Source organism: Sphingopyxis sp. JAI128 (genome assembly GCF_014207235.1).
In the GTDB taxonomy this organism is placed as follows: domain Bacteria; phylum Pseudomonadota; class Alphaproteobacteria; order Sphingomonadales; family Sphingomonadaceae; genus Sphingopyxis.
The window spans coordinates 114,290-344,975 of the sequence record NZ_JACHDA010000005.1; the positions used below are offsets into that span (position 1 = coordinate 114,290).

209 protein-coding genes, 4 tRNA genes, 1 other RNA gene and 1 pseudogene (1 of these 215 only partly in view) are annotated in these 230,686 nt (G+C 64.5%); 114 read left to right on the forward strand and 101 right to left on the reverse strand.

The features are described 5' to 3' along the window. Positions 1-36: 36 nt before the first annotated feature. Complete coding sequence (locus HDC35_RS13395; protein WP_184647607.1) at positions 37-237, reverse strand: transcriptional regulator domain-containing protein; 201 nt, start codon at positions 235-237, stop codon at positions 37-39. 207 nt (positions 238-444) lie between these two features. Between HDC35_RS13395 and HDC35_RS13400 the strand changes: the two genes are divergently transcribed. The 7 genes from HDC35_RS13400 (at position 445) to HDC35_RS13430 (ending at position 6,076) form a co-directional block, all read left to right on the forward strand. Next, positions 445-1,197 (forward strand): LuxR family transcriptional regulator, encoded by a 753-nt coding sequence (locus HDC35_RS13400; protein WP_260397728.1) that lies wholly within the window; start codon positions 445-447, stop codon positions 1,195-1,197. A gap of 78 nt (positions 1,198-1,275) precedes the next feature. Beyond that, positions 1,276-1,893 (forward strand): acyl-homoserine-lactone synthase, encoded by a 618-nt coding sequence (locus HDC35_RS13405; RefSeq protein ID WP_184647609.1) that lies wholly within the window; start codon positions 1,276-1,278, stop codon positions 1,891-1,893. After that, positions 1,883-2,770, forward strand: coding sequence for a phytanoyl-CoA dioxygenase family protein (locus HDC35_RS13410; protein ID WP_184647611.1), 888 nt, complete (start codon positions 1,883-1,885; stop codon positions 2,768-2,770). Before HDC35_RS13405 ends, HDC35_RS13410 begins: the two co-directional genes overlap by 11 nt. Continuing rightward, the gene (locus tag HDC35_RS13415; protein WP_184647613.1) at positions 2,767-3,369 is read left to right on the forward strand and encodes a GntR family transcriptional regulator; all 603 of its coding nucleotides are present in this window, start codon (positions 2,767-2,769) and stop codon (positions 3,367-3,369) included. Before HDC35_RS13410 ends, HDC35_RS13415 begins: the two co-directional genes overlap by 4 nt. A 117-nt stretch (positions 3,370-3,486) precedes the next feature. Beyond that, entirely contained in the window at positions 3,487-3,615 is a 129-nt protein-coding gene (locus tag HDC35_RS13420; protein WP_184647615.1) for a benenodin family lasso peptide, read from the forward strand. A 50-nt stretch (positions 3,616-3,665) separates the two neighbouring features. Beyond that, on the forward strand, positions 3,666-4,325 hold the full coding sequence (locus HDC35_RS13425) for a lasso peptide biosynthesis B2 protein (protein WP_184647617.1): 660 nt from the start codon (positions 3,666-3,668) through the stop codon (positions 4,323-4,325). A 173-nt stretch (positions 4,326-4,498) separates the two neighbouring features. After that, positions 4,499-6,076, forward strand: coding sequence for an asparagine synthase-related protein (locus HDC35_RS13430; protein WP_184647619.1), 1,578 nt, complete (start codon positions 4,499-4,501; stop codon positions 6,074-6,076). On the opposite strand, the gene HDC35_RS13435 is transcribed toward HDC35_RS13430, so the two are convergent. The 8 genes from HDC35_RS13435 to HDC35_RS13470 form a co-directional block, all read right to left on the reverse strand. Further along, positions 6,041-8,131, reverse strand: a complete 2,091-nt coding sequence (locus HDC35_RS13435; protein ID WP_184647621.1) for an Atxe2 family lasso peptide isopeptidase — start codon at positions 8,129-8,131, stop codon at positions 6,041-6,043. The two genes, HDC35_RS13430 and HDC35_RS13435, sit on opposite strands and share 36 nt — an antisense overlap. Continuing rightward, positions 8,125-11,040: a TonB-dependent receptor gene (locus HDC35_RS13440; RefSeq protein ID WP_184647623.1), complete on the reverse strand. Its 2,916-nt coding sequence runs from the start codon at positions 11,038-11,040 to the stop codon at positions 8,125-8,127. Before HDC35_RS13440 ends, HDC35_RS13435 begins: the two co-directional genes overlap by 7 nt. Positions 11,041-11,123: 83 nt before the next feature. Beyond that, positions 11,124-12,149: a FecR domain-containing protein gene (locus HDC35_RS13445; protein WP_184647625.1), complete on the reverse strand. Its 1,026-nt coding sequence runs from the start codon at positions 12,147-12,149 to the stop codon at positions 11,124-11,126. Next, positions 12,146-12,730 carry a sigma-70 family RNA polymerase sigma factor gene (locus tag HDC35_RS13450; RefSeq protein ID WP_311770773.1) on the reverse strand — a complete coding sequence of 195 codons (585 nt, stop codon included), beginning with the start codon at positions 12,728-12,730 and terminating at the stop codon, positions 12,146-12,148. Before HDC35_RS13450 ends, HDC35_RS13445 begins: the two co-directional genes overlap by 4 nt. Positions 12,731-13,347: 617 nt before the next feature. After that, complete coding sequence (locus HDC35_RS13455) at positions 13,348-14,511, reverse strand: hypothetical protein (protein WP_184647627.1); 1,164 nt, start codon at positions 14,509-14,511, stop codon at positions 13,348-13,350. Positions 14,512-14,885: 374 nt separating this feature from the next. Next, on the reverse strand, positions 14,886-15,896 hold the full coding sequence (trpS, locus tag HDC35_RS13460) for a tryptophan--tRNA ligase (protein ID WP_184647629.1): 1,011 nt from the start codon (positions 15,894-15,896) through the stop codon (positions 14,886-14,888). A gap of 196 nt (positions 15,897-16,092) precedes the next feature. Next, positions 16,093-17,319: a DUF1624 domain-containing protein gene (locus HDC35_RS13465; protein WP_184647631.1), complete on the reverse strand. Its 1,227-nt coding sequence runs from the start codon at positions 17,317-17,319 to the stop codon at positions 16,093-16,095. Next, positions 17,309-17,695 carry a nuclear transport factor 2 family protein gene (locus HDC35_RS13470; protein ID WP_184647633.1) on the reverse strand — a complete coding sequence of 129 codons (387 nt, stop codon included), beginning with the start codon at positions 17,693-17,695 and terminating at the stop codon, positions 17,309-17,311. Before HDC35_RS13470 ends, HDC35_RS13465 begins: the two co-directional genes overlap by 11 nt. Positions 17,696-18,129: 434 nt before the next feature. On the opposite strand from HDC35_RS13470, the gene HDC35_RS13475 reads away from it, so the two are divergent. Together HDC35_RS13475 and HDC35_RS13480 are read left to right on the forward strand one after the other, a co-directional pair. Next, positions 18,130-19,470, forward strand: a complete 1,341-nt coding sequence (locus HDC35_RS13475) for a pepsin/retropepsin-like aspartic protease family protein (RefSeq protein WP_184647635.1) — start codon at positions 18,130-18,132, stop codon at positions 19,468-19,470. An 87-nt stretch (positions 19,471-19,557) separates the two neighbouring features. Continuing rightward, positions 19,558-20,178 carry a LysE family translocator gene (locus HDC35_RS13480; protein WP_184647637.1) on the forward strand — a complete coding sequence of 207 codons (621 nt, stop codon included), beginning with the start codon at positions 19,558-19,560 and terminating at the stop codon, positions 20,176-20,178. A gap of 442 nt (positions 20,179-20,620) precedes the next feature. On the opposite strand, the gene HDC35_RS13485 is transcribed toward HDC35_RS13480, so the two are convergent. Then, positions 20,621-21,133, reverse strand: a complete 513-nt coding sequence (locus HDC35_RS13485) for a nuclear transport factor 2 family protein (RefSeq protein ID WP_184647639.1) — start codon at positions 21,131-21,133, stop codon at positions 20,621-20,623. Positions 21,134-21,371: 238 nt separating this feature from the next. Here HDC35_RS13485 and HDC35_RS13490 point away from each other — a divergent pair, with 238 nt between their 5' ends. From HDC35_RS13490 to HDC35_RS13525, 8 genes are all read left to right on the forward strand, one after another. After that, positions 21,372-21,770: a helix-turn-helix transcriptional regulator gene (locus HDC35_RS13490; RefSeq protein WP_184647641.1), complete on the forward strand. Its 399-nt coding sequence runs from the start codon at positions 21,372-21,374 to the stop codon at positions 21,768-21,770. Then, positions 21,767-22,234 carry an SRPBCC domain-containing protein gene (locus tag HDC35_RS13495; protein ID WP_184647643.1) on the forward strand — a complete coding sequence of 156 codons (468 nt, stop codon included), beginning with the start codon at positions 21,767-21,769 and terminating at the stop codon, positions 22,232-22,234. The genes HDC35_RS13490 and HDC35_RS13495 overlap by 4 nt, the downstream gene beginning before the upstream one ends. After that, the gene (locus tag HDC35_RS13500) at positions 22,231-22,788 is read left to right on the forward strand and encodes a DUF1993 domain-containing protein (protein WP_184647645.1); all 558 of its coding nucleotides are present in this window, start codon (positions 22,231-22,233) and stop codon (positions 22,786-22,788) included. The genes HDC35_RS13495 and HDC35_RS13500 overlap by 4 nt, the downstream gene beginning before the upstream one ends. A gap of 181 nt (positions 22,789-22,969) precedes the next feature. Beyond that, complete coding sequence (locus HDC35_RS13505) at positions 22,970-24,304, forward strand: PQQ-binding-like beta-propeller repeat protein (protein WP_184647647.1); 1,335 nt, start codon at positions 22,970-22,972, stop codon at positions 24,302-24,304. A 36-nt stretch (positions 24,305-24,340) separates the two neighbouring features. Continuing rightward, positions 24,341-25,225: a haloalkane dehalogenase gene (locus HDC35_RS13510; RefSeq protein ID WP_184647649.1), complete on the forward strand. Its 885-nt coding sequence runs from the start codon at positions 24,341-24,343 to the stop codon at positions 25,223-25,225. A gap of 27 nt (positions 25,226-25,252) precedes the next feature. Beyond that, positions 25,253-25,771, forward strand: a complete 519-nt coding sequence (locus HDC35_RS13515; protein ID WP_260397729.1) for a GNAT family N-acetyltransferase — start codon at positions 25,253-25,255, stop codon at positions 25,769-25,771. A gap of 64 nt (positions 25,772-25,835) precedes the next feature. Then, on the forward strand, positions 25,836-26,804 hold the full coding sequence (locus tag HDC35_RS13520) for a threonine dehydratase (RefSeq protein ID WP_260397730.1): 969 nt from the start codon (positions 25,836-25,838) through the stop codon (positions 26,802-26,804). A 147-nt stretch (positions 26,805-26,951) separates the two neighbouring features. Beyond that, positions 26,952-27,425, forward strand: coding sequence for a hypothetical protein (locus HDC35_RS13525; protein ID WP_184647651.1), 474 nt, complete (start codon positions 26,952-26,954; stop codon positions 27,423-27,425). Positions 27,426-27,578: 153 nt separating this feature from the next. Here HDC35_RS13525 and HDC35_RS13530 read toward each other — a convergent pair whose 3' ends face one another. The 3 genes from HDC35_RS13530 to HDC35_RS13540 form a co-directional block, all read right to left on the reverse strand. Continuing rightward, the gene (locus HDC35_RS13530) at positions 27,579-28,664 is read right to left on the reverse strand and encodes an alpha/beta fold hydrolase (RefSeq protein WP_184647653.1); all 1,086 of its coding nucleotides are present in this window, start codon (positions 28,662-28,664) and stop codon (positions 27,579-27,581) included. Positions 28,665-28,765: 101 nt separating this feature from the next. Next, a complete protein-coding gene (locus HDC35_RS13535) occupies positions 28,766-29,224 on the reverse strand; it encodes an EF-hand domain-containing protein (protein ID WP_184647655.1) in 459 nt (152 codons plus the stop codon). 19 nt (positions 29,225-29,243) lie between these two features. Beyond that, positions 29,244-29,819 (reverse strand): hypothetical protein, encoded by a 576-nt coding sequence (locus tag HDC35_RS13540; RefSeq protein WP_184647657.1) that lies wholly within the window; start codon positions 29,817-29,819, stop codon positions 29,244-29,246. Between the two features lie 143 nt (positions 29,820-29,962). Here HDC35_RS13540 and HDC35_RS13545 point away from each other — a divergent pair, with 143 nt between their 5' ends. The 3 genes from HDC35_RS13545 (at position 29,963) to HDC35_RS13555 (ending at position 32,990) form a co-directional block, all read left to right on the forward strand. Beyond that, the gene (locus HDC35_RS13545; RefSeq protein ID WP_184647659.1) at positions 29,963-30,706 is read left to right on the forward strand and encodes a response regulator; all 744 of its coding nucleotides are present in this window, start codon (positions 29,963-29,965) and stop codon (positions 30,704-30,706) included. Continuing rightward, on the forward strand, positions 30,703-32,076 hold the full coding sequence (locus HDC35_RS13550) for an ATP-binding protein (protein WP_184647661.1): 1,374 nt from the start codon (positions 30,703-30,705) through the stop codon (positions 32,074-32,076). The genes HDC35_RS13545 and HDC35_RS13550 overlap by 4 nt, the downstream gene beginning before the upstream one ends. 95 nt (positions 32,077-32,171) lie before the next feature. Beyond that, on the forward strand, positions 32,172-32,990 hold the full coding sequence (locus HDC35_RS13555; protein ID WP_184647663.1) for an SDR family oxidoreductase: 819 nt from the start codon (positions 32,172-32,174) through the stop codon (positions 32,988-32,990). A gap of 4 nt (positions 32,991-32,994) precedes the next feature. Here the strand turns inward: HDC35_RS13555 and HDC35_RS13560 are convergent, their stop codons facing one another. From HDC35_RS13560 to HDC35_RS13575, 4 genes are read right to left on the reverse strand one after another with little or no spacing between them, the layout of a single operon-like run. Then, positions 32,995-33,879 (reverse strand): helix-turn-helix domain-containing protein, encoded by an 885-nt coding sequence (locus HDC35_RS13560; protein ID WP_184647665.1) that lies wholly within the window; start codon positions 33,877-33,879, stop codon positions 32,995-32,997. Next, positions 33,840-35,255, reverse strand: a complete 1,416-nt coding sequence (locus HDC35_RS13565) for a DUF1254 domain-containing protein (protein WP_184647667.1) — start codon at positions 35,253-35,255, stop codon at positions 33,840-33,842. The genes HDC35_RS13560 and HDC35_RS13565 overlap by 40 nt, the downstream gene beginning before the upstream one ends. Continuing rightward, on the reverse strand, positions 35,252-36,433 hold the full coding sequence (locus tag HDC35_RS13570) for a serine hydrolase (protein ID WP_184647669.1): 1,182 nt from the start codon (positions 36,431-36,433) through the stop codon (positions 35,252-35,254). The genes HDC35_RS13565 and HDC35_RS13570 overlap by 4 nt, the downstream gene beginning before the upstream one ends. Continuing rightward, positions 36,433-38,913, reverse strand: coding sequence for a TonB-dependent receptor (locus tag HDC35_RS13575; protein WP_184647671.1), 2,481 nt, complete (start codon positions 38,911-38,913; stop codon positions 36,433-36,435). Before HDC35_RS13575 ends, HDC35_RS13570 begins: the two co-directional genes overlap by 1 nt. Before the next feature lie 243 nt (positions 38,914-39,156). Between HDC35_RS13575 and HDC35_RS13580 the strand changes: the two genes are divergently transcribed. Both HDC35_RS13580 and HDC35_RS13585 read left to right on the forward strand, forming a co-directional pair. After that, positions 39,157-40,455 (forward strand): TetR/AcrR family transcriptional regulator, encoded by a 1,299-nt coding sequence (locus tag HDC35_RS13580; protein WP_184647673.1) that lies wholly within the window; start codon positions 39,157-39,159, stop codon positions 40,453-40,455. An 86-nt stretch (positions 40,456-40,541) separates the two neighbouring features. After that, positions 40,542-41,369: an acetoacetate decarboxylase family protein gene (locus tag HDC35_RS13585; protein WP_184647675.1), complete on the forward strand. Its 828-nt coding sequence runs from the start codon at positions 40,542-40,544 to the stop codon at positions 41,367-41,369. 42 nt (positions 41,370-41,411) lie between these two features. On the opposite strand, the gene HDC35_RS13590 is transcribed toward HDC35_RS13585, so the two are convergent. The 5 genes from HDC35_RS13590 to HDC35_RS13610 all read right to left on the reverse strand — a co-directional run bounded on the left by HDC35_RS13590 (position 41,412) and on the right by HDC35_RS13610 (position 45,897). After that, complete coding sequence (locus HDC35_RS13590) at positions 41,412-41,714, reverse strand: SCP2 sterol-binding domain-containing protein (protein WP_184647677.1); 303 nt, start codon at positions 41,712-41,714, stop codon at positions 41,412-41,414. A gap of 224 nt (positions 41,715-41,938) precedes the next feature. After that, positions 41,939-43,747 (reverse strand): autotransporter domain-containing protein, encoded by a 1,809-nt coding sequence (locus tag HDC35_RS13595; RefSeq protein WP_184647679.1) that lies wholly within the window; start codon positions 43,745-43,747, stop codon positions 41,939-41,941. 346 nt (positions 43,748-44,093) lie between these two features. Beyond that, a complete protein-coding gene (locus HDC35_RS13600; protein WP_184647682.1) occupies positions 44,094-44,555 on the reverse strand; it encodes a hypothetical protein in 462 nt (153 codons plus the stop codon). Continuing rightward, positions 44,552-44,890, reverse strand: a complete 339-nt coding sequence (locus HDC35_RS13605; protein ID WP_184647684.1) for a PadR family transcriptional regulator — start codon at positions 44,888-44,890, stop codon at positions 44,552-44,554. The genes HDC35_RS13600 and HDC35_RS13605 overlap by 4 nt, the downstream gene beginning before the upstream one ends. After that, positions 44,887-45,897 carry an alpha/beta hydrolase gene (locus HDC35_RS13610; RefSeq protein ID WP_311770774.1) on the reverse strand — a complete coding sequence of 337 codons (1,011 nt, stop codon included), beginning with the start codon at positions 45,895-45,897 and terminating at the stop codon, positions 44,887-44,889. The genes HDC35_RS13605 and HDC35_RS13610 overlap by 4 nt, the downstream gene beginning before the upstream one ends. A 549-nt stretch (positions 45,898-46,446) precedes the next feature. On the opposite strand from HDC35_RS13610, the gene HDC35_RS13615 reads away from it, so the two are divergent. Then, entirely contained in the window at positions 46,447-46,911 is a 465-nt protein-coding gene (locus HDC35_RS13615) for a hypothetical protein (RefSeq protein WP_184647688.1), read from the forward strand. A gap of 152 nt (positions 46,912-47,063) precedes the next feature. Here HDC35_RS13615 and HDC35_RS13620 read toward each other — a convergent pair whose 3' ends face one another. Next, positions 47,064-47,576 carry a DUF1993 domain-containing protein gene (locus HDC35_RS13620; RefSeq protein WP_184647690.1) on the reverse strand — a complete coding sequence of 171 codons (513 nt, stop codon included), beginning with the start codon at positions 47,574-47,576 and terminating at the stop codon, positions 47,064-47,066. A 518-nt stretch (positions 47,577-48,094) separates the two neighbouring features. Between HDC35_RS13620 and HDC35_RS13625 the strand changes: the two genes are divergently transcribed. Further along, positions 48,095-48,925 carry an N-acyl homoserine lactonase family protein gene (locus HDC35_RS13625; RefSeq protein WP_260397731.1) on the forward strand — a complete coding sequence of 277 codons (831 nt, stop codon included), beginning with the start codon at positions 48,095-48,097 and terminating at the stop codon, positions 48,923-48,925. A 307-nt stretch (positions 48,926-49,232) separates the two neighbouring features. Here HDC35_RS13625 and HDC35_RS13630 read toward each other — a convergent pair whose 3' ends face one another. The 5 genes from HDC35_RS13630 to HDC35_RS13650 form a co-directional block, all read right to left on the reverse strand. After that, positions 49,233-52,187 (reverse strand): TonB-dependent receptor domain-containing protein, encoded by a 2,955-nt coding sequence (locus tag HDC35_RS13630; protein WP_184647692.1) that lies wholly within the window; start codon positions 52,185-52,187, stop codon positions 49,233-49,235. Between the two features lie 42 nt (positions 52,188-52,229). Beyond that, the gene (locus tag HDC35_RS13635; protein ID WP_184647694.1) at positions 52,230-52,712 is read right to left on the reverse strand and encodes a hypothetical protein; all 483 of its coding nucleotides are present in this window, start codon (positions 52,710-52,712) and stop codon (positions 52,230-52,232) included. A 116-nt stretch (positions 52,713-52,828) separates the two neighbouring features. Beyond that, complete coding sequence (locus HDC35_RS13640; protein WP_184647696.1) at positions 52,829-53,077, reverse strand: alpha/beta fold hydrolase; 249 nt, start codon at positions 53,075-53,077, stop codon at positions 52,829-52,831. 190 nt (positions 53,078-53,267) lie between these two features. Then, positions 53,268-54,068, reverse strand: a complete 801-nt coding sequence (locus HDC35_RS13645; RefSeq protein ID WP_184647698.1) for a LytTR family DNA-binding domain-containing protein — start codon at positions 54,066-54,068, stop codon at positions 53,268-53,270. Then, on the reverse strand, positions 54,065-55,156 hold the full coding sequence (locus tag HDC35_RS13650) for a sensor histidine kinase (protein WP_184647700.1): 1,092 nt from the start codon (positions 55,154-55,156) through the stop codon (positions 54,065-54,067). The genes HDC35_RS13645 and HDC35_RS13650 overlap by 4 nt, the downstream gene beginning before the upstream one ends. Positions 55,157-55,377: 221 nt before the next feature. Here HDC35_RS13650 and HDC35_RS13655 point away from each other — a divergent pair, with 221 nt between their 5' ends. Both HDC35_RS13655 and HDC35_RS13660 read left to right on the forward strand, forming a co-directional pair. Continuing rightward, positions 55,378-55,800, forward strand: coding sequence for a hypothetical protein (locus HDC35_RS13655; RefSeq protein WP_184647701.1), 423 nt, complete (start codon positions 55,378-55,380; stop codon positions 55,798-55,800). Positions 55,801-56,018: 218 nt separating this feature from the next. Continuing rightward, complete coding sequence (locus HDC35_RS13660; protein ID WP_184647703.1) at positions 56,019-56,804, forward strand: phytanoyl-CoA dioxygenase family protein; 786 nt, start codon at positions 56,019-56,021, stop codon at positions 56,802-56,804. A gap of 337 nt (positions 56,805-57,141) precedes the next feature. Here HDC35_RS13660 and HDC35_RS19865 read toward each other — a convergent pair whose 3' ends face one another. Genes HDC35_RS19865 through HDC35_RS13675 form a run of 3 tightly spaced genes read right to left on the reverse strand, consistent with a single transcriptional unit; the run spans position 57,142 to position 59,887 of the window. Continuing rightward, positions 57,142-57,906 carry a MerR family transcriptional regulator gene (locus HDC35_RS19865; protein WP_184647705.1) on the reverse strand — a complete coding sequence of 255 codons (765 nt, stop codon included), beginning with the start codon at positions 57,904-57,906 and terminating at the stop codon, positions 57,142-57,144. A gap of 41 nt (positions 57,907-57,947) precedes the next feature. After that, positions 57,948-58,583, reverse strand: coding sequence for a glutamine cyclotransferase (locus HDC35_RS13670; protein ID WP_221438255.1), 636 nt, complete (start codon positions 58,581-58,583; stop codon positions 57,948-57,950). Between the two features lie 53 nt (positions 58,584-58,636). Then, positions 58,637-59,887 carry a helix-turn-helix domain-containing protein gene (locus HDC35_RS13675; RefSeq protein ID WP_221438256.1) on the reverse strand — a complete coding sequence of 417 codons (1,251 nt, stop codon included), beginning with the start codon at positions 59,885-59,887 and terminating at the stop codon, positions 58,637-58,639. Between the two features lie 143 nt (positions 59,888-60,030). Between HDC35_RS13675 and HDC35_RS13680 the strand changes: the two genes are divergently transcribed. Continuing rightward, positions 60,031-60,519, forward strand: a complete 489-nt coding sequence (locus tag HDC35_RS13680; protein ID WP_184647708.1) for an SRPBCC domain-containing protein — start codon at positions 60,031-60,033, stop codon at positions 60,517-60,519. A 101-nt stretch (positions 60,520-60,620) separates the two neighbouring features. Here HDC35_RS13680 and HDC35_RS13685 read toward each other — a convergent pair whose 3' ends face one another. From HDC35_RS13685 to HDC35_RS13695, 3 genes are all read right to left on the reverse strand, one after another. Then, a complete protein-coding gene (locus HDC35_RS13685) occupies positions 60,621-61,361 on the reverse strand; it encodes an RES family NAD+ phosphorylase (protein WP_184647710.1) in 741 nt (246 codons plus the stop codon). Beyond that, complete coding sequence (locus HDC35_RS13690; RefSeq protein WP_184647712.1) at positions 61,333-61,707, reverse strand: MbcA/ParS/Xre antitoxin family protein; 375 nt, start codon at positions 61,705-61,707, stop codon at positions 61,333-61,335. Before HDC35_RS13690 ends, HDC35_RS13685 begins: the two co-directional genes overlap by 29 nt. Positions 61,708-61,939: 232 nt before the next feature. After that, positions 61,940-63,172 (reverse strand): phage integrase central domain-containing protein, encoded by a 1,233-nt coding sequence (locus HDC35_RS13695; protein WP_184647714.1) that lies wholly within the window; start codon positions 63,170-63,172, stop codon positions 61,940-61,942. A 391-nt stretch (positions 63,173-63,563) separates the two neighbouring features. On the opposite strand from HDC35_RS13695, the gene HDC35_RS13700 reads away from it, so the two are divergent. Both HDC35_RS13700 and dinD read left to right on the forward strand, forming a co-directional pair. Beyond that, positions 63,564-63,995, forward strand: a complete 432-nt coding sequence (locus HDC35_RS13700) for a transposase (protein WP_184647716.1) — start codon at positions 63,564-63,566, stop codon at positions 63,993-63,995. Next, the gene (gene dinD, locus HDC35_RS13705) at positions 63,992-65,317 is read left to right on the forward strand and encodes a DNA damage-inducible protein D (protein WP_184647718.1); all 1,326 of its coding nucleotides are present in this window, start codon (positions 63,992-63,994) and stop codon (positions 65,315-65,317) included. The genes HDC35_RS13700 and dinD overlap by 4 nt, the downstream gene beginning before the upstream one ends. Before the next feature lie 335 nt (positions 65,318-65,652). Here the strand turns inward: dinD and HDC35_RS13710 are convergent. After that, positions 65,653-65,739, reverse strand: a tRNA-Leu gene (locus HDC35_RS13710). A 199-nt stretch (positions 65,740-65,938) separates the two neighbouring features. Here HDC35_RS13710 and HDC35_RS13715 point away from each other — a divergent pair. The 7 genes from HDC35_RS13715 (at position 65,939) to HDC35_RS13745 (ending at position 76,304) form a co-directional block, all read left to right on the forward strand. After that, a complete protein-coding gene (locus HDC35_RS13715; RefSeq protein WP_184647720.1) occupies positions 65,939-66,877 on the forward strand; it encodes a complex I NDUFA9 subunit family protein in 939 nt (312 codons plus the stop codon). Beyond that, entirely contained in the window at positions 66,877-67,677 is an 801-nt protein-coding gene (locus tag HDC35_RS13720) for an undecaprenyl-diphosphate phosphatase (protein ID WP_184647722.1), read from the forward strand. The genes HDC35_RS13715 and HDC35_RS13720 overlap by 1 nt, the downstream gene beginning before the upstream one ends. A gap of 158 nt (positions 67,678-67,835) precedes the next feature. Beyond that, on the forward strand, positions 67,836-69,278 hold the full coding sequence (locus HDC35_RS13725; RefSeq protein WP_184647724.1) for an NAD(P)-dependent oxidoreductase: 1,443 nt from the start codon (positions 67,836-67,838) through the stop codon (positions 69,276-69,278). Between the two features lie 20 nt (positions 69,279-69,298). Continuing rightward, a complete protein-coding gene (locus tag HDC35_RS13730; protein ID WP_184647726.1) occupies positions 69,299-70,462 on the forward strand; it encodes a DUF2059 domain-containing protein in 1,164 nt (387 codons plus the stop codon). Positions 70,463-70,481: 19 nt separating this feature from the next. After that, complete coding sequence (gene gltB / locus HDC35_RS13735) at positions 70,482-75,014, forward strand: glutamate synthase large subunit (protein WP_184647728.1); 4,533 nt, start codon at positions 70,482-70,484, stop codon at positions 75,012-75,014. Positions 75,015-75,126: 112 nt separating this feature from the next. Continuing rightward, positions 75,127-75,555 (forward strand): hypothetical protein, encoded by a 429-nt coding sequence (locus HDC35_RS13740; RefSeq protein ID WP_184647730.1) that lies wholly within the window; start codon positions 75,127-75,129, stop codon positions 75,553-75,555. Positions 75,556-75,632: 77 nt separating this feature from the next. Further along, a complete protein-coding gene (locus HDC35_RS13745) occupies positions 75,633-76,304 on the forward strand; it encodes a glutathione S-transferase family protein (protein ID WP_058804199.1) in 672 nt (223 codons plus the stop codon). 102 nt (positions 76,305-76,406) lie between these two features. Here HDC35_RS13745 and HDC35_RS13750 read toward each other — a convergent pair whose 3' ends face one another. Next, positions 76,407-77,009: a YdeI/OmpD-associated family protein gene (locus tag HDC35_RS13750; protein WP_311770775.1), complete on the reverse strand. Its 603-nt coding sequence runs from the start codon at positions 77,007-77,009 to the stop codon at positions 76,407-76,409. Next, positions 76,997-77,722: a bifunctional 2-polyprenyl-6-hydroxyphenol methylase/3-demethylubiquinol 3-O-methyltransferase UbiG gene (gene ubiG / locus HDC35_RS13755; RefSeq protein WP_184647732.1), complete on the reverse strand. Its 726-nt coding sequence runs from the start codon at positions 77,720-77,722 to the stop codon at positions 76,997-76,999. The genes HDC35_RS13750 and ubiG overlap by 13 nt, the downstream gene beginning before the upstream one ends. Before the next feature lie 160 nt (positions 77,723-77,882). On the opposite strand from ubiG, the gene HDC35_RS13760 reads away from it, so the two are divergent. After that, a complete protein-coding gene (locus HDC35_RS13760; RefSeq protein ID WP_184647734.1) occupies positions 77,883-79,130 on the forward strand; it encodes an aspartate kinase in 1,248 nt (415 codons plus the stop codon). Here the strand turns inward: HDC35_RS13760 and HDC35_RS13765 are convergent, their stop codons facing one another. The 6 genes from HDC35_RS13765 to carA all read right to left on the reverse strand — a co-directional run bounded on the left by HDC35_RS13765 (position 79,131) and on the right by carA (position 86,807). Further along, a complete protein-coding gene (locus tag HDC35_RS13765) occupies positions 79,131-79,715 on the reverse strand; it encodes an inner membrane-spanning protein YciB (protein ID WP_184647736.1) in 585 nt (194 codons plus the stop codon). 118 nt (positions 79,716-79,833) lie between these two features. Continuing rightward, positions 79,834-80,280 carry an HlyD family efflux transporter periplasmic adaptor subunit gene (locus HDC35_RS13770; protein WP_221438257.1) on the reverse strand — a complete coding sequence of 149 codons (447 nt, stop codon included), beginning with the start codon at positions 80,278-80,280 and terminating at the stop codon, positions 79,834-79,836. A 370-nt stretch (positions 80,281-80,650) separates the two neighbouring features. Further along, positions 80,651-81,286 (reverse strand): rhomboid family intramembrane serine protease, encoded by a 636-nt coding sequence (locus HDC35_RS13775; RefSeq protein ID WP_184647738.1) that lies wholly within the window; start codon positions 81,284-81,286, stop codon positions 80,651-80,653. Positions 81,287-81,311: 25 nt separating this feature from the next. Then, positions 81,312-81,788 carry a transcription elongation factor GreA gene (gene greA, locus HDC35_RS13780; protein WP_184647740.1) on the reverse strand — a complete coding sequence of 159 codons (477 nt, stop codon included), beginning with the start codon at positions 81,786-81,788 and terminating at the stop codon, positions 81,312-81,314. 96 nt (positions 81,789-81,884) lie between these two features. Further along, positions 81,885-85,205, reverse strand: coding sequence for a carbamoyl-phosphate synthase large subunit (carB, locus tag HDC35_RS13785; protein ID WP_184647742.1), 3,321 nt, complete (start codon positions 85,203-85,205; stop codon positions 81,885-81,887). A 417-nt stretch (positions 85,206-85,622) separates the two neighbouring features. Further along, complete coding sequence (carA, locus tag HDC35_RS13790; RefSeq protein ID WP_184647744.1) at positions 85,623-86,807, reverse strand: glutamine-hydrolyzing carbamoyl-phosphate synthase small subunit; 1,185 nt, start codon at positions 86,805-86,807, stop codon at positions 85,623-85,625. A 132-nt stretch (positions 86,808-86,939) separates the two neighbouring features. Here carA and HDC35_RS13795 point away from each other — a divergent pair, with 132 nt between their 5' ends. From HDC35_RS13795 to HDC35_RS13830, 8 genes are all read left to right on the forward strand, one after another. Further along, on the forward strand, positions 86,940-87,392 hold the full coding sequence (locus tag HDC35_RS13795; protein WP_184647746.1) for a GatB/YqeY domain-containing protein: 453 nt from the start codon (positions 86,940-86,942) through the stop codon (positions 87,390-87,392). Between the two features lie 108 nt (positions 87,393-87,500). After that, entirely contained in the window at positions 87,501-87,890 is a 390-nt protein-coding gene (locus HDC35_RS13800; RefSeq protein WP_184647748.1) for an endonuclease domain-containing protein, read from the forward strand. Next, on the forward strand, positions 87,887-89,785 hold the full coding sequence (gene dnaG, locus HDC35_RS13805) for a DNA primase (RefSeq protein WP_184647750.1): 1,899 nt from the start codon (positions 87,887-87,889) through the stop codon (positions 89,783-89,785). The genes HDC35_RS13800 and dnaG overlap by 4 nt, the downstream gene beginning before the upstream one ends. Positions 89,786-89,823: 38 nt before the next feature. Beyond that, positions 89,824-91,845: an RNA polymerase sigma factor RpoD gene (gene rpoD, locus HDC35_RS13810; RefSeq protein ID WP_184647752.1), complete on the forward strand. Its 2,022-nt coding sequence runs from the start codon at positions 89,824-89,826 to the stop codon at positions 91,843-91,845. Between the two features lie 439 nt (positions 91,846-92,284). Next, entirely contained in the window at positions 92,285-92,581 is a 297-nt protein-coding gene (locus tag HDC35_RS13815) for a PspC domain-containing protein (RefSeq protein WP_184647754.1), read from the forward strand. A gap of 259 nt (positions 92,582-92,840) precedes the next feature. Further along, entirely contained in the window at positions 92,841-93,515 is a 675-nt protein-coding gene (locus HDC35_RS13820) for a DUF6975 family protein (RefSeq protein ID WP_260397733.1), read from the forward strand. 111 nt (positions 93,516-93,626) lie between these two features. Further along, complete coding sequence (locus HDC35_RS13825) at positions 93,627-94,472, forward strand: MoxR family ATPase (RefSeq protein WP_184647756.1); 846 nt, start codon at positions 93,627-93,629, stop codon at positions 94,470-94,472. 325 nt (positions 94,473-94,797) lie between these two features. Further along, on the forward strand, positions 94,798-95,226 hold the full coding sequence (locus HDC35_RS13830; protein ID WP_260397734.1) for a hypothetical protein: 429 nt from the start codon (positions 94,798-94,800) through the stop codon (positions 95,224-95,226). A gap of 136 nt (positions 95,227-95,362) precedes the next feature. Here HDC35_RS13830 and katG read toward each other — a convergent pair whose 3' ends face one another. Continuing rightward, on the reverse strand, positions 95,363-97,564 hold the full coding sequence (gene katG / locus HDC35_RS13835) for a catalase/peroxidase HPI (protein WP_184647758.1): 2,202 nt from the start codon (positions 97,562-97,564) through the stop codon (positions 95,363-95,365). A 362-nt stretch (positions 97,565-97,926) separates the two neighbouring features. On the opposite strand from katG, the gene HDC35_RS13840 reads away from it, so the two are divergent. Next, positions 97,927-98,079, forward strand: coding sequence for a hypothetical protein (locus tag HDC35_RS13840; RefSeq protein WP_184647760.1), 153 nt, complete (start codon positions 97,927-97,929; stop codon positions 98,077-98,079). 68 nt (positions 98,080-98,147) lie between these two features. Here the strand turns inward: HDC35_RS13840 and HDC35_RS13845 are convergent, their stop codons facing one another. Together HDC35_RS13845 and HDC35_RS13850 are read right to left on the reverse strand one after the other, a co-directional pair. Then, positions 98,148-100,592: a TonB-dependent receptor gene (locus HDC35_RS13845; protein ID WP_184648033.1), complete on the reverse strand. Its 2,445-nt coding sequence runs from the start codon at positions 100,590-100,592 to the stop codon at positions 98,148-98,150. A gap of 122 nt (positions 100,593-100,714) precedes the next feature. Continuing rightward, complete coding sequence (locus HDC35_RS13850) at positions 100,715-100,885, reverse strand: DUF2292 domain-containing protein (RefSeq protein WP_184647762.1); 171 nt, start codon at positions 100,883-100,885, stop codon at positions 100,715-100,717. Positions 100,886-101,075: 190 nt separating this feature from the next. On the opposite strand from HDC35_RS13850, the gene HDC35_RS13855 reads away from it, so the two are divergent. The 4 genes from HDC35_RS13855 (at position 101,076) to HDC35_RS13870 (ending at position 105,740) form a co-directional block, all read left to right on the forward strand. Then, positions 101,076-102,080: a nitronate monooxygenase family protein gene (locus HDC35_RS13855; RefSeq protein ID WP_184647764.1), complete on the forward strand. Its 1,005-nt coding sequence runs from the start codon at positions 101,076-101,078 to the stop codon at positions 102,078-102,080. A 159-nt stretch (positions 102,081-102,239) separates the two neighbouring features. Beyond that, positions 102,240-102,863, forward strand: coding sequence for a hypothetical protein (locus tag HDC35_RS13860; protein WP_260397735.1), 624 nt, complete (start codon positions 102,240-102,242; stop codon positions 102,861-102,863). 94 nt (positions 102,864-102,957) lie between these two features. Then, positions 102,958-105,255, forward strand: coding sequence for a phosphoenolpyruvate--protein phosphotransferase (gene ptsP / locus HDC35_RS13865; RefSeq protein ID WP_184647766.1), 2,298 nt, complete (start codon positions 102,958-102,960; stop codon positions 105,253-105,255). 68 nt (positions 105,256-105,323) lie between these two features. Further along, on the forward strand, positions 105,324-105,740 hold the full coding sequence (locus HDC35_RS13870) for a GFA family protein (protein WP_184647768.1): 417 nt from the start codon (positions 105,324-105,326) through the stop codon (positions 105,738-105,740). Here HDC35_RS13870 and HDC35_RS13875 read toward each other — a convergent pair whose 3' ends face one another. From HDC35_RS13875 to HDC35_RS13910, 8 genes are all read right to left on the reverse strand, one after another. Further along, positions 105,741-107,102: a serine hydrolase gene (locus HDC35_RS13875; protein ID WP_260397736.1), complete on the reverse strand. Its 1,362-nt coding sequence runs from the start codon at positions 107,100-107,102 to the stop codon at positions 105,741-105,743. Position 107,103: 1 nt separating this feature from the next. Further along, positions 107,104-107,307, reverse strand: a complete 204-nt coding sequence (locus HDC35_RS19705) for a hypothetical protein (protein ID WP_260397737.1) — start codon at positions 107,305-107,307, stop codon at positions 107,104-107,106. 145 nt (positions 107,308-107,452) lie between these two features. Further along, the gene (locus HDC35_RS13885) at positions 107,453-108,778 is read right to left on the reverse strand and encodes a replication-associated recombination protein A (RefSeq protein WP_184647770.1); all 1,326 of its coding nucleotides are present in this window, start codon (positions 108,776-108,778) and stop codon (positions 107,453-107,455) included. 5 nt (positions 108,779-108,783) lie between these two features. After that, entirely contained in the window at positions 108,784-109,941 is a 1,158-nt protein-coding gene (locus HDC35_RS13890; RefSeq protein ID WP_184647772.1) for a glycosyltransferase family 1 protein, read from the reverse strand. A 41-nt stretch (positions 109,942-109,982) separates the two neighbouring features. Continuing rightward, a complete protein-coding gene (locus HDC35_RS13895) occupies positions 109,983-110,927 on the reverse strand; it encodes a hemolysin family protein (protein ID WP_184647774.1) in 945 nt (314 codons plus the stop codon). Positions 110,928-110,944: 17 nt separating this feature from the next. Further along, on the reverse strand, positions 110,945-111,451 hold the full coding sequence (ybeY, locus tag HDC35_RS13900; protein ID WP_184647776.1) for an rRNA maturation RNase YbeY: 507 nt from the start codon (positions 111,449-111,451) through the stop codon (positions 110,945-110,947). 217 nt (positions 111,452-111,668) lie between these two features. Continuing rightward, positions 111,669-112,544, reverse strand: a complete 876-nt coding sequence (locus HDC35_RS13905; RefSeq protein WP_184647778.1) for a sigma-70 family RNA polymerase sigma factor — start codon at positions 112,542-112,544, stop codon at positions 111,669-111,671. After that, complete coding sequence (locus HDC35_RS13910) at positions 112,544-113,002, reverse strand: carboxymuconolactone decarboxylase family protein (protein WP_184647780.1); 459 nt, start codon at positions 113,000-113,002, stop codon at positions 112,544-112,546. The genes HDC35_RS13905 and HDC35_RS13910 overlap by 1 nt, the downstream gene beginning before the upstream one ends. A gap of 146 nt (positions 113,003-113,148) precedes the next feature. On the opposite strand from HDC35_RS13910, the gene HDC35_RS13915 reads away from it, so the two are divergent. Further along, positions 113,149-113,382, forward strand: a complete 234-nt coding sequence (locus HDC35_RS13915; protein ID WP_260397738.1) for a hypothetical protein — start codon at positions 113,149-113,151, stop codon at positions 113,380-113,382. A 23-nt stretch (positions 113,383-113,405) separates the two neighbouring features. Beyond that, complete coding sequence (locus tag HDC35_RS13920; RefSeq protein ID WP_184647782.1) at positions 113,406-113,864, forward strand: MarR family winged helix-turn-helix transcriptional regulator; 459 nt, start codon at positions 113,406-113,408, stop codon at positions 113,862-113,864. Positions 113,865-113,916: 52 nt separating this feature from the next. Here HDC35_RS13920 and HDC35_RS13925 read toward each other — a convergent pair whose 3' ends face one another. The 11 genes from HDC35_RS13925 to HDC35_RS13975 all read right to left on the reverse strand — a co-directional run bounded on the left by HDC35_RS13925 (position 113,917) and on the right by HDC35_RS13975 (position 124,230). Continuing rightward, entirely contained in the window at positions 113,917-114,912 is a 996-nt protein-coding gene (locus tag HDC35_RS13925; RefSeq protein ID WP_184647784.1) for a DUF6607 family protein, read from the reverse strand. A gap of 20 nt (positions 114,913-114,932) precedes the next feature. Next, positions 114,933-117,146: a TonB-dependent hemoglobin/transferrin/lactoferrin family receptor gene (locus HDC35_RS13930; protein ID WP_409437953.1), complete on the reverse strand. Its 2,214-nt coding sequence runs from the start codon at positions 117,144-117,146 to the stop codon at positions 114,933-114,935. A 429-nt stretch (positions 117,147-117,575) separates the two neighbouring features. Beyond that, positions 117,576-118,583 (reverse strand): PhoH family protein, encoded by a 1,008-nt coding sequence (locus HDC35_RS13935; RefSeq protein WP_184647786.1) that lies wholly within the window; start codon positions 118,581-118,583, stop codon positions 117,576-117,578. Positions 118,584-118,713: 130 nt separating this feature from the next. Beyond that, complete coding sequence (gene miaB / locus HDC35_RS13940; RefSeq protein ID WP_184647788.1) at positions 118,714-120,063, reverse strand: tRNA (N6-isopentenyl adenosine(37)-C2)-methylthiotransferase MiaB; 1,350 nt, start codon at positions 120,061-120,063, stop codon at positions 118,714-118,716. 7 nt (positions 120,064-120,070) lie between these two features. Continuing rightward, complete coding sequence (locus HDC35_RS13945) at positions 120,071-120,859, reverse strand: 1-acyl-sn-glycerol-3-phosphate acyltransferase (protein ID WP_221438258.1); 789 nt, start codon at positions 120,857-120,859, stop codon at positions 120,071-120,073. After that, a complete protein-coding gene (locus HDC35_RS13950; protein WP_058805138.1) occupies positions 120,828-121,253 on the reverse strand; it encodes a Fur family transcriptional regulator in 426 nt (141 codons plus the stop codon). Before HDC35_RS13950 ends, HDC35_RS13945 begins: the two co-directional genes overlap by 32 nt. Before the next feature lie 131 nt (positions 121,254-121,384). After that, a complete protein-coding gene (locus tag HDC35_RS13955; protein WP_184647790.1) occupies positions 121,385-121,816 on the reverse strand; it encodes a MucR family transcriptional regulator in 432 nt (143 codons plus the stop codon). 107 nt (positions 121,817-121,923) lie between these two features. Then, positions 121,924-122,406: a GNAT family N-acetyltransferase gene (locus HDC35_RS13960; protein WP_260397739.1), complete on the reverse strand. Its 483-nt coding sequence runs from the start codon at positions 122,404-122,406 to the stop codon at positions 121,924-121,926. Continuing rightward, a complete protein-coding gene (gene tsaB / locus HDC35_RS13965; RefSeq protein WP_184647792.1) occupies positions 122,403-123,020 on the reverse strand; it encodes a tRNA (adenosine(37)-N6)-threonylcarbamoyltransferase complex dimerization subunit type 1 TsaB in 618 nt (205 codons plus the stop codon). The genes HDC35_RS13960 and tsaB overlap by 4 nt, the downstream gene beginning before the upstream one ends. Before the next feature lie 18 nt (positions 123,021-123,038). Further along, entirely contained in the window at positions 123,039-123,632 is a 594-nt protein-coding gene (locus tag HDC35_RS13970) for a malonic semialdehyde reductase (RefSeq protein ID WP_184647794.1), read from the reverse strand. Between the two features lie 25 nt (positions 123,633-123,657). Then, positions 123,658-124,230, reverse strand: coding sequence for a NifU family protein (locus HDC35_RS13975; protein ID WP_184648043.1), 573 nt, complete (start codon positions 124,228-124,230; stop codon positions 123,658-123,660). A gap of 63 nt (positions 124,231-124,293) precedes the next feature. Between HDC35_RS13975 and HDC35_RS13980 the strand changes: the two genes are divergently transcribed. Then, positions 124,294-125,166: a hypothetical protein gene (locus HDC35_RS13980; protein WP_184647796.1), complete on the forward strand. Its 873-nt coding sequence runs from the start codon at positions 124,294-124,296 to the stop codon at positions 125,164-125,166. Positions 125,167-125,234: 68 nt separating this feature from the next. Next, a tRNA-Thr gene (locus HDC35_RS13985) sits at positions 125,235-125,310 on the forward strand. Between the two features lie 101 nt (positions 125,311-125,411). Here HDC35_RS13985 and HDC35_RS13990 read toward each other — a convergent pair. The 4 genes from HDC35_RS13990 to HDC35_RS14005 form a co-directional block, all read right to left on the reverse strand. Beyond that, positions 125,412-126,911 (reverse strand): SulP family inorganic anion transporter, encoded by a 1,500-nt coding sequence (locus HDC35_RS13990; protein WP_184647798.1) that lies wholly within the window; start codon positions 126,909-126,911, stop codon positions 125,412-125,414. Positions 126,912-126,916: 5 nt separating this feature from the next. After that, on the reverse strand, positions 126,917-127,612 hold the full coding sequence (locus tag HDC35_RS13995; RefSeq protein WP_184647800.1) for a carbonic anhydrase: 696 nt from the start codon (positions 127,610-127,612) through the stop codon (positions 126,917-126,919). A gap of 102 nt (positions 127,613-127,714) precedes the next feature. Continuing rightward, a complete protein-coding gene (locus HDC35_RS14000) occupies positions 127,715-129,052 on the reverse strand; it encodes an ATP-binding protein (protein ID WP_184647802.1) in 1,338 nt (445 codons plus the stop codon). Further along, the gene (locus HDC35_RS14005) at positions 129,052-129,759 is read right to left on the reverse strand and encodes a response regulator transcription factor (RefSeq protein ID WP_184647804.1); all 708 of its coding nucleotides are present in this window, start codon (positions 129,757-129,759) and stop codon (positions 129,052-129,054) included. The genes HDC35_RS14000 and HDC35_RS14005 overlap by 1 nt, the downstream gene beginning before the upstream one ends. A gap of 294 nt (positions 129,760-130,053) precedes the next feature. Here HDC35_RS14005 and HDC35_RS14010 point away from each other — a divergent pair, with 294 nt between their 5' ends. Continuing rightward, on the forward strand, positions 130,054-131,016 hold the full coding sequence (locus HDC35_RS14010; protein WP_184647805.1) for a patatin-like phospholipase family protein: 963 nt from the start codon (positions 130,054-130,056) through the stop codon (positions 131,014-131,016). Positions 131,017-131,033: 17 nt separating this feature from the next. Here HDC35_RS14010 and HDC35_RS14015 read toward each other — a convergent pair whose 3' ends face one another. Next, entirely contained in the window at positions 131,034-131,657 is a 624-nt protein-coding gene (locus tag HDC35_RS14015) for a cation transporter (RefSeq protein ID WP_184647807.1), read from the reverse strand. Between the two features lie 69 nt (positions 131,658-131,726). Between HDC35_RS14015 and HDC35_RS14020 the strand changes: the two genes are divergently transcribed. Then, a complete protein-coding gene (locus HDC35_RS14020; protein ID WP_184647809.1) occupies positions 131,727-132,140 on the forward strand; it encodes a helix-turn-helix domain-containing protein in 414 nt (137 codons plus the stop codon). A gap of 155 nt (positions 132,141-132,295) precedes the next feature. Here HDC35_RS14020 and ssrA read toward each other — a convergent pair. Then, positions 132,296-132,652: a transfer-messenger RNA gene (ssrA, locus tag HDC35_RS14025) on the reverse strand. A gap of 33 nt (positions 132,653-132,685) precedes the next feature. After that, entirely contained in the window at positions 132,686-133,108 is a 423-nt protein-coding gene (gene mscL, locus HDC35_RS14030; RefSeq protein ID WP_058805327.1) for a large conductance mechanosensitive channel protein MscL, read from the reverse strand. A 117-nt stretch (positions 133,109-133,225) separates the two neighbouring features. Between mscL and HDC35_RS14035 the strand changes: the two genes are divergently transcribed. Genes HDC35_RS14035 through HDC35_RS14050 form a run of 4 tightly spaced genes read left to right on the forward strand, consistent with a single transcriptional unit; the run spans position 133,226 to position 135,927 of the window. Beyond that, positions 133,226-133,828 carry a LemA family protein gene (locus HDC35_RS14035; RefSeq protein WP_184647811.1) on the forward strand — a complete coding sequence of 201 codons (603 nt, stop codon included), beginning with the start codon at positions 133,226-133,228 and terminating at the stop codon, positions 133,826-133,828. Positions 133,829-133,844: 16 nt separating this feature from the next. Then, positions 133,845-134,675, forward strand: coding sequence for a TPM domain-containing protein (locus HDC35_RS14040; RefSeq protein ID WP_221438259.1), 831 nt, complete (start codon positions 133,845-133,847; stop codon positions 134,673-134,675). Between the two features lie 12 nt (positions 134,676-134,687). Beyond that, on the forward strand, positions 134,688-135,368 hold the full coding sequence (locus tag HDC35_RS14045) for a TPM domain-containing protein (RefSeq protein WP_184647815.1): 681 nt from the start codon (positions 134,688-134,690) through the stop codon (positions 135,366-135,368). A 13-nt stretch (positions 135,369-135,381) separates the two neighbouring features. Beyond that, positions 135,382-135,927 carry an NUDIX hydrolase gene (locus tag HDC35_RS14050; RefSeq protein ID WP_184647817.1) on the forward strand — a complete coding sequence of 182 codons (546 nt, stop codon included), beginning with the start codon at positions 135,382-135,384 and terminating at the stop codon, positions 135,925-135,927. 378 nt (positions 135,928-136,305) lie between these two features. Here the strand turns inward: HDC35_RS14050 and HDC35_RS14055 are convergent, their stop codons facing one another. Then, entirely contained in the window at positions 136,306-137,703 is a 1,398-nt protein-coding gene (locus HDC35_RS14055) for a methyl-accepting chemotaxis protein (protein WP_184647819.1), read from the reverse strand. Between the two features lie 517 nt (positions 137,704-138,220). On the opposite strand from HDC35_RS14055, the gene HDC35_RS14060 reads away from it, so the two are divergent. From HDC35_RS14060 to HDC35_RS14070, 3 genes are read left to right on the forward strand one after another with little or no spacing between them, the layout of a single operon-like run. Then, positions 138,221-139,399 (forward strand): VWA domain-containing protein, encoded by a 1,179-nt coding sequence (locus HDC35_RS14060; protein ID WP_184647821.1) that lies wholly within the window; start codon positions 138,221-138,223, stop codon positions 139,397-139,399. Between the two features lie 31 nt (positions 139,400-139,430). Then, positions 139,431-140,237, forward strand: coding sequence for a lipid II flippase Amj family protein (locus tag HDC35_RS14065; RefSeq protein ID WP_184647823.1), 807 nt, complete (start codon positions 139,431-139,433; stop codon positions 140,235-140,237). Next, positions 140,230-141,078: a DUF817 domain-containing protein gene (locus HDC35_RS14070; protein ID WP_184647825.1), complete on the forward strand. Its 849-nt coding sequence runs from the start codon at positions 140,230-140,232 to the stop codon at positions 141,076-141,078. Before HDC35_RS14065 ends, HDC35_RS14070 begins: the two co-directional genes overlap by 8 nt. Here the strand turns inward: HDC35_RS14070 and HDC35_RS14075 are convergent. The 3 genes from HDC35_RS14075 to HDC35_RS14085 are packed head-to-tail and all read right to left on the reverse strand — an operon-like array spanning position 141,075 to position 144,084. Then, a complete protein-coding gene (locus HDC35_RS14075; RefSeq protein ID WP_184648045.1) occupies positions 141,075-142,319 on the reverse strand; it encodes a Xaa-Pro peptidase family protein in 1,245 nt (414 codons plus the stop codon). The genes HDC35_RS14070 and HDC35_RS14075 overlap by 4 nt on opposite strands. Positions 142,320-142,333: 14 nt before the next feature. Next, positions 142,334-143,539, reverse strand: a complete 1,206-nt coding sequence (locus tag HDC35_RS14080; protein WP_184647827.1) for an exo-beta-N-acetylmuramidase NamZ domain-containing protein — start codon at positions 143,537-143,539, stop codon at positions 142,334-142,336. Further along, positions 143,536-144,084 carry a DOMON-like domain-containing protein gene (locus tag HDC35_RS14085; RefSeq protein WP_184647829.1) on the reverse strand — a complete coding sequence of 183 codons (549 nt, stop codon included), beginning with the start codon at positions 144,082-144,084 and terminating at the stop codon, positions 143,536-143,538. Before HDC35_RS14085 ends, HDC35_RS14080 begins: the two co-directional genes overlap by 4 nt. A gap of 56 nt (positions 144,085-144,140) precedes the next feature. On the opposite strand from HDC35_RS14085, the gene tyrS reads away from it, so the two are divergent. Together tyrS and HDC35_RS14095 are read left to right on the forward strand one after the other, a co-directional pair. Further along, positions 144,141-145,367, forward strand: a complete 1,227-nt coding sequence (gene tyrS / locus HDC35_RS14090) for a tyrosine--tRNA ligase (protein ID WP_184647831.1) — start codon at positions 144,141-144,143, stop codon at positions 145,365-145,367. Positions 145,368-145,441: 74 nt separating this feature from the next. Further along, positions 145,442-145,783 carry a PilZ domain-containing protein gene (locus tag HDC35_RS14095; RefSeq protein WP_039576180.1) on the forward strand — a complete coding sequence of 114 codons (342 nt, stop codon included), beginning with the start codon at positions 145,442-145,444 and terminating at the stop codon, positions 145,781-145,783. Here HDC35_RS14095 and recG read toward each other — a convergent pair. Further along, positions 145,780-147,846 (reverse strand): ATP-dependent DNA helicase RecG, encoded by a 2,067-nt coding sequence (recG, locus tag HDC35_RS14100; RefSeq protein ID WP_184647833.1) that lies wholly within the window; start codon positions 147,844-147,846, stop codon positions 145,780-145,782. The two genes, HDC35_RS14095 and recG, sit on opposite strands and share 4 nt — an antisense overlap. 159 nt (positions 147,847-148,005) lie before the next feature. Between recG and HDC35_RS14105 the strand changes: the two genes are divergently transcribed. Beyond that, entirely contained in the window at positions 148,006-148,266 is a 261-nt protein-coding gene (locus tag HDC35_RS14105) for a succinate dehydrogenase assembly factor 2 (protein WP_184647835.1), read from the forward strand. Beyond that, positions 148,263-151,757 carry a transcription-repair coupling factor gene (mfd, locus tag HDC35_RS14110; protein WP_184647837.1) on the forward strand — a complete coding sequence of 1,165 codons (3,495 nt, stop codon included), beginning with the start codon at positions 148,263-148,265 and terminating at the stop codon, positions 151,755-151,757. The genes HDC35_RS14105 and mfd overlap by 4 nt, the downstream gene beginning before the upstream one ends. Here mfd and HDC35_RS14115 read toward each other — a convergent pair. Beyond that, positions 151,754-152,953 (reverse strand): GGDEF domain-containing phosphodiesterase, encoded by a 1,200-nt coding sequence (locus HDC35_RS14115; RefSeq protein WP_184647839.1) that lies wholly within the window; start codon positions 152,951-152,953, stop codon positions 151,754-151,756. The genes mfd and HDC35_RS14115 overlap by 4 nt on opposite strands. A gap of 54 nt (positions 152,954-153,007) precedes the next feature. Between HDC35_RS14115 and moaA the strand changes: the two genes are divergently transcribed. From moaA to HDC35_RS14130, 3 genes are all read left to right on the forward strand, one after another. After that, complete coding sequence (moaA, locus tag HDC35_RS14120; RefSeq protein ID WP_184647840.1) at positions 153,008-154,030, forward strand: GTP 3',8-cyclase MoaA; 1,023 nt, start codon at positions 153,008-153,010, stop codon at positions 154,028-154,030. A 43-nt stretch (positions 154,031-154,073) separates the two neighbouring features. Then, on the forward strand, positions 154,074-154,844 hold the full coding sequence (locus HDC35_RS14125; RefSeq protein ID WP_184647843.1) for an NAD kinase: 771 nt from the start codon (positions 154,074-154,076) through the stop codon (positions 154,842-154,844). Positions 154,845-154,952: 108 nt separating this feature from the next. After that, positions 154,953-155,027 (forward strand) — tRNA-Asn (locus HDC35_RS14130). A 241-nt stretch (positions 155,028-155,268) separates the two neighbouring features. Here the strand turns inward: HDC35_RS14130 and HDC35_RS14135 are convergent. Continuing rightward, positions 155,269-156,186: an MBL fold metallo-hydrolase gene (locus HDC35_RS14135; RefSeq protein WP_184647845.1), complete on the reverse strand. Its 918-nt coding sequence runs from the start codon at positions 156,184-156,186 to the stop codon at positions 155,269-155,271. Positions 156,187-156,415: 229 nt separating this feature from the next. Between HDC35_RS14135 and HDC35_RS14140 the strand changes: the two genes are divergently transcribed. Together HDC35_RS14140 and HDC35_RS14145 are read left to right on the forward strand one after the other, a co-directional pair. Next, entirely contained in the window at positions 156,416-157,327 is a 912-nt protein-coding gene (locus tag HDC35_RS14140; RefSeq protein ID WP_184647847.1) for a LysR family transcriptional regulator, read from the forward strand. A gap of 97 nt (positions 157,328-157,424) precedes the next feature. Further along, a complete protein-coding gene (locus tag HDC35_RS14145) occupies positions 157,425-158,669 on the forward strand; it encodes an acyl-CoA dehydrogenase family protein (RefSeq protein WP_184647849.1) in 1,245 nt (414 codons plus the stop codon). Between the two features lie 36 nt (positions 158,670-158,705). Here the strand turns inward: HDC35_RS14145 and HDC35_RS14150 are convergent, their stop codons facing one another. After that, positions 158,706-159,575: an ROK family protein gene (locus HDC35_RS14150; RefSeq protein WP_184647851.1), complete on the reverse strand. Its 870-nt coding sequence runs from the start codon at positions 159,573-159,575 to the stop codon at positions 158,706-158,708. 98 nt (positions 159,576-159,673) lie between these two features. Then, the gene (gene rtcR / locus HDC35_RS14155; protein WP_184647853.1) at positions 159,674-161,263 is read right to left on the reverse strand and encodes an RNA repair transcriptional activator RtcR; all 1,590 of its coding nucleotides are present in this window, start codon (positions 161,261-161,263) and stop codon (positions 159,674-159,676) included. A gap of 265 nt (positions 161,264-161,528) precedes the next feature. Here rtcR and HDC35_RS14160 point away from each other — a divergent pair, with 265 nt between their 5' ends. From HDC35_RS14160 to HDC35_RS14185, 6 genes are all read left to right on the forward strand, one after another. Then, positions 161,529-163,088 carry an RNA-binding protein gene (locus HDC35_RS14160; RefSeq protein ID WP_184647855.1) on the forward strand — a complete coding sequence of 520 codons (1,560 nt, stop codon included), beginning with the start codon at positions 161,529-161,531 and terminating at the stop codon, positions 163,086-163,088. 253 nt (positions 163,089-163,341) lie between these two features. Then, a tRNA-OTHER gene (locus tag HDC35_RS14165) sits at positions 163,342-163,413 on the forward strand. Between the two features lie 78 nt (positions 163,414-163,491). Continuing rightward, positions 163,492-164,718: an RtcB family protein gene (locus tag HDC35_RS14170; protein ID WP_184647857.1), complete on the forward strand. Its 1,227-nt coding sequence runs from the start codon at positions 163,492-163,494 to the stop codon at positions 164,716-164,718. A gap of 151 nt (positions 164,719-164,869) precedes the next feature. Beyond that, entirely contained in the window at positions 164,870-165,889 is a 1,020-nt protein-coding gene (rtcA, locus tag HDC35_RS14175) for an RNA 3'-terminal phosphate cyclase (protein ID WP_184647859.1), read from the forward strand. A gap of 113 nt (positions 165,890-166,002) precedes the next feature. Next, the gene (locus tag HDC35_RS14180) at positions 166,003-167,166 is read left to right on the forward strand and encodes an acyl-CoA dehydrogenase family protein (RefSeq protein WP_184647861.1); all 1,164 of its coding nucleotides are present in this window, start codon (positions 166,003-166,005) and stop codon (positions 167,164-167,166) included. Between the two features lie 7 nt (positions 167,167-167,173). Continuing rightward, on the forward strand, positions 167,174-168,010 hold the full coding sequence (locus tag HDC35_RS14185; RefSeq protein WP_184647864.1) for a MaoC family dehydratase N-terminal domain-containing protein: 837 nt from the start codon (positions 167,174-167,176) through the stop codon (positions 168,008-168,010). A gap of 18 nt (positions 168,011-168,028) precedes the next feature. On the opposite strand, the gene HDC35_RS14190 is transcribed toward HDC35_RS14185, so the two are convergent. Further along, on the reverse strand, positions 168,029-168,508 hold the full coding sequence (locus HDC35_RS14190) for a MarR family winged helix-turn-helix transcriptional regulator (RefSeq protein WP_184647866.1): 480 nt from the start codon (positions 168,506-168,508) through the stop codon (positions 168,029-168,031). 293 nt (positions 168,509-168,801) lie between these two features. On the opposite strand from HDC35_RS14190, the gene ectA reads away from it, so the two are divergent. The 9 genes and pseudogenes from ectA (at position 168,802) to HDC35_RS14230 (ending at position 176,978) form a co-directional block, all read left to right on the forward strand. Then, the gene (ectA, locus tag HDC35_RS14195; protein WP_184647868.1) at positions 168,802-169,305 is read left to right on the forward strand and encodes a diaminobutyrate acetyltransferase; all 504 of its coding nucleotides are present in this window, start codon (positions 168,802-168,804) and stop codon (positions 169,303-169,305) included. Between the two features lies 1 nt (position 169,306). Further along, positions 169,307-170,614 carry a diaminobutyrate--2-oxoglutarate transaminase gene (ectB, locus tag HDC35_RS14200; RefSeq protein ID WP_184647870.1) on the forward strand — a complete coding sequence of 436 codons (1,308 nt, stop codon included), beginning with the start codon at positions 169,307-169,309 and terminating at the stop codon, positions 170,612-170,614. A gap of 16 nt (positions 170,615-170,630) precedes the next feature. Then, positions 170,631-171,032 carry an ectoine synthase gene (locus tag HDC35_RS14205; protein WP_184647872.1) on the forward strand — a complete coding sequence of 134 codons (402 nt, stop codon included), beginning with the start codon at positions 170,631-170,633 and terminating at the stop codon, positions 171,030-171,032. A 30-nt stretch (positions 171,033-171,062) separates the two neighbouring features. Then, positions 171,063-171,983 carry an ectoine hydroxylase gene (gene thpD / locus HDC35_RS14210; protein ID WP_184647874.1) on the forward strand — a complete coding sequence of 307 codons (921 nt, stop codon included), beginning with the start codon at positions 171,063-171,065 and terminating at the stop codon, positions 171,981-171,983. Continuing rightward, positions 171,980-173,419: an aspartate kinase gene (locus HDC35_RS14215; protein WP_184647876.1), complete on the forward strand. Its 1,440-nt coding sequence runs from the start codon at positions 171,980-171,982 to the stop codon at positions 173,417-173,419. The genes thpD and HDC35_RS14215 overlap by 4 nt, the downstream gene beginning before the upstream one ends. Positions 173,420-173,445: 26 nt before the next feature. Further along, positions 173,446-174,723, forward strand: a complete 1,278-nt coding sequence (locus HDC35_RS14220; protein ID WP_184648047.1) for an MFS transporter — start codon at positions 173,446-173,448, stop codon at positions 174,721-174,723. Further along, a complete protein-coding gene (locus tag HDC35_RS14225) occupies positions 174,723-176,042 on the forward strand; it encodes an MFS transporter (protein ID WP_260397740.1) in 1,320 nt (439 codons plus the stop codon). Before HDC35_RS14220 ends, HDC35_RS14225 begins: the two co-directional genes overlap by 1 nt. 51 nt (positions 176,043-176,093) lie before the next feature. After that, positions 176,094-176,273 (forward strand): annotated as a pseudogene (locus HDC35_RS19965) (Arm DNA-binding domain-containing protein); the annotation flags it as partial. Then, on the forward strand, positions 176,247-176,978 hold the full coding sequence (locus tag HDC35_RS14230) for a tyrosine-type recombinase/integrase (protein WP_409437954.1): 732 nt from the start codon (positions 176,247-176,249) through the stop codon (positions 176,976-176,978). The pseudogene HDC35_RS19965 and the gene HDC35_RS14230, both read left to right, overlap by 27 nt. Before the next feature lie 617 nt (positions 176,979-177,595). Here the strand turns inward: HDC35_RS14230 and HDC35_RS14235 are convergent. The 5 genes from HDC35_RS14235 to HDC35_RS14255 form a co-directional block, all read right to left on the reverse strand. After that, the gene (locus HDC35_RS14235) at positions 177,596-179,107 is read right to left on the reverse strand and encodes a malonyl-CoA synthase (protein WP_184648069.1); all 1,512 of its coding nucleotides are present in this window, start codon (positions 179,105-179,107) and stop codon (positions 177,596-177,598) included. A gap of 1 nt (position 179,108) precedes the next feature. Then, positions 179,109-180,098 carry an aldo/keto reductase family protein gene (locus HDC35_RS19710; protein ID WP_184647880.1) on the reverse strand — a complete coding sequence of 330 codons (990 nt, stop codon included), beginning with the start codon at positions 180,096-180,098 and terminating at the stop codon, positions 179,109-179,111. 9 nt (positions 180,099-180,107) lie between these two features. After that, positions 180,108-181,646 carry a class I adenylate-forming enzyme family protein gene (locus HDC35_RS14245; protein ID WP_184647882.1) on the reverse strand — a complete coding sequence of 513 codons (1,539 nt, stop codon included), beginning with the start codon at positions 181,644-181,646 and terminating at the stop codon, positions 180,108-180,110. A 64-nt stretch (positions 181,647-181,710) separates the two neighbouring features. Beyond that, positions 181,711-184,569, reverse strand: coding sequence for a TonB-dependent receptor domain-containing protein (locus HDC35_RS14250; protein WP_184647884.1), 2,859 nt, complete (start codon positions 184,567-184,569; stop codon positions 181,711-181,713). A gap of 126 nt (positions 184,570-184,695) precedes the next feature. Then, positions 184,696-185,895 carry an LLM class flavin-dependent oxidoreductase gene (locus HDC35_RS14255; RefSeq protein WP_184647886.1) on the reverse strand — a complete coding sequence of 400 codons (1,200 nt, stop codon included), beginning with the start codon at positions 185,893-185,895 and terminating at the stop codon, positions 184,696-184,698. Between the two features lie 201 nt (positions 185,896-186,096). Here HDC35_RS14255 and HDC35_RS14260 point away from each other — a divergent pair, with 201 nt between their 5' ends. Further along, complete coding sequence (locus HDC35_RS14260) at positions 186,097-186,837, forward strand: IclR family transcriptional regulator (RefSeq protein WP_184647888.1); 741 nt, start codon at positions 186,097-186,099, stop codon at positions 186,835-186,837. A gap of 80 nt (positions 186,838-186,917) precedes the next feature. Here the strand turns inward: HDC35_RS14260 and HDC35_RS14265 are convergent, their stop codons facing one another. Then, positions 186,918-188,129, reverse strand: coding sequence for a CaiB/BaiF CoA-transferase family protein (locus HDC35_RS14265; RefSeq protein ID WP_184647890.1), 1,212 nt, complete (start codon positions 188,127-188,129; stop codon positions 186,918-186,920). 444 nt (positions 188,130-188,573) lie between these two features. On the opposite strand from HDC35_RS14265, the gene HDC35_RS14270 reads away from it, so the two are divergent. From HDC35_RS14270 to HDC35_RS14300, 7 genes are all read left to right on the forward strand, one after another. Further along, positions 188,574-190,199 (forward strand): AMP-binding protein, encoded by a 1,626-nt coding sequence (locus HDC35_RS14270; RefSeq protein WP_184647892.1) that lies wholly within the window; start codon positions 188,574-188,576, stop codon positions 190,197-190,199. After that, positions 190,196-191,023: an enoyl-CoA hydratase gene (locus HDC35_RS14275; protein ID WP_184647895.1), complete on the forward strand. Its 828-nt coding sequence runs from the start codon at positions 190,196-190,198 to the stop codon at positions 191,021-191,023. The genes HDC35_RS14270 and HDC35_RS14275 overlap by 4 nt, the downstream gene beginning before the upstream one ends. Before the next feature lie 69 nt (positions 191,024-191,092). Further along, entirely contained in the window at positions 191,093-192,604 is a 1,512-nt protein-coding gene (locus HDC35_RS14280; protein WP_184647897.1) for an MFS transporter, read from the forward strand. Then, complete coding sequence (locus HDC35_RS14285; RefSeq protein WP_184647899.1) at positions 192,601-193,857, forward strand: CaiB/BaiF CoA-transferase family protein; 1,257 nt, start codon at positions 192,601-192,603, stop codon at positions 193,855-193,857. Before HDC35_RS14280 ends, HDC35_RS14285 begins: the two co-directional genes overlap by 4 nt. A 56-nt stretch (positions 193,858-193,913) precedes the next feature. Beyond that, positions 193,914-194,819, forward strand: coding sequence for an alpha/beta fold hydrolase (locus HDC35_RS14290; RefSeq protein WP_184647901.1), 906 nt, complete (start codon positions 193,914-193,916; stop codon positions 194,817-194,819). Beyond that, entirely contained in the window at positions 194,819-195,367 is a 549-nt protein-coding gene (locus tag HDC35_RS14295; protein ID WP_221438262.1) for an NADPH-dependent FMN reductase, read from the forward strand. The genes HDC35_RS14290 and HDC35_RS14295 overlap by 1 nt, the downstream gene beginning before the upstream one ends. Further along, a complete protein-coding gene (locus tag HDC35_RS14300; protein WP_184647903.1) occupies positions 195,364-195,645 on the forward strand; it encodes an antibiotic biosynthesis monooxygenase in 282 nt (93 codons plus the stop codon). The genes HDC35_RS14295 and HDC35_RS14300 overlap by 4 nt, the downstream gene beginning before the upstream one ends. Before the next feature lie 57 nt (positions 195,646-195,702). On the opposite strand, the gene HDC35_RS14305 is transcribed toward HDC35_RS14300, so the two are convergent. After that, positions 195,703-196,878, reverse strand: a complete 1,176-nt coding sequence (locus tag HDC35_RS14305) for an acyl-CoA dehydrogenase (RefSeq protein WP_184647905.1) — start codon at positions 196,876-196,878, stop codon at positions 195,703-195,705. Between the two features lie 95 nt (positions 196,879-196,973). On the opposite strand from HDC35_RS14305, the gene HDC35_RS14310 reads away from it, so the two are divergent. From HDC35_RS14310 to HDC35_RS14365, 12 genes are all read left to right on the forward strand, one after another. Beyond that, entirely contained in the window at positions 196,974-197,873 is a 900-nt protein-coding gene (locus HDC35_RS14310) for a LysR substrate-binding domain-containing protein (RefSeq protein ID WP_184647907.1), read from the forward strand. 220 nt (positions 197,874-198,093) lie between these two features. Continuing rightward, positions 198,094-199,077 carry a LysR substrate-binding domain-containing protein gene (locus HDC35_RS14315; RefSeq protein WP_184647909.1) on the forward strand — a complete coding sequence of 328 codons (984 nt, stop codon included), beginning with the start codon at positions 198,094-198,096 and terminating at the stop codon, positions 199,075-199,077. Between the two features lie 96 nt (positions 199,078-199,173). Further along, positions 199,174-200,451, forward strand: a complete 1,278-nt coding sequence (gene gabT, locus HDC35_RS14320) for a 4-aminobutyrate--2-oxoglutarate transaminase (protein WP_184647911.1) — start codon at positions 199,174-199,176, stop codon at positions 200,449-200,451. Further along, the gene (locus HDC35_RS14325) at positions 200,448-201,911 is read left to right on the forward strand and encodes an NAD-dependent succinate-semialdehyde dehydrogenase (RefSeq protein WP_184647913.1); all 1,464 of its coding nucleotides are present in this window, start codon (positions 200,448-200,450) and stop codon (positions 201,909-201,911) included. Before gabT ends, HDC35_RS14325 begins: the two co-directional genes overlap by 4 nt. After that, positions 201,908-202,663, forward strand: coding sequence for an ABC transporter substrate-binding protein (locus tag HDC35_RS14330; protein ID WP_184647915.1), 756 nt, complete (start codon positions 201,908-201,910; stop codon positions 202,661-202,663). The genes HDC35_RS14325 and HDC35_RS14330 overlap by 4 nt, the downstream gene beginning before the upstream one ends. A 7-nt stretch (positions 202,664-202,670) precedes the next feature. Continuing rightward, positions 202,671-203,324: an amino acid ABC transporter permease gene (locus HDC35_RS14335; protein WP_184647917.1), complete on the forward strand. Its 654-nt coding sequence runs from the start codon at positions 202,671-202,673 to the stop codon at positions 203,322-203,324. Next, on the forward strand, positions 203,321-204,046 hold the full coding sequence (locus HDC35_RS14340) for an amino acid ABC transporter ATP-binding protein (protein WP_184647919.1): 726 nt from the start codon (positions 203,321-203,323) through the stop codon (positions 204,044-204,046). Before HDC35_RS14335 ends, HDC35_RS14340 begins: the two co-directional genes overlap by 4 nt. 101 nt (positions 204,047-204,147) lie before the next feature. After that, entirely contained in the window at positions 204,148-204,513 is a 366-nt protein-coding gene (locus tag HDC35_RS14345; protein ID WP_221438263.1) for a cupin domain-containing protein, read from the forward strand. Further along, positions 204,510-205,916: an FAD-dependent oxidoreductase gene (locus HDC35_RS14350; RefSeq protein WP_311770776.1), complete on the forward strand. Its 1,407-nt coding sequence runs from the start codon at positions 204,510-204,512 to the stop codon at positions 205,914-205,916. Before HDC35_RS14345 ends, HDC35_RS14350 begins: the two co-directional genes overlap by 4 nt. Before the next feature lie 195 nt (positions 205,917-206,111). Next, the gene (locus HDC35_RS14355; RefSeq protein WP_184647921.1) at positions 206,112-208,514 is read left to right on the forward strand and encodes a TonB-dependent receptor; all 2,403 of its coding nucleotides are present in this window, start codon (positions 206,112-206,114) and stop codon (positions 208,512-208,514) included. Between the two features lie 26 nt (positions 208,515-208,540). Beyond that, on the forward strand, positions 208,541-210,241 hold the full coding sequence (locus HDC35_RS14360; RefSeq protein ID WP_184647923.1) for an amidohydrolase: 1,701 nt from the start codon (positions 208,541-208,543) through the stop codon (positions 210,239-210,241). After that, positions 210,228-210,692 carry a hypothetical protein gene (locus HDC35_RS14365; protein WP_184647925.1) on the forward strand — a complete coding sequence of 155 codons (465 nt, stop codon included), beginning with the start codon at positions 210,228-210,230 and terminating at the stop codon, positions 210,690-210,692. The genes HDC35_RS14360 and HDC35_RS14365 overlap by 14 nt, the downstream gene beginning before the upstream one ends. A 119-nt stretch (positions 210,693-210,811) precedes the next feature. On the opposite strand, the gene HDC35_RS14370 is transcribed toward HDC35_RS14365, so the two are convergent. Next, positions 210,812-212,308 (reverse strand): CoA-acylating methylmalonate-semialdehyde dehydrogenase, encoded by a 1,497-nt coding sequence (locus HDC35_RS14370; protein ID WP_221438264.1) that lies wholly within the window; start codon positions 212,306-212,308, stop codon positions 210,812-210,814. Positions 212,309-212,397: 89 nt separating this feature from the next. Between HDC35_RS14370 and HDC35_RS14375 the strand changes: the two genes are divergently transcribed. Continuing rightward, complete coding sequence (locus HDC35_RS14375; RefSeq protein ID WP_184647927.1) at positions 212,398-213,282, forward strand: LysR family transcriptional regulator; 885 nt, start codon at positions 212,398-212,400, stop codon at positions 213,280-213,282. A 121-nt stretch (positions 213,283-213,403) separates the two neighbouring features. Here the strand turns inward: HDC35_RS14375 and HDC35_RS14380 are convergent, their stop codons facing one another. Next, positions 213,404-216,127 (reverse strand): protein kinase domain-containing protein, encoded by a 2,724-nt coding sequence (locus HDC35_RS14380; protein WP_184647929.1) that lies wholly within the window; start codon positions 216,125-216,127, stop codon positions 213,404-213,406. Between the two features lie 107 nt (positions 216,128-216,234). On the opposite strand from HDC35_RS14380, the gene HDC35_RS14385 reads away from it, so the two are divergent. The 5 genes from HDC35_RS14385 to HDC35_RS14405 are packed head-to-tail and all read left to right on the forward strand — an operon-like array spanning position 216,235 to position 220,213. Continuing rightward, positions 216,235-216,564, forward strand: a complete 330-nt coding sequence (locus HDC35_RS14385; protein ID WP_184647931.1) for a hypothetical protein — start codon at positions 216,235-216,237, stop codon at positions 216,562-216,564. A 47-nt stretch (positions 216,565-216,611) separates the two neighbouring features. After that, positions 216,612-217,265, forward strand: coding sequence for a hypothetical protein (locus tag HDC35_RS14390; protein WP_184647933.1), 654 nt, complete (start codon positions 216,612-216,614; stop codon positions 217,263-217,265). Next, positions 217,255-218,229, forward strand: a complete 975-nt coding sequence (locus HDC35_RS14395; RefSeq protein ID WP_184647935.1) for a hypothetical protein — start codon at positions 217,255-217,257, stop codon at positions 218,227-218,229. The genes HDC35_RS14390 and HDC35_RS14395 overlap by 11 nt, the downstream gene beginning before the upstream one ends. 26 nt (positions 218,230-218,255) lie before the next feature. Then, positions 218,256-219,098, forward strand: a complete 843-nt coding sequence (locus HDC35_RS14400; RefSeq protein WP_184647937.1) for a hypothetical protein — start codon at positions 218,256-218,258, stop codon at positions 219,096-219,098. Positions 219,099-219,154: 56 nt separating this feature from the next. Then, positions 219,155-220,213: a hypothetical protein gene (locus tag HDC35_RS14405; protein WP_184647938.1), complete on the forward strand. Its 1,059-nt coding sequence runs from the start codon at positions 219,155-219,157 to the stop codon at positions 220,211-220,213. Between the two features lie 431 nt (positions 220,214-220,644). Here the strand turns inward: HDC35_RS14405 and HDC35_RS14410 are convergent, their stop codons facing one another. Beyond that, positions 220,645-221,673 (reverse strand): mannose-1-phosphate guanylyltransferase, encoded by a 1,029-nt coding sequence (locus HDC35_RS14410; protein WP_184647940.1) that lies wholly within the window; start codon positions 221,671-221,673, stop codon positions 220,645-220,647. 297 nt (positions 221,674-221,970) lie between these two features. Here HDC35_RS14410 and HDC35_RS14415 point away from each other — a divergent pair, with 297 nt between their 5' ends. Further along, entirely contained in the window at positions 221,971-222,720 is a 750-nt protein-coding gene (locus HDC35_RS14415) for an HAD-IIB family hydrolase (RefSeq protein ID WP_184647942.1), read from the forward strand. Positions 222,721-222,731: 11 nt separating this feature from the next. Here HDC35_RS14415 and HDC35_RS19715 read toward each other — a convergent pair whose 3' ends face one another. The 9 genes from HDC35_RS19715 to HDC35_RS14455 form a co-directional block, all read right to left on the reverse strand. Beyond that, positions 222,732-222,866 carry a hypothetical protein gene (locus HDC35_RS19715; protein WP_260397742.1) on the reverse strand — a complete coding sequence of 45 codons (135 nt, stop codon included), beginning with the start codon at positions 222,864-222,866 and terminating at the stop codon, positions 222,732-222,734. Positions 222,867-223,054: 188 nt separating this feature from the next. Then, entirely contained in the window at positions 223,055-224,815 is a 1,761-nt protein-coding gene (locus HDC35_RS14420) for an ABC transporter ATP-binding protein (RefSeq protein WP_184647944.1), read from the reverse strand. Then, entirely contained in the window at positions 224,802-225,734 is a 933-nt protein-coding gene (locus tag HDC35_RS14425) for an HPr kinase/phosphorylase (RefSeq protein ID WP_184647946.1), read from the reverse strand. Before HDC35_RS14425 ends, HDC35_RS14420 begins: the two co-directional genes overlap by 14 nt. Then, a complete protein-coding gene (locus HDC35_RS14430; RefSeq protein ID WP_184647948.1) occupies positions 225,731-227,608 on the reverse strand; it encodes an asparagine synthase-related protein in 1,878 nt (625 codons plus the stop codon). Before HDC35_RS14430 ends, HDC35_RS14425 begins: the two co-directional genes overlap by 4 nt. A 2-nt stretch (positions 227,609-227,610) precedes the next feature. Next, positions 227,611-228,042: a lasso peptide biosynthesis B2 protein gene (locus HDC35_RS14435; RefSeq protein WP_184647950.1), complete on the reverse strand. Its 432-nt coding sequence runs from the start codon at positions 228,040-228,042 to the stop codon at positions 227,611-227,613. Beyond that, entirely contained in the window at positions 228,035-228,301 is a 267-nt protein-coding gene (locus tag HDC35_RS14440) for a PqqD family protein (protein WP_184647952.1), read from the reverse strand. Before HDC35_RS14440 ends, HDC35_RS14435 begins: the two co-directional genes overlap by 8 nt. A gap of 109 nt (positions 228,302-228,410) precedes the next feature. Further along, complete coding sequence (locus tag HDC35_RS14445) at positions 228,411-228,560, reverse strand: lasso RiPP family leader peptide-containing protein (protein WP_184647954.1); 150 nt, start codon at positions 228,558-228,560, stop codon at positions 228,411-228,413. 268 nt (positions 228,561-228,828) lie between these two features. Continuing rightward, positions 228,829-229,968 carry a nucleotidyltransferase family protein gene (locus tag HDC35_RS14450; protein ID WP_184647956.1) on the reverse strand — a complete coding sequence of 380 codons (1,140 nt, stop codon included), beginning with the start codon at positions 229,966-229,968 and terminating at the stop codon, positions 228,829-228,831. Beyond that, a protein-coding gene (locus tag HDC35_RS14455; RefSeq protein WP_184647958.1) for an endonuclease/exonuclease/phosphatase family protein crosses the window boundary here: on the reverse strand, positions 229,961-230,686 show its 3' portion. It continues 234 nt past the right edge of the window; 726 of the gene's 960 nt are visible here — the last part of the coding sequence; the start codon falls outside the window, past its right edge; its stop codon occupies positions 229,961-229,963. The genes HDC35_RS14450 and HDC35_RS14455 overlap by 8 nt, the downstream gene beginning before the upstream one ends.

Below are 230,686 nucleotides of genomic sequence, written 5' to 3' on the forward strand. Positions count from 1 at the left end.
ATCAGCCGCGCATCGGGTGAGGCACGGGCCGGATCTTCAGCGAAAGTGCAGCCCCCATGCGAGCGGGCCGACGTCGCCGCTGCCGTGACGGGTTGCTTCGCTCGCTGACGTGTACCAGGCCACATAGCCGGGATCGCGGCGCAGCCATTCCCACCGCATCCCCGCCCGGTCGATCCCCGAAAGCCGCCGGTACGGCGCGGGATCGCGCCAGTCGGGCCGAAGGGCGCGCGGACCCATTCAGCAGCGCCGGCCGGCCCGCGCGGCTGCTCGCAAAATCTCTGATAACGCGAGCTTGTTTCCCGAAGCGGACGGGATATGATCGTGCCCGGTTCCAGTGTGCGGGCGCTGCGGATATGGAAAGCCGCGCCGCGGCCCGCACTGGCAGGAAAGGACGATTGCGAGGAGAGCGGCGGCTTGAGACGCTGCCTCGCGTCGGGTTCGCGCATGAGAGACATGCGTGGCGAGATCGAGTGGTTCCTCGGCGCCATCGCTCTTGCCGGCAATATCGACGCGCTCGCGATGCTGCTCGGCGAGATGACGGCGAGGATGGGTTTCGGCCATTATGCGCTCACTCATCATGCCAACCCGCTCGACCGGCCGCGCGCGATGATCCGCGTCCATAATTACCCCGAGGCCTGGGTCGACTATTTCGACCGCAACCGCCTCGGACTTTCCGACCCGGTTCACCGCGCGAGCCATCATATGGTCGCGGGGTTTCGCTGGAACGTCGTGCCCGACCTCATCGAGATGACGCCCGGAGATCACAGGCTTTTCGACCTCGCCCATGACCATGGCCTCGCCGACGGCTTCACGGTGCCCGCGAACATCATTGGCGAGGCGACAGGCTCCTGCAGCTTTGCGACGGGTCCGGGCTGCGACTTTCCCCATGACGCCATTCACTGGGCACAGCTGGCAGGTGTCGGCGCGTTCGAGGCGGCACGCCGGATCTGGCGCGCACGGAGCGGGCCGCCGCCGCCGCGGCCACAGCTGACCGACCGCCAGCGCGACTGCCTGATCTGGGCGGCGCGGGGCAAGACGGCGTGGGAAAGCTCGCGCATCCTCGGCATCAGCGAAGAAACGGTGGTACGTCACCTCAAGCAGGCCCGCGAACGCTATGGGGTCGAGAAGCAGACATCATTGCTGATCCGTGCGCTGTTCGATGGAATTATCAGCTTCTCCGACATCTTCGGGCATTGATATGCCCATTTCTGGGAATAGCGCCGTCTCGCAGTCGCTCCGACCCTCCCGTGCACACACACGACGGGAGTTTTCCGAATGCTGCACCTGGTGCCCCCGCAATGCGGGGGAAATGAAAGCGACGTACTGCGCGCGATGTTCGCAGCGCGCAAAGCGGTCTTCGTCGACCTTCTCGGCTGGGATGTCCCGGTCCTTGTCGAACGTTTCGAGGTCGACCAGTTCGACGACGAGCATGCCATCTATCTCGTCGTTACCGACGCCCGCGGCCGCCATCAGGCCTCGGCGCGCCTGCTGCCGGCAACAAGGCCGCACATTCTCGCCGATCTCTATGCCTCGCTGTGCGACAGGCCAGTGCCCCGCGCCCACGATATTTTCGAGATCACGCGCTTCTGTCTCGACCGCCGGATCGACGCGGCAGCGCGGCGGGTCGCGCGCAACCAGCTGATTCTCGGCCTCGTCGATCATGCGCTCGCCCATGGAATCAAGCGATACACCGCGGTCGCCGAAGGTGGATGGCTCACACAAATCCTCGACTTTGGCTGGCGTGCTTCAATGCTGGGCACCCCGCAGGAGGTCGGGAGCCGCAAGCTCGGCGCCCTCCTGATCGAGATCGAGCCTGACACGCGGGCACGCCTCGAGGCGGCGGGCGTGGGCGCCCCGCCCAAGACGACGCGGGAGATGCGGCATGTATCCTGACGCCATCGATGCTGCCGAAGAACGGCTCGCCAGCTGCACCCAGACGCTGCTGCAAGACGGCTATTGCGTGATCGAGGACGCTGTTCCGCCTGCCATGGCTGCTCGTCTCGATGCCGAGCTGCAGACGGCGTTCGCGGCGACGCCCTTTTGCGAAGGGGGCTTCTACGGCGAGCGCACGATCCGCTTCGGACGGCTGCTTGCGCGGTCCACGCTGTGCGAAGCATTTGTACGGCACCCGCTCATCCTCGCGATGGCCGAGTCCGTGCTCGGCGCGTGGTGCGACACGATTCAGCTCAACCTTACGCAGGCCATCGCGCTCCATCCCGGGGCTCTGCCGCAGTTCCCTCACCGCGACCAGGATATGTGGCGCGGGACGATTGGCGAGACCGAATATCTCGTCAACGTGATGTGGCCGTTCACCGATTATCGCGCGGATAATGGTGCAACGTTGATCTGGCCCCGGAGCCATGGTGCCGCGGCCTTGGACGGGACGCCACCGGGCGAGCCGTTCATCGCCGAAATGAAGCCGGGCTCGGCGCTCGTCTTCCTGGGCTCGACGCTCCACGGCGCCGGCGGCAACAGCAGCACAGAGATACGTCGCGGCATGATCGTGAGCTACTGCCTCGGCTGGCTCAAGCCGTACGAGAATCAATGGCTCGCCTATCCGCCGGAGATAGCGCGCGATTTCGATCCCGAGCTGGCGGCGCTCATCGGCTACCGCCAGCATCGCCCGAATCTCGGCAATTTCGAGGGGCAATGCCCTTCGATCCTGCTGCAAGATGGCGTTCCCGGCGCCATCGGGGCGATCGACGCGCTTCGTCCCGACCAGCGGGCTGCGGTCGACGCCCATGTCGCGGACGAGCGCCGGCGAACATGAATGCCGGGGTGACGTCCGAACGGGTCTATGATGCCCTCAAGCGCCAGCTGCTGGGCGGTTCGGTTCCGCCGGGCGAGCGGCTGGAACCGAAGAAGCTTGCGGTGTTACTCGCGAGCAGCGTCACCCCCGTCCGCGATGCGCTGCACCGCCTCACCGGTGAACAGATCGTCGAGATGCGCACGGCCGAGGGCTTTCATCTGCCGCTGGTGACCGAACCCGGATTGCGGGAGCTGATCTGGTGGAACGGCGAACTGCTGCGGTTCGCGCTGAAGCGCTGGACCGAGAGACCGAACGCTGTATCGCTATCCATCGGCGCGGCCAGCTATGCCGACAGCGTCCGGATGTTGTTCAGCGCGGTCGCGTCCATGTCGGGCCACCCCGTGCTCCGCGGTGAAATCGAGGCGGTGAGCGACCGCCTGAACGCCGCGCGGATCGCGGAAGCCCATGGAGCGGTGAATGCAGACGAAGAGATCACGGCTCTCGCCTGGACTCTCGAGATGGGTGATGTCCGGGCGCTGATCCTCAGGGTCGCGGCATTCCACCGGCGGCGCTTGGCACTCGTGCCGGCGATCGTCGAGGCGATTTACCGGCGCGACTGACGGGTGGCGGCCCGGCCTTCTATATTCGGGATATCGTCGCGTTATAAACTTCGGATAGACGCGCCCCCTGCCTAGCCTTCTCTCTGCCGCAATCCCGCGGCATCGAGGAGAAGTCTCATGGATCGTGACCATGACGAACTGATCGATCTCGGCGCGGCGAGCGTCGAGACGCTCGGCCCGCCCGACAAGCAGGTCGAGCTCAGCGCATTCACCCGCGCTATCGGCATCAGCGACGACGAAGACTGATGCGGGAGGCGAGCGGGCTCCCGTCCGCTCGCCGACCGCGGCATAATCGCATGATCAAGCCCTCCCTCCGCCCCGGCATATCGCACCGCAACTTTCCCGGCTGCGCGATCATTCTCGATATCGATCGCGACCGCTACTGGCAGGTCTCCGAGCAGGTCGGGGCGACGCTCGACCGTGTCGCGCAGGGTGAGGGCCGGATGCTCGCGCCCGGAGAGATCGCGCACGTCGAGTCGCTCGGGCTCATCACCTATGTAGATGCGGACTCCGCTCCAGCCCCGGCCATCGATCTCCCGGATCCCACGCGGAGCGCCGCAGAATGCGACGCCCCGCGCACACGGTTCTGCCCGGCCGAAGCGGCGGAGGTCGCACTGCTCACGCTCACCGCCCGGTGGCTGGTGCGTCGCCGCCCGCTTCGCCAACTGCTCGAGGACGTCGTCTGCCGCCGCGATCACGCGCTCGGCAGCGCCGACCCCGTTGCGCTCGCGCAGCGCTTCGGTCGCTACCGCCGTCTCGTCCCGCTCACCTCTTTATGCCTTCCCGACACGCTCGCCTTTCTCCGATTTGCCGCGCGCCGCGGTGCTCGTGCCAATATGGTGTTCGGCGTCGAGGCATGGCCGTTCGCGGCGCATTGCTGGGCGCAGGCCGGCGAGTGCGTGCTCAACGACGCGCTCGACCACGCCCGGTCGTTCGCGCCGATCCGCGTCCTGTGACGCGGGCTCCTGCCTTCCTTGCCGTCTTCAACCCGGCGCGCTCGGCCGCATTCGCGAGATGGAAGAGCGTCGTTGAAAGCAGCCCCGACCTTGCCCCGCTTTTTCAATCGCCATCGCTCGCCGTTTTCGCTTCGCCGGGGACGCAGTGGCTCCCGATAGCGCGGCACGGCTGCGTGATCGGTTCGCTCCACACGGCGGGATCCGCCGCGCTCGTCGACCGGATCGGTCCGATCTCGCCCGATGCACTCGGTGCTTGGCTGATCGAAAAGCATTGGGGCGACTATGTCGCGATCATGGCGCGTGATGCGCCTGGGTCCGGGAAGCGGCTTCACGCGGTCCGTGCGCCATCGGGCGGCCTGCACGCCTTCCGCACGCAACGCGATGGTCTTCTCTTTATCGCTTCGCACGTCGAGTTGCTTCACGGACTCGGGATTACGCGCACGACCATCGACTGGCACTTTGTGGCGGAGCATCTCGCATTTTCGCACCTCCACGCCCGTAGGACCGGGATCGCCGGTATCGAGGAAATCCTGCCGGGTGAGGAAGCCATCGACACCGCCACCGGTTCGATGAGCCGCCCGCTATGGTCTCCCTGGAACTTCACCGCCGCTGCGCGCCGTATCGACGATTTCGGCCTCGCCGCCGCACGGGTGCACGGCGCCATTCTGCTGTCGGTCGCAGCGCATGTCGCGCCCGAAGCACATGTGGCTCTCGAGCTGTCGGGTGGTCTTGATTCGTCGGTCGTCGCCGCCGCGCTTTCCGCTGCCGGTCGTACGGCCGTAGCCGTCAACCTGGCAACGCCCGGAAGCGAAGGCGACGAGCGCCTCTATGCGCGTGCGGTGAGCGCGTCGACCGGCATTCCGTTGATCGAGATCGTGACCGAGGGCGAGATTGATTTGACTCATGTCGTGCCGCGGATCGAGGCGCGCACGGGAATGCTCGCCATGTTGCGGCTCGCCGACCGGGCTTTTGCCGACGTGGGCCGCGAGCAGGGCGTGACGGCGTTCGTCAACGGTACGGGCGGGGATTGCGTTTTCTGCTCGCTCGGGACATCGGCACCCGCTGCGGACCGGCTTCGTACGTACGGTCCCGGGCTCGGCTTCATCAGAACGATCGCCGATATCGCGCGCGTCCACGACAGCAATATCTGGACAGTGGCGCGTCTGTCGTTTCGCGCTGCACGCCGCTCACGACCTTCGCCTGTCTGGCCGCGCAATCGGCAGTTCCTCGCCGACGAAGGCCTGCCGGACCAGCCGCCGCCGCACCATTGGCTGGACGAACCGCCGCATACGCCCGGCGGCGCCCGCGCGCATGTCCATGCCATCCTTGCATCCTATGCGCATCTCGATGGCTATGGCCGGCATGCGGTTGCGCCGTCACTGTTTCCGCTACTCGCGCAGCCGGTCGTGGAGGCCTGTCTGACCGTGCCTAGCTGGCTGTGGGTGGCCGGCGGCCGTGACCGCGCAGTGGCCCGAGCCGCCTTTTCGCCTGCGTTGCCAGCGATGGTCGCCGAACGACGTACGAAGGGCGCGATGGATGCGTTCTGCGCGCGGATATTCGAGGTCAATCGGGCCCGGCTCAAGCCTTTCCTGCTGGACGGGCTGATCGCCGACCGGGGCCTTCTGGACCGCGATGCGATCGAAGCCTATCTCGCGCGTCCGTTCGCCAAGCGCGATCAGACCTTCTATCATCTCCTGCCGGTCATCGACGCCGAGCTATGGGCCCGCGCGCTTATTGCCGCCAGCCCGTGACCGCCCGGCTTTCATCGCGATCCACCGCCGATATTGCCCGGCCTTGGCGGGGTCCGGATCGACATGATCCTGCAGCCAGAAGCGGAACCAGTCGAGGTTGCGGGCATAGACCGCCGCCTTGTGCCGGGGCTGATATTTGAGGTGGGTCTCGTCGGGAAAGGCCCAGAGCTCGACCGGCTTTCCCGCCTGCGCCAGCCGGGCCGCAAGTTCGACGTTGAAGCGAAATTCGCGTTCGGGAAGCTGCATGAGCAGGGGAGCGTCGAGCTTTTCCGTTTCCATCGACGGCGAAAGCATCTTCCAGCGCGCAGGATCGTCCTCGGGCCTGCCGATGCCCCAGGCTTGCCTGAGGAGCGGCGGGATCGGACTGCCGGGAAGGGCATTGAACCAGTAATAGGTCGGCGACAGCAAGGTATTGGCGATCGAGACGACGGATAGCAGATCGCTGTTCAGCGCCGTCCACATCGCGGTTTCACCACCGAAGCTCACGCCGCCCATGCCGACGCGCGAACGATCGACGATCCCGCGCGCCGCCAGCATCTCGACGACCGCGCTGACGCCTTCCTGGCCGATCCGATATTGTTCGGCCTGGTCGGCGATGCCCGCGCCCGTGGGAACGCGATTGATGCAGAGAACTGCAATCCCCGAGGCCGCGAGCTGCCGCATCGGAAACTCGTCGCCGACCCCGCCGCGCAGATAGCCATCGCAAAGATAATAGGTGACGAAGAGCGGGAGACCGCGCCGAGTGCCGGCGGGCAGCAACAACTGGCCGGTGAAGTGCCGACCCGATTGCGCAGCCCACTCGATGGGCTCGAAGCGCAAGGAACCCGGCTGAACGAGCGCATGATTGGGGTCCGCGAGCATCGTCGGGCGACCGCTCGCAAGATCGATGCGGACGAGCCGGGGCGGGTCGTTCGCGGCGGCGGCGACGCAATAGGCGGCGGAGTCGGTGACGGTGCAGGCACGCTCATCGCGCCCGCCGTTCCAGCGGCCTTCGCCGCCGCCGATCCGGCGCACCGCTCCGCTTGCAGGCGTCCACAAGTAGAGTGTCTGATCGGTCGCGGGGCTCGTCGTGGCCAAGAGGACGCCGTCACGCTGACCCTGCCAGCCGATCTTGCTGATCCGCTGCCGACAGGCCGGCTGCGCGCACGCGATCGTGTCACCGTCGGCCCGGTGGACCAGCAGTCGAGACACGCCGCCATCGACGACAGCACGGGCATCGCCGCGCCAGTCTCCAGATCTCGCTTCGGCGGTGATCGCCTCCCCGGCCGCCGTCGCGGGCGAGACAGGCGGGTCCGCAAGCAAGGCGATCTCCACCGGCGTCGCATCCCGGACCTGCCGGGTTGCGAGATCGAGGACGCGATATTCGAGCGGCGCATCCGACAGCAGATGCCCTGCGGAAAACCAGCGTCCGGACAGGCGGTCGGTGGCGCGCCGCCCTTCGATCCGTGCGCCGCGATGGAGCGGCCGCGCGGGATCGACCCGCGCGTCGATCAGCACGCCCTCGTCATATTCGCGTTGCTCGGCCGCCTCGATTGCCGCGCGCGTCGCGCCGGTCGCATAGACGAGAGTGCCAGGCTCCGGACCGAGTGCGAACCGCCGGATATTGGCGGCATCGCCGGTCAGCGCCGCGCTTGTCGAGCCGTCCGCCGCCGCGCGCCATATCTGCACCTCGCCGCCCGCGACCTTGCGGAAGAGAATCGCGCCTCCGTCCGCCGACCAGAGCGGCGGCTCCGAGGCGAGTTCGCCGTCGCGCCGCTCGCCCTCCCCGGCATCGGCGATCCGCCGCGGCGGCGCCGAGCCGTCCGCTGGCACGACATACCAGCCGAGGTCGAAATCATTCCTGGCGACCGACGCTCGTTCCAGCCGGAATGCGACCTGCCGGCCGTCCGGCGAGACCGCGATACTCGACAGATCCGCGACTTCGACGATTTCGCGGATCGTGGAAGCCGCCTCGATAGCGGCGGCGTTCTCGCCCGTCGGCGCGTGAGCGGCCGGACCGTCTGCGGTCGCCCCGGCCGCGAGCAGCGCGAGCACGGGAAGCAGGCCGCCTACCATGTCTTCACCAGCTGCAGCGCAACGAGACGGCCGACGGGGCTCGCATTTTCGGGATCATAGCCCGAGGCAGAGAAGATATCGGCATTCTCCACATAGGGCGGCTTGCGGTCGAACAGGTTCGAGACGCTGAGCGATAACCGCGTGCCTCGCAGGAGGGCCCTGACGTCGTAGCCCAGCTGGAGGTCGACCGTGGTCCAGCTCGCGACCTTTGCCGAAGGGACCACCGTGGTATTGCGGTAGCCGTTCGTGAAGTTGACGAAGGCTGCCGAACTCCATGGGCCGTTCGACACCGCCAGCCGGCCGCGCAGGCGCAGGTCGACGGGGTTGCCGGTCGTCGCGACGACATCCTGGTCCGGAGCGGTCGGCGTGATCCGCTGGCGGATTCCGAATATCCAGGCGCCGCTCACCCCCGCCGAAACCTTCGTCTCGCCGGCTGCGCCGGTATAGCCAAGGTCGAAATCGATCCCGTTCATCCGAACCGAGGAAAGATTGAGCGTCCGCCCGTCGACGATCGCGCCGATCGCGTTCGCCGCGATACCGAATGGATTGCGGAAATTCTCGTCGCCATAATAGCGGGCGAGAAGCTCGGCGGAGGGATTGTCGGTAATGAGCGATCCATAGAGATCGCGGTTGCCGAGGAACGCCATATAGTCCGTACCGAGATTGGCGATCCGGTCGCGATAGCGGATATCGAAATAGCCGAGGTCGAGCCGGAGGCCCGGTAGCGCCGGTGGTGTATAGACGGCCCCCGCCGTCCAGGTAACCGCCTTCTCGGGACCGACGTCGGGATTGGAGCCGATCAGCGCCAGGACATTGGTGGTCCCGCTAGGCGAAGCCGGATCGGGCACCGGAAGGGGGATATAGGCTGCGGTTCCCCTGCCTGTCCGGATGTCGGCGAAGCTCGGGGCGCGGAAGGACCGACCCCAGTTGCTGCGCAAAGCAAAACCGCCACCAAGCTTCCATGTGGCACCGATCTTCGGATTGGCGGTCGTGCCGAAGTCGCTGTAACGCTCGATGCGGCCTGCGACCGAGAGGTCGAACGCCTCGACGAGCGGAATATGTTGCGCCGGGCCGACGAATGGGAGCGAAAGTTCGGCATAGGCTGCGCTGACGCTGCGCGAGATCGGAAAGCCTGCCGATCCGCCGCTGTCCGGTTCGGGCGAGAAATCGAAGTCGGTCGAGGTCGAGCCATAACGCTCCGAGCGGATTTCGCCGCCGATCGCGAGGCGCGCAAAGCCGCCAGGCAGAGCGAACAGCGGCCCGTCGAATTTCAGCGTTGCCGAGCGAACCCGCGAGACGCCCTCGCCTTCGCGATAGCCCCGAATGCGCTCGATCGTCGCGCGCGGCGTGAAGGACCCGTCGCCGAACAGATTATAGGCCGACGCCGGATCCGGATCGGCGAGCGCCTCTGCGAGATAATAGTAATTCGGAACATTGACCGTGAGGTCATTTTCGCGCTGGACCCCATAGGAGCCGCGCAGTTCGGCGCGCCAGCGCCCGAGGCTTGCCTCGAATCCGGCATTGGCGCTCCATGCCCGCACATGGGCCCGCCGTGTCTCGGGCCCGAGATCCTTTGTGAAATCGTAGTTGACCATGACCGGCTCGCCGGTCCCGGTCGGATCGACGTAGAAAGGATTGGTCACGGGGACGACCACATAGCCATAATTGTCGGGGGTCGTGCGCACCTCGCTGCGGCGGTCGGCATAGAAACCCTGCGCGGTGAAGCGAAGCCAGGGCGCGAGGTCCTGAGTGAGCGAGCCGAAGACAGCGTGACGCCGCTGGCGCGGCAGAATGTCGCTATCCGCCCGGCCGTCGGCAAGATTAGGCTTGCCCGCGAGGAGGTCGGCGGCTGTCAGCCGCGTTCCGTCCTGGCCGCGCGGGATGGCGAAGATCGAGCCGTCGGCCGCGATTATCGTGCCGGGATTGGAGAAATTCTTGCGGTAATCGGGGCCGCCGAAGCGCCGCAGATCCTCGGTGGCATAATCGCGATCGGAGGCAGCGAGATTGCCGCGACGGTAATATTCATATCCAAGCGTGAGATGACCGTTCGACCAGCCCGTGCCGGCGATCTGGCCGAACTGCCACTCCTCGAAACCGTCCGCGGCACCGAAGCGCGCGCGGGTTTCCGCGCCCTCGAAATCATTGCGCAGGCGGACATTGACCACGCCCGCGACCGCATCGGAACCGTAGATCGCCGAAGCCCCGTCGGCGAGCACTTCGACCCGGTCGATCACCGATGCCGGGATCAGCGACAGATCGACGAACATGCCCGACACGCCCCCGAGCGCGACCCGGTTGCCATCGATCAGCGTCAGCGTCGACGTCGTCCCGAGCCCGCGTAGGTTGACGCTCGAGCCGAAGCCGAGATTGGCATTGCTGTTGTTGCGGATCGTGAAGCCGATCGTGCCTTCGTTGAGCCCGCCGCCGAAATTCTGGGGCAGGGCCTGGACGATCTGCTGGGTGGTTGCATAGCCGCTCTGTTCGATCGCCTCGCGATCGATCGTGACGATGCGGGCGCCAGCCGGCGCGGTCCCGCGGATGCGGCTACCGGTGACGACGATATCGTCTTCCGCCGCGATATCTCTATCGTCCGATGCCGCCTCGGCGCGCCGGATCGAAAGCCCCCGCCCCGCGGGAACAGCGACGAGACCGCTGCCCCGCAGCAGTTCGGCGACCGCCTCCTCGAACCCGAAGCGACCCTCGATCGCCGGCGAGGTGCGCCCGTCGACAAGGTCCGACGAAACACTGATATTGCGTCCGTATCGTGCCCCGATCGCGCGAAGCGCCGCCCCAAGGGGCTGCTCGGCGAGGCTGAGTTGCTGCTTCCCCTCACCCTGCGCCTTTGCCGTCGCCGGCGCCAGCACCGCGGCCGTGCCCATCAGAACGCAGAATAAATCCCCATGTCGCATTGTCGTCTCCCGATCGAGCGGGCACCTTCCGTGCCACCTTTCGACCGCCAAGACGCTGGCCGCGAAATAAACCCTGTGACTTTTTACGTCCCCCTGTCGCGCGAGACCCGCGACGGCGGAGCGCGCAGCACGAGACTGCCGCCCGCGGCCTCCACGACCTCGAGACCGAAACTCGCGGCCAGCGACGCCGCGAAGCCTCGCGGATCGTCGCGGCGGAACGTCCCCGATACCCGAGGCGCCTCCAGTCCGGGCCCTTCGACGCGGACGCTTGCACCGCTTTCCCGGTTGAAGCGCGCAACCGCGTCGGCGAGACGGACGCCATCGAAGCCGATCATCGGGTCTGGCCAGGAGAGGAGCCCCGCGCTTGTCGGTGAGGGATTGCCCACCGTGCCCCGCGTGACGAGCAGCTGCTCACCGGGAGACAGATATCTGGTCCCGTCGGACCCGGAAATCCCGCGAGGACCGCCGCGAACCTCCACCGATCCCTCGATCAGCGCGACACGCACCGCGGCATTCTCGAACGCAACGTCGAACCGCGTGCCATGGGCGATCACGCGTCCTTCGCCGGCATCGACGATGAACGGCCTTGCCCGGTCGTGCGCGACATCGAACCGTGCGCGTCCGCGCAGGAGAACAAGTCGCCGCTCGCTGGCGGTCATGCGTTCCTCGACCGCGGCGCCGCTGTCGAGCGTCACCCAGGACCCGTCGCGAAGGCGAAGCGTCCGGATCCTTTCACCTGCCGAAATCACCTCCGCAGCAACCTGCGACGCGCCGGGCTTTCCGGCCCGGGAACCCGCGATCCATTCCATCTGGTTGGCGAGCAAGCCGGCTGAAAGCAGGGTCAGCAGCGCGGCACAGGCGGCGATGACCGCCCCCGACGGCAAGCGGGGGCGTGCGCGCGACAGATCGCGCGCCCTTGCCACCGGCCGGTTGGCGAGGAACAAGCTCTCGTTCCATGTTCTCTCGAGCCGCGCATAGGCCTCGGCGTGGGCAGGGTCGGCGCGCCACGCCTCGAAGGCCGCACGCTCGGTATCGGCCGCCGGCCCCCGCATGACGGCAAACCACTCCGCCGCGCTCCGCGCCCCGCTGTCCGGAGAATCGGCGATCATGGATTCTCGGCAGCGCGTGCAAGATGGGCAATGGCGCGAGTCATGTGCATTTCGACCGTCTTGATACTGAGCCCCGTGCGGGCGGCAATTTCAGCATAGCTATAGCCGTCGATCCGGTGCGCGAGGAAAATTTCGCGGGTCCGGGGCTTGAGACGGGTAAGAGCGGCTTCAAGCCGGCGCAGCCGGTCCCGCGCCTCGAGAAGCGCCAGGGGGTCGGGCGCCCTGAGCGCCGCCTCTCCGTCAGGGATGTGACACGCCGCCGAGCGCCGCTGGTCCTGCCGCGCGGTATCGCGCAGCATGTTACCGGTCGCGCGCCTCAGATAGGCGGCCGGCGCGACAATTCCCTGCTGCTCCCGCTCGCTGAGCCCGGCGAGCCGGCAGAATACGCGCTGGACCAGGTCATGGGCCTCGTCGCCGCGACCGCGGCGGCGAAGGAGACGCACCAGCCCCTCGTGATGCGCGCGATAGAGGCGCTCGATCAACGGAGCGCGCCCGCGCGGGCGCGCGTCGTCGGGCGGCAGAGGGTCGCCCTCGCCGAGCGACGCGATCTTCTCGACCGAGGGTGCGGGTTTCAATTGCACGCAGACACCGCCCGGCGAGGCGCGCAGTCCCCACAGCATGGGCACGCGGCGGGCGCGACAGGATAGCCCGGAACCATGGGCTTTTCTCCGGAAGGGAGGCCAACCGGGCACGCCGGTTGTCAGATTCCGCCCCGGAACATGCGCTGCCGCCTTTAACCGCTTGCGCGGCCTGGACATTCGCGGCTGCGACCCGGATACAAGCTGTTCCGGCCCAATTTCCCGTATGCGCGGCAATCTCGCCTCGCACGCCGCATTAGCGGCGCGCACCCGAATCATAGCTTCGCGACTTCAATATTCAAGCAGTTGGGGATGGAGCGAAAACCGGGTGAAGGAAACATGCTTGAGCATGTGCCGGGACCTTTAGCCCATCGCAAGGACCTGGACATGCGCCCCGGCCACCCGGTCGTTCGCGCCGCAACGGTCCGTGTCGAAACGGCGAAACCCGCGAGCCTGCGCCGATGCCTGGCGGAGCACCCGCCCGCCAGCGCAGGACATGATCATCGCGGCCACCCGGTAACGCGGCGATGAAGGGCTGATGTCACAGTGCAACAAAGGGTAACGACCGAGACGGTACGTCCTGCGGGATGGGCCCGGAACTCGGCCGGCGGCCGGTGCGGTCAGGGCCGCACCACGGGGCATCCAAGAGCCTCGAACGCTTCCTTCGAAGAATAGCGTCCCCGCGGCAGATAGTCGCCGAGCGCCGCGGGGTTGCCGGCAGCGCCGAGCGACTGGATCGACCGGCTGAAGGTCGGGGCGGGCAGCATGTGGCGATAGACGAGCGCGCCCGGGCCCGAGGGGGGCGCGGCGAGCCACGCGACACCGCACTCGCGAACGGCATTGCGCGGGCGCTTCGCAGGCGTGGTCACTGCAACGAGATAATTGCCGTGGCCGTCCAGGGGAACGAATTCGTCAACGGCGCAATCGATCACCGCCGTGGTCATCCGGCTCGTGCAGAAGGACCAGTAGCGAAGCTCGCCCTCGCCCATGACCGGGGCGCCGGCAAAGGTAGCGGGGACCGACGGCGCACGACCCTCGAACGCGAGGACCTCGCCATATTCCGGATCGAAAGCCGTGTAGATATAGGCGTTGTCGATATTCTCGCCGAGCCCGTCGGGCGTGAAGATCGCCCAGGCCAGCGGTTCCATCGTCTTGAAGCGGCTCGCGAGGAACGCGCCGAGCAGCTTGCCCAGGCGCTCGCCGCCGGCGGCGACGGCGGAAGGAGCACATGACGGAACGACATGCGTCCGTCCGTCGCGATCAACAATCTCGATCCCGGGCAACGCGATATCGTCGAATGCGACCCCGGCATCGGGTTGATAGACACGGAGCGTGAAGCGAACGGTCCCGCCTTCGCGCGGCTGGCCGGACGGTCTCGCATAAAGAGTGTTCGAGGCCGTCTTGTCGGCCGGGACCGCCGCGTCGACGATCGCGATGCTGAAGCGGCGATCGCCGGAGGATCGGAATGCGCCCGGCATAAACGGATTGACCGAACCGGGATCGGGACGAATAGCGGTATCGGCGAGGTGGTCGATCGTTCGGCGGCGCGCATCATAAGCGACGAGAGACATATAGCGCGCATGTGGAAAGTCACCTTGAAGGCGGATCGTCGCGCCGGGAGGCACGGCGATCTCGGTCGACCAGTAGGCCGCGGCGGCGTCGATGAAGAGAAGATTGCGCCCTCCCCCGCCGACCGAGAGTCGCGAGCCCCATGCGCAGGCCGGCTCGGCCGGAACGGCAGCGAAGGCCTTTGCGGTCGGGGCCGAGAGCGGCGCTGAAGCCACGGCGAGCGCGACAAGGCAGATAGAAAGGCATGCGGATACAGCACGTCCCATTGACCTTTCGCTCCGGCGAGACGCCTCGCCGCCCAAGATTTGCCTGCCCGGCACCAAGCGACGCGCGCCGACGGCCTTGCGCCGCTCCCGATGGCGCCGGGAGCGCGCTGCATGGCGCAGCCAGGGTATAAAAGCGCTTTCGAGACGCGTAGCCAGGTTCATCGGCTTCCCCTCGGGATAGAAGCCGATGTCTCTCCACTTGCCGCGTAACCGGAAGCCGACGCCATAGTATCATTTGGCAACGAAGCGTAACGGCCCCGGCCGAGATTCCTGCCGCGTCAGCCCACGATCATGACGAAACGCTCACGGTCCCGGGCGCGCGCTCATAGCCGGCGCAGGCCGAGACCGTTCCTCACCTCCTCCAGCGTCCCGGCCGCGATCTCCTCGCCCCTGCGACTGCCTGTCCGCAACATGTCGATGACCGCCGCGCTGTCGCGCGCCAGTTCCGCACGTCGCTCGCGGATCGGTCCGATCATAGCCTGCAGAACCCTTGTCAGCCGCTGCTTGAGCGCCATGTCGCCGAGGCCGCCGCGCCGATAATGCGCCTTGAGGTCGGCTACCGCGGCGCGGTCGGGATCGAACGCGTCGAGATAGGTGAAGACCACATTGCCTTCGACGCGGCCCGGGTCCGAGGCGCGGATATGGCCCGGATCGGTGTACATGCTCCGTACGGCCTCGGCGATGGCCTCGTCGCTCGCCGACAGGGGTATCGCGTTGCCGAGCGACTTGCTCATCTTCGCCTGGCCATCCGCCCCGGGCAGGCGCCCGACTTCCGGGATGAGCGCCTTCGCTTCGGGAACAAGCTGGCGGTCGGCCTGGCGATTGATGCGCCGGACGATTTCGTTGGTCTGTTCGATGAGCGGGGCCTGGTCTGCGCCCACGGGAACAAGCGTCGCCTTGAAAGCGGTGATGTCGGCCGCCTGCGCCGCGGGATAGCACAGAAAGCCCGCCGGGATGTCGCGTCCGAAGCCGCGCATCTGGATTTCGTCCTTGATCGTCGGATTGCGTTCGAGCCGCGCGACAGTGACGAAATTGAGATAGAGGAGCGTGAGCTCGGCCAGTGCCGGCATCGCCGACTGCAGACAGAGGGTCGAGACGTCGGGGTCGATGCCAACCGCGAGATAGTCGAGAGCAACCTCGACGATGTTCGGCGCGATCCTGCCGGGATCGCTCGCATTGTCCGTCAGGGCCTGGGTGTCGGCGATCAGCACAAACTGCCGATGACTGTGCTGCAGCGACACGCGCGCCAACAGCGACCCCGCATAATGGCCGAGGTGCAGCGGGCCGGTCGGGCGATCGCCGGTGAGGATGACGGGACGCGGACGGGACGACATGGCAATTCTCCTTGGAAGTGCCGCTGCCGTCGAGGGTGGAGAATAACCTGGCCGCCGATGGCAGCGGCAAGGTCATGATCAATGACGGGCCGCGCTCAGGGAGCGGGCCACCAGCACAGGGCGGGATTCGGGCATGCGAACGTCATGGCGGTCCGATAACGAATTGGTCGCGCCCCGCCAAGACTGCCGGGAGGGTTCAGAGATAGCGCAGCCACCAATATTGTCTTTCCGCTCTGAAGCGCGAGAATCGGGAACAGAGCGGATAAACCGCGGCGAGGACGGCGAGCCACACCGCATAGCTGCCCCAGAGTGGCAGGCCGAAATCGGCCGGGAAGGCTCCGCGAGGACCGCCGAACGAGGGATAAGGGAGAAAGGAGAATGATGCGGCCGGCGGACCGTAGATTGCGAACCAGAGCAAAGTCGCGAACAGGTGCGCGGCGAAGAAGTGCAGGATATAGAAGACGAGAGGGACGCGGCCAAGCGTGAGCAGGATGCTGCCGGGCCGGACCCGTGCGTGGCCGCCTTCGAACAGTCCGAGCAGCAGGAAGGCGAAACCGAGGGTCATCGCGAGGAACGCCGGCGAGGCGGGATATTTCGAGACGTTGAGAAACGACATGACGGTCCGGAGCGGATCGGGATCCGCTTGCCATGGAACGGGATCGCCATAGGCGTTGCCGACGCGCAGAAGCACGAATATCGTCAGCGCGGCGATGCCGAGAGCAAGGAGCGTGCGGAGCCGGATGCCTTGAGGCAGATGGAAGACCGGCGCCAGGGCAAAGCCCAGCGCCATGACGCCGGCCCAGGGGATCAGCGGATAGGGTGTTGCGACCACGGCGCTGCCGACAGGAAAGGCCCCGACCTGATGGAGAATGTTCCAGATGCCCGCGGCGGCTCCGAAGCTGCTCGCCTGTAGAGGGTCGAGCAGGGGGTGACAGAGGATCGCGGCGAGCGCGACGACGAGGATGGCCGGACGCGGCAACCAGGCGAGACCCGCGAGCGCGACCATCGAGAGCCCCAGCGACCAGAGGACGAGGAGCAGCACCGGCGCCGTGACGGGCCAGGCGAAATAATAGGCGAACTGCATGACACCGATTTCGAGCGCCATCAGCCAGAGGCCGCGCGTCACGAGGAAGCGCGACAGGGCGCGGCGATCGCCGTGTCGCTGCCACCATAGCCACGCCGCGAGGCCAGCCGCGAGGGCGAAAGCCGGCGCACAGATATGGGTGATCCAGCGCGTGAAGAAGACCGCGGCGGTTGTCGTCGCGAGGTCGGTCGGGCTGCCTTGCATGGCGCTACGGCTCGTGAAGTCGCGCACATGGTCGAGCGCCATCACGACCATCACGAGACCGCGAAGGAGATCGATCGATGCGACGCGTCCCGCGCCGCCCGGACGCTCGCCGGGAGGAGCAGGGTCAGCCGGCATCGGGTACCGGATCGCCGCACGCACCGCCGGGATCGAGGAGATAGCATCCCGCGCCCCATCGCACCTTGCCCTCCTCGAGGACGAGAACCTCGGAAACAAGGCCTCCCTTCTGGTTGCGATACTGGATAACCAGCGTCCCGACGCCCTCGAAAACGGCCTCGATCGTGAAGTGCAGATCCGGAATACGGCGGAGCCCCTCGGTCCAGTAGATCCGAAGCGCGGCCTTGCCCTCGATACGCCCCGATGTATCGGGAAGCATCGTCGTCGCGAGCGGCGAGGTGAACACGACGTCCTCGTGGAACAGCGCGAGCACCCCATCGAGATCGTGCGCGTTCCAGGCGGCGCACCATGAATGCGCGAACTCCAGAGCTGTCACGTTCCCTCCTCTCCCTTCGGACCTGCGCGCGCAGGCCGCTTTCGCCGGCAAGCGTGCTCATTATCATGACGAAGCGCGCCGATAAGACCAGCGAAGTTCGACCGCCCGATTCGACCGTTCGCCGCATTCATCGGTGCGGCATCGCCCGGCGCGTCCGAGGGGGGGGGGGGGGCCGACGCGCGGCACGAAGCATCCGGCGCGATACCGCAGCCGGCCGACAGGAGATGGACGTAATGACGAACGATCGTCTCAGGCAGCCTCGGACGCTTTGCTGCGCCCCGGCCGGGCGCTGCGGCATGGCGACGTTGAGGCGGCAGAGCGGCGGCGACAACGAGATGGCAGCCCTTCCCGGGCGACCCTTGCACGCAGGCCGGTCCGGTTCCCGGGCGGTGGAACCGCGCCGGGCGCGGCTCCCGGAGCGTGCGGCCTTGGTGATGACTGCCGTAGCGGCCTCGCTGCTTGCCGCCTGCTCGCCTCTTCCCCGGCCCGATGCGTCGGCCCCGGATATCGCGGCTCTTGCCGAAACGAACGATTGGCCCGCATTGATGGCAGCGCGCCGGACGGTTGCGGGGTCGAGCGCACAGCCCCTGCTCGAAACACGACTGGCAGCCGCGAGGCTGGACGAGACCGCGACCCGGCGCTGGGCAGACAATGTGCTGCGAACGGGTAGCGCCAGCGAGCGTAGCGCGGCCCTCTCCGCGCTCGCGGGAGTCGAGTTCGCCCGCGGCGGATACGCCCGCGCCGCGGCCACCGCCGACCGGTGGATCGCCAGTCTCGAAGAGGATGGCGCGAGCGACGGCCTCCTCGGCGCTCGCCAGCTTCGGTCGACGGCCCTGCTGCTCGCCAGCGCACCGCAGCAGCGGATCGATGCAGCGAAAGATGGCGCGGCGCCGCTATGGCGCGACAAGGTCGGGCTGGTCCGGGCGCCGGCGCAGATCGGCGACGTTCGGATCGAGGCGGTGCTCGATACGGGCGCTAACCTCTCGGTCATCCGGCGCTCGCTCGCAAAGCGGCTCGGAATACGGTTTATAGCCGGCACGGCGGCGGTCGGAAGCTCGACCGTCGAGAGCGTCGATATCGAGGTGGCGGTGGCCGACCGGATGGCGTTCGCCGGCGCGACGCTGCACGATGTTGCGTTCATCGTGCTCAACGACGATGCGCTCAGCTTTCCGGTGCCCGGCGGCTATGACATCGACGCGATCATCGGTTTTCCCGTTTTCCTCGCGCTCGAGCGGATCGCGTTCCGCCCCGACAGGTTCGAGTGGGGGAACAGCCTGCCCGCCAGCGGAAGTATCCCCTTGTTCGCAAACGGCAGCGATCTCTATATCGAGACGCTTGTCGATGGCCGCCCGGTCGCCCTCCATCTCGACACCGGCGCCGCCCGCACCGAGCTCACGGCCTGGTTCGCACGGCGCTTTTCCGCATATCGCGCGAACGCTCTCGCGGAGCGATCGGTGTCGGGCGCGGGCGGGACGGCGGTCGGCACGGTTGCCAAGGTGCCGGCGCTCGAGGTCCGTATCGGCGACTGGGCAGCGTGCGCACGCGACGTCGATCTGGCACTCGGCGACCCGACCGGAATAGCCGACCATCATCTCGGGCGGCTCGGGCAGGATATCGTCGGGCAGGCGGGCTGGTTCCGTCTTGATCTCGGGCAGATGCGCGCCGATATCGGAGGAGATCGCGATGGCGCCCGGCGCATCGCTCGCCGCGGGTGCCGAACAGCGGCCCCGGACGGCAGCAATTACCCGTCTGGATCGCCGATGCCGGAAAGATGATCAGGACCCCGATTCGCAGACCAATGGCGCGCTTCCGGATATGCGCCGGCGGTCCGCAGCACAGCTCACTCAGATAGGAAGGCTCATATGGACTTGCATCTCTGGTTCACTTTCGCAGCTGCTTCGCTCGTGATGGCGCTCATTCCGGGCCCGGGCGTCGCGAGCATCATCGGCTTTGCTTTCAGTTCGGGGCGCGCGACGGCGCTTGCGTCGGTGGCGGGCATGGCGGTCGGCAACGCGCTCGCCATCTCGGTTTCGCTCGCGGGCGCGGGGGCGGTGCTGGGCGCGTCGGCGACCGCCTTCGCGATTCTCAAATGGGCCGGCGCGCTTTACCTGATCGTGATCGGCCTCCTCGCCATCGTGAGGAGTGGCGGCGGAGGCGACGAACGGCCCGGATCGCGCCCGATCAGCCCGCGCGCGGCCTTCATGACCAATATCGCTGTCGGCACCTTTCACCCGAAGACGATCCTGTTCTTCATGGCCTTCGCCGCGCAATTCATCCGCGCCGACCAGCCCTATCTGCCGCAGGCCGCGCTGCTCGCCGTCACCTTCACGGCGATCGCCGCGACAACCGACACGCTCTATGCGCTGACCGCGTCCACGGCGTCGGGATTCATCCGGCGCGACGGCGTCAGGAAATGGTGCCAGCGCGCGGGCGGCGCGGCGGTGATGTCCGCAGGCGTTGCGATGGCAGCGATGAAACGATGAACGATGGCGCGGGCGCAATGCCAAGACGCTGCGCGCGCCTCGCCGGAAAGATCGACAGATGAAAATCCCGGTCTGGGCGGAAGAATATGGCAAGCATGCGGCCCTGAACTTCGGGCAGGCGTTGCACGGGCTGCGGCACATCGCGCCGCATCCCCGCATCGATTGGACTCAGGGCAAAACTGGTCGCGAACGACCTGCTGTTCGCCATGCTGCCTCCGCGCTGGCATCACAGCAGCGAAGAGCTGCAGGCATTTCGGACACTCCCGCTCGCGCGCTGGTTCCTCGCGGGACTTGCGCCTTATCGTCTCGACGAAAAAGGCGAGCTTCTCCCGGCGGAACAGGTTCGCCGCGAACCCCGCTGGGATCCGCGCTGCGATGACGACTGAGAGCTTCTGCACCGCGTGACGGGCGGAATATGCTGAGCTTGAGCGGACGCCGGTGACTAGCCGGGCGTTCGGACGGCGGTGTACTGAACCGCAGCAATCAGCCATGATCCGGCGCTGCGCCGCAGAAAATAGCTCGTCCGCAACAGGCGCTGTTTCCCGTCGACCTCGGACGTGAGCGTCGCGATCACCAGCGCCGTCGCCGCCCATTCGCGTTCCTGTTCTACCGACAGCTTCACCATGTACGGCCGCACCGCGGGATCGGAAAAGAAGCCGATTACGTCGCGGCGCGCATCGATCGCACCGAGCGGCGATATTTCGACATAGTCGTCGGCCATCAGTGCGGTCATCCGCGCCGTATCGAGCCGGCCCTGCGCCTCGACAAACGCGGCGACGACCCCAGCCGGCGATTGCTCGCGCGCCGGCTGCGTCGAAGGCGAGGCCGGGTCGGCGCCGAAAGCAGGCGCCGCGACGAAACCAAGCGCCGGCGACAGCGCGAGCGCGCTGCCTAGTGCGAGGACGCTGCGCCTTGTTCCATGACGTTGTAACGAACCGATCGCGGGCAAACGCATAACGTCCCTCCATAGCTTGTCCGCCACCGTTGCCGCAGCGCGACAAGGGCGGAAGCAAGTTGCGGCGGAGGGGCGGATCGTCCTGCCGAACGGCCTCTCCCCCTGTTTTGCGCGCATTCATTTTGGGGCAGGAGACGGTGCATGTCTTCTCGCGCGACGTTCCCTGGCCTGTCTCTTGACGACCCATCGCGTGCCATGCATCATTTCACCATATGGTTTATAACCAGTTGGAGAAATTATGGCAGCGCGAGATCAGGTCAGTCAGGTTTTTCATGCGCTGTCCGACCCGACCCGGCGGCACATATTGGAGCGGCTGGCAGACGGACCGCTGCCCGCGGGGCAGCTCGCCCGCGCTTACCGGATGAGCCCCGCGGCAGTTTCGAAGCATCTCAAGGTTCTCGAAGATGCCGGACTGATCCGCCAGGAACGCCATTCGCAGTGGCGACCGCGATGGCTCGACGCCGCGCCGCTCGAACCGGCGGCGGCGTGGTTCGACGCCTATCGCCGCTTCTGGGATCGCAGCTTCGACAGCCTGGCGGCCCATCTGGGCGAGACGGCAGCCTGGCAGCCACCTGCCGTTCCGGACACCACGGGATCAGATGATAGCGAAATGCCGGAAGAAGGAGACAGGCAATGACGTCGGACTGTGACCCGGTGGACGCGCGATCGATCAGGATGGAGCGGGTCTTCGCGGCGTCGGCGCAGGACCTGTGGTCCGCGCTCACCGATCCTGCCCGGGTGGCACTCTGGTATGGCGGTGACGGCTTTGCAAATCCCCATTGCGAGATGGACGTGCGGGTCGGCGGTATCTGGTCGCACGTCATGCGAACCCCGGACGGAACCGAGCATTCGCTGCGCTTCCGCTTCACCCGCGTCGAGCCGCCGCACATCCTCGCCTGGCAGGACGCCGCAGACAGCAGCGGCCCACTCAACCTCGTGCGCCTCGAAGAGACGCCGGGCGGAACGCTGCTCCGCTTCGAAGCGCTCTTTCCGAGCTCCGGGGACCGGGAAGCCGCCGAAGAGTTCGGCTTCGCCTTCATACTGGAGCAGGGCTTCGCGCGGATGGCAGGCGTTCTCGGCGAGCCGGAGAATGTCCGGTGACCGCGACACTTCCATATCCCGCCAATGTGTTCGTCCAGATGCTGCAGGCGCTGGACCATATCCTCGACACCGCGCGCACATCGCCCTCGGGACCGCCCGGGGCGAGAATCGTGCATGCAAGGCTCGCACCGGACATGTTCGATCTCTCGCAGCATGTCGAACTGACCTGCCGGCACGCGCTCGAGGCGGAAGCGCGGTTGGCCGGCCGACCCGACGCGGTGTCGATCGACCTGGAGGGAGAAACGCTCGAGGCGCTGCAGGCGTTGATCCGCCGCACCATCGACCGGCTCCGCGATCGGGCGCCGGGCGAGGCGACGCGGACGTTCGGGAGCGACGTCGAAGTGCATACGACCACGGGCCAGTTGTTCCGCATGTCGGGGAACGAAATGCTCGATGACTGGGCATTCCCGCAATTTTATTTCCATCTCGTCACCGCCTACGCGATCTTGCGCAATAACGGCGTCGGCCTCGGGATCCGCGACTATCTTGGCCATATGCGGCGACATCTCGTGTCCGGCGAGGACGCTTCGGGGGGCGCCCGGGCAGAGTCGTGACGCAGACAGCGCCGAGAATTTTCCCGGGCCGTGCGCCGGGGCAACGCCAGGGCGCGCCGGTGAGCAGGTCCCGGCCGGCTCCGCGTTCGCGTGCGAAAGGATACATTTCTTCACATTATGATACGCCGTGTTCGTCTCCCGGTGGCGGTTTCGCGGGATCGGCCACGTCATGACCAGATCGATGACAGCCGGCCGAGCCGCAGCCTTCGCCCTCTCCTTTCTTGCCCTCCCCGGAGCGAAGGCTGCCGCAGACGGCGGCGGCGCCTATGGCCCCGGCTGGTCGGCGGTGCACGCCGACGCAGCGAATACCGACTATCACCAGGGCGAGGGTCCCGGCGAACTGAAGCTTGCCTGGTCGCGGTCGTTCGGCGGCATGATCAACCTCGGCCCGACCGCCGACGCTGCGGGCCGAATCTATTTCACCTCGAGCGGCTCGGGATGCCGCCTCCATGCTCTCGACGGCGCGACCGGAAAGACGCTCTGGTGCTCCGACGTGGTCGACAAGCTGGCGGTCGCCTCTTCGCCGCTGCTCGACCGCGACGGCAACCTCTTCGTCGCCGACGGCAAGGCGATGCGCTCGTTCAGCCCGGCTGGCGAACTCCGATGGACGACGCCGATCATCGGGGTACCGCTGTCGGCACAGTTCACGCCGCATGGGGATGTCGTGTTCATCACCAATGTCGGGGTGATCTACATCCTCGATCGACAGTCCGGCCGTGCCGTCATGGAGCCCCACGCGCTCGTTCCCAACCCGAGGTTCGATCCATCGAAGGGGGCGATGGCGTGCATGCGCGGACTTCCCGAATGCCCGAGCGCGAACACGCCGGCGGTCGACATGGCCACGGGCCGGATTTTCTTCACCTTCTGGGCCCCCGGCGCGCCGCGCGCCGGCATCAGGGCGATGCGCATCACGGGCGGTTCGTCGCCAACGCTGGTCGAGGAGTGGGTGAACGAGAGCCTGCCCGGCGGAAGCGCGGCGAGCCCGGACATCTCGGCCGACGGCAAGCGCCTTTACCTGACCGACAATGAGGGCGGTCTCCATGCGCTCGATGCGGCGACCGGGAATATCCTGTGGAGCCTTCCCATCGGCTATGCCGCGGGCGGCAGCGTCTCGACGTCACCCGAAGGGCTGATCATTCCCGCCGGCGGCGCAAAGGCGGCCTTGATGGCGCTCCGCGATGCGGGCGACCACGCCGAAACCGTGTGGCGGAAGGCGGACGTCAACAATTTCGGCGTCGCGACGCAGGCTGGCGGGTTCAAGGCCTATCCGACCGCGTCGCTCGGGCACGGCCGCGCCGAACTGCTGACCATCGACACGCGCACGGGTGCGATACTCGACCGCGATGCAATCCCGGGCAAGCCGATCTTCACCGTGGGCACCACCCTCGGACCTGACGGAACAGTCTATGTGGCGACGATCCTTGGCGAGATGCACGCCTATGCGGGCCCGCGGCGAAAAGCCGCGCGCGGCGCTGAGGCCGGCGGAGACCATGGTTCGCCCAAAGCAATTCCATAGCTCCACGCTCGAACTCGCAACGACAAAGAGGATGAAATGAAGATTGCCGATGAAGACTTGCCGACGCTCGACGTGCTCGGCTCTCCCATGGCCTACCGGACGCTGGGATCCCCCGATGCGCCGGTCGCGCTGTTCCTCCACGGCAATCCGACTTCCTCTTATATCTGGCGCGACATCCTGCCCCATGTGGCGCCGGTCGCGCGCTGCATCGCGCCCGATCTGATCGGCTTCGGGCAGTCGGGCAAACCCGATATCGAGTACCGCTTTGTCGACCATGTGCGCTATCTCGATGCTTTCATCGAGACCGCCGGGATCGAGAGCGCCTATCTCGTCGCCCAGGACTGGGGCACCGCCCTCGCCTTCCATCTCGCCTCGCGCCGGCCAGAGATGATCCGCGGCCTCGCCTTCATGGAATTTATCCGGCCCTTTCCCGACTGGGACGCGTTTCACCAGTCGGACGAGGCGCGTCAGACCTTCCGCATGTTCCGGACGCCCGGCGCTGGCGAGGAAGCAATTATCGAGAATAATGCCTTCATCGAGCGCGTCTTGCCGGGGTCGATCAAGCGCGCGCTCAGCGCGGACGAAATGGATGTCTACCGGGCGCCGTTTCTCAGCGCGGATGCACGCAAGCCGATCTGGCGGCTGCCCAACGAACTGCCGATCGCAGGCGAGCCGGCCGACGTCGCAGCCATACTCGAAAAGGCCCATGCCGATCTTGCGACCTCGGCCTATCCCAAGCTGCTGTTTGCGGGCGATCCCGGCGCGCTCGTCTCACCCGCCTTCGCGGAGAGTTTCGCGGCGCAGCTCCCGGCTTGCCGACTGGTCCAACTCGGAGCGGGCGCGCATTATCTGCAGGAAGATCATCCCGCTACGATCGGCACCGAGATCGCGCGTTGGATCGCGGATATCGAAGCGGCCTGAGACACCTTGTCACCGGGCAGCGAGAGGATGGAGAGGAAGACCGTGACGATGGATTCGGCGAACCGCGCCCGCAGCCAGGTCATTCATATTCGCGAGGCCGAGTTTCCGGGCGACATGGCAGCGGTGCTCGATATCTGGCGCGAGTATGTCGCGAGCCCGAGCGTCAGTCTCGAATATCAGGACAATGAAAGCGAATTCGCCGTGCTTCCGGGGAAATATGAAGCGCCGGAGGGTCGTATATTTCTTGCCGAGATCGAGGGCCGCCTTGCCGGCTGTGTCGCCTTTCGCAGGGAGGATAATGCCATCTGCGAGATGAAGCGGCTTTATGTGCGACCATTTGCTCGCGGCACCGGCATGGGAAGAAAGCTGGTCACCGCGGCGATCGACGCGGCCCGCGCGGCGGGATACGCAGAAATGCGCCTCGACGTTCTCGCGGAGTTCGAGGCGGCGCAGCAGCTCTACGCCAGCTTCGGCTTCGGCGATGCAGACCCGATCAGCGAGAACCCGACGCCAGGCGCCCGCTTCCTCGGGCTGGCACTCACGTGATGAGCGGGCGGCACCGGGGCAAGTATCACAGGTCGCGCCTGGCAGGCTGGGAAGCGAGAGAAGCTTGAACTTCACCGACACGGAGATGGAGGGCGCGCTCCAGATCGTGCGGCGCCGCGTACCGCCCACCCCCACCCATGCGTGGCCGCAACTGGCGATGCGCACCGGTGTCGAGCTGTACGTCAAACATGAGAACCACACCCCCACGGGGTCTTTCAAGGCGCGCGGCGGGCTTGTCTATATCGACAGCCTTTGCCGGCAGACGCGTCCCGACGGCCTCGTGACCGCAACCCGGGGCAATCATGGCCAGTCGATCGCGCTCGCCGCGCGCGCCGCCGGAATCACCCCGATCGTCGTCGTGCCCGAGCAAAATTCAGAAGAGAAGAATGCGGCGATGAAGGCCTTTGGCGCCGAACTGCTGATCCGCGGGCGCGATTTTGACGAGGCGCGCGCCATTGCGGCGCAGGAAGCCGGTGACCGCGGCTTCCTTCTCGTTCCCTCCTTCCACCGCGAGATCGTCCGCGGTGTCGCAACCTATGGGTGGGAACTGTTCACGCAGCTGCCCGATCTCGACGCGGTCATCGTCCCGATCGGCGTCGGAACCGGTATCTGCGGACTGATCGCGATGCGCGACCTGTTCGGCCTGCGAACCGAGATCGTCGGCGTCGTTGCAGAGCAGGCACCGGCATTCGCCATGCGGTACCGTGGCTACGAGCTGCCGGGCCCGGCGGTTGCCGCGAGCTTTGCCGACGGTCTCGCGTGCCGCGAACCGCCCGACGAAGCCGTCGCGATCGTCCGGCACGGCGCTGCCGATGTGGTGCAGGTCAGCGAAGACGAGATCGCCGATGCCATCCGGACCTTCTATGAGACCACGCACAATCTGGCCGAAGGCGCGGGCGCCGCATCGCTGGCTGCGCTGTTCCGGCTCCGCGAGCGCTATCGGGGCAAGCGCGTCGCGATCATCCTGTCCGGCGGCAACATCGACCGGGCCGTGATGGCCGCGATTCTTGCAGGCGACACGCCGCGACCCTGACCGGAAGGCTGTCTTCCCGCGGACGGGGCGGCCTAGCGGTCACGAGCACCGGCGGCCGACATTGATGGTCACCGTCTGCCATGGTGCCGTCGCAGCGGCCGGCTGCGACGGAGTCGGCCCCGATTCCGGCCATGCAAGGGAGATATCATGCTCGAAACTCTGGTCCTGCCGCTTGCCGTCGCGCACGCCGCCCGCGCGCCCGGGCTACCCGCTCCCGCGCGATCGCCGCTCGAGGTGACCACCCTCCTCTTCGAGGCGATTTCCGCAGATGATCGCGGCTTTCTCGACACCCATGTCGACCCGGCGGGTTCGATCGCCGTCATCATGGCGCGCGACGGGCAGGCACTGCCGCGCCATGCGACGCTCGCCGACTATCTGGCGGTCGATCCGGACGCCGCACCATTTTCCGAAGAGCTCCACGGCGCGCGCGAGATCGTCGGCGAGCGCTTCGCGACCGTCGTCGGGCGCTACAGCTACCGGATAGATGGACGGCTCCATCATTGCGGCGAGGTAGCCGCCGGCCTGCGCCGCGCGGGCGACCGCTGGATCATCGGGACGCTGCAGTACAGCGTCGAGACCGATTGTACGGAGCAAGCAGCAGCGTTGGGTGCCCATCGCTGAAAGAAAAAAGGAGGGCGGCAAGCCGCCCTCCAGGGGAGAGGATACCGAGATGCCCGGTACCGGAGCAGGGAAGCGCGTCCGCTAGGCGTGCAGGGCGAAGTCCTGAAGATGTAGGGATGTCGAACGGGAAGACCGACAGAATTCGGGACCCCATCACTGGGCCTTCGCCAAAGGCAGCACATCGCGGAGCAAAGCAGCGAAGAAATGCCCCGGCTCCTCGACCATCGGCATATGCGCCGAATGTTCGAGCCAGATAAGCCTTTTAGATGGCGCCTTGACCTGTGCGAACCACTCAGCCGCCACCGGCGAAGGGACAGTATAGTCATGCCGTCCGAGCAGAAAGACTATGGGCACGTCCAACTTGTGGACCGACTTGAAGCTGACATCGGCGAGACGTGGCCAGAGCGTGGTAACCGAAAACTCGCTGCCCCGGCCCCATGCCTGCCGGTCGGCTTCGGTGTATTCGGGCGAGAGGCGCGGGGTTTGGAAATAATAGGTGAGGTCGGGCTTGTTGTGGATGAGCGAGCCATAAGGGATGGCATATTTGCGCCAGCCGTCGGCCTTGGCGATGGTGAACTCGCCCTGCGGATAGGGGGCGAGCGCGTCGATTGCGGCGACCGCCTCCGCGTTACCCGCCGCGACCGCTTGGGCGCGGGTCCAAGCCATGCCGGCCTTTTCTCCATCGCGAAAATTGATACCTTGTCCGACGCCGACATAGGCGTAGAGCAGGTCGGGGCGCTTCACCGCGACCGACAGGCCGACGATCGAGCCCCAGCTGTGGCCCATCAGCACCACCTTGCGCTTGCCATAGCGCTTCTTCAGCAACTCGATCAGCTCGATGGCGTCGTCACGATAGCGTTCGGGCGTCAGCGTTGGTGCGAGCGTCGTCGGATCGTTCAGCGGATAACTGCGTCCTGCGCCGCGCTGGTCATACTGGACGACAGTGAAGACATCCTCCCACGGTCGCTGGAAGGCCCAGGCGAAGGGCATCTCGACGGCTCCGGGACCACCGTGGACAAAGATCAGGATCGGATTGTCGCGGTCCGACCCGCGCACGTTCACGATCTGCCGCGCGCCGCCGAGCGTCACCTGAAAGGTTTCCTGCACGCCGTTCGGGCTGACAATCTTGCCGATATCGGCGACAATTGCGCGTGCCGGAGCGTAGGCGTCGCCGGTCTGAGCGCCGACGGGAGATGTGAGAATGGCGAGCAGCGCGAGCGCCGCAAAACGTAGAATCATGGAAGCACTACTCTAAGTACCGGATCAGGAAAGCCGGTCCACCGAACCGGAAAGTTGTGCCGGCGGCCGGCCGGGGAGCCATCGGCCGCCGGCAGCGGCCGTTACCGGTCGCGATAGGTAGCGATGGTGTCGCGGAAGGAGCGCATCTCGGCCTTGTCGATGACATTGTCGCCATTGGCGTCCGCGCGATCGAACATGATCGCCCGGCCCCCGACGAACTCGTCGCGGCTGATCCGCCCGTCGCCATCGGTGTCGATGAAGTCCATCGCCTGCTGAAGGCGCTCGCCGGCGCCTCCGCCGCCGCGGTTCCGCCCGAACCGTCGGCCCGAGGCGTCTGCCTTGTCGAGATAGCCGTCCTTGTTGCGGTCGAACTGTTCGAAGCTCCGGCTGCGCGCTTCGGTATATTCGGCGCGGGTGATCCGGCCGTCGCCGTCGAGATCGGCGCGCTCGAGCATCTGCGTCGGGTCGCGCATCTGCGGCTGCGCGCGTGCGACCGACGAGATGGCGGCCATGCAGCCGCAGAGCATGAAAGCGGAGGCCAGGGTAAGACCGAGACGCATGACTGGAACCTTTCTCATCTTAGCGGGGACGCGGCACGGTGCGGGTGCGGCTCACCTCGCGGCCCGAGTTGGTGGTGGCGTTGCGGTTGATCGTGACGCTGTCCTCGCCGACCGATACGTCGCGCGTCGCGGTGTAGCCGCGGCCGTTCGACGTCGAAGCACCGCGCGACTTGGAATAGCCGTCCTCGGTCCGGTAGATCGTGCTCCAGCCCGACTGGCTGTTGCCATTGGCACCGGTGCGGGTGTGCTGCCGGCTGACCGAATTGTCGGCATTGCGCGTGACGCTGCCGGTCCTCCGGACCTCGCTGCCGTTCGCCTTGCGGCGCTGGACATCGTTGGTGATCGTGCCGTCGCCACGCGTCGTCGTGCGAGTCTGGCGATAGCCGTGGCCGCCACCGGTCAGGACACCGCGCGACACGACGGTCCGGCCGGGTTCGCGCGAGACGTGGCGGCCGCTGATATAGCCGCCGCCGTGCGGACCGCGGCCCGCACTGAGGCGGCCGTGCTCGCGGGCTTCGACCGGCGTTGCCGCTATGGGGGCGATCCCGGTCATCAACAGGGCGACGGCCAGGATTGGCTTTTGAAGACTTAACATGATTTACTCCTGTGCAAGTTCAATAGGCCCTTTCTCCATTCGCGCTGTGAGGGCTGCTTGAACCGGCGGTAAGGAACCGCAACGAAATGTAACCGCCGCCGCTTCGGGCTTGAGGGGGCGGGCGATTATGGAAGATGTGCGCCATGGCCAGCCCCCCAACCTCGGAAAGCCGCACCCTGGTTGCCGTCGTCGAGGACGACGACGACATCGCCGAACTCGTCTCCGACCTTCTCGAGCGCGAGGGCTATGACGTCGCGCGTTGCCGGACCGGTCACGAACTCGACCGCCTCGGCGACCGGCGACGGATCGATCTCGTGCTGCTCGATCTCATGCTTCCCGGCGAAGACGGTCTCTCGATATGCCGCCGCCTGCACGGCGCATCGGTGCGGGTCCCGGTAATCATCGTGACCGCCAAGGGTGACGACATCGACCGGATTCTCGGGCTCGAGATCGGCGCCGACGATTATCTCGCAAAACCCTTCAACCCCCGTGAGCTGGTGGCGCGGGTCCGTGCGGTGCTCCGGCGGACACGCGACATCCACCGGCCAGCGCCGATCGCCGGGAGCCATTATGCCTTCGAGGGCTGGACGCTCGACGCGGGCTCGCGGCTGCTCCGCGACCCCGGCGGGCAGGAAGTGCTGCTCACCGGCGGCGAGTTCGACCTGCTGCTGGTTTTCCTCGACCACCCGCAGCGCGTGCTCAGCCGCGACCAGCTCCTCGACTGGACCCGCGGCCGTGACAGCGGACCGTTCGACCGGACGATCGATGTTCAGCTGAGCCGGCTCCGCCGCAAGCTCGGTGACGATCCGAAGGCGCCGCGGATGATCAGGACCGTACGCGGCGGCGGCTATCTGTTCGCGCCCGTCGTCGAGCGGCGGCGCGGATGATGCGCAGGCTCGCCGGCAGCCTCCTCTTCCGGATCGCGCTGCTGTTCGTCGCCGGTCTGCTCGCGCTGCAGATCGCGATTCTCGCTGCGACCATGTGGCCCGACCGGCGGCCGATGGTGTTCCGGATGATCTCGCCTTCGGACGCGAGGGAGGTCGTCGAGGCGATCGAGGAGGCGCCCCCGTCTCTCCGGCACAAGATCGCGGCGGCTGCGGGAAACACGGGGACCACGGTCGAGCTCCTGGAGAATTTCCCCCACGAGCATGGCGGCCTCGGCGGCGTATCGGGGGCGCCGCGCCTCGAAAAGCTGTTCGCCGATTATCCCAAGGCGCTCGATGGTCGCCCGATCCGGGTCCAGACCCGCGGCGGGACGCTGTTCGCGAGGCCCGCCGGGTCCAACGCGCCGCCACGCGGCCCGATCCGCATCCTTATCGGGTTGCGCACGGGCGAAGTGGTGGCGATCGAGCGCGCGCCGGTCATCCTTCAGCTGCTCGCCTCGCGCTACCTTTATATCGCGCTCGTCGCAGCGCTTGTTCTTGTCGCCCTTCTGCTCCTGCTGCTTTGGCAGGTCGTCCGTCCGATCGCGAAGCTGTCGCGTGCGGCCGAGCGTCTCGAGGGCAACCTCGACGGGCCCGACCTCGCTGTCGGTGGTGCACGCGAGGTGCGCGCGCTCGCAGACGCGCTCAATCATATGCGGCGTCGCGTCGGAGGGCTGATCGAGGATCGCACGCGGATGCTCGCGGCGATCGCGCACGACCTTCGCACCTATATCACGCGGCTGCGCCTCCGCGCCGAACATATCGGCGACGCCCGGCACCGGGACCGCGCGATCAGCGACATCGAAGAAATGGCGCGACTGCTCGACGATATATTGCTCTTCGCGAAAAGCGCGGCCAGCGCTGCGGTCCCGGCGCCGGTGATCGATCTTTGCGCCGAGACTTCCGACTATGTGCGCGTTCGCCGCGAGACCGGCGATCCGGTCCAGCTTGCCGACGGACCGGCAATGCTGAAAATCCATTGCCCGCCGATCGCGCTGCGGCGGATGCTTTCGAACCTCATCGACAATGCGCTGCGCTACGGAACCGAGGCAACCCTCGACCTCAAGCGCGACGGTACCGATGCGCTGCTCACCGTCTCGGACAATGGGCCCGGCATCGCGCCCGAACTGATCGATAGGCTCACCCAGCCTTTCGAGCGGATCGAAAGCTCGCGCGGACGCCACAGTGGCGGGGCAGGCCTCGGCCTCTCGATTGTTCGCGCGCTGGCAGAAAGCCACGGCGGCCGGTTCGATCTCACCAACCGGCCCGAGGGCGGGCTGCGCGCCACGCTTTGCCTGCCGCTCGCCGAGGCGTCTCCGGAATTGGACGGCTAGAAGCTGATAAGATCGATGCGATCTGCCTGTTAGCAGGCCCTTCCGCTTGACCTGCGAATAAATTTTTACCATGGGTATGTTTTGGGAGCTGAGCCATGACATTCTCTTATGCGTCGGGAACGACCGTCGTCACGGGTGCCGGTAGCGGCATCGGCGCCGCGCTGGCGGTCGAGCTCGCCGCGCGCGGGGCTTCGCTTGCCCTCGTCGACATCAACGAAGGCGGCCTGACCGACACGCATGCGAGGCTCTCGGTCGCGGGTTACCGCGCCGCCGCCTATCGCGCCGATCTCGGGAGCGCCGCGGACATTGAGGCGCTCGGCACCCGGCTCGCCGCGGAACATTCGGATATCAATGCGCTCGTCAACAATGCCGGTGTCGGTATCGTCGGGATGATAGACCAGACGAGCGTCGAGGATTTCGAGAGCCTGTTCGCGGTTAACTTCTGGGGCCCGGTGCGTCTTACCAAGCAGCTTCTGCCGACGCTTCGTGCGGCGGGTCCGGCGCGGATCGTCAATGTCTCGAGCATCCTCGGCATCGTCGCGGCACCGGGGCAGGCGCCTTATGTCGCGTCGAAGTTCGCGCTGCGCGGGTTCAGCGAAACGCTTGCCGCGGAGCTCTGGAACTCGGGCGTCGAAGTCTCGACGGTCTACCCTGGCGGGATCGCGACGGGGATCGCGCGCTCGGCCCGGCTCGCCTCGGGCGTCGATCCCGTCCAGGCACGTTCCGATCTCGAAGACTATGCGAAAATCCTCGCGACAAGTCCCGCCGACGCCGCTCGGCAGATCGCCGACGGCGCGGCACGCGGCCAGGCGCGAATCCTGATCGGGAAGGACGCGCGCCGCGCCGACCGGCTGCAGCGGCTGGCGCCGGCGCGCTATCCGGCGATTATCCGCCGTCTGATCGGAGCGCGCTAGGCGATCAATAAGGGCAGAGCGGGTGCCGCGTCCCCGGGAGGCGGTGAAGGTCCGCCCCCGTGAGCAACCACTTGCCGCTTTCGGGATAGGCAAATTGGACGATCGGGGGGCGAGCACCCCCGAACGGAAACAGTCCCGCCATCATGTGGACGATGTGCGCCGTGCGTGCCTCGGCCCCGGTGCCGACGCGTACGGTGTATCCGAGGCGCGAAGGCGCGAGCCCGCGGCGCACCCAGTCGTCGGGAACCGAAGGCATCGCAAGCATCTCGCGTAGCAGGCGTCCCGCCTCGGGATCCTGGTGGATCAGCGCCTCCTGCTTGAGCGCGGTCAGGAACATGGCCGCGATGTCTTCCCAGTCGTCGAGATAGCGCCGCCATCCCTGCTCGTGGAGCAGCAGGCGCAGCGCGTTGAGATCGGGTGCGTCGGCGAGTGCGCCCAAGGCGCGGCGATGCAGCATAACCCAGGCCTTGTTGACGAGGCGGATATTGCCGAGCGCGTCGAGCACCGCCGCCGGATGCGGGTCGGTTTGCCGGAGCAGCAGCACGAGTGTGGCATCGTCGGCGAGACCGGCCGACGCGCCGGCCAGCGGCGGCACATGGCCCGCCGCCAGCATGAGGGTGGCGGCTTCGCGTGGAGGGAGTCCGAGCGCACGTGCAAGACCGCTCGCCACCCCCTCGCCGGCAGCGGTGCGGCCATTCTCGAGGAAACTGATATGCCGCGGCGAGACCCCGGCGCGGCCCGCGAGCTCCTCCTGGCTGAGGCCGAACGAAGTCCGCCAGAAGCGAAGGACGCCCCCGAAACCCGCCGGGGACGCCTTCGCCGATACCGGGTTGCCGGGCCGCGCTGCCGTCACGGCGTGGCGAGCGGCAGGACCGGTGGCGGCGACCATTGCTTGCGAAGCAGTTTTTCCTCGGGCCAATAGGCTCTCAGCGACAGGGCGAACTTGCCTGATGCCGGCGAGGGCAGCCAGTTTGCGCGACGCTCCGGGCCCGGGTCGTTCGGCTGAATGAGAATCTCGAGACTGCCGTCAGGCGCGTAATGGAGCTTGTCGAACTGGCGGATGGCGTAGCGGCGCAGCGGATGATCGATGAGATAGCCTTCGCGGTCGTAGAGCGTTACCGACCAGAACCCCTTCACCGGGGGCAGTTCGCCGGGCGCGAACCGCATCCGGTAAGGCTTGCCGCCGAGAAGGTCCTGTCCCTTTCCGTCGACCGTCGCGTTGAGATAGATCGCGTCCTCGGGGAGATTGGCAGCGAGCCCGAACGCTGCCACGCCTGCCCGCACCTTGTAGTTGGTGCCATAGTTCCCGATCTTGTCGACGGCCTCGAAGCCTGCCCAGCCGCTTGGGGTGCGCGTCTTCTCGACGGCCGCCCGCTCGGTCAGAACGCTCCAGACCGCATCGATCCCGCGCTGAAGGTCGGCCCTGCGCGCCTCGGGCAAGGCATCCCATGGGGTCGGGTTCGCGGGGTCGAGGCCGAGCGGCGCGAGAACATTCTTCACGAAGGGGGCGTCGGCTGCAGCGGGCGGATTAGCCTGCGCGAGCGCGATGAACCTTTTGTAGAAGGTCTCGGCGCTCATGCGCTTGACGATCTCCATGGGTTCGGTCCGCTTGGCGCCGCGACCACGCGGATCGGGGAAGATCGGTCCGAAGCCCGTATCGCCAAGCTTGCTCAGCGGACGCAGGTCGATGCGGTACTGGAAGCGCTGCGCGTCGGACAGATCGGCCTCGTCGCGCGCATGGATACGCGCGATCGCCCAGACCATGTTCGTGGGCGACACAAGCTTTTCCATGCCGGCCGGCACCGCACCCTTATAGTCCGGACCGACAATCAGAAACTGCTTCGCCTCATTGCCGAGCGTGCGGATTCCGGGCGCCGCGAACACATTCGTCCAGGCATCCATCAGCTGAACGCCATTATAGCGACCGTTGCTCGCCGGCATCGAGAGGACCATCGGTTCGTTGGCAAGCGACAGCCAGGCGATCGAATAAAGGGTGTCGACATTCGGCCGGATGACCGTGCGGAAGGTCGCGTCGGCCAGGATCGGAATATTGTACATCCGGTTCGGCTCGGCGTTGACCGCCGCGGGATGCTTGAAGGTTTCCTCGCGCGTCACGTCGGTGAGCACCAGCGGCATCGCGAAGATATAGGCGTCCGCCGCCGCCTGCACCGCCGCGCGCCGTTCGTGGACGCGCCACGCCAGGAAGCCCCCGACGACAAGCGCCACGAGCAGGGCGCCGATAACGATCTTCTTGCGACGGGTCATTTCGCCCCTCCTTCACTCTGCTGGCTTGATGCATATTCCGTGATCAGCGCGTTGCGCAGCGCGCGCTCGTCCTCGGCAATCCGCTGGAGACGGTCCTTGACGAAGATCACCCCGTGCAGGCCCGACGCGCGGTCGACCCACGGATAGGTCCCGAACACGCCGGGACTCGATTCGAACAGGCAGCGCCCCTCGACGATGCGCTCGCACCAATGCGCGAGCGCATATTCGACCTCGCGGCCCTGCGCGCCGGGGGCAGTGAACCCCTTGCGAAGGCCGACGGTCATCACGCCGCGCATCCGCTCGACCGCCTTTGCCGAAAGGATCCTGCGCCCGTGGTAGGTGCCGTCCGCAGCGATCATCGTGAGGAACGCGCCATAGTCGCCGACCGTGGTCCAGGCCCCGCCCTGGAGCATGGGGTTGTTCGGAAGCGTCGTGCGCGTCGGACGCGCGAAGGTGCCGCCCCATAGCGTGTTCGCCATGCCGAGCGGGCGCGCGATCCGGTCGTCGAAAATCTGCTGCCAGGACTGGCCGGTGACCTTCTCGGCGGCCGCGCCGAGGAACTGCAGGTTCGCGCCGCCATAATCGAACTGGGTGCCGGGCTTCGAGATCAGCGGTTCGCGGGCCGCCAATCGCGCCGATTCGGCGAGCGGAATGGTCGGCGGCTGTTTGAACTCCACGAACTTCGCGAGACTCGGAAGGCCGGCGGTGTAGGAGAGGAGCTGCGACAGGGGCAGCCGGGCATAATCCGGCGGTAGGTCGGGCACATAGCGTCCGATCGGCGCATCGAGATCGAGAAGCCCCTCATCGACGAGCGCCATGATCGTCGCGCCGACCATCCATTTCGACGAGGAGGCGATGGCGATCTGCGTCGATGCCTCGAACAGTCCTTCATGGCGGAGGAGAAGCACGTCCTCGCCGCGCATCACGAGGACAGAGAAATCCTTCACGCCCGCCTTCTCGCGAAAGCGCGCGATGGCCTCTTCGACGCTCGGCGGCACCGTTTGCGGTGCCGGAGACGCTACGGCCGTTGGCGGCGGAAATGGCACCGGCGACAGGCTCTGGGAACCGACCGCGGCGCCGCCCGTCCCCGCGTGGCACGCTGAAAGCAGCAGACTGGCGGCGAGGAGATGCGCCGCGCCGCTGCGCAGCCTGGCGGTGAACGACGAACAGCCAGCCATCAGTAGCGCACCATCGCTTCAAGCCCGACGACGCGGCCCTGGCTCCAGTAGGCATTGCTCGCGACATCGTTGAGCAGGTAGCGCTCGTCGGTCGCGTTCCGGGCGAAGGCCGAGAGTCGCCACTTATCAGTGCGGACGCCAAGACGAAGGTCGAGCAGGGAATAGCCGGGGTAGCCAGCCGTTCCGAACGGGTTCTGCAGCCCGCCCTTCGCGACCTGGAGGCTTGCGCTCGCGAAGGCGTCGACATCGCGTCCGACCGGGTGACGGAAGGCGACGTTCGCGGTAATCTGATAGTCGCGAAGGCGCGGCACCTCGTTCCCCGATATGTCGACGAGGCTGCCGTTCGCGGGGACGATCGCGCCGTTCCTGAAATGGCCGTCCTGCGTCGAGAAGCCGAGATTGAGGAGCAGATCGCCGCGCCCGACCGGCTGGCGCCGGCTGACGGTCGCCTCGATACCGTAGACATAGGCGTCGCCGGCGTTGACGAGCAGGAAGCCGCGCGCGGCGGCTGCCGCGACCGTCGCGACCTGCACATCCTTGGTATATTCGTAGAAGAGGGCGACCTCGGTCTTCAGGAAGCCCTGGAACATGCTGCCTTTCCAGCCGAGCTCGCCCGAATAGGCATATTCGGGTTCATAGGCGAGCTGGCTGTCGAGCGAGGCCCGCGTCGCGCCGCTCAGCAGATTGGTGTTGAAGCCGCCGGGACGATAGCCGGTCGCGAACCGCAGGTAGAGATGCTGTCCGGGCTCGAAGTTCCACTTGAGCGTGGCCGCGGGCGTGAAGAAGGACCAGTTGCGCTTCTTCTCCAGGTTGACGGTCTCGAGCCCCGGTGCGCAGGCGGGCGGCGCCAGCGTCGGCGGACAGAATTGTGCGGGTGCGGCAGGAAGCGGGCCACTGCCGTCGGGATCGACGACGATCGGCGCCATCATGCCCGCGGGGACCGGCCCGGTGCCGAAATAGACGAGCGGGTCGACCGAGTAGCGCTGGAACGTGAAATTCTTCTCGTCGAACTGGCCGCGCGCTTCGACCCCGAAGCTCCAGCGATCGGCGAACCGATAATCGAGCGAGCCGAAGATCGACACCGAGGACAGTTTCTCGCGAAACGTCTCGTTTCGCATTGCCAGCCGCCCGGTGGTCCGCACCGCATTCGACAGCGTCGAGGCGGGCGCGGTTGCCGGTGTGAAGGCACCCGCGAAGCCCACGGTGCAACCCGGCACCTGCTGTAACGCCGCGCCCGTATAGGCGGGACAGCCATCGGGACCGGTCTCGACGTCGCTGCGCGTCGAGAGGAACTCCGCGCCGACGAGCCAGTTCAGCGCAGCGCCATCTTTCGAGCTCAGATAAAGCTGGCCGCCGGTCCGCGAATAATCCTCGGTCTGCTGGCCCCGATAGTCTGGATAGAGGATTGCGGCGCCCGGGGCGACGTCGATCCCGGTGCCGCCATCGAAATGGTCACCATCCTCGTCGAACCGGCCGCCGTTGCGCTTGCCGTGCAGCATGCGGAACGTGAGGTCGGCGAACGAAAGCTTCGCGGTCGCACCGAACTGGACGGTCGCATCGTCGATCCGCGCGCGCCCGACCGTGGTCAGTTCGGCCCGCTCATAGGGCGACGGGTCGAGCGGCCGGCCGTCAAGCCGGGTCGCGCGCTGCCCGCTCCCGGTGAAGGAGGGCGCCTCGCTGTCATAATACTCGAACCTGAGGTCGAAGCTCAGCCAGTCGTTGGGCTCGTAGCGCGCGCTCGCCCGGACGCCCTGGTAATCCTGCTTGTCGATGACCTCGCCGGTGTCGAGATTGGTGATGAACCCGCCCGACTGGCGGTTGTACACGCCGCCCACCCGCACGGCGAGCGTATCGCTCACCGGCACGTTGAGAATACCCTCGACCTCGATGCGCTCAGGGTCCGAGTAGCGGGCTAGGAGTTCGGCGCCGAACAGCTTCTCGGGCTGGACCGAAATGATATTGATCGCGCCGCCGACCGAGTTGCGCCCGTAAAGCGCGCCCTGCGGGCCGCGCAGGATCTCGATCCGTTCCATGTCGAAGAGATCCATGCGGCTGAGCGAGCGTCCGCCGAAGCCGCCGCCCGCGCTGAAAAGCCCGTCGCGAAAGATGCCGGTGGCGGTCTCGGAGAAGCCGAGACGCCCGCCGCCCTGGCCGCGGATCGTGATATCGTTCAGGAACTCGGGGCCCGAGGTCACCAGGGTCGCGCTCGGGACTTGGCGGAGGATATCGTCGGCGTCGTCGACCACAAGGAGCTCGCGCTCCTCCTTGCCCAGCACCGTCACCGCGGCGGGAACCTCGGCGAGGCTTTCGGCGCGCTTTCGCGCCGTCACGAGGATCTCTCCATCTCGCGGGTCGGCGGCATCCTGGCTGCTGCCGCTTTCCTCCGCCGGCGCTGCCTGTGCGGAGGCGACCGCCGGGCTAAGCGCCAGCATCAGCAGGACCGGCCCGCTCGCAGCGCGCGCCTTGTGACTTAGAACCATCGCTCTACTCCCTCCCATTATCGCGCGCCGTCGCCGGTTATCTTCGGGCTTGTGAAAAGCTGCCGGTTTCCCGGCCATCCGAAGCGAATCCTGCGCAGCCTCGCCGTTGTTTGAACGAACGGCTAGTCACTGGGCTATAACAGGTCAATATTATTTTTACTCTTGGTATGTTTTTGCCGTCCGATTGACCCGTCGCGGATTTCCTGCTCTGGGCGGAGCATCGAGAAAGAGATGGGGCGGGCCATGCCAGGATCCGAAGGCGACGGAGAAGGGTTGAGGACGGCGCCGCGCGCCGCGGCGTCCGACGGGCGACAACGCAAGGGCGGCAGCAAGCGCGAAAGGCGCCGCGCCGAACTCGTTGCCATTGCCAGCGCGGAGATCAACGAGCATGGCGTGCGCGGCTTGGTGCTGGCCGACGTTGCCGAGCGCGCCGGCATGACCAAGGCCAACCTCACTTATTATTTCCGGCGCAAGGAGGATCTTGCTGCAGCCTGCTTCGATCGCGCGATCGACGCCTACAAGGCCATGATTGCCGACGCTTCGGCCGCCGCCGATCCCGAGGCACGGCTCGCCGAGCTTTTCCGTCTCTATTTCGATCAGGCGGCCCGGGTCCAGGCCGGCGAGGAGTCGCCGCTGGCCATATTGAGCGATATACGCGCGCTGGAGGAGACCGAGCAGGAGCGGGCTGTGGCCCGCTACGGCGAGATGCTGCTTGCGGCCGCAGCGCTGCTTGCTCCGCAGCCTGCGAGCGAAGGCGAGATCCTGCGATCGGTTCCGCGCGCCCAGATGATCCTCGTCCAGCTCTTCTGGTCGGCCGCCTGGTCGTCGCAATATGCGCCGGACGACTATCCGCAGGTCGCGCGCCGGCTCTTCGCGATCCTCGCGAGGGGCCTGACGCCCGGCGAGCCGGGCTGGAACGGCGACTGGGCGAGACGGGCAAAAGAAATCGCGCACGGGGACAGCCCCGACGACCGGGCAGAATTTTTCCGCACCGCCACCCGCGAAATCAACCGGCTCGGCTTTCGGGGAGCCTCGATCGATCGCATCGCGGCAGGCATGAAGCTTACCAAGGGCGCGATCTATCATCATTTCGACACGAAGGACGCGCTGCTTGAAGCCTGCTTCGAGCGCTCCTTCGCCCATATGTGGAGAATCATCCGGGCGGCCGAAGCCGATGGAGGGAGCCCGCAGGGTCAGTTGGTGACGGTGATCGTCGCGCTCGTCGCCTTCCAGACCGGCGATGAAGGCCCCTTCCTCCGCGACACAGCGCTCACCGCGCTCCGCAGCGAGCGGCGTGCCGTGGTCCTCGGCGAGTGGAACCGCATCATCCTTCATCTCGCGGCCATGGTCACCGAGGGGATCGCGGCAGGCGAGGTGCGAGCGGTCGACGCCCTGCTCGCGGCGCAGGCGATTTCCGCGACGGTCAACGCCGCGGACGAGATCAACCGTTTCCTCCCGGAGAATCTCGCCCGGAATATTGCGGAGCTCTGCGCCCGCCCGCTCCTCTTCGGTGTCTTCTCGGAAAAGCTCCCCTTCGCCTGACGAATCTTACCTCCCGGATCATGGTGCGGCTGCGCGGCGGCGGCGATGCTTGACGTTCCGCAGGTCCATTCCGGAGGAAAGCAAGCATGACCAGTTTCGACCGCAGCCAGTTGTTGCAGGAAGGTTTCGACGACGCCGGCACCCGCCTGATGCCGCCATTTTTCGGGGCGTTGCCCTATCCCCTGCCCGCCTCGCACTATCGCGACACGACCAATTTGACCTTCACCTATGACAGCGATGGCGATGCGCTCGCCGCCCTCCTCCCGCCGCGCTTTCAGCTTGCCGAGCCGAAGTTGATCGTCTCGCTCATCAACAACCGCCGCGTCGACTGGCTCGCGGGCGGCGCCTATAATCTCTTGGCGATCAATGTGCCCGTGATTTTCGATGGCCGTGACGGTCCGATCACGGGCGTGTTCGGGCTGGTGGTGTGGGAGAACCGCACCGCGCCGATTCTCATGGGACGCGACGTCCAGGGCGTTCCGAAGCTCTATGCGAAGGTCGACGATCTGCGCGAGTTTCCCGATGCCATCTACTCGGCGACCGCCCATCTCGACGGCGCGCGCTTCGCGCGGGTGGTCATGGAGGCCGCGCATCCACTGGGCGACGCCGAGCTCGAGGCGGTCCGCCAGGAGCAGGGCACGACCAACTGGTTCGGCTGGCGCCATTTTCCGAACGTCGGGGCGCCCGGGGCTGCAATCAGCCACCCGGTGCTGTTCCCGCAGGAGTTCGATATTCGCGAGGCGACGATCGGCAAGGCGAGCGTGGAATGGACGGTACCCGACTGGGCGAGCAATCCGACCCAGCTTCCGATCATCGATGCGCTCGCCCGGCTCCCCAATCTGGGAGGCGGCGACGCGATCCTGATGCGGTGCGAGAATATCCTGCGCGCGGACCTTGCCCATATCCCGGTCTGACTTTGTGAAGGGCCGGGCGCCCCAAGCGCCCGGCCTCGACCGTCATCCGCGCATCTTCGCGGTGACCGACTGGAACTGCATCGCCACGCCCATGTCGCCCTGGACCTTGAGCTTGCCCTGCATGAAGGCGACCGCACCGTTGAGCTTGCCTTGCGACATGGCGATGAAGTCCGCGAGCGCGACCTTGATCGTCGCATCGGCCTCGCGTTCCTCGTTGTTGACGATCTGCTCGATGCCGTCGAGCATGATCTGGCCTTCCTCGCCAAAGTCGAGCTTGACCCGCTTCCCCGGCACGTAGGCGCCTTTTTCCGCCATGATCTGGGTAACCTCATTCACGCTGACCATCTGTCTTCCCTCGTCTGTTGATCGGACGGCGGGTCTTCGCACCGCAATGTTTCAGCAGTTGGCGGAAAGTGTAACGGAGTGTGACCGGACAGCGCTGCCGCCGGTGAACAGGGCGGTCGCCGATCATCTGGTTCGATTTCCCGGCACCGTACAACCAAAGGAGGCGGCGGCTCCCGCCGCCTCCCCCTTCTTCTTTCTTCTTCTTTACGTCAAAAGCGCGTCGATCAGAATCGCATGGAAAGCCCAACCGAAGCGGCGAGTTCGCTGCGACCTTCCTTCCCCTCACGTCCTTCGACACGGAACGAGAGGCCAGACCTGGGCCCGAGCGGGGCATTCGCCCCGATCGAGTAGAAGAACTCTCCACCTGAAAGCTGCGAGGGATCGCTGGTGAACCATACGGGTGCGCCGCTCGGGAGGATGGAGATGCTGTGCCCGGCTCCGAGGATATCCTTCGAATAGCCGAGTTCGACGAACGGCTTGACCGGCTTTCTGTCAAGCCGGGGAGCGAGACGGAGACCGGCGCCGAATTCGAGCGTCTCGAGCGTCTGGTCGCCAAAGGTTACTTGTGTGGCAAGGGTCCCTGCCTCGGCATAGCCATTCACCTTCACCCGGTCATAGCGCAATGTGACGAACGGCCGGACTGCAAGCGGCCCATCGGCAACAAACATCGATGCCCGGCCTTCGACCGCGGCATAATGTCCGCTCGTGTCGCCCGCTTCGGTTCGGAGCGCCGGGCCGAGCGGAATGTTCCGGACGATCTGGTCGAAGTCCGCGCGCCCAACACTTGCGGTGAGCTCGGCGTCGAACGGACCAGAGTGGAAGCGGGTGAAGGCCGTGAGACCGAGCGTTTCATAGTCGAACCAGCCGAGTTGCTCGGCGAAGCTGCCGTTTCCCTGGTTCCATGAGAGATAAAGCCCCGCCGAAAGGCCCGGAGCGAGCTTGCCCATCCCCCCGAACTGAAATCCGGTGGCGTCGGCATGCATCTCTCCGCTCGTGGCAAATCCGGGCATGTCGGCTTCGCTCCACTTGGCCCCGCCAATCAGGCGCCATCCCCCCTCGCCCGAACCCTGGCTGCGCGCGAGACCATCGTCGGCACGCGAGGTCGCCCGGACCACCTGGGCAAGCTGCGCGAACTGGCCCGGCGCGCGCAGCATCGCCAGCGTGAGATCACCCTCGATTTCGTGGACCACGCCCGTGAAATGTACCGAATCGGCGTAGAGATAGGTGCGATTGGCGTCTGGCGTGACGTAGTTTTCTGGGAGACAGACAAAGGATTCGAGCGCCGATCCCTTGCAGGCCCGATCGGTGGTGTTGAGGATGCCGAACTCCGCAGGGTCGGCCTCGATCTCGCGGATGAGTCCGGCCATATCGACGTAGAGGACATTCAGATTACGCGAGGCCAGCGCGCTGTCATAATAGGCATTGTAATGATCGAACTTCGGCACGCTTGTCGTCACCACCGTGCCGGCCCCGGCATCGATCAGCAGGCCAACCTGGTCGGCGAGACCTTCCGCAGCGACCCGCAGCGTTTCGAGATCGGCCGGCGTATCGGCGGGCCCGTTGAACTTGGTCGCAAAGACGTCGTTACCGCCGCCCTGGATGATGACGAGGCTGTCCGGACCGAGGTCGCCGTCATTGGCAAGGAAGTCGGCCACCTGTTCGGTGATCGGGCGGCGTGTCAGATCGCCGGGCGCGTCCGGGCGCTGCAACGCGACCCGAGCGCCGCCCTCGGCATAATTCGTGCCGCCGGCAGCATGCGCGTCGAGGTCGAGCCCGAGCCCCTTGGCGACGACCTCGACCCAGACGTCGTCGGGATTGGTCGTGAACTTTCCGGCACCGTCGGGCGCCTTGTCGGCGTAGGTTCCGCTATCCGAAATGCTGTCGCCGAAGACGATGACGCGGTCGTAAGGATCGGCGCTTACCTTTGCGTGGGCGTCACCCGCTGCGAGCGCCAGCGCGCCGATCGCCGTGCCGGCAAGAAGCAGCCGGGCCAGCACTGCGCGCGGCGAGGGAAACAGTGAATTGTGTGTCATGAAGAACTCCTCTTTCAAGCCGCGATGGGAGCGGCCTGCGGGGAGCCAATGGCCGCGGCGGGTATCGTCGGAGCAAATAGCGTGAAACGCATTGTATCATAGGGTTACGGACGAAAGCGAGGAACGCCGGCGTCTCCCCGTCGCCCATCGAATTGCGCGCGGACTGCCGGATCACGCCAAGGAACCTGGAACCTTAGGGCGCCGGGAACGAGAAGCCGCGCCCGAGGACATTGTAGGTGGAAGGATAGGTGCCGGCCGCCTCGTCGTCCGTCCGCTGGTATGGGACGATCCGGCAACCCCAAGACAGCTGGCGGCTACGCCAACTTTTAACGGAGAGCGGCAAGCGCTAACGCGCCATGCCCAGGACACGACAGACCGTCCGCCAACCACCGTCTATAAACGCGAAAACCATCGTGACGACGCCGACCGCCATGAACATATGCCCGAGTATTCTGAGCACACCTTCGACAATATGACCGACGGCGAGGCCGGTGCTCCCGCTGCCGGCGACGAGGAGCGCCGACTGAATCAGCAGGACGGCGACGCATGCGATCGCCAGCGTGCGCCAATAAGCGTGGGCAAGGCCCGCGCTAACAACCGGCCTCCCGTCGACGAACCTCGTCGCGGCGACGGCGGGGTGGCCGAAGTCGCGCCGAAGCTCAGCATATAGCTGATCCGGCTCAACGGCCTCCCGATCGCTGGTGAGATAGTCTTCGATCGCCGCGTCCAATTCCTCGATGACGTCGGCGCGAATGGAGCGGGGCAGCCAGTGCGAGACGCGCCGAAGATATAATTCCTTGCCGTTCATGATCTTAAGCCTTCAAATGCCGTGTCGAATGTTCGCCAGTTCGAGAGCAAAAAGTCGCGAGCCCGCTGTCCGTCAGGGGTAAGCAGGTAGAAACGCTTCTTTCGGCTATCGTGCATGCGCCACTGGCTTTGCAGGAGACCTTGCACTTCGAGGCGGCGCAGCATCGGATAAAGCGCGCCCTCGGTGATACTCACCCCGCTGTCGGCCAGCCTGACCTTGAGCGCGCCGCCGCTGCGTTCCTCTTGCAAGCCGCAGAGAACCGCAATGACCAGCGATCCCCGGCGGAGCTCGCCGGTCAACCCCTCAAGGACGCTGTCTTGACTGGGACCGCTCATCGGCGCCTGCTCGCTGTCGACCGCGCCTCGAGCGCGGCGAGCGAGGCGGCGACCATGCTCTCATCAAGCGAATGGCCGCTACCGGGGACGATCTCGAGCCGGGCACCGGGAATAGCGCGCGCAACATCCTCGGCGGCTTCAACCGGGATGAGCGGATCCTCGGCCCCGTGGATGACGACGGTGGGCACCGATATCTCGGCGAGCCCATGCCTGAGATCTCCGGCAGCCAGAAACGCGGCGCCCTGGCGCTGAACGCCGTCCGCGCTATAACCTCTGGCTATCCGCGTTCGCGCGCGAGAGAGAAGGACGATATCGCTCGCGGCCTTGGGCCCAGCGAGCACTTTTTCGAGTCGCATCAGATAGGCTTCGACAATTTTCCCGTCCGTGGAGGTGGGACCTTGAGCGACGGGAGCCATGACGTCCGGTCTGGCGGGCAGCGCACGTGAGGGATTGCCGGCATTGGCCATCAGCAGGGTCAAGGAGCGCGCCAGCCCGGGTCGTTCTATCGCCATCACCTCGCCGATAACCGCACCGCCCGATGCGCCAAGAAGATGGGCAGACGCCAATCCCTCCGCATCGAGGACAGCAGCCATGTCAGAGACCAAGTCCCTAGCATCATAGGCAAGGGAGGCGGAACGCCCCGCGGCGAGGTCGGCCAAGACGCGCGGCCAGTCGGGTGGACCAAGCTCATCCAGCTTTGTCGAGCAACCCGCGTCGCGAGGATCGGGCATGATGAGATAATATCCTGCCCGCACGAGGTCGTCGACGAGTGGCTGGGGCCAGTCGACCAGTTGCATTCCGCTCCCGGGGATCATGAGCAAGGGCTCGCCGGTCCGGTCGCCCGCCGTCCGATAGGCGATTTCGACCTCGCCGTTTCGCGCGCGCCGCAGAATCGATTCCTTGCAGAGGAGATGCCTGTCTGGCTCCACTGCGGCACCCGCTGGCGCCGAGGGCGTCAATACGGCACCGCTCATGGCGAGAGATGCGAAGAAAAGCGAAACAATCATTGAACTATCCTTCAATTACGCACAGTGTGTATTGCACAGTGTGCGTAATTACAAGCGCCAGGTTCGGGGAATGCTAGCTGCGCGCTGGACGCACGCGGCGAACGGTAGAAACATGCGGGCAAACGTAGATGCGGACCGCCCGCGACCCCGGTAGGAGGAACGCTCAATGGTCCAGATTCAGAGAATTACAGACGCGACCCTTCGAGCGCCCCCGGTGCGCGCAGATTCAGGCTGCGCGGGCGAGCCCCGCCCGGTCGACCTGTCCCGACTCTTTCCCCATACCTCCGACGGGCCTTTGCCGTTGCTCCGATGGGAGGCGCTTATCACTCGGTCCTGTTCGCTTGTCAGCGCCCTCCATCCAGTGGATATCCCCCAAGACGACCGCCCACGCCTGCTTCGGACAGGCAGGAGGCGGCGCAGTATCCTCGGGGGCTACGAGCGCGTGCCAAGGCTGTTCTCGATGTCCAAGGTTCGAGGCGCGCAGGAGCCGCGCAATTCTTTCAGGTACTTGTCGTCCCACCGCCCAGCCTCCCGATCAGGATTGGTAACATGACCGAGAATCGCGACGACATGGCCGCAATCATGGAGGCCGTGGCCACCCTGCAAGCCGGCGACCGCGTTGCGGCACGTACAGCGCTGCTCGGCCTGTGGGACGACCTGCGCGACCAAGGTACGCCGATGCAGCGCTGCACGATCGCCCATTTCCTGGCTGACATACAAGAGGAGGTGAACGCAGAACTCGCCTGGGATTTGCTGGCTCTGGAAGCCGCAACCGGATGCGAGCGGCAGGGCGATGCCGATGCGCTGTCCCCCGAACTCGACAGCTTCCTTCCATCGCTGCACCTGAATGTCGGCGATGCGTACCGACGTCTCGGCGAAAATGATCGGGCGCGCGACCATGCCCGGTTCGGCATGAATCGGGCGACTGCCCTTCCGAGCGGAGGTTATGCCGATATGGTGAGAACGGGGCTCGATCGCCTCCTCACAAGTTGTTCCGAAGCGGATCCGGCCTGACGATCTCGCCGGCGCCGGACCCCCCGCTCCTTATAGCGCCGGCGCCCTCAGCTGCATGGACTTGCCCGCGAGTGATCGGCCGGGGGCTGACCGCCGGCCTTGCTTGCAGAGAGCCATGAGCGCGCGCGACACCGCTGAACCCTGCGGCTCGCTCAATTGGCAGGCTGGACCCGATGCTGCGCCATGTGCGGGATGAAATCCATCTTGCCGATCGCCAATCCTGCATTGCGTAACAACGCGTACGCCATCGTGACGTGGAAATAGAAGTTGGGCATGATCCAGTCCTGGATGTCTTCCTCGGACGACATCAAGAAGCGGACGCCGTTCGGGAGGGTAAGGTCTACGGTCGCCTTTGCGTCCTGCCATTCGGCCGGTTCGGTCTCATCGACATATGAGCGAATCACGGCAATTCGGTCGCGAACTTCGGCAAAGGATCGATATGGCGCCTCCTCAAGCGGCAGCGATTGCCCTCCAACCTGATTCAGCGCCAACAGAACCTGGTTGAGCGCGACGCGGAATTGCAGTTCCAAGGGAAACATGTCGTCGGTCAGCTTCGCGGCGAGAACCTCCTCCCCCATTTGCGCGTCCACGGCCTTGCCGACCAGGTGATCAAGCGTGCCGAGCATATTGATGAAGGTCATTCTGGCTGAGCTGGCGTAAGACATCGCAAACCTTTCAGGTTGATCTTTAAAGAGGCTACCGCAAGCTGACGCACCGTCAATCGACTCGATGCCCGACGCGTCCGTTTGCCCTATATTATTCAGTCACTTCGTGGCGGATATCCCGGGCCGACATGCGCTGCGTGGCGCAGGCATATGTTGGCAGAAGCGGTCCGATTGCGTCCGCCACAATATGCGCGGGCGCCCAAGCTGACGAGCCGCCGACGGCGCCTCTGGCAGCACCATCCGATCGTTCGCCGCAAAGTTAAATGACATCTCACGCTTGCGGACGCATCGATCTTGAGCATGCGGGCGTCAATCTCCGGGTGCGCCATCCGGCGAGATTTTCCCCGATCTTCGCTGCGAGGAGATAGCGATCTCGCCAGTCCGGAACATAGCTCGTCGAAGCACACTGCCGGCCACGTTGCCCCGCGGCCGATGGAGCCGAAGAAGGGTTCGGGCGAATTTCGACCACCGCCGCGGGTATATCCGCACAATCCAGACGCAAAACGAGAGAGGATCAAATGATGATGAAGTGGGTCGGTGCACTATCGGTGCTTCTGTCAGTCCCCGCGGGACCAATCGCAGCGGCCGAGGCCGCTCGGCCGGCGGTCGAGCTCTATCGGCTGGACTGTGGAACGATCGCGGTGAAGAATCTCGGGGAGTTCTCGGATACCTATCTATATTCAGGCGAGACCAAGACGCTCGTCGCAAGCTGCTATCTTATCCGAAACGGTGAGCAGCTGCTATTGTGGGACACGGGCCTCGACGGCGACCTGGCCGGAACATCCAAAGACAGCGACGGCTACGTAAACTCCCTGAAGGAAAGAATTGTCCCCCAGTTGAGCCGGATTGGCCTCAAGCCGGACGATATCGATTTTATCGGCCTCAGCCATTATCATTTCGACCATATCGGCCAGGCTGCGGACTTTCCCGAGGCAACACTGCTCATCGGCAAGAAGGATTTCGACGTCGCAAAAGTGTGGAAGCCGGCGCAGGCCCGTCTTGCGCCCTGGGTGTCCGGTCGTAGCAAAGTCAGAGAGTTGACCGGGGACAGCGACGTTTTTGGCGATGGAAAAGTTACGGTGCTGAGTTTGCCCGGGCACACCGAAGGGCATCAGGCGCTCCTCGTGCGCCTCGCGAGCGGGCCGGTACTGCTGTCGGGTGATCAATATCATTTTGCCGATCAGATCAAGAATCGTGGTGTCCCTGCCTTCAACACCGATCGCGCGGAAACGCTTGCGTCGATGGACCGCTTCGACAGGATCGCCGAGAATCTGCATGCGAAAATCATCATCCAGCATGACCCGGCTGATGTGGCAAAGCTGCCGATCTTTCCGCAAGCGGCGCGATAGACCAAGGGCTGCGCTCGATGGACGCTGACCATGACCGCGCACCTTCGGTTCAATCGCGACGGAACGTCTGACAGGCCGCCACGGAGCACCCCCGTTTTGAAGCCGCGGGTGGCGCGGCCGCGGGGAAGCTAACGCCTTCGGTGGATACGATCCCAGGAACAGATTCCCGGAAATGCATTGTATCGGAGGTTCCGGACGAACGAAGGGAACGGCGAGGTCGTCCCCTCATGGACGGAAGGGCGGGAGCAAAGCTCCCGCCCTTCCTCCACCAACCTGAGCAAGGGACTGCTGAACCAGGTCGAGGAACCTAGAACCTCATGCGCGCCGAGACGAAGAAGTCGCGCCCGAGGACATCGTAGGTCGAAGGATAGGTGCCGGCCTGCTCGTCATTGGCATCGTCGATCTGCGTCGGCTGTACGTCGAACAGATTGTTCACACCGAAGGTCAGGGTAAGACGCTCGTCGACATCGACCGCGAAGGAGAGGTCCGTGTAGGTCTTGGCCTTGAGGCGATCGACCGTGATGCTGGCGGGGTCCGCCACGCCGTTGATGATGCGCGCGTTCGTGACCGGTCCGATATAGCGGTTACGCAGGCTTGCCGTGAACGGCCCCTCGACCCACGCCGCGCGGGCGGTGAACCGGTACTTGGGTACCGGATCGCCGAACACCGGATCGCAGTTGGTACCGAAGCCGCCACCGCAGTGGGTGACCTCATCGGGCAGATCTGACACGGCGGTATAGTCTGCCTTGCGCGTCCAGGTACCGAGGAAGGAGAAGTTCAGACGCGCGTCCGACCCGAAAAGGCCCTTCCCGACCCGCATGCCATAATCGACCTGGAGGTCGACGCCGGCCGTACGAAGCTCCGAGATATTCGAACTGAGCGCAGTCAACAGGAACTGCCCGCCGATCATCCCGGTCTGCGGATCGCGCCGGATCGCCTGACAATAGGGGCTGTCGATATCTTGGACCGTGTAATAGCAGAGGTTGAGCACGCCCTGCGCGCCGCCGCCCAGCTGTGCGATGTAGTCCTTCACCCGAATGTCAAAATAGTCCGCAGTGATGCTGAGGCCTGGAAGGAACGAGGGACGCACCACGACCCCGGCGGTGTATGTTTCAGAATTCTCTTCCTTGAGCAGCGGATTGCCGCCGCTAAGGGTTTCGACCTGCGAATTGGGCTGGACCGAATTCTGGAAGACAAGTGACGAAGGAACACCGGTCGCGATACAGAGGTCCCGCACGGCATCGGTACGGGAGGCTGCCGACGACCGCGCCGAACAAGGGTCGGTGGCGGATGGGAAACCGTTCGCCTGGCCGCCATAGAGCTCACCGACATTGGGGGCGCGGATTGCCTTCTGATACTGGCCCCGGAAACGGATGTCATAGATCGGCGCCCATTCGGCACCCGCCGCCCATGTGAACACGCCGCCGACGCCCTGGAGGCTATAGTCGGCGTACCGCGCCGCGCCGCGTAGCGTGATGTCATGCGCGAAAGGCTTGTCTGCCACGACGGGTACAAGCAGCTCGCCGAACAGTTCCTTGACGCTGTATCCCCCCTTTGTCGGCTGACCGGCGTTGAAGCCGATGACGTCGCCGCTCGAGAGCGCGGTATCGGGGATGAACTCGCTCGCGACGCTCCGCCACTCGGCGCCAACCGCGAACGCGACGGGGTCACCGCCGAGACCGAACTCGAACAGGTCGCCCGACAGCGACGCGCTCGCGACCTGCAATTGCGAGAGTTCGCTGTTCTGAGCGGTGATCGTGATCTCCTCGGCCAGCGCGTCCGAGATGGTGCCCGGGCCGAAGATGTTGAGGCGGTTCTCGCGAAGCGCCTTGGCGAAAGCCGAGCGCGAGATGTTGCCGGTCTGCGTCACGCTGTTGCGGGTGCGCGAGTAGAGATAATAGGCGTCGTAGCGCAGCGAGCCGCCCAGATCGCCCTTCGTGCCTACCACGGCGCGCCAGGCATTGCGTTCGAACAGAGCATTACGCGCGGTGATATCGTTGACGCGTCGCGAGACCGAAACGTTCACGAAACCGGGATCGCCAAACTGGGGCGCGAGGCCGCGTGCGGCGCGCGCGGCATCGATCGCCGCCTCGTTGAGGTCGGTCTGGACGAGCGCTGCCCGGTCCGCGTCAGACAGGAAGGGATTGTTCGTCGCCACCGCGAACACGCCGGTGACCGGAGTAGGTGCAAGCTCGTTCTGGACCCGATTGTTGGCGAAGGTGATCTCGAAATAGGGATTGATGGCGCTTGAGACTTCATAATTGCCATAGGCGCCGAGGAGCCAGCGCTCCTGCGGGACCTGCAAGAAATTGTCCTGCGCGAAATTATAGGCGTCGCTGGGATCGACATAGGGCCGCGACACGCCTGGAGCCGTATAGATCGCACCGTTGGCGGTAGCGAAGTTCCCGACGCCGCGGTCGAGGGCCACCGAACCGAGGCCGCCCCCGGCCGGCACGACGACCGTACCCGCGATCGCATAGCGGCCGCCCGGCACGGTGGCGCTACCGCCGGGAATGAGGCCGGTATCCGTGGCGTTCTCGACCATCACTTGGCGCGAGAATCCCCGAGCGGCCTGCGAGATCGTCTTGCGGTTGAAATAGTCGCCGTAGAGGGTGATGTGCCCCTTGCCGTCGAGGATGTCCGAACCGAGCGCGGCGTTGACGCTCCAGCGCGCGCCATCGCCGCGCCCCGTGATCGCATACTGGGTCCCTAGCTCGAGGCCCTGAAGATCGTTGCGGAGGCGGAAGTTGACGACGCCCGCAACTGCATCGGAGCCGTAGACCGCCGAGGCACCACCGGTGACGACATCGACCCCTTCGATGAGGAACTGCGGAACATTGTTGAGGTCGACGGTTTGCGTCGCATCGAAGAAGATGTAGCGGCGGCCGTTCACCAGCACGAGCGTCCGCTGGTTGCCGAGGCCGCGCAGATCGAGCGTCGCAACGCCGTTTCCGGGATTGTTCGAGAATGCGGTCGCGCCCGGCACGACTTGTGGCAGCGTATTGATGACCTGCTCGACGTTGACCGCGCCCGACAGTTTGAATTCCTCGCTGCCGACAACGGCAACAGGACTCGCCGTATCGAACTTGCGCTGCGCGATGCGCGACCCGGTCACCACGATCGTGTCGGCCGTGCCCTCGTCTTCGCCGGGTGCATCGCCTCCGCTCTGCGCCGCCGCAGGTGCGGCAACAAGCGCGGCAGCCATCGCCAGTAGAGCAATCTGGCTTCGTACCTGAAGCCGAGCGAAGCGTTTGTAGTTCATGTCATTCCCCTTTTTGTTCTTCACTAAAAATTATCGGCGCCGTCATCGCTGCGCTGCGGGCTTGAACAGCATGGCGATCGGCATTCCGACGAATAGTATGTGTCCGGCCATGTCTGCGGCCCCGATCCAGAACGGCGGCAAGGACAGCGGCGCCGCCGAAAGCGGGACGACCACCAGGTTCATCGCATGCCAAATCGCAAGGCCGTACAGCCCCCCGGCGATCAGGGGCCGGGCGCGCAGACCAGCCGGCACCAGCGAGGCGTAAAGGACGGCGATGATCAGCATGATCGCGAAGTGGAGGCCGACACCGAGGACCGCGACGCCCCATCCGCCCGCAAAAGCGTCGGGGCCGAGAAGACCGCTTGCGATCGACTGGAAGATGGTCTTCGGCGGGACGCCCTTGGGATACCAGAGCGCGGCGGCGAACATCAGGTCGAGCGTGCCCGCAACGGCTGCAGCACCGAGGACCCGGCGGATCGGCAATCCTGCGGCGGCCATTGAACTGTCGAAAGCGATATCCTGCATCCACTCCGTCTCCCTGCTACCGGGAATTAGGTGGAGCGACGCGCGCTAGCGCGGCAGACTATTTGCGCCGGACGGCCGTATCGGCCATCCGCAGAGCCGCGCAGCAAGGTGAACAGTCATTTCCGCCCCCCGAACGTCGCGACGGACCGTGAACGCGCTATCTTCACGCCGAGCGACCAGCCCAGGAGAACGACGCGTTCGAGGCCGAGCCGGTCGAGGAGCGCGGCGAGATTGGCAGCGCGCCCCTCGGGCGACACATCGGCGTCGTGCCCTCCCGATCTACCCTGGCCGCACGGATCGATCGCGATGACGCGCCGGGACCTGCGGAGATAATCGAGCCGCTTGCGCCAGACATCCGCCGTCATGCCCTATCCGTGGATGAACAGGATCGCCGTTCTCCCGGCGGACCCGCTTTCGACGACGCATATGTCGCCCCCCGCTCCCGTGACATGCCGGTCGGTGACCGTCGCGGAGACGCCAGCGGGTCATACCATCGTCAGCAGGGCAAGTGCGGACAAAGACCTTTCGCCCAGATCTGTCGTTGGACCTTTGAATCTAGACTGGCTGGCGTTCGAAGCGGGCGAGATCGCGCCGGATTTCCTTGGCATAGCCGCGGCCGACCGGAAGGCGGCGACCGTCGGCCAGGATGGCCCTGAAGCTGGCGCCCTCGCGGCAGAACTCGGTGACGATTTCGCTGCGCACGATCGTGGAGCGATGAATACGCGCGAAGCGCGCGGGATCGAGCCGTTCGAGCATGTCCCCGAGGGTACTGCGCAGGAGATAGCATTTATCCCCGGCATGAATCCGGACATAATCATCCTCCGACGCGATCCAGTCGATTTCGTCGGTGGGAACGCGGATGAAGCCGGTCACTTTTTTTCGGATCCATATCTCTCGGTCATAAGCCGGGCGGTCGCCCTCGCGCATCCGCTCGCGAAGATTCGCGACGACGGCCTGGAGCTCTTCGGCGCGGTCAGCGCGCTCATGCTGATCGATCAGGAGCCGCGCCCGCGCGAGCGCGGCTTCGAGACGGGTTCGGTCGACCGGCTTCAGGAGATAATCGACCGCATGATGACCGAAGGCCTCGATCGCATGGCTGTCGAAGGCGGTGACGAAGATCACCTGGAGTCCCGGGTCCATGTCGATCCGCGACAGAAAGTCGAAGCCGCTGCCGTCGCGCATCCGAATATCGAGCAGCACCACGTCGGGACGCAGCGTTGCGGTCCGCTCGGCTGCCTCCGCGCATCCTTCGGCGCGTCCACAGAGTTCGGCGCCATCGATCGTCCCGAGAAGGAGTTCGAGGCGCCGCAGCGCGAGGGGCTCGTCGTCGACGATCAGCACGCGCAGCGGCTTCATATCCGCACCAACGGCAGCGAAAGGCGGACGACGAACTGGTCGGGCGGCGTAAACTCGGCCGACAGACCCGAGCGTTCGCCAAACCGGGCGTGGAGCCGTTCGCGCACGTTGCGCAGCCCGATCCCGAGCGGCTGCATGGCGGCGGGAGGCGGCGCGCGGTTCGTCACCACGAGGTCGAGCAGTTCTTCACGCCTGTGGGCCGAAATACCGATATGGGCGGGCCCGAGATGGCGCGATACGCCATGCTTGATGGCATTTTCGACCAGCGGCTGAAGGATGAGGCTTGGGACCGCCATACCGGTGATCGCCGGGTCGGCTTCGATGTCGAGCCGGAGATCTGGGAAGCGGACGCGCTCCACCTCCAGATAGGCGCGCTGCAAAGACAGTTCGCAGTCCAGCGTGACATCCTCATTGGGGTCTAGCTCGAGCGTAAGGCGAAGGAAATTGGCCAGCCGCTCGACCATCTCCTCCGCCTGGTCATTACGGCGATCGGCGATCAGCGACGCGAGCGCGTTAAGCGTATTGAAAAGGAAATGCGGGCTGACCTGATAATAGAGCGCTTGCAGCTGCGCCGCCTGCGCCAGCGCATGCGCGCGCGCCTCGCGCCGCTCCTGGCGGCGCAACCGGGCGCTGTACGAGATGGCGAGATAGAAACCGATCCAGGTCGCGAAGAACCAGAGATGCAGGGCGAGCTCGAGAACGACCGAGCCAGGCGGCATGGGCTGCTCGGCGCCGAAGACGATCCGGACAAAGAGGGTGATAAACCAGGCATAGGCTTCGGCTGCTGCTGGCGCGAGCAGCGCCGCGGCGGCGAGCTGCCAGCGCAGGCCATGGCGCTCGAAATAGCGCAGCGCTAGGTGGAGGATGTAGCAGAAGCCCACACCAACAAGCGCCAAGAAGAGGCGCGGCACGATGAGGTTGCCCCAGGCATCGGGACGCTCGAACAAAGATCGGAGCGTGAGGATTCCGAAATTGGCGAGCCAGAGAATGGCGGTCGCCCAGACAAGAAGCCGGCAGCTCTGGATATCGCTTCTCGCGGCGTCCCGCCTGTCGGACTCGGAATAATCGCTGGTCGCTACTCGCTTCACCCGGTCATCCTAGCGCCGCGCCGGAGAGAAGGCGCCCACTTTGAGCAGCACGGTTCGACCGTTCATCGCATTTGCGGCGCCGCGATCAACCGCCGCAGCGGCGGCGTTACAATTTGTTGCCGAACACTTACGCCGGGTTCACGCCCCGGTCCCCCCGGCTTGCCAAGGATTGCAACCGAGCGCTCGTCCATCGACGGGCGAGAATAATCAGGAGCCTACCGATGATCCGCACCAAGCGCGTTGGCGCGTCTGCACTCTTAGCCCTCTTCTGGATCGCCGCGCCGGCGATGGCTGCCTCGGCGAGCGACGTCTTGCGCGTGATCGAGAAATCCGACCGGAACAACGACGGCAAGGTTACCCGGGCCGAGCATATGGCGCTCCGCAAGACGATCTTCGATCGTCTGGATGGCAACCAAGACGGCCGCGTCGACAAGCGCGATGCCCCGAGCCCGCTCGTGCCGGGCAGCGCTCGCTTTCACCAGTTTCGCGCTTTTCTCGACAGCAACGGCGATGGGATCGTGACGCGAAGCGAAGCGATCAACGGACGAAGCGCCGCGTTCGACCGGGCTGACCGGAACCGCGACGGCATCGTCGACAAACGCGAGATGGCGGCGCTGCGCGCAGCCGCGCAACGAGGCGTCTAGAGAGGCGCACTGCCGGCGGCGGTCCTTGCCCCCCTCCGCCGCCGCCGGCAGTTACCACAGGATTGCATCATCGCCCCATTCTTCCTAGGATTCCTGCATCATGTTCAAGTCGACATTCTTCCCGCTGATCTGAGCGACCGCGAGTCGTTCCGGCGCCTGTGCGTCGTCAGTCAAAAAAGCGGCCCCGCAGACGCGGAGGCCGAATGGAGAATGCTATCATGCCTGATAACGAGCATGTGGGCCTGACCGCGGGTCAGGTCGAGAATTTCATCAGCGACGGGTTTGTTAAAGTCGAGGACGCTTTCAGTCCGGACCTTGCAGCGCGAGCGAGGGCTGAACTGTGGCACGACATGGGGCTGTCGCCGGACCGGCCGGAAGGCTGGGCACAGCCGGTGGTTCGGATCGGAGTCAAGTCATCGCCGCCCTTCGTGGAGGCTGCGAACACGCCGAGACTGCGCAAGGCCTATGATCAACTCGCCGGGGAGGGCCGGTGGCTTGCCCCGATGGGGGTCGGAACCTTTCCCATCCGCTTTCCCTCGCCCGAAGCGCCGGGAGACGTGGGCTGGCATGTGGACGTGAGCTTCGGCACCGACAATCCGGATTTCATGCAATGGCGGGCCAATGTCATGAGCAAAGGGCGTGCCCTCTTGATGCTGTTCCTGTTTTCGGATGTCGGTCCCGATGATGCGCCAACGATAATCCGCAAGGGATCGCATGCTGTCATCGCCAGGGAATTGTTGCCCTATGGCGAGGCCGGCGCGACGCTTGGCCAGCTTTCCGCGGACGGCTATGCGTCGACAAGCGGATGCGCCGAAGAGTTGGCAACCGGCGCGGCTGGCACTGTCTATTTGTGCCATCCCTTCCTCGTGCACTCGGCGCAACCTCACCGGGGACAGCAACCGCGGTTCATGGCGCAGCCGCCCTTGTTGCCAAGGGGCGAGCTTGATCCGAGTTCGCCGGCTTCGCCCGTGCAGTTGGCAATTCGGCAGGCCTGCGCACTTTGACGACCGGACTTGGGGCCGCCCTCGGCCCCAAGTCTCACTTTGGAGCTCGCGCACCGCTGGATGCGACAATTATCCCGTGATCGCGGTTTCAACCGCTGCCAGGACCGGCGAGCAACCGCGCCGCCCATATCCAAGTCCGACCGTGGCCTGATCGTGAAGATGCTGCAAGCCCGGCAGGGGCAACGTCGGCACGATGTCTGCATCGGGTGCGTTGGCTCATTGCAAGCTTTTGTGGACGCCTGACGAGGCAGGCGGCACCAGAACTCGCTGGCCGGCAATCTACGCCCCCCGAAACGGTCAATATACTGCCCGCCCGGGAGGTCCCTCCCAGCCCTTGCTACTGCCGGGCAGCCCATGCGCGCATGGCCGCACGCAGGAAGGCGCCGAAGCCCGTCGCGATCGCTTCGTAGCGCGCTTCGAAGTCGGGATGTTCGTAGACGTCAGCCAGCCCGGCGTATGCAGAAGGCAGACTCGGTCCCGACATCCCCTCGACCCACGCCCGGTGGCGCTCGATGAAGGGATCAAGCAGGGCATCATCGGGGGCGACACCTTTCTGCATCTGCTCGGCAAGCTCTTGTTCGATCGCGCTGAGCTCCCGCATCCTGCTTTCAACTTCGGCCGGAGCCGCATCGTCCCAGCGCTCGTGCCCCTCTGCGATGTCTTTCGAGATGTCGGGGCCATATTTGTCGATGAGCCATTTTTCATATTCGGCCTGCTTCGCCGGATCGACGACGCCGGTGTATAGTTCTTCATCGTTCATGATATGCTTTCCTTCCAGATTGGCGATTGTGCGGTCGATCGTCGCCAGGATCCGGGCTCCGCGCGACATGTTCTCGCTGATCCGCCGGCGCTGCTCGCGCAGGGTCTGCAAACGATCGAAATCGGGGGCATCGAGTGCCCTGGCGATCTCAGCGAGAGGCATCCCGAGCTCACGGTAGATAAGTATCTGCTGCAAGCGCAGCACCTGCTCGCGGTCGTAATAGCGATAACCGTTCGGCCCTACATCTGCAGGGACAAGCAGCCCTATCTCGTGATAATGGTGCAACGTCCGGACGGAAATACGCGCGATCGCCGCCAGTTCGCTAACCTTGTATCGAGCCACACATAACTCCTGTTTTCCTGCGCGGCGACTCCGATAGCCCCTCACGTCGCGTCAGGGTCAAGCGGGAGTTCCGACAAATCAGCGGTGTGGCGGGCCGGCGCCGCGTCCGCTGGAACGGCCATCAGCCCGATCGCGCCCTTGTCGGCGAAACCAAAATAGAACTGGCCTTTGCCATCGAACTCGATCCCGGAGATATGCGTGCCCGCGGGCGCGATGGCCTTGCCGAGTATGGCCCCGCTACGCGGGTCGATACGACGCAGGTCGCTTCCCTCCGGGCCGCCGGTTGCATGCCAAAGCTCTCCCATCGCCCAACTGACGCCGGTCACGCAGCGATCGGAAGACAGGATGCGCCGCACCTCCCCAGATGCAGGGTCCACCTCATATATCCGCCGCTCGGCATAATGACCGATCCATAGCGACCCCTCTGCCCAGGCCATACCGGAATGGCCAGCGCCGGCGGGCGCGTGAAGCCGTGCGACCACCTCGCCCGATACGGGCTCGATCTTGAGTATCTCCGGGCCTGAAAGCTGATAGATATGCGTTCCGTCGAACGCCGTTCCCGCGTTGGCCGGCACCGCATGAGAAACCTGAATATGTCCGGTTCCCGGGTCGAGCGCGTTCAGGTGCGAACCGCTCGCGAACCAGACGCGGTTCCCATCGAAGGTCACGCCGTGCACGACGTCGATATCCTCGAGCCGATATATCCGGAGGGCCTCGGTGCAATCCTGGCTCATCGCATGTCCTTCGTATCCCCGGTCCCCGTCGCGGCAACCAGCAACAGATTGGGAGTGACGCCCGCGAGCGGGCGCGCGACCCAGCGACGCAACCGACCATCCCCCACCGGCCCGGCCTGGCCTTCACGCATCAGGGCCGCCAGACCGCGCTGGACGCTGCGCTGGCTGGCCCCGAGCGCGGCGGCCAGCGCGAAGCTCGACCAGGCTTCGCCATCCGAAAGCAAACCCAGCAATCTAGCCTCCGGCGATGCGATTGGTGGCGAAAGAACCACAACATCGCCGCCGCGAAGCGGGACCAGCCGGTAGCCGCGCGCGGTCGAGCGGACCGCGGCGGTGCCGCCCACATGACGGCGAAGGCGACTCATTTCGACGCGAAGCCTGTTTCGATATCCTTCGTCCACCTCGCGCGCGCCGAAGACGCGCTGAACGAGCGTGTCGCGCGTGACATCTGACGGGCATTGTTCGGCAAGCATCTGGAGAAGCATCAAGAGAATGGGTCGGCCCGTAAAATCCACATGGATGCCATCGCAGCCCAGCACCTGACGACCCAGGTCGAGCACCAGCGCTCCACTCGCGAGCAGCTCTTCCACTTCGCGCAGGACAAGCAAACGGCCCCCCGCGGTTCGCGCCACGGGACGCTCCAGCGCTTCGCCGAGAGCCGCTGCCTGGGCCCGCAACATCGCATGATCGCCCGCGAGAGCGACTGCATCAGCAAGCAGTAGCGCAGCTTCCTGCGCGCGCGCGCGCCGGGCCGCGATCTCCGCGCGGAGCAGGAGGTGCGCTGCCCGCAATGAAGCCGGCATGATGAGAGGCATCTCCGTGTCGAGACGCTGCCCCGCTTCGCCGATCCGCCCGGTGAGCATCAGCAAGCGCGCTTCGAGCAGCACGGCGTGAGCCGCATTGAAGCGGTCCTGCAGGTCGCCGAACGCGCCCGCAAGCCCTGCGAGCAAGCGCGATGCGGTTCGAAAGTCGCGAAGCGCGAGCCTGATTTCGGCCTCGGCAAGAATGCAGCGCGCCTTCGCCAGCTTATCGGCATCGGCGAAGCGGGCACGTGCCCTCCGCAACAACTCGATCCCCCGTTCCAGGTCGCCGATCTGTGCAAGAGCGATTCCCCGCAACGCAAGGGCTGCGGCGTCTTCGCGCAGCGCGACCAGTTGCAGCGCGTCGAAAGGGGCACCGGCAGCTAGCAGTTGGGCTGCAACAGCGGCTGCGTCCTGGCTGTCATTCGCGCCAGAAATGTCACTCACCTTCGCCAAGCGCCTGCCCTATCTCTTGGCGGTGTCCAGCACGTCCCCTGCCCGTCGAAGCCCGACGGCCAGCATGCCACAGGCGATGACCAATCGCCGGGTTCGGGATTTCGAAGAAAGACGAACATGGAAGGAAAAGCCTGATGCCAACCGATCGCTACACTATCCGCTTCCCTGTTGCCCAGCCCCCCGCGGCCGTTTTCGCCGCGATCAACAACGTCCGCGGATGGTGGTCCGCCGGGATTGAAGGCACGACCGACGCCGTGGGCGGCCGCTTCGTTCACCAGGTCCAGGATCTGCACCGCTGCGAGATCGAGGTCACCGAACTGGAAGCGGATCGCCGCGTGGTCTGGACGGTGATCGACAATCATTTCGGTTTCACGAAGGACAAGACCGAATGGACCGGCACCACGATCCGCTTCGACATCCTGCCGCATAAGGGCGGGTCCGAGCTGATGTTCGCGCATATTGGTCTGGTCCCCGACTATGAATGCTATGAGGTCTGCACGAGCGGCTGGACCAACTATATGGCCAGCCTGAAAAGCCTGATCGAAACCGGTCGCGGCGATCCGAACATCGGGGCGCCCAAGACCGACAGCGAGCGTCTCGTGGAGAAACTTACCCGCCATTGAGGGGGAATTGGACGCCGCCCGCTATCTGGTTACATTTTCTTACACGGCCGCCGCCTTCGAGATCGCGAGGATGTGAATCGCTGACGTAGCAACGCGCACGGTCAGAGGCCGAAATCCGAAGGGCGAAAGCTGAACCGCTCGAGTGATGGAAAGGCCCGAAGGGCGACCAATGAGCCTTGCTCGTAGCGAATATGCCAGGTTTGGGCATTGTGAGGCGCTGGGTCGGTGAAAACCGACGGGTCGAGCAAGGCGATGTTGGCGCGGTGCTGTGGATCCCGGACGGATGCATAGCGGATGGCCTGAGTGTCGATCTCGCGCGCCTCGGACGCAAATTGCTGGCAGGCGGAATAGTCCTCCCGCGCCATCCACAGCGAGGAACCTCCGACAAATGGCTCTGCACAAAGGTCAAGCATCCGGTCCATAGCGACCGAGACACTGATTGCCGAATGTTCAACAGTCGCGCTCGGCGGCTCGAAGGCGGGCGACCGCGCGTAGAAGCGCAGCCGCCAATAGGCCATCTCGGCGATCGCCGCACCAATTGCCTCTGCGGCGTAGAAGATTCCGGGCTTCTCGCCGGCACGACGAAACCTCGAGCTGCTCCGGTGCCCGTAGCGAAACGGCGTTGCGAGAAGATAGTGGAGGTGTCTCGCCGCGACGGGCAACCTGGGCTTCACTTCTTCAACAAGCTGTTCGAGCAACGCCTGATCGTCGGTGCCGACAGCCAGACGATTGGTCGAAATCCGGTGCTGGGCCTCGACGATCCGCCAGAGCTTTCCATTGTAGGGACGGAAATGCTCGGGCCTTGGCGCTCGCTCAAACCCGGGCGCGGTAGTCATCGACATAGTCGGCAACGTCGTTCAGACCGCGAATCGTGCGGATCAGGTCGATGGGCCTGCCCTGGAGATCGAGGTTTTCCGATTTCAGCCACGACACCGAGGCGGCATCGTCGCTTCCCATGAGCGCATCGAGGCTGCGAAAAAGCCGGACGAGATACTGCCCCAGTTCGAAGGCCTTCTCGGCTGGTTGAAGGCGATAGCTGCCGGTACGGAGCCGTGAGGCGGTTGCCGAGGAAATACCGACGATCGAGCCCAGTTGCTCGTTCGTCAGTTTCCAGCACGTGGCCACGCGCGCGACCGCTTCCGAGAGCACTCGTCCGTGATCTACGTGAGACGCCGGGAGCGTAGCCATGACATTCTCCTGAACAGTTATTGATCATATCATTCATAGGAACAAAGGATGGAAATTACAAGGCAGCCGGATTCTTCCGATGAGGCGAAGATCTGAGCTGCGCGGACGTCGTCGGGCCATGAGAAAATTGAAAGGAAGCGTTGACCGCCTCCCCTCTTATCGCGCCGCGCAAGCTCAAGCTGACGGACGATAGCGGCATCGATTTTTGCGAAGCAGTTCGATTTTAAAGCCTTCAAACCTGGCGACGACTGCCAAAATTCGGCTTGAGTAACCGGGCACCGTCACGAAGCCGTTCGAGCTCGTCCGACCAGAATTGCATCATCGAAACGCGCTCATCCCAATATTCGCCGCGGGTATAGGCGCGCCGCACACCGTCGTTTTCCATGTGCGCAAGTTGCCGCTCGATGGCGTCGGGATTGAACCGGCCGCTCTCGTTGAGGAGCGTCGCCGCCATCGCCCGGAAGCCGTGCGCCGTCATTTCCTCCGGTCCGAAGCCGAGCGCGCGCAACGCGGCGTTCACCGTATTCTCCGACATCGGCCGGCGATCGGTCCGAAAAGATGGAAAGCAGTAGCGTCCGGTACCGGTCAGGTCCCAAAGCTCTTCGAACATCGCTACCACCTGTGCGGAAAGCGGTACCCGGTGCGCGCGCCGCATTTTCATTTTCTCCGATGGGATGTTCCAGACCGGCCGGTCGAAGTCAAACTCGCTCCATTCCGCTTGGCGCAGTTCGCCGGGGCGAACGAACAGGTGGGCCGAGAGCCGAAGTCCGAACAGGGTGATGGCGTGGCCGGTATAGCCTTCGATCGCACGCATCAGATCGCCGGCACGGCTCGCGGTGGTGATCGCCGCGAGATGCTTCGGCTTCGGAACGGTGAGTGCACCGCGCAGGTCGCTTGTGGGATCGCGCTCAGCGCGCGTCGTGGCGACAGCATAGCGGAACACCCGGCCCAGGACGCTGCGCATCCGGCGAGCGCTTTCATAGCGACCGGTTGCTTCGACCGCCCGAAGAACGACGAGCACCTCGTGGGCGGTGATCTTGGCGATCGGACGCGTACCGATCTTCGGATAGGCCTTATCGAGCAGCCAGCGGATCTTGCTCAGCGTGATTTCGGCCATGCCTTCGCGCTCATTCTTGGCGATCCATTCTACGGCAACCGATTTAAAGCTGTTGTCCTCTTCGACACGAGCCTTCGCGAGATCGACCTTCCGCTGATGCGATGGATCGACCCCAAGCGCCAGCAACCGCCGCGCCTCGTCGCGCTTTGCCCTCGCATCTGCGAGACCGAGGTCCGGCCACTGTCCGAGGGACTGCGTCTTCTGCTTGCCGAGCCAGCTGTAGTTCAGGCGCCAGAGCTTCGAACCGTTTGGCTTTACGAAGAGGTGCAGCCCGCCGCCGTCGAACAGCTTGTAGGGGCGCTCACGGGGTTTCGCACTCGCAATCGTCGTGGCAAAGAGCTTGCTCATAGGGGTATCGCCTTCTCAAAGAGGCGAAATCGATACCTATCAGGGTGCCTGATTTGTTCCCGATTGGTGCCGTATCCGCCCGGATTTGACCGGACGGCTATAGCACAAAAAATGGCTGAAATCTCCCGTTTTTCGGACGCTCTCGGACGCCCCCGGAAGAACAAATGGTGCCCAGAAGAAACTGCGTGTTCAAGTTTCACAGCATCTCAGGTTTTCTCACTGGCGCCACAAAATGCACCAGTTTGCGCGGCTCTACAGTCTCACGCCGTCTCCCGGCATCTCATGCCAGCCGGACATATTTGTTGGGTAAGTGTTGGGTAAAATCGGTCGCCCATATAGCGGGGCTTATATACGTGCTTGACCCAATCTGATTTACTTGCAATGAGAGTGCATGAGGGACGACGCCCCAAAGATGAAGCAATTCGAAACGCTGCGTGAGATTGTCGAGGCGTTCCCTAACGAGCAGGCTGCGACCAACTATTTTACGACGATCCGCTGGCGCAACGGCGCATTCTGCCCCCGCTGTGGCTCTATCAAAATCTATCATTTTTCCGACCGGCGCACCCACAAGTGCGGAGATTGCCGCACGCGTTTCAGCATCAAGGTCGGCACGATCTTTGAAGACAGCAAAATCCCGCTTCACGCTTGGATGGTCGCGGTCTGGCTCATCGCTTCGCACAAGAACGGTATCACGAGCACGTCGCTCGCCAAGGACCTTGGCGTCACGCAAAAGACTGCATGGTTCATGCTCCACCGCCTGCGCAATGCCGCCCGCACACACTCGTTCAAACGTCGCCTGACCCACAAGGAGTCGATCGCATGAATACGGAAAAGGAAGACTCAGTTTCCTTCGGCTTGGACTTTGAAGAAGCTATTGCGCGAATTGCGCAAACCGATCCTGACGAGGTGACAGCGCTTGTCGCATCTGATTTGCCAGAAGACACGATCGACACCTTGCTGAGTGCGTTCGAAGCCGCGGCTCAAGAAACCGAAACTGGCAATCAATTCTGGACAGCGCGGGAGCTGGCGCCACTGCTCGGATATGCAGATTACCGAAACTTCCTGTCGATTGTCGAAAAGGCAAAGGCAGCGTGCCGCCAGATGCGGCTTAATCCCGACGATCATTTCGTTGACGTCACCGATATGATCGAGATCGGAAAAGGCGGGAAGCGCGAAGTCGAGAACATCCACCTAGATCGCTACGCTTGTTACCTGATCGCCCAGAATGGTGATCCGCGGAAGCGCCCGATTAGCTTTGCCCAAAACTATTTTGCTATCCAGACTCGGCGCCAAGAGCTTGCCGACGAGGGCGATGTCGATTTTGGCACCCTCACCGAAAATCAGAAGCGTCTCTACCTTCGCAATCAGGTCGTCGAGCAGAACAAGCTTTTGGCCAGCGCGGCGATGAGCGCCGGCGTGCAAAACAGGGATTTTGGTAAGTTTCACAACAGGGGGTATCAGGGCCTTTACGGTGGTCGTGGCGTAGACGAAATCCGTTCTTACAAGCAGTTGCCACAAAAGGCGCAAATCCTCGATCACATGGGCAGCACAGAGCTTGCGGCCAATCTGTTCCGCATCACACAAACCGAAGAAAAGCTAAGGAGCAAAGGAATCCAGGGCAAAGAAGCCGCCTGCGATGCTCACTATGAGGTCGGGCAGAAAGTCCGCCAGACCATGCGCGAATTGAGCGGCATCCTGCCCGAAGATTTGCCGGTAGCGGAAGACGTAAAGAAGATCGCGGCGCAGGAACGCAAGCAACAGCGCCTTCGCGGCGCCACGCCAATCGAACGCGCCGCCCAGCTCCCCGCAAAGCCAGATGTGTCACAGCCTGTCGAAATCGACCTTCGGGCCGATCTCTGGAAATATGCGTTGTTGATCATGTCGGTGCGCCCAAATGGCGAAATCAGCACAACGGATTTGATCAACGAAATGCCGAATTACGTTAATCTGTCGGAAGAACACACGGCGGCCAATGCAAGCCGAAAGGACTCGAAGTTTTCCCAACTGGTTCGCAACCTGAAGTCCCACAAGACAGCGAAAACCAACCTGATTTATCAGGGATATGCTGAGGACATTCGCGGCGGGTTCAAAATCACACCCAAGGGAATGGCCTATGTAATGGAATATTTTACCCCAGGCCTGTAATTCCGATGGGATCAAACAGGTGCATTAGGCCCGATCTGGAAGCGGAACATCGCAGGCGCGTTCAGCGCAACACATTTGTTGGGTAAATGTTGGGTAAATTGGACCGCGGACCGGAATTGCTCGCCGCGTCTCACATAGGCGACGCCAAGCAAACGTGCACGCATGGGGGCGTCCGCAAGCGCAAATCGCAATCAAATTCCCTTGCAATTCATTGGCCTGTGGATGCACAGTCAGGAACCGAAAACGTGGCCATATGACCACCTGCCGAAAAGTGTTGGGTAAATTTCGGTGACACTCTCGCTAACCCTCTGAAAACAAAGGGTTTTTGGAGAAAATGGTGCCCAGAAGAGGACTCGAACCTCCACGACCTTGCGATCGCCAGCACCTGAAGCTGGTGCGTCTACCAATTCCGCCATCTGGGCACGGGGTAGGAGCGGGCGCTTAGCGGCGGGGCCATCGGCTTGTCAACCGCATCGCGCGGATCGAGGTGCATTTTATCGCAAAGCCACCGGTTTTGCGTCACGGGGCCGCCTCACCCCTTGCCCCCCTTCCCGCTTCGCGGCATGGGGAAGGCCGTCGGCGCGCCCCGCGCCATCCAGAGAATCGATACAGGCGGACGCAATGCAGAAACTCGACGGGCAATTGATCACGGTGCTGGGCGGCGGCGGCTTCCTTGGCCGCTATGTCGTCCAACGCCTGCTCGCACGCGGCGCGCGCGTTCGCGTCGCCCAGCGCGAGCCGCGCGCCGCGACCTTTCTGAAGCCGCTCGGCGGCCTCGGTCAGACGCAGTTCGTCGCATGCGACGTGCGCGATGCCGCGAGCGTGGCGCGCGCGGTGCAGGGCAGCGATGCCGTCATCAACCTCGTCGGCGCGTTCGCCGACATGCAGGCGGTGCAAGCCGACGGCGCGGGCCATGTCGCCGCCGCGGCGAAAATGGCCGGCGTGGGCGCGCTCGTCCATGTCTCGGCCATCGGCGCCGACCCTGAAAGCGCGTCGGCCTATGGCCGCAGCAAGGGCGACGGCGAGGCAGCGGTGCGCGCCGCCTTTGCCGATGCCGCGATCCTTCGCCCCTCGATCCTGTTCGGCCGCGAGGACCAGTTCATCAACCGCTTCGCAACGCTGATGCGCCTGTCGCCGGTCGTCCCGGTGATCGCGCCGAAGGCGAAATTCCAGCCAGCCTATGTCGGCGATGCCGCCGATGCCGTGATCGCCGCGCTCGCCGGCGATGCCGCCGGTAAGACCTTCGAGATCGGTGGACCGCAGGTGCTCACGATGAGCGAGCTTCTGCGCTGGATCGCCGACGCCACCGGCCGCTCGCCGCTCTTTGTCGATGTACCCGATTTTGTCGCTTCGGCGCTTGCGAGCGGCTTGGGCTGGGCGCCCGGCGCGCCGATCACCAAGGATCAGTGGCTGATGCTCCAGCACGACAATGTGGTCTCGGACCGCGCGGCGGGCCTTGCCGATCTCGGCATCACCCCGACGTCGCTCGCCTCGGTCGCCGACGGCTGGCTCGTCCAATATCGCCGTCACGGCCGTTTCGCCGCGCTTGCATCGCGATAATGAGCATCTGGCTCACCGCAATCATCCTCGGCATCGTCGAGGGCCTGACCGAGTTTTTGCCCGTTTCCTCGACGGGACACCTCATCCTTGCGACCGAGTTGCTCGGCTATGACGCCGCGCGCTGGGCGATCTTCAACATCGCGATCCAGCCCGGCGCGATCCTCGCGATCGTCGTGCTGTACCGGAAACTGTTCTGGGACATGTTCACCGGCTTCTTCCGCCGCGATCCGGTCGCGATCGCCTTCGTCCGCAACCTGCTGCTCGCCTTTTTCCCGGCCGTTATCCTTGGCCTGGCTTTCGGCGATTATATCGAGTTGCTCCTTGAAAATGCGGTGGTCGTCGCCTGGGCGCTGGTCATCGGGGGCTTTGCGATCCTGCTCGTCGAACGCTTTGCCAAGACGGTCGACGTCGGCGGCGTCGCCAATGTTTCGGCGCGCCAGTCGATCCTCGTCGGGCTTGTCCAGTGCATCGCGATGATCCCGGGGGTCAGCCGCTCGGGCGCGACCATTCTCGGCGCCATGTCGTTCGGGGTCGATCGCAAGACCGCCGCAGAATTCAGTTTCTTCCTTGCGCTCCCCACGCTGACCGGCGCGACCGCGCTCCAGTTGTTCAAGCATCGCGACGCGATCACCACCAACGACCTCGGCCTGATCGCGGTCGGTTCGCTCGTTTCGTTCGTTGTCGCCTGGGCAGTGATCAAGGCCTTCCTCGCCGTCGTGACGCGCTACGGCTTTGCCCCATTCGCTTGGTATCGAATCATCGCGGGCACCGCCGCCCTGATCTGGCTGGGCATGAGATAGGTCCGAAACGGCATCAATTGGTGAAAGATAATTGCGTAGTCCTGTTTTCGATAAAATTTGACATCAATTTAGGTTAGCAATATTGCCCTATTGGCCAATTCGCCCGTGACATGGCGTCGGCTCCCATGCAAATCCCCGCGTAACGAAGGGGATACTGCATGGCTTCCGAACGCATGCTCCAATTTGTGGAGCGTGACCAATCCTATCCGGACAAGCGCTCGCCCGAAGAGCGCGCGCGCGATTTTCGCGAGATCGCCGAGCGCTACGCGGCGCCGCAAGCCGACGCACAGGCGGCGCGCTGCTCGCAATGCGGCGTGCCCTATTGCTCGGTGCATTGCCCGCTCCACAACCATATTCCCGACTGGCTGCGCCTCACCGCCGAGGGGCGGCTGCGCGAGGCCTATGAACTGAGCAACGCGACCTCGACGATGCCCGAGATCTGCGGTCGCATCTGCCCGCAGGATCGCCTTTGCGAAGGCAATTGCGTGATCGAATTTTCGGGTCATGGCGCGGTGACCATCGGCAGCGTCGAGAAATATATCACCGACACCGCCTGGGCCGAAGGCTGGGTCGAGCCGTTGCACGCCGGCCCTGCCACCGGCCAGTCGGTCGGCGTGATCGGCGCGGGCCCGGCGGGGCTGACCGCGGCCGAATATCTGCGCGTCCAGGGGCATGAGGTCCATGTCTATGACCGGCACGACCGCGCGGGCGGCCTCCTCACCTATGGCATTCCCGGCTTCAAGCTGGAAAAGGACGTCGTGATGCGCCGCATCGAGCGACTGACCCAAGGCGGCATCCATTTCCATCTCGGCTTCGCGGTCGGCAAAGACGCGACGCTCGACGAACTGCGCCAGAAGCATGACGCGATCCTGATCGCGACCGGCGTGTACAAGGCGCGCGAGATCGCGGTCCCCGGCAATAGCGCCGACGGCGTGATCGCCGCGCTCGACTATCTGATCGCATCGAACCGCAAGAGCTTCGGCGACGAGGTTCCGGCGTTCGACGACGGGCGCCTCGACGCCAAGGGCAAGCATGTCGTCGTGATCGGCGGCGGCGACACCGCGATGGACTGCGTTCGCACCGCCGTCCGTCAGGGTGCCAAGTCGGTGAAATGCCTCTATCGCCGCGACCGCGAAAATATGCCGGGGTCGCAGCGCGAGGTCGCCAACGCCGAAGAGGAAGGCGTCGAGTTCGTCTGGCTCTCCGCGCCCGAGAGCTTCACCGCCGACAAGCATGTGAAAGAGGTCGCGGTTGCCGGCATGCGCCTCGGCGCGCCCGACGCGAGCGGCCGCCGGAGTCCCGAGGTCGACCCCGGCCGCAAGTTCGACGTTCCCGCCGACATGGTGATCAAGGCGCTCGGCTTCGATCCCGAGGAACTGCCGCAGCTGTTCGGCTCGCCCGACCTGTCGGTCACGCGCTGGGGGACCCTGCGCGTCGATCACCAGACGATGATGACCAGCCTGCCCGGCGTTTTCGCCGCGGGCGACATCGTCCGCGGCGCCAGTCTCGTCGTCTGGGGAATCCGCGACGGCCGCGACGTCAGCGAACAGATGGCAAAGTGGTTGAAGGCGAAGGCGAAAGGCGAAAAGAAGGCAGCATGACCAACAGGGGAAGGAAATTCATGATGTCGACGTTCAAATCGGTCCTGCTCGCCGGAACGATCGCGATGGCGCCGCTGGGCATCGAGGCGCATGCCGCGCCGGGCGAGGCGCCGATTGCCGAGGTCATCCTCCCGCCGGCGGCCGAAGAAGCGCAGGCCGACGGCGCCAGCGAAGCCTATGCCGCCCAGCAAAAGGCCAAGATGGAACGCGAGATGGACGAGGCCATCGCGCTGATCGAAAAGATGTTCGATACGGGCGACCTGCCGCCGGTCGATCCCGCGCGCCTTGCCCTCGCCCAGAAAGCGATGGGCGCATTAGTGCCCAGCGGCAGCCTCGAGCGGATGATGGACAACCTCTACGGCAAGATGTTCAAGACGCTGATGGGCGAGTTCGGCGGCCAATCGGACATGATGCTGTCGATCAAGACCGGCGTCGAAAGCGACCAGATCGCAACGCTGGACGAGGCGACCAAGGCCAAGGTTTCCGACATGTTCGACCCGTACCGGAAGGAACGCGAGGAACAGATCACCAAGGTCGTCAAGCCGCTGATCAGCGAAGTGCTGGCCGATATGGAACCGCCGATGCGCGAAGGGCTGGCCAAGGCATATGCGCGCAAGTTCACCGAAGCGCAGCTCACCGATCTCAACGGCTTTCTCGCGACGCCAACCGGCACGCTCTACGCCAACGAATGGATGGCGCTGCAGGCCGACCCCGAAGTGATGCTGTCGATCATCAAGGCGGTTCCGCCGCTGATCACCAAATTCGTCGACCGCGCGCCGCAGATCGAAAAGGACATGAAGGAGCTGCCGAAGGAAAAACAGCTTTCGGATTTCAGCGACAAGGAACTGGCCCAGCTCGCGAAGTTGATGAAGGTCGATGCGAAGGTGCTGCAAGAACAGCGCGACATGTGGAACGGCCCCGTCGAGGAGGAGGCGATGACCGACGTGGCCGAGGCCGCCGACGATTATGCCGTCGATGCCGCGGCGGACGCCGCGGACGCTGCGGCAGCGGCCGCCGATGCCGCAGCCGACTCGGCCGATCCCGCCTATGACCGCAGCAACTGGTCGGCCGCCGACCTGAAGCGCGTCGAAGATCTCGAACTCGCTTATGAGAACGCGTCGATCGCCGCCTATCAGGCAGCCGAAGAAGCGGCCGAGAATGCGCGCAAGAAGCTGCCCGACTAACACTCCGTCAGGAACTACGATGATGACCCACTACCCCACCCCCGATCACGCGCGGCTCGCAGCCGAAGGCATGTATCGCCCCGACCTCGAGTCCGACGCCTGCGGCGTCGGCATGGTCGCGGCGACCGACGGCAAGCCGTCGCGCCGCGTCGTCGAGGCGGCGATCGAGGCGCTGCGTGCCGTGTGGCACCGCGGCGCGGTCGACGCCGACGGCAAGACCGGAGACGGGGCGGGTATCCATGTCGACCTGCCCGTCCGCTTCTTCGACGATGCGATTGCGGCGTCGGGGCACAAGGTGCGCCCGAACCGCCTTGCCGTCGGCATGGTCTTCCTGCCGCGCACCGATCTGGGCGCGCAGGAGGAATGCCGCACGATCGTCGAGGCGGAGATCATCGAGGCGGGCTTCACCATCTATGGTTGGCGCCAGGTGCCGGTCGATGTGTCGGTGATCGGCGACAAGGCGCAGCGCACGCGGCCCGAGATCGAGCAGATCATGATCGCGGGGCCGATGCCCGACGAACAGTCGATCGACGAGTTCGAAAAGCAGCTCTACCTCGTCCGCCGCCGCATCGAGAAGAAAGTGATCGCGGCGCAGGTCGCCGACTTTTATATCTGCAGCCTGTCGGCGCGCTCGATCATCTACAAGGGACTGTTCCTCGCCGAAAGCCTGGCCGACTTTTACCCCGATCTTACGAACAAGCTGTTCGAGAGCCGCGTCGCGATTTTCCACCAGCGCTATTCGACGAACACCTTCCCGCAATGGTGGCTTGCCCAGCCGTTCCGGACGCTCGCGCACAATGGCGAGATCAACACGATCCGCGGCAACAAGAATTGGATGAAGAGCCACGAGATCAAGATGGCGAGCCTCGCCTTCGGCGAGCATTCGGAAGACATCAAGCCGGTGATCCCTGCGGGCGCGTCCGACACCGCCGCGCTCGACGCGGTGTTCGAGGCGCTGTGCCGCGCCGGCCGCGACGCGCCGACGGCAAAGCTGATCCTCGTCCCCGAAGCGTGGGTGACGAACGACGATATGCCCCAGGCGCACAAGGCGATGTATAATTATCTCGCCAGCGTGATGGAACCGTGGGACGGCCCCGCCGCGCTCGCGATGACCGACGGCCGCTGGGCGGTCGCGGGGATGGACCGCAACGCTCTGCGTCCGCTGCGCTACACGCTGACCGCCGACAATCTGCTCGTCGTCGGCTCCGAAAGCGGCATGGTGCTGCTGCCCGAGGCCAGCGTGCGCAAGAAGGGCCGTCTCGGCCCCGGCCAGATGATCGCGGTCGACCTCGACGGCGGGACGCTCTACGAAGACCGCGCGATCAAGGACAAGATCGCGGGCGCAGCCGATTATGCCTCGCGCGTCAAGGGCTTCCGCACGATGGCCGACCTGCCGAAGGGCGGCAAATCGAACCTGCCGGCGTTCGACCGCAACGAATTGCTCCGCCGCCAGGTCGCCGCCGGCCTCACCATGGAAGATATGGAGTTGATCCTGTCCCCGATGGTCGAGGATGCGAAGGAAGCGATCGGGTCGATGGGCGACGACACGCCGCTCGCGGTCATTTCCGACAAGCCGCGCCACGTCGCGCAATTCTTCCGCCAGAATTTCAGCCAGGTCACCAACCCGCCGATCGACTCGTTGCGCGAACGGCATGTGATGAGCCTCAAGACGCGCTTCGCGAACCTCGCCAATATCCTCGACGAAAAGGGGCAGAGCGACCACGTCCTCGTGATCGATTCGCCTGTGCTCGTCGGCGACGACTGGGATCGGCTGCGCGCCTATTTCGGCGATGCGGTCGCCGATATCGACTGCACCTTCCCCGTCGGCGGCGATGCATCGACGCTGCGCGATGCGATCGCGCGTGTCCGCCGCGAGGCCGAGGAGGCCGTACGCGCCGGACGCAGCGAATTGTTCCTCACCGACCAGAATATCGGCGAAGGCCGCGTCGGCATGGCGATGGTGCTCGCCGCCGCCGCGGTCCACACGCATCTCGTGCGCAAGGGACTGCGCAGCTACGCTTCGATCAACGTGCGGTCGGCCGAGGTGCTCGACACCCACGCCTTTGCCGTGCTGATCGGCGTCGGCGCGACGACGGTCCATGCCTATCTTTCCGAAGCCGCGATCGCCGATCGGCATGCGCGCGGATTGTTCGGCAACGACCTGTCGCTCGACGATTGCCGCCAGCGTTTCCGCAAGGCGATCGACGATGGCCTGCTCAAGATCCTTGCCAAGATGGGGATCGCGGTGATCTCCTCCTATCGCGGCGGCTATAATTTCGAGGCGGTCGGGCTGAGCCGTGCGCTCGTCAACGACCTCTTCCCCGGCATGCCGGCCAAGATTTCGGGCGAGGGCTATCAGTCGCTGTTCATCAATGCGACCGAGAAGCATGAGGCGGCGTTCGACGCGCGCGTCACCACCCTGCCCATCGGCGGTTTCTATCGCCAGCGCGCGGGGGGCGAAACCCATGCCTATTCGGCGCAGCTGATGCACCTTTTGCAGACCGCGGTCGCGACCGACAGCTATTCGACCTATCTGCAATTCTCGCGCGGGGTCGCCGACCTGCCGCCGGTGTATCTGCGCGACCTGGTCGAGTTCAACTATCCCGCGCAAGGCGTGCCGCTCGACAGCGTCGAGGCGATCACCGAGATCCGCAAGCGCTTCGTCACGCCGGGCATGTCGCTGGGTGCGCTCTCTCCCGAAGCGCATGAAACGCTGGCGATCGCGATGAACCGCATCGGCGCCAAGGCGGTGTCGGGCGAAGGCGGCGAAGCGAGCGAACGCTACAAGCCCTATGCCAATGGCGACAATGCCAACAGCAACATCAAGCAGATCGCATCGGGCCGCTTCGGCGTCACCGCCGAATATCTGGGCGCGTGCGACGAGATCGAGATCAAGGTCGCACAGGGTGCCAAACCCGGCGAGGGCGGCCAGCTTCCGGGCTTCAAGGTCACCGAGTTCATCGCGCGGCTGCGCCATGCGACGCCGGGGGTGACGCTGATCAGCCCGCCGCCGCACCACGACATTTATTCGATCGAGGATCTGGCGCAGCTCATCTACGACCTCAAGCAGATCAACCCGAAGGCGCGCGTCTGCGTCAAGCTCGTGAGTTCCGCAGGCATCGGCACCGTCGCGGCGGGGGTCGCGAAGGCCCATGCCGACGTCATCCTCGTCGCGGGCAACACCGGCGGCACCGGCGCTTCGCCCCAGACGAGCGTCAAATATGCCGGCACGCCGTGGGAAATGGGGCTTAGCGAAGTCAATCAGGTCCTTACCCTCAATGGCCTCCGCCACCGCATCCGCCTGCGCACCGACGGCGGGCTCAAGACCGGGCGCGACATTGTGATCGCCGCCATCCTCGGCGCCGAGGAATATGGCATCGGAACGTTGAGCCTCGTCGCGATGGGCTGCATCATGGTGCGCCAGTGCCACAGCAACACCTGCCCCGTCGGCGTGTGCACGCAGGACGAAAAACTGCGCCAGAAATTCACGGGCTCGCCCGAGAAGGTCATCAACCTGATGACCTTCATCGCCGAGGAAGTGCGCGAAATCCTCGCCAAGCTCGGATACCGCAGCCTCGACGAGGTGATCGGACGCACCGAGCTTCTGCGTCAGGTCAGCCGCGGCGCCGAACATCTCGACGACCTCGACCTCAATCCGATCCTCGCCAAGGTCGACGCCCCCGACGATCAGCGCCGATCGCAGGGGCCGAGCTTCCGCAACCCGGTGCCCGATAGCCTCGACGCGCAGATTTTGAACGACGCGAAGCCGTTGTTCGAGCGCGGCGAGCGGATGCAGCTCACCTATAATGTCCGCAACACGCACCGCGCCGTCGGCACACGCCTGTCGGCCGAGGTCACCGCGCGCTTCGGCATGAAAGGCCTTTCCGACAACCATGTGCAGGTGCGCCTGCGCGGCACCGCCGGCCAGTCGCTCGGCGCCTTCCTGTGCCAGGGCATCACGCTCGAAGTGTTCGGCGACGCCAACGACTATGTCGGCAAGGGCCTGTCGGGTGGCCGCATTATCGTGCGCCCCACCGTGTCGAGCCCGCTCGTCAGCCAGCACAACAGCATCGTCGGCAACACCGTCCTTTACGGCGCGACCGCGGGCACCTTGCTCGCGGCGGGTCAGGCGGGCGAGCGCTTCGCTGTCCGCAACTCGGGCGCGAATGTCGTCGTCGAAGGCTGCGGCGCCAACGGCTGCGAATATATGACCGGCGGCACCGCGGTGATCCTCGGTCCCGTCGGCTCGAACTTCGGCGCCGGCATGACCGGCGGCATGGCGTTCGTGCTCGACACCGACGAATTGTTCGAGCGCCGCGCCAACGGCGAATCGATCGTGTGGCAGCGGCTCGCGAGCAGCCATTGGGAAGCCGTGCTCAGGGACCTGATTGAAGACCATGCCAAAGCGACCGGCAGCAAATGGTCGGCCGAAGTGCTCGCCGACTGGGACCGCTGGCGCGGCCGTTTCTGGCAGATATGTCCGAAGGAAATGCTGAGCCGCCTGACGCATTCGCTGAACGAGGAAGAGGCCGAGGTCGTCGCGGCCGAATGACCCGCCGTGGCGGCGATGCGTTTCGTCGCATCGTCGCCGCACGTTCAGCGCAGCGAAAGCGTTGCTTCGCTAGGGAGCCGCATCGATTTCCGCATCCGGAAAGGCTGAAGTCATGCGCTCGACCGCAAAATTGTCCTTGATTGCCCTCCCCCTGTTCGCGCTTGCCGCGCCCGCATCCGCGAGCGAGATGCGGGGCGCGGTCGCGACGCTTAACGATCCGGTCGCGCAGGAACGGATGGCCGAGACGATCACCGCGATGGTCGGCGCGCTGATGCAGATGCAGGTCGGCCCGCTCGCGAAGGCGGTGGCACAGATCGATCCGGACTCCGACGCCGCCTATATCCCGCCCGACGCGACGCTCGGCGAAGTCACCGGCAGCGACCCCTATTATGCCGAGCGCATGGGCGACGATGTCCGCGCCACCACGCGCATGGCGGGCCACGCGGCATCGGCGATCGCCGCTTACGCTCCGGTCCTCAAGGACATGGCGCGCGACCTTGCCGCGCAATGGGAAAGGGAGCGCGCGGAGTCGCGCCGCTGACGCCTAATCGACAATCGGCTGCATTCCGCGCGCCATAGCCGTTGCGCGCGGCGCCCCGCTGCCGCTATGCCAGACGCATGTGGCAACTCTATCAATTCCCGCTCTGTCCCTTCTCGCGCAAGGTTCGCCTCCTGTTGGGCGAAAAGGGTGTCGGTTACGAATTGGTGCGCGAATCGCCGTGGGAGCGCCGCGACGAATTCATCGACCTCAATCCGGCCGGGCGCACCCCGGTGATGGTCGATCAGGCGCGCGGCCAGGTTCTGATCGACAGCATGGCCATCGCCGAATATTTCGAGGAAACCGTCGAAGGCAAGGCGATGATCAACGGCACCGCGGCGAACCGCGCCGAAATCCGCCGGCTGACATCGTGGTTCGATCACGACTTCTATTATGAAGTCACCGGCCCCCTGCTGTTCGAACGCATGCAGAAGCGCATCGTCCACCGCCAGCCGCCCGACGGCGGCGCGCTGCGTGAGGCGATGAAAGCGGCAAACAACCATCTCGACTATGTCGACTATCTCATCGACCACCGCACCTGGCTCGCCGGCGCGACGATGAGCCTCGCCGACCTGACCGCCGCGGCGCATATCTCGGTCGCCGACTATCTGGGCGGGATCGACTGGACCGGGCACGAGCAGACCAAGGGCTGGTATTCGGGCCTCAAATCGCGCCCCAGCTTCCGCCCGCTGCTGGCCGAACGGATGGAAATCGTGACGCCGCCCAAATATTATGAGGATGTGGATTTCTGAGGCGACGGAGAAATAAGTGCTCCCCGGCGAAAGCCGGGGTCCACACGATGCAGTGCCGCGCAACCTGGACTCCGGCTTTCGCCGGGGAGCACCAACTGGCACTCAGCAACTCCGATATTTCCAGTTCCGATCCTTACCCTCGGCAACCTGCGCGACGATCGTTTCGATGCGTTTGACGCGCGTTTCCTCGCGCTTCGCCTCGAGCACCCATTCGATATAGTCGCGGCGCTTGCCGGGCGAGAAGGCGTCCCAATGGCCTTGCGCTGCGGGATTGGCCTTGAGCGCGGCGCCCAGATCGCCCGGCAGATCGAGCGCCGCCTTTGGTTTCGGTGTCGCGCGCTTGGGCTTGCCTTCCGCGCACAGCGCCGCAGCCTTCGCGATATAATCCGCCATCTGCTTGTCCGACGGCAGGTCGGCGAGCGAGGCCAGCCGCCCCATGCTGCCCATCGCGCCGGTGTCGCGCGGCGAGCCTGTCACCTCCTCGTCGCGCCAGAAGCCAAAGGTCGCATGTTCCTTGAACGCCGCCATGCCAGCAAGATTTTGCCCGTTCAGCACGAAATGCGGGACACCCCATTTCAGCGTTTCTTCGGCGCCCGGCGCATATTCATGCACCAGTTCGCGCAAATGGGTCAGGATCGGCTGCGCGAAGGGCCGCCGCTTCGCGATATAGGCGTCGACGCGCGGATCGCGGGTCAGGCCGGCCACCGCGCAGCGACCAGATAGTTCAGCGCCTCGCTGCCGCCGAGCTTGAAGCCCTTGGCCGCCGATGGCGACAGGCCAGTGCGGTCGATGACCTCCAGCCCCGCTCCCTCGAGCAGCTTCGTCAGCTCCTCGGGCTTCAGGAACTGATCCCAGTCGTGCGTCCCGCGCGGCACCGCGCCAAAGCGCTCGGCCGCCTCGACGAGCAGCAGCTTCGACAGCATCGTCCGGTTGGGTGTCGACAATATCATCAGCCCGCCGAGCGCGAGCCGGCCGGCGAGTTCGCCGATGAAGGCGGCCGGATCGGCGACATGCTCGACCACTTCCATCGAGGTGACGAGGTCGAAAGTCGCAGGCGGCAACGCGGACAGTTCACCCGCGAAATAGGTGATCGCAAGCCCCTGCCCCGCCGCGTGATCACGAGCGGCAGCAATATTTTCGGGCGCTGCATCGACGCCGGTGACCTTCGCGCCCATTCGCGCGAGCGGTTCGGCGAGCAGCCCCGCGCCACAGCCGACATCAAGCGCGCTGCGACCGGCAAGCGCATGGCGCTCGCGCGCGTCGACCTGCCAATGCGCGTCGATCTGATCGCGGATATAGGCAAGCCGCACCGGATTGAGCTTGTGCAGCATCGCCGACGAGCCGTGCGGATCCCACCAGTCGGCGGCGAGTGCGCCGAAATGGGCGGCTTCGTGCGGGTTGATCGTGGCGGCACTCATGCCCTGCGATGTGGCACCGTGCCTCGCGCCATGCAAGAAATTCTATCCGGCGCATACGATGCCGGTCTTGCCATCGCCCTCCCCCTTCCGTAACGACGCGAGCGCCGCGGAAATGCTTGGAAAAGTTGCGGCGGAAACCAGATCGGGAAAGCGGGGCGACATGGCGCGGATCGTGATGAAATTCGGGGGCACGTCGATGGCGGGCACCGAGCGGATTCGCACCGTGGCGAAACTCGTCGCGCGCGAAGTGGCACAGGGCAACGAAGTCGCGGTCGTCGTCTCCGCGATGGCGGGAGAAACCGACCGGCTCGTGAACTTCTGCCGCGAGGCGAACCCGCGCTACGACCCCGCCGAATATGACGTCGTCGTCGCTGCGGGCGAACAGGTCACCTCGGGCCTTCTTGCCCTCACCCTGCAGGCGATGGGCGTCCCCGCGCGCAGCTGGCTCGGCTGGCAGCTCCCGATCCGTACCGAGGAGGCACATGCCCGCGCGCGCATCCTCGACATCGACACCGGCGCGCTGACCGCCGCGATGGGACACGGCGAGGTCGCGGTCATCCCCGGCTTTCAGGGCATGATGGACGATGGCCGCGTCGCGACGCTCGGCCGTGGCGGCTCGGACACCAGCGCGGTTGCCGTGGCGGCGGCGGTGAAAGCCGACCGCTGCGACATCTACACCGACGTCGACGGCGTCTACACCACCGACCCGCGCATCGTCGCGCGCGCGCGCAAGCTCGACTATGTCACCTATGAGGAAATGCTCGAACTCGCGAGCGTCGGGGCCAAGGTGCTCCAGACGCGCTCGGTCGGGCTGGCGATGAAGATGGGCGTGCGCGTGCAAGTGCTCTCAAGCTTCGTCGAGGGCGACGAGGCGCCCGCCAAAGGCACGATGATCGTCAGCGACGAGGAAATAGAGGAACATCAGATGGAACGGCAGCTGATCACCGGCATCGCCCACGACAAGAATGAAGCGAAGATCATCGTCACGCGCGTGCCCGACAAGCCGGGCGCGGTCGCCAACATCTTCGGTCCGCTCGCCGCGGCGGGGATCAACGTCGATATGATCATCCAGAATGTCGGCCGCGAAAAGGGCGAGACCGACGTGACCTTCACCGTGCCGGGCACCGACCTGCTCCGCTCGATCGACCTGCTCGAAGGCGCGAAGGACAAGATCGGCTTCAACCGCATCATCAGCGACGACAAGGTCGCGAAGGTCAGCGTCGTCGGGGTCGGTATGAAGAGCCACGCGGGGGTCGCGAGCACGATGTTCCGCGCGCTGGCCGATCGCGGCATCAACATCCAGGCGATCTCGACCAGCGAGATCAAGGTCAGCGTGCTGATCGACGAGGACGAGACCGAACTCGCGGTGCGCGTCCTCCACACCGCGTACGGACTCGACGCCGAGTAATCACTCCGCTGCGAACGGTTGCAGCGTGCCGCCCGCGCGGCGGCGCAGTCGCGCCCGCGTGATGACATGCACGACCGCGAGGTGGATCGCGAACAGGCCGAATTTCGACGCGAGCGGAAAGATGCCGACGAACAGCGGCCACCATGCGGTGAAGAACAGCGCAATCACGAGGTTCAGCGCCGCGCTCGCGAACATCAGCGCCGCCCAGATCATCCCGAAGCGGTCCATGACGTCGCCGACGATCGCGAGCTGTTCGGGCGGGATATATCGATTGAGCCACCCCTTGCGCAGCATCACGCTGCCGACGATCAGATAGACGATCGTCGGCTTCGCCATCACGAAGCGCGGGTCGCCGGTGAACAGCGTCGCTGCGGCTGTAAAGAGCACCGAGGCAAGGCTGATCCATTGCAGTGCCGCGACCTTCTTGCCGCGTGCAAGCTCGTAACCGACGACGCCGAGCGCCACTACGGTGCCCGCGATCGTCGCTGGGACGATCCCTGCCCCGGCAACGAGCAGCACCGCGAAAACGAGCACGCCGAGCGAATCGAACAGCATCGGTCCGATGGCATAGAGCAAGGTTTTCATCCGCAGCTCCTTTCCGACTCAATGTTATCGACGTAAACATTGATCGCGAACACGAACGGGGTCAAGCAAAAATTGACGCTGTTAACATCAAGTGCTGCGAAGCGCGATTGTGGCGCGATCAGCTGCGCAGCCGGACCTTTGCCGTCACCGACAGGCCGGGGCGCAGTTCCGCGAGTGCCGCCTGCCCCGCATCGAGCCGTATCCGTACCCCGACGCGCTGAACGATCTTGGTGAAATTGTCCGATCCGGGCTCGAACGGCAGCAGGGTGAATTTGCTTCCCGATCCCGGCGCGAGGCTTTCGACCGAGCCGCGCAGCGTGTCGCCGAGCGCGTCGACATAGACGTCGGCCCGCTGTCCCGGGCGCAGCGCCCGCGTCTGCGTTTCCTTGGAATTGGCAACGACATAGATCGACTTCGCCGGCACCACCGACAGCAGGCGCGACCCTGCTCGGCGCCAAGCGAGGCGAGCCTCGCGCACGTCGATGCGCGCGAGCGGATCGCCTGCCCTGATCGCCCGATTGTCCTTGACCAGCATCGCGGTGACGATCCCGCCGACGCGCGGCACGACCTCGCTCGCGTCGGCCTGCAGATAGGCGTTGTCGCCAGCGCTGCTGTGAATCCCGGATCAAGTCCGGGATGACGAATGTCTGGAATCCACCCCAAAGCCGACGCCTGCAAAAAGGCCTTTCCTACATTATCCGGCTGTGCCAGCCTTTGTCCCGACTCCGTCTCTATATCGGCAAAAACACCCGTTTGCCGGTTATGGACGCGCGCACGAACCGGGCGCGGCATGTCCGCCGAGTGCGACCAATCGGCGTCTGCACAAGGCTGACCTTTCCTGACCTTTGGAGTGACGACGCCCGACCCAGCCCGCGACTGACGATGACGGCACCGTCCGCTCCACCCCCATGCGGACGCGTCTTCAGGCCGGGCCCTTACCGCGCACCGAACCGCCAGCGGAGCAGCGGGCGCGCGAGGAAGAGGCCGGCGAGGAAACCGCCGACATGCGCCCAGATCGCCACCGCCCCGAAGCCGCCTCCGCCCGCAAAGCCGAGCAGCAGTTGGAGCCCGATCCACGCCGCAGCGAGCCACAGCGCGCGCACCCAATGGCCGGGGATCGGTCCGATAGCGGGAGCACGCGAGCGGCTGAAGATCAGCGCAAAAACAGCGATCAGCGCCGAGATCGCGCCGCTCGCGCCGATCATCGACACCGCCGAGGCTGGATCGGCGAGATATTGGGCGAGCGCGCCGCCATAGGCGCCGGCGAGCAACAGCACAGCCATCGCCTTCGCGCCCAGCGGCGCCTCCAACTGGCGGCCGACAAAGAGCAGGACGACCATGTTGAAGGCGATGTGCATCACCCCGCCGTGCAGGAAGGCCGACGACAGGGGGGTCAGCAGGAAAGGGACCATTGCGCCGGGTGGCAGGATCAGGTCCTGTCCGACACGCGCGGGAACGAAGCCCGCGCGCACGATCGCCTCGACCTGGAATCCGGTGATCGACAGGAGGATGAACAGCACGACGCAGGCGAGAGCATAGCCCGTGACCAGCGGCGCGTCCTGCGGCTTCATCGTCCGGTTCCTGACCCGATGCCGGTCAGATGAATTCGATCTTGGTGACCAGATAATATTTGTCGCCCGACGGCACGGTGACTTCGACCTCGTCGTCGACGCGGCGACCGATCAGCGCGCGGCCGAGCGGCGAGTTATAGCTGATCCTGCCGTCCTTGGCATCGGCCTCGGCCTGCCCGACGATCTGGTATTTCACCGGCTTGTCGTCCTCGTCGGCGAGCGTCACGGTCGCCCCGAACACGATGCGGTCGCCCGACAGTGTCGTCGGGTCGATGACCTGCGCGCGCGAAAGCTTGTCCTCGAGGTCGCCGATCGTCGCTTCGACCTGGCCCTGGCGTTCCTTGGCGGCATGATATTCGGCATTTTCGCTAAGGTCACCATGCGCACGCGCTTCCTCGATCGCATCGACGATCAGCGGTCGCTCGGCTTTGAGGGTTGCGAGTTGCGCGTTCAGCTTCTCATAGCCTTCTGCCAGCATCGGCACCTTTTCAACGCTTGCCATTATCCTGTTGTCCTTCGTCAATAATCCAGCGCCAGCGAAACTTCGCCGGGCGGCTGCGCCGCTGTTCCGTCAATGTCGGGGGGTGGAGCGGTGCCTTCAATAATAGTCCTGAAGCGGCTTTACTTCAAGAGAGTGCGCGCGAAGCGCCCCGATCGCTTGCGTCGCCGCATCGCTGGCCGCCGCGGTGGTATAATAAGCGATATCGGCTCCAAGCGCGGAGGCGCGGATCGATTGCGAATCCTGCAGCGATTGCCACCCTTCGGTGGTGTTGAAGATCAGCTGGATGTCGCCATCCTTGATCCGGTCGACGATATGCGGGCGGCCCTCGGCCACCTTGTTGACGCGTTCGACGTCGATGCCCTGCGCCACCAGATAGTCGGCGGTGCCGCCGGTCGCGATCACCTGCCACCCCCAGGCGGCAAGCTGCTTGACCGATGCGACAACACGCGGCTTGTCGCTGTCCTTGACCGACACGAAGACGCGGCCCTCGGTCGGCAGGCGGTCACCCGCCCCCAGCTGCGCCTTCGCGAAGGCGAGGTTGAAATCGCGGTCGATCCCCATCACTTCGCCGGTGGATTTCATCTCGGGGCTGAGCACCGGATCGGTGCCGGGGAAGCGCGCGAAGGGAAATACCGCTTCCTTCACCGCGACATGTTTGATGTCGCGATTGATCTTGGGCAGGTTGGCGAGTTTCTCGCCCGCCATCACGCGCGCCGCAATCTTGGCGATCGGCGACCCCACGGCCTTGGCGACGAAGGGCACCGTGCGGCTGGCGCGGGGATTGACCTCGATCAGATAGACTTCTTCGTCCTTCACCGCGAACTGGATGTTCATCAGGCCGCGCACTTCCAGCGCGCGGGCAAGCGCATCGGCCTGCCGCTCGATCTCGGCAACGATGGCCGGCGACAGGCTGTACGGCGGGATCGAACAGGCGCTGTCGCCCGAATGGACCCCGGCTTCCTCGATATGCTGGAGCACGCCTGCGACCACCACATCGGTCCCGTCGCACAGCGCGTCGACATCGACCTCGATCGCGTCGCGCAGATAACGGTCGATCAGGACGGGCGAGTCCCCCGACACCTGCACCGCGGTCTCGATATAATTTTCGAGCTGCGCCTGATCGTCGACGATTTCCATCGCGCGGCCGCCGAGGACGTAGGAGGGGCGCGTCAGCACCGGGTAACCGATGCGCGCCGCGACCGCGACGGCTTCCTCGCGGCTGCGCGCGATGCCGTTTTCGGGCTGCTTGAGGCCGAGTTTGTTGACGAGCGCCGCGAAACGCTCGCGGTCTTCGGCCAGGTCGATCGCGTCGGGGGAGGTGCCGAGGATCGGGATACCCGCCTCGGCCAGGGCCTGCGCCAGCTTGAGCGGCGTCTGCCCGCCGAACTGCACGATCACGCCGACCAGCTCGCCCTTCGACATTTCGACGTGCAGGATCTCCAGCACATCCTCGGCGGTCAACGGCTCGAAATAGAGGCGGTCCGACGTGTCATAATCGGTCGACACCGTTTCCGGGTTGCAGTTGACCATGATCGTTTCATAGCCCGCCTCTTCCAATGCGAAGCAGGCGTGGCAGCAACAATAGTCGAACTCGATCCCCTGCCCGATCCGGTTCGGACCGCCGCCGAGAATGACGACCTTCTTGCGGTCGGACGGGTTCGCCTCATTCTCGGGCTCGCCAAAGGTCGGGGCCTCGTAGGTCGAATAGAGATAGGGCGTCTGCGCCTGGAACTCCGCCGCGCAGGTGTCGATGGTCTTGAACACCGGACGCACGCCGAGCTTGTGGCGCAGCGCGCGCACTTCGGCCTCGGTCACGCCGCCGGTCATCGCCTTGACCGCCTCGTGAATCAAACCGCTGCCGTGCGCGGTCGCATGACGCGTGCCGGGCTGGAGGTTCGCCGACTGGAGCGCAAGATAGGCAAGGCGTTTGTCGGAGAAGCCCATCGCCTTCAATTTGCGCAGCCCCTCGGCGTCGCGCGGCAGGCCGTTCTTGCAAACTTCCTGTTCGGCTTCGACGATCTCGGCGATGCGTTCGAGGAACCACATGTCATAGCCCGCGACGCGGTTAATCTCGGCGAGCGGCAGCCCCTCGCGGATCGCCTGCGCGGTGTTGAGCAGCCGGTCGGGGGTGCGCTGTGCCAGCTCGTTGCGGAGCTGGTCGTGCGTCGCGCCCTTCAGCCGCTCGACGAAGTTGAAGCCCGAAAGCCCGGTCTCCAGCCCGCGCAGCGCCTTTTGCAGGCTCTCGTGGATCGTCCGCCCGATCGCCATCACCTCGCCGACCGATTTCATCGCGGTCGACAGCGTCGCCTCTGCGCCCTTGAACTTCTCGAAGGCGAAGCGCGGGATTTTGGTCACGACATAATCGATCGTCGGCTCGAACGACGCCGGCGTCACCCCGGTGATGTCGTTCATGATCTCGTCGAGCGTGTAGCCGACCGCCAGCTTCGCCGCGACCTTGGCGATCGGGAAGCCCGTCGCCTTCGACGCGAGCGCCGACGAGCGCGACACGCGCGGGTTCATTTCGATCACGATCAGACGGCCGTCCTTGGGATTGACCGCAAACTGGACGTTCGACCCGCCGGTTTCGACCCCGATCTCGCGCAGCACCGCGATGCTCGCGTTGCGCATGATCTGATATTCCTTGTCGGTCAGCGTCAGCGCCGGCGCGACGGTGATGCTGTCGCCGGTATGCACGCCCATCGGATCGACATTTTCGATCGAACAGATGATGATGCAATTGTCCTTGCGGTCGCGCACCACCTCCATCTCATATTCTTTCCAGCCGAGGAGCGATTCCTCGATCAGGACCTCGGTAGTGGGCGATGCGATCAGGCCGCCGCGGACGATATGCTCGAACTCCTCGCGGTTATACGCGATACCGCCGCCGGTGCCGCCCATGGTAAAGCTGGGGCGGATGATCGACGGCAGCCCTGTACGTTCGAGCACCGCGAACGCCTCGTCGAGCGTGTGCGCAATGCCCGATCGCGCACTTTCGAGGCCGATCTTGTCCATCGCGTCGCGGAACTTGATCCGGTCCTCGGCCTTGTCGATCGCCTCGGCATCGGCGCCGATCATCTCGACGCCATATTTCTCGAGCGTCCCGTCGTTGAACAGCGCCAGCGCGGTGTTGAGCGCGGTCTGCCCGCCCATCGTCGGCAGCACCGCGTCGGGGCGCTCCTTCGCGATGATCTTCGCGACGATCTCGGGCGTGATCGGCTCCACATAGGTGGCGTCGGCCAGCTCGGGATCGGTCATGATCGTCGCGGGGTTGGAGTTGACGAGGACGATGCGATAGCCCTCCTCCTTGAGCGCCTTGATCGCCTGCGTCCCCGAATAGTCGAACTCGCACGCCTGACCGATTACGATCGGGCCGGCGCCGATGACGAGGATGGATTGGATGTCGGTTCTTTTGGGCATTATTGGACCTTATCGGCAGGCATTTAGAAGCGAGGACTAGAACTCTCGGAAGGGGGGATCATTTTCGCGGAGAGTCCTTCGGCGCTGTGAACACAGAAAAATGGGATGGGACGGAGCGCTTCACGCATGAAACGATTTCAGGATCGCGTGCTGTGCTCGAAGCCAGAATTAGCCGACGATGCGAAATCTCCACATCCGAGTATCTTGCATCGGTTGCGCCACATTTTCGGATTTGTTCCAGCAGAAAGTGGGGACCTGCAAAATCAGGCCGCGACCCCGTTCCTTGGATATTGCCATATCCTCCCCGAACGCCGTCAGGGAACTCGAAAACGAGCGTCGATGGAGGAGAGGCCGGATCGCTCAAGGCAGCCTGCCCCGCCACCGCCAGCGCAAGATAACTATAGCCGATTGTTGCGATCATTTTAGCCCACCCACAAACTTCTCGAACAGATAGAAGCTGTCCTGCGGCCCCGGGCTCGCCTCGGGGTGATATTGCACGCTGAAGGCGTTCTTGCCGGTGATCGCGATGCCGCAGTTCGATCCGTCGAACAGGCTCTTGTGCGTTTCGACTACGCCGACGGGGAGCGTCGCGGCGTCGACCGCGAAGCCGTGGTTCATGCTCGTGATTTCGACCACGCCGTCTTCGGCGCGCTGCACGGGATGGTTCGCGCCGCGGTGGCCCTGGTGCATCTTCACCGTCCGCGCCCCCGCCGCGATGCCGAGCATCTGGTGGCCGAGACAGATGCCGAAGATCGGCACGTCGCGCTCAAGCAATCCCTGGATCACCGGCACCGCATATTCGCCCGTCGCCGCGGGGTCGCCGGGGCCGTTCGACAGGAACACGCCCGCGGGCTGATGCCCCAGCACTTCGTCGAGGCTCGCGGTCGCGGGCACCACGGTGACGCGCGCGCCGGCCTTGACGAGGTTGCGGAAGATATTGTCCTTCGCGCCATAATCGATCGCGACGACATGGGGCCGCTCGCCGCCGTCCTCGGTCGCATAGCCATGCCCCAGCGTCCACGCGCCGCCGGTCCAGTCGCCGGTGTCGGTGCGGCTGACCGCCTTCGCAAGATCCATGCCCTCGAGCCCCGCCCAGCCGCGCGCTTTGGCGAGCAGTTCGTCGATATCGAACTTGCCGTCGGGGCTGTGCGCAATCACGCCGTTCGGCGCGCCCGCATCGCGGATGCGGCGCGTCAGCGCGCGCGTGTCGATGCCCGCAAGCCCGATGACGCCCTGCTCGATCATCCACTCGGGCAAAGTCTGGACGCTACGGAAGTTGCTCGGCTGCGTCGGCAGCTCGCGCGTGATCGCGCCGAGCGCGCCATGGACGCCGCGTTCCATATCTTCGGGGTTCGCGCCGACATTGCCGATATGCGGGAAGGTGAAGGTGACGACCTGCCCCGCATAGCTCGGGTCGGTCAGTATCTCCTGATAGCCCGTCATCGACGTATTGAAACAAATCTCGCCTACCGCGGCGCCGCTCGCGCCATAACCGACGCCCCACAGGATTGTGCCATCGGCAAGGACGAGGACGCCGGTGGCACCCGAAGGCTGGCTTTTGGGCGCGATTTCAGGCGCGGCAGAGGGGTTGGCAGGTGCCATTCAACATGCTCCGGACGGGGGGGCTAAACGGCCGACCAAGTAGGCGGCAAAAAAATGATTCACAAGCTATCGGATTAGGAAACTTCTCGCTAGAGAGGGCCTTTCCGAAATTTGCAGCGCAAGAGGACACGCATGATTCGCGATGACATCAAGGCTGCGCAGGTCGCCGCGATGAAAGCGGGCGACAAGGCGCGTTTGGGCACCATCCGGCTGATGCTGGCGAAGATCAAGGACAAGGATATCGAACTTCGCACCGGCACCGCGCCGGCCGACGACGATGTGCTGGTCACCGACGTTTTGCAGAAAATGGTCAAGCAGCGCCGCGAATCGATCACCATGTACGAACAGGGCGGGCGGCAGGAGCTGGCCGACATCGAGGCGGCCGAGGTCGCGGTGATCGAGGATTTCCTGCCCGCGCAGCTTTCGGACGACGAAGCGATGGCGGCGATCAAGGCAATCGTCGACGAACTCGGCGCGACGAGTCTGAAGGATATGGGCAAGGTGATGGCGGCGGTGAAGGACCGGCTGGGGAGCCAGCTTGATATGAGCGAAGCGAGCGGGTGGGTGAAGGCGGCGTTGGGCTGATTTGAAACAAGCCCTCCCCCGACCCCTCCCGCAAGCGGGAGGGGAACAAGGTAGCCGCGAGCGCATATTCTCCCCTCCCGCTTGCGGGAGGGGTCGGGGGAGGGCCTGTTGGATAAAGGCTACAAACGACCGACTGCGCGTTCCCGCGAACTACGTCTGAATGCTACGCCCGCCGAACGGGCTTTGTGGGCGCAATTGAGCGCCCGCAAAGTCAGTGGCGTTCGTTTCAATCGCCAATTTCCCATCGGCCCGTTCATCTGCGATTTCGTCTCGCGATCAGCCAGGCTCGTCATCGAAGTCGATGGCGGGCAACATGCGGTTGATGTAGAAAAAGACCAATCGCGCACAGCCTATTGGGAAGCACAGGGATATCGAGTGATCCGGTTCTGGAACAATGATGTGCTGGAACGGATCGCTGGGGTCGTGAGCGAGATCGAGCGCGCTCTTGCGGACATGCCCTCGCCTAGCCCCTCCCGCGAGCGGGAGGGGAACTCATGACCCTCACCCCGCAATGGCTGGACGAACTGCGCTCGCGCATCACGCTGTCGACCCTCATCGGGCGCACGGTGAAAATCACCCGCGCCGGGCGCGAATATAAGGCGTGCTGTCCTTTCCATAACGAAAAGACGCCGAGCTTCACGATCAACGACGAAAAGGGCTTCTACCACTGTTTCGGCTGCTCGGCGCATGGCGATGCGATCCGCTGGATGACCGACCAGCGCGGGCTGTCGTTCATGGATGCGGTCAAGGAACTGGCCGCCGAGGCCGGGATGGAGGTTCCCGCCGCCGATCCGCGCGCCGCCAAAAAGGCCGAGGAGGCGGCGAGCCTGCGCGATGTCGTGCAGGGCGCGGCCGACTGGTTCACGCAGCAACTGGACAGCAGCAACGGCGCCCCGGCGCGCGAATACCTGGCGAAGCGCGGGATTTCGGATGCGACGCGCAAGGCCTTTGGCTTTGGCCTCGCGCCCGAGAGCCGCAGCGCGCTGAAAGACGCGCTCAAGAAATTCCCGACCGCGATGCTCGTCGAGGCGGGGATGCTGATCGCGCCAAAGGAATATGGCTCGGACAAGGAGCCCTACGACCGCTTCCGCGGACGGTTGATGATCCCGATCCGCGACGCGCGCGGGCGCGTCATCGCGTTCGGCGGGCGCATCTTGGGCGACGGCGAGCCCAAATATCTGAACTCGCCCGACACACCGCTCTTCGACAAGGGGCGCACGCTCTATAATCTCGACAAGGCGAGCCCCGCGTCACGGCAGACGAACCGGATCATTGTCGTCGAAGGCTATATGGACGTCATCGCGCTCGCCGAAGCGGGGATCGCCGACGTGGTCGCGCCGCTCGGCACCGCGCTCACCGAAAACCAGCTCGGCATGATCTGGCGGATGGTCCCCGTGCCCGTGCTCTGCTTCGACGGCGACAGCGCGGGACAGAAGGCTGCGATGCGCGCCGCAATGCGCGCGCTGCCCCTGCTCCGCCCCGGCTTCAGCCTCGCCTTCGCGACAATGCCCGCCGGGCAGGACCCCGACGATATCGTTCGCGCGCGCGGCGCGGCGGGCTTCGCCGAAATCCTGGGCGAAGCGCAGCCGTTGGTCGAGCGGCTGTGGGCGCACGAGGTCGCCGCCGGGCCGCTCGCGACGCCCGAGGAACGCGCCGCGCTCAAGACCCGCCTGCTCGCGCACGCCGATGCGATCGAGGATGCCGACGTGCGGCACCATTATCGCGAGGCGTTCCGCGAACGGCTCGACGCGCTCTTCGCGCGGGCGCGCCCCGAACGCGGGCCGCGCCAGCCGTGGACGCCAGGCGCCGCGCGGGGCGGTTTCGGCGGAGGGGGCCGCCGCTTCGTCCCCGATCCGCGATTGCAACCTCCGGCGGATGAAACGCGTTTCATCGGGCAGGCCGGGATCGCGGCGCCGCTGATCGCCGCGCTCATCGGCGGGTTGCTGCGCTATCCGGCGGTTATCCGGCGCCACGACGAGGAACTGGCGCGCCTGTCGATCGGCGATCCCGCCGACGCCGAATTGCTCGACGCGATGCTTGACATCGCGATGCGGCAGGAAGGGCTTGATTGCGAGGGGTTGCTTGCCATATTGGAGCCAATGAAAGTGTATAATAGGGCGACGACATTGCTCCGAGCCGATGGAATGCACTTCTCATTCAATCGCTCGCCGAAAAAGAATGAGGCCATCGATCATAATCGGGCGCAGAGGGAACTTTCGGAGTTCATCTCTCTCGTGAACACGCAGGCGGAGCTGAAAATGCGCCGGTTGCAAGCCGACGAGATCGCGAGGGCCCGACTCGACGACCAATCCATCGCGGAGCAGAACCGGCTGCGGGCGATGGATGAAGACCTGATGCACCGGCTCCAGGCGCTGCGCGAAGGCGGCGCCTAGAACCGAAACCACCAATTGCCCCAAGGCAAGGAACAAGAATGGCCACCAAGAACACCGCCGCCGAAACCGACACCGACGCCCCGCTGATCGACCTGAACGAGGCCGACGTCAAAAAGCTGATCGCGCGCGGCAAGAAGCGCGGATATCTGACCTATGACGAGCTGAATGCGGCGCTGCCGCAGGATGAGATGTCGTCCGAGCAGATCGAGGATATCATGTCGGCAATCTCCGACATGGGCATCAACATCGTCGAAAGCGACGAAGATGTGCAGGAAGAGGCCGAGCAGGAAAGCGACGACGAAGTCGATGTTTCGGCGGGCACGGGCTCGGTGTCGAACCCCGCAATCGAGAAAAAGAAGGAAACGGTCGATCGCACCGACGATCCCGTTCGCATGTACCTGCGCGAAATGGGCGCGGTCGAGCTGCTGTCCCGCGAAGGCGAAATCGCGATCGCGAAACGCATCGAGGCCGGCCGCGACACGATGATCCTCGGGCTTTGCGAAAGCCCGCTGACCTTCAACGCGATCATCGACTGGTCGACCGCGCTGAACAATGGCGACATGCAGTTGCGCGAGATCGTCGATCTCGAGGCGATGCTCTCGAAGGACCCGGCGCCCGAGAACCTCGACGAAGAAGGCGCCGAGGATGACGGCGAAATCAGCGAAAAGACCGCCGGTGTCTCGTTCAAGGACGAGGACGAGGTCGAAGAAGAGCCCGCGGCCGACGGCGACGACGAGGATGGCGAAGGATCGTCGGGCAAGCGCGAGAACTTCGAGGAGGATGAGGAAGACAACACGCTCAGCCTCGCCGCGATGGAAGAGCTTCTGAAACCCGACGCGCTCGAAAAATTCGCAAACATCACCAAGAGCTTCAAAGCCTTCTCGAAGCTGCAGGAGGCGCGCCTCGAATCGCTTTCGGGCGGCGAGGAATTCCCCGCGGCCTCGGAAAAGAAGTACCACAAGCTGCGCGAGGAGCTCACCGCGCAGGTCGAGAGCGTGCAGTTTCACGGCACCAAGATCGAATATCTGGTCGACCAGCTCTACAGCTACAATCGCCGCCTGACCGCGCTGGGCGGTCAGATGCTGCGGCTAGCCGAGCGCCACAAGGTGCCGCGCAAGTCGTTCCTCGACAATTATGTCGGGCGCGAACTCGAAGAGAATTGGCTCGATCAGGTCTCCGGGCTCGACAAGAAATGGGCCGCTTTCGCCGAGAATGAAGCCGGCGCGGTCGACCGCATCCGTATCGAGATCAGCGAAATCGCGCAGGCGGCGGGCATGAGCCTCGTCGAATTCCGCCGCGTCGTGAACATGGTGCAGAAGGGCGAACGCGAAGCGCGTATCGCCAAGAAGGAAATGGTCGAGGCGAACCTACGCCTCGTCATCTCGATCGCCAAGAAATACACCAATCGCGGCCTGCAATTTCTCGACCTCATCCAGGAAGGCAATATCGGCCTGATGAAGGCGGTCGATAAGTTCGAATATCGCCGCGGCTACAAGTTCAGCACCTATGCGACCTGGTGGATCCGGCAGGCGATCACCCGCTCGATCGCCGACCAGGCGCGCACGATCCGCATCCCGGTCCATATGATCGAAACGATCAACAAGCTGGTGCGGTGCAGCCGCCAGTTCCTCCACGAAAGCGGCCGCGAGCCGACGCCCGAGGAAATGGCCGAGCGCCTGTCGATGCCGCTCGAAAAGGTCCGCAAGGTGATGAAGATCGCCAAGGAGCCGATCAGCCTCGAAACGCCGATCGGCGACGAGGAAGACAGCCATCTCGGCGATTTCATCGAGGACAAGAATGCCGTCATCCCGGTCGATGCCGCGGTGCAGTCGAACCTCAAGGAAACGGTGACCCGCGTATTGGCGTCGCTGACCCCGCGCGAGGAACGCGTGCTTCGCATGCGCTTTGGCATCGGGATGAACACCGACCATACGCTCGAAGAAGTCGGCCAGCAGTTCAGCGTGACGCGCGAACGTATCCGCCAGATCGAGGCGAAGGCGCTCCGCAAGCTGAAACACCCGTCGCGGTCGCGCAAGATGCGGTCGTTCCTCGACCAATAAGCACGGATCGAGAGCGAAGATATCAAGGGCGGTCCGGCCAACGGGCCGCCCTTTTTCATCGGTTGCGGGGTGGATTCCGGACATTCGTGTCGAGCGAAGTCGAGACACCCATCGACGACGCGCCTAGCCCGATGGGCCGCCATTCTCCAATGCTGCGGCGCACAAATATTCTGCCCGATCCTCTTTAAATCTTCGTATTTCAACGCCAGATAGCCGTCGTCGAGCGAAGCGGCGCGCTTCATCAACGGTTCACGCGGCACCCATCAAATGGCGAACATTCCTAATCAATGGGAATGGATTCACGATCCAGAGCAGATGGTTCGGCGCAACCGACCCCATAAAGCTCGGATTTTCGGGGATTGCTGAAACTGGCACGGCCTTTGCGATGCATTGGGCATCGACGCGGGGCGAAGCCCGCAGCCAAAGGGAAAGACAAAAAATGGACAACGAAACCACCAACCTCTTCCGCCGCCGCGACACGTTTTTCGGAATTTGCGAGGCCGTTGGCCAGGATTTTGGCTTCAATCCCCTGTGGCTTCGCCTCGCCTTCATCGCACCGCTCTTCTTCTTCCCGGTGCAGACCTTCATGGCCTATTTCGCACTCGGTCTCGTCGTCCTCGCGTCGCGGCTGATCTTCCCAGCAAAGACGGCAGCTTCGGCGCAGCCCGCGCAGAATGCGGTCGCCGCCGACGCGCCGAAGGCCGAAAGGGCCGAGGAACTCGCGCTCGCAGCTTGAGCGGTACCGGCCGGGCATCCCTCTCCCCGTCTGGCCTCTCCGCTCCGATGGCGCCCAGGCGCCATAGACGGGGCCGGCAAGCTCTCCCCGGTGCTTGCCGGCCCCCTTGCCTTCCAGCCATGTGTCCCTGACTGGAACAGGAAAAATATGGATCGACCCACTGCTTATAAACGCGACGTTTACGACGTCGGTTTATGACCGATCGCTGACATTCCATTGGCTTGGGCGCGAGCGCCTCCGCCACAGCGAGGATCGAGCGTTGAGCCCATCGACACAGCCCCAGCTGCCGACCCGCGACGTCGCCGAGATGCTCGATTCGCTGGTCGCCGGCGATGGCACCGGCGCGCATCCGCATGTTCGCTCGGGCGCGCTGTCGACCGGCCCCGAAGCGATGCGCAACCTCGCCGACGCGGTGCATTTCCTCTGCCTGCTTCACGGTCGCCATCCGGGCGTGATCGACAATGCCGCGCGCAAGGCGGTCGATCCGGCCTCGCGGCAATGGATGGACGAAGCAGCCGACGCCTTCGTCGTCGAACGCGCCTTCCTTTCGAAAATCGCCTCGGCGGTCGGCCCGGTACCGAGCACGCAGGGTCAGGCCCAATGCGAAGCCGCCGTCGCCGCGCAGCGCAAGGCGATCGACATGCTCGCCGAATCCGATCGCCATGGCTGCGCCGTCGGCGCCGCAATCGCGCTGACGCTCGACTGGCGCACGATCCGCGTCCTGCTCGATATCAGCGCCCAGCGGCTCGACATTGCCCCGCCGACGTGCACCTTGCCCGACCTGCGCGACACCGCGCGGCTCGCCGGGACCGTGGCCGGCGGCAACCCCGCCGTCGAGCGCGCGATGGTGTTCGGCGCGCAGCAGCTGATCGCCCAGCACAGCGGCTTGTGGGATCTGCTGTCGGTTCGCGCCGCGAGCCGCGTCCACCCCTGATCCGCAGCGCGCGGCGCTCCCGCGAGCCGCGCGAACCGGAGTCCGCTTGCACCGCTCTCCAGCCGCCGCTATGCCCGCTTGACGTTCACGTTAAGGGAAAGGCTGCGCCGCATGCGTTTCGAAGGTACCAGCGCCTATATCGCCACCGACGACCTGAAGGTCGCGGTCAATGCCGCGACCTTGCTGCGCCGCCCGCTGCTCGTGAAGGGCGAACCCGGCACCGGCAAGACCGTGCTGGCCGAGGAAATCGCCAAGGCCTTCGACGCGCCGCTGATCACCTGGAACATCAAATCGACGACCAAGGCGCAGCAAGGGCTCTACGAATATGATGCGGTGGCGCGCCTGCGCGACGGACAGCTCGGCGAGGAACGCGTCCACGATATTCGCAACTATATCCGCAAGGGCAAATTGTGGGAGGCGTTCACCTCGCCCAAGCTCCCCGTGCTGCTGATCGACGAGATCGACAAGGCCGATATCGAATTCCCGAACGATCTGCTCCAGGAACTCGATCGCATGGCCTTCCATGTCTATGAGACCGACGAGACGATCACGGCAAGGGAACGCCCGATCGTCGTCATCACATCGAACAATGAAAAGGAATTGCCCGACGCCTTCCTGCGTCGCTGCTTTTTTCACTATATCAAATTCCCCGACCGCGACACGATGGCCGAGATCGTAGAGGTCCACTTCCCCGGCATCCAGAAGACGCTGGTGAGCCGCGCCATGGATATCTTCTACGAAGTGCGCGAGGTTCCCGGGCTCAAGAAAAAGCCGTCGACGAGCGAACTGATCGACTGGCTGAAACTGCTGCTCAACGAGGATATGCCGCTCGAAGTGCTGCAGAACCGCGACGTCGGCAAGGCGATCCCGCCGCTCCACGGCGCCTTGCTCAAGAATGAGCAGGACGTGATGCTCTTCGAAAAGCTGGCCTTCATGGCGCGGCGTCAGGGGAGCTAGGCCGGCGGAGAAATCGGGAAGTCGGAATCGACCGGAAGCTGACCAGCGCGCCGCGCTGACGGAGGGGCATTGACGCGACCGTCGCGGCCCCCTCCACCACCGCTGGGCGGCAGTCCCGCTGGCGCTACGCGCCCTTTGCGACTCCCCCATCGCTACGCGACAGGGAGGATATGCTTCGTCGCCACCCCGGACTTGATCCGGGGTCCATGACTTCGGCTGCGATGGATCCCGGATCAAGTCCGCGATGACGAACATCTGGAATCCATCCAAAACCGGCGTTCGAAAACCCTTTCCTACATTATCCAGCCATGCTCCATACTGACAGATGGAACACAGCACCCTACCCGCCCCCCTCCTCGCCGGCACCTGCCTCGCTTTCACCCCCGTCCCCGGGCAGCGCCACCGCGCCGACGGCTGGACGCCCGACACACAGGCCAATTTCATCCGCGCACTCGAAGCGATGGGTTCGGTCGGACGGGCGACAAAGGCCGTCGGCATGGGGCGGCGTTCGGCCTACCGCCTTCGCGACCGGCCCGGCGCGGCGAGTTTCGCCGCTGCATGGGACCGCGCGATTTCGATGGGACGCACGTACCAATTCAGCATCGCAATGGACCGCGCGATCAACGGCGTCACCATCGTGCGCGTGCTGAAAGGCGGCGCTGTCGATGTCTCGGGCGGCCCCGACATGGACATTGTCCGTTCGGCGCTGCGCGAAGATGCCACACCGCTTAAGGCCACAAAGGACACAGTTTGAACGCGCGCATGCGAGGCTTTTGTGGCTTTAGGCAAAAAAGACCCGCCCCCAGGCCCATGTCCCCGGGGGCGGATCGCGACCCGTCGTCCTTTGGCCGCCCCGGCCCCGCGGTATGATGCGGGGCCGGGGCGCCGGATCAGGCGAGGTCGAAACGATCGGCGTTCATCACCTTGGTCCACGCCTTGACGAAGTCGCGCACGAATTTTTCGCCATTGTCGGACTGCGCATAGACTTCGGCCACCGCGCGCAGTTCCGAATTGGAACCGAAGATCAGGTCGGCCCGCGTCGCGCGCCAGGTCTCGCCGCTACTCTTGCGGTCGGTCGCGACATATTCCTGATCGTCCGCTCCCTCGACCGCCTTCCACACATTGGTCATGTCGAGCAGGTTGACGAAAAAGTCGTTCGTCAGCTGCCCCGACCGCTTGGTGAAGTGACCGTGCCCGCGCTCGCCATGGTTGGCGCCGAGGACGCGGAGGCCGCCGACCAGAACCGTCATTTCGGGCACCGACAGGCCGAGCAGCGAAGCGCGATCCAGCATCATCTCCTCGATCTTCACCGCGAGCTTCTTCTTGCCGACATAGTTGCGGAAGGCGTCGGCTTCGGGCTCCATCACCTCGAAGCTCTCGACGTCGGTCTGCTCCTGCGACGCGTCGCCGCGGCCGCCGGTGAAGGGCACCGCGACGCTGAACCCCGCGTCCTTGATCGCCTTTTCAAGACCCACGACGCCGCCGAGTATGATGGCATCGGCCATCGACATCGAACCGCGCAGCCCGTCGAGCGTATCCAGAACCTTGGCAAGCATCGCGGGCTCATTGACCTCCCAGTCCTTCTGCGGCGCGAGGCGCACGCGTGCGCCGTTGGCACCGCCGCGAAAGTCCGATTTGCGGAAGGTGCTCGCCGACGCCCAGGCCGTTTTGATCAGCTGACTGACCGTCAGGCCCGACGCCGCGATCTTGTCCTTCACCGCGTTGACGTCGGCATCCGACGGCATCGAACCCGCCGGGATCGGATCCTGCCAGATCAGGTCTTCGGCAGGGACTTCGGGGCCGAGGTAGCGGATCTTGGGCCCCATGTCGCGGTGCGTCAGCTTGAACCAGGCGCGCGCAAAGGCGTCCTTGAACGCTTCGTGGTCGGCGCGGAACCGCTCGCTGATCGCGCGAAACTCGGGGTCGCGCTTCAGCGCCATGTCGGCGGTGGTCATCATCGTCGGGACCTTGATGGTCGGATCCCACGCCGCCGGTGCCATATCCTCCTCTTTCTGGTTGATCGGCTGCCACTGGTTCGCGCCGGCGGGCGACTTCACCAGCTCATATTCATAGTCGAACAGCAGGCGGAAATAATTCTCGGTCCATTCCCTGGGGGTGTTGGTCCAAGCGCCCTCGATGCCGCTGGTCACCGTATGCTCGCCGATGCCGCCGCTTTCGTGGCTGCTGACCCAGCCGAAGCCCTGCGCGGCAAGGTCGCCGCCCGCGGGCGCATTGCCGAGCAGCGAGGCGTCGCCATTGCCGTGCGCCTTGCCGAAGGTGTGGCCGCCCGCGGTCAGTGCGACGGTTTCCTCGGCGTTCATCGCCATGCGCGCAAAGGTTTCCTTCATGTCGCGCGCCATGCCCGCGTCGTCGTGCGGATTGCCCTGCGGCCCTTCGGGATTGACGTAGATAAGGCCCATCTGGATCGCGGCGAGCGGACCTTCCAGCTCGTGCATGCCGTGCTCGGGGGCGATGCGCGTCTGCACGCCCTGGTTGACCCATTTGTCTTCCGAGCCCCAATAGATGTCGCGCTCGGGCTCGAACACATCGGCGCGGCCGCCGCCGAAGCCGAACACCGGCCCGCCCATGCTTTCGATCGCAACATTGCCAGTCAGGATGAACAGGTCGGCCCAGCTGATCTTGTTGCCGTATTTCTGCTTGATCGGCCACAGCAGGCGGCGCGCCTTGTCGAGGTTACCGTTGTCGGGCCAGCTGTCGAGCGGCGCGAAACGCTGTTGCCCGCTGTTGGCGCCGCCGCGGCCGTCGGCGGTGCGATAAGTGCCCGCGGCGTGCCACGCCATGCGGATGAAGAAGGGGCCGTAATGGCCATAGTCGGCCGGCCACCAGGGCTGGCTGTCGGTCATCAGCGCGGTCAGGTCGTTCTTCAGCGCCTGATAGTCGAGCGACTTGAACGCCTTCGCATAGTCGAAATCATCGCCGAGCGGGTTCGAGGAGCCGTTGGGGTTGAGGATCTCGGTTGCCAGCATTTCGGGCCACCAGTCCTTGTTGGTCCGGCCGAGCAGCGCGCGAACGCCGCCGGGCTGGTGGACAGGACAGCCGCCCGCGGCATCGATGGGGGTCTGGTCGTTCATGCAGTCTCTCCTTTTATGGCTGGGATATATGCTGGCGCGGCAGCATGACCCGCACATGACGAGCGAGCGACCAGGGCCGCTGAATGGCTTGTCATGCAGGCATGGCGCGAGTCGATGCCGTCATCCCTTCGTTCTGACCTGCGGACGATAGGCCGCCCATCCCGATCGACCTAAACGAATAAGGTGAATTCAGTGATTGAGTGGCCCGATCATAGACCCGGCCGCCAGGCGCCCTCCACCGCGTCCATCGCGGAACTGCCACGCCTTGGCGAAAGGCGGCCGAAAACCGGAACATCGAACCCGTTCAAAGGGTTGATCGGACGCCGCATCGATGAATGTCCGCGGCAAAAAGGAGATGGAAAGTGGCTAACGATCCCAACCAGCAGAATGAGAAGAAACCGCAGGCGGACCGCGACGAAGAAGAGCGCCGCCAGCAACAGCAGCAGGGCGGCCAGAACCGCCAGCCCGGCAGCCAGCGTCCCGATCAGGACCGCCAGAACCCGCAACAGCGCTGAATTCAGGCTGTATGAGAAAGGGGCGGCCTGCGGGCCGCCCCTTTTCATTCGAACATGCACGATGGGGGTCAGAAGCTGGCTTTGATCGTCCCGCCCCACGTCCGCGGATCGCCCGGCAAGCCGACAATCAAACCGGTGTTGCCCGGCCCGACGCTCAACTGTTCGAGATAATTCTTGTCGAACGGGTTGCGGACCCAGCCAAATATGTCGATGCCATTCTCGGTCCGGAAACCGGCGCGGAAGTTCGAAAGCGAATAGCCCTGGATCCAGGTGTAGGCGGACGGCGACGGGTTCGACGAGAAACTCGACCGGTAACTGCCGTCATATCCCAAATAATATTGCCCCTGCTGTCCGAAAAGGTCGGATTCGGCATTCGCCTCCGCTCCGAAGGAGAAAGCCCATTTCGACACGCCCGGCAGGCGCTGGCCCGAGATGTCGCAGTTCGCCGGACTGATGCCGCCCGCTGTCCCCGGCGCGCTAGGCGCCTGCCCCGCGCCCGCCGTCGTCCCGCCGGAAAGCTCGGGCGGGCACGGCGCATCGACGAAACGCTTGTATTTGGCATCGGTATAGGCGCCGTTGACATAGGACCGGAACCGTTCGCTCGGCCGCGCCGAGACGTCGAACTCGACACCTTGCGTGCGAACCTTGTCCGCATTCGCCAGATAACCGCGCAGCACACCGAACTGGCCGTTGTTCACATTGGCCTGATAGTTTTTGATGTCGGTGCGAAAAGCCGTGACGTTCAATGTCGCCTTCCGATCGAAGAATTCGGCCTTCACGCCCGCCTCATAATGATTCACCGATTCCGGCTTCACCGTCGCCGCATCCAGGATCGGGTTATTCGCGGCATTGCTCGGAACGCCATTCTGGTTGATCCCGCCCGATTTGAAGGTCTTGGCATAGGTCGCATAGAATAGCAGGTCGGGCGTCGCCTTGTACGTCGCCGTCAAATCATAGCTGAAATTCCAGTCGCTGAACGATGGCGAAATTTCCTGCGGGGCAAAGACGCCCAGCCGCGCGACAGTGATCGCATCGGTCGGACCGAACAGGATCGGGGTGCCGTCGCCGGCAAAGACTCGGCGCTGATAGAAACCGTCCTTCTTGTCATAATTCAGGCGGACGCCCGGCTGGATCGTGAACTGGTCGGTGACCTTCCAGCTGACCTGCCCGAAGAGCGCGGCACTCGTGTTCTTGAGATATTGGGTGTTGATAGCGGTCAGGCCGTCGAGCACCGCAGGATCGTTGGCGAGTGCGCTTGCCGGATTGAGCGTCCAGCGGCTCGATGCCGGACCATGCGCTTCGGTGCCCTGCGTGTCGATGCGCTGGTAATAATAGAAACCGCCGAGGACGAAATCGAAGCGGTCGCCCGTGCAGTTGTAGCGCAGTTCCTGCGTATATTGGTCCTGCTGCGACGGGTTCTGCGACTTGGTGACGATCGGCAGCCCGGTGAAATCGCGGTCGTTCTCGGGCTGCCAATCCCAGTAACGCCATGCGGTGACCGAGGTCAGCGTGCCAGGGCCAATATCCCATTTAAGGCGCAGCGCCGCGCCGCCGATCTCGTTCCCGGCGTTGAGGTTCGCGTCGAGGTCGGTCACGCGGTCATAGGAGTTTGTGCTGGGCACGACATAGCCCTGCGCCGCGGCGAGCGCGGCATATTGGCGGTTCAACGGGCGTTGCGTCGCGCCGGTACGGACGAAAACCGAGCTGCAGCACACCGCATCCTGCTTATTCCAGTCGCCCGACAGGGTAATGCCGAGATCGTCGTTCGGCTGCCACAGCAATTGTCCCCGGATGCCGATATTGTCCTGGCTTTGGGTCCAGCGGTCGGTCGCAACATTGAAGATGGTACCGCGACGGCTGGTCGACGACATGGCGATACGCGCCGCAAGCCTGTCCGACAGCGGGCCCGAGATCGCGGCCTTGGCCTGCTTGAAATTGAAATTGCCGACGCTGACCTCTGCCTTGCCCTCGAAATCGAAGGTGGGCTGGTTGGTGGCGATGTTGATCGCGCCCGCCGTCGTGTTCTTGCCATAGAGCGTCCCCTGCGGCCCGCGCAGCACTTCGATCTGTGCGACATCCAGGAAGTCGAAGGTCGAAGAGGCGACGCGCGAATAATAAACGTCGTCGATATATATGCCGACGCCTTGCTCGATGCCGTCGTTGGTCAGGCCGAACGGCGCCCCGATACCGCGCACGTTGACCGCGGTGTTGCGCGGGTTTGACGAATAGAATTGGAGGGTCGGCGTCAACTGCGTCAGGCGGCCGACATTGAAACTGCCCGTATTGTCGATCTGCTCGCCCGCAACCACCGAGATAGCGATAGGGACATCCTGTGCGGTTTCCTGTCGGCGGCGGGCGGTGACGATGATTTCGCCGCCATAGCTGCCGCCTTCGGCCTGTGCCATGGCATCGTCTGTGCCAGTCGAGGTGCCGTCTGCGGCACTTTCTTCGGCCATTGCCGGGGTCACGGCAAGCGCGAGCAAAAGGGATAGCGTCAGCGAATCGGCCTGCATACGGCGGCGGGCGGATGGATATTTCGCGGTCATGGGTCATTTCCTGCTGCATAAGAAATCACCACATCCGGTGGTCCGGTCTGCGGCAGGATGAGGGACATCCCTCTTTGGGAGCTGTTGAATCAGTTGGGGTAGCGATGCCGCTCGGTCACATCGACCTGCACCAGACGCCCTTCATGCACGGTCAGCTGGATCGCGCCGAACTTCAGCTTGTTGAGTGCTTCCAGCACCGACCGGATGGCGCGCGGTAGTTCTTCGGAGCCGTCCTTTGTGCCTTCGTTGACTGCGCTCATGGTAGTTCCTTTCCCTCCTAGCTTCGCACAGCAAGAATATGCCAAGTGATTTAGTTGACAATGATCTATTTGCTTTCTGCGCCGAAAGGTTCGGTTGCCGCGCCAAATGGATTCAGGCGTGCGACGGGCCGACAGTCGCAACGACACCAGGGATTGCGCGCGAGTCCCAGTGCTGGCAAAGGCGAGCTCAATGAGCAAAATTAACGATCTGATGGCCCGCGGGACCGAGCTTCTCGGGAGCGACTATGCCATTCTTTGCGGCGCGATGAGCTGGGTCTCCGAACGCCATCTGGTCAGCGCGATCAGCAATGCCGGCGGGTTCGGGGTGATCGCATGCGGCGCCATGACGCCCGATCTTCTCGATGCCGAAATCGCCGCGACCAAGGCGCTGGCGACGCGCAATTTCGGCGTCAACCTGATCACCATGCATCCCCAGCTTTTCGAACTTATCGACGTCTGTGCCAAACATGGCGTCGCCCATGTCGTGCTTGCCGGCGGGCTGCCGCCCAAGGGTAGCCTCGAAGCGATCAAGGCGTCGGGGGCAAAGGTCATATGTTTCGCGCCGACCCTCGCGCTCGCGAAAAAGCTTATCCGGTCGGGCGTCGATGCGCTGGTCATAGAAGGCATGGAAGCGGGCGGCCATATCGGCCCCGTATCGACGAGCGTGCTGGCGCAGGAAATCCTGCCGGCACTTGCCGACAAAGTCCCGATCTTCGTCGCCGGCGGCATCGGCCGCGGCGAAGCGATCGCCGCCTATCTTGAGATGGGCGCATCGGGCGTCCAACTCGGCACCCGCTTCGTGTGCGCGATCGAAAGCATCGCGCATCCCAATTTCAAAAAAGCCTTCCTCCGCGCCTCGGCGCGCGAGGCGATCGCGAGCGTCCAGATCGATCCGCGCCTGCCCGTCATCCCCGTCCGCGCGCTCAGAAACGCGGGGACCGAAGCCTTTACTGCGAAGCAGCGCGAGGTCGCGAACAAACTCGACACGGGCGAGGTTGATATGATGGCGGCGCAGCTTGAAATCGAGCATTATTGGGCGGGCGCGCTGCGCCGCGCGGTGATCGACGGCGACGTCGAGAATGGCTCGTTAATGGCAGGGCAATCTGTCGGCATGGTATCGCAGGAAGAAAGTGCCGCCGAGATCATCGCAACTTTGGCGCAGCAGGCCGAAAGCGCGTTGCGCGCACGGGATTGACGCCGCATATTTGCGGTTGGGGAGTGGATCATGAATTTGTCGCGTAAGATTATCGTCGCCGCCCTGCTCGCGGGTCTGGCCGCTTGTACGAAGGCGCCGCCCCCGCCCCCGCCGCCTCCGCCGCCCCCGCCGCCGGTCATCATCATTCCGCCGCGGCCGTTGCCGCCGGGCAACGCGTCGCTCACGCAAATCCTGCCCGGGCGCGGCATCGATGGCCGCTTCGTCACTGCGAACAGCGGCGTGACCGGCGACCGGGCTTTCTGGCAGTTGAAGATCGGGCTCAACGTCGCCGCGATCGGCTGCCGGGGTCTCGAAGAAGCCTCGCTCGTTTCCGCCTATAACAACATCATCAAAACCCATGGCAAGGTGATCAAGTCGACCGAGAAGAGTGTGATCTCCCAGCTTGGGAAGGAGAATAAGAACAACGGAATCGCTCCGCGTGATCGGCTGTCGACACAACTATTTAACTATTTTGCGCAGCCGCCGGCGCAGCGCGATTTCTGTGTGCGCGCCAACGAGATCGCCCAGATCGTCTCTACCACTCCAAGCGCGCAGCTTGTCGAGCAAGCACCCGCGCATCTTGCCCGACTCGATCAACCATTTGTCGATTTCTACGAAGCCTATGCAAAATATCAGGCCGACTTGGTTGCCTGGGATGCCAAATATGCCCCGCCGCCGCCGATCATGAGCGCACCTGCCCCGATTGGCCCGACGGTCACGAACGGCGCCGTGGAGCCCAGCGCAGTTGCAACGGACCCGGCGACGCCAGAGGCGGGCAGCTGACGGGAATCTTCGCCGACGCGGTACGCGGCAACAGAATAGGGAATCGCGCGCGGAGTATTGGCGCGGTTCGCCTCCTTCTGTTAGCAGGGTTGCGATGACGAACGCCCCGCCACCGCCCTCCTCGGCCGCACAGTCGGCCCGCACGATCCTGACCCGGCTGCACGAGGTGATGGCCTCGCGCGTCAATGCGCAGGGCAAGCTGAACCAGGTCGTCGGCATCATCGGCGAATGTCTGCATAGCGAAGTCTGTTCGATCTACCTCCTGCGCGAGGGCGCGCTCGAGCTTTACGCGACGCGCGGGCTGAAGCAGGAAGCGGTGCACGTCACCCGCCTTGGCCTCGGCGAAGGGTTGGTCGGCACGATCGCCGACCAGATCGAAACGCTGAACCTCGACGAGGCGGCGGCGCATCCCGACTTTTCCTATCGCCCCGAAACGGGAGAGGAATTGTTCCACAGCTTTGCCGGCGTCCCGATCATCCGCCGCGAACGCGCGGTTGGGGTCCTCTGCGTCCAGCACGCCGACCCGCGCCGATATGACGATATCGAGATCGAAACGCTGCAGACCGTGGCGATGGTGCTGTCCGAACTGATCGCCAACGCTGACCTCGTCGATACCGCCGCGCGCACCGATGCCGCTGCGACCGACCAGTCGGCGCAGCGTCTGAACGGGCAGAAACTGGTCGACGGCATGGGTGCCGGGGTCGCCGTGTTCCACCAGCCGCGCATCACCATCGAACATACGGTCGCCGACGATACCGAGGCGGAACGTCACCGCGTCTATGCCGCGTTCGACAAGATGCGCGAACAGATCGACCGCATGGCAAGCCAAGCCGACTTCGGCGTCGGCGGCGAACATGAAGAGGTTATCGAGACCTACAAGATGTTCGCTTATGACGAAGGGTGGTCGCGGCGGATCAACGAAGCGATCGACAGCGGCCTGACCGCTGAGGCGGCGATCGAACGCGTCCAGCAGCGCACGCGCATGCGTATGCGCCAGATCGATGACCCGTTGCTGCGCGACCGCATGCACGACCTCGAAGACCTGTCGAACCGGCTGATCCGCATCGTGTCGGGGCAAATGGGTACCGCCGCGCAAATGGGCCTTCGACAGGATTCGATCCTGATCGCGCGCAACCTCGGCCCCGCCGAGTTGCTCGAATATGACCGCCGCCGACTGAAGGGTGTTGTGCTCGAAGAAGGCTCGCTCACGGCCCACGTCATCATTGTCGCGCGCGCGATGGGCGTCCCGGTGCTCGGCCGCGTCAGCGACGTGCGCGCCTCGATCCGCGAGGGCGACCTGCTGCTGCTCGACGCGGCGGCGGGCCAGTTGCATGTCAGGCCGACGCAGGCGGTGCAGGACGCATTCGACGCCAAGCTGGAAATCTCGCAGAAACGACGCGCCAATCTCGCGGCACTGCGCGACCTGCCCGCCGTCACGAAAGACGGCGTTCCGATCGAGCTGATGATCAACGCCGGCCTCCGCGAAGATGTCGCTGCGCTCGACCTGACCGGTGCTCGCGGAATCGGGCTGTTTCGTACCGAATTCCAGTTTCTCGTTTCGGCGACGCTGCCTGCGCGCGACCGGCAGCAGCGCCTCTATCGCGACGTGCTCGATGCGGCGGGCGACCGTCCGGTGATCTTTCGCACCGTCGATATCGGGGGCGACAAGGCGCTGCCCTATATGAATGTTGGCGATAGCGCGCAGGAGGAAAATCCGGCGATGGGCTGGCGCGCGCTGCGTCTAGCGCTCGAACGAGAAGGATTGCTCAAAGTTCAGGCCCGCGCGCTCATGGAGGCGGCCGCCGGCCGCACGCTCAATGTGATGTTCCCCATGGTCTCCGAACCCTGGGAATATGAAGCGGCCCGCGACCTGTTCGTCGGCCAGCGCGCGTGGCTTGCAAGCCACAACAAGAAGCTGCCCGTCGCAATTCGCTATGGCGCGATGCTCGAAGTTCCGGGGCTCGTCGAAACGCTCGACCTGATGCTGCCGCACCTCGACTTCCTGTCGATCGGCACCAACGATCTCACCCAGTTCCTGTTCGCGGCCGACCGCGCGCACCCCCGGCTGGCCGAACGCTATGATTGGTTGTCACCCACCGTCATGCGCTATCTGGCGCGGGTTGTGCGCACCGTGGCCGGCAGCAAGGTTGCGCTCGGTGTTTGCGGCGAAATGGGCGGACGCCCTCTCGAAGCCATGGCACTTCTCGGCGTGGGAATCGAACGCCTGTCGATCACCCCGGCGGGGGTCGGCCCGGTGAAGGCGATGATCCGATCGCTCGATCTCGCCGCGCTGCGCGCCGACATGCCGGCGATCCTCGCTCAGCCTAGTTCGGACCCGCGCGGTCAATACCGAAATTGGGCGCAGAGCCATCAGGTCGATCTGGGCGATTGACCCATCGGGTAATTGCTCCGCAGGCCATGTTTATGTTATGTTCTCTTCACTGATGTGAGGAGATGACGATGACCGATTCGAGCCCGCGCGCCAGCGGCCAATGCCATTGCGGCGCGATCCGTTATTCGATGCCGACCGCGGTCGAGCATCATGCTCTGTGCCATTGCAGCGATTGCCGTCGCCATTCGGGCGCACCGATGGTCGGCTGGGCGCTTGTCGGGCAGGATGTAATCGAGGTCAGCGGGACGGCCAAGGTCTACGCGTCTTCGGGGCATGGCCGCCGTCATTTCTGCGGCGATTGCGGCACGGGACTCTTCTACACCAACGACGCTATTTTTCCGGGGCAAATCGATGTGCAGGTCGCGACGCTCGACGACCCCGACCTGATCCCGGCGCAGGTGCAAATCCAGACAGCAGAACGGATCGGCTGGATGGAAAAGCTGGGCACTTTGCCGGCGTTTGAGCGTTATCCGCCCTTCGAATAATCAGTCGCGATCGTCGGCGGCGACCACCGCCTTCACAAGCGCCGCGATATCGAGACGGTTCTTGTCGTCGTCATAGCCCTGGCGGACGATCACCAACCGGCGCGACGGGATGACGACAAGATATTGGCCGCGATTGCCAAAGGCGCTGAACGCGTCGGCGGGAACGCCGTCCGATTTGCTGAACAGCCAGAAACCCGCGCCATAACCAAACTCCCGGTCGGGCTGCGGCCCGCTGGGCGTCGTGACGAAGCTGCGCCAGTTTGCCGGAAGCAGACGCTTGCCTCTCCACATCCCGTCATTCTGGTAGAGCAGCCCGAGCCGCGCGAGATCGCGAGCCGTCGTCCAGACCTGGCTCGACAAGATATAGTCGCCGTCCTTGTCGTGCTCGGCAAAGGTCCGCGTCATGCCAAGCTGGTCGAAGAATGCATTGGGGTCCAAAACCTCCCCCGATTTAGCGAGCGCCGCCTTCAATGACAATATCGCAAGCATCGTGTCGTTGTTGGCATAGCGATAGCCGCTGTTCGGCGCGTTCAACAGCGGCCATTGGGTCGTCCACTGGCGGACCGAGGCGCCGCCCATATAGATGGCGTCGGTGCGATTGCCGGCGGTGTCGCTCGTCAGCCCGCTCGCCATGCGCATCAGCTGTTCGGTCGTGATCGCGGAGCGCGGATCGCCGGGCGTCTGCCATTCGGCGATCATTGCGGGCTTCTTGACGTCGATCCGGCCCTTCAGCACCGCATGGCCGACGAGTGTCGCCGCCATCGACTTCGCGACTGAAAAGGTCCGCTGGGCGGTATGCAGGTTGTGACCCCGTTGATACCACTCGTAAATGATCCGGCCCTGCTTGACGATCAGCAGCGCGCTCGTGCGTCCGCCGAAGCTGTCGCGGCTTGTCGAAACCCCGGCGAACGGCGGGAGGGCCGCTGACATCCCCGCCTGCGCGCCACGGTCGCCCAGCGGCCACGCCTGATCGTCGAAATTGGGTCGTGGAGCCACGCCGGACCGCGGTGTCGCTTGCGATCCGATCGGCAACGTGACGCAGCCTTCGCGACTGTCCCATTGGGCAACGCGCGGCGGCATATCGTCGCGATAGCGCACGCTCACTCGCTTCGCCTCGGCGTCGATCTCGGCCTTCAGTGCACGCACGTCGGCCTCGATCTCGGGATAAATGCCGGTCAGTTCGTCGCGCTCGATGTCGGCGAGCGCTTTGCCGTCGCCGTTCCACAGGGAGGAACAGGTGAAAGCCGCGCGATAGCCTGCGGCCCACGCCCGGTTGATCTCGGCGCTTGCCTGCGGCGCTTGCGCATGCGCCGGCAGCGCACAGGCGGCGAACGCAAGCCCCACCATCAACCGGCGCAGCATCTCAGGGCCGCTCGCCAAAAGCTTGGCGCTGGGCCTTTTTGGCCCGATCCCACCAGGCGCGGCGGATGATGTTGGCGACGCGCCCAGGGTCGTCCGATCCGAACCGGACAAGCACAGCGTGCCAGTCTTCATAATGCCGGGTCTGCCAGAAAGTGTCGGGATCGGTTTCAAGCAGGACCTCCTTTTCGCCGGGCATGCCCATCACCGCAAAACTTCCCGGCTCGCGCCCGGGCGATGCCAGCGCCTTTCCGTTGAGCTTGGGACAGGGGTGCCATAGAAAGGCAGTATTTCAACGTCGGGCAACGTGCAGGCGAAAGCGACCACGTCGCTCCAGCTGTCGAAGCGCTGCGTCATGCTCCACCCCGCACACGCCGTTGCTCGTCCCACCAGGCGATGCGTTCGGCAATCCGTTTTTCGAAACCGCGGTCGGTTGGTCTGTAATAGACTTGCGCGCCCATGCCTTCGGGCCAGTAACCGGCCCCCGAAAATCCTTCGGGCGCGTCATGATCATATTCATAACCCGCGCCATAACCCAGATCCTTCATCAGCTTCGTCGGCGCGTTGAGAATGTTAGCGGGCGGCGCCAGCGATCCAGTATCGCGCGCCGAAGCAAAGGCCCCTTTTTGCGCGGCATAGGCCGCGTTCGATTTGGGCGCTGTCGCGAGATAGAGACAGGCCTGCACGATCGCGAGTTCGCCCTCGGGCGAGCCAAGGAATTGATAGGCATCCTTGGCAGCCAGACATTGCACGAGCGCTTGCGGATCGGCGAGACCCACATCCTCGCTCGCGAAGCGCACGAGGCGGCGCAGGACATAGAGCGGCTCCTCACCCGCCACGAGCATGCGCGCCATATAATAGAGCGCGGCCTGCGGATCGGAACCGCGCAACGCCTTGTGCAATGCCGAAATCAGATTGTAATGTCCGTCGCGGTCCTTGTCGTACACGGGCATGCGCCGATGAAGGAAACCGGCGAGTTCGCCCGGATCGAGCGGCGTGTCGATTGCGGCTGCGAACAGGGTCTCGACCTGGTTGAGCAGGAAGCGTCCGTCGCCATCGGCACTCGCGATCAAGGCCGCCTTCGCATCGGCCGTCACCGGCAGGGCGCGTCCGACATCCGCCTCGGCGCGGGCCACCAACGTCGCCAGCGCGTCATCGCCCAGCCGGTTGAGGACCAGCACCTGCGCGCGCGATAGCAGCGCCGCGTTGAGCGCGAAGCTGGGATTCTCGGTCGTGGCGCCGACCAACACCACGGTCCCGCGTTCGACATAGGGCAGGAAACCATCCTGCTGCGCGCGATTGAAACGATGGATTTCGTCGACGAAAAGCAGGGTGCGCTTGGCCGCGGCAGCCATTTTTTCTGCATCGGCAAAAGCTTGCCGCAGGTCGGCGACGCCGGAAAATACCGCTGATAGCGGCGCGAAGCGCATCCCCACCGCTTCGGCGAGCAGGCGCGCGATCGTGGTCTTCCCTGTCCCCGGCGGCCCCCAAAGAATTATCGATGACAATTGCCCGGCCGCTACCATGCGGCCGATCGCACCGTCCGCGCCCGTCAGGTGCTCCTGCCCGACAACATCGGTGAGAAGCTGCGGACGAAGCCGCTCGGCGAGCGGGACGGGACCCGACACCGCGTTGCGCTGCACCCTGGGCACCTCTTCACCGAACAAGTCCCCGGCCATCGGACTTAGCCCCCGCGCCGCTGTTTCTGGCGGATCAGGCGGATATAGGTTTCGGCGACCGTCTGGTTGATTGCGTCCCATTGATAGGCGCCGCTTTCGAGCACGGCAGCAGAACCATGACCGGCGCGAAGCGAGACGTCGCGGCAGTAGCGCTGGAGGTGGTCGGCAAAACCCGTGATCGATCCGGGCGGGACCAGATAACCCGTATGGCCGTGCTTGACGATGCTGGCGCTGCCCGTCGCGCGCGCGGCCACGACAGGCAGGCCGCACGCCATCGCTTCGAGCGTCACATTGCCGAAAGTCTCGGTCACCGAGGGATTAAAGAAGATATCGCACGATGCCAGCGCCCGCGCCAGATCTGCCCCGCCCTGAAATCCGACGAACTTGGCGTCGGGCAGGCGCGATTCGAACCATTCGCCGGCTGGCCCTTCACCGATCACCACGACCTTGTGCACCGTGCCCCGCCGCTGGAGCAGGTCGATCGCATCGGCGAAGACGTCGAGCCCCTTTTCCATCACCAGCCGGCCGAGAAAGGCGATGGCGGGCATATCATCCTGTATGCCGAGCCCGCGCCGCCACCCCATGTCGCGACGGTCCGGGTTGAAAATCCCCTGTTCGACGCCGCGCGTCCAGATGCCGATATCATAGTTCATCCGCTGATCGCGCAGCACCTGCGCAAAGCTTTCGGATGGCGCGATCAGCGCGTCGCACTTGCGGTAAAGCTTGCGCAGCCAGGCGACGACGACGGGTTCGAGGAACGACAGATTATAATAGCGGAAATAGGTTTCGAAACGTGTGTGGACCGAACAGGCCACCGGAAGCCGCCGCCGCCGCGCCCAAGCCGCCGCCTGCCGCGATACGCGATCGGGGCTCGAAATATGGACGATGTTGGGCGCGAAACGGGTGATATCCTCGCGCACGCGCGACGAAAAGCTTAAGGGAATGCGATATTCGCTGCGTCCCGGGATCGCCATCGACGGCACGCTGACGAGGTCGCCGGTCGGCTCGAAATCGGGATTGGCGACGGTCGGCGAATAGACGCGCACCGCCGCGCCATGCGCCAACAGAAAGCCGACAAGACGATTGAGCGCCTTGTTCGCACCATCGGTGGTCATGTTGTAATTGCCGCTGAACAGGGCGATGCGGAGGTCGGAAACTTCCATCCGGCCTCGCCTAATCCTTTAGCCCCGCAAAGGCAATTGGATCAAAACTCCTCGCTGCGTTCCGACGGCGCTTCGAGGTCGACGACGACCGGCGGGTGAAGGCGCAGGCGATGGACGCGGCGTTCGTCGGCCTCGGTCACCTCGATGCGCCAGCCGCTCGGGTGGACGAGAATTTCGCCGACCTCGGGCACGTGGCCCGCCAGCACCGCGGCAAGGCCGCCAAGCGTATCGACATCTTCATCGATCTCCGCGAGCCGCGCATCGATCGCTTCGCCGACATCGTCTAGTTCGGCGCGCGCATCGGCGTCCCAGCAGCCGTCCGCGCCGGGCACAAACATCGCCGTCGGTTCGTCGTCATGCTCGTCCTCGATTTCGCCGACGATTTCCTCGACCAGATCCTCGATGGTGAGCAGCCCCTCGGTGCCCGAATATTCGTCGATCACGATTGCAAGATGCGTCCGGTTCGCGCGCATTTCGGCGAGCAGATCGAGCGCGCCCATCGATTGCGGGACATAGAGCGGCTGGCGGATCAGGTCGATCAGCGGCGGCGGCGGTCGCCCCTCGGCCAGCACGGCGAACACGTCCTTGACGTGGATCATCCCGACAACTTCATCCAGATTTTCGCGATAGACCGGCAAGCGGCTGTGCCCGGCTTCGGCGAACAACGCGACCATCTCGGCGAAACTCGCGCTTTCGGGGATGGCGATGATATCGGCGCGCGGCACCGCGACATCGTCGACGGTCTGCTCGCCGAAGTGGAGCATGTTGCGCAGCATCTTGCGCTCGATCTGCGACAGATCGCCGACAATATTGCTACCGCGGCGCTCCTCGCCTTCCTCCTCCGCCTCGTCGATGACGTCTTCGATCTGTTCGCGCAGCGACGGTTCCTTGTCGCCTCCGAACAACAGGGTTTTCAGCCCGGACAAGAGTCCGGGTCTACTACTGTCCTCTTCCGATCGGCTCGAAGATCCCTGGTCGTCGGGCATAGAAATCGCTTTTCCTGTTAATCCTCGTCCGCATATGGATTGGCGATGCCCAGCGATGCAAGCGCTTTCACCTCAAGAGCTTCCATCGCGGCGGCCGAGGCGTCATCCATATGGTCGTAGCCGACAAGGTGCAGCGTGCCGTGGACGATCAGGTGCGTCGCATGATCCGCCAGTGAAACCCGTTTCTCCTCCGCTTCGCGCGCGCAGGTTTCACGCGCCAGCACGATGTCGCCGAGCAGTATTTCGCCGTCGTCGCTGTTCGACAGGCTTTCGAGCAGGTCGGGCTGGACCTGCGGAAAGGACAGCACGTTGGTCGGCCTGTCCTTGCCACGGAAATCGCGGTTAAGGTCGTGCACCTCGTCGTCGCTGGTCAGGCGGATCGCAATCTCGACCAGCGGCGCAGCGTCGGCAAGGCGGGCGAAGGGCGTCAGCGCCAGCGCCGCCGCGGCCGCCTCGGCGGCCCGCGCTTCCCAGTCGAGCGCATCAGGCCAAGGCTGCGCCTCATACGTTTCGACGCTCAGCATGGCAGATGACACAACAGGAAAATGGCGAAAAACTGCGTAACTTCACTCGGGAATCGCGGTTTTGAGTCGGAAGGCGCGATGATGCAGATCATGGGGGAGACGCTATAATGGCGGCGTGATGTAGGACAGCAAAAAATTGTTGTTCGTGGCCGCCGCTTTGGCTGGAGGTTGCCATTCCCAGCATTGACGGAGCCAATGGGCTGCAAGCCACCTCGGCTCAATGCATATGACGCAATTTGTCCGGGTTTCGCATCACATAGATTCCGGTGACCTTGCCGTCCTCGATTTCGAGCGCGGTCGTCTGGAATTCGCCATCGGCTTCGCGCGTGACGAAACCCGGCAAGCCGTTGATCATGCCCGTGTGGACGAGCGTCGAGCCATATTTGCCGAACAGCACCGCGAGGCTGCGGTGCAGTTTCAACACGATATCTTGACCGAGGATCGGCCCCATCGCGGCGGGCCGCTTGCCGCCGCCGTCGGCCCACATGCCGACATCCGCGGCGAGCAACGCGCCGAGCGCGCCCATGTCGCCGCTGCGCGATGCCGCGAAAAAGGCGTTGGCGATTTCGAGGCCATGTTCCTTTTCGAGCTTGTAGCGCGGCCGCGCCTCGCGAACATGGGTCCGGGCGCGGGCCGCGAGTTGGCGCGTCGCGGCTGGATCGCGGTCGATCGTCCGGGCGACCTCGTCGAACTCGACGCCGAACACGTCGTGTAAGAGGAACGCGGCGCGTTCGAGCGGCGAGAGCCGTTCGAGCGCGAGCATCAGCGGCAGCGTGACATCATCCTCTTCCTCCTCCTCGACCAGCGGGTCGGGAAGCCAGGGACCGACATAGGTCTCGCGCTGGTGGCGCGCCGATTTGAGCTGGTCGAGGCAGAGCCGTGTGACGGTGCGGCGAAGGAAGGCGGCGGGTTCGCGCACCGCCCCGCGGTCGGTGCCGAGCCAGCGGATAAAGGCATCCTGCACCACATCCTCGGCATCGGCGACCGAACCGAGCATGCGATAGGCGACCCGGGTGAGCAACGGGCGCAGCGGGTCGAAACTGACCGCCGCGTCCGCCGCATCATGGCCGCTGCGGATGCCTTCCGGCGTCATCAGGCGACTTTCACCACGGCGCCGTTTTCGTACCAGAGGTCGAAACCGACCGCGATACGGTTCCAGCCATTGATGACGTTGATCATCACGGTCAGGTTCACCTGTTCCTCCGGGGTGAAATGCGCTTCGAGCGCTTCCTTCGCCGCCTTCTGTGTGTGCCCTTGGGACAGGGTCGTCAAGGCGTCGGTCCAGGCAAGCGCCGCCCGCTCGCGGTCGGTATAGACCGGCGCTTCGCGCCAGCCGGCGAGGAGGTAGATGCGCTGCTCGGTCTCACCGTGCGCGCGGGCGTCGATGCTGTGCATGTTGATGCAATTGGCGCAGCCGTTGAGCATCGACGAGCGGATCTTCACCAGTTCGACGAGCGTCTTGTCGAGGCTCTTTTCGGCGGCCATGCTGGCGGCCAGCCACTGCTTCATCAGCGTCGGGGCGGCGGCGAAGGGGTCGGTTACCTGGGTCATATCATATCTCCTTTGTCGGACTATGCAGACTTGACGAGCGACGCGCCGCGGCTGTGACATGGCGCGCAGATTTTTTCGTCGCGGACATCCTGCCGTATCGGTGGGGGCGAGGATCAATCCCTCATTGGTATAGGGGGGCGGGCCTGTTGTTCCTCGCGCACGGGGTGCCAAAATTCTTTGGCTTCCCGGTTGCCTCCCCCATGCCGCTCAAGCCGATGCTGCCGGGCGCGGGCACGATCGCGCTCTATTGCTTCCTGTTCCTCTTCATCGCGACGCGCGGCGCCGGGATCTGGAGTGTCGATGGCGCCAAAAATGATACGGCGCGGTCGCGCACCGCACGCGGCTCCCAGTTGCGATTTAATCGCATACGACATATATAATGTCCTCCTTCTAGGAGACGACCATGCCCCCTGCTGCTCCGGCGCCCGCCAAATCACGGCCGCTGTCCAATTTTCTGTGCTTTGCCGTCTATTCGGCCAATCTGGCCTTTGGCCGTGCCTATAAACCGATCCTCGACGAGCTCGGCCTGACCTATACGCAATATATCGCCCTCGTCGCGCTGGCCGAGCAGGACGAACAGACGGTCGGCGAGCTCGGCGAGCGGCTGTTCCTCGAATCGAACACGCTGACCCCGATCCTGAAGAAGCTGGAATCGCTGGGCTTCGTCACCCGCCGCCGCGACCCGGCCGACGAGCGGATGGTCCGTGTCAGCCTGCTTCCCGCCGGACAGGCCTTGCTCGACAAGGATCCGGGCGCGATCCTGTTCGAGGCGACCGGCCTGGGCGAAGATGTCCTCCCGATGCAGCAGACCATCGCCGAACTGCGCGATAACCTGCTGCGCCACAGCCGCGGCAAGGGCTGACGGCCGGCACAATAGCGGGGCGACCCTTGCGGACCGCCCCCGCCCGCGAGCTTCACATGGTGAAAAGTCGTCCCAGCGTGCGCGTGTTCGTCTCGATCAGCTTCCTTGCCTCGGCGATCGCCTTCGCGGTGGTCAGCTTCTTTTCCTGAACCTCGTCCGCCATTTCGAGCAGGCGGCCGCTGATGACGGTGCCGGTGTCGGCCTTTTCGTCGATCGCGATGCCGCCCTTGGCCTGCGCCACGCGGTCCCATTCGGCGCGCACCGCGGCCCAATATTCCTTGGTCGCGGTCCAATAATCGTCGGCGGCCTTCACGTCATATTGGTCGTATTCGATATAGGTGTTGAGGACATATTCCTGGACGATCGGCACCAGCTTGCCGTCCTTCGCCCCCATCTTGATATTGTCCTGCCAATGGATCCAGCCGTCGGGGCTGGGCTGGTGGCGGTTGATCGAGAGATAGCGGTCGTAGACCGGGCCCCGCACCGCATCGCGGCGCGCAAGCGGGCGCCACGTCCAGCTTGAGCGCCAGCGGCGGATGCCACCCTGTGTTTCGAACTGACCCCAGCCGGCGTAACGCGGGCTGTCGTCCACCTGATAGACCGTCTGCGACCAGCGGCCGGTGCGCATCCGTTCGGGGACGTCTTCCCACGCCCAGATGTTGCGATCCGAATAGGCGAGGATCTTCGCGGGCTCATATTCCCAATCCTGCCGCCAATGTTTGATCACGAAGCTCTTGTCGTCGTCGCCGGTGATGACGAGCATGTGCTGGAGCACGATCTTGCGCCCCGTATCCTCGATCACGCGCACGACTTCGTTGCCGCCCGAGCGCTTGGGTTCGAGCACTTCATAATCGGGGTCCCAGCGCGTCGATTCCTGCATGTTGAAGCTGACGCGGTAATTGCCCGCCATCGCGAGGATGTCGGCGCGGTCCTGTTCGAAATTGGCGGCGGCGGTTTCCGCCGCAATCGGCGGATGCGCCGAGCCGGCGACGGGCAGCGCGGCGGTGGACATGATCAGCGCGGCGGCGATCTGACGATAATTTTTCATCGGTGCAGTCCTTTTCTTCTTTAGAAGCGGAAGCTCAGCGAGGCGCTCGCATTGCGGCCCGGCTGGGTATAGGCGTCGGTGACGGTCGAGGTGGACGCGAGCCCGCGCACATCGCTCCACCAGGCATATTTTTCGTCGAGGATGTTGAAGACGCCGGCGCGCAGCGTCAGCCCTTCAACAATTCGCACGAACGCAGTCGCATCGAGGATGGTGAAACCTTCGGGGCGGAAGCATTCGGGCGTGCAAAGCCCTGTCGTCCGCGATGCTTCCTTGCGCGCGCTGTGGGTCATGATCAGCTGACCGCCGAACCGGCCCGCGGGTTCGCGATAGCCGACGCCCGCGACGAGTTTGAGCGGGTCGATCGTCGACAGTGGCACGCGCGTGCCATCGGGTAAAATCTCGTTGCCCTTCGCATAGGATAGGGCGAGCGTCGCATACAGGCCGGACGACGCTCGCCCCTCGAACCGCGCTTCGGCGCCTTTGACACGAGCGCGGTCGAGATTCACGAATTGATAGACGGCGGGATCGGCGGGCGTGAAGCTGCCGCTCACCACTTCCTGGCTGATGAAATCCTTGTAGCGCGCAGAAAAGGCGGTGACGTCGAGGCTGACATGGTCGCTGGAGAAACGGATGCCGCCCTCGAAGCTTTCGCTGCGTTCGGGGTCGAGATCGGGGTTCGGCGCCGAGGTGTAGCCGAATGCGAGATTTTCGAAGAACTGGTTGACCTGCCCCGGTTCGGGCGCCTTGAAGCCGGTCGCATAGTTGGCGAACAGCCGCACCGCGTCGCCGATCTTCCACACCGCGCCGAACTTGGGCGAGAGGCGCGAGCCGTCCTGCCCCGCACCGCTGAAGGCGGGCAGCAGCGGATCGTCGTCGGGCGAGAGGTCGTACCAGTCGAAGCGCAGCGCCGGATAGAGGAGCAGCGCCCCGTCGGCGATGCCGATCTCGTCGCCCGCGAACAGGCCGGCACGGGTGAAGTCGGTGCTTGGAAAGGCGCGCGTCGGAAACACCTCGCCGAAAGGCGGAACAGTGCCGTCGCGCAGGCCCCGCTGGCGCGTCTTGCTGATGTCGCCGCCAAAGACGAGGCGATGCGCGATCGCCCCGGTCGCTAAATCGGCGCGCGCGTCGGCGGCGGCTCCGATCACGCGGTTTTCGAAGGTGTTGAGCCGTGTGCGGTCGGCCGCAGACGTGCGGTCTTCCTCGGTATATTGATCATCCTCGCCGTCCTGCCAGTAGAGCGCGACGCGCGCGAAATCGATCGCCCCCTCGCCTTCCCAGCTCCAGTCGAACGAGACGCGCTTGCGTTTCCCGCTGTCCCAGCCTTCGAGCCGTTCGACCGATGCGCTGAGGCCCGTCAGCCCGTTGGTGTAGAGGTGGGTGTCCAAATATTCGCCCGTCAGGCGCAGCTTGTGGCCGCTCGCGGGATCATAGACGATGCGCGCGAGCGCGGCGTTCGAGCGGCCGTCCTGCGGATTGGGCTCGGTGCGCGCCGCGCCGGTCCCGCCGACGTCGCCCTTGTTGTCGAGTTCCTGCCAGTCGCGGCGGGTATAGGCGGCCATCAGCGACCAGTCGCCGCTGCGCCCCGCGAGGATCGCGGTTTCGCTATACTCCTCGTCGGCACTACTGTAGCCGGCGCGGAGGAGACCGCCGACCGTCCTGCCGGCCTCGATGAAATCGACCGGATCGGCGGTGATGAAGCTGACCGCACCCGCGAGCCCGTCGCTCCCGTAAAGCGCCGACGAAGGGCCGCGCAGGATCTCCACCGACTTGATGAGGCCGAGGTCGACATAATCGCCGCGCCCCGCCGCCTGCGCGCCGAAGCTGAAGCCGTCGGGAACGCGCACGCCGTCGACCTGGATCAGCACGCGATTGCCGCCGATGCCGCGGATATTGAAACCCTCGTTCCCCGCGCGGCCGGTCGAACCCAATGCGGCGCCGAACCGCGCGGGCTGGCGCTGGACGCTGACGCCGGGTTCGAAACGGACGAGGTCGCGGATGTCGGTGACCAGTTCGTCGGCGATCTGCTCGTCGCTCTTTACGGTGACCGTGACCGGGATATCCTCAGCCCGTGCCGCGGTGCGCGTTGCGGTAACGACGATCTGGTTCTTGCGCGCGAGCCAGTATGCGCCGTCGTCGTCCTGCGCCATCGCGGGCTGCGCGGTCGCGGCGAGCGCGACGCCCAGCGCGCTGCCAACGGCGAGGCGGGACAGGAACGGCGAACTGTAACTGGTCAAATTTCTTCCCCTTATTAATTGCTATTGATTCGCAATAGTGCGTCTCTAGGCAAGCGAGGGGCGAAGGTCAAGAATTGTGCTATTGAGAATCATTCGCCTTTAATGCGGCATGCGTCAGCGGGAAGCCCCCCTCCGCCCCGCTCGCCGCCGAGCGCATCTTCCCCTCGGGCAGAGGGGCGGCACCGAATATTCATGGGCTTTCCGCACCGGTTCGACGCGCTTTCGCCGCCGGTCGAGGATCATGCCGCGCAGTCGCCGCGGTGATCGAACAGATAGCGCGGGGCGAGGCCGATGCGCGCGCCTGTCGGACGGCGCCGCCGCGCGGGGCCAAGCGGATCGACCGGAACTACGGGCTGGTGCGCAAGAGGACGCGCGAGGCCGGCCCGGCCCCAACGGATCGTCGACCGTGACGTTCAGAAAGGTTGGGAGTTAACTTCCCGGCCCTTCATAGGCTTCGACGATACGCCCGACGATCGGGTGACGCACGACGTCGGCGCTGGTGAAGCGGCTGACGTTGATCCCTTCCAGCCCTTCGAGCCGTGCGACCGCATCGGCGAGGCCCGAAGTTGCCGGCGCGGGCAGGTCGACCTGTTTGGGGTCGCCGCAGATGACCATGCGGCTGTTCATGCCGAAGCGGGTGAGGAACATCTTCATCTGCGGGATCGTCGTATTCTGCGCCTCGTCGAGAATGATGAAGGCATCGGCGAGCGTGCGGCCGCGCATGAAAGCGAGCGGGGCAATCTCGATCTCGCCGCTCGCAATACGCCGCTCGACCTGCTCGGCGGGCAGGCAGTCGTGCAACGCATCGTAGAGCGGACGCAGATAGGGATCGACCTTTTCCTTCATGTCGCCGGGAAGGAAGCCGAGCTTTTCGCCCGCCTCGACCGCTGGACGCGACAGGATCAGGCGCTGGACGCTGCCGGTGATCAGCTGCGCGACGGCCTGCGCCACCGCGAGATAGGTCTTGCCAGTGCCTGCGGGACCGAGCGCAAAAATCACATCGTCGCGTGCGAGCGCCTGCATATAGGGAACCTGCGACGGCGCGCGCGGCACGATCGTCTTTTTGCGCGTGCGGATCATCACCGCAGGCGCTTCGCTCGCGTCGTGGCGGATGATGCCGTCGAGCGTCGGCTGCGCCGACATCGCGATCAAACCGTCGACCATGCCCGCGTCGACCTCCTGCCCCTTTTCGATGCGGTCATAAAGATCGGTGAGCACGTCGCGCGCGCGCGCGGCGGCTTCGGCCTCGCCCTCGATCTGCACGCGGTTGCCGCGCGCCGAGATATAGACGCCGAGGCGGTTCTCGATCGCGACGAGATTGCGGTCGAACTCACCGAAGAGGATGCCCAAAAGCTGCGTTCGCTCGAATTCCGCCGTCAATCGGACGCGGTCGCCGGGTTCGGCGGGGGTGGAGGCGGTCAGCGGGCGTTTCGACACGTGGGCAAGGCTCCTTCTGGCGATAGGGCGACTGTAGTCCCGCAAAGGCGGGAGTCCATCTCCTGCGGGTTCGGAATGTGACGGAAGGAGACGGAGTGTGTCTTCGCGGAGACAGCTTCCGCCCCTGGCACTAGGCGACCGCTTCCATCAGCGGTTCGGCGCCAAGGCTGTTCGGTCCGGCCGAGGCAATCCGCACATCGACCATATCGCCGATCTTCAATCCCGGCGCGATGATGTGAACCGACTGGAGCCAGGGCGATTTGCCGATCAGCTGGCCGTCGAGCTTGCCCTTGCGTTCGAGGAGTAACCGCGTCGTGCGTCCCACGGTCGCTTCGTTGAACGCCTGTTGCTGTTCGTTGAGCAGTGCCTGCAGCCGCCGAAGCCGGTCATTCATTTCGGCTTCGGAAACCTGCCCGTCCATTGTCGCCGCGGGAGTGCCCGGACGGCGCGAATATTTAAAGCTGTACGCCATCGCGTAATTGGTCGCGCGGACGATATCGAGCGTCGCCTGAAAATCCGCCTCGCTCTCGCCCGGAAAGCCGACGATGAAGTCACCCGAGATCGCGATGTCGGGGCGCGCTTCGCGGACGCGTTCGATGACACGAAGATAGCTCTCGACGCTGTGGCTGCGGTTCATCGCCGCGAGGATGCGGTCGCTGCCCGCCTGTACGGGCAGGTGGAGGAAGGGCATCAGCTTGTCGACCTCGCCATGCGCCGCGATCAGCCCGTCGGTCATGTCGTTCGGATGGCTGGTGGTGTAGCGGATGCGCTCGAGCCCGTCCTCGCGCGCAAGCGCGCGGATCAATCCGTCGAGGCCGATCGCCCGGCCCGCGCCATCCTCGCCGTCCCACGCGTTCACATTCTGCCCAAGCAGCGTGATCTCGCGCACCCCGCCCGCAACGAGCGCGCGCGCTTCGGCGATCAGGTCAGCGAAAGGCCGGCTGATCTCCGCGCCGCGCGTGTAGGGGACGACGCAATAGGTGCAGAATTTGTCGCAGCCTTCCTGCACGGTCAGGAAAGCCGTCGGGCGCTGCCCGCCCGCGCGCTTGGGGAGCGCGCCGAACTTGCTTTCGAGCGGCATGTCGAGGTCGACCGCCTTCTCGCCGCGTTCGGCGCGGGCAATCAGGTCGGGGAGGCGGTGATAGGCCTGCGGACCGACGACAACGTCGACGCTCGGCGCGCGGCGCGCGATCTCGGCGCCCTCGGCCTGCGCGACGCAGCCCGCCACCGCAATCGTCGGCGTACTGCCGTCGGCGCGCTTCAGCCGGCCGATGTCCGAATAGACTTTCTCGGCCGCCTTTTCGCGGATGTGGCAGGTGTTGAGCACGACCAAATCGGCATCGGCGCCCTCGGCCGCGGCAACATAGCCTTCGGCGCCCAGCATCTCGGCCATGCGCTCGCCGTCATAGACGTTCATCTGGCAGCCGAAGGATTTGACGTGAAAAGTCTTCTGGGAATTTGGGGGGGAGTCGGATTTCATCGGCGCGCTATAGGCGAAGCGGGGCGCGGGCGGAAGACCGGGCAATTTCCGCGGCGATTGCGGCGCGGGCCGCTTCGGCGAGCAGCTTGCGGTCGCCTTCGACGGCGTCGGGCAGCGGGTCGAGATAGTGGATCGTCAAATGAACCGGCCGTTTGCGCGCAAGCAGCCGCTTGAAATTGGCGAGCCCGGATTCGGGGTCGAGCCAGGCGATGTCGTTCGCTTCCGCGCCATAGTCGAGGAATATCGGCTGGACCTGCAGGTTCGGCGGCGTCGGCACGGCCGCCTGGAACAACGAAGCACGAAAGGGCAACAGGCCGTCGCCAGGGCCGGTCGTTCCTTCGGGAAACAACGTCACCGGCCGCCCGCGGGCGAGCGCGCTGCGGAGTTCGTTCGTCTGGTTGTGAATCTCGCGCTTCGCTTCGCGCTGGACATAGACGGTGCCATTCTGGTCGGCGAGCCAGCCGACGAGCGGCGTCGTCCCGACCTCGGCCTTCGACACAAAGGCCGATCGCGCAGCGCCGCCGAGTGCCAGGATGTCGAGCCAGCTGACATGGTTCGACACGAACAGGACATTGCGCCGCAGCCGCGTGCCGGTGGTCTTTATCCGCAGGCCGGCGATCCAGCCGACAGCGTTGAGGAAGGCCATCACCATCGGCGAGGGCCGGCCCGCGGCCCGATAGAAAAGATGCGGGACGATCAGGAAAAGAAGCGTCAGCACCATCAGGGCAAGACGGGCGACCGTCCGCCAGGTGATCGACGCGCGATCAGTCGCGCTTGCGATCGAGGGCGACACCATAAAGCTCCATGCGATGGTCGACGAGGCGGAAGCCCAGCCGTTCGGCGATCACCTTCTGCAATGCTTCGAGTTCAGGATCGACGAATTCGATCACCTTGCCCGTCTCGACATCGATCAGATGGTCGTGATGCGCCTCGGGCGCGGCCTCGTAGCGCGAGCGGCCGTCGCCGAAATCATGACGGTCGAGGATTCCCGCCTCTTCAAACAGGCGCACGGTGCGGTAAACGGTCGCGATCGAGATGCCGCTGTCGATCTTGGACGCGCGCTCATACAATGTTTCGACGTCGGGGTGATCTTCGGAATCCGAGATAACGCGCGCGATGATGCGGCGCTGCTCGGTGATGCGCAGCCCCTTTTCGTGGCACAATGCTTCGAGATCGATGGTACCGGACATGCTCGCCTTTCCTGCAAGATGCAGCCGCGTCTTTGTTATGAGAAGAGTATAGGGTCGTGCCGCTGATAGGACAAGGGCGGCGCCCGCCGGCACCGCCCCCAACCTTCTCTGTCACGGCGCATCGGCGCGCGTCAGACCTTCTTACGCTTGCGCCCACCGCCACGGCCCTTGGTGCCGAGGCCGATTTCCTTCGCCAGCGCGCGGCGCTTTTCGGCATAATTGGGCGCGACCATCGGATAGTCGGCAGGCAGGCCCCACTTCGCGCGATAGTCGTCGGGGGTCATGCCATAATGCGTCATGAGGTGACGGCGCAGCATCTTCAGCTGTTTGCCGTCCTCGAGGCATACGATATAGTCGGGCTTGACCGAAGCGCGGATGGATACCGCCGGTACAGGCTTTTCTTCGACGACGGGTTCGCTGCCCAGGCCCGACAGCGCGGCGTGGACATTATTTATCAGAATGGAGAGATCCGAAATGGCGACGCTGTTGTTGCTGACGTGCGCGGCGACAATGTCGGCGGTCAGCGTAACAAGCATCTCACTGGTATCGGCTTGATCGGACATGAGACTATTCCTTATTTTATTACCCAGAAGCATCGACAGCGAATATTGGATATTTTCTTCTGCCGTACGGATTACTGCCACTTTGGATGCAAATCCGCAATGACCGATCAGTCGGCTTTTCCACAATCACGGACCCGGCGCATCGTAACCGCATCGCGAAGAACGCCGTCGTTGCCGCGATAATAAGCAGGCCGGCGTCCGCATTCCGAAAATCCCGACCGCCGATACAGATGAACGGCGTCATTATCCGCCCGCATTTCAAGGAAATATTCGTCGGCGCCCTGGCCTGTCGCCCACAACTGCCAGTCATCCATCAATAGCGAACCAACACCGCCGCCCCGATAGTCGGGATCGACCGCCAGCAACAATAATTCGCTCTCCGGCCCGGCGATCCGTGCCGCCGAAAATCCACAAGGGCGTTCGCCGTCCCACGCGACGCGGACGCGTGCCGATGGCAACGCGAAAAGGGTCAGCAACTGCGCGCCGCTCCACGCCTCGCCATAGGCGGGATCGAAGGCGGCATCCATTACGCGCATCACCGCCGCCAGGTCTGCGACGCGCGCGGTGGCGATGTGGATATCCGCTGTCATGTCTGTGCCATGGGCTTGGCATCGGGCGCGCGGCCATAGATCGGCGTCGGCCGATCGTTCAGCGCCGCGGGCGGCAGACGAAGGAAAGACCGCGCATCGGGTAGTACCGGAAGCGCGCGGCCCCAACCGCGGCGCGTCACGAAAGCATCGGCCCGATTGCCCACCACCAGTTCGTCGCCGAGGCCGATCGCGTCATCGGGCACCAGCGAGTTCACCTCGCCGAGAGGCGACAGGTCGGCGGCAAAAGATTGCACGAACCATTGTCCATGGCCGCCCTCCATCACGACGAGCGCGCTGCCGGCCGCCGCGATCTCGTCGGCCGCACCCGCCGCGACGAGGGCGGGCGTCGAAAAGCCGCGTACGGGCACGTTCCAGCCGAGCCCGAGCGCGCGCGCCGCCGCAACGCCGATCCGCACGCCGGCAAAGCTGCCCGGCCCGCACCCGGCGGCAACGACATCGGCGCGGCCGCCGTCGGCCAGCTCGGCGATCAGCGGAACGAGCCGTTCTGCATGGCCGCGGCCGATGACATCATGACGATGATCGACGACCTCACCGGCCTCGATCAGCGCCACCGAACAGGCCTCACTCGCCGAATCGATGACCAGATATCGCATAGGGGATGAGCGAAACGCTCAGGCGATGCGGTTGAAGCGCGCGAAGTCCGGGCGCGGACTGCGCTCGAAGATCGTCGCGGGGTCGCCATAGCCGAGGGTAGAGATGAAATTGCTCTTTACATGCGGCTGGTCGGCGAAAAAGGCTTCGTCGACCGCAGCATTGTCGAAACCCGACATCGGCCCCGTATCGAGCCCGAGGGCGCGCACGGCGAGCAGGAAATAAGCGCCCTGCAGGCTCGAGTTGCGAAAAGCCGTCGTCGCGGCCAGCGCCTCGTTGCCCACGAACCAGCTGCGCGCATCGGTGTGCGGGAACAGCTCGGGCAGATGCTCGTAAAATTCATGGTCGGCGGCGATGATCGCGGTGACCGGCGCCGCAAGGATCTTTTCGGCGTTCGCGGGCAAAGCAAAGGCCGCGAGCTTTTCCTTCGCTTCGTCCGACACGCACCAGACGATCCGCGCCGGCAGGCTGTTCGCGCTCGTCGGGCCGAATTTCATCAAGTCCCAGATCGCGTGGAGCTGCGTTTCAGAGACGGGCTTGTCGAGGTAGCCGTTATAGGTGCGCGCGGTACGAAACAGCTGATCGAGAGCGCTGTCGGAAAGCGGCTCGCTCATGGGCTAACTCCTCGGAGAAAAATGATCAGACGGCGTGAACTGCCGTTACCTCGGGAACATAATGTTTCAAGAGGGACTCGATGCCATTTTTCAAAGTTGCGGACGACGAGGGGCATCCGGCACACGCTCCCTGCATCTTCAAATACACATTGCCCTTGTCGAAACCGCGATAAACAATGTCGCCGCCGTCATTTGCGACCGCGGGGCGAACGCGTGTTTCGATCAGTTCCTTGATCTGGTCGATGATATCGGCATCGGCAGGATCGTCGGCGAAGCCTTCATCCTCCGCCGGGACCGAAAAACCGGCGCTCGCGGCGTTGAACAACGGCACGCCAGCAAGGAAATGGTCCATCACGATGCCCAGCACGTCGGGCTTCAGATCGGCCCATTCGGCGCCGGGCGCGATCGTCACCGACACGAATTCGCGGCCAAAGAAGACGCCCGTCACGTCGCCGAGCGAGAAAAGCGCGCTCGCGAGCGGCGAGGCCTCGGCCTCTTCGGGGCTCGCGAAGTCGCGGGTTCCCGTCTCCATCACCGCCCGGCCGGGCAGGAATTTGAGCGTCGCGGGATTGGGCGTCGATTCGGTTTCGATCAGCATGGGGCGCATGTGGGGTTCCGCAAGCCTTTGTGCAAGATGATAGGGATGCGCTAAGGCGCGCACATGCGCCGCTTCACCCATTTTGCCGCGCTCGACTGGTCGGGCGCCCGCGGCGAACGCCAGCGCGGGATTGCGCTTGCCGTCGCCAGCGGCGCGGCGGCCCCGACGCTGGTCCGGCCCGGCCATATCTGGTCGCGCGCCGAAACCCTCGGCTGGCTCGAAGCGGCTGCAACGGCTGGCGACGATGTACTGATCGGTTTCGATTTTTCGGCAGCTTTCGCCTTCGCCGACCGGCACGCCTATTTTCCCGAATGGGCGGACAGTCCCGCCGATATGCCGGGGCTCTGGGCACTGGTCGAACGGCTGGCGGCGACCGATCCCCATTATGAGGCCGGAAGTTTCCTCGCCCATGCCGACGCACGGCGGCATTTCCGCCAGCGCGGTGGCGACGTCGGCGACCTGTTTCCTCGCGGCGGCGGGCGATTACGCATCGTCGAGCAGCATCAGCGCGAAACGAAACAGGCGGCGAGCGTCAGCAATTTCAACCTTGTCGGGCCGGCGCAGGTCGGTAAGGCCAGCCTGTCGGGGATGCGGTTGCTCCATCGCCTTCGCGGCCGGATACCGCTCTGGCCGCTCGATCCCGTGCCGCGCAGCGGTCCGCTGCTGGTCGAAATCTATACGAGCCTCGCCGCGCGCGCGGCCGGTCTGCCGCCCGGGCGCAGCAAGATCCGCGACGGCGCCACGCTCGACATGGCGCTGGCGAGGCTGGGATCGCCGCCCGTGCGGAGCCGTGGACCGATCAGCGACCATGTTGCCGACGCGCTGCTTTCCGCCGCGTGGCTGCGTTCGATCGCGGCGGAGGCGGCGCCCTGGAGCCCCACTCGGCTCACCGATCGTCTCGCACAGACCGAAGGCTGGACCTTTGGCATCGTCTGACGATCGGCCGAAATTTCGATTGTCGGATATTTCCATCCCGCCAAAAAATGCTTAGGGGGACCGAGAGCGCCGGCTTAGCTCAGTTGGTAGAGCAACCGCCTTGTAAGCGGTAGGTCGTCAGTTCGAGTCTGACAGCCGGCACCAGTCCCTGCCCCGTCGTCGAATGATGATCGCAGGACGACAATTCTTGGATTGGAAGCAGGTATTGCGGTGACGGGGCGATCACATCGCCGCCCCGCCTCCCGTCAATGGGCCAGCAAGGTGGCGAGGCGACCCTGCGCCCCATGCACCTCGACCTCGCCGCCGCGCGACCGGCGGCGTTGCCACCATTCGGCGAGCAGTTCGGCGCAGCTATGGTCGATCGAGCGCAGGTCCGACAGATTCATGCGGACGCGCCGGTCGGCGGGCAACGCATCGAGCGCGGACGACAATTTGGGCAGCGAGACGAAGCTCGCCACGCCCGCGAGACGCAATTCGTGACCATGGTCGTGTTCGCTCTGGTCGACGTCCAGCTTGAGCCGCCGCATATTTGGGACGATCTCGACCAGCGACAGGGCAAGGCCGACCAGAACGCCGGTCAACAAATCGGTTGCCACCACCATGACGAGTGTCGCCGCCCATATCACCGCCGGCAACGGCCCGTGCGATTTCAGCAGGTGGCGCACATGCCGCAGGCTGACGAGTTTCCACCCGGTCACGACCAGGATGCCGCCGAGCGCCGCCATCGGAATCTGGCGCAGCAGCCACGGCATCGCCGCGACCAGCGCGAGAATCCAGATACCGTGGAGCACCGCCGACATCCGCGTCACCGCCCCCGCCTGGACATTGGCCGAACTGCGGACGATCACGCCGGTCATCGGCAGCGCGCCGGCGGCACCGCACAGCAAATTGCCGATGCCCTGCGCCCGCAATTCCTTGTTATAATCGGTGCGGACGCCGTCGTGCATCCGGTCGACCGCCGCCGCCGACAGCAAGGTCTCGGCGCTGGCGATGAAGGCGATCGCGATCGCCGTGACCATCAAGGTCGGAGTCAGCATCGCGCCAAGCCCCGCCATCGTCGGCGGCGCGATCGCCGCGGCAATCGATTCGGGCACATCGACACGCGCAACGTCGAGGCCCGCGAACGACGCGATCAACGTAGCGGCGACGACGCCGATCAACGCGCCGGGCAGCAAGCGCAGCACGGCCGGGCGCTTCTTGTCCCAGAACAGGGTGCAGCCGATCGCGACAAGGCCGATGAACAGCGCCGGGATCGCCGGGCCGTCGAGTCCGAGGACGCGGCCCGGGATCGCGACCAGATTTTCCAGCCCGCTCGCGAGCGGGCGGGCATCGAACAGCACATGGAACTGGCCGACGACGATCAGCACGCCGATCCCCGCGAGCATCCCGTGGACGACTGCGGGCGAAATGGCGCGGAACCAGCCGCCCAATTTCATCACCCCGGCGAGAAACTGGATCAGGCCGGCGACGACGAGGATCGGACCCAGCGCCGCGAGGCCGTGGCGCTGGACGATTTCGAAAACGATCACCGCAAGGCCCGCCGCGGGGCCGCTGACCTGCAGCGGCGAACCCGCGAGCAGGCCGACGACGATCCCGCCGATGATGCCGGTAATCAAACCCTTTTCGGGCGGGACGCCCGACGCGATGGCGATGCCCATGCACAGCGGCATCGCGACGAGGAATACGACGACCGACGCGGTAAGGTCGCGCGCCAGCCAGTTGGAGGGGCGTTGCAAGGCGGTCATCGATGTCACTCGGCGGCGACCAGCGGTAGCGTGTCGGCGGCGCGGCGCGGGCCGGCGGCGAGCGCCACCGGAAGCGGACGGTCGTCGCGCATGGGTGCGAAACGGCCCGTTTCGCCATCGAGGCCGAGCACCGCGCCGGCATGGATATCGACGAACCAGCCGTGCAGCGAGATTTCGCCGCGCGCGATGCCCAAGGCGACCGACGGATGGGTGCGCAAGTGCGCGATCTGGGCGACGATATTTTCCATCGCGACGATCCGCACGCGCTGATGGTCTTCGGCTTCGGGATAGCCTTCCGCAGCGACGCGCTGCGCGGCGTGCGAGTGACGCAGCCAGGCAGCGACATTGGGCATGGTGTCGAGGCTTTCGGGGTGGACCAGCGCCTTCATCGCGCCGCAATCCGAATGACCGCAAACGATGATGTCGCGCACGCCGAGCGCGAGGACGGCATATTCCACCGTCGACGACACGCCCCCGTTTGCGGTGGCAAAGGGCGGCACGATATTGCCCGCGTTGCGGCAGACGAACAGGTCGCCGGGCTGCGCCTGCATGATATGTTCGGGCACGACGCGGGAGTCCGCGCAGGAAATCATCAACGCCTTGGGGCTTTGCCCGTCGGTGGCGAGTTTGGCGTACAGGTCGAGGTTGCTGGGGAAAACCTGCTTTTCAAAATGGAAGACGCGTCCGATCAGCTCGTTCATTCCGATACTCCTTCGCTGGGGGCCGGCCGGGCCAGGGCCCGGCCATTGGAAGGAGGCAGATAGGCGGCCTCGATTGCTGCGACGCAGCATGAATGTAAGGAATTATTGCTGCCGCGATACCGGCTTGGCGGGAGCGGCTCGCGGCAAGGCGATTTCGGCGCGCAGGCCGCCTTCGGCCCGGTTGGTCAGCGTCAGCATCCCGGCCTCGCGTTCGACCATCCGCGACACGATCGCCAGACCGAGCCCCAGTCCCTTGGTATTGCGACTGCGCGCGGCATCGAGCCGGACGAAGGGTTGCAACACGTCGGCGATGGATGCGGCGGGAATGCCTGGACCATTATCCTCGACGCGAAGGATGATCCGTTCGGAATCGCCCATCAGGCCGACCCGGACGTCCTCGCCATAATGGATGGCGTTCTCGATCAGATTGCCGACCGCCCGCTTGAAGGCGTTGGGGCGCAACGTCGCGACAAGGTGATCGGGGCCCTCATAGCATATCCGATGGCCGCGATCGGTCATGTCGTCGACCAATGTCGCGACGAGGACGGCAAGGTCGACGCGCATCGGCGCCTCTGAATCCTCGTCGCCGCCAAGATAGGCCAGCACCGAGGCAATCATCTCCTCCATCTCGGCGATATCGCGTTCGGAGGAGGCGCGCAGGTCGGTGTCGTTCGATCCGTCGATGCGCAGCTGGAGCCGCGCGAGTGGCGTGCGCAGATCATGGCCGACGGCGGCGAGCGCCTGTGTACGATCGGCGATCATCCGGCTGATCTGATCTTGCATCTGGTTGAATGCGCGGATCAGCTGGCGGACCTCGTTCGTCCCTGCTTCGCGAACGATGATACGCTCGCCCTGCCCCATGCTCTCGATCGCATGGCCAAGCGTCCTCAGTGGGCGCAAGGTCTGCCGAACCAGCAGCCCCCCCAGAATGGCGAACGCGATGGCCGGTATCAGGGCCAGCATGATCCGGTTGAATTTCAGGGCCCAGCCGGTCTCGAGCCCGTACATCTTGAAATGAACCCAGCTGCCGTCGGTCAAATTGATCTGGCCGGCGACCTTGTCGTTGCTGACGGGCGACGCCAGCTGCAATTGCAGCCCGGCACTCGCCAGCGTCGGTTCCCACTCGACCACCTGGTCGCGCATCTGCCGCAGCTCGGCCGAAAGTATATGGCGTTCGGGCGCGGTGCGCTGCCATTGGACCTTGTAGCGGTCGGTCGACAGATAGCGGGCGATCGCCGGGCGCTCGAATGCCGGTCGCTCGTCGACGAGGCGATGGACGATCACCAGATGCTCGGCCAGCCGGCGCGCCTCGTCCTCCTTGATCGAAAACTCGCCCGCGCGCTCATATAAAAGCGTGCTGACGACGAATTCCATCGTCACCGTCAGCAGGATGATCCCGACGATGCGGCCGATCAGCCCGAGCGACGGACGCGCGATCATCAAAGCCGGTTGACGCTGGTATTCAGCATATAGCCGACACCCCGGACGGTGACGAACGGTGCCGGCCGATCGTCGTCCGCCAGCTTGCGGCGCAGCCGGCTGACCAGAACGTCGATGCTGCGATCGGACGAATCGCCGACCCGGGTCCGCGACAACTCGATCAGGCGCTCGCGCGCGATCACCCGCAGCGGGTGGCTCAAAAAACTGGCGAGCAAATCGAATTCGGCGCCGGTCAGCGGGATCATGGCGCCATCGCGCGAAAAGAGCTGGCGGCGGGCAAAATCGACCGTCATCCCATCGAATTCGGCACGGTTGGACGGGGTCTCGCGGCGTTCCTCGACCACGCCGCGACGCAGCACGGCGCGGACGCGGGCGACCAGCTCGCGCGTTCCGAAGGGTTTGGCCAGATAATCGTCGGCGCCGAGTTCAAGGCCCACGACGCGATCGGTCTCGCTGCCGCGCGCGCTGATGAAGATGATGGGCACGCTGCTGCGTTGCCGGATCATCTTGCACAAATCGATGCCGCTGGTGCCCGGCAGCATAATGTCGAGCAGGATCAGGTCGATCGGCCCGGCATCGAAGGTCGCCCACATTTCGGCCGCCGTCGCCGCGGGGCGGACGATATAGCCATTTTCCTGGAGCGCCCGCGCTGTGAGCGTGCGGAGCGGCGGGTCGTCTTCCACAAGCAGGATGGTCGGAGCGGTCATGGCGGCGTGGGGAAGGCGGTTCGGGGCGAGCGTGGGAGAGGAAAGCATCCGCGCCCACGTAGGCGGGGACGGATCGAGGTCAATGGCCGCCGAACGTTTCATCGCGGATCGGGAACGCCCTATCGTCACAGAAACAAAACGATACGATCCGCGGCCTTCCCGAATCCAGGCAATGGCGTTGCAGCAATCGGCCAAAAGCGCTGGCGGGCGGCACCCGCTCCCCTCGCTCCGCCGCCCGCCCCTTGGGACCATGCCCTGTTTCCGGTAGATTGCGTCCGGCGAAGGAGAAGGCGCATGGCGGGCGGTCTGGCTATCGTATTGAGCGGCGGCGGCGCCAAGGGCGCGTTTCAGGTCGGCGTGGTCCACGAACTGGTCGTCAATCGCGGCGTCCGGATCGACATCGTCGCCGGGGTATCGACCGGCGCGATCCAGGCGCTCGGCGTCGCGCAGGACGATGTGCCCGGACTGCTCGACGCCTGGCTCGGTATCCGGGGGAACGGCTCGATTTACAAGGAGCGCCCGTTGGGGGTCGTCGGGGGCATCCTGGGCGAGGATGCGATCTACGACGCCGCACCGCTCAAAAAACTGCTCAAGGGGTTCGCCGACGAAACGAAGTTGGCGGCAAGCGGGCGCAAATTGCTGCTCGGGGTCGTCAACCTCGGCACCGGAACCTATCGCAACATCGACGAGAGCGTGCCCGGCATCCACAATTGGGTCTATGCGAGCTGCGCGATGCCCTTGTTCTTCGATCCGCTGAAGACACGCGACGGCAACGGGACGACCGAGCAATGGGTCGATGGCGGCGTGCGCGATGTGACGCCGCTCAGCGCCGCGCTCGAAATGAACCCGCGCGGGGTGATCGCCGTGCGCGCGTCGCCGGCGCCGCAACCGGGACGGCCGCGCACCTATCCGAACCTCATCAAGATCGGGCTGCGCGCGGTCGATATATTGCAGTCCGAAGTGTCGGCGAACGACCTGTCCGGGGCCGCGCTGATCAACGACCTGATCGCGGCGCGCGAGGCCCAGCTTCGCGCGCTCCAGAACGAGGGCATCGGAGGCGCACAGGCGGCGCGCATCCTGCGCCCGCTCGACGTCCAGATTTCGCGCTATCGCTTCGCGCCGATCCGGATCCTCGAGCCCGACGAGGAATATTCCGAAACGCTCGAATTCGATCCGGCGAAAATCCGCACCGCGATCGACGCCGGCCGGCGCGCGGTCGATCGCGAATGGGACGCGCTCGAACCGTTGCTGAGCTGACCGCCCGGCGCCGCTTCTTAAGCGGGCGCGGCGGCAAGTTCGCCGCGCGCCTGCCGGAACACATCCACGCTGCCCCAGATCGCCAGCATCGCCATGATCGTGGCGACGGCAAGGTCGGGCCAGCTGCGCCCGGTTCCGAACACGCCGAGCGCCGCGACCATCACCGCGATATTGCCGATCGCGTCGTTGCGCGAACAAATCCACACCGACCGCATGTTCGCATCGCCCGTGCGATAGCGATAGAGCATCAGCGCGACGACGACATTGGCGGCGAGCGCGAGCGCGCCGATCAGCCCCATTGTTTCGGCATGCGGGGCCGATCCGGCGACAAAACCCAAGACTGCCGATCCAAAGACCCAGAGCCCGAAAACCAGCATCGTCGCCGCTTTCAGCACGGCTGCGCGCGCGCGCCATGCCAGCGCCATGCCCGCGACGCCAAGGCTGATCGCATAATTGGCGCTGTCGCCCAGAAAATCGAGCGCGTCGGCCTGGAGCGCACGCGAATCCGCCGCGACGCCTGCGACGATCTCCACGCCGAACATCGCGGCATTGACGATCAGCGCAAACCACAGAATGCGCCGCCACTTGGGATCGCTCAGCGCAGTTTTGCCGCTTTTGCCGGCACAGCATTGATCGGCCATCGCCGCAGCCTCCTTCATTCTTCGAGTCGGCATCCTATATGCACCCTGTAGCAACTACAGGGTCAAGCAATGAAAATCGGCGAATTGTCGCGTGCCACCGGCACCAACATCGAAACCATCCGCTATTACGAGCGGATCGGACTGCTTCCGGCACCCGACAGGACCGCCGCGAATTACCGCAGCTATAGCGACGCGCACCGGTCGCGCCTCAGCTTCGTGCGCCATTCGCGCGAACTGGGCTTCACGATCGAGGAAATCCGCTCGCTGCTCGACCTGTCGGACGATCCGGCGCGCGACTGCGCCGCGGCGGACCGCATCGCCACCGCGCATCTGGAACAGGTCGAGCAAAAGATCGAACAGCTTGCCCGGCTTCGTGACGAGCTGACGCGCATCGTCGGGCGCTGCCGCGGCGGTATCGCCGCCGATTGCCGCGTGATCGAGGCATTGGGGGATCATCGACACTGCGAAAGCCCGCACGTCTGAGGGGAGGGATAAACGGCCTCGGGCGCTCCCCACCCGACCTCTCTGACGATAGTAGCCTGTGGGAGGTCGAGTGGGGAGCGGTCCGGGGCCGCATCCGGCGTCAGCCGGACAGAAAGGGTGGGACGATTCTGTTGCCCGGCTCGTCCCCAGCCGCTGGTTTCCGATTCTGTTGCCCGGTTCGGTCCGAACCGCGTTCTATTTGTCTAACCTTAGGCCGTGAGGCTTATCGGTTAGGCAGCAAGAGCGAGTGCTTCGTTATCGTTAGCACTTATTGGTTTTGAGCCTTGAACGGGTTACTCAGCCCGGAAGAAAATATCGTCTTTGAACACACGTCGATCCTGGTTCGGCCCCGTCAGAAGCCCGCGCACCCAAAGGAAAGCACGGGTTTGTGGTGGAGCCGCCGGGTACTGCCCCCGGGTCCGCTGTGTCTATTCCACGACACCATTTATCCTCATAGCCGGCCGAAACCGGCACCTATGCATATAGGAAGCCCGCCCGCGTTTGGAAAGGGTGCGGGCGGGCGAGTGGCCGAGAAACGGTGTAAATTATTTCCTGCGCAGTTCGTCGCGGATTTCAGCGAGCAGTTCGACCTCGGTCGGGCCCGCGGGCGCTTCGGCCGGCGCCTCCTTGCGGACCATCTTGTTCACCGCCCGCACCAGCAGGAAGATGATCCACGCCAAGATCAGGAAGTTGATCGTCGCGGTGATGAAGGCGCCATAGCCGAACATGGCGACCCCCGCTTCCTTGAGTTTCGCATAGTCGGTCGGCGAAACCCCCGCGGGAACATCGCCCAGCAGGATGAACATGTTCGAGAAATCGACCCCGCCGAAGATCGCGCCTACGACCGGCATGATGATATCCTCGGTCAGCGACTTGGTGATCGTCGCAAAGGCGCCGCCAATGATGACACCGACCGCGAGGTCGATGACATTGCCGCGCGCGATAAATTCCCTGAACTCGTTCAGCATCTTGTCGTACCCCGGATTGTTGAGCCGTGGCCGCAAAGGTGGCTCGACGATTGCACAAAGGCAAGCGCGATCCTATTATGTGTATTGTTGCGGCAAAACGCCGCCGGAGGGAGCCTGATGACCATGACCTATCGCAACGCCCGCTGGTTGATCCTGCCTGTCGCCGCGATGAGCCTGTCCGCCTGCGGGATCAACAGCGTCCCGACCAAGGAAGAAGCGGCCAAGGCCAAGTGGGCGAATGTCGAAGCCGCGTACCAGCGCCGCGCCGACCTGATCCCCAACCTCGTGGAAACCGCCAAGGGTGCGTCGCGGATCGAACAGTCGACGCTCGAAGGCGTGATCCAGGCACGCGCCTCGGCAACGCAGGTGAAGCTCAGCACCGATGATTTGAACGACCCTGCGAAGGTGCAGGCGTTCCAGCAGGCGCAGGGCAATGTGTCGGGTGCGCTCGGCCGCCTGCTCGTCACCGTCGAACAATATCCCGACCTCAAGAGCCAGGCGCGCTTCGCCGACCTGATGACCCAGCTTGAGGGCACGGAAAACCGGATCAATGTGACGGTGCAGGACTATAATGCCGCGGTGCAGGACTATAACACGACGATCCGCACCTTCCCGGACATCATCGGCGCCAAGATCGTCCATGGCGCGCAGCCGATGACGCCGTACCGCGCGGTGACGCCCAACGCCAACCAGGCGCCGAAGGTCGACTTCGGGCAATAAGGTGGGCGCACCGACCTTGTTCCGCTCACCGATAGCGGTAGCCCTTTCGGGTCTGCTACTGCTCGCGGCGCCCGTTGGTGCGCAGACCTTTCCCAAGCTCGCGGGCAATCCGGTCGTCGATCAGGCCGACATCATTCCCGCTACGGAAGAAGCCGCGCTCAATACGCAGCTGCTCGAGCTGCAGCGGAAGACCGGGCATCAGCTCGTCGTCGCGACGGTCAGCGACCTCGAGGGCCACGATGTTTCGGATTACAGCTATCGCCTCGGCCGCGAGTGGCAGATCGGCGACAAGGAGAAAGACGACGGAGTCGTCTTCCTGATCGCGCCGAACGAGCGGCGGATGAACATCTCGGTGGGCTATGGCCTCGAGCCGATCCTGACCGACGCGCTGTCAGGCCGGATCATCCGCGACGTCGTGACGCCAAAGTTTAAGGCAAACGACTATCCCGGCGGAATTCAGGACGGCGTCAATGCGATCGCCGTGCAGATCCAGCTAACGCCCGAGGAAGCCGCAGCGCGCGCCGCGGCGGCCGACAAGGCCGAGCGCGACCGCGCCAACGATGGCAATTTCGGCGGGCTCTTTTTCATCGGTTTCATCATCTTGATCTTCTTTGTCATCCCCTGGCTGTCGGGCCGCTCGCGGCGCGGCAGGAAACGGCGCAAGGGGGGGCCGTGGGGCGCCGCGCCGATCATCGTCTGGGGCGATGGCGACGATTGGGGCAATTGGGGCGGCGGCGGCGGCGGTTCGTCGTGGGGCGGCTGGAGCGGCGGCGGAGGCGGCGGCTTTGGCGGCTTCTCCGGCGGCGGCGGATCGTTCGGGGGCGGCGGCGCCTCCGGCGGCTGGTAGGGAGCGCGACACATGAAAGTCAGCCACGTCAGCGAAGCCGACCACAATATCGTCACCGCTGCGGTCGCGGCGGCCGAGGCGCATACGAGCGGCGAGATCGTCACCGTCGTGGCCGGAAAATCGAACGATTACGACGACGTCGCGCTCGTCTGGGCGAGCATCGTCGCGTTCCTCGCCATGTCGGTGATTGCGCTGTTTCCTGAATTTTATCGCGGCCTCTACGACCAGTTCACCGGCGGCTGGGGGCATGAGCTTACCGCCAACCAATGGCTCGGGACGGTGATCGCCGTCGGCGTCCTCAAATGGATCGGCATGTGGCTGATCCTGCTGTGGCGCCCGCTGCGCATGGCGCTGACGCCGCGAGCGATCAAGGCGCAGCGCGTGCGCGCGCGCGCGATCGACCTGTTCAAGGTGGGAGCCGAGGGCAAGACCGTCGGTCGCACCGGCGTCCTCCTGTATTTGAGCCTCAAGGAACATCGCGCCGATATCGTTGCGGATGAGGCGATCGCGGCGAAAGTTTCCGCCGACGTGTGGGGCGATGCGATGGCAGCGCTGATCGAATGCGTGCGCGCAGGACGACCCGGCGAAGGCATGGCCGAAGCGGTGCGCCAGATGGGAATCGTACTCGCCCACCATTTCCCGCGCGGCAGCGAAAATCCGAACGAGATTCCGGACCGCCTGATCGAACTCTGACGAAGGAACGACCATGAGCCGCCCCGGCGCCGACACGCCCATCGAGACGCGGTGGGAAGGCCGCTTCATCACCGTCAAACAGCAGGGAAGCTGGGAATATGTCTCGCGCTCGCGTGGCATCCACGCGGCGGTGATCCTCGCGATCGATGAGGACGCCGACGGCCGCCATGTCATCCTTGTCGAACAGTATCGCGTACCGCTGAAGCTCCGCTGCCTCGAACTGCCCGCCGGACTGGTCGGCGACGACACCGCAGGCGAGGCGTCCGAAAGCGCCGCCGCGCGCGAGCTCGAAGAGGAAACCGGCTATCGCGCCGACCATTGGCGCACCGTCGGCGAATTCTACAGCTCGCCGGGGATGGTCAGCGAAAGCTTTACCCTGCTCGTTGCGACCGGGCTTAATAAGGTCGGCGCCGGCGGCGGGGTCGATGGCGAGGACATCACGGTCCACCGTGTCCCCCTGACCGGGATCGCGGATTTTATCGCAAAAAAGCGCGCAGGGGGCTGCGGAATCGACGTGCGGGTGGCGCTCTTGCTGGCGGGTGGGCTGCTGGCGGAATAGCTGCCTACGGCCGGTCGGGGAGCACCGCAGGCACCTTGCCCCGCACCAGGGACAAAATGAAATCTCGACTGCGCTGCGAGCTCTTCGCCCCCGCCGGGCGGGCGCTCGGGATAAACTTCGGCCTGGAAAAGGGGTTCGTCGTCCGGCGAGTGTTGCGAAGGTTGATCTCCCTTCCCGCTTGCGGGAGGGGTCGGGGGTGAGCCTGCAACGTCGCGATCGGCCTCCCCCGCTGCGGCGAGCGAGCAAGCTCGCAAGCCTCGCTGCCGCTCCCGCAAGCGGGAGGGGAAATCGGTTCACAATCTCAACGTCCGCTCACCATCCCGAAACGGCCATGGCCGGCAGCGTCGAGTTTGTTCCCGCCGCCCGGGCCTATGCTCTTCAAAGCTGGTACGCCACCTCGACATCCCCCCAGCGGCGGCCGCCTATCACCGCGGGCATATAGACGTTGCGCACGGTGAGATAATTGATGCCGTCACCCTCCTGGCGATAGACCGTCATGAAGAACGGCGCGGTGCTGCGCTTCGCCGCGGCGTCGGTCTCGTCATAGAGGATGCGGCCGTTGCGGCAGTGCGCGGTGTCATGCTCGATGTCGCCGGTCGGCGCGCGCGAGCATTCGGTGATATGCGTCGGCAGGAACCCGTTCATGTCGCCCGCGGACGACATCTTGATTTCGGGATGGCTCGCGACAATGCGGTCGAATAGCGGTCGCCAGTGGGCATCGGCCCAGTCGCAGAGGCTGGTCCGGAAGCGTTCGGGGTTCGAGTTCGGGACGCGGACATAGTCGGTGTCGAAAAGCTGCTCCATCGTCAGCTCGCCGCGCGCAAGGGCGGTTTCGGCCAACCCGACGAATTCGTCGCGCACCTTGGCCGCGAGTGCGACGATCGCCGAATCCTGCGGGCTGACCCCCGCCGAAATTACCGCGTTGAACATGCGGTTCGACACATGTTCCATCGACAGGATCGAATCGCGCGTGCCGTCGAGCGTCGAACTGTTGTCGCGTACGGAGGCGACAACGCCGTCGAGCGCCTCGCGCACCTTCGCGCCATTGGCGTGGACCATCGCGCTCGACTGCGCGATGCGGTCGCTCTGGTCGTCGAGCAGCGCAACGAGATGCGTCGCATCGTGAAGCGCGTCGGTGATCGTTTCGAACTGCGCCTCGGCGCGGCTCGACTGTTCGACCCCCGACTGGATCTCGGCGACAAGTCCGCTCGCCTCGGCGGCAAGGCTGCCGATGCTGCGGCGGATTTCGTCGGTCGCGCCGCGCGTGTTCTGCGCGAGCTTCTTCACCTCGGCGGCGACGACCGCAAAGGTGCGGCCGGCATCGCCCGCGCGTTCGGCCTCGATCGCGGCGTTGAGCGCCAGCATGTTGGTGGTCTTGGCGATCGACTCAATCGACTGGCTGACCTGCTGCACCTGCTCCATCACCGCGGCGAAATTGGTGACATGCGCTCCCAGCCGCGCGATGAGGTCGATGACCGAGCGAAATTCGGTGACCGCCATGTTGACACGCTCGGCGCCCGCATCGAGCTGTTCGCACGCCCGCGCCGACAGCAGTTTCGCTTCGTCGGTCGAATCGGCGATCTGGCGCTGGTCGGCCTCCAGGCTGACGACATATTCCTCGAGCCGGCCGAGTTCGCCGATCTGCCGCTCCATCTGGTCGGTCGCGCGCTTGATCCGTCCCGCGGCGTCGCTGCACCCGACGGCGAGCTCGCCGCAGTCGCTGGCGACCGACTGGTCGAGGATCGGCTCCACCGGGTTGATCGGATCATATTTCATTGGCTCGCCCACGTCCCTGAATGATCGAGAAGCTATGACCGGCAATGGTTAACGGGCGGTCAATGGTGCTGGGCCGAAGGACAAGGACTTGGGCGATCGGCGGACGTCCCCTCCCCCTTTGGTCATCGCGGTTTAGGCCGGGGCCGGACGGAGCAAAGACCGCGCAACAATTCCAAAGGTCAGGAAAGGTCAGCCCCATGCGCCGCCCGGTCTGGAGCTCGCGGCTTGCCGGCCGCACCCGGCGCGCGCCACCCTTGCCGTATCCGAACGCCAGGCAGCAGCGGTCATTCTCCACCAAATGAAAGAGCCGAATCAAGGCTGGCACGCCCGGATAATGTAGGAAAGGGCTTTTTGCAGACGTCGGCTTTAGGGGGGGAAGCTGCCATCTCGCGACCTCTAGCGGCAACTGTCGGCGTTTGCCGCGAGGTGCAAGCTCGCGGTCCAGATGTTGCCTCCCGCCGCTTTACGTGAACGTAAAGTGATTGCGCGCGGCGCGCGGACGCGATACCCCTGTCGCATGTTTTTCGGCTTTCTCGACGAGCTTCGCGCCGCAGGCATTCCCGCCAGCCTCAAAGAGCATCTGATGCTGCTGGAGGCGCTCGACCGCGAGGTGATCGATCGCAGCCCCGAGCAATTCTATTATCTCAGCCGCGCGATCTATGTGAAGGACGAAGGGCAGCTCGACCGGTTCGACCAGGTGTTCAACAAGGTCTTCAAGGGTATCATCTCCGACTACGGCCAGAACCCCGTCGACGTCCCCGCCGACTGGCTGAAAGCGGTTGCCGAGAAATTCCTGACCCCCGAGGAAATGGCGGCGATCGAGTCGCTCGGCGATTGGGACAAGATCATGGAGACGCTGAAACAGCGGCTCGAGGAACAGCAGAAACGCCACGAAGGGGGCAGCAAGTGGATCGGCACCGGCGGCACCTCGCCCTTCGGCAACTCGGGCTATAATCCCGAAGGTGTGCGGATCGGCGGCGAGAGCAAGCACAAGCGTGCGCTGAAGGTCTGGGAAAAGCGCGAGTTCCAGAATCTCGACAACACCAGGGAACTCGGCACCCGCAACATCAAGATCGCGCTCCGCCGCCTGCGCAAGTTCGCCCGCGAGGGCGCCGCCGACGAGCTCGACATTCCGGGCACGATCGACGGCACCGCGCGGCAGGGCTGGCTGGACATCAAGATGCGCCCCGAACGGCGCAACGCGGTCAAGCTGCTGCTCTTCCTCGACGTCGGCGGGTCGATGGACCCGTTCATCAAGCTGTGCGAGGAATTGTTCAGCGCCGCGACCACGGAATTCAAAAATCTCGAATTCTTCTATTTCCATAACTGCCCCTATGAAGGGGTGTGGAAGGACAATAAGCGCCGCTGGTCCGAACGGCACCAGATGTGGGATATCCTGCACAAATATGGGCATGACTATAAAGTGATCTTCGTCGGCGACGCGTCGATGAGCGCCTATGAAATCACCCATCCGGGCGGCAGCGTCGAACATTTCAACGAGGAATCGGGCGCGGTGTGGCTCCAGCGGATCACCCATGTCTATCCCGCCGCGGTGTGGCTCAATCCGGTGCCCGAGCAGCATTGGGGCTACACCCAGTCGGTCAAGCTGATCAAACAGCTGATGAACGACCGCATGTACCCGCTGACCCTCGCGGGGCTCGACGACGCGATGCGCGAGTTGACGCGGAAGCATTGACGCGGCGTGGGCGGGGTGTAGGGGCGCGAAGATGATCGACCTCCCCCTCGTCACCATCCTGTTGCTTACCGGCTTCATCAACCTGATCGGCGCGCTCGCTTATGCCGCGCGCATCGCCGGGGTGCGGACGCGGCGGATTGCGATGTCGTTCGCACTGTTCAACATCCTCGTGCTCTTCTCGCGCACGTCGAACAGCTTTCTCGGCCCTTTCCTCGCCAAGCGGATCGAGACACGCATCCACGACGGCAGCGGCGCGTCGCTGTTCATCGATATGCAGCTGGTGCTTGCCGCGGCGAGTGTCGCGACGTTGATCGGCATATTGCTGGTGCCGACGGGACAGCGAATGTTTGCCGCCGCGATCGGCTGGTATCAGGACAACCGTTCGACGACGAAACTCGCGCTGAAGGCCATGAGCCCAGGCGGAGCGCGCACGCTTGGCCAGTCGCTGACCTTCCCCAGCCTGTCGCACCTCAAGAGCTGGAAAATGCCCAAGGGCATCGGCTGGGGCGTGCTGATCGCCAATTGCCTCGCGCAATCTCTCTTGGCAGTCGGCGTCGTCGCCTCGCTCTACGCCGGCTATCTCGCGCCCGAGTTCCGCGTCACCGCGTCGCAGCTCTCGGCGCTGATCAACGGTTTCGCGACGATCCTCCTGTTCGCCTTCATCGACCCGCAGCTCTCGGTGATGACCGACGATGCGGTCGAGGGCAAAGTCGACGAGGCCGATTTCCGCCGCGCAATCACCCTCATCTCCTTGAGCCGCCTCGCCGGCACGATCCTCGCGCAAGCGCTGCTGCTGCCCGCCGCGATGCTGATCGCCTGGGTCGCCGTCCATGTCTGAACCGGAGCGCGGTCACAGCCGTTTCCATGCCGTCCGCGCGCGGCTGGAGGCGATGGCGGTCGATCCCGGACCGCGCGGCTGGTTCCTCGAATTCCTCGTCTTCGGTTTCAAACAGGGCTGGGCGTGCCTGTTCGGCGCGCTGATGCTCGCGCTGTTGCTCGGCACGCATCTGTTCTGGCCCGATGATGCGCCGCTCCACCGTTATGACGCAATCACGATCGGCGCGGTGCTGATCCAGCTCGCCATGCTTGCCTTCCGGCTCGAAACGCCGAAGGAGGCGCTTGTCATCCTGATCTTCCACATCGTCGGCACGGTGATGGAGCTGTTCAAGACCGCCGCAGGATCGTGGCAATATCCCGAGGCGAGCCTGCTCCACATCGGCGCGGTGCCGCTGTTCTCGGGCTTCATGTATGCCGCGGTCGGCAGCTATATCGCGCGCGTCTGGGGTATCTTCGACTTCCGCTACACCGGCTACCCGCCGCGGTGGACGAGCTATGCGCTCGCTGCCGCCATCTATGTCAATTTCTTCGCGCACCATTGGACCTACGACATCCGCTGGTTGCTGTTCGCGGCGACCGCGCTGCTCTTCTGGCGCTGTCAGGTGTGGTTCCGGCCGCTGCATGTCCACCGGCGGATGCCGTTGCTCGTCGGCTGGGGGCTGGTCGCGCTGTTCATCTGGTTCGCCGAAAATATCGGCACCTTCGCGCGCGCCTGGACCTATCCCAGCCAGGACGATGGCTGGCACATGGTCGGTGTGGAGAAACTGGGCAGCTGGTACCTGCTGATGATCATCTCGTTCGTGCTCGTCAGCATCGTCCAGCGACCGAAGACGCCCGATTAACCGAAGGGCTTGTCGATCGACGGCGGCGGTTCGCTGAACCATTTCGGTCCCGTCTCGGTCATGTGGAAACAATCCTCGAGCCGGATGCCGAACTCGCCGGGGATATAGATGCCGGGCTCGTTCGAGAAGCACATGCCGGGCGCGAGCTTCGTCGTCTCGCCGCGCACCAGATTGACCGGTTCGTGCCCGTCGAGCCCGATGCCGTGGCCGGTGCGGTGCGAGGTGCCGGGCAGCTTGTAACCGGGTCCCCAGCCGAGCCCCGCATAATAGCTACGCACCGCATCGTCGACCGCGCCCGCGGGCGTGCCGAGCTTCGCCGCGGCGAAGGCGACGTCCTGCCCCTTGCGCATCTGGTCCCACACCTGCCGCTGCCGCGCGCTCGCCTTGCCGTAGACGAAGCTGCGCGAAATGTCCGACTGATAGCCGTGGACGGTCGCGCCGCAGTCCATGAGCACGACCTCGCCCTCGCGCACCGCCTGCGGCTTGCCCGACCCGTGCGGATAGGCGCTCGCTTCGCCGAGCAGGATCAGCTCGAACTCGCTCTTGCCGCCGAGCGCCTCGGTCGCGGCTTTCATGATCGCGCCGATGTCGGCGGGCGTCATCCCCGCCTCGATGCGCGGCGCGGTGTGGCGATAGGCGGCAAGCGTGATGTCGGCGGCGATCTGCATCAGCGCGATTTCGGCGGGCGACTTGTGCATCCGGCAGCCGCGCACCACGGGCGCACCGTTGACCACCGTCGCCTCCGGCATCGCCCTTTCGAGCCCGTCGACTGCGAAATAGCGCACCGTTTCCTCGACGCCGATCCGGCCTTTGGTCAGCCCCCGCTCGCCGAGCCACGCCGCCACCGCAGCGAGCGGATTTTCATCCTCGTTCCACGTCAGCACCTCGGCCTCGATGCCAAGGCTTTCGCGCACCGACGGTTCCTCGAAGAATGGCGTCACGATCGCCACCTCGCCTTCGCGGGTCAGGATCGCAGCGGTCAGCCGCTCGCTTCGCCACCATTCGACCCCGGTGAAATAGATGAGGCTCGACCCGGGTTCGATCAGCAGCGCGCCGATATCGTTCGCCGCCATCAACTCCTTCGCCCTGGCGATGCGCGCCATGCGTTCGGTCTTGCCGATCGGCACCGCCTTGGCGGCCAGGTCGGGAAGTCCGGCGGTATCGGCGGCGAATACCGGCGCTGGCAAGGCGACAGCGAAGCCGGCCAGCGTCGCGGTGCCCATAAATTGCCGTCGGTGCATCATCGTCCCCTCCTTCAGTAGATCAGCAGGTCCGCAATCTCCTCGCGCCACCCTGCCTCGTCGGGCAGCGCCAGCGCATCGAGATCGCCCGGCGTCGCCGCCGCATCGTCGACCCACTCGCGCAGGCCCGGTCCGCCGTTGATCACATCGATCGCGAGCACATCGTCGGTATATTCATATTTGAAATCCTTGCCGCGCCAGATCGGATAATCGGGATAGAGGCTGCGGATCGCTTTGAAGCCGAGCGCCTGCACGCGCCACGGGCGGAACGACGCATGGTCGTACCACGCCCCCTCGGCATGGATATGGATTCCGTTGTTGAGCTGTTTCATATGCTTGTGGAAGGTCGGTTCGAACCAGATGTCGCGCAGCTTGCATCCGGCCAGCCATTCGGGCGCCAGCCGCTGCATTTCGCCGATCACCGCCTTGGCATCGATATCGGGCGCCCCGAAGAGTTCGAGCGGGCGCGTCGTGCCGCGGCCTTCGCTGAGCGTCGCGCCCTCAACCATCACGGTGCCGGCATAGGCGCGCGCCATGTTGACGTTCGCGGCGTTCGGGCTGGGGTTGATCCAGACGCGCTCCATCGGCCAGCCAAAGCCGGGGCCTTCGGGCTGCCACCCGTCCATTTCGACCACGCGGTAATCGACGTCGAGATTGAAGTGGCGGATGAACCAGCGCCCCATTTCTCCCATCGTGAGGCCGTGGCGCATCACCATCGGGCCCGCACCGACGAAACTTTCCCATCCGGGCAGCAGCCGCGTTCCCTCGACGGGGCGGCCCGCAGGGTTCGGACGGTCGAGCACCCATATCGCCTTGCCATGCTCGGCCGCGGCCTCGAGCACATAGAGCAGGGTGGTGACATAAGTGTAGATGCGGCAGCCAAGGTCCTGCAGATCGACGAGCATCACGTCGAAGCTGTGCATCGACTGCCCTGACGGGCGGCGCACTTCGCCATAGAGGCTGAACACCGGCACGCCATAGACCGGATCGGTGAAGTCGGGCGACTCCATCATATTGTCCTGCAGGTCGCCGCGCACGCCATGCTGCGGCCCGAACACCGCGGTCACGTCGATCCCCGCCGCGACGAGCGCGTCGATACTATGCGTCAGGTTCGCGGTGATCGAGGCGGGGTGCGCGAGCAGCGCGACGCGCTTGCCCTCGAGCGGTTTGCGAAGCGCCGGGTCGGCGAGCAGGCGGTCGATACCGAAAAGCGTCGTCATGCCCGCCCGCGTGCCTCAAGCGTGAGCGCAAAGCAATCGGGATGGTGGAAGTCGGGCTTGCCCGACGGGTGCGCGAGCGCCCAATAGCTTTTGGTGCCGTCGAGTTCCTCGATCACCGCCGACAGCGCGAGCTTTGCGCCGACGTCGGGGAAGATGCCGGGTTCGACCCGCAGGGCATAGGCCTGCTCATCGCGCTCGACCACCATTTCCCACGGTGCGAGTTCGTCGGTGCGCAGCAGCGAGCGATAATCGTCGAACTGGTAGCAGGCCCAGCGCCCGTCGGGGCCGTAGTTGAATTCGGTATAATCGGGCTGGCCTTCCTCGGTCAGGAACGCCTCGAAACAAGTGCTTTCCCATAATCCGTCGGTGGCGCTGTCGGCGATGACGAGTTCGCCTTCGCCCGGGGGCAGGACGAGATCGGCGATCGCCCCGTCGACAATATAGCGAAGCGCGAATCCCTCCTCGAACGACAGGCCGACCTCGACCGCGACCGACCGCACCGCCTTGCCCGGCGTATCGGGGTGGCAGATCAGTTCCTTGCGCATGCTATCCAAATATCAAACCCCATGCTAAGCGCCCCCCGCGTTTAAAGAGACCCGCTATGACCAACTATAAATCCGACCTGCTGCGCCTTCTCGACGAGCGAGGCTATATCCACCAGATGACCGACGCGGAAGGGCTCGATGCGCTCGCCGCCGGGCAGGTCGTCCCCGGATATATCGGTTTCGACGCAACCGCGCCGTCGCTGCACGTCGGCAGCCTCGTCCAGATCATGATGCTGCGCCGCCTGCAACAGACGGGGCACAAGCCGGTCGTGCTGATGGGCGGCGGCACGACGCGGATCGGCGACCCCACGGGGCGCGACGAAAGCCGCAAGATGCTGTCGGACGAGACGATCGCCGCGAACATCGCGTCGATCTTCAGCATCTTCCAGCGGTTCCTCATCTTCGGCGATGGTCCGACCGACGCGGTGATGGTCGATAATCAGGACTGGCTTGGCAGGCTCGGCTATATCGAACTGCTGCAGGAAGTCGGCACGCATTTCACGATCAACCGGATGATGACCTTCGATTCGGTCAAGCTGCGGCTCGAGCGCGAACAGCCGATGACCTTTCTCGAATTCAATTATATGATCCTGCAGGGCTATGATTTCCGCCATCTGTCGAAGGCGATGGGCGTCCGGCTGCAGATGGGCGGGTCGGACCAGTGGGGCAATATCGTCAACGGCATGGAGCTTGGCCGCCGCATGGATGGCGCCGACCTTTATGGCCTGACGACTCCTTTGCTGACCACCGCTGCGGGGGCGAAAATGGGCAAAACCGCGGCCGGCGCGGTGTGGCTCAATCCCGCACAGCTGTCCCATTTTGACTATTGGCAATATTGGCGCAACTGCGACGACCGCGACGTCGGCAAGTTCCTGAAGCTGTTCACCGACCTGCCGCTCGCCGAGATCGCGCGATTGGAAAAGCTCGAAGGCGCCGAGATCAACGAGGCGAAGAAGATCCTTGCGAACGAAGCGACCGCGATGTGCCGCGGCGAAGAGGCCGCAAGGGCCGCCTCGGAGACCGCCGCGCAAACCTTTGAAAAGGGGCAGATTGGCGGCGACCTTCCGCAAGCCGTCGCGCCCGCCGAAGGGATCAGCGTCGTCGACGCGCTGCGCGAATTGGGCTTTGCAGCGTCGAACAAGGAGGCGCGCCGCAAGCTCGACGAGGGCGCGGTAAAGGTCGACGGGACCGTAGTCCGCGACCCGCACCAGCTGATCCAGCCCGGCGAGAATGCCGTTCCGCTGAGCCTCGGATCAAAAAAACATGGTCTTGTGGTGCGGTAGCGCGCAGAAAAGCGTTTACCACTTCTTCAGCAATCGGATGGATCGTCATGCCCAAATCAACAAGGTCCACGAACATGCGCAAGATCGACACCAGCAAGGCCCATTATGTCGGCCTCGACCAGCGGATCGCTCCGCGTAGCGACGTCTATTGCCGCCTGCCCTTCGTCATGCCCGACGGACGGCAGGAAATGTGCACCTGCGTCAACATCAGCGCGGACGGTATGCTGATGCGCTTCGAACGCGGGCTGGAGATCGGCGACCTCGTCGTGTTTCGCATGCCGATCGTCGGCCGGATCGCGGCAAAAGTCGTCTGGTCGATCGGCGGCAAGACCGGTGTCCAGTTCGACAAGTCGATCTCGGTCGAGGATTATCTGCCGATGATCCGCGCCATGGGCGCCAGAGGCGACGTCAACTAACCGCTCCGCAGCAGCGGCACCGCCGCATCGCGTTCAAAGAGATAAAGGCAGAGCCGCACCGCTTCGGCCCGCGCGCCCTCCATCCCGCCGTCACGCTCGACGAACAGCCGCGCGTCGTCATGCGCGACGGGCAGCAGGCGCACCAGCTGTTCGGGCGTCGCGAGCCTATAATCGGCATCGCCCGATTGCTTGAGCCCGAGCAGTTCGCCGCCGCCGCGCAATTCCAGATCCTTTTCGGCGATCACGAAACCATCGTTGGTTTCGCGCATCAGCGCCAGCCGCTCGCGCGCGGTGTCCGACAGATTTTGCGAGCGGAGCAGCAGGCACACCGATTTCGCGGCGCCACGCCCGACGCGGCCGCGCAACTGGTGCAGCTGCGCCAGCCCGAAATTTTCGGCATGTTCGACGATCATCAGGCTCGCGGCGGGCACGTCGACCCCGACTTCGATCACCGTCGTCGCAACGAGGACGCCGATTTCGCCCGCCTGAAAGCGCGCCATGACCTCGTCCTTCTCGGGGCCTTTCATCCGGCCGTGGACAAGCCCCACCCGTGCATCGCCCAGTCGCTCGCGCAGCAACGCCGCGCGATCCTCGGCCGCCGCCAGTTCGCTCCCTTCGCTTTCGGCGACGAGCGGGCACACCCAATAGGCCTGCGCGCCGGTGGCGAGGTGGCGGTCGAGCGAGTCCACCACATCGTCGAGCCGGTCGAGCGAGATGACGCGCGTATCGACCGGGGTGCGGCCGGGGGGCATTTCGTCGATCTGCGACACATCCATCTCGCCATGATTGGCGAGTTGCAGCGTGCGCGGGATCGGGGTTGCGGTCATTACGAGCAAATGCGGGGGGCGTGCGGCCTTTTGCGTGAGCATCAATCGCTGCGCGACGCCGAAGCGATGCTGTTCGTCGACCACGACGAGAGCGAGATCGCGGTAATTCACCGCCTGCTGGAAGATCGCGTGCGTGCCGACGAGGATGTCGATGCTGCCGTCGGCGAGCCCCATCAGCGTCGATTCGCGCGCCTTGCCCTTGTCGCGCCCGGTCAGTATCGCGAGGTTGACCGGCAGGCCCGACAGCATGCGCTGCAAGGTCGCAAAATGCTGGCGCGCGAGGATTTCGGTCGGCGCGAGCAGCGCCGCCTGCGTCCCCGCCTCGACCGCCGCGAGCATCGCGCGCAGCGCGACGAGCGTCTTGCCCGACCCGACATCGCCCTGCAACATCCGCAGCATCGGCGTGTCCTGCGCCATGTCGCCCGCAATCTCGCGCCCGACACGCTCCTGCGCGCCGGTCAGCCCGAACGGCAATTTCAGCGCATCGGTCAGCCGCCCGTCGCCGACGATCGACCGGCCCTTGCGCGTGCGCAGACCCTGCCGGATCAGCATCAGCGCGACCTGGCTCGCGAAAATCTCGTCATAAGCGAGCCGGTCGCGCGCCGGCTCGTCGCGCGGGCTGGCGTGCGCACGCTCCATCGCCTCGTTCCACGCGGGCCATCCGCGACTGGCAAGAAGCGGCGCGTCGATCCATTCGGCGAGATCGGGCCGCCGTTCTAGCGCCACCGCAGCGAGCTGCGACAGCCGTGCGTTCGTCAACCCCTCGGTCAGCGGATAGACGGGCTCATGCTCGGCAATCCCCGCCTCGTCGCCAGGCTCGGCCACATGGTCGGGATGCACGATCTGGCGCATGTCGCCATAAAGGTCGAGCCGCCCCGATACCCGGCGTTTGTCGCCGAGCGGAAACAGCTTGCGCGCGAGCCCCGACGTGCGTCCGAAGTAGACGAGCCGGACGTGGTCGCCCGCGCTGTCGAACGCGTCGACCCCGAAGGGCGCGCGCGGGCTGCGGCCTGGGCGATAATCCTGTGCCGTCAGCTCGACGATGATCGTCTGGCCCGCCTGCGCCTGATCGAGCCGGTCGACCGGAAAGCGCGAGATGAGCCCGGTCGGCAGGTGGAACAACACATCGACGACGCGTTCGAGCCCCAGCCGCGTCAGCGGCTTGGCAAGCTGCGGCCCGACGCCTTTCAGGTCGGTCAGCGCGGCAAAGAGCGGATTGAGTATCTCGGGTCGCATCGCTAGGGCGTGTCTAGCCTCGTCTTTCCGTTCGTGTCGAGCGAAGTCGAGACACCCCGATGGCAAGCGCCGGGCCGATGGGCATCTCGACTTCGCTCGATGCGAACGGGATGGGGAAGGTCCATCAACGCCTCGCCGAGCCGCTCAAGAAGAATTGCCATGCAAGACCGCCTCAAACGCCTGAAATTTCGCGCCTGGCACCGCGGCACGCGCGAGGCCGATTATATGATCGGCGGCTTCTTCGACCGCTATTCGGCGGAATGGAGCGAGGAAGAGATCGCGTGGTACGAGGTGGTCGTCGAAGAGGATGACGTCGACATCATGGCGTGGGCGCTTGGTACCGGCGAGCCCCCCGCGCACCTCGACCGCCCCGACATGATCGCCGCGATGCGCCGGCTGGATTATATCCCGCTGCCATGACCCGCCCTGCCGCCGATATTTTCGCCGCGATTGCGCCAGCGTCCGCGCCGCTGACCCTGGCGCGCACCGCCGACGGTTTCCTGCCGCTGCTGCTCGCCGACCTCGCGCGTGCCAGCGACAAGCGCCTCGTCTATGTCGCGACCGACGATGCGGCGATGCAGGCGGTTGCCGACGCCGCGCCCTTTTTCGCGCCCGACCTGATCGTCCACCGCTTTCCAGCATGGGACTGCCTGCCCTATGACCGCGCAGGGCCTTCGATGCGCGTCAGCGCCGACCGGCTCGCGACGCTCTCGGCTCTGCAACTGCCTGCGAAGCGCGGCGAACTGATCCTGACCACCGTCGCCGCGATCACCCAGCGCACGCTCACCCCCTTCCGAATCCGCCAGCTCGCGACGACGCTCGCGCCGGGGCAGCGGATCGACCGCGACGCGCTCGCCGAATTGCTCGTGTCGAACGGCTTCAGCCGCGTGGACACCGTCGCCGACCAGGGTGAGTTCGCGGTGCGCGGCGGCATCCTCGACCTCTTCCCGGCGGGTGAAGAAAATGGCCTGCGCGTCGATTTCTTCGGCGACGAGATCGAGAGCATCCGCCGATTCGACCCCGCCGACCAACGCAGCCTTGGACCGGCCAAGGCGCTGCAACTGCTCCCTGCCAGCGAAACTTTGCTGGACGAAGCGACGATCAAACGCTTCCGATCCGGCTATCGCGACCTGTTCGGCGCGCAGGCGACCGGCGACCCGCTGTATCAGGCGGTCAGCGACGGCCGACGGCAGGCGGGCATGGACCATTGGCTGCCCTTGTTCGAGGAACGGCTGGCAACCCTGTTCGATCATATCGATCCCGCGACCCCCGTGCTGCGTGGACACCGCACCGACGCGACCGCCGAGACGCGCTTCGCCGCGATCGCCGACTATCATGCGAACCGCGTCGCCGCCGAGCGCGAGTCACCGGGAAGCTATCGCCCGCTTGGGCCCGCAACGCTTTATCTGACCGACGCCGAATGGGCCGGTGCAGCCAAAGCGCGTCCGATCCATATCGTCACGCCGTTCGACGTTCCGCCCTCCGCAGCGGTCGTCGACCTCGAAACCTTTGCCGCGCGCGATTTTACGCCCGAGCGCACCGCCGACCTCAACGTCTACGACAAAGTCGCCGACCATCTGTCCGACGAGCGTCGCAAGGGCCGTCGCACGATCATCGCCAGCTATTCGGGGGGCGCGCGCGAACGCCTGTCGGGGCTGCTCCGCGATCACGGCGTCACCTCGCTCGCGCCCGTCGACAGCTGGCAGGATGCGCTCGGCACCGCTTCGGCGGAAAGCGGCGGCACGACCGCGATGGTCGTCCTGCCGCTCGACCACGGCTTTGCGAGCGACGCGATCAGCCTGCTCACCGAACAGGATATCCTCGGCGAGCGCCTCGTTCGGCGGCAGAAACGCCGCAAAAGCGCCGACGCGTTCCTCGCCGAGCTTGCGACGCTGAGCGTCGGTGACCTCGTCGTCCATCTCGATCATGGCATCGGCCGCTACGAGGGGTTGACGCAAATCCCGGTCGGGAGCAGCCCGCACGACTGCGTCGCGCTCACCTACGCGGGCGGCGACAAGCTCTATGTCCCTGTCGAGAATCTCGACGTGCTTTCGCGCTATGGCGGCGAGAGCGAGGGGGTCGCGCTCGACAAATTGGGCGGCGAGGCGTGGCAGCGCCGCAAGGCGCGGATGAAGGAGCGCATCCGCGAGATCGCGGGCGAACTGCTCGCGACCGCGGCACAGCGCGCGCTGCGTTCGGGCGAATTGCTCGCGCAGGACGCCGCCTACCCCGCTTTCGCCGACCGCTTCCCCTATCAGGAAACCGACGATCAGGACCGCGCGATCAGCGACGTCCTTGCCGACATGGCGTCGGGGCGGCCGATGGACCGGCTCGTCTGCGGCGACGTCGGGTTCGGCAAGACCGAAGTTGCTTTGCGCGCCGCGTTCGTCGCAGCGATGGCGGGGGTGCAGGTTGCCGTGGTCGTCCCCACCACCTTGCTCGCGCGCCAGCACTACACGAACTTCGTCGAACGCTTCAAAGGCTTCCCGATCGAGATCGGGCGCCTGTCGCGCCTCGTCCCCGCCGCCGAAGCGCAAAAGACGCGCGACGGGCTGGCGAGCGGACAGATCGACATCGTCGTCGGCACGCACGCGGTGATCGCGAAATCGGTCGAATTCAAGAATCTCGGCCTCGTCATCGTCGACGAGGAACAGCGTTTTGGCGTCGTGCACAAGGAGCGGCTGAAGCAGCTCAAGGCCGACGTCCATGTGCTGACGCTGACCGCGACGCCGATCCCGCGCACGCTGCAGATGGCGATGTCGGGCCTCCGCGAACTCAGCGTCATCCAGACGCCTCCGGTCGATCGTTTGGCGGTCCGCACCTATGTCGCGCCCTGGGATCCGGTGGTGATCCGCGAGGCGCTGCTGCGCGAGCATGATCGCGGCGGGCAAAGCTTTTTCGTCACCCCGCGGATCAAGGACCTGCCCGACATTGAGGAGTTCCTGCGCACGCGGGTGCCCGAAATCAAATATGTCGTCGCGCACGGCCAGATGGCGCCGGGCGAGGTCGAGGAGCGGATGAGCGCTTTCTACGACCGCAAATATGATGTCCTCGTCTCCACCACGATCGTCGAAAGCGGGCTCGATATCCCGAGCGCCAATACGCTGATCGTCCACCGTGCCGACCGTTTCGGCCTCGCGCAGCTTTACCAGCTGCGCGGGCGCGTCGGGCGGTCGAAGACGCGCGCCTATGCTTACCTCACGACGATGGAGGGCGGCGCGATCACCGACACCGCCGAGAAGCGGCTCAAGCTGCTCGGCGACCTCGACACCTTGGGAGCCGGCTTCCAACTCGCGAGCCACGACCTCGACATTCGCGGCGCAGGCAATCTCGTTGGCGACGAGCAGTCGGGGCATATTCGCGAGGTCGGCTTCGAACTGTATCAGTCGATGCTCGAGGAGGCGATCCTCGTCGCCAAGGCCGAGGGCATGGGCGCCGCGCCGCCGCGCGAAGCGCTGTCGCCGGTCATCACCGTCGACGCGCCGATCCTGATCCCCGAGGATTATGTTCCCGACCTGCCGCTGCGCATGGCGCTCTATCGCCGCCTCAACGAGGCCGAAGATCGCGCCGCGCTCGACGCCTTCGCCGCCGAGATGATCGACCGTTTCGGTCCGCTCCCGCCCGAGACCGCGAACCTCGTCCAGCTGATGGAGATCAAGGCGAACGCAAAGATGGCTGGCATCGCCAAGCTCGACGTCGGCACCAAGGGCGCGCTCGTCAGCTTTCACGGCGACCAGTTCGCGAACGTCCCGGGCCTCATCGCCTATGTCGAACGGCTGAAGGGCCGCGCGCGCATCCGCCCCGACAACAAGTTGTCGATCAGCGGCGATTGGGTCAGCACGGGCGCGCGATTGAACGGGGCGCTGCAGCTATCTAAGGGGTTGGGCAAGCTGGCGCGGCAAGCCGCCTAGGCGTCCATCAACGCCAGCAACTGATCCAAGGGCACCGGCCCAGATTTCAGAAACCCCTGCCAGGTCGCGACGCCGAGCTCGGACAGGCGCGCCAGCTGCCACTCGTTCTCGATCCCTTCGGCAACTACCAGCAGCCCCAGCGCACGCGCCAGGTCGACGATCGCGCGCACGACGATGCGGTCGCGGTCGCTGCCGTCGATCGTACGCGTAAAGCCGCTGTCGATCTTGAGATAATCGATCGGGAGACGCGCCAGCAGCGACAGGCTGGAATAGCCCGTGCCGAAGTCGTCGATCGCGATGGCGACGCCCAGCGCCCGGATCTGGGCGAGCTGTTCGGCGGCGCTTGCCGGATCGCTGAGCATCGCCTGTTCGGTAAGTTCGAGGGTGAGCCGGTCGGGGTCGACTTTCGCGGCCCTGGCCATCGCGGCGAAGCGACCGGCAAATTCGGGATCGCCGAGGTCGGCGGCCGTGATATTGAGCGAGACGCGCAGCCTGGCGAGCGCCCGCGGCCACCTCGCCATTTCGGCGAGCGCGACGCGGTGCGCATGTTCGGTCAGTTCGCACTCGAGCCGCGCGGCGCGCGCGGCGGTCACCAGCGGCCCCGCGCCGAGCAGCCCGAGTTCGGGATGCTGCCAGCGCAGCAACGCCTCGACCCCCGTCATCTCGCCCGTCGCGACGTCATATTGCGGCTGATAATGGATCACGACCTCGTTCCGCGACAGCGCGGCATGGACCATGACCCCGTCGCGCGCCGACGCCGGGCGCGCGAGTTGGTCGCACGCCGCGCGCAGCTGTTCGCCGACCGATTCGTCGCGCGTGATGAGCGCCGCTGCGATACGGATCGACAGGCGCCCGTTCGGATCGCCGACGATCGGTTCGGCCAGCGCGACGTGCAGCGCGCGTTCCTGGGCACGCAACGCACCGAGCGACATCGGGGCCGATGGCACGATCAGGAAGCGCGGGCCATCGAGCCGTTCGACGCACGACCCCTGCCCAAATTCGTCGCTCGCGAAATTTTCAAGCCGGCGGCCGATTTCGTCGAGCACCGAATCGCCCGTGGCGGTGCCTGCACTGTTGTTGATGCGCGCCATCTGGTCGACCTGGACCAGGAGGACGCCGGCGTCGGCATCGTGCCGCGCCTGCAGTGTTTCAAGTTTGCGGGCGCAGGCGGAAAGGGACTCGGAAAGGCGATTCATGGCGGTCCCTCTATCAGGCTTTGCTTGCCAAGCGCTTCCCTTTTGCACCACAATATGCGCGTGGCTGCCACATTATCCCAACATGCCGCATCGACGGCCCCCCTGATTGACGGCATTGGCCGGCGAATCAGCTATTTGCGCCTGTCGGTTACCGACCGCTGCGATCTGCGCTGCCGCTATTGCATGGCCGAAGACATGACCTTCCTGCCCCGATCCGCGGTGCTCAGCATAGAGGAAATGGGCGAACTTGCCGAGCGCTTCGTCGCGCGCGGGATCCGGCGAATCCGCTTGACCGGCGGCGAGCCGCTGGTGCGGCGCGGAATCGATACGCTTGCGATGCGTCTCGGCGCGATGATCGGCCATGGGCTCGACGAACTCACGCTCACCACCAATGCGATGCGGCTCGCCGACCATGCGCCGATGCTGGCCGCAGCGGGGGTGCGCCGCATCAACGTCAGCCTCGATACGCTCGACGCCGCCGCCTTTCGCCATATCACCCGCGTCGGCGATCTGGCCGTGGCGCTCGCCGGGATCGATGCGGCGCGCAGCGCCGGGCTGGCGGTCAAGGTCAACATGGTCGCGCTCGCCGGGCTTAACGAAGACCAGCTGCTGCCCATGCTCGATTATTGCGCCGCGACGGGCTGCGACCTGACGCTCATCGAGACGATGCCGCTGGGCGAGGTCGAGGCGGATCGCAGCGATCATTACATCCCGCTCCACCAGTTTGTCGCACCGCTTCGCGATGCGCGCGCGATCTATCCAATCGACAAGCGCACCGGCGGCCCGGCGCGCTATTTCGCGGTCGAGGGCAGCCCGGTCACGCTCGGGCTGATCACGCCGCTCAGCGACAATTTCTGCGCGACCTGCAACCGCATCCGCCTGACTGTCGAGGGGCGCGTCTATATGTGCCTCGGCCAGGACGATCATGTCGACCTGCGCGCGGCGCTGCGCGACGGCGGCGATGTCGACGGCTTGATCGATGCCGCTTTGGCTGGCAAACCGCGCGCGCATGACTTTCACATCGAACGAAAGTCCACACCGGCGGTCGCGCGTCATATGAGTGCAACGGGCGGCTGAAAAGCAGCCCCGTTATTCGAAGGCACGGGGGAACCGGACCAATATGAATCGCAAGATCGCGCTAGTCGCATCGAACGCGCCCGCGGCCATGGAAGCCGAGGCCGAACTGCGGCCGCTCTACGACTTTGTCGACCTGGCCGAGGCCGAGCTGCTCATCGCGCTCGGCGGCGACGGCTTCCTGTTACACATGCTGCACCAGCTGCTCGACCAGCGGCGCAGCCTGCCGGTCTTCGGGATGAATCGCGGGACGATCGGTTTCCTGATGAACGAATTTCGCGTCGAGGGGCTGATCGACCGGCTCGCCGCGGCGCGGCCGTTCCTGATCCATCCGCTGGCGGGCGATATCACGACGATCAGCGGCGAGCGGCATATCCTGCCCGCGATCAACGAGATTTCGCTGCTGCGCGAAACGCGGCAGGCGGCGAAGCTCGAAGTGATGATCAACGAACGGACGATGCTCGAGGAACTGGCGTGCGACGGCGTGCTCGTGGCGACGCCCGCGGGATCGACCGCCTATAACCTCAGCGCCAACGGTCCGATCCTGCCGCTCGAATCCGAAATGCTCGCGCTGACGCCGATCAGTCCCTTCCGCCCGCGCCGCTGGCGTGGGGCGCTGGTTCCCGAATCGACGAGCATCCGTTTCAACGTGCGCGAGGCGGCAAAGCGCCCGGTGAGCGCCGTCGCCGACCAGCGCGAAATCCGCGACGTGAAGACCGTGCTGGTCACGACCGACCGTAGCCGGCCGCTGACTTTACTGTTCGATCCCGACCAGGGACTGGACGAACGCATCGCGATGGAACAATTTATCGTTTGAGGCGCGTTTGCATTGCGGGCCGGTCCCGCAACAAATTGTGCCAATACCCTCTTGCAAAATCGTTCGGGCAGCGGCAAAGGGGCCGCCTTGCCCGCCACGGCGGAGTGTTCCTCGGTAGCTCAGCGGTAGAGCAATCGACTGTTAATCGATGGGTCGTAGGTTCGAATCCTACCCGGGGAGCCATTCACCAGCATCATCCATGGCTGTCTCTGCGTCATCCTGATCGCAGCAATCGACGCGCGGATATCACCGATCAAGCCATGATGGGTTCCACGCCGGTTCGCGATGCCGGTGGCCCGGCGGACTTGCCCGCGCGATCCGGCGAGAGCGATGCCGCCAGGACCCTCGATAAAAACGCACCCGCCCGCGCCCGGTCGAAACCAGGCGCGGGCGAAGCTCGACATCGTTGCGATGTGCCGGGCGGTCAATAATCCCAGACGGCGGGCACCGCGCGGAAGGCGTCGCCCGCCATGGCCACATGATAGATCGATGGAAAGGGAAGGTGCGTCGCGACGAATGCTTCGCGCGTCTCGGCGAATTGGCGCAAGAGGCCGATCCGGACCCGCGCGGCTTCCTCGGGATCATGCTCGAAGCCATTGAACCATTCGGGCTGCTCGAACCCGACCTGGAAGATCGCGTCGCCGACGAAGGTCAGCCGGTCGCCGCGCGATGCGACGCGAACGATGCAATGCCCCGGCGTGTGTCCGCCGGTAAGCTGCGCGGTGACACCCGGCGCGACTTGCGCCTCGGTTTCGAACGTGCGGATCTGGCTGCCATATTGTTCCATGAACCGTTTGGCCGTGGCGCGAAGCGCATCGGGGAAGCCCTGCGGCATCAGTGTCTTCGAGAAATCGGGATCCTTCCAGAATTCGACTTCGGCGGCGGCAACATGGACGCGCAGGTCGGAACGCAGCCGTTCGTGCGTTCCGTCGATGACCAGCCCGCCGATATGGTCCATATGCATATGCGTGATCACGACGTCGGTGATCGACGAAAGCGCGATCACCGCCGCCTCGAGCCGCTGCACCAGCCGGCCGGCCTTTTCAAGCTTGAGGTTCGGGTCCATCCCCAGCCCCGCATCGACAAGGATGACTTGGTCGCCGCTGCGCACGACCAGCACGTTCAGCGGCCATTCGGCGATTTCCCGGGGCAGGAATTGCGCGTCCAGCCAGTCGTCGAGCACGTCCGGTTCGACATTATGCGCGAGGACATGCGACGGGATCGGCAATATGCCGTCGCTGATAACCAATATCTCGATGTCGCCGACGTTCAGCGCGTACCGCGACGGAACCGGCTCGTCGATAGCGGGGCCGTCGGATTTCAGGATGGTGTTGATCGTCATGTCGCTCTCCTCTTTGCAGCGTTGCGAAGCGCGGACATCCCGCATTTTGGTCGGAACCGATATCGTGCGGCCCGACAGGAACCGGAATACCGACGGCGCAGGCCCCCTGCACCTTGGCACAGGCTCGACTCACGGAGCGCATCATGTCCCCCGTCCGGTTCCCTTTCGTTCGCCCGGTTGCTATGCCTCGACCCTCGCAACCTGCGCTGCCATCGCCTAGGAACATGTCTTGCGGCACCTTGCCCGGTTCGATCTCAACCTGCTGCGGGTCTTCGACGCGATTTTTGCGAAAGGCGGCGTGTCGGCGGCGGCGCGCCACCTGAACCTGTCGCAACCCGCGATCAGCCACGCGCTGGCCCGGCTGCGCACGCAATTCGACGATCCGCTCTTCGTCCGGCAGGGCAACCGGCTCGTCCCGACGTCGGCGGCGCGGGCGATCGCCGGTCCGGTGCGCGAAGCCTTGCGCGGGCTCGACGTCGCGCTCGACGCCGCGGCCGCCTTCGACCCCGCAGGGTCGACCCGCGAGTTTCGCATCGGCGTCCGGCTGTCGGGCGAGATGCCGCGTTTTTCGTCGCTCGTGGCGCGGGTGCGCGCCGAGGCGCCATATGTCGCGTTGGCCAGCGTCACCTTTCGCCGCCGCGATCTCGTCGCGATGCTCGCAAATGGCGACCTCGACCTCGCGCTCGACGTCTCCCTGCCCGCCGACGACCGGATGTGCCGCCATTATCTTGGCACCGAGCCCCTCGTCGTCGTCGCACGCAAGGGGCATCCGTGCATCGACGGGACGATCGATCTCGACACCTATCTGGCGCTCGACCATATCGTTGCGACCGCGCGGCCCTATGGCCCGGGGATCGAGGATATGGCGCTCGACCGCCTGGGGCTGACGCGTCGCGTCGCGGTGCGGTGCCAGCATGCGATCACCGCCTGGCAGATTGTCGCGGCGTCCGACATGCTGTTCGCGCTGCCCAGGTCGCATGCCGCAGTGCTCGATGCGATGTGGCCGATGCAGCTCGTCGACCTGCCGCTACCGGTCGAATCGGGTGGCAATTATCTCTATTGGCATCAGGCGGCGCAGGCCGATCCGGGTCTCGGCTGGCTGCGCGCGATCATCATCGACGAGCTGGCCAGGGCCGTCTAGTCATTCCGATAGTGAATATAAATTATTCGATCCTATCATTATCCTTGATGGGTCGGCGCCGCTAGGGTCTTGGCGAAAATCACCGGAGACCCACAAAATGACCGAAATCGAACTCCAAGCCGAGTTGAACGACCTGCGCATGTCGAAGGAGGCGCAGCCACTGTTCGACGCGGTGAAGCGCCACATCGCCGACAATGTCGACCCGATCACCGAGGAATTTTTCCGCCTTGGTGAAGGCCGCGCCGATCGCTGGAGCTGGGCGCCGGGGCAATTAGAGTTGCTCGAAGGCGCGAAGAACAAGGCAAAGGCCGCCGGCCTCTGGAATTTCTTCCTGCCGCATGGCGACACGGGCACGCCGCTCACCAACCTCGACTATGCCTATATCGCCGCCGAGCTTGGCAAATCGCCGCTCGCGTCGGAATCGCTGAACTGTTCGGCGCCCGACACGGGCAATATGGAAGTACTCGAAATGGTCGGCACGCCCGAACAGAAGGAGCGCTGGCTGAAGCCGCTTCTGAACGGCGAAATCCGGTCGGCCTATGTGATGACCGAACCCGGCGTCGCCTCGTCCGACGCAAGCAACCTCGAAACCAGCGCGGTGCTCGACGGCGACGAATGGGTGATCAACGGCGAGAAATATTTCATCAGCGGCGCGGGCGATCCGCGCTGCAAGATCCTGATCTGCATGCTCAAGACCAATCCCGAGGCGTCGCGCAAGGGCCAGCATTCGCAGATCCTCGTGCCGATGGACACGCCGGGGGTGCAGGTGCTCGGCCCGATGCGCGTGTTCGGCGCCGACCATGCGCCGCAGGGACATATGCACATGCGCTTCGACAATGTCCGCGTCCCGCGCGAGAATATCCTGCTTGGCGAGGGCCGCGGATTCGAGATTTCGCAGATGCGCCTCGGCCCGGGCCGCATCCACCACTGCATGCGCACGATCGGCAAGGCCGAAGTCGCGCTCGACCTGATGGTAAAGCGTGGCAATTCGCGCACCGCCTTTGGCCGCCCCTTGTCGCAGCTTGGCAAGAATCTGGAGGTGATCGCCCGTGCGCGCGTCGAGATCGAGGCGATGCGCCTGATCGTGCTCAAGGCCGCCAAGGCGATGGATCTGCTCGGCAATCGCGAGGCACGCGTTTGGGTCAGCATGGCGAAGGCGATGGTCCCCGAACGCGCCTGCCGGATCATCGACGAAGCGATCCAGATCCACGGCGCGACCGGCATCTCGCACTGGACCCCGCTCGCCGACCTTTACGCCGACGTGCGCCACCTGCGCTTCGCCGACGGGCCGGACGAGGTTCATTATATGGTGGTCGGCCGCGACGAACTCGCGCGCCATTGATCGCGCGGGCGGCGGTCGCGCACCGCCGCCCGGACATCATCCCGGCCCCTCGGTCAGCGCGAGCGCCCCGAGCAGCCCGGTGTTCTCGCCGAGTGCCGGCGCGACGAGGATCTCCGCGACGTTCCCCGCAAAATAACCTGCCGCCGCCGTGGCGGCTTCCAACCGCACGCGGTCGAGCAGGCCGGGCGTCGCCATCACGCCGCCGCCGAGTATGATGCGCGCGGGTTCGAGGATCGCCTGAAAGGTCTGCGCCGCCTGCGCGAGATACCAGGCGATGACCTGGTGCCCGATATGATCGTCGGGCAGGTCCGACAGCGACGCGCCCCAGCGCGCAAGGATCGACGGGCCCGCGGCCAGCCCCTCCAGACAGTCGCCGTGGAACGGGCAATGCCCCGCGAACCCCGCGTCCGCGGGATGGCGCGGCATGCGGATATGTCCCATCTCGGGGTGGCTGAGGCCGCGGATAAGCCGCCCGCCGACCACCGCGCCGCCGCCGATGCCGGTGCCGACCGTCAGATACAGCGCCGAATTCATTCCCTGCCCCGCGCCCCATTTCCATTCGGCGAGCGCGGCGCCATTGACGTCGGTGTCGATCATCACCGGGCAACCAAAGGCGCGCGCGAAAGGCCTCGCGATATCGGCATCGCTCCAGTGCGGCTTCGTGGTGCGCGTGATGTGGCCCCATGTGGGCGATGCGCGATCGAGGTCGAGCGGGCCGAAGCTGGCGATGCCGACCGCGACATACTCGCCGCCCTGCGCGCGCAGCCAATCGACCGCGGCCGGGATGGTTTCGTCGGGACGCGTGGTGTCGATGCGGGTGCGCGCGTGGATCTGGCGCGTCGCGTCGCCGACACCCACGATGAACTTGGTCCCGCCCGCTTCGATCAGCGCAATTTTCCCGTCCATATGCATCCCCTGCCCGCCCGTAATCCGCGCGTTGGTCCCCGGGGCGCGATAGCGCGCTTCGCCATGGACTGCCACGGCTTCGGTGTCGCGCCTGCCGGTCAGCGTGCCGCGACGCGCGCCCAGTCGAGGTCGAAACGCGCCAGATATTTGCGCAGCCGGTCGGCGTCGTTGGTCGATTTGCGTTCCGTGCGCGATGCCGAAAACAGCGATCGGCCCGCCGCCGACAAGCTGCCGCTCTGCCGGCAAACGGTGACGACATAGGCAAGTTGCACTCTGTCGAACGGATCGATCGCGCGAAGCCGGCTCGCGGGCAGCAGCGCGTCGAGCGGGTCTCCCCCGGCATCACCGCCCGACCACAAGGATTGCAACCGGGCGGTCTCGAACGCCACCGCAGCCGAATCGATCCGGCCCGCCGGGCTGAGCGTCGCCATGCGGGTAACGCTCGCCGCCAGGTCGCGGAAATTGCCTTTCCAGGGAGCGGCCGGACTCTCCGCGAAGGCGAGATATGTTTCGCGTGCCTCCTTGTTGAAGGTGACGCGCGCGCCCTCGCGCTCCGCAAACCGTTCCAGCTCATAATCGAGATTGGGCGCGATGTCCTCGCGGCGCTGCGCGAGCCCGGGCAGACTGAACGTCCAGAGATTGAGCCGCGCGAACAGATCCTCGCGAAATCGTCCGGCGTCGACCTCGCCCATCAGTTCGCGATTGGTACCGGCGATCAACTGGAATTCGCTGCGCGCCTCGCTGTCGGCACCGACAGGAAGGAAACGCCCTTCCTCGATCGCGCGCAGGATCATCGCCTGTTCGTCGAGACCGAGTTCGCCGACCTCGTCGAGGAAGAGCAGCCCCTTGTCGGCCGATTTGAGCAGGCCCGGGCGATCCTGCGCCGCGCCGGTGAAAGCGCCCTTGCGGTGCCCGAACAGCGCCGACATCGCGCTGTCGCCCTTCAGCGTTGCGCAATTGACCTCGACAAAGGGTCCGGCAATCTGGTGTCGCAGCTTTTTCAGCTCATATATCTTGCGTGCCAACTGGCTCTTGCCCGCACCCGTCGGGCCCATCAGCAGGATCGGCGCACGACTGCGCACCGCGACCTGCTCGATCTCGTCGATCATCCGGTTAAAGGCGTCGTTCCGCGTTTCGATGCCACTTTTCAGGAAGCTCGCGCTCTCGGCGCTCGCTTCGGCAAAGCGCGTCGCGATGCTGTCGTAGCGCGACAGGTCGAGGTCGATGGCATTCCAGGTGCCGATCGGTTGCGGCGCGCCGCGTTGCGGCTGAGTCTGGAGCAGCCGACCGGGCAGGTAGCGCGCCTCGGTGAGCAGAAAGAGACAGATTTGCGCGACGTGCGTCCCCGTCGTGATGTGGATCAGATAGTCCTGATTGTCGGGGTCGAATGGAAAAGCGCGGGCGAAATCTAGCAACTTTCCATACACCTCCTCGAAATCCCAGGCGTCGTCGAAGTTGAGCAGCTGTTGCACGACCTCGGTCTCGGGCGACACGTCGCGGATATCGGCAGCGACATAATCGGCAAGCCGGCGATGATAGCTGCCGTGGAGAAGGATGAAGCGATCGACCCGCAAATCTTCCTGCATGCAGATGCTGACCGTCGGCCGCCATTTGCTCCAGCGCGACGGGCCGAACTTGGCGGCATCGAGCGTCGAGCCGAGGAATCCGATGACGGTGACGGGCTTCATGCAATTTTTATATTATAGGATAAATCACGATACAAGATAATCGTCTTTTACGCATCATGACCCAAGGTCAGGATCATGAGGAGAAATTTTTTCGGCTTAAAACCAGCGTCTTATAATTTCCCTTCGTTCGTTTCGAAATTTGGCACGGCTCCTGCAAAACATCTTGCGTCGGGGCTCACGTCCCCCGGCGCAGTGGAACGGAGGGGCGGCCGGAATGGGCTGGCCGCCCCCGAGGACCGGCAAGAGATTTCAAAGGAGTTGGACGATGGCCAACAAGACCCTGTTTTCCTCGGCGCTCGCGCGCTTCCTGCCGCGCGCCGATGCGACGAATGAAGCCGGCGGCGTCGCTTATGCCTATGGCCCCCAAGCCAGGCTCGCACAGCTCGCCGCCACCGGCACGCTGGCGGACGGCTATTATTCCGGCGCCGATGCGCAGCTCGCCGATGTTCTGGCGGCCGCGCAGGCGGTATCGCCCGCATTCGTCGCCAAGGCCGCGGTCTATGCCCGTCAGGCGGGCGCGATGAAGGATATGCCGGCGCTGCTCGCCGCCTATCTCACCATCGCCGATCCCGACCTCGCGGTGCGCGTCTTCGGCCGCGTGATCGACAATGGCCGCATGCTGCGCAACTTCGTGCAGATCATGCGGTCGGGCCAGGTCGGCCGCCGTTCGCTCGGTTCGCGTCCCAAGCGGCTCGTCCGCGAGTGGCTGGAAAAGGCCTCGATGCCGCAGCTCATGGCCGCGGCGACGGGCAACAACCCCAGCCTCGCCGATATCGTCCGCATGGTCCACCCGGCGCCAGCTTCGGCCGAGCGGCGTGCCTTCTATGGCTGGCTGATCGGCAAGCCCTATGATGTCGCGGCACTGCCTGCGGAAATCGCGGCGTTCGAGATCTGGAAGCGCGACCCCGCGGGGCCGCTGCCCCCGGTGCCGTTCGAATGGCTGACCGCCTTTCCGCTGACCGCACAGCAGTGGGCAGAGCTTTCCGGCCGGATCGGCTGGCAGGCGCTGCGCATGAACCTCAACACGCTGGCGCGGGGCGGAGCGTTCGACGTGAAGGGAGTCACCGAAGCCGTCGCGGCGCGGTTGTCGGATGCCGATACGATCGCCCGGGTCCGTCCGGCGCCGTATCAGCTGATGGTCGCGCTGGGTCAGGTCGGCGACGCGGTTCCGCTGCGCGTCCAGGCGGCGCTCGAAGAGGCGCTCGAACTGTCGCTCAGGGCGGTTCCGGTGCTGGCGGGCAATGTCGTGGTCTGTCCGGATGTCTCGGGCTCGATGAGCTGGGCGGCGACCGGATATCGCAAGGGCGCGACCTCCGCAGTCCGTTGCATCGACATCGCGGCGCTCGTCGCGGCGGCGGTGCTGCGCACCAACAGGCAGGCACTGGTGATGCCGTTCGATGTCGATGTTGTCGACATGGCGCTCGATCCCAGGGCGCGCGTCGCGGTCAACGCGGCGCGGCTGGCGGCGATCGGCGGCGGCGGTACCAATGTCTCGGCCCCGCTCGCCCGGCTCAATGCCGAGCGCGCAAGCGTCGATACGGTGGTGATCGTGTCCGACAACGAAAGCTGGATCGATCCCTCGCGCCACGGCGCCACGGCGACGATGAACGCGTGGACGAAGCTGAAGGCCCGCAACCCGGGCGCGAAGCTGATCTGCATCGACATCCAGCCTTATGGCACCACGCAGGCGCCGGATACCAAGGGGGACCGGAAGGACATCATGAATGTCGGTGGATTCACCGACGCGGTCTTCGACGCCATGGCGCGCTTCGCTTCCGGCGAAACGCGCGACTGGGTCCAGATCGTCAACGAAACGGAGGTTTGAACTAGGGTCACGGCGAATGTCGGAAAGGACTACATTGATAATGTGGCGGTCGCGGGTTCGAATCCCGTCACAGGAATGTAGCTTAAAGACCGCCGTCTCATCACATCTCGTCGCTGCGAGACACTTTCATGCTGGCAAATGCCGGCGGGACTACATCGGTCAGGCCGAAAGGCCCGCGGTTCGACTCCGCACCGGAGAAATCCGGATGTCTCGCCACACACTCGTTGCCAGCACCCCAAACAGGTCGGCGAATGCCGGCGGGACTACAGGGTCAGAGCGTCCGCTTCATCGCGGAAGGTCGGCGGTTCAAGTCCGCCCCCCGGCACGCCGGAGTAGCTCAGGAAAAATGTCTCGCCACGCCTCGTCGCCGGCACCATGAAGAACAGGAAGAAGGAGGTCAGCCATGACCCAGACGAGCTATGAAGTGATGAATGTCGAGGGCGGACGCCCGGTCAAGATGTGGACGCGCGGCGTACCCGTCGAGGACATGGCGCGCGCGCAGCTGACCAAGGCGGCGAAAATGCCGTTCGTGTTCAAACATGTTGCCGCGATGCCAGACGTCCATGTCGGCATCGGCGCCACCGTCGGATCGGTGATCCCGACGAAAGGCGCGGTGATCCCGGCGGCGGTCGGCGTCGATATCGGCTGCGGCATGATGGCCGCGCGCACCACGCTGATGGCGCACGACCTGCCCGACAATCTGGAGGGCATCCGCAGCGCGATCGAGGCGGCGGTTCCGCACGGCCGGTCGGTCGGGCGCGGCCAGCGCGACCATGGTTCGTGGGGCGATCCCCCGGCCGCGATCGTCGACGCCTGGGCGACGCTCGCCGAGCGCTTCGGTCATATCGTCGCCAAGCATCCGCGGCTGAAAAACACCAACAACCTGACGCATCTGGGAACGCTCGGAACGGGCAACCATTTCATCGAGCTGTGCCTCGATACCGAGGCGCGGGTGTGGGTGATGCTGCATTCGGGGTCGCGCGGCGTCGGCAACGCGATCGGCACATACTTCATCGAATTGGCGAAGAAGGACATGCGCAAGTGGTTCATCAACCTGCCCGACGAGGACCTAGCCTACTTCCCGGAAGGGACCGACCATTTCGACGATTATGTCGAGGCGGTCGGCTGGGCGCAGGACTTTGCCGCGCTGAACCGGCGCATGATGATGGCGAACGTCATCGCCGCGCTCCGCCTCCAGATCGCCAAGCCCTTCGAGGCCCAGGCCGAAGCGGTGAACTGCCACCACAATTATGTGACGCGCGAGAACCATTTCGGCGAGAATGTGCTCGTCACCAGAAAGGGTGCCGTGCGCGCGGCGAAAGGCACAATGGGGATCATTCCGGGTTCGATGGGCGCGAAATCGTTCATCGTGCGCGGACTGGGCAACCCGGAGTCGTTCGACAGCTGCAGCCATGGCGCGGGCCGCGTCATGAGCCGCACCGCGGCGAAGAAGCTCGTCACGCTCGACGAGCATATCGCCGACACCGCGGGTGTCGAATGCCGCAAGGACGAAGGCGTCATCGACGAGACGCCGAAGGCGTACAAGCCGATCGAGGCGGTGATGGCGGCGCAGGCCGACCTCGTCGAGATCGTCCATACGCTGAAGCAGGTGGTGTGCGTGAAGGGGTGACCCCTTCACGCCGCCGTCGGGGGGAGGCACCATGCGCGACCGGGTCGCCGAATGGCGGCAGGACGGCCGACATCCGACGATCGGAAGGAAATGGGCTGGAGGTTCTGGTGGATGCCTCGGTCGCTTGGTTTCTATAAGCAGTAGAGAATTTATGATCATCATCGACGGATCGGAAGGCGAAGGCGGAGGGCAGGTGCTGCGCTACGCGTGCGCGCTGGCGCTCATGACCGGGCAGCCCTTCACGATCGAGAACATCCGCGGGGGACGCGAGAAGCCGGGGTTGATGCGCCAGCATGTGACCGCGATCGAGGCGGCGTGCGTGATCGGCGGCGCCGAATGCTCGGGGCTGGCCGTGGGGTCGAACAGCATCGGCTTCCGACCCGGCCGCGTGACGCCGGGCGACTATCATTTCGCGGTCGGCACCGCGGGGAGCACCGGGCTCGTCCTCCAGACGATCCTCGTGCCGCTGATGACCGCCGACGCGCCGTCGCGGCTTGTGATCGAGGGCGGGACGCATGCGATGGCCGCACCACCGTTCGACTTTATCGAGCGCACGCTGCTGCCCGTCATCAATCGCGTGGGCCCGACGGTGTCGGCGCGGCTTGTGCGCCATGGCTTTTTCCCGCGCGGCGGCGGGCGGATCGAGGTCGATATCGCGCCCGCGCCGCTCCGTCCGGTCGAATATATCGATCGCGGCGCGCGGCGCGGCGTGTCGGTGACCGCCATCGTCGCGGGCGTTCCCTTCGACATCGCCCAGCGCGAACTCGCGACCGCGCGAAAGACGCTGCCCGAATGGCCCGAGGAGGCTTTTGTCACGCGGCAGGTCCCGGCCGAACAGGGTCCGGGCAATGCGTTGCTGGTCGAAGCGGAATTCGAGCATGTCACCGAGATCATGGCGGGCTTCGGCAAGCTCGGCCTTCCCGCCGAGCGGCTTGCGCAGACCGCGGCGAAACGCATGGCGGGCTATCTCGCAAGCGATGCGTTCGCGGGCCCCTATCTGCAGGACCAGCTGCTGTTGCCGATGGCCTTCGCGCGCGGCGGCGCGTTCACGACGGTCAAGCCGGGCGGGCATATGCACACCGCCGCTGGCCTGATCGAGCGCTTCACCGGCACGCGATTCCGGGTGTCGGGCCGCGACGACGGCCGGCATCTGGTCGAAGTGGTTGCCTGATCGCCGCGGCGGGGGCCTTGAAGCGACCCAAGGCCCCGTCCGCGTCGATTCATCTTGGCGTGCGGCTCCTTAGCGGCCTAAGCATATGCGCGACCAAGGAGATATGACCGCCGATGTCCGACCCGCGACAAGAAAGCCATCCCGACATCCGCGAAGCCGTGCGCCGCCTGTGTGCCGGTTTTCCCGGCGAATATTGGCAGGCGCTCGACCGTGACCGCATCTATCCGACCGAATTCGTCCGCACGCTGACCGAAGCCGGCTTCCTGTCGGTGCTGATCCCCGAAGATTATGGCGGGTCGGGCCTCGGCCTTGGCGCGGCGACTGCGGTGCTCGAGGAAATCCACCGGTCGGGCTGCAACGGCGGCGCGTGCCATGCGCAGATGTACACGATGGGCACGCTGCTGAAACATGGATCCGAAGCGCAGAAACAGGCCTATCTGCCCGCGATTGCCAGCGGCGAGCTGCGGCTGCAGGCGTTCGGGGTCACCGAACCGACCGCGGGGACCGACACCACGCGTATCCGCACCTTCGCCAAGCGGGTCGGCGACAATTATATCGTCAACGGGCAGAAGATCTGGATCAGCCGCGCCGAACATTCGGACCTGATGGTGCTGCTATGCCGCACGACGCCGCGCGAGGAATGCGCCAAGTCTTCCGACGGGATGAGCGTGCTGCTTGTCGACATGCGCGAGGCGCAGGGCAACGGCCTCACCATCCGGCCGGTGCGGACGATGCTCAACCATGCGACGACCGAGCTGTTCTTCGACGACCTTGAAGTTCCCGCGGCGAACCTGATCGGCGAGGAGGGCAAGGGCTTTCGCTACATTCTCTCGGGCATGAACGCCGAACGCATCCTGATCGCGTCCGAATGCATCGGCGACGGCCGCTTCTTCGTCGACCGCGCATCGGCCTATGCGAAGGAGCGCGCGGTGTTCGGCCGCCCGATCGGTGAAAATCAGGGCGTGCAATTCCCGATCGCGCGCGCCTGGGTCCAGATTGCCGCCGCCGCCGAGATGGTCGACAAGGCGGCGCGCCTGTTCGACGCGGGCGCGGATTGCGGGACCGAGGCCAATATGGCGAAGATGCTGGCGTCGGAGGCAAGCTGGTATGCCGCCGACATGTGCATCCAGACCCACGGCGGGTTCGGCTTTGCCGAAGAATATGACATCGAGCGCAAGTTCCGCGAGACGCGGCTGTATCAAGTCGCGCCGATCAGCACCAATTTGATCCTGAGCCATGTCGCGACGCACGCGCTCGGCCTGCCCAAAAGCTTCTGAGGGCGCGATGGACGATTATTCCGCCTGGGTGGGCCGCAGCGAGACGCGCACCGATATCGCCGCGCCCGCCCCGCTCGCCGGCCTCGCCGCGCTGCTCGACCATGATGTTTCGCCATGGACGCCGGGCACCGTCCCGCCGCTCGGCCACTGGCTCTATTTCCTGCCCGATGCGCGCCAGTCGGCGATCGGCGCCGACGGCCACCCGCGCCGCGACGAGCATGGCCTGCTCCCGCCGACGCCGTTGCCGCGACGCATGTGGGCGGGCAGCCGGATCGCGTTCCTGTCGCCTGTCGCGGTCGGCGCGGCGCTGACGCGCGTCACCACAATCGACGCGATCAAGCCGAAACGCGGCGCGAGCGGCGATCTGCTGTTCGTCACGGTGCGCCACGATATTGCCGCCGACGGCGTCCCCGCGATCCGCGAGGAACAGGACATCGTGTTTCGCGAAGCCGCAACCGGACCCGCGGCGCCGCTGCCGCCGGTTGCGCCGACCGATTCCGAACCGGCCGATGCCGTCCGCAGCATCGCGCCCGATCCGGTGTTGTTGTTCCGCTACTCGGCGCTCACCTTCAACGCGCACCGGATTCACTATGATCGCGACTATGCGCGCGAAATCGAAGGCTATGCAGGGCTTGTCGTCCATGGCCCGCTGATCGCGACCCTGCTGATGGATCATGCGCTGCGTTCGAGCCTTGTGCCGCGTCGTTTCGCTTTCCGCGCCGAAGCGCCGCTGATCGACGGCACCCCCTTCGATCTTTGCCTCGTGCGACAGGACGGCGGCGCTCGCCTGTGGGCGCGCGATGCGGCGGGCCGCGCGACGATGCGCGCCGAGGTCGATCTGTAGGAGGCGCCCCCCGCCCACCTATTCGCGGTCGATCGCCCCGGTATCGAGCAGCGGGGCGGCATCGACGTCGCCGGCGCCGAGCAGGTCGGCCAGCCGCTCGGTGCCCGCCAAAATCATCGCCTGCTCCCATCCTTGCAGTTCGGCAAATCCCGCCTCGAACTTTTCCTGCAACATGTCGGGCGCCTCGACGAGACGGCGGCGGCCCGGTTCCGTGGCTTCGAGGTGGATCCGTCGCTTGTCCTGCGCGCTGCGTGTCCGGCTCGCGAGCCCCAGCGCCACGAGGCGGTCGACGATCGCCGTGATGGTCGCGTGGCTGAACTCCAGCCGCTGCGCGACCAGCCCGGGCGTGACTTCGTCGCCCGCATCGATCTCACGCAAGACCAGAAGCTGCGACGGCGTGAGTCCCGTCGCAGCGGCAAGCCGCCGGGTGCCGCTTTCGGTCGCCCGCAGCACGCGCCGCAGGGCCTTCAACGTCGCATTGGCAATATCGGGCTCCATCGCGCTTTGTTAGCCGCCCGGCGCGCGCACGCCAAACGCATTATCGGCAATCGTCATCGCTGACACAGCCCTGTAATATATTTCGATATCTGAAATATAATTACGACTCCGGGTTGAATGATTTGCCGCTGCCCCTATATTTTGCGCGACCAAACGGCTCGGGCGGATCGCCCATAGGGTCGATTGCGCACGAATTTTATTTCAGGAGATGAAAGATACTAGATCGGCAAACAGACGACGAGTCCTTGCCTCCAAAGAAAGATCGGGACGCGGCCTCGGCCCCGGCCGCCGACGTGCGATTCCGCCGGCCGCGCTCGGGCGATGGCCCGGCGGTGACGGCGCTGATCGCCGCCTGCCCGCCGCTCGATCGCAACAGCCGCTATTGCAACCTGCTCCAGTGCGAACATTTTGCCGACCATTGCGTCATCGCCGAAAAGGCGGGGCGGATCGTCGGTTGGGTCTCGGGCTATCGCCCGCCATCGGACCCCAAGGCCTTTTTCGTGTGGCAGGTCGCCGTATCGACCGAAGGACGCGGAAAGCAGCTCGCGAGCCGCATGATCGCGGACCTGCTCGCCCGGCCCGCGCAGGACGGCGTGACCCACATGATCACGACGATCACCGCCGACAACCAGGCGTCGTGGGGATTGTTCCGCGGCCTCGCGCGCCGCTGGAATGCCGAACTGGAACGCAGCGCGCTGTTCGAACGCGAAGCCCATTTCGCGGGCGCGCACGCCACCGAATATCTGGCCCGCATCGGGCCGATCGACCGCACGAAGACAGACGTAGAACAGGGATAATATGATGATTACGACACCCCAGCCGTCCGGCGCGATCCCGGACAGGAATATCTATGAGCGCCGCGAATCGGCAGTGCGCAGCTATGCCCGTTCGATGCCGCGCCAGTTCGGCAAGGCCGAAGGCGTGTGGATGCACGACGACCAGGGCGGGCGCTATCTCGATTTTCTGTCGGGCTGCTCGACGCTCAACTATGGCCACAACCACCCGATCCTGAAGCAGGCGTTGCTCGATTATATCGGCGCCGACGGCATCGCGCACGGGCTTGACCTGCACACCGATGCGAAGCGCGATTTCCTCGCGACGTTCGAAGAGGTGGTCCTGAAGCCGCGCGGGCTCGACCATCGCGTGATGTTCACCGGCCCCACCGGCACCAACGCCGTCGAGGCCGCGATCAAGCTCGCACGCAAGGTGACGGGCCGCGAAATGGTCATCGCCTTCACCAACGGCTTTCATGGCATGACGCTGGGTGCGCTCGCCTGCACCGGCAACGCGACCAAGCGCGGCGGCGCCGGCGTTCCGCTCAGCCATGTCGCGCACGAACCCTATTATGATTATTACGGTCCCGAGGTCGATACCGCCGACCTGCTCGAACAGCGCCTCGCCGATCCGTCGAGCGGGCTCGACGCACCCGCGGCGATCCTCGTCGAAACGGTGCAGGGCGAAGGCGGGCTCAACGCCGCGTCGCCCGAATGGCTGCGCCGGATCGCGGAGATTGCAAAAGCGCACGGCGCGCTGCTGATCGTCGACGACATCCAGGCGGGCTGCGGCCGCACCGGCGGCTTCTTCAGCTTTGAGGATATGGGTTTCACGCCCGATATCGTCACGCTGGCGAAATCGCTCTCGGGGATGGGGTTGCCTTTTGCGCTGACCTTGCTCCGCCCTGAACTCGACCAATGGTCGCCGGGCGAGCATAACGGCACCTTCCGCGGCAATAACCATGCCTTCGTCACTGCGACCGCGGCGATCCGCCATTTCTGGAGCACGAGCGATTTCCAGCGCGACATCGAACGCCGCGGCGAACTGCTCGCGATGCGGCTGGGCCGTATCGCCGACGAACATGGCTTCGAAGTACGCGGCCGTGGCATGATGCGCGGCGTCAATGTCGGTTCGGGCGAGCTTGCCTCGACCGTGACCGCCGCCTGCTTCGACGCCGGCCTCATCATCGAGACCAGCGGCGCGCACGACGAGGTCATCAAGGTGCTGGCACCGCTGGTGATCGACGACGCCGTGCTCGGCGTCGGGCTCGACATTCTCGAAACCAAGATCCGCGAGGCGATGGCCACCGATTACGCCGTCGCCGCCGAATGATACAGGAGATATTTAGATGATCGTTCGCAACCTAGGCGATATCCGCAAATCCGACCGCAACGTCCGTTCGGACGGCTGGGCGAGCGCCCGCATGCTGCTGAAAGACGATGGCATGGGCTTTTCCTTCCATGTCACGACGATGTTCGCGGGCACCGAACTCAAGATGCACTATCAGAATCATCTCGAAGCCGTTTTCGTGCTCAAGGGCACCGGCACGATCGAAGATCTGGGCACGGGCGAAATCCACCGGCTCGAACCGGGCGTGATGTACGCGCTCAACGAGCATGACCGGCATATCGTGCGCCCCGAAACCGACATCTTGACGGCCTGCGCCTTCAATCCGCCGGTCACCGGCAAGGAAGTACACGACGAAAGCGGCGCCTATCCGGCAGATACCGATCTCGTCGCCGCCGACTGACAATCCGAAAAACAGAAAGGGAGGCGTCCAATGCAAGACCTCTACCCCTCGCGCCACGCCGCCGAAGCCGAAATGCGGCCGCGGCAGGACCCCGTGGTGCATAATGAATGGAGCAACGACGCGCCGATCAGTGCGCGCCAGGCTGCGCAATTCGACCGCGACGGCTATATCGTGCTCGAAGATATTTTCTCGGCCGACGAAGTGGCCTTCCTGCAAAAGGCGGCGGGCCACCTGCTCGCCGATCCGGCGGCGCTCGACGACGACACGATCGTTACCGAGCCGCAGAGCAAGGAAATCCGCTCGATCTTCGAGATTCATGCGCAGAGCCCCGTGATGGGGCGGCTCGCCGCCGATGCGCGGCTCGCCGACGTCGCGCGCTTCCTGCTTGGCGACGAGGTGTATATCCACCAGTCGCGCCTCAATTATAAACCCGGATTTACGGGCAAGGAATTCTACTGGCACAGCGATTTCGAGACTTGGCACGTCGAGGACGGCATGCCGCGGATGCGGGCGCTGTCGATGTCGGTGCTGCTCGCGGAAAATACCCCGCACAACGGGCCGCTGATGGTGATCCCGGGGTCGCACCGCACCTACCTCACCTGTGTCGGCGAAACCCCCGACGACCATTATCTGAGCTCGCTCAAGAAACAGGAATATGGCGTCCCCGACGAGGAAAGCCTCGCCGAACTTGCGCATAAACACGGCATCGTCGCGCCGACCGGCAAGCCGGGCACGGTGATCCTGTTCGACTGCAACTTGATGCATGGGTCGAACGGCAACATCACGCCCTTCCCGCGCGCCAACGCCTTCCTCGTCTATAACGCCGTCTCCAACCGGCTCGAAAAGCCGTTCGGGGTCGACAAACCGCGCCCCTGGTTCCTCGCGCACCGCGGCGAACCCGTGCCGCTGGCGATCGAACGCGGGCCGCTGGTCGAGGCGGTCCCGGCATGACGGGGCATAGCGTCGAAAAAATCGGCGGCACCTCCATGGCCGCGACCGCGACCCTGTTCGACAATGTGCTGATCGCGGGCCGCTCGGGCGCCGATCTCTACAACCGCATCTTCGTCGTCTCGGCCTATGCCGGGATGACCGACCTGCTGCTCGAGAACAAAAAGAGCGGCGCACCGGGGGTCTATGGCCGTTTCATCGCCGACGAAGACACGGACGGCTGGCGCGAGGCGATGGAAGATGTCCGCCGCGCGATGCACGAACGCAATGCCGGCATGTTCGCGCGGCCTCAAAGCCGCGACGAGGCCGATGCCTTCGTCGACACACGCATCGCCACGGTCGCCGCGTGCCTCGACGACCTCGCGCGGCTGCGCGCTCACGGCCGCTTCTGCGTCAAGGAGCAGTTGATGACCGTGCGCGAGCTGCTTGCCGGCATCGGCGAGGCGCACAGCGCGCACAGCACCGCGCTGTTGCTGCGCGACCGCGACGTGAACGCCCGCTTCGTCGACCTGACATTATGGGATCAGGACGACCTGCGCAGCCTAGACGCGCGGATCAGCGATGCCTTTGCCGCGATCGACCTCGCCTCGACGTTGCCGATCGTCACCGGCTATGCCGGGTGCGAGGGCGGCATGGTGCGCCGCTACGCGCGCGGCTATACCGAAATGACCTTTTCGCGGCTCGCGGTCCTCACCGGCGCGCGCGAGGCGATCATTCACAAGGAGTTTCATCTGTCGAGCGCCGACCCGAAGCTGGTCGGCGAAGACAAGGCGCGCAAGATCGGCCGTACCAATTACGACGTTGCCGACCAACTGGCGAACCTGGGCATGGAGGCGATCCACCCCGGCGCCGGACGCGGCCTCCGCCAGACCGACATTCCGCTGCGCGTGCGCAACACCTTCGATCGCGAAGACGGCGGCACGCTGGTCACCGGAGATTATGTGTCCGACGTGCCGCGCGTCGAAATCGTCACCGGAATCCGCCAGCTGCAGGCGCTGACCTTTTTCGAACAGGATATGGTCGGCGTGAAGGGGTACGATATGGCGATCCTCGACGCGCTGACGCGCCACCGGCTGTGGATTGTCAGCAAATCGTCGAACGCCAACACGATCACCCATTATCTGTCGGCAAGCCCCGACGCGGTGAAAAAGGTGATCGCCGACCTGCAGAAAGATTATCCCGAAGCCGCAATATCCGCGCAGCCCGTGGCGATGGTCGCCGCGATCGGCAGCGACATTTCGCGCCCGGGGCTGGTCCCCGATGCGCTGCGCGCGCTCGATAATGCGGGTATCGGCATGATCGCGTTGCAGCATCAGATCCGCAACGTCGATGTCCAGTTCATCGTTGAAAGCCGCGATTTCGACAGGGCGGTGCGCGTGCTGCACAAGGCGCTGGTCGAGGACATGGACGCGAATGCGGAGGGCCGGCGCGCCGCGTGATGCGCGGCGGCCGCGCGCGGCCGACGATGTTCGCAACGATCCTGCCTGTACGGAGCCTGCTGGTCGCGATTTTCGTGATGATGGCGGGCAGCGGCTTCCTGTCGACGCTCGTCGGCCTCCGGCTCGAACGCGCGGGCAGCAGCACGATGGTCATCGGCCTTGTCGCGACCGCTTATTTCGCCGGGCTTGTTCTCGGCGCGCTGCGCGCGGGCGAGATCGTGCGTCGCGTCGGGCATATCCGCGCCTTCGCCGCCTTCGTCGCGCTTTTGTCGGCCAGCACGCTGACCTATGCGCTGTTCCAGCATCCCGTGCTGTGGGCGCCGCTGCGCCTCATCGACGGGCTGTGCGTAGCGGGGGTCTTCATCTGCGTCGAAAGCTGGCTCAACGACCGCGCCGAACCGGCGACGCGCGGTACGGTACTCGCCTGGTATATGGTCGCGCTCTATTCGGGGCAGGCGCTCGGCCAGCTCATCCTGCGGTCGGGAAATACGGCGCCACAGATCCCGTTCGAGCTGGCCTCGATCCTGATTTCGCTAGCGATCATCCCCGTCTGCCTGACGCGCAGCGCCGCGCCGCTGCTCGAGGGCGCGGCTTCGCTCCCGCTCAGACGCCTGTTCGAGGCATCGCCGCTCGGCGTCGCGGGCGCGGGCATCACCGGCCTCCTGCTCGGAGCCTTTTATGGCCTTGCCGCCATTTACGCGCGCCGGATCGGGCTCGACCTCGGCGACACCGCGACCTTCATGATGACCGTGATCCTCGGCGGGGTCGCGCTGCAATGGCCGCTCGGCCGCCTGTCCGACCGCTACGACCGCCGCCGCGTCATCATCGCCTGCTTTGCCGCGACACTGGGCGTCAGCCTCGCGCTCGCCATGGCGCCGACGGGCGCGCTGCTGCTCGGTCTTGGCGCGCTGTTCGGCGGGCTCAGCTTCGCGCTCTATCCGCTCTGCGTCGCCTTTGCCAACGACCGCCTGCTCCCGTCGGAGCGCGTGACCGCGAGCGGCCAGCTCGTCCTCCTCTATTCGGGCGGCGCCGCGCTCGGCCCGTTGGGCGCCGCCGCGGCGATGACGCTGGCGGGCGCGGGCGGGCTGTTCCTGTTCATTGCGCTCGGCGCGGCCGCGATGCTTGCTTTCGGGCTGTGGCGGCTCGCGACCAGCGCGCCCGTCCCTGGTGCGGCGCAGCAGGATTTCCAGATCCTGCCGCGCACCACGCCCGTCGCCGCGCTGCTCGACCCGGCCGGCCCCGACCTTCCCGCCCCTTCGACCGAATCCCATCCGCAAACAGGTGATCCATGGAAAAGCCCGTAATGATCCAAGCCCCGGGGCACCCGCCCCCCTTCCCCGAACCCTCACCGCTGCACCGCGCGGTCGGCGCATCGGCGCTCGGCAATGCGGTCGAATGGTTCGACTATGGCATCTATGCCTATGGCGTGACCTATATTTCGGCGGCCCTGTTTCCCGGCGACACCGAGGAAGCAGTGCTCTTCGCGCTCGCGACCTTTGCCATTTCCTTCCTCGTCCGGCCGCTCGGCGGGCTGTTCTGGGGACCGCTCGGCGACCGCATCGGGCGCAAATCGGTACTGGCGATGACGATCCTGCTCATGGCGGGAGCGACCTTTGCGGTCGGGCTGATCCCCTCCTACGAGAGTATAGGCTTCTGGGCGCCGACGCTGCTGATCGTCCTGCGCATGCTGCAGGGCTTTTCGACCGGCGGCGAATATGGCGGCGCGGCGACCTTCATGGCCGAATATGCACCGGACGACCGAAGGGGCTTTTATGGCAGCTTCCTCGAATTCGGGACACTCGCCGGATTTTCGTTCGGCGCGGCGCTGATGCTCGGCTATTCCCTGTACCTCGGCGATCAGGCGATGCACGAATGGGGCTGGCGCATTCCCTTCCTGATCGCGGGGCCCATCGGCCTCATCGGAATGTATGTGCGCTCGAAGATGGAGGATACGCCGATTTTCCGCGAGGAAATGGCATCGGCGGAGCGGCGCGAACCGCCGGGCCTTGTCGTCCTGGTGCACGACCATTGGCGCCCGCTGCTCGTCGTCGGCGGTCTCGTCGTCGCACTGAACGTCGTCAATTATTCGCTGCTCAGCTATATGCCGACCTATCTCCAGCGGCGCATCGGCCTGTCGAACGAAGAGGCGCTGCTGGTGCCGATCATCGGCATGCTTTTCATGATGATCTTCCTGCCCTTCGCGGGCGCGCTGTCCGACCGCGTCGGCCGCCGCGCGATGTGGCGCTGGTCGCTGGTCGGCCTGCTGCTCGGCGTCGTCCCGCTTTATATGCTGATGGGGACGGGATTCGCCGGCGCGCTGATCGCCTTCATGGCGCTCGGCCTGCTTTATGTGCCGCAGCTCGCGACGATCTCGGCGACCTTTCCGGCGATGTTCCCGACCGCGGTGCGCTTCGCGGGTTTCGCGATCGCCTATAATATCTCGACCTCGATTTTCGGCGGCACCGCGCCGATGATCGGCAGCGGCCTCATCAGCCTGACCGGCGATCCGCTGATGCCCGCCTATTATATGATGCTGGCCTGCCTCGTCGGACTTGTCGCGCTTCGGTATATGCCCGAAACGGCGGGACGTTCGTTGCGCGAAGACCCCTTTGTCCGGGAATAGCTCGGCTTTTCCTGACAGGCACCGGGCGGCCCGCCGCGTAAGGGCTTCGGCGTAAAGGTAACGCCCGGGGGGCGGCGGATTTATGTTCTTCAATATCGAATGGGTGGGCGGTCGACGCCAACCAAGAGATACAAGATTGGCCGGCATGGAAGCGGGTGGACGCCAGAGCTGGCTCGTAGAGAAGCTAACCGCCTGCTTATCCTCATTGCGCAGGGCATCGACCCCGCTGAAGAAAAACGGCGCAGGCACTACGTCGCGAGCGAACTGACGTTTAACGCAGTCGCTGATCGGTTCGAAGAAAAGGGCCTCGAAGGCTTGCGCGAGAAGACTCGCGAATTCTTCAAATCGACCCTGAGAATCTATCTCCGCCCCAAATTGGGCAAGCGTCCGTTGCCCGCTATCCAGGGTAGCGAGATTTTCTCGGTCCTCGATGACCTTTCGACGCACAGCCCCGCACTGCGACGGAATGTTTTCGCCGTTGCTCGCAGGATGATGCGGTGGGCCAAAGGCCGTGGCATTATTGACCGTAATCCTCTCGAAGGCTTCGAGGTACCCGCCGCCGCTCCGAGCCGGGATCGCGTGTTAAACGATCACGAATTGAAGCTGGTCTGGACCGCTAGCGAGGAACTCGGAGCGATATTTTGCGGGCTCGTCCGGCTGCTGCTTCTTACCGGCCAGCGCCGCGACGAGGTCGCCGGGCTCGAGTGGCAAGAACTGGATCGAGCCCGGGCAGAGTGGATACTGCCTTCGGCCCCGGGCAAAGAATGGCAAAGAGCACCTTATTTCCCTGTCTCAACAAGTCATCGCCGAACTGGACGCCCTGGCAGGAAGCGCATCTTGGCCACGAAAAGGCTTTGTCTTGACGACCGATGGCGGAAAATCGCGCGTATCCGGCTTCTCGCGGTGCAAACGCAAATTGGACGAGCAGGTACGTGACCTTGTTGAAGATGACGCGGCGCCCGTCACCGCGTGGCGATTTCACGATCTACGGCGATCGGTTGCAACCGGTCTGCAACGCCTTCGCGTTTCTAGCGAGTGGATTGAGGCCGTGCAGAACCGGCGAAAGGCGGGAGTTGCTGGCACGTACCAGCGCTATGAGTATGCGGACGAAAAGCGCGAAGCGTTGCACATCTAGGGTCGGCACGTGGCGGCAATAGTTCACGACGCTCGCGAACCTCGGCCAGTCGAATTGGCTGACGCATCGTAAATGGCGATAATTGGCCCGATAGATCTCAATCCGCTTCGGGCGCGACTTCAGCAAAGCAGTCGGCCGTTGCCGATTGTTCGTCGAAAATGAACCGCGAAGCGATCTAAATCGACCCCGGATCATCGGACCAAGTTGATTTGGGCGCGTCCGTCCCCACCCCGTTCCGGTCTTTTCCTGCGCGCCCAGCGACAGTCTGCACTGCCGCTGGAGCTGGAGCTGGAGCTGGCCGTTTGGAGACCGTCCGCACCTGGCGCGAAATCGCTAAAAGCAGACCTTGGATCGCTGGTCGGACCTTGTGGCTGCACTCGCCCCATTGCAAACAATAAGGATCAGGATTGATGACCCGCTACTCTTTAGAAAACAGGTATCGATACTGATCCCTTAGCGCGGCCTTCTGAATTTTTGCCATGGAGTTACGCGGAAGCTCGTCCACCAAACGTATAGCGCGGGGCTGCTTGAATCGTGCGAGTGAGAGCGCGAGGATCGACAAGATTTTCTCTTCGGACAACATCTCGGCTTGCCCCGCGACAATCGCGACGACGGCCTCACCCAAATCGGGATGCGGAATACCGATGACTGCCGATTCCCTAACTTCCGGGATTTCATCGATGACCGCTTCAATCTCGGCGGGATAAATGTTCAAGCCCCCCGAGATGATCAGGTCCTTCTCGCGTCCCACGATCGAGATATAGCCTTCGTCGTCAATCCGGCCGAGGTCCCCTGACACAAACCAGCCGTCCCGAAATTCCGAGGCAGTTTTTTCGGGCTGCCGCCAGTAGCCCCTAAACACATTTGGCCCCCGAATTTCGATTATGCCGACCTCCCCGACCGGCACCGGCAGGTGCGTCTCGGCATCCGTAATCCGGATATCGACGCCCGGCAGCGGGAAGCCGACCGTCCCCGCCCGCCGCGAGCCTTCATAAGGATTGGACGTGTTCATATTGGTCTCGGTCATGCCATAGCGCTCTAGGATCGCATGGCCGGAGCGTGCCTCGAAGGCCCGGTGCATGTCCGCCGAGAGAGGTGCCGATCCCGATATGAAGAGCCGCATGTCACGAACCAGCTCCTTATTGAAACGGGGGTCATCAACCAGCCGGCTGTAAAAGGTGGGAACGCCCATCATCGTCGTGCAATGCGGCAGCGCGGCAATGATCGCGTCCAGGTCGAACCGCGGCAAGAACCGCATCGACGCGCCTGCCGACATGATGGTGTTGATCGCGACGAAAAGCCCATGCGTGTGAAATATCGGCAAGGCGTGCAGCAGCACATCACTCGGCGCGAACGCCCAATAATCCTTCAGCATAAGCGCGTTCGAGGCGAGGTTCTCGTGGGTGATCATCGCCCCCTTCGAACGGCCGGTCGTTCCCGAGGTATAGAGGATCGCTGCCAAGGTCGAACGTTCGACCGCCACGGTGGAAAAGCCGGGGGCAGCGCGCCCGGCCGCGTCCGCGAGCGAACCGCTGCCATCTTCGCCGAGCGTCTCGATCCGAGAAACGTTCGCGGCATTTGCCACGGGACGCAGCGCCTCTAGGGTGTCGGGGCGGCAAACGAACAGGGTTGCTTCGCTGTCGCCGAGGAAATAAGCGACCTCATTCGGGGTGTAGGCAGGGTTGAGCGGGAGAAACACCGCCCCTGCCCGGACAGTGCCCAAATAGAGCGCGACCAACTCGATGCTCTTTTCGCATTGGACCGCGACGCGATCGCCCTGTCCGACGCCCAGCTCGCCGAGCAGATTGGCAAAGCGGCCCGACATGGCGTCAAGCGCGCCATAATTGATGACCCGCCCATCCGGCAGAATGGCGAACGGCTCGTCCTTGCTAGGTGAGGAGGCGAGGAGCCTGGTGTAGAGATTGCTCACGTCATCGCCCCTTGTTGAATCCCGGAACGACCGGGACCTTGACCGACTCTCGCGGGATCGCCGCCACGATATGCTCCGCGCGCCGGAACAAGTCACCGTCGATCGCCATTCCGCTCGCCGCTGCATTTTCCTCGAGCTGCCCTGGCCGGCTCGCACCGACAATCGCAGATGCCACATTGGGTTCGCGCAGCACCCAAGCGAGGGCAAATTGAGCTAATGTCACGCCTGCCTCGGCGGCAAGCAATTTGAGATTCTGAGCGGCCCGAAGCGTTGGCTCGGTCATCTTGGGGCCCATCATCCGGCCCATCACGTCATCGGCTGCCCGGCTGTCGGCGGGAGCCGCGTGCCCGGGTACATATTTGCCCGTCAGAACGCCTTGCGCCAGCGGAGACCAGACGATCTGCGAAATCCCGTTCGCAGCTGACAGCGGAATCACTTCCTTTTCCGGGCGCCGCCAGAGCAGGGAATATTGGGGCTGGCTCGATACGAAAGGTTGGGCGCCAGAGACTGCCAGGGCTTCGCGGATATTGGCCGGCGACCATTCCGAGAAGCCAAGGTATCGCACCTTTCCGGCGCGGACAGCCGCACTGAGCGCCTCCATGGTTTCTTCGATAGGCGTGTCCGGGTCGAAGCGGTGGCATTGATAGAGATCGATATAGTCGGTGCCGAGCCGAGCCAGCGACGCGTCGAGTTGCTTGGCGACCTGGTCGCGGCCAAGACCGCGGTCGGTGTCGCTCATCGGCCCGAAGAGTTTCGTGGCGAGAATATAGCTGTCGCGGGGGCGCCCGGCGAGCGTTTCACCAAGAAAGCTCTCGGCAGCGCCGCGACCATAGACATTTGCCGTGTCGATGAAATTGATACCGAGGCCGAATGCCCGGTCGACCACGTCTGCTGCGGTCGCGCGCTCGATGCCAACGCCGAAGGTCATCCACGAGCCGAGCGAGATTTCCGATACGCGAAGGTCGCTCGATCCAAGTTGCCGGTATCGCATGACGTTTCCTCAATTACCGGAAGTCAGATAGTTGTTGCGCAGTTCGCGTTTGAGGATCTTGCCGATCGGGCTTCGCGGCAATTCTTCGACCACCCTCAGGTCCGCCAGCCGCTGCGTTTTCCCCACTCGGCCGGCAAACCATTTCCGGACGGCATCTGCATCAAGCGGCGCATCTGCGTTCGCGGTGACGAACGCGACCGGCGTTTCTCCCCATTGCTCCGATGGGACGCCCACCACTGCGGCGTCCGCGACGTCGGGATGCTGGAGCAGCACGGCTTCAAGATCGGACGGATAGATATTGAAGCCGCCCGAAATGATCATGTCCTTCTTGCGATCGAGCAGGATAAGGAATCCGTCCTCATCGAACCTGGCGAAATCGCCGGTCCGGATATATCGACGGCCATCCTCGTCGAACCACTCCGCCTCACGGGTCTTACCCGGCTGGTTGAGGTAACTCGTCATCATAGACGGCGAGTGGCCGACGACCTCTCCGACCGCGCCCTTGGCAACTTCCTTGCCTTGCTCGTCGATCAATCGCACGAGATGCCCCTCGGCCGGCCGTCCCACCGTGTGCAGCTTGTCGGGAAAGAGATGCGCCGCCAGCGTCATCGTCCCGCCGCCCTCGGTCATGCCGTAAATCTCCACGAGACCCCCCGGCCAGCGGCGCAGAATATCGGCCTTCAGCGACGGTGCGAACGGCGCCGACGTGCAGGTTTTCATGCGATAGGCCGACAGGTCGAAACGATCGAAGTCGGGATGATCGAGCAGGCGTTTATACTGAACGGGCACAAGCATCGCATGGGTGGCGCGATGCTTCTCCGACAGCGTCAGGAATTCCAACGCATCGAACTTCGCCATCAAGACGACGGTCCCGCCATAGGCGAGCGCGGGGATCAGGCTGACGAGCGTGGTGTTCGAATAGAGCGGGGTCGATACGAGAGTCACGGCGTCGGCCGCGTAACGGGTGACGTGCCCGCGCCGGATGTGTTGCCAACGCATCGCGTGGCTCTGGACGATGCCTTTGGGCTGTCCGGTCGTTCCCGAAGAATAGATGATGTTGAACGGCGCGTCGGGAGCCACTTCGGCGACCGAAGGCCTCGCCGCTTCACCCTGCCAGCTGCGAAACGGATCGCTCTCCAGCGAGAGACGGCCGAGCGCGCTGGGCAGACCTAGCGCAAAGCGCGCCTCGCATTCGGCATCGAGAAAAATCAGGCTCGGGTCCGCATCGGCCACCATCGACGCCAGATCGTCCGCAGCCGAGGACGGCGCCAGCGGAACCACGGCAGCGCCAACGCGCAAGGCCGCCAGCATCAGAATGATGTAGGACAAGGATGCAGCGCCGAGAATTGCGACGCAGTCGCCCGGCGAGACAGCGTCCCGCTGGAGGGCGGCGGCCGCGGCATCGACGCGGAGGTCGAGCTCTCGGTATGTCAGTACGCCCTCCCCGGCGATCAGCGCGATTTGCGCCGGCCGTTCGGCGGCGTGGCAGCGAATGAGATCGGAAAGCGTTGCGAAGGGCGCTGCGAGCAGGTTTGCGGTGGTTTGCATCAGTCATCACAAGAAATCCCGGTCCGCATTTGCGGACCGGGCGAGGTGGAGAGGATCGGAATCTTCAGAAACGCGCGCGCGCGCCGACGGTGAAATAGCGGCCGACCATATCGTAGAAATAGGGGTTGGTCTGACGCGGGATCGTCACGGCGCCCTGCGGTGCCAGCGGCGGCTTGCGGTTGAAGAGATTGTTCACCGTGAGGAAGAACTCGACGCCGCTTGCCGGCTCACCGATGCGCTGCTTGAGCGTGACATCGGCGTAAAAGACAGCGGGCACGTGGTTCTGCTCGACCGGAAGCGCCGTGGGGCCGAGCGTGCTGTCATATTTGCCGCCGGACAGATAGCGCCCCTGCACAAAAACCGTTGTGCCACCTTCGGAGGCATAGCTGGCCGACCCGGTAAGCGTCCATTTGGCCACCGCATCGCGGAGCCCCATATCCCCGGCCCGGTCAACGCTGATGCCGTCATTTGTCGTTTCGAGCTCGAACGTATGGTTGGCGAGCGCACGGAGGGTCAGCTGGCCTCCCCCCAGGTCCGTTCGGTAGCCGGCCTCGATGTCGAGTCCGCTGGTCTTGACCTGGGCGAGGTTGAGGAAGGGCGTGATGATCGAACTGATAGATCCGCCTGGGCCGTTGCGCGTTATAAGTCCGCACAACTCGGTATTGCCGGCAGCACAACCATCGACGACCTGCTGCAATGTCGACTGCGTGATCGCTCCGTCGATTTTGATCGAATAATAATCGACCGAGAGGTTCACCCCCGAACCGGGCGTGACAACGATCCCGGCGGTTACCGTATCGGCTACCTCCGGCTGGAGACCCGCATTGCCTCGTGTCTGCCGCGTGACCGGCGCCACCGCGGGCGCGCCGGGCAGCGTCGTATCGCGCACCGAAAGACCCGCGGTCTGCTGCGACGCGGTGAAGAGCTCGGCAATCCCTGCCGCGCGAATGTCGCGCGAGCGGGTGGCGCGCAAGCGCAGCGCCGAAATGGGCTCCCATGTCGCGCCGATTTTCCACGTCCATACGCCGCCGACATTGCTGTAGTCGGCATAGCGAACCGCGCCGTTCAAATCGAGCGAGTAGAGAAGGGGAATGTCGCGCGCGAGCGGTACGACGATTTCGCCATAGGCTTCCTTGACCGAGAATTCGCCCTGGATCGGCTGCGGATTGCTGAGTGCGAAGCCGCCCGGCTGACCGTTGGCGGACGTCGGAAAACCCCGGATCCCGGCGTTGCTCTTCACCTTGCCCGAGATCGGGTCGACTTTCTGCAGCGCGGTTTCCTTGCGATATTCCGCGCCGAAAGCGAGCGACACCGGACCGGCCCAGGTGTCGAAAGGCGAGCCGCGAAAGTCGAGCATCACGTTGGTCTGGTTGAGGTACAAGTCCGCTTTGGCGGTTCCGGCGGCATAGGCGATTGCCTCGGCGCTCGCCGAGTCTTCGCCGAAGAGGTTGATCGGGACGCAGCCTTGCCCTTGCGGCAAGCCGAGAAGCGTCGACCTGCACACCGGGCGATTTGTCGCCGGGTCGATGACCGTGTCGGCACCATTGTAGAAATTCTCGATGATCAGATTGTTGCGGCCGAAGAGTTGATAGTGCGCCCGGCTGCGCTCGAGCGCGAGCGAGTAGTTCCACGACCCGCCGAGACTTCCTTCGATTCCCGCGACGCCGCGCCAGGTTTTGGTGTTGGTCCGATTGCGATTGGGCGCGATCTCCTTGTTCGAGCGTCCCATCCGGAATGACGTAATCCCGTTCGTGGCCATCACCGCGCGCACCGCATCGGGGAGGAATGCATTGTCGGCAAAGATGGTGAGCGCCGTCGACCCCGAGGTGACGTTTGACGGAGCCCCCCGATATTCGGTGTTCACGTCGGCATAAATTCCCTCGGCGAACAGCCTTACGGCATCGCTGAACTCATATTGCGCACGCAGATAGGCGGTATTGGTCCAATTGCCGGTCGTGATGTTGGTACGCACCGCAGCGCCGCTGCCGCCCGAGGCGACCGACGAACTGGCGAAGCGGCCCGTAACGAAGGGGCTGAGCGATCCGTCTTGATTGAAGAACATGTTGGCGATCGGACAGCTCACACCCGCTGGCAGACAGCTCTGAATCGTCCCCCCGAAGGTGGCGCCATTCAGGCGGACGTCGGGCGCGAAAATCTGCGTCGTGCCGCTCTGTGCGATCGTGCTGGGGATGATCCCGTAACCGGTCGCCGCCCAGGAACGCGCATTGGCATCGTCGATCCCCTTGGTTTCCGCATGTTCGAAGCTCGCGATGATATGGCCGCGATCGTCCGCAAAGGCGTGGCCCCCTGCAACGCCCACCCGGTAAGAGAAGCCGTCGCCATAGGTCGAAATGCCGCTCTGGGCCTCGGCGCGCAGGCCGCGGAATTTCGTGTCGACGATGAAGTTGACGACACCCGCGACCGCGTCCGAACCATAAGCCGCCGACGCGCCGCCCGTGACGACATCGACACGGCTGATCAGCATTTGCGGGAAGAGCGTCACGTCGGTCGCGTTCGTCTGGATGCTCGATGCCACCGTGCGACGACCATCGAGGAGGACAAGCGTCCGCGTGGGCAGAAGCGCGCGCAGGTTGAGATAGTTGCCGCCATTGCCGCCTTGGCCCGATCCGGACGAGCCGGTGCTGTTGGGCCGGATCGACGACGCGAAGACCGGAAGCTGGTTCAGGCCATCAATCAGCGAACTTGGCGACGCCGTCTTGAGCTGCTCATTCGACATGACCGTCACCGGCGTTGGCGCGTTGGTTCCGTCGACGATCGCCCGCGAGCCGCTGACGATAATATCATTGCCGGAGTTGCTTGCCGCGCCGGCGCTGTCGTCGGCTGCTTCCCCCTGCGGAGCGGCAACCGCCGTCGTTTCCTGGGCGCTGGCGGCGGTGACCTGAAGGCAGACAAGCGCAACCAAGCTGGCACACGCCGTCAAGCGAGCATTCGTCTTTCGATATTGCATATTGGCTCTCCCCTTGGGCTCCTTTGAGCCCGAAAGCCGGCCCGTTATCGGGCTCGGCTTTTTACGATGACGCGTTCGATCTCAAGCTTTGACGGGCTGGATATTGAGGGCCTTCGGGCCATAGCGCTGCGCGAACGCCTCGGTCTCGATCTCTTCCAGCTCGATTTGACCCGCAAGAACTGCGGTTTTCCAAGCCTCATGGGCGGGGATGTTCGCATGAAACTCGGGCATGACCTCGCGGGCGAAGAGTTCGAGGCTGTCGCAGATGTCCTGGTGGGTGTTCATCCCCGCCTGATTGAGCAGGATAACTTGGTCGATATGCGATTCCTCGAATTTGCGCAGCTTGCGACGGAGGGTTTCGGGCGAGCCGATCAGACCGCCCCTCAGCGCGGCGCTTGCAGCATCGGGATTGGCGCGCTTCCACTCGTTGTAGAGATCCCACATGTTGACCGATCCGGCAGCCGGACGCTGGCGGTCCTGACTCTGCCCGTAATAGCGCAGGCAGAACTGGAAGAAGGTCGCGCCATCGGCTTTGCGCTGTGCCTCCTCGTCGGTTTCGGCACACATGAACATAGAGACGAGCGCGATATTGGGGTTTGGCTGATAGTCGGCGAGCGGGTCCCGCCGCTTCGTGAAGGCGTTGTAGTAAGCATGCACCCAGGCATGGGCAGCATCTGCGCTGACGAACTGGAAGCCGAGCGCGCCCAAGCCCTTTTCGCCGGCATAACGGATCGTCTCGAGCTGCGAGCAGGCGGTCCACATCGGGGGATGCGGCTTTTGCAGCGGCTTCGGCACGACATTGCGCAGCGGGAAGTCATGAAAAGGACCATGATATTCCACCGGGGCGTCGCCGAACATCGGGGTGATGCAGCGCACGGCGTCTTCGAATATCTCGCGCTTGTCTTCGAAATTAACCCCAAAGGGCTCAAGCTCGGTGACGCTCGCGCTCTCGCCCATGCCGAATTCGACGCGGCCGTTCGAGATCAGGTCGAGCGCGGAGACCTTCGCTGCAACCTTGGCGGGATGATTGGTGGTCACTTGGAAGATGCCGTGACCAAGCCGGATATTCTTCGTACGCTGCGCCGCTGCCGCGAGAAACACTTCGGGCGCCGAGCTGTGCGAATATTCCTCGAGGAAGTGATGCTCGACTTCCCATGCATAGTCGTAGCCTAGGCCGTCGGCGAGTTCGAGCTGCGCGAGCGCGTTATGATAGAGGTCATACTCGCTCTTCTCGTGCCATGGCCGCGGGAGCTGCAACTCGTAGAAAATCCCGAACTTCATTTCTCATCCCTTCTCTCACGTCGCCTGTGCGGGCGTATCGGGAGTCGAATTGACCGATCAAAACGTAGATTGCAAGAACAAAGTATATAATTTTATAATCTTGTTCCACTATATAGAACATTGCTGCATTTTATGCTCTATATGGCGAGCAAATATGCGCTAACAGTTGGCGTGGCCCGGTTGGCCGCCTAGGGGGAGCGAATGGAATCAACGATCGTAAAGGGCGTGAGCGTGCTCGAACTGCTGGTCCGCAACCGCGGGCCTGTTCGGCTGTCTGCCATCGCGTCCGAACTCAAAATGCCGAAGAGCGGCGTGCATCGCCTTCTCGGGACATTTATCGAGCTTGGCTTTGTCCGGCAGGACGAGGATTCGGGCCGGTACAGCGCGACGCTCAAGCTTTGGGAATGGGGCCAGAACATCATTTCCGATCATCCCGCGAAGCGCGCGGCCGCTCCCTACATGGAGGAGTTGCACCGGCTGACGCAGGAAACGATAAACCTGCTCGTCCTCGACGGCGACGAAGTACTGTTCGTCGACAAGATTCTCGCGCCGCGTCCCCTGCGATTTTCGACACAGCCCGGATCGCGGGCGCTTGCGATCATGACGGCGCCCGGCAAAGCCATGCTGGCCCACGAACCCGACGCCGAGGAAATCATCAGGCAATCGATCGCGACCCGCGAGCGGGCGAAGGGTGTCGACATCAACGAGGTTCTTGCGGACCTCGAAGAGGTACGGGCCAAGGGCTATACCAGCGCCAACGGGAGCTGGACGGTGGGCATTTGCAGCTATGGCGCCCCCATCATGGGCCGAAATGGCCGCGCAGCAGCGGCCATCTCGGTGACGGCTCCGACCGAACGCGTCGACGAGGCGAAGCACGCCCAGATCGTCGAGGCGTTACTCTATACATGTGCCCGGATCGCCGAAACGGTGGGCCAACTCTAGGGGGCGGCACGGAGGCCCCCGCCCCCTTCCCGGGAGCCTCCCGCCGCCGGCGCATTCCGCCGCGACGGCGCGCCAACGGTTCAGGCGGGGAGAGCGCCTGTGACCGCCTCGATGCGTTCATCGTCATAACCGATCCAGCGAAGGACCTCGACAGTGTCGACCCCGGTCGTCTTCGCTCCCTCGGTAATTTGGCGCGGGCTGCCGTCGAAGTTGAGCGGCGAACCGATCAGCTTCATGCGGCCGATGCGCTCGTGCTCGATTTCCGGCGTCATATCCAGATGACGGACCTGCGGATCGTCGAAGACCTCGTCGATGCCGTAAATGGGGCCACAGGGTATCCCGACCTCCTCGAAGGCACCGACCCAATATTCGGTCGTATGTTCCGCGGTTTTCGCGGCGATCGCGTCATGGACCGCGGCGCGATCGCGACTCCGGTCCGCCTGGCTCTGCCAGTCCGGTCGATCGAGCCAGCCGGGTTCGACAATCCGGCACAGGTTGGTCCACTGCCTGGAAGACGAAGCACCGATATTGATAAAGCCATCACTGGTCGGGAAGACGCCAGTCGGCACGGCGGTCGGATGGTCGTTGCCCACCTGCACGGGCACGACACCCGACTGGAGATAGCGTGCCGCCTGGAAATCCAGCATGAAAATCTGGCTTTCGAGTAGCGACGTATGCACCCAGCGGCCCAGGCCGGTCCGGTCGCGCTGGTAAAGCGCCATCATGATCGCAAGGGCCAACAGATTGCCCGACGTGAGATCGGCGACCGCAATGCCGACGCGCATCGGCCCGCCTCCCGGCGCGCCCGTGATGGACATCAAACCGCTCATGCCTTGCGCGATCTGATCGACGCCTGCTCGCTGCGTGTAGGGGCCGGTCTGACCGAAGCCGCTTATGCTGCCGTAAACGAGCCGCGGATTGACCTCGCGGAGCGCCTCCCACTCGATACCGAGGCGATGCTTGACGGGCGCGCGCATATTCTCGACCAGCACGTCGGCGCGCTTCACCAACTCGATGAAGGCGGCATGGCCAGTGGCCGTCTTCAGGTCGAGGGTAACGACCCGCTTACCGCGATGCATATTCTGGTAGTCGGAGCCGTCGCGGCGCCCGATCACTTCCTCGTCCCCCGTGTCGGGCGGCTGCACGCGAATGACGTCGGCGCCCCAGTCGGCGAGATGGCGAACGCATGTCGGCCCCGCGCGCGCCAGCGTCAGATCGAGCACCAGGAGCCCTGCAAGCGGCAGGGGCGCGCCATCCGGATGGTGCTGGCTCGATGTCTCGGTGGCGCTCACTATAATTCCCCTTCTGGCCGGCGCGATGCCGCAGCCTGCGAATTCCAATCGCGACTGGAATAGTGTTCCATATTATGGAAATCAATTAGCGATTTTCAGATCGGTGCGAATATTTCCGCACCGCGACGGCCGCGCCGAGGCGGAAGGAGGGACCCTTCCTGGGATAGAATCCTTGGGAAATTCCCGTTTCTGGTGCCGCGCCCGCCGGCGACATTTTGCCGAGAAGCAGACCGATCTTCGCTTATCCGGCCGATAGCGGAACCAAGACTGGCAATCTTCTCCCGGCCGCCCGGACCATCGGAAGGCGCAAAATGCAAGCTCCGAACATCATCGTTCCATTAAATGGAACATTGTTCAGATTTGTCTTGCTCTGGCGTGGTGCGACGGTTAGCTACGGCTTTCGAATCCGGACGACACCGGGCGATCAAGGGAGTTGGAAGCGCGATGGCGCCCTGGACATATGCCGACATCTGGGAGCAAATCGCCCTCGCGCAGCCGAGCCGGCCCGCGCTTGTGCAGGGCGATCGGATCATCGACTGGGACGGGTTCGACCGTTCGGCCTGCGCGCTCGCTGGCTACTTGTGTAGCGCGGGCCTCGAACGCGGTTCCAAGCTGGGCATCTACATGCCGAACGCCCCGGAGTATCTTGTGGCAGTCAACGCCGCCTTCAAGATTTCCGTCGCGCCCTTCAATATCAACTATCGCTATGGCCCCGACGAAATCGCTTATCTGGCGGACAACGCCGATGCCGAAGCCATTGTCTTCGACATGGCATTTGGCGGCCTTGTCGACCAGATTCGCCGCGATCTGCCGCGCGTGCGCCGGTGGATCGCCGTGACGCGCGAAAACATGCCCCTGCCCGCTTGGGCGGAGGATTTCGCGGCGATCGCGGGCGGGCCGGTCGAGAGAGGGATCGGCGGCGGCGAACGGACGGGCGACGATCAGATCCTGCTCTATACCGGTGGGACGACCGGCCACCCCAAGGGTGTCATGTGGCGGCAAGAGGACCTGCTCAGCGTCGGCAATTTTGGCGCATCTCCGGTTCTTGGCCTGCCGCCTCTCGCCTCTCCCGAAGATGCGCCGGCGCGCGCGGATGCTTTCGGGACGATATCGACGCTTGTGGCCTGCCCCTTCATGCATGGAACCGGCCTGATGAGCGCATGCTCCTCGCTCAATTCGGGAGGATTTGCCGCGATGCTGCCGCCCGCCGCCTTCGATGCGGCCAAGCTGCTCGACGAAGCCGAACGCCTCAAGGTGGACCGTGTCGCGATCGTCGGCATGGCCTTTGCCGGACCGCTGCTCGAGGCTCTCGATGCGGAACCCCGCCGCTGGGATCTGTCGAAGCTCCGCAACATCAATTCGTCGGGTACGATGTGGAGTACCGAAAACAAGCTCGGCCTGCTCAAGCATCTTCCCCAAGCAACGCTCACCGACACCTTTGCGTCGTCCGAAGGCTTTCAGATGGCAACGTCGCACTCCTCGGTGAGCGGTACCGTAGAAACCGCCAGCTTCACGCTTGGTCCCAACGGAGCGGTCTTCACCGAGGACGGGCGCCGCGTGACGCCCGGGAGCAACGAACCGGGCCTCGCAGCGGTGAGCGGCCCGATACCGCTAGGATATTACAAGGATCCCGAGAAGACTGCGCGGACCTTCCGAACCATCGAGGGTCGACGCTGGTCGGTTCCCGGAGACTGGGCGCGCGTAGAGGCAGATGGCACCTTGGTCCTGCTCGGCCGCGGAAGCCAGAGTATCAACAGCGGCGGAGAAAAGATCTTCCCCGAGGAAGTCGAAGAAACGCTCAAGCGCCATCCCGCGGTGCGCGACGCCGCCGTGATCGGACTTCCCGATCCGCGTTTCGGGGAACGGATCTGCGCCGTGGTCGAATATCACCGGGCGACGCCCGACCCGGGCCTCGACGTGCTCGCACGCTTCGTCCGCGAACGCATCGCGCCTTTCAAGGCGCCGCGAGAGCTAGTCGTCGTGAGCGATCTCGCGCGCGCTCCGAACGGTAAGCTCGATTACGCCGCCGTCCGCCAGATGGTGGAACGACACAGGGGACAGCCAGCATGACCGCCACCATCATCGGCAAGGGCGATTTTATACACAGCGGCACGGAGAAGCTGCTCGGCCGGGCCGAGGGAGGAGTCGGCTGGCTGATCTTCAACAGTCCCGCCAAGCATAATGCCGTCTCGCTGGAGATGTGGGCGGGCATCAGCACCGTTCTTGCCGCCTTCTCAGCCGATCCGGGAATCCGCGCCGTTATCGTGACGGGCGCGGGAGGCAAGGCGTTCGTTTCCGGCGCCGACCTCTCCGAGTTCGGCGCGAAGCGCGACACGCCCGAGGCAAACGCAGCCTATACCAAGGTTAGCGGCCAGGCGCGCCGCGATCTGGTCGACTTTCCCAAGCCGATGATCGCCATGATCGACGGCTATTGCATCGGCGGCGGCCTTGTCGTGGCACTCGCATGCGACGTCCGTATCGCTTCCGATATATCGCTATTCGGGATACCGGCGGCTCGCCTCGGTCTCGGCTACGGCCTCGGCGGCGTGATCGATCTGGTTCGCCTCGTCGGCCCTGGAGCCGCCAAGGACATGCTCCTCTCCGCTCGCCAGCTGGTCGCCAAGGAGGCGCTGCGGATCGGCCTTGTCAGCCAGGTCGTACCGACGGCAGACCTGGTCGAGACCGCGACCGGTTATGCAGCAACGATCGCTGCGAACGCGCCGCTCACGGTGCGGGCCGCCAAGCTCGCCGTCGGCGAAGCGGTCAAGGCACCTGCGGACCGCGATGTCGACGCCGTGACGGCGGCGGTGGAAGCTTGCTTTGCCAGCGCCGACTATCGTGAGGGCCGAGCGGCGTTCGCCGAGCGCCGCGAACCTGTTTTCTTGGGCGAATGAAGAGATGAAATCGATGCCGAAACATGAGAATTACGGGCCGCGCCTCGCCAATGCCTTAGAGAAATTCGCATGAACGCCGCTCAAGACCCGGCCGCGGCTATCGCGCCGCCCCTGACACTGCGCCATCGGCTGCTCTATGGCGTCGGCTCCGCATCGACCGGGATCAAGACGCGCAGCTTCACCGCGTTCCTGCTCATCTTCTACAACCAGGCTGTCGGCCTTCCCCCAGCGATGGTTGCCACCGTGATATTGATCGCGACAATCTACGATTCGATCGTCGATCCGATCATTGGACAGGTCTCCGACAATTTTCGCTCGCGGATCGGACGCCGCCACCCCTTCATGTACGCAGCGGCTGTGCCGCTGGCGGTCGCCTTCTACCTGCTTTGGAACCCGCCCCTGGGATTCAGCCACGGACAGCTGTTCGTCTATATGCTCGCCTGCCTCCTCGTCGTGAGAACCTTCGACACATTCTTCGAACTCCCGAATGCGGCACTCGGGCCCGAACTGGCCCCGGCTTATAACGAGCGCACGAAGCTCATCAGTTGGCGCAAGGCTTTCGAGACCTGCGGCGGGCTGCTCATGGTGCTCTCGGGCTATCGCTACTTCATGGCAGAGAGCGCGGGAGGCGTGACGGAACGCGGCGGCTATTCGCTCTATGCACTGGTCGCGGCCTCGATGATCTTCATCGTCATCATCGCGTCCGCCGCCGGGACGCACGACCGCATCGTCTATCTTCGTCAGCCTCCGGAGCGCAAGCTGACGTTCCGCACGACGTTCAGCGAAATCTTTGCGACCCTGAACAACGCATCGTTTGTCTTCATGGCCATCGCGGGAATGATCTACATGGCCGCGATCGGCGCACGTGCCGCGATGGAAGTCTATTTCTATCTCTACTTCTGGGCTTTCGACCAGGATCAGATCGCTATCCTGACGATCGCGCAGGTGCCCGGAAGCCTCGTCGGCGTCCTGATCGCACCGCCGCTCGCGGCATGGCTCGGCAAAAAGCGCGCAACTCTCCTAGTCTGGTTCTCGGCGATGGTCGTCACCCTGTTGCCGCTCGCGCTTCGCGTCGTCGATATTCTTCCCAGTAACGATCACTGGATCGTCTTCCCGGTTCTCCTGGTGGAAAATGTCGTGACGCAGATCCTCCTCATCGCTGGCGCAGTCCTCGTTCCTGCAATGATCTCGGACATCGTCGAGGACAGCGAGTTGAAGACCGGTCGCCGCTCCGAGGGGTTGCTCTTCTCGGCCGACAACCTGTTTCGCAAATTCGTTTCGGGTATAGGGGTGTTCGTCGCCGGTATGGTCCTGTCCGCAGTCGGCTTCTCGATGAAGACGCCCGTCGGCTCGGTGACGGAGCGCCAACTCGACTCCCTCGCGCTTCTCTATATCCCGATTTACGGCGGTCTCATCCTGATCGCGATGATATTCGTGTCGCGCTACCGCATCAGCAAAGAGCTCCATGAAGAGAATCTGCGCAGGCTCGGCGAGAAATATGCCGCGGCGCAGATCGGAACCCCGGCGATCGACGAACAAGCGCTTCCGCGGGAAACGCGCCCGAACCCGGTGCACCCATGACCGGCCCCCTCGACGGCATCCATGTGCTCGAGATCGGGCACTATATTGCGGGACCCCACGCCGCCCAGATGCTCGGCGATCAGGGGGCCGAGGTCATCAAGGTAGAGCCGCTCGGCGGCGACCCGTCGCGCCTCAACACCCGCGCCGGACAGATCGGCGACTCGATGTTTTACGCCTGCCACAATCGCGGCAAGCAGAGCATCGCGCTCGACCTCAGCGACGCGCGCGCAGCTCTGGCTCTCGATCCGCTGCTTCGCTGGGCGGACATCGTCGTGACCAACTATACTGCCGGCGTCCCCGAGCGGCTCGGTTTTGGATATGCGCATCTCCAAGCCATCAATCCGCGCGCAGTGATGGTGCATGTCACCGGCTATAACGTCGATGGCCCCTGGCGCGATTATGCGGCGTTCGACGGCACGATCATAGCGATGAGCGGCCTTGCCGAGATGACCGGACACGAGGACGGGCCGCCCGTTCTCAGCCAGATCCTGTTCGCCGATCACAGCGTCGGCGCACACGCCGCCTTCGCTGCCGCGACGGCGCTCGCCGAGCGCGAGCGCACCGGTCGCGGGCGACTTATCGAGATGAATATGCTCGACGTGATGACGACCTACCTCGGACATCAGATCGCGATGATGGGTTTGTGGAACCTCGACCCGACACGCTCCCGAATTCGCGCCGGGACACGCTTCGTCCATCGCTTCGCGACGCGGACCGGAACGCTTTTCGTGGCTGCGATTACCCCCGGAATGTGGCGCGGCTATTCGCAGCTGGTGGGGCATCCCGAATGGGCTCCGCGCGGGATGACCGAGGTTCCCGACCTTCACGCCGACGGTGCCCTGCGCGATGCGGCGGTCGAGGCCGGCGAACGCTTCATGGCGAGCATGACCGCGCATGACGCGATGGCAGCCCTTCAGGCGAAGGGTATCACCTGCGGCATCATGCGCTCCGCGCGCGCCGTCTTCGAGGAAGAGGTCGCCAAGGGATCGGGCGCCGTCCATCACGTTCAATATCCGGACGGGACCAAGGTGCCTGTACCCGGACCTGCTATATCCGCGGGCCATCCTCCGTCACCCCGCGTGTCGTCGCTCGGAAGCGATGGCGAAGCGATTCTCGAAGCGGTTGGTCTCGACGCCGAGCTGATACGGTCTCTCCATGCGGCCGGCGTCTTCCGCCGGACAGAGATCGATCCGGCACTTACCGGCAACGCGGAGCCTGTCCCGCCCCACCTCAGTCACTGGGTCCCGGCTTAGCGCAATTTTGCCTTCGCCATCGTCCAGATCACCCCTCTCAGTCCACGGATCACGACATGCCAAATATTTCCGCGCCGCACGGACCCATCGAATATGCTGTCGAAGGAGAAGGCCTGCCGCTCGTTCTGATCTGCGGCCTCGGCTCGCAAATGATCCGCTGGTCACCCGAATTCCGTCAGACTCTCGTGGGCCACGGCTTCCAGGTGATCCGCTTCGACAACCGCGATACGGGACTGTCGCGAAACTATGCCGACGGGCCTACGCCAGACCTCAAGGCCGTGTTCCGGTTGCTGCGATCGGGTGGAACGCCCGATCTCGCCTATCGGCTCACTGACCTTGCCGATGACGCGGTTCTCCTGCTCGACCATCTCGGCGTTCAACGCGCACATATCCTCGGGGTGTCGATGGGCGGATTTATCGCTCAGCATCTTGCCGCCCGCCATCCCGAACGCGTGGACACGCTGACACTCGTCATGACCTCGACCGGAAACCCCGCGCTGCCCCCGCCGTCTGCCGAAGCACAGGCGTTCATGGCCAAGAAGGGCGGCGATGAAGCCGGCGATGAAGCCGGCGCTGGAGACCTCGTCGAGCAGGCGATCGCCAACGCACTGGTGATCTGCAGCCCGGCCTATCCGCCCGACCCGGCGCGCCTCAGGGCCCGGGCCGCCGCCGAGATCGAGCGCGCCCATCTCCCGTCCGGCTATGTTCGCCAGCGCGCTGCGATCCTCGCCGACGGCGACCGCAGCGCGATGGTGAAGGGCATCAGGGCGCCAACTCTGGTCATCCATGGAACAGCGGATCCGCTGATCCCGCACCAGGGTGGCGAGGAATTGGCCGCGCTTATTCCCGGCGCCCAGCTGAGACTCATCGAGGGCATGGGCCATGAGATTCCCGAAGCGCTCGCGGCGGGCATTGCCGCCGCGGTTGCCGAGCTTGCCAAGCGGCCGGAGGCCGCCGGCTGATGCAGACGCCGTTCATCCTGGGCATCGGAGGAACGACGCGGCCAGGCTCCTCGTCCGAACGGATATTGCGCGCCGCGCTGGCCCGGATAGAAGCCCGCGGGGTGGCAACCCTGTGTCTGGCCGGCCCCGACCTCATGGTCCCGCTTTACGAGCCCGGGCAGTCGGACCGTGACAGCCGCGCCTCGATCCTCGTGGACGGGATGCGGTCCTGTGCCGGAATCGTCATTGCGTCGCCCGGTTATCACGGCACGATCTCGGGCCTCATCAAGAATGCGCTCGACTATGCCGAGGATCTCGCCGCCGAGGTCCGGCCCTATTTCGACGGCAAGCCCGTCGGTTGCATCGCCTGCGCCTATGGCTGGCAGGCCGCGGGTTCGACTCTCGCCACCCTGCGGACGATCTCGCATGCGCTGCGCGGCTGGCCCACGCCGCTCGGCGTGACGATCAACTCTTCGCATCCCCCTGTCGCCGTGGAGGCCGGGGCGAGCACATCCGAAGACATCAACCTCGATATCCTCGCGGGTCAGATAGTGGAGCGCCTCGGATGATGATCGTGAAGCGCTACACGCTCGGGTTCAGAGCTGAAGACGAAAGCGCCCTTCAGGCCGCGCTTGGAAAACTGGCGCGGTCGGTTCGGGCTATCGAGGGCTGCGACGGGATCGACATCGAGCGTCATGTGGCGCGGTGCGAAATGCTCTTCGCGGAACGGTGGCGGGACGAGGCCGCCATGGACGCATCGGCAGCAGCGATCGACAAGCCACTATTGGCCGACGTGCTTCGGCTCGCCGACGATATCCGCCCGGACATCTACCGGCTGCTCTCATAACAGCGGCCGTCGCCGGTCTTTCGACCTGACCGGGCTCCTCGAGCAAGCCGGCCATCTTCAGAACGCAGCGATACCGGTTATCGCGCGCCCGAGGATCAAGGCGTGGACGTCGTGCGCGCCCTCATAGGTGTTGACGGTCTCCAGATTCATCGCGTGCCGCATCACATGATATTCGCCCGAAATTCCGTTACCTCCATGCATGTCGCGGCTTGCTCGCGCGATATCGAGCGCCTTGCCGACATTGTTGCGCTTGACGATCGACACCATTTCCGGAGCGAAACGATCCTCGTCCATAAGCCGCCCAACGCGCAGGCTTGCCTGAAGGCCAAGCGCGATATCGGCCTGCATGTCGGCCAGCTTTTTCTGGAACAGCTGCGTTGCTGCGAGCGGCCGTCCGAACTGGACGCGGTCGAGGCCGTAGTTGCGCGCGGCCAAGAAGCAGAACTCGGCCGCGCCCATTGCGCCCCATCCGATGCCGTAACGCGCGCGGTTCAGGCATGAGAATGGCCCCTTCAGCCCTTCGACCCCCGGCAGGATGGACGTTTCGGCCACGAAGACCTCGTCCATCATGACCATGCCGGTCACCGAGGCACGCAAGCTGAGCTTGCCTTCGATCCGGGATGTCGAAAGTCCGGGCAGGTCGCGGTCGAGGACGAAGCCGCGAATGGCGCCGCCATGCGCTTCGGACTTGGCCCAGATCACGAATATATCCGCGATCGGGGCATTGCTGATCCAGGTCTTGGTCCCCGAGAGCTTATATCCACCATCGACCTTCACGGCGTGCGTGCGCATCGCGCCGGGGTCGGACCCGGCATCGGGCTCGGTGAGCCCGAAACAGCCGATAGCTTCGCCCGAGGCCAGCGCGGGAAGGTAGCGCTTCTTCTGCGCTTCGCTGCCAAAGGCATTTATGGGGTGCATGACGAGGCTCGACTGGACGCTCATCATCGAGCGATAGCCAGAATCGATGCGCTCGATTTCGCGCGCGATCAGACCGTAGGCGACATAGGTTGCGCCGACACCGCCATAGTCGGGAGACACGGTGGGTCCCAGCAGCCCGAGGGCTCCCATTTCGCGAAAGATCGATGGGTCTACCGTCTCCTTTTCGAAGGCCTCGATGATCCGCGGAGCAAGCTTTTCCTCGGCATATCGCCGCGCCGTGTCGCGTATCATCCGCTCGTCTTCGGTCAGCTGGTCTTCAAGTCGAAACGCATCTTCCCAATCGAACGCCGCCATCGCAGTCTCTCCTCTTCTGGCGCTGCCATCGGCGACCCCTATAATCTCTTCAATTACTTTAATTCGCCATTTTGATCTGCTAATCAGATCAAATAATGCTTGAGACGCGTTCCCTTGGCTATTTCATCGCCCTGGCAGAGGAGCTCCATTTCGGCCGGACCGCCGAACGGCTCGGCCTCGCTCAATCCGCACTCAGTACGCACGTCCAGCGATTGGAAGATCTTCTCGGAACGCGCTTGCTCGATCGCGGCAGGCGATCAAATGTGCGACTGACCCGCGCCGGACAGACGTTTCTCACCGAGGCCCGCCTCGTGGTCGCACAGGCTGCTCGCGCCGAGCAAATTGGACGCATGGCGGGCCGTGGAGAAGCCGGCCCGGCGCATATAGGCTATGTGTTCTCGGCGGCGCTTGGCGGAACGCTGGCAGCTGCGCTTCGCGCGATCAGGGTCGAACTGCCCAAACTCACCGTCACGATCGACCAGATGGACACGCCGCAGCAGCTCGCCGCGCTCGAGGATGGCGCGCTGGACATCGGGTTCGTCCGCCCGCGCCCGACATACCCCCCTTCCGTCGAAACGATGATCGTCCATCGCGATCCCTTGTTGATTGGGTTGGCGTCAAGCCATCCGCTGGCCAGGCAAACCAAGATATCCTTGGCGTCGCTTGCGTCGGAAACCCTCATATTTCCGCAGTTCGGTGACGGCGGAGACTTTGACACAACGATCGACCGCCTGTCGGAGCGCGGCGGATTTCCAAATTCCAGAGTTGTGAAGACGCGCGACTTCGTCTCGGCGATGACGTTGGTCGCCGCCGAGCACGGCGTCCTCGTCGCCCCGCAGGTGATAGCTAACCTCGGCGTGGGCGAGATCATATTTCGGCACATCGAGGAATTCCAGGAAGAGGCCGAACTGGTGCTGGCTTGGCACCGGGATGCGAACGAGGCGCTCGTCCGGGTGATACGTCGTCACCTTCAGCTCCAAGACGAGAATGTTTGATCGAATGTCGCCTTAGCGTGCACGGCAAGCAGACGGTCTGCGTTGCAAGCGCCCCCATGAAAAGCGGTCATTGGAAAGCGATCATTGGCGAGGCCCGGTGGCATCGACGGCCGCCCATAGAAGAGAATGGCTTCGACCGATCGCCATCGATCATGCCTGGAGCATCGACAGCAATCGTTAGAAAAGTGACAGTCCGGCGCCGCAATGCTATCCGCCCCGCATGGCAAGGATGGCGGACAGGAAACAGCGCGAGGTCCAGAGCATGCGGGCCAATGTCGCGCACTATGGATTGACGCCCGAGCAGCGACGTGCGCTTCCTCCTTTTGCTGCGCTCAAGGCGTTCGAGGCCATCGGCACATGCGGCGGAATCCGGCGCGCCGCAGAAGCGCTCTCGATCGATCATGCCGCGATCAGCAGGCATTTGCGCGCGCTTGAAGAATGGGCGGGCAGCCCTTTGTTCGATCGCGCGTCGGGCTCCAACGGGCAGCTGACCGAGGTCGGTGCACGCTTCCATCGCGCGATCGCGCAAAGCCTGACCGACATCGCGTCCGCCGCGATGGAGTTCATGCCGCAGCTCGACGACCGGCATTTTGTCGTATGGTGCGCGCCGGGCCTTGCGTCCGAATGGCTCACTGGAAGGATCGGCGATTTTTCAGCCGCCTTCCCCGACATCCAGATCGAGCTGCAACCGATTGAAATCCTGCCGGAAGCGGTCGACAATAATGTCGATGCGCATATCCATTATGTCGTCGATGCCGCCAGGCAGGAGGAAGCGCCTGCGTTTCGCTCGGTCGAGCTTCTGCGGCCGCCGATCCTTGCCGTAGCCAGTCCCGCCTTCCTCGCCGACCTGCCGCCGTTCGAAAATCCCGCCGCTCTCCTCGAGGCGCCTTTGCTGCATGAAGCGAGCTTCGACCAATGGCGGCGCTGGTTCGAACAACATGGCGTGGAAAGCGAGGGCAAGCTCGATGGCCCGCGGTTCTGGCAAGGCCATCTGACGCTCGCCGCCGCGCGGCGCGGTCAGGGAATTGCCCTCGCCAACGCGCTGCTCGTCGGGGACAGCCTTCGCGGCGGCGAACTCGTCGAGGTCGGCACCTTCCCGCCGGTCTATCTCGGCTCCTATGTTCTCACGACCCGCCGGTCGCGATGGCGCGGCGAAGCGCTGGTCAATTTCCGCCGCTGGATCGAGCGTACGCTAGCGAACTGATCGATGCGGTGACTAACGAACAACGTCGGCGGGGGGATAGTCAACTTGCCGCACGAGGGGCGGTTCGCCGAAGGCAGGGGCCGAGAAGGAGGCCCCATGGCTCGTAATATCGAACTGCTGAACCGCCGCAGCCTCGCGGTCCCCCGCGGCGTCGCGACCGCCCTGCCCATTTTCGTCGAGCGCGCCGAAAACGCCGAGATGTGGGACGAGGACGGTCGCCGTTACATCGATTTTGCCGGGGGGATCGCGGTCCTCAACGTCGGCCATCGCCATCCCCGGGTTGCCGCCGCCGTTCGTGCGCAGCTCGACGACTATATGCATGTCGCCTTTCAGGTCACCGCTTATGCACCTTATGTCGAACTGGCCGAACGGCTGAACGCGCTGGCGCCTTTCTCCGGCGAGGCGCGCACGCTGCTGCTGACAACGGGCGCCGAGGCGGTAGAAAATGCGGTCAAGATCGCCCGCGCGGCGACGGGTAGGGCGGGCGTGATCGCCTTCACCGGCGGCTTCCATGGCCGCACGGCGCTTACCATGGCGCTGACCGGCAAGGTCACGCCCTACAAGCGCGGCTTCGGGGCCTCGGTCCCCAATGTCTATCACCTCCCCTTTCCTGTTCCCCACCACGGCATCGACGTCGACCAGACGCTGCGCGCGCTTCAATTTCTGTTCGCGGCCGACTTGCCGCCGGAGGATGTGGCCGCGATCATCATCGAGCCGGTCCAGGGCGAAGGCGGTTTCCATGCGGCCCCCGCCGAACTGCTCGCAGCGCTCCGCAAGCTTTGCGACGAATATGGCATCATGCTAATCGCCGACGAAGTGCAGACCGGGTTCGGCCGAACCGGACGCATGTTCGGCATAGAGCATAGCGGGGTCGAGCCCGACCTCGTCACCGTCGCGAAGTCGATGGGCGGCGGCCTGCCGATCTCCGGCGTGATTGGGCGCGCCGCGGTGATGGATGCGGTCGAGCCGGGCGGGCTTGGCGGAACCTATGGCGGGTCGCCGCTCGGATGCGCGGCGGGTCTCGCGGTTCTCGACGTCATCGAGGACGAGGGGCTTCTCGAACGCGCCGTCGCCATGGGCAAAAGGATCGTGCGCCGTCTCAAGGAACTCGCCGCGCGCAACGATCTGCTGCCGATCGGGCATATCCGCGGACTCGGCGCCATGATTGCCTTCGATATGCTCGAGGGCCAAGGGTCCGATACCGTGGCGCCGAATGGCGCGAAGACCGTCACCACGCGCGCCGCCGACGAAGGGCTCATCCTTCTTGGCTGCGGAACCTATGGCGAGACGATCCGCATTCTCGTTCCGCTCACCGCATCCGATGCGATCGTCGACGAGGGCCTCGCCGCGATCGAACGAGCCTTGCGGACATGAGCGACGCGCTGCTTCGACGACCCGAGCTTCTGCGAAGCGAAGCGTTGATTGGCGGTCGCTGGGAAGACAGCGGCGCCCGATATGATGTGCTCAATCCGGCAACAGGCGCGTGTCTTGCCGAGGTGGCGATGCACGGCGCGGACGCCGCGACCCACGCAGTGGACGCCGCAAGCGCCGCACTCCCCTCATGGTCGTCGCTGAGCGCCGGCGAGCGCGCCGCAATCCTGCGACGCTGGCACGACCTCATCCTCGACAATGCCGAGGACCTTGCGCGCCTCATGACCGCCGAGCAGGGCAAACCGCTCGCGGAAGCCAGAGGCGAAGTGGCCTATGCCGCCTCCTTCCTCGCCTGGTTCGCCGAAGAGGCGCGGCGGGTCTATGGGACCGTCATCCCGGGCAATGCGCCGGGACGGCGCCTGACGGTCATTCGCCAGCCGGTCGGCGTCGTCGCCGCAATCACGCCATGGAATTTCCCGGCGGCCATGATCACGCGGAAGGTTGCCCCCGCCCTTGCCGTGGGCTGCACGGTTGTTCTCAAGCCGTCGGAACTCACGCCGCTTTCGGCGCTCGCCCTTGCCTGTCTCGGCGCCGAGGCGGGCGTGCCGGCGGGCGTGTTCAATGTGGTGTCGGGCGACGCGCCGGCGATCGGCGAGGTCTTGACCGGCGACCCGCGCGTCCGCAAGTTCAGCTTCACCGGATCGACCCCGGTCGGCAAGATGCTTGCCGCGAAATGCATGGCAACGGTCAAGCGCGTCTCGCTCGAACTCGGCGGCAACGCCCCCTTCATCGTGTTTGACGACGCCGACATCGACGCCGCCGTTGCCGGGGCGATCGCCTCCAAGTTTCGCAATAGCGGACAGACATGCGTCTGCGCCAACCGCTTCCTGGTCCAGGACGGTATCTACGACCGCTTTGCAGCGGCGCTCGCCCGCAAGGTCGGTCTCCTCAACGCCGGAGACGGGCTGGCGGGAAGCGCCGACCAAGGGCCCCTCATCAACGCCGAGGCGGTCGCGAAGGTCGAGCGCCACCGCGTCGATGCGGTCGAACGCGGCGCGCGGATTCTGGCGCAGGGCCAGGTCAGCGGCCCCTCCCAAGGGCATTTTGCCCGCGCCGCGCTCCTCGTGGATGTCGCGCCGGAATCGCTCCTCGCGCGCGAGGAAACATTCGGCCCCCTTGCCGGGCTCATCCGCTTCGACCATGAGGAGGAGGCGATCCGGCTCGCCAACGATACGCCCGCAGGACTTGCCGCCTATATCTTCACGGCGGATCATGGCCGCGCCACCAGGGTGAGCGAAGCCCTCGAATATGGAATGGTCGGGCTCAACACCGGCCTCATTTCCACCGAGGTCGCACCCTTCGGCGGGGTCAAGGAATCGGGGTTCGGGCGGGAAGGGTCGCGGTTCGGGATCGACGATTATGTGTCGATGAAGCTCATTGCCGCGGAGATAGCGCCCGCATGACGGAATATGGTCGCCGGGACATGTTGTGGCTGCCGCTCGCGGCGGCGATGCTCGCCGGTTGCCGACGGCGCAAACGCGATCCGGAAACGGTCGTCATCGGATCCTCGCCGACAGGTGTGCCCTTCAGCTTCGTCGATCCCTGGACCAACGAACTCACCGGATCGATGGTCGATGCGGCGACAGCGGTGGTTCGTGATGCCGGCTTCAAGACCGAAACGGCGATAACGCCTTTCTCCGCGCTGATCCCGTCGCTGGCCGCGGGCAAGATCGACATGATCGCGGCGGCCATGTTGCGCACGCCGGAGCGCGAGCGCGTCGTCGCCTTCAGCGACCCTATCTATCATTATGCCGGTGCGCTGATCGTCCGCGGCGACGACAAGCGGATCGTCACCAATCTCGGACAAATCGGAACGACGCGCGTAGGCGCCCAGATCGGATCGCGCTTTATCGACCAGCTGCACGCGGCTGGTGCGCGGAATGTTTCGACCTATGAGTCGCTCGTCGATATCATGCGCGATCTTGAGAACGGCCGTATTGACATCGGCTATGGCGACGAGCCGATCCTGAGATACCAGCTGCGCGTCGGCTGGCGCCGCAATGTGCGCATCGTCGAGCAGTTTCGAGCGCCGGCGCTCGAGGAATTATGCCTTGTGATGCGGCTGGACGATGCAAGGCTGACGAAAATCAATTTGGCGATCGCCCGCCTCACGGCGCGCAACATTCCCGCCATCAACCGAAAATGGGGGCTTTGACGAGATCATGTCCGAATTTCTGACCGACGCGGTCGCCTTTCTTCCCGTGCTCGCGCGCGGGCTGTGGACGACGGTTCTGCTCACGGTCTGCGCGCTCGCGGTCAGCCTTGCCCTTGGGCTCGTCTGGGCGTTGATGGGCATGTCGCAATATGCGCCGCTGCGCTGGACCAATAATATCGTCGTCAACACGGTGCGGGGCATTCCGATCATCGTGCAATTATTCTGCGTCTATTTCGTGCTCCCCGACTGGGGGATCGACTTTCCGCCGTTCCTTGCCGGGGTGATCGGGCTCGGGATCGCCTATTCGGTCTACCAGGCCGAAAATCTGCGCGGCGGGTTCGAATCGGTCGACCGGCAACTGGTCGAGGCGGGAACCGCGCTCGGCATGAGCCGGGGGATGATTACGCGGCGGATCGTCATGCCGCTCGGGCTCCGCACCGCGCTCCCCTCGTTCGGGAACACGACGGTGATGCTGCTCAAGGACAGCTCGATCGCCTCGACAATCACCGTCGCCGAGCTCACACGATCCGGCCAGCTTCTCGCCATCTCGACCTTCAAGAACGGAACCGTCTACGTGCTGATCGCCCTCCTCTATCTCGCCGCGAGCATCCCGCTCGCGATGGCCGTGCGCGCACTCGAGAAAAAGGCGGCGTGGCGGTGATCGAGCTTTCGGGAGTCGCGAAAGCCTTCGGCGCGAGGCAGATCCTGCGCGATGTGAGCTTCACGGTGGAGGCGGGCGAAGTGGCCTGCCTGATCGGTCCCTCGGGATCGGGGAAATCGACGATCCTGCGAACGATCAACGGTCTCGAGCGCCATGACGCGGGCACGATCACGGTCGACGGCACTTTGCTTTCGGACAAGTCGCTGCCGGCGATCCGGCGCAAGGTCTCGATGGTGTTCCAGCGCTTCAATCTGTTCCCGCACCGCACAGTCATCGAGAATATCATCGAGGGGCCCGTGCATGTGCTCCGCGAAGATCCCGAGGCCGCCCGCGCCCGCGCCGTCGAACTGCTCAGCCGGGTCGGTCTTGCGGACCGCGCCGACGCGCATCCCGGCCAGCTTTCGGGCGGTCAGCAACAGCGGGTCGGCATCGCCCGCGCGCTCGCGATGCAGCCGCAGGCCATCTTGTTCGACGAACCCACCTCCGCGCTCGACCCCGAGCGCGTCGGCGAAGTGCTCGCCGTCATTCGCGAGCTTGCCGAGGACGGCATGACGATGGTGGTCGTGACCCACGAGATAGCCTTCGCCCGCGAGGTCGCCGACCGCGCGCTGTTCATCGACGAGGGCGTGATCGTCGAAAGCGGGCCGGCGCGCGACGTCCTGACCGCGCCGTCGGCCGAACGCACGCGCCTCTTCCTCGACCGGGTCCTTCGTCCGCACTGAAGGACTGGTGATTAATTCACACCGGGGCGTAAGCGCTACACAACTCCTGACACGGCTCGCTTTGACGCAATTGGGTGCTCCATTCTTCCTGGAGCCTCTTAATGTCCGTTACGATGTTCAATCTCGCGTCGTTGTTCGAAACCGCCCCGCCTCCCGCTCCCGTGCCCGTTCCGCTCGGCGAACCCGTTTCGACGGTCCGATCGATCTCCATGCCTTCGAGCTCGCGCACAACGACGCGGATCGGGGTCTGGGAATGTACACCCGGCCGCTGGGTGCGTCAGGTCAGGCAGGCCGAATTCTGCCACTTTCTGAGCGGGCGGGCGATCTTCACCCCTGAGGCAGGCGAGCCGGTCACGTTCGGCGCGGGAGATGTCGCGCATTTCCCGGAGAACAGCCGCGGCGTGTGGGAGATTGTCGAGACGAGCCGCAAGATATTCATGGTGCTCGACGAAGAGCGTGATTCGTGAGTTCCGCCGCCGAGACGCTGCCGCGTCCGATCAGCAATGATTTCTGGCTCTCCACGTCCGGCGATGACCTGACGCCGCGCGCACCGCTTGCGGGCGATGTCGAGGTCGACGTAGCGATCCTCGGCGGAGGTTTTTCCGGCCTCTGGACCGCCTATCACCTCCTTCGCCAAGACCCGTCGCTCGAGGTGCTGATCGTCGAACGCGAGATTTGCGGTTATGGCGCTTCGGGCCGAAATGGCGGCTGGTGCTCGCCTCGCTTCCCGGTCGATCCCGGCGCGCTCATCAAGCGGTTCGGCGCGGCACGCGCGAGAGAAACGATCCTCGCCCAGCAAGCCATCGTCGAGGAAATCGGGCGCACGCTCGAAGAAGAAGCGATCGACGCCGAGTTTCGCGCGACGGGCCTTTTGAGCCTCGCGCGGAGCGAAGCGCAACTGAGCGGCCTTGCAGCGACCCTCGCGACCTATGAGTCGCTGGGGCTTCGCTCGGGCAACAGGCTTCTGGGAGCCGGCGAAGCGCGCGAACGCATCCATGCCACCCATATTCACGGCGCGCTCCAGTCGCGCCATGGCGCGAATATTCATCCCGGCAAGCTGGTGCGCGGCCTCGCCCGCACGGTGGAAAAGCTGGGAGCGGTCATCCACGAGGGCAGCGAGGCGATCGCGGTCCGCCCGGCCCCGAACGCCGCAATCGTCACCCGCACCGGCACGGTCCGCGCGCGCAAGGCGGTGGTCGCCGCGAACGAGGCCTATCGCACCGGCTTGCCGGGTTATCGGCGCACATTGCTGCCGATGTCGTCGATGATCGTCCTGACCGAGCCGCTCAGCCAGAGTCAGTGGGCCGAGATCGGCTGGCTTGGCGGCGAAAGTGTCAGTTCGCAGGTTCACACGAAAAACTATCTGACGCGGACGAGCGACGGCCGCATTCTCTATGGGAGCCGCGGCGCATCCTATCTGTTCGGATCGGCGATGCCCGAAAATGCCATCCGCGACGAACCCGTCTTCGAATGGATGCGCAGCTGCGTTCGCGAATGGTGGCCGCAACTCGCCGACCTCTCCTTCACCCACGCCTGGGGCGGCTATCTCGGCGTCCCGCGCGACTGGCTGCCGACGGTCGGCTTTGACCCCGATACGCGGATCGCCACGCTGCACGGATATACCGGCCGCGGGGTGTCGACGAGCGCGCTATGCGCCAAGCTTCTCGCGGGGCTTATCGGAGGCTGGACCACGGGACTCGAAACGCTCCCCGTGCACCGGCCCCGCGCGCCGCGCTGGGAGATAGAGCCCTTCCGCTGGATCGGGGTCCGCTATGTACAGAATGCGTTCGCGCGGATCGACGAGGCCGAAAGCGCGCAGCGTCGGCGCCCGCTCGACGCGCGATTTGCAGAATATCTCGGCGAACAATGAGCGCGATCGGCATCCGCCGGACCGCGAAGAGGGCTTCGACAATAGATAATGGTGTCGAACGGTCAACATCAGACCAATCTTTCGCAACTTCCCGCTCGCCGGGGCGCCGGTCACATTTCGTACGAGAAGCAAGGGCCCGGAGGGTGACGCGCACCGTTGCGCGAGCCGGGAAATCATAACAGGGAGCAAATAGCCATGCGCAAGACAACAACACATATGACCGGACTGTCGGCCATCGCGGTCGCCGCGTCGCTGTTGGTCGCCCTCCCCGCCGCCGCGCAGGAAACGAACCATACCAGCGACGAGATGTCGGGGGACATCGTCGTCACGGCTACGAAGCGTTCGGAATCGGTTTCGAAGGTTCCTATCTCGATCACGGCCTATAGCCAGGAAGGCCTCGACCAGCGAGGCATCCGCGACATTCGCGATGTCGCGAACCAGACGCCCGGTCTCGACATTTCGCGCGCATCGACGGGCGGATCGGGTCAAACGCGCATTTCCATCCGCGGCATCGATTCGACCGCGGGCGCGGCCACGTCGGCGGTGTATATCGACGATACGCCGATCATGGCGCGCAACTCGTCGCTCAACTATAATGGCACCACCCTGCCCTTCCTGTTCGACCTCGAGCGGGTGGAAGTTCTGCGCGGCCCCCAAGGCACCTTGTTCGGGGCCAGCTCGCAGGGCGGTGCGGTGCGGTTCGTGACTCCGACACCGAACCTCAGCGAATTCAGCATCTACGGGCGCGCGGCGATCAACACGGTCAAGGATGGGGGCACCGGTTATGAGGGCGGGATCGCGGTCGGCGTGCCGATCGTCGAAGGGTCACTCGGTATCCGGCTCAGCGCCTATCGCCGTCACGATGCGGGCTGGATCGACCGCCAGAGCTGGCAGGATCCGACCGATCGCGAGAATGACGTCAATTATAGCGACACCACTGTCCTGCGCGCAGCCGCGCTCTGGGAACCGACGCCGGGCCTGACCATCGCGCCCAGCATCTATTTCCAGGACCTGAAGTTCCACGATCGCGCCGACCTCTGGACGCGTTGCCCCGCGACGGTCGGCGGCCCGGTCGATCCCACCCGCGTCCCGTGCGTCAACGGCGTCTCCGATCCCGAGGCCGGCAAATTCCTCTCTTACGCTTCGCTGCGCCAGCCGAGCCGGGACCGCTTCTACCTTCCCGCGCTCAAGCTCGGCTATGATGCCGGGCCCTTCTCGATCACGTCGGTCACCTCCTATTTCGATCGCCACGTCGAGGATGTGAACGATGCGACGAACATCAACGACCGCGCATCCTTCGGCAACGCCTATCTCTTTCCGATCACGCCGGGTTTCGCCCAATCGATCACCTGGCAGAACCCCAACATCTACCAGAAGGTCTTCACGCAGGAGGTCCGGCTCGCCGGCGGCAGCGGCGACGACCCGATCAAGTGGACGGTCGGCGCCTATTATTCGCGCGGTTCGATCAAGTCCGACCTGCCGATCTTCGAGCCCCATTACAACGCGCTCTATTTCGTCCGCTTCGGCCGCACGCCCGAAGCCGCCGGCGTGCCGCCGCTGGTGAATGGCAATGCGCGCTATTATGGCAATGAAAGCACCATCGAGAAAAGCGTCGCGATATTCGCCAATGTCGACGTCAAGATCGTCGATCGCCTGACCCTCACGCTGGGCGGCCGCTATTCGCGCGACAAGCTCGAGTTCGATGTCCTCGAACGCGGCGTCTCCTACGCCACCGGCTCGTCGAGCGCGGTCGGATCGCTCAAGGAAAATCCCTTCCTGCCCAAGGTGGGCCTGTCCTTCCAGGCGACGCCCAATTCGCTTTATTACGCGAGCTTTGCGCGCGGCTACCGCACGGGCGGTGTGAACAAGGCACTTCCCAACATTTGCGATGCCGAAGCCCAGGCCCTCGGTATCGGCAATGCAGCGGTCTACAAGTCCGATCGCACCGACAGCTACGAGATCGGGATGAAGAACCGCCTTCTTGGCGGTGCTCTCCAGCTCGACGTCAGCGCTTTCTACACGAAATGGAATAATATCCAGCAGCAGCTTCGCCTACAGTGCGCCTTCAGTCTCGTCGCGAACACCGCGTCGGCAACGTCCAAGGGGTTCGAGGCCAACATCAATATCCGTCCCGACGACAGCTTCAGCTTCGGCGCTGCGGTAGGCTACACCGATGCGACCTATGACGACACCATCCAGATCGGCACCGCGCCGATCGTCGTCGCGGGACAGCAGCTTGGCGCGACCCCCTGGACCGTCAACGTCAACGCCGAATATCGTTATCCGCACGCTGGCGATCTCGATCCGTTCATCCGCGTCCAGTATAATTTCAAATCGGTGAACCGTGGTCCCTTCCTTTATCAGGTTCCGACATCGACGAGCTACGACCCGACCCGGCGGCTTCCCGCCGAGCCGTCGACGCTCGATGCGCGGGCCGGCGTCAGCCTCGGGCCGGTCGAGGTGCAGATTTACGCTGAAAATTTGCTCAATAACGTCGACTATGTCGCCGATGGCCCGACTTACGCCCGCGGCCCGCTGTGGCGCGGAATGACGCTCCGACCCCGCACGATCGGCCTGCAACTCATCGCCCGCTATTAATTGCAGCCCCGGAGGAACGATTGACGATGATGACCGCAATACGCCGTTCGGCGGGCGCGATGCTTCTTGCGACGGCGCTCGGGAGCCTGTCGCTGGCAGCGCAATCCCCCGGTGAGCCGCTCTACGCCGACATCATCTTCACGGGCGGCAAAGTCATCACCGTCGACAAGGGGGAGCGTATCGTTGACAGCGTAGCGGTCCGCGGCAACCGGATCGTCGCTGTCGGGCAGGCCGGCGAATGGAAGGGGCCCGCCACGAAGGTCGTCGACCTGAAAGGCCGCACGATGCTTCCGGGCTTCATCGACGCGCATTCGCACATCGCCGGAATGGCGAATGTCGAGGCGCATCATGTCAATGTGCAGGTGCCGCCGCTGGCCGACACAAAGGCCATTATCGCGAAGCTGCGCGAAGCCGCCGCGAAGAAGCCGGCAGGGGCCTGGATCATCGGCCAGGGAACCTATAATCAGGTCTTTCCCACGCGCGCGGAACTCGATGCCGCATTCCCGGACAATCCAGTGCGGCTCGACTGGAGCGCCCATGACAAGATGATCAATCACCGCGCCGCGGTGATCCTTGGAATGGGCCGGGATTTCCCCGACCCGCCGAAGGGGGCGATGGGGCGTTACGAACGGACAGCCGACGGCGAAGTGATGATCATCCGCGACGCACCCGCGCCGTGGCCGAAGGAGGAATTCACCTATCCGGAGATGAAGGAAGCCGTCCGCGGCGTCCTTAACGATTTCTATCTCGAGAAGGGGGTGACCACCGTCTCGGACATGTCGCCGGGCGAGACCTATCGTGCCTATGCCGAGCTTCGGAACGAAGGCCGGCTGCCGACCCGGATCCGGATGAATTATATCGCGCGCGATAATGCTGCCGCGCAGAAGATCCTCGACACCGGCATCTCCACCGGGCTGGGTAACGACTGGCTACAGGTCGGCGCGCTCAAGCTCTTCATCGACGGGGTATGGGGGACAACGGCAGCCACCTACCGGCCTGCATGGAAGGGATCCGGAACGACCTGGGTGCCCGGCAATTATGGCGGCACCAGCTTCGACCAGGCGACGCTCGATACCGTCATCCTCTCGGCTCGCGAGCATGGCTGGCAGGTGCAGACCCACGCCAATGGCGACCGGGCGCAGGATATGGTGATCAGCGCGTTCGAGAAGGCGAACAAGCTCGCGCCGAAGCCCGACAGCCGCGACCGGATCGAACATTTTGCGCATTTCCTCACCCAGGACCCCGAGCGCACCGAGACGCGGCTCAAGCGGATGGTCGACAACGGCATCATTCCGTCGCCGCAGGTGGCGTTCCTGTGGCGCCTGACCGACGTCAATGTGAAGGAACCGGCCGTCAAATTCTTTCCGCTTCGCGAGCTGATCGATCGCGGCATGCACCCGCCGGGAGGCGTCGATACCGTCGGAACGCAGAATTTTGCGACGTCCCCATTATTCTCGATCGAGCGCGCGGTGCGCCGCGACACGAAGTTCGGAACGATCGTCCAGCCCAAGCAGGCGATCACCCCGATGGAGGGCATCAAGATGTTCACCATCTGGTCGGCCGAGGCGAATTTTCTCGAAAAGTCGCTGGGCAGCATCGAGGTTGGCAAGCTCGCCGATTTCGTGATCCTCGAAAAGGATCCCCTCGCCGCCCGCCCGGCCGAGATCGACGAAATCCGCGTTTCGATGACGATCCTCGACGGCAAGGTCGTATATGAACGCAAATAGGACGCTTGCGGCCGCAGTGTCGGCAGCGATGCTCCTCTTCGGCCCTGCGCCGGCGGCGGCGCATGGCGACGGCGATCATGTCGACAGGTCCGACGATCCGCACTGGGCCTTGTTCGAAACGGTCGCGATCTCGCAGGCACCGCCCGACTATCGCTATCATGCGGCGATCCCCGCAAGGATCGAGGCGATAGCCGGGCAGGAGATGACGATCAGCGGCTATGCCGTGTCGCTCGGACAGGAGGCGGTGACCGATCATTTCCTGCTCTCGCGCTATTCGCCGGAATGCCCCTATCACGCGGCATCGCGGCCGAACGAAATGGTCGAGGTCCGCCTCGCGAACCCGGTGCGGCTTCCGCTCGGCCGCGAGATCCGCATCACCGGACGGTTCGGCTTGCAGCAGAATGGCTACGCCGGCCTTTTCTTCCGTTTGGACGGCGGCGCACAAAGCTGAGCCGCGGCAGAGCCGGAAAACTCCGACCGCTGAGACCCATCCCGCAGCCAATGCTCCTCTCCCCTGGCGGGGACGACACCCTGTGGCGTCGCCCCCGTCCTTTCTGTCTTCTGCGGGCCTTAGCGCATCGTGGGAATGACGAAGCTCTGGTCGACGACCGCGCCGCCCGAAGGCCAGCGCTTCGTGATCTTCTTGCCCCGGGTGTAGAAGCGGATGCCGTCCATCCCATATTGGTCGAGGTCGCCGAAGCCCGACCGCTTCCAGCCGCCGAAACTGTGGTAGGCAACTGGCACCGGGATCGGCACGTTGATGCCGACCATGCCGACCTCCACCTGCGATGCGAACCGCTGGGCATAGTCGCCGTTGCGGGTGAAGATGGCGACACCATTCCCATATTGATGGCGCGAGGGATATCCGATCGCCTCTTCCAGCGTCTCCGCGCGCAGGATCTGGAGCACCGGCCCGAATATCTCGTCCTGGTAGGAGCGCATATCGGCGGTAACATGGTCGATAAGGGTCGGGGCGAGATAATAGCCCTCCTCATGGCCCTGCAGTTCGAACCCGCGGCCATCGACGACGATCTCCGCGCCCTCCGCCGCCGCCATCGCGATATAGGCCTCGACGCGCGCCTTATGCTCGGCGCTCACGACAGGCCCGTAATGCGCGTCCGGATTGGTCGCGGTGCCGACCCTCAGCCTGGCAATTTCGGACACCAGTTTCTCCCGAAGAAGCGCAGCAGTGCTTTCCCCGACCGGGGTGACGACGGGAAGCGCCATGCAACGCTCGCCCGCCGATCCATAGGCAGCACCGATGATGTCGGCCACCGCCTGGTCGAGGTCGGCGTCGGGCAGGACGATGCCGTGGTTCTTCGCCCCGCCCATGCATTGCACGCGCTTCCCGGCGGCCGCCCCGCGCCCGTACACATAGTTCGCGATGTCCGACGAACCGACAAAGCTCACAGCCTTGATTTCCGGGTGATCGAGGATCGCATCGACCATCTCCTTGTCGCCATGGACCACATTAAGAATGCCTGCCGGCAATCCCGCCTCGATCGCAAGCTCGGCAAGCCGCACGGGAACGGAAGGGTCGCGTTCCGACGGTTTCAGAATGAAGGCATTGCCGCAGGCAATGGCAGGCGCGAGCATCCAGAGCGGGATCATCGCCGGAAAGTTGAACGGCGTGATGCCCGCCACGACACCGAGTGGCTGGCGCATCGAATAGACGTCGATGCCGGGGCCGGCCCCCTCGCTATATTCGCCTTTCAAAAGGTGCGGGATACCGCAGGCGAATTCGACGACGTCGAGCCCGCGCTGGATATCACCGCGCGAGTCCGCGACGACCTTGCCATGCTCCCTCGACAGGAGGTGGGCTAGCTCGTCCATGTCGCGTTCGATCAATTCCTTGAGCCGGAACATGACGCGGGCGCGGCGCTGCGGGTTGAGCGCCGCCCATGCCGGCTGCGCGGCGCGCGCATCGTCGACGGCGCGCGCGAGCAGATCGGCCCGGCCGAGCGCCACCTCGGCCTGAATCTGGCCGACTGAGGGGTCGTAGACGGGAACGATACGGTCGCCTCCGGTCACAGACCGTCCGCCGATGAAGTGGTTGATGGTGCGCATAATTCCTCCTGATTGAAGGATTTCGCGTTACATCGCCCGGCTTTGCGTTAAAATGCCAACCGATACCAAACAGGTGTGCAGGAAATCATGTGCTGAACTCGGATCAGATAGGCGCCTTCCTTGCCGTTGTACGCGAGGGCAATTGCGTCGCGGCAGCGCGCCGTCTTCGGCTCGATCATTCGACCGTGTCGCGGCGTCTCGCAAGCCTTGAGGCGCAACTTGGGACAAGGCTTTTCGACCGCTCGCCGCGCGGCCTTGCGCCCACGGCGGCGGCAAGCGCCTTTCTCGCGCACGCCGAACGGATCGAACGCGACCTCATCGTGGCGGCAGATGCCGTCTCACAGCGCGACGCGCCCATCGTGGGAACCGTGCGCGTCGCCACACCCGAAATATTCGGGTCCGACTTCCTCGCCCCGCTGATACCCGAACTCTCCCGCCGGCATCCTGAGCTGGTCATCGAACTCGTTCCGGAATCGCGCGCAACGAGCCTCTCGAAGCGCGAAGCGGACATTGCGATCGCCGTACGCCGGCCACTCGACGGCCGGCTCTTCTCGCGAAAGCTCACCGATTATCGGCTCGGACTGTTCGCCGCCCCCTCCTATCTGGAGACCTTCGGTATGCCCGCGTCGATCGGTGCGCTCTCCGATCACCGTTATATCTCATATGTCGACGATCTCGTCGAAGTGCCCGAGCTGCTCGTCCTCGGCGGCATGGACCTGAAAGGCAAGGTCGTCTTCCGCGCGAGCACAAGCTCCGCCCAGATCGCGGCGGCGGCGGCAGGCACCGGTCTCGCCATGCTCCACCACATCGCGGTTCGGGACGACCCGAGGCTCGTGCGCGTCCTGGAGGAGGAGATCGAAGCGAGCCGAAGCTACTGGCTGGTGATCCATGCCGATCTTCGCCAACTTACTCGGGTCCGCGCTGTTGCGGAATTTCTTGCCGAGGTTGTCTCGCGTGAACGCGCCAGATTTTGACGATTTTGGCCGATAGCTGCCGGTCTTCTTTTGGGCGGAAAGTCAGAGAAGCCGCCATTGGCGGCCAAGCGAACGGCTCGTGCTTCGCGGCAAAAGGCCACCCCGATGGTTCAGTCCGCCATCAAATTACCAACGCGCGGCGCAGCACAGCCAGGCGGCTGCGAGTGGTCGCATCTTTTGTGGCATGCAGCGCTTTATCGGCGGCTGTAAATGCGCGCATCGACGTCGGACGATCGCCACGCGCCAACGCGATTTCGGCCAGGGCGAGATCGACCCCCGCGTCGAACTCCGGTCGTCCGGTGAGATCAGCGGCCTTCTGCCGGTCGAGGCCATCGAGCAGCGCGCCTGCCTCGGCATGGCGGCGGTTGGAGATCATGCATTCCGCCGTGTAGAAGCGGATCACATGCGTGAGCGGATAATCCGCGCCGAAGGCTTGCCGCACCGAAGCGAGCGCATCTTGCGCCACGGTGAGGCCACGCCCGCGCTGGGCCGTCTGGCACAGTGCGGCGGCATAGTCGTTCTGCCCGCCGAGCGCTTGATGCGATTGCGGACCTGCCAGCGCCGCCGCGCCTTTCCAGACCCGCTCGGCTTCACGGGCGGCGTCATCGTAGCGGCCGAGCGCAGCAAAACTCTCAAACCGCGTTGAATGCAGCGCCAGCGTAAAGCGGTGATTGTCGCCAAATCGCGCGCGCATTGCCGCCAGCAGCGGATCACTCGCGCGCAGCGCTTCCTCGTCCCGGCCTGACATAGACAGACTGGTCACCCAGTGCTGGCGCGTCACCAGCGTGTCGGGATGATCGGCACCGCGCAGGCGCCGGGATTCCGCCACGATAGCGCGGGCGATGGGTTCGGCGTCCTGTGCGCGGCCAAGACGCATCAGGACGAGAACCAGCGACGACTTCGCCTTGAGAAGCTGGGTGGGCGGCACGCCCGAGCCGTCGGTTTCGCCGATAGCGACAGCGCGGCGAAACGCGCGCTCGGCCAACTCGATATCGGCCATATAGCCATAGGCACCCTCGGCCTGTGCCAGTGCAAAACCAACCCGCCCGCTGTTGCCGAGATTCCCCAAGCGCTGGCGTTCCTGTTCCAACAGGCGTCCGGCTTCTTCAAGACGCTCGGGTTGGCCGGAGGTCGCTTCCATATGGATACGCCCCAGCCGCCCGATGGCGGCATCGTCGCTGCCCGTCTCATTTGCCTGCGCGAACAATTGCCCGGCGCGGACATATTCCGCGCGAGCGGTGTCGAAATCCGATCGCCCGTGAAAGGCCCGTGCCACCGCCAGATGCAATCGCGCCGCGACTTGCGGCGAACCGGCGAACCGCTGATCGATGTTGCGGCTGGCACGCTTGATGGCATCGATTACGGTTTCATCGGCGGCCGAGCGCGCAGGGTCCGGACTGGCCAGCACGTCTTCGGCGATGAAGCTGTAGCCCATGTCTGCCAATTGCTGCGCGGCCACCGCCCGATTTCGCTGCGTCCATGCATAAACGGCGAAGGCCGAGCTGGCGATCAGGCCAAGCACGAGGCTGGCGGCAGCGAAGCGCATCCACGGACGGCGCATGCGCCGACGCTCTTCCAGCCGCTGCTGTTCCGCAAAAAATGCGGCGCGCTCAGCGTCGCTGGCGGCAGCCTGCCGACGTTCATCGAGATGGTGCAGGCGGTGAGCTAGATCGGCGGCGCTGTCGAGTCTGCGCTCGGGCGCGACCTCGGCGGCGTGACGTATGTCGTCGCGCAGCAGGGGATCGGCAACACGATGCTCCCAGCCGGGTCCCAGCGTCGCCATGAAGTCGCCCACAGCGAGCTGATAGAGGATCAGGCCAAGCGCATAGATGTCGCTTTTGACGGTCGGCATAGCATCGCCGGTCAGCTCGGGCGCACGATACGCCAGCGTGCCCGAGCGCGGTTCGTCCTTGCCAAGATCAGCATCGAGCGATCCGGGATCAGTGATGTGGAAACTGTCGAGCACTGTGTCATCGAGCAGGCGTCCGCTGCCAAAATCGGCCAGCCGAATCACCACACCACCATTGCCGTCATCGGCAATGAGGATATTGGCGGGCTTCAAATCTTTGTGCAGCACACCAAGGCCGTGAACGTCAGCGACGTCGCGGCAGATGTCTGCCGCAACGGCCAATCGTTGTTCCAGCGGAATGGATGAAAGTCCGCCCGCATCGTCCGCCCAGCCAATCAGATCGCGCCCGCCATAGGCATATTCGAGGAAATAGGGCGAGGCGTCGAAATTCCATTCCAGCAGCGCGGGCAGCGGCGCGGAGGCCCCGAGCCCCGCGAACACCACGCGCGACAGCGCCGCCTCGCGCTTGAGCGCGCGCAGGCGGTCGGGTGCGTCGGCGAACTTGAAGACGCGTCGCTCGCTCGTCTTGTCGTGGCTGGCCAGCCAGACATCCTCCGCGCCCGTATCGCCGAGCGGCTTTGCCAACCGCCATTGCTTGCGCCCCGGCACGGCGTCGCCAACCGCGAAAGTGAAGCGCGGAGCGAGTGGGGATTCGACGCTTGCGATCTTGACGGTGCAAGTCAGCCGATAGCCGACGCGCGGCACGGTTTCGATGATATTTTCCTGCCGTCCGCCGAGCACCTTTCGCAGCTTGGAGATGGCGGTCGGCAGCGAGCCTTCCACCACATTGAGGCCCGGCCAGACCGCATCGAGGATTTCGTCCTTTGTGACGACCTCGCCTGCGCGCAGCAAAAGCTCGTGAAGCACCTCGAGCGGCTTACCTTCGAGCGCGACAACGTGCCCATCGACGCGTAGCGCCCAGCTCGCTTCGTCGAACTCGGCGCCCGCGAAGGTCCAAAGGCGTCTACGCCGCCGCGATGAAGTGCTGCCCTGCATATCGTTCCCCCGTGACGGTTTTAGAAATTCTTGAGAACGCCATCAAGACTTTGATGCACCGACCTTTCTAGGCTTGCCCCAACCGAACCGATCAAGGGGAATAGCAGATGGCTAAGACAGCAAACCGCGCGGCGATCTCTGCGCTCGCACTGCTCGGCACAGTGTTCGCATTGAGCGCGTGCGGCAGCAAGCAGGCAACCTACGTCCATACCGAAAAGCCGGAATGGCAGCTCCAGTTCGTGTCAGACGACCATGTCAAATATCTTGGCAATCGGGGCGACCTCGAATGGGCCTATACCGCCGTACGCGATTCCGAGGGCCGCATTCTCTCCTTTGAGATGCGCCATCCCAACGTCGGCTCGATGGATTTTCGGCTCAACCAAGGCACCGGGTGCTTCTTCAATCATCGCGAAGGCGTGTTCTGTCCGCAGGGATGAACAATGTCCGGGTGACGAGAGAGAGAGAGAGAGAGAGCGGGGCTCATATGGCGACAGTTGGAAAAATCCGCCGCTTTGCGGAACTCGATGTATTCACGATGACCGGAACGGTGGTCGGCCAGCAAGGCCGCACATCCACCCACCTGTCATCGGAAACCACGACGCATGGCGGTGGCGGGTATCTGCATCAGGGGTCTGGATTTATATCAGCACCGACGACCCGGACCTCGGTGTCGTCATCCTCGACCCACCATCAGCGCCTGTTCGCGCGCAAGGACGACGGCGATGAATTCGACGTGGAGTTTCCCGATGTCCAGTTCGGCATTCGAGAGGGCCACCGCGTGTCCGTTGTCTGCGCCGGCCCCAAAAGGACGGGACGGGGCCATCCCATGGCCTTGGTCAATCACACCACCGGCAATCACCAGATGCTCCCTGCACGCGTGAACTGGATTCTTAGTAACCGCATCAAGCTCTACGCCATTAGCGCCGGCGCGGCTCTCCTTATTCTCGCGGTCATTGCACTCTCGGTTTCGGGCAGTGTTACCGGAGGGATCATGCCTGTCGCGTTTCTGATCGGCGGCGGCGTGGTGGCGTGGGAAGTGTTCCGCTGGCTGACCCTCTACCGACAGGTGCGCCTTGAAGTCGAAAACGTCGCCCAATCGACACTGCAAAAAGAGGAGGATCCGACCCGTGCAGCATAACAAGAGCAGCAACGGCATTGGCCGTTCCACCGCCCTGATCCTCGCCGTCGCGTCCTTGACTGCCTGCGGATCGGAATCCACCGCTGCGTCCAACGCGGCGCAGGGCAACGCCGCTATGAGCGCCGCCGTGTCGGCGCAGCCCACAACCACGCCGCAGGCCGCGCTAGCCGCTATGGCATTACCCATCGAACAAGCCATTTACGGCGATGTCGAACGGGGAAGCTGCGCTCGCGCTAGGAGAGCCTTCTTCTATGACGGGACAAATTACGGTTATGTCTCCCCGGTCGAGCCGGGCTGGAACGACACCGCATATTTTGAGATCAATCGCATCGCTCGCGTGGGTCCGCCAGCACGGGGAAGCGCTTTTTACGACCACTACCGTGGATACACCCTTGTCTGGACTACGGAGAATGCAGAGGCCGAAGAGGATATTCTGGGGATAAAAGCGGAAGGGAATGGCCGGATCAGGAGCATCGCGGTTAGTAGCGGACCCAAAGGGGATATGTTTTCTGAAGAGACATTTCAGAAATGTACCTTCGCGCAGCTTTCACCCCGGATGCAGGCGGCGATCCGCGCCGAACGTCCACAATTGACGGGCGGAACAGCCGCTGCCGACAGCGCTGGCGCGTCGGCGTCCATTCCGACCCCGATTCCGCCCTTCAATATCCGCCCCGGCCACTATGTACCCGTTGGGGCCGCCTGCGGCACGACGAGCGATATGATCTTCTACTACGATGGCCGCCGCGCGGGCTGGATCGACCTGTCGCCCTTCGCGGCAAACCGCATGGAGCCCGTCGCAAGCGCGCGGCGGCGCGGCGCGGACTGGGTCGTGGATACCGTGACGGGTGAAACCCTGCACGTGCAGGCAGCGGACAAGATCAGCGTTGGCGATCCCAATACCGGCGTCGAGACGATGCGGTGGTGTCCAGCCAGCGAGGTGCGCGCCTCGGCACAGGCGCGGTAGGTTAGGGGCAAACAGCCATGTCTTTTATGTCGCACGCCGCGCGCGGCGCCCTTCTCGGTTTTGCGGCGCTGGCCCTGCCGGTATCAGCGCAAAACAGTGCGGGGCCGTCTCTCTCGGTCTTTGGCATTCCCCTCGGCGGGACGGCCGCCGATATCGAACGGATGGCGGTGCAGCGCGGCTTTGGCGGCTTCACCGACCATTGCCAAGCGGCGCGGATCTGCCGCTACCGCGTCAATATCGAGAATCTGCCGGGCACCGAGTTCTTCTCGACCAACTGGGGATTCCGGAGGCTGGCCGACCGCACCGAGGCGTTCAGCTTCGCGTTCACCGCGCCGCCTAATGAACACCGAATCTGGTCGGCGGGTTCGGACCAGAGCTTTGGCGACTGGTTCAATGTCAGTGCATCCGCACCGATCTTGCCCGATGTGCTCGTCGAACTGCGGAAACGCTTTGGTGAGCCCGTGCGTACGCAAGGCCTTGAAGCCCGCAGGGCCAATGCCGGAAATCACGGCCAGCTATGGTGGGCGTGGGACGCAGAGGGCCGCTCTCTCCGCTGGACCCGCGAGACCCATCAAACCTGCTATCTGGCGATGGGCAGGGCCTCGGTCGAGACCGGCCTCACGCTTCACGTCAATTCCAATGCGGCTCCGGTCGATCCGCAGCCCTTCCTGCGCGCGCGGCAGGGGAACTGTGCCTACGCCGTTCGCGCCGACATCGGCCATACACGGGGAATGGTCTATTCGCTCTCCGTCCGCGCGGTGGATTTCAAGGCGGGTCACGACGCGCAGTATCGGACTAACCAGTTGCTGCGCGAGAAGCGCGGCGAGGCGGACAGCGCGCGTTCAAGTCACAACCGGCCGGATTTTTGAACAGACATGGCGCGGCTCGCTGCACAGGCGGCCGACCAGAGAATGGAGTTTTGACCATGGCTTTTGTTCCTTCCAAAACAGGGCTCGCCGCTCTCATCGGCGTCGCAGCCTGCATCGTGACGGCTTGCGGCCCTGAATCGTCCGCGAGTGACCGTGCCAACGCCGCTCCGGCAAGAAGCGGCACGACGGAAGGTTTTGCGCTGGCACAGGCGGCGCAAGCCGCGCCCGCCGTGGCGTCGCAGGCGGCCTTGCCGATCGAGCAAGGTCTCTACATCGCCGGCTATAAAACGCCGGAGGGCTTCTACATGTCCATCGACGATGGTCCCGTCCCTGCAAATGCCTGTGCGGGCGCAACGGACGTATTTTTCTATGACGGGGCAAATGCCGGAGAGGTCGGAATGGACGAGTCAGGCCACTGGACAAACAACGCCGTCAGGATTTCCCGCGTCGGTCCCGCGCGCAAGTCGCTTGTTGCCGAACTCGGCCGCGCGTCGCGCGGCTTCACGCTCGCCTGGGATGCCGAAGGCGAGCGCAAGGGCTTTCCTTCTCTGGCGCTGAAAGCGACAGGTCCGGGACAGTTTATTCATCTCGGCCTGGGGTCATTGGGGGAAAGCAATTACCGGAAATGCAGCTTCACCCAGCTTTCGTCGCGGATGCAGGCGGCCGTGCGCGCCGAGCAGCCACAAATGGCGGGCGCGGCAATCCCGCGGCCCAGCGCAGGCGGGCAGGCGCCGGGCACAGTCACCTCTCTGCCCATCGAGAAGGGGTATTGGGCGGTCGACATGAGCTGCGCGCAGGCGATCCGCGAAGCGGATCCCAACGGCCTCCCCGACGATATACCGTTCACATATCTTGACGAGAAAATCGATTACCTCGGTGAACTTGCGGTCAAGCGCTACGAGGCTTTGGGCGGCAACCGCTATCGCCTGCACGGACGGGCGTCATATGGCAATGGCGATCCAATCGAGGTTCCCTCCAGGACGGATATTATCGTCAACAGTCGCACCAGCTTTACCGCGACATCAAACGACAGCATGGGCAGTTCCACCACCCGATATACCCACTGCCCGATCTCGCAAATACCCCGCGCCATTCGTGAGATATTCGAGGGGTGACAGTCTGTCATCATCAGCAGGCGAACAGATTCTGCGCGCGGCCCAAATGTCCATAAATCTCCATGCCTGATTTTCTGAGCCATGTCGATTGCAATGCCCGGGCACTTTGGCTCCACCAGGACCAGATGATCGGCGCCGATTACCGCCACCACAATACATGTCCCCGCATGGTCGACCACTGGCCGGTAGCGGACATAACGATCACCAGAAATGCGGCGCTTTGCAGCGATCCAAGCGTATGGGCCGGATGTCTGATTTGAGGCGCAAAACTGACGATCTACGACGCTGACACCCAGACTATGATGACGTCTGCCCGCGCGAAACCTCGCGGCAAAATCGGCTCAGAACTGACGGTATCTGGATATCGTCGCGCAGTACTAGAGCGATCAACCACTGTTTTGCCGCACGTATGCTTTCGCGTCACGCCGTTCTCAAATCTTGCGCGCGTCTGCGGCGGCGCGAACCTCCTGCGAGCAATCAAGCGAGATAACGAGAATATCGTCTCCATCGACAACGACAGCGACGTCACTCATTCCCACGATTGACACTCGTCTGCCTCCTGCCCGGATGAGGTTGTTGCTACTCCTGTGGAGAAATACATCGCCCACCGCCGCATTACCCATCGCATCTTTCGCCGCGAGGAGTTGTACCGCATGCCAGCTGCCGAGATCGGACCAGCCCATTGCCACCGGAACGACTGCAACGCGATCATCCTTCTCCATGACCGCATAGTCGATCGAGTCATTGGGCGCATGGCCGAACTCGATCGCATCGGCGTGCAGGGCATCGCGGTCCACCGTGCCGGCCGCAACAGCATCCCGCGCCGCCTCAAAAATCTCAGGGCAGCGGGCCAGCATCGCATCGCGCATTCGTCCAGCACGGAACAGGAAGATTCCGGCATTCCAGCTAAAGCCGCCGGCAGCGAGCATTCGCGTCGCCTCGTCAAGCGGCGGCTTCTCGACGAACCGCTCGACGGCGAAACCACTTTCTCCCAGCATTTTCCCGCTCGCGATATATCCGAAGCCTGTATCGGGCCGATCCGGCGTAATCCCGAAGGTCACGATCCAGTCCTGCAGCGCAAGTTTCGTTCCCCGGTCGATCGCGGCGTGAAAGGCCGGAAAGTCGGTGATGACCTGATCGCTGGGCATCACGAGAAGCAGTGCATCAGGATCGGCCTGCGCCACCGCAAGAGCAATCGCTCCAGCCGTCCCGCGCGGCATCGGCTCCACGATCAACAGCGCGTCCCTGTTGCCCAACTGATCGCGGACAACCGGGACATGCGCACTGCCGCACAGAATCATTGGCGGTGCAAAAGCCGGGCTCGCCGGCGTGCGTTTCACGGTCTGCTGGAAGAGACTTTCCGAACCGGCGAGCGGCAGGAACTGCTTGGCACGGTGACCGCGGGATTCGGGCCAGAGCCGCGTTCCAGCGCCACCACAGAGAATAACCGGTTGAATCATCGGCAGGCTCCGATCCAATCAAAGTTGGCCAGAAAGCACGCCTCTCCCTGCCCGTGAACATAAGGCCAAAACCGACCCGACAGCAACCATTTTGCTGCAGGTGCGAAGAGAAGCTTGATCAGCCAGATTTTAAAGGCAATATCACGGGTGTCCGCGCAGCCGTTCGGCAGCGTGGAAGGCCGAATGCCATGAGTATTAGGGCCGGGAGGATGTCGCGACAGTTTTGCCTGGCGAGAGTGTCGGAAAGGCCGCGGGCTACTTGCCAGCGTGCGCGATCCTCTCGAAGGAGCTTTCCCGATGAAGCAGCTTGTCGCATTCGATCTCGATGGGACTCTCGCCGAAAGCAAGCAGCCCCTCCCCGACTGGATGGCGCAAGCCGTCGCCGACCTTCTGGAGGTGGCCCACGTCGCCGTCATATCGGGAGGCGACTGGCCCCAGTTCGACAAGCAGGTCGCGAGCCGTTTGCCGCCCCGCGCCGACCTCGCGCGGCTGTGGTTAATGCCTACGACGGGAACGAAGCTCTACACGCACCGCGGCGGCATATGGTCCCCGGTCTATGCCGAACTATTCGACGAGGCCCAAAAGCAGGCGATATTTTCCGCCTTTGACGCGTCGCTCGAGGCCACCGGCTTTGTTCCCGAGAGAACATGGGGCGAACGGATCGAAGATCGCGGCAGCCAGATCACATTTTCAGCGCTTGGCCAGCAGGCGCCGATCCATGCCAAGGAAATCTGGGACCCCGATTTCGCGAAACGCAAGATCATCCAGGCCGATCTTCGGACACGCCTTCCGGGGCTGTCGATCAACATGGGCGGCGCGACCTCGATCGACATCACCCGCGAAGGTGTGGACAAGGCCTATGGCCTCAAAAAGCTACGTGATGCGAGCGGCATTTCGCTGGGGGCGATGATGTTCATCGGCGATGCGATCTTCCCGGGCGGGAATGATTATCCGGCGAAAGAACTCGGCCTGGACACGATCCGCGTTCGCGACCCGAGGGAGACGCTGGCGGTGATGGAAACGATTGTCGCCTGCCAGAAATCCTGAGCTCGCGCGAGCTAGACTGCGCTCCAGACCCAATAGACCAGGGCCCACAAAAGGACCGAGACAAGCAGCCCGGCGAGCCAGCCCGACCAGCGGATGGGGTTCGCACCAGCCTTGCGCTGGCCCGCATCGATCGTCGAAGTACGCATGTCTTGCCCCCGGTTGCGGTCCCCGGGGCCAATTGCCGATTCGCTGGTTAAATTGTCGTGAATTCCGCGCGCCAGAGGCAGGGGTTCTGTCCCTTCCCGGGACTCCGGACTGTCGCGCGAACCATCCATGACCCACTTCCTCTCGCATCGTCATCGGCATCTTCTGCCGAGACACCTGCGCGAGCATTCTAGATCGCGATTTTGCCGCCGTCCATTACTTCCCAAGCGAGGGGGCTGGAGGTCGCCCTGCCCTCCTCCAGCGCAATCACATAATCCGCGGCATCGAGTAGTGCCGGGCGATGTGTCACGATAACGATCGTCATTTCGCCGCGTAGCGAACGGATGGCTTCGACCACCCGTGCCTCGCTTGCGGCATCGAGCGCGCTGGTCGCCTCATCGAGGATCAAAAGTCGCGGGCGTCGCAGCAGGGCCCGGGCGATCGCGACGCGCTGCCGCTCGCCGCCCGATAACGCCTGCCCGCGATCTCCAACCGTCGTTTCCAGCCCGGCGGGCTTCGACCGGACGAGCTCGGCCGCGTCGGCGAGCTCGAGCGCCCTCCACAATCGGGCTTCGTCTATATCCTCATCGGCTAGGCGAAGATTGGCGGCGATCGTATCATTGAAAAGAAATGTCTCTTGCGGAACGAGCGCGACGTGGCGCTGCCACTGCGGCATGAGCCCATCATCGAGCACGAGCCCGTCGACCTTGATCACGCCGCTGACTGGCGGCAACAGGCCCGAAATAATGTCGAGCAATGTCGACTTTCCGCTGCCGCTCGGCCCGCTGATTGCCGTTATCGCATGTGCGGGGACAAATGCCGAAACGCGGTCGAGCGTCGGTGCGTCGTCGGACCCATATTGGAAACGGATCTGCGAAAGCTCGATGCCGCGATCGAGCCGCACATCGGTTCCGCCCTCCTCCTGCACGGGTTGCTCGGCGTTTTCGCGGCACGTCTGCAGGAGCTGTACCACCGCGCTCACCGGACCGAGGCTAGCAGCGAGTTCCTGACTGACCGAATGTAGCGCCATGATCCGCGGTGCTAGGCGCATGAACAGAAAGAGCATGGCCAGAAGAACTGGCAGCTCGATCGTCTGGAACGTCAGCGCGAAGAAAATGAAGCTTGCGACTGCCACCGCGGTCAGCGTCTGATAGATGGTCGCGCTCCGCGCGCGCGCCGAGGCGAAGCGAATATTGTGGCGGTAGATCCGAAACAATACATCGTCCATCGCGGCCAGATGCTGGTTTTGTAATCCGAACAGCTTCGCTGTGCGAAGCCCGCCGAGGAAGCCATCGACAAGGCGAAATTCGTCGCGGCGCTGCCTGCCAACGGTCTGTCCATGCTCGAACGAGCGCCGCCTCGCGCGATAGGTGAACGCGAATACGGCGACGCCGATGCTGAGCGCGGCGAGCGTCATCCGCCAGGATATAGCAAGCGACGCGAGCGCGAAGATCACCGTCATCAACGCCGATTGCACAAGCTGTAGCAACTGGTGCGTCGCCATCAGGAGGCGGTCGATATTTGATGTCAGGACCTGGGTGAGATCAGCGGTCCGATAACGCCCAAGGACCTGCCAGCGCGTCAGGGTGACAGCCTTGAATAGCCGGTGCTGAAAATCGGCGACAAAGCCGAACATGACGCGCGCATTGTAGCGCTCCTTGGTTTCGAGAAGGAGTGACCGGATGATGGTGGCGACGACAAAAGCGCCGATAATCAATGGCAAGGTAATCGCCACCGTCCGGTCGATTGTAACGAACGGGACCCGGTCCAGGTGGAGCAGAATTTGGTTCCGACTCGGATCAAGCAGCCGGAGCAGAGGTATCAGCAGCAGGATCGAGACGATCTCGCTAAGGCTGCCGAGTGTCTGTAGAATAGCGGCTTTCGCAAACGCGCCGCGCGTTCCGGTCCACACGAAGCGGATGAAGTCGGCTATACCGTCATGCGAGCGCATGGTCGCGCCTGTCGGCATGGCTAAGGAATGAGGCGAGTTCAGGGAGCCAATCCAGCCCATTGCGGACCGTTAGCCGGCCTACGCTTGCATGACCCGCAAGTCTTGCCGCCTTAGCGAACAAGTCAGCGGACTCACCCTTGTCGATTGCAGCGCGACCAAGCCGGGGAAAGTAGGAAAAACGGATCAGCGCTTGAAACGTGTCGACTGCTTCAAAGGGGCGAAAACTGTTCGCAGCGCTCCGTTCGAGAACATGGATCGTCCCGAGAGGCAAAGGCGAACATGGATTTTCGCGGTTGAGCCGAAATCGTATCTTGCCGCTGGTGAAGGGGCCGTCGGACGGCTCTATCACATGACCGGCGTCGGGACCGAAGCGTGCTTCCATATGCGCGTCGAGCTTCATCGCCTGATAGCCCGCGGCGGCGACGGGTACATCGTCCAAAAGGCGTACGGCGACAACATCGTCGGCGATAAGCGGGTAGCCCGCAGAGACGAGGCTGGCCGCCGTGGTCGATTTTCCAGCCCCTTTGTCGCCGAGGAATACGGCGGCCTGCCCGTCCAGCTCAACAGCGCTGCCATGAAGGACCATATAACCGAGCCGATGCATCAGAATTGCGATTACCGGCCCGAGCAGCGGCAGGGCGAGAAGCCGTGGATCGAACGCCGGGTCAAGGTCGACCGCAATTTCGCGCCCACCCGCGCGCACCAGAAAGGAGCCGACGTTGCGGAATCGTAGCAGGTCGCCTTCGGGCAGGATGGCGAAATGCCGAAATCCATCGAATGGCTGTGAATGGCGCGACAGATCGGCCACAACGATGTCGAGGCCGGGTGCGGCTGCCAGACATTCGTCGGCTTCCTCCAGCCGGAATGCCGACCGCACGACCAGATCATAGAGCCGATAATAATAGGGACCTGCCGTCATGCCGCTTTCTCAAGATAGGAAGCGTCCTCCGGCGGATCCTCTGTCGCCAGCCAGCGCGAGAGCATGACTGCTCGCCAAAGGCGCATGAGGGCCACGCCATCGAGCTCACCGGTCGTTCGCAGGTCCGACCAGTCGGCTCGAAGCTCGGCAAGATTGCAATACGGCAAAATGAGGTCGGGCCGCCTCAATATCGCTTCGTCGATGACGTCGCGGTCGAAGCGCAACAGCGACTGACGCAAATGGGTCGCGAAATCATGCTTGTCGGTGCGAAGCCTCACCTTCTCCGGCAAGACGCCCTGCATGGCATTGCGAAGCACCGAGCGCGGGCGCCCATCCTGCCATTTCTCCTGCGCTTCGACCGTCACGCAAAAGCGAACCACGTCCAGATCTAGAAACGGCATCCTGAGTTCGACGCCGGCACATGCGGCCTCAATGTCTATCACCTCGAGTGCATGGGCGAAAATAGGAGAGGCGAGCTTCTTCAGATGGGCAGCCTGCTCGATCGGCCGGTCGCGGCCATCGGGTGCCGTGATGAGCGGGTCGCGCTGCAAGGGCGCGCCGCGCACGAGAAAGCTCGCGGGGTAGTCGAGGATTTTGCCCACGCTGCGGCGAATGCCCCGGCGCCAGATCAGGCGCCGGAAGTGCGGCCACGGCGCGCCCGTGACATGACGCACCGCCTGCAATTCGCGCCACAACTTCCGCCACTGACCAGAAGCGGCCAGTTCGCCGAACAGGCCGCCGCCGTGTGAGATAACCTCATCGCCGCCGTGACCGTGAAGGATCACGCGGCCAGGAAAACCGGCGGCGATTTGCTTCAGAAAATAGCGGAATATCCCGCCATTAGGCCCTGCAGGAGGCTGGTCCTGTTCGCCAAGGATCGCGTCGGCATGCGCCAGACCCGAGACACCGCTGCAATCTATGGTCGCGTGCCCGATCGCGTATTGATCGACCACCGCCGCAATGAAATCGCGTTCATCCTCGACGTCCGGGTCGGAGAATATGAGCGAGAATGCCTGCACCGGGGGGTCGGCGTCCGCCCGGCTGGAAGCCAGAGCGCTGACGATGGAAGAAGAGTCGAGCCCGCCGCTCAAAAGCGAACCGATCGCCGAGTTTCCGCGAAGACGGCGACGGATGGCTTCGAGAAACAGTTTGCGAAATTCACCGCCGACATCGTCTCTCGGGACCGGTGCATCTGCGTCCAGGCGCCAATAGCAAACCGTCGTGAACGCGCCGCGCGTGGCGATCGCATAATGGCCGGGCAGCAGCCGATAGATATCCTCAAAAAAGGTTCTGTCGCGGTCAGCCTCCGGAAATTCACCTTGGACGAAAGCCGCCATGGCGGCCTCGCGTCGGTTCGCAGAAAGGTCGGGTCGCATCGCCAGCAGCCCCTTTATCTCGGATGCGAACAACAATGCATCGTCTACGATGCGATAGAAGAGCGGTTTTACGCCGATATGATCGCGGGCCAGATAGAGCTGTTGCTTGAGAGGATCCCAGATCGCGAACGCAAAATCGCCAAGCAAATGTTCAGCCAGCCCGTCACCGAGCGTTCGATAGGCCGCGAGAAGTAAACGCGTATCTGACAGATTTTCAAAGGCCGGCGCGTGAAGGCCGCCAGCATCGCGAAGGCTCGTGCGCAGCTGGTCACCATTATCGAGACGGCCGTCGAACGCGATGACATAACCATCGTCGTCGAGCGCAAACCCGTTGCACCCCGTGTCGAGCAGCCCGTGCCCGACAAGAACATGTTCGTCATGATAGCAGGACATTCCGTCGCGGCATCGATGTGCCATCGCGTCGAGGGCGCCTTCGAGCATAGCGACATTATGATTGTGATCGCCGTTCGCAGGGACGATGCCGCAGATGCCGCTCATCGCTATTCAATCTTCATGAGGGGTTGAAAGCTGGCGACATTCTCGCTGTCGCCTCCCAAGACAATCTTGCCATCGCTGATCAGCCAGGCATGGGCGCCAAAACTATTACCGTTTAGGCGAACGCCGACTTTGATCTGCGAGCCATACCCGCGCAGCCCGAGGAGAATTTTCGCGGCCAATGCCTGCACCAGGCAAGTCGGGTTGGGCACAAGCGCCGACGCCGTCCGAATGGACGTGGCAACGCGCAGCGCCAGTGCGCTGGTCGGGACCGGTTGGTTCGGCTGGAACGATACGCGACGGATCATTCGATTATAGCCTATCAGCGAGAGGGAGAGCCTCACAAACCACAATATTATCAGCGACGACACGAGCAGCCACTTGTCCCGCCAAATAACCGAGAGGCGCCGGTTCTTGCCCGGTCGCTCGCTAAGCATCGGTCGACACAATCAGACCAGCAGACGAAAGCTTGTCCAGCAGTGCGGTAACATCCGTTTGGGCAACTGACGGGGTAACATCATAATTTTTCGTTACCGCGGCGCAAATCTCGTCGGCGCTCGCGCCTGCCCGAAGATTGTCCCACACGAACGGTCCGATACCCGACAGGCAATAATAGATATTCCCATGCGTATCGAGCAGCGCGGTCATCCCGTCGAGATCGCTGAAAACCGCGGATGGGCTGGCTATCCATTTCACGTCATCATCCTCCTGATGGTTGCGACCCCGATCAGGAAATGGAGGGCGGGCGACCCACCGCCCCCCACTATTTCGGAATCCCGAGAAGGTCCCTCTTTTCCTGAACGGATCAGGAGAAGGTGAGATCGCTAAACGGGGTACCCGAGGGAAAATCGGCGTCCAGATTGGACCCCGAGCTACCGCCGAGCGTCACGTCCTCGAAAGAACCGACTTCGACGAGTTCCGGCTTCGTGTAAGCCGATTTCGGAAGTGTATGCATGGATACCCTCCATCAGTAGACGGGCAGAAGTGCCCGCCCATCGAAAATTTTCATGATTCCTTAACCAAGTCAATATGTTGCGGCGCACAAATTTGTGCAGCTGCTAACTAAACAAATAAACAAATCTAATGACTTATCCGCCTGAACATGGCCGATTTTCCATTTTGCGGCCGATCAACTTAACAAGCGCCGTCCCATTTTCGAGCGTCGGCAAATAGACGGACGGCGAAAGAAATTTAGCTATTTGTATATGGAAATTCGCGCTTGGCTAATGTCGCAGGCCCGAGTCGAAACCGGCTTTCCTCCGGATCCAGCTGCCCATACGGTCAAGGAAACCCGAGGGACCGGATGCCGCATCCCCGTCGCGTGACCTGTCAGCGAGGTCATAACGAAATTCCGCAATCCAATATGCGGGGCGGATCGAGATGAGGTAATGACTTATATTCTTGATCGTAGTGCCGAATTTGGTCTGTTCGAGCTCCTGAGCGCCGCCTCCCGCCATCGCGTTGAGCGACGACCTCACGAGCATTTCCGTACGGCTATAACCACGCGCCATCGGCCTGGTGGGGGACGAAAACAGCTTGTCGCCGAGACGATCAGCAACACGTATCGGTACCCGCCGCGCCCTGCCACGCGTTGCTGCTGGTCTGATCAATTCATAGTCGATAAGCCATTTCAGGCGCGACCAGCTGTGCAACAGGCCGTGAAGCGCGAGATAGGACCGGAGTGCCTCGCCAGTCAGCGACAACACCTGATGCTGACCGAACAAATCCAATGGCTCGATCTCGCCCAGGTCCACCTCAGCGCAAAGCGGTTCGTTATCGAACAGACGATAATGGACCTCGACGATCGTTCGGCGCGACCGATGGATATAGACCCAATCCTTGTGCAAACGGCGCCAGCGCTCAGTCTGGGATAGGTCGAGTGCCGGATGGGGTTCCACCCGCAAATAATCCATTTCGCCGAGAAGGCGGTCGCACGTCGCAAGTTCCGCGGGCTTGATCAGCAGGTCGATGTCATGATTGGTGCGCCACCCGATCTTGTCGAAGCACAGCTGCGAAAGAGCCAGCCCCTTGAGAAGAATGGGGGTCACACCATGGCCTGCGAAGCGTTCGGAAATGCGCCTGAGTTCGGCAAGCGCCGCCAGTTCAGCAAAGGCCGAATCGCGTATCGTTTTATCCATTCGCGCCTGCAAGTCAGCATCGACCGGTATCGCAGTGCCCGCCATCCACCCGAGTGCCCGAAGCCGATTGGCAAAGAATGGCATGACCCGATGGCGTTCAGCATATTCGAGAAGCGTCGGCCAGCCGCAAAAGTCTGAACCAAGCTGTTCTGCCAACGCATCGCTCGTCGGTGGCGCCCGCGGATTGACGACGGCCGCCAGCGCAAGAAAGGCGTGGTTATCCACCACATCCCCCTGTTCGTGCGGTCATCACCAGCGGATGATGATCCGACCAGATTTCCGGTCCGCGAGTCAGGTCAACCAAGCCGAGACATCCCCTGCCGTAGATATTATCGATCGGCAGGAGCGCGGCCGGTCCACCGGTCGGCCAGGTGGGAACAGCACGGCTCATCAGGCGAACGCCCATGTCAACCGCGAGCCGGTTCATCGAGAAGCTCCATGGAACATTGTTGAAGTCGCCGATCACGATCTGGCTAGCGCTCGGTTCGGCAGCGAGGGCGGCAAGCTCGCGCAATCGCAATGCCTGGGATCCCATGGGCCACGGCCGCGGCATGTGCGCCGCCGTGATCGCAATCTCTTCGCCTCCTCGACTGAAGCGCGCGGTCAATGCAGAAATAGCCTTGCGATTTTCGGCATCGCCGCGCGCGTGGGGCATAACGGCGAGTGCCGGAGTTCGGGACAATATCAGTGTTGAACAATTTCCGTCGCCGCGGCAGTCATATTGATAGGGATATTGCTTCTTCAGCAAACGCGAAACCGAACCGGCCCGGTCGCGCGCTTCAAGCAGAACGACAAAATCGGGCGATTGCGTTTCTATCCATCGAGCGACTTCGCGCTGCTCGGGATTATCCTTGTTGATGTTGAAACTGACCAGGCGAAGGCTTTCCCCTGTGGCGGCGACAGAATCGACTCCGTTCCATAGCGGGCGGAAGATCAGGAGGGC

Bases quoted from the DNA above. Each gene is read 5' to 3' on its own strand.
- HDC35_RS13395 (WP_184647607.1), bottom strand. From the start codon at position 237: ATGGGTCCGCGCGCCCTTCGGCCCGACTGGCGCGATCCCGCGCCGTAC.
- HDC35_RS13400 (WP_260397728.1), top strand. From the start codon at position 445: ATGAGAGACATGCGTGGCGAGATCGAGTGGTTCCTCGGCGCCATCGCT.
- HDC35_RS13405 (WP_184647609.1), top strand. From the start codon at position 1,276: ATGCTGCACCTGGTGCCCCCGCAATGCGGGGGAAATGAAAGCGACGTA.
- HDC35_RS13410 (WP_184647611.1), top strand. From the start codon at position 1,883: ATGTATCCTGACGCCATCGATGCTGCCGAAGAACGGCTCGCCAGCTGC.
- HDC35_RS13415 (WP_184647613.1), top strand. From the start codon at position 2,767: ATGAATGCCGGGGTGACGTCCGAACGGGTCTATGATGCCCTCAAGCGC.
- HDC35_RS13420 (WP_184647615.1), top strand. From the start codon at position 3,487: ATGGATCGTGACCATGACGAACTGATCGATCTCGGCGCGGCGAGCGTC.
- HDC35_RS13425 (WP_184647617.1), top strand. From the start codon at position 3,666: ATGATCAAGCCCTCCCTCCGCCCCGGCATATCGCACCGCAACTTTCCC.
- HDC35_RS13435 (WP_184647621.1), bottom strand. From the start codon at position 8,131: ATGGTAGGCGGCCTGCTTCCCGTGCTCGCGCTGCTCGCGGCCGGGGCG.
- HDC35_RS13440 (WP_184647623.1), bottom strand. From the start codon at position 11,040: ATGCGACATGGGGATTTATTCTGCGTTCTGATGGGCACGGCCGCGGTG.
- HDC35_RS13445 (WP_184647625.1), bottom strand. From the start codon at position 12,149: ATGATCGCCGATTCTCCGGACAGCGGGGCGCGGAGCGCGGCGGAGTGG.
- trpS (WP_184647629.1), bottom strand. From the start codon at position 15,896: ATGTCGTCCCGTCCGCGTCCCGTCATCCTCACCGGCGATCGCCCGACC.
- HDC35_RS13465 (WP_184647631.1), bottom strand. From the start codon at position 17,319: ATGCCGGCTGACCCTGCTCCTCCCGGCGAGCGTCCGGGCGGCGCGGGA.
- HDC35_RS13475 (WP_184647635.1), top strand. From the start codon at position 18,130: ATGACTGCCGTAGCGGCCTCGCTGCTTGCCGCCTGCTCGCCTCTTCCC.
- HDC35_RS13480 (WP_184647637.1), top strand. From the start codon at position 19,558: ATGGACTTGCATCTCTGGTTCACTTTCGCAGCTGCTTCGCTCGTGATG.
- HDC35_RS13485 (WP_184647639.1), bottom strand. From the start codon at position 21,133: ATGCGTTTGCCCGCGATCGGTTCGTTACAACGTCATGGAACAAGGCGC.
- HDC35_RS13490 (WP_184647641.1), top strand. From the start codon at position 21,372: ATGGCAGCGCGAGATCAGGTCAGTCAGGTTTTTCATGCGCTGTCCGAC.
- HDC35_RS13495 (WP_184647643.1), top strand. From the start codon at position 21,767: ATGACGTCGGACTGTGACCCGGTGGACGCGCGATCGATCAGGATGGAG.
- HDC35_RS13505 (WP_184647647.1), top strand. From the start codon at position 22,970: ATGACAGCCGGCCGAGCCGCAGCCTTCGCCCTCTCCTTTCTTGCCCTC.
- HDC35_RS13510 (WP_184647649.1), top strand. From the start codon at position 24,341: ATGAAGATTGCCGATGAAGACTTGCCGACGCTCGACGTGCTCGGCTCT.
- HDC35_RS13515 (WP_260397729.1), top strand. From the start codon at position 25,253: ATGGAGAGGAAGACCGTGACGATGGATTCGGCGAACCGCGCCCGCAGC.
- HDC35_RS13525 (WP_184647651.1), top strand. From the start codon at position 26,952: ATGCTCGAAACTCTGGTCCTGCCGCTTGCCGTCGCGCACGCCGCCCGC.
- HDC35_RS13530 (WP_184647653.1), bottom strand. From the start codon at position 28,664: ATGATTCTACGTTTTGCGGCGCTCGCGCTGCTCGCCATTCTCACATCT.
- HDC35_RS13535 (WP_184647655.1), bottom strand. From the start codon at position 29,224: ATGCGTCTCGGTCTTACCCTGGCCTCCGCTTTCATGCTCTGCGGCTGC.
- HDC35_RS13540 (WP_184647657.1), bottom strand. From the start codon at position 29,819: ATGTTAAGTCTTCAAAAGCCAATCCTGGCCGTCGCCCTGTTGATGACC.
- HDC35_RS13545 (WP_184647659.1), top strand. From the start codon at position 29,963: ATGGCCAGCCCCCCAACCTCGGAAAGCCGCACCCTGGTTGCCGTCGTC.
- HDC35_RS13550 (WP_184647661.1), top strand. From the start codon at position 30,703: ATGATGCGCAGGCTCGCCGGCAGCCTCCTCTTCCGGATCGCGCTGCTG.
- HDC35_RS13555 (WP_184647663.1), top strand. From the start codon at position 32,172: ATGACATTCTCTTATGCGTCGGGAACGACCGTCGTCACGGGTGCCGGT.
- HDC35_RS13560 (WP_184647665.1), bottom strand. From the start codon at position 33,879: ATGGTCGCCGCCACCGGTCCTGCCGCTCGCCACGCCGTGACGGCAGCG.
- HDC35_RS13565 (WP_184647667.1), bottom strand. From the start codon at position 35,255: ATGACCCGTCGCAAGAAGATCGTTATCGGCGCCCTGCTCGTGGCGCTT.
- HDC35_RS13570 (WP_184647669.1), bottom strand. From the start codon at position 36,433: ATGGCTGGCTGTTCGTCGTTCACCGCCAGGCTGCGCAGCGGCGCGGCG.
- HDC35_RS13575 (WP_184647671.1), bottom strand. From the start codon at position 38,913: ATGGTTCTAAGTCACAAGGCGCGCGCTGCGAGCGGGCCGGTCCTGCTG.
- HDC35_RS13580 (WP_184647673.1), top strand. From the start codon at position 39,157: ATGCCAGGATCCGAAGGCGACGGAGAAGGGTTGAGGACGGCGCCGCGC.
- HDC35_RS13585 (WP_184647675.1), top strand. From the start codon at position 40,542: ATGACCAGTTTCGACCGCAGCCAGTTGTTGCAGGAAGGTTTCGACGAC.
- HDC35_RS13590 (WP_184647677.1), bottom strand. From the start codon at position 41,714: ATGGTCAGCGTGAATGAGGTTACCCAGATCATGGCGGAAAAAGGCGCC.
- HDC35_RS13595 (WP_184647679.1), bottom strand. From the start codon at position 43,747: ATGACACACAATTCACTGTTTCCCTCGCCGCGCGCAGTGCTGGCCCGG.
- HDC35_RS13600 (WP_184647682.1), bottom strand. From the start codon at position 44,555: ATGAACGGCAAGGAATTATATCTTCGGCGCGTCTCGCACTGGCTGCCC.
- HDC35_RS13605 (WP_184647684.1), bottom strand. From the start codon at position 44,890: ATGAGCGGTCCCAGTCAAGACAGCGTCCTTGAGGGGTTGACCGGCGAG.
- HDC35_RS13610 (WP_311770774.1), bottom strand. From the start codon at position 45,897: ATGATTGTTTCGCTTTTCTTCGCATCTCTCGCCATGAGCGGTGCCGTA.
- HDC35_RS13615 (WP_184647688.1), top strand. From the start codon at position 46,447: ATGACCGAGAATCGCGACGACATGGCCGCAATCATGGAGGCCGTGGCC.
- HDC35_RS13620 (WP_184647690.1), bottom strand. From the start codon at position 47,576: ATGTCTTACGCCAGCTCAGCCAGAATGACCTTCATCAATATGCTCGGC.
- HDC35_RS13625 (WP_260397731.1), top strand. From the start codon at position 48,095: ATGATGATGAAGTGGGTCGGTGCACTATCGGTGCTTCTGTCAGTCCCC.
- HDC35_RS13630 (WP_184647692.1), bottom strand. From the start codon at position 52,187: ATGAACTACAAACGCTTCGCTCGGCTTCAGGTACGAAGCCAGATTGCT.
- HDC35_RS13635 (WP_184647694.1), bottom strand. From the start codon at position 52,712: ATGCAGGATATCGCTTTCGACAGTTCAATGGCCGCCGCAGGATTGCCG.
- HDC35_RS13640 (WP_184647696.1), bottom strand. From the start codon at position 53,077: ATGACGGCGGATGTCTGGCGCAAGCGGCTCGATTATCTCCGCAGGTCC.
- HDC35_RS13645 (WP_184647698.1), bottom strand. From the start codon at position 54,068: ATGAAGCCGCTGCGCGTGCTGATCGTCGACGACGAGCCCCTCGCGCTG.
- HDC35_RS13655 (WP_184647701.1), top strand. From the start codon at position 55,378: ATGATCCGCACCAAGCGCGTTGGCGCGTCTGCACTCTTAGCCCTCTTC.
- HDC35_RS13660 (WP_184647703.1), top strand. From the start codon at position 56,019: ATGCCTGATAACGAGCATGTGGGCCTGACCGCGGGTCAGGTCGAGAAT.
- HDC35_RS13680 (WP_184647708.1), top strand. From the start codon at position 60,031: ATGCCAACCGATCGCTACACTATCCGCTTCCCTGTTGCCCAGCCCCCC.
- HDC35_RS13685 (WP_184647710.1), bottom strand. From the start codon at position 61,361: ATGTCGATGACTACCGCGCCCGGGTTTGAGCGAGCGCCAAGGCCCGAG.
- HDC35_RS13690 (WP_184647712.1), bottom strand. From the start codon at position 61,707: ATGGCTACGCTCCCGGCGTCTCACGTAGATCACGGACGAGTGCTCTCG.
- HDC35_RS13695 (WP_184647714.1), bottom strand. From the start codon at position 63,172: ATGAGCAAGCTCTTTGCCACGACGATTGCGAGTGCGAAACCCCGTGAG.
- HDC35_RS13700 (WP_184647716.1), top strand. From the start codon at position 63,564: ATGAGGGACGACGCCCCAAAGATGAAGCAATTCGAAACGCTGCGTGAG.
- dinD (WP_184647718.1), top strand. From the start codon at position 63,992: ATGAATACGGAAAAGGAAGACTCAGTTTCCTTCGGCTTGGACTTTGAA.
- HDC35_RS13715 (WP_184647720.1), top strand. From the start codon at position 65,939: ATGCAGAAACTCGACGGGCAATTGATCACGGTGCTGGGCGGCGGCGGC.
- HDC35_RS13720 (WP_184647722.1), top strand. From the start codon at position 66,877: ATGAGCATCTGGCTCACCGCAATCATCCTCGGCATCGTCGAGGGCCTG.
- HDC35_RS13725 (WP_184647724.1), top strand. From the start codon at position 67,836: ATGGCTTCCGAACGCATGCTCCAATTTGTGGAGCGTGACCAATCCTAT.
- HDC35_RS13730 (WP_184647726.1), top strand. From the start codon at position 69,299: ATGATGTCGACGTTCAAATCGGTCCTGCTCGCCGGAACGATCGCGATG.
- gltB (WP_184647728.1), top strand. From the start codon at position 70,482: ATGATGACCCACTACCCCACCCCCGATCACGCGCGGCTCGCAGCCGAA.
- HDC35_RS13740 (WP_184647730.1), top strand. From the start codon at position 75,127: ATGCGCTCGACCGCAAAATTGTCCTTGATTGCCCTCCCCCTGTTCGCG.
- HDC35_RS13745 (WP_058804199.1), top strand. From the start codon at position 75,633: ATGTGGCAACTCTATCAATTCCCGCTCTGTCCCTTCTCGCGCAAGGTT.
- ubiG (WP_184647732.1), bottom strand. From the start codon at position 77,722: ATGAGTGCCGCCACGATCAACCCGCACGAAGCCGCCCATTTCGGCGCA.
- HDC35_RS13760 (WP_184647734.1), top strand. From the start codon at position 77,883: ATGGCGCGGATCGTGATGAAATTCGGGGGCACGTCGATGGCGGGCACC.
- HDC35_RS13765 (WP_184647736.1), bottom strand. From the start codon at position 79,715: ATGAAAACCTTGCTCTATGCCATCGGACCGATGCTGTTCGATTCGCTC.
- HDC35_RS13775 (WP_184647738.1), bottom strand. From the start codon at position 81,286: ATGAAGCCGCAGGACGCGCCGCTGGTCACGGGCTATGCTCTCGCCTGC.
- greA (WP_184647740.1), bottom strand. From the start codon at position 81,788: ATGGCAAGCGTTGAAAAGGTGCCGATGCTGGCAGAAGGCTATGAGAAG.
- carB (WP_184647742.1), bottom strand. From the start codon at position 85,205: ATGCCCAAAAGAACCGACATCCAATCCATCCTCGTCATCGGCGCCGGC.
- carA (WP_184647744.1), bottom strand. From the start codon at position 86,807: ATGGCACCTGCCAACCCCTCTGCCGCGCCTGAAATCGCGCCCAAAAGC.
- HDC35_RS13795 (WP_184647746.1), top strand. From the start codon at position 86,940: ATGATTCGCGATGACATCAAGGCTGCGCAGGTCGCCGCGATGAAAGCG.
- dnaG (WP_184647750.1), top strand. From the start codon at position 87,887: ATGACCCTCACCCCGCAATGGCTGGACGAACTGCGCTCGCGCATCACG.
- rpoD (WP_184647752.1), top strand. From the start codon at position 89,824: ATGGCCACCAAGAACACCGCCGCCGAAACCGACACCGACGCCCCGCTG.
- HDC35_RS13815 (WP_184647754.1), top strand. From the start codon at position 92,285: ATGGACAACGAAACCACCAACCTCTTCCGCCGCCGCGACACGTTTTTC.
- HDC35_RS13825 (WP_184647756.1), top strand. From the start codon at position 93,627: ATGCGTTTCGAAGGTACCAGCGCCTATATCGCCACCGACGACCTGAAG.
- HDC35_RS13830 (WP_260397734.1), top strand. From the start codon at position 94,798: ATGGAACACAGCACCCTACCCGCCCCCCTCCTCGCCGGCACCTGCCTC.
- katG (WP_184647758.1), bottom strand. From the start codon at position 97,564: ATGAACGACCAGACCCCCATCGATGCCGCGGGCGGCTGTCCTGTCCAC.
- HDC35_RS13845 (WP_184648033.1), bottom strand. From the start codon at position 100,592: ATGCAGGCCGATTCGCTGACGCTATCCCTTTTGCTCGCGCTTGCCGTG.
- HDC35_RS13850 (WP_184647762.1), bottom strand. From the start codon at position 100,885: ATGAGCGCAGTCAACGAAGGCACAAAGGACGGCTCCGAAGAACTACCG.
- HDC35_RS13855 (WP_184647764.1), top strand. From the start codon at position 101,076: ATGAGCAAAATTAACGATCTGATGGCCCGCGGGACCGAGCTTCTCGGG.
- ptsP (WP_184647766.1), top strand. From the start codon at position 102,958: ATGACGAACGCCCCGCCACCGCCCTCCTCGGCCGCACAGTCGGCCCGC.
- HDC35_RS13870 (WP_184647768.1), top strand. From the start codon at position 105,324: ATGACCGATTCGAGCCCGCGCGCCAGCGGCCAATGCCATTGCGGCGCG.
- HDC35_RS13875 (WP_260397736.1), bottom strand. From the start codon at position 107,102: ATGCTGCGCCGGTTGATGGTGGGGCTTGCGTTCGCCGCCTGTGCGCTG.
- HDC35_RS13885 (WP_184647770.1), bottom strand. From the start codon at position 108,778: ATGGCCGGGGACTTGTTCGGTGAAGAGGTGCCCAGGGTGCAGCGCAAC.
- HDC35_RS13890 (WP_184647772.1), bottom strand. From the start codon at position 109,941: ATGGAAGTTTCCGACCTCCGCATCGCCCTGTTCAGCGGCAATTACAAC.
- HDC35_RS13895 (WP_184647774.1), bottom strand. From the start codon at position 110,927: ATGCCCGACGACCAGGGATCTTCGAGCCGATCGGAAGAGGACAGTAGT.
- ybeY (WP_184647776.1), bottom strand. From the start codon at position 111,451: ATGCTGAGCGTCGAAACGTATGAGGCGCAGCCTTGGCCTGATGCGCTC.
- HDC35_RS13905 (WP_184647778.1), bottom strand. From the start codon at position 112,544: ATGACGCCGGAAGGCATCCGCAGCGGCCATGATGCGGCGGACGCGGCG.
- HDC35_RS13910 (WP_184647780.1), bottom strand. From the start codon at position 113,002: ATGACCCAGGTAACCGACCCCTTCGCCGCCGCCCCGACGCTGATGAAG.
- HDC35_RS13920 (WP_184647782.1), top strand. From the start codon at position 113,406: ATGCCCCCTGCTGCTCCGGCGCCCGCCAAATCACGGCCGCTGTCCAAT.
- HDC35_RS13925 (WP_184647784.1), bottom strand. From the start codon at position 114,912: ATGAAAAATTATCGTCAGATCGCCGCCGCGCTGATCATGTCCACCGCC.
- miaB (WP_184647788.1), bottom strand. From the start codon at position 120,063: ATGAAATCCGACTCCCCCCCAAATTCCCAGAAGACTTTTCACGTCAAA.
- HDC35_RS13945 (WP_221438258.1), bottom strand. From the start codon at position 120,859: ATGGTGTCGCCCTCGATCGCAAGCGCGACTGATCGCGCGTCGATCACC.
- HDC35_RS13950 (WP_058805138.1), bottom strand. From the start codon at position 121,253: ATGTCCGGTACCATCGATCTCGAAGCATTGTGCCACGAAAAGGGGCTG.
- HDC35_RS13955 (WP_184647790.1), bottom strand. From the start codon at position 121,816: ATGTCCGATCAAGCCGATACCAGTGAGATGCTTGTTACGCTGACCGCC.
- HDC35_RS13960 (WP_260397739.1), bottom strand. From the start codon at position 122,406: ATGACAGCGGATATCCACATCGCCACCGCGCGCGTCGCAGACCTGGCG.
- tsaB (WP_184647792.1), bottom strand. From the start codon at position 123,020: ATGCGATATCTGGTCATCGATTCGGCGAGTGAGGCCTGTTCGGTGGCG.
- HDC35_RS13970 (WP_184647794.1), bottom strand. From the start codon at position 123,632: ATGAGCGAGCCGCTTTCCGACAGCGCTCTCGATCAGCTGTTTCGTACC.
- HDC35_RS13975 (WP_184648043.1), bottom strand. From the start codon at position 124,230: ATGCTGATCGAAACCGAATCGACGCCCAATCCCGCGACGCTCAAATTC.
- HDC35_RS13980 (WP_184647796.1), top strand. From the start codon at position 124,294: ATGCGCCGCTTCACCCATTTTGCCGCGCTCGACTGGTCGGGCGCCCGC.
- HDC35_RS13990 (WP_184647798.1), bottom strand. From the start codon at position 126,911: ATGACCGCCTTGCAACGCCCCTCCAACTGGCTGGCGCGCGACCTTACC.
- HDC35_RS13995 (WP_184647800.1), bottom strand. From the start codon at position 127,612: ATGAACGAGCTGATCGGACGCGTCTTCCATTTTGAAAAGCAGGTTTTC.
- HDC35_RS14000 (WP_184647802.1), bottom strand. From the start codon at position 129,052: ATGATCGCGCGTCCGTCGCTCGGGCTGATCGGCCGCATCGTCGGGATC.
- HDC35_RS14005 (WP_184647804.1), bottom strand. From the start codon at position 129,759: ATGACCGCTCCGACCATCCTGCTTGTGGAAGACGACCCGCCGCTCCGC.
- HDC35_RS14010 (WP_184647805.1), top strand. From the start codon at position 130,054: ATGGCGGGCGGTCTGGCTATCGTATTGAGCGGCGGCGGCGCCAAGGGC.
- HDC35_RS14015 (WP_184647807.1), bottom strand. From the start codon at position 131,657: ATGGCCGATCAATGCTGTGCCGGCAAAAGCGGCAAAACTGCGCTGAGC.
- HDC35_RS14020 (WP_184647809.1), top strand. From the start codon at position 131,727: ATGAAAATCGGCGAATTGTCGCGTGCCACCGGCACCAACATCGAAACC.
- mscL (WP_058805327.1), bottom strand. From the start codon at position 133,108: ATGCTGAACGAGTTCAGGGAATTTATCGCGCGCGGCAATGTCATCGAC.
- HDC35_RS14035 (WP_184647811.1), top strand. From the start codon at position 133,226: ATGACCATGACCTATCGCAACGCCCGCTGGTTGATCCTGCCTGTCGCC.
- HDC35_RS14045 (WP_184647815.1), top strand. From the start codon at position 134,688: ATGAAAGTCAGCCACGTCAGCGAAGCCGACCACAATATCGTCACCGCT.
- HDC35_RS14050 (WP_184647817.1), top strand. From the start codon at position 135,382: ATGAGCCGCCCCGGCGCCGACACGCCCATCGAGACGCGGTGGGAAGGC.
- HDC35_RS14055 (WP_184647819.1), bottom strand. From the start codon at position 137,703: ATGAAATATGATCCGATCAACCCGGTGGAGCCGATCCTCGACCAGTCG.
- HDC35_RS14060 (WP_184647821.1), top strand. From the start codon at position 138,221: ATGTTTTTCGGCTTTCTCGACGAGCTTCGCGCCGCAGGCATTCCCGCC.
- HDC35_RS14065 (WP_184647823.1), top strand. From the start codon at position 139,431: ATGATCGACCTCCCCCTCGTCACCATCCTGTTGCTTACCGGCTTCATC.
- HDC35_RS14070 (WP_184647825.1), top strand. From the start codon at position 140,230: ATGTCTGAACCGGAGCGCGGTCACAGCCGTTTCCATGCCGTCCGCGCG.
- HDC35_RS14075 (WP_184648045.1), bottom strand. From the start codon at position 142,319: ATGCACCGACGGCAATTTATGGGCACCGCGACGCTGGCCGGCTTCGCT.
- HDC35_RS14080 (WP_184647827.1), bottom strand. From the start codon at position 143,539: ATGACGACGCTTTTCGGTATCGACCGCCTGCTCGCCGACCCGGCGCTT.
- HDC35_RS14085 (WP_184647829.1), bottom strand. From the start codon at position 144,084: ATGCGCAAGGAACTGATCTGCCACCCCGATACGCCGGGCAAGGCGGTG.
- tyrS (WP_184647831.1), top strand. From the start codon at position 144,141: ATGACCAACTATAAATCCGACCTGCTGCGCCTTCTCGACGAGCGAGGC.
- HDC35_RS14095 (WP_039576180.1), top strand. From the start codon at position 145,442: ATGCGCAAGATCGACACCAGCAAGGCCCATTATGTCGGCCTCGACCAG.
- recG (WP_184647833.1), bottom strand. From the start codon at position 147,846: ATGCGACCCGAGATACTCAATCCGCTCTTTGCCGCGCTGACCGACCTG.
- HDC35_RS14105 (WP_184647835.1), top strand. From the start codon at position 148,006: ATGCAAGACCGCCTCAAACGCCTGAAATTTCGCGCCTGGCACCGCGGC.
- mfd (WP_184647837.1), top strand. From the start codon at position 148,263: ATGACCCGCCCTGCCGCCGATATTTTCGCCGCGATTGCGCCAGCGTCC.
- HDC35_RS14115 (WP_184647839.1), bottom strand. From the start codon at position 152,953: ATGAATCGCCTTTCCGAGTCCCTTTCCGCCTGCGCCCGCAAACTTGAA.
- moaA (WP_184647840.1), top strand. From the start codon at position 153,008: ATGCGCGTGGCTGCCACATTATCCCAACATGCCGCATCGACGGCCCCC.
- HDC35_RS14125 (WP_184647843.1), top strand. From the start codon at position 154,074: ATGAATCGCAAGATCGCGCTAGTCGCATCGAACGCGCCCGCGGCCATG.
- HDC35_RS14135 (WP_184647845.1), bottom strand. From the start codon at position 156,186: ATGACGATCAACACCATCCTGAAATCCGACGGCCCCGCTATCGACGAG.
- HDC35_RS14145 (WP_184647849.1), top strand. From the start codon at position 157,425: ATGACCGAAATCGAACTCCAAGCCGAGTTGAACGACCTGCGCATGTCG.
- HDC35_RS14150 (WP_184647851.1), bottom strand. From the start codon at position 159,575: ATGGACGGGAAAATTGCGCTGATCGAAGCGGGCGGGACCAAGTTCATC.
- rtcR (WP_184647853.1), bottom strand. From the start codon at position 161,263: ATGAAGCCCGTCACCGTCATCGGATTCCTCGGCTCGACGCTCGATGCC.
- HDC35_RS14160 (WP_184647855.1), top strand. From the start codon at position 161,529: ATGGCCAACAAGACCCTGTTTTCCTCGGCGCTCGCGCGCTTCCTGCCG.
- HDC35_RS14170 (WP_184647857.1), top strand. From the start codon at position 163,492: ATGACCCAGACGAGCTATGAAGTGATGAATGTCGAGGGCGGACGCCCG.
- rtcA (WP_184647859.1), top strand. From the start codon at position 164,870: ATGATCATCATCGACGGATCGGAAGGCGAAGGCGGAGGGCAGGTGCTG.
- HDC35_RS14180 (WP_184647861.1), top strand. From the start codon at position 166,003: ATGTCCGACCCGCGACAAGAAAGCCATCCCGACATCCGCGAAGCCGTG.
- HDC35_RS14185 (WP_184647864.1), top strand. From the start codon at position 167,174: ATGGACGATTATTCCGCCTGGGTGGGCCGCAGCGAGACGCGCACCGAT.
- HDC35_RS14190 (WP_184647866.1), bottom strand. From the start codon at position 168,508: ATGGAGCCCGATATTGCCAATGCGACGTTGAAGGCCCTGCGGCGCGTG.
- ectB (WP_184647870.1), top strand. From the start codon at position 169,307: ATGATGATTACGACACCCCAGCCGTCCGGCGCGATCCCGGACAGGAAT.
- HDC35_RS14205 (WP_184647872.1), top strand. From the start codon at position 170,631: ATGATCGTTCGCAACCTAGGCGATATCCGCAAATCCGACCGCAACGTC.
- thpD (WP_184647874.1), top strand. From the start codon at position 171,063: ATGCAAGACCTCTACCCCTCGCGCCACGCCGCCGAAGCCGAAATGCGG.
- HDC35_RS14215 (WP_184647876.1), top strand. From the start codon at position 171,980: ATGACGGGGCATAGCGTCGAAAAAATCGGCGGCACCTCCATGGCCGCG.
- HDC35_RS14220 (WP_184648047.1), top strand. From the start codon at position 173,446: ATGTTCGCAACGATCCTGCCTGTACGGAGCCTGCTGGTCGCGATTTTC.
- HDC35_RS14225 (WP_260397740.1), top strand. From the start codon at position 174,723: ATGATCCAAGCCCCGGGGCACCCGCCCCCCTTCCCCGAACCCTCACCG.
- HDC35_RS19710 (WP_184647880.1), bottom strand. From the start codon at position 180,098: ATGCGATACCGGCAACTTGGATCGAGCGACCTTCGCGTATCGGAAATC.
- HDC35_RS14245 (WP_184647882.1), bottom strand. From the start codon at position 181,646: ATGCAAACCACCGCAAACCTGCTCGCAGCGCCCTTCGCAACGCTTTCC.
- HDC35_RS14255 (WP_184647886.1), bottom strand. From the start codon at position 185,895: ATGAAGTTCGGGATTTTCTACGAGTTGCAGCTCCCGCGGCCATGGCAC.
- HDC35_RS14260 (WP_184647888.1), top strand. From the start codon at position 186,097: ATGGAATCAACGATCGTAAAGGGCGTGAGCGTGCTCGAACTGCTGGTC.
- HDC35_RS14270 (WP_184647892.1), top strand. From the start codon at position 188,574: ATGGCGCCCTGGACATATGCCGACATCTGGGAGCAAATCGCCCTCGCG.
- HDC35_RS14275 (WP_184647895.1), top strand. From the start codon at position 190,196: ATGACCGCCACCATCATCGGCAAGGGCGATTTTATACACAGCGGCACG.
- HDC35_RS14280 (WP_184647897.1), top strand. From the start codon at position 191,093: ATGAACGCCGCTCAAGACCCGGCCGCGGCTATCGCGCCGCCCCTGACA.
- HDC35_RS14285 (WP_184647899.1), top strand. From the start codon at position 192,601: ATGACCGGCCCCCTCGACGGCATCCATGTGCTCGAGATCGGGCACTAT.
- HDC35_RS14290 (WP_184647901.1), top strand. From the start codon at position 193,914: ATGCCAAATATTTCCGCGCCGCACGGACCCATCGAATATGCTGTCGAA.
- HDC35_RS14295 (WP_221438262.1), top strand. From the start codon at position 194,819: ATGCAGACGCCGTTCATCCTGGGCATCGGAGGAACGACGCGGCCAGGC.
- HDC35_RS14300 (WP_184647903.1), top strand. From the start codon at position 195,364: ATGATGATCGTGAAGCGCTACACGCTCGGGTTCAGAGCTGAAGACGAA.
- HDC35_RS14305 (WP_184647905.1), bottom strand. From the start codon at position 196,878: ATGGCGGCGTTCGATTGGGAAGATGCGTTTCGACTTGAAGACCAGCTG.
- HDC35_RS14310 (WP_184647907.1), top strand. From the start codon at position 196,974: ATGCTTGAGACGCGTTCCCTTGGCTATTTCATCGCCCTGGCAGAGGAG.
- HDC35_RS14315 (WP_184647909.1), top strand. From the start codon at position 198,094: ATGGCAAGGATGGCGGACAGGAAACAGCGCGAGGTCCAGAGCATGCGG.
- gabT (WP_184647911.1), top strand. From the start codon at position 199,174: ATGGCTCGTAATATCGAACTGCTGAACCGCCGCAGCCTCGCGGTCCCC.
- HDC35_RS14325 (WP_184647913.1), top strand. From the start codon at position 200,448: ATGAGCGACGCGCTGCTTCGACGACCCGAGCTTCTGCGAAGCGAAGCG.
- HDC35_RS14330 (WP_184647915.1), top strand. From the start codon at position 201,908: ATGACGGAATATGGTCGCCGGGACATGTTGTGGCTGCCGCTCGCGGCG.
- HDC35_RS14335 (WP_184647917.1), top strand. From the start codon at position 202,671: ATGTCCGAATTTCTGACCGACGCGGTCGCCTTTCTTCCCGTGCTCGCG.
- HDC35_RS14345 (WP_221438263.1), top strand. From the start codon at position 204,148: ATGTCCGTTACGATGTTCAATCTCGCGTCGTTGTTCGAAACCGCCCCG.
- HDC35_RS14355 (WP_184647921.1), top strand. From the start codon at position 206,112: ATGCGCAAGACAACAACACATATGACCGGACTGTCGGCCATCGCGGTC.
- HDC35_RS14360 (WP_184647923.1), top strand. From the start codon at position 208,541: ATGATGACCGCAATACGCCGTTCGGCGGGCGCGATGCTTCTTGCGACG.
- HDC35_RS14365 (WP_184647925.1), top strand. From the start codon at position 210,228: ATGAACGCAAATAGGACGCTTGCGGCCGCAGTGTCGGCAGCGATGCTC.
- HDC35_RS14370 (WP_221438264.1), bottom strand. From the start codon at position 212,308: ATGCGCACCATCAACCACTTCATCGGCGGACGGTCTGTGACCGGAGGC.
- HDC35_RS14380 (WP_184647929.1), bottom strand. From the start codon at position 216,127: ATGCAGGGCAGCACTTCATCGCGGCGGCGTAGACGCCTTTGGACCTTC.
- HDC35_RS14385 (WP_184647931.1), top strand. From the start codon at position 216,235: ATGGCTAAGACAGCAAACCGCGCGGCGATCTCTGCGCTCGCACTGCTC.
- HDC35_RS14390 (WP_184647933.1), top strand. From the start codon at position 216,612: ATGGCGACAGTTGGAAAAATCCGCCGCTTTGCGGAACTCGATGTATTC.
- HDC35_RS14400 (WP_184647937.1), top strand. From the start codon at position 218,256: ATGTCGCACGCCGCGCGCGGCGCCCTTCTCGGTTTTGCGGCGCTGGCC.
- HDC35_RS14405 (WP_184647938.1), top strand. From the start codon at position 219,155: ATGGCTTTTGTTCCTTCCAAAACAGGGCTCGCCGCTCTCATCGGCGTC.
- HDC35_RS14410 (WP_184647940.1), bottom strand. From the start codon at position 221,673: ATGATTCAACCGGTTATTCTCTGTGGTGGCGCTGGAACGCGGCTCTGG.
- HDC35_RS14415 (WP_184647942.1), top strand. From the start codon at position 221,971: ATGAAGCAGCTTGTCGCATTCGATCTCGATGGGACTCTCGCCGAAAGC.
- HDC35_RS19715 (WP_260397742.1), bottom strand. From the start codon at position 222,866: ATGCGTACTTCGACGATCGATGCGGGCCAGCGCAAGGCTGGTGCGAAC.
- HDC35_RS14420 (WP_184647944.1), bottom strand. From the start codon at position 224,815: ATGCGCTCGCATGACGGTATAGCCGACTTCATCCGCTTCGTGTGGACC.
- HDC35_RS14425 (WP_184647946.1), bottom strand. From the start codon at position 225,734: ATGACGGCAGGTCCCTATTATTATCGGCTCTATGATCTGGTCGTGCGG.
- HDC35_RS14430 (WP_184647948.1), bottom strand. From the start codon at position 227,608: ATGAGCGGCATCTGCGGCATCGTCCCTGCGAACGGCGATCACAATCAT.
- HDC35_RS14435 (WP_184647950.1), bottom strand. From the start codon at position 228,042: ATGCTTAGCGAGCGACCGGGCAAGAACCGGCGCCTCTCGGTTATTTGG.
- HDC35_RS14445 (WP_184647954.1), bottom strand. From the start codon at position 228,560: ATGCATACACTTCCGAAATCGGCTTACACGAAGCCGGAACTCGTCGAA.